The following is a 167,858-nucleotide window of genomic DNA, read 5'->3' on the forward strand; positions in this document are numbered from 1 at the left end:
ATATTCTTTATTCCCCTTGCAATCGTTAATATTTACAGGAACGGAATCCAGGGACTGGGATATGGACTGCTCCCGATGATGGCGGGGGTAGCTGAACTGATCGGAAGAGGCGTTGTCGCGGTGATAGCGGCAGGGCAGAAGAGCTATCCGGGGGTGTGTCTTGCCAGTCCTGCAGCATGGGTGCTTGCATCGGTTCTGTTGATTGCTATGTATTATTACATTGTTAAGGTTGACCTCAAAAAAATATTCCCGGACAGGAAATCCGGGAACGATATATAGGAACGCCTTTTAAAAGCTGTAATTTTTAGGCGAAGTCCAATGGCCATACGAACAGCCGGCCATACAGCCATTGTCTTCTTTGTTTTCATGTTTTAAGAATAACAGGGAAATGTGAATCCATTGTGACAATATATGGAAGAAAACTTAAAGAATCTTAAAAGATAATAAACTTGTGAAAGAGCGGTATCAAAGACCACGGTTCAGGTAATATGCATCATATTCTGGGAGGCTTTTGTCCACCGCTCTTTCTCTGTTTCATAGCGCTCTTTCAACCAGTCAACTGCCTGATCCATACCTTCGTCAGAGAGCGGAAAAGTAGCGCTTTCTTTCTCTTCGTCAGGGGTCTGCTCAAAGCACCACGGTTCCGGATATACCCATACTGTAAATGTAGTACTGCTCTTTCCATCATCCCCGTTCATAAAATATCTCATGCCGTGATGGCTGCCGGAGAATGGTTCCTTTTTTAATCCGCCGTATGGTACAAGCCTTTTATCTATCATAATATATCGATTATCCTTTCTCGTGATATCAGATTCTGTAATACCCGGACCGGAACTGTACAGTGACAGCGCCAGCCCGGGATTATTATCTGTCTCAGTGTATTATATCACTGAGCTGCGATTGCTGCAAACTGTGTCGTCACGAGATCATCATATGGTACGCGTCCTTCCAGTTCCCCGGCGCTCTCAAGGATATCCTGGAGAAGATCAAAGCTGCTCTGCTCAAAGATCAGGTTGCTTTTCCATGTGTCCTGCTCGTAATAGCGCGTTACGATTGTAGTGATCGTCTCAAGATCTGTCTCTGGGAACTGCGGTTCTATAATAGAGGCGATTTCATCAGGGGTGTGGACCTGGACATAATCCATCCCTTTCTGGAGGGCATTGGTAAATCCCTGGATGATGTCAGGATTTTCATCGATGTAGCTTTTCTTTGCACTGAAGGCTGTGTAGGGAACATATCCGCTGTCCTCGCCAAGGGAAGCGACTACATAGCCTTCGCCCTCGGATTCAAGTGTTGTGGCTCCTGGTTCAAACTCAACCGTAAAATCTCCCTGACCCTCCGCAAATGCGGCAGCGGTGGATCCAAAGTCAATGTTCTGGTTGATCTCAAGATCTGTCTCAGGATCGATGCCGTTCTCTTTCAGGATATACTCAAATACCATTTCCGGCATACCGCCTTTTCGTCCGCCAAGCACGACATGGCCTTTCAGATCTTCCCATTTGAAGTCCGGCATTTCTTCCCTTGCTACAAGGAAGTTCCCGGCACGCTGGGTGAGCTGTGCGAAGTTGACGACATAGTCTGTGGCGCCTTCGGCATAGGTGTAGATGGAAGCCTCCGATCCCATAAATCCTATGTCTGCTTCGCCGGAGATGACGGCGGTCATTGTTTTGTCTGCGCCAAACGGAGCTCGCAACTTAGGCATAGACAGCTTAAATAAAGTCAACAAAATCAATGGTATAATCCGACTTCAAATGGATCTGCCGGATTGTGTTCCTCCAGAAAGCACGCCGGTTTTCCGGACTGAGAGAGTTGTATATTGACCGACAATCTTTCTGTAGAAGTTCTTTGATGAATGTGTAATCCTGCTCCGGCTCTGGAATAATGGCCGCGAGCTGTCTTTTCTCCTCTTCCAGTGAATCGTATTCATTACTGTAATAATCCCAGTCTATACGTCCTTTCTGGAACAGAATGTTCAGGCGCTCCATTTCTTTGTCGATCTGCTTTTCCGTCCGGGCTTTCGGACGTTCTTTCATTTTTCGCTTTTTAATATCCTCCACGCGAATCTTGTATGCATTAAATTCATGCTCCAGATTATCAAGCAGATAGCTCTCGATCAGATTCTGGCTGAGACGGTGTCTATTCGTACAGATCCGGTCGATCATCGCCCGATTGCATCTGTAATAACAGTAATCCCTCTTTTCCCCCGTTTTCCGATTTACAACTGATTTGCAGCCTGTACCGCATAAGATTTGACCGCATACCGGACATCTGATCATGCTCGAAAAATAATAGATTCTTCCGGATGGCGTTTGCTTCGCATTCCTCTTACTGATCTGTTGCAGTCGAGCCCAACGCTCTTCTGAAACGTAAGCAGGGCAGTATGGAATCCCTCGGTAAGTACCTTTGTAAAACTCACTGGACAGCATTGTCCGAAGCATACTGTAAGAGAATGCAGGATCGTAGTTTCGCTGCATATACCGGAGTGTTGCCTGTTTGGCCTGATGTTTTTCAAAATAATCATAGAATGCATTTACCATCTCTTCCTGTTCCGGATTTTTGACCATACACTTCTTCCCGTCTACGATTCCCACTTTGTATCCCCGGGGCATATTGCAGTCACCGAATATGACTTTCCCCTGCCGGATGGACGCTTCATTTACAAATTTGATACGCTCAGATGTGGTATCCACCTCATTCTGGCCGATCGACAGCACAACATTAAGCTGCAGTCGGCCGTCTCGGGTTTCCATGTTTATTCCCGGTTCTGAAGCAGATATCCAGTACACGCCATATTCATCCAGTATATCTTGGACTTTATAGAAGTCGGACATGTTACGGAACCATCGATCCAGACGCCAGAAGAGGATCACATCGATCTTTCCGACTTTGACATCTTCCAGAAGAGCATGGATTGCCTTGCGCTTCTTCAGCTCCTTTCGCGCGGTTTTCCCTTCATCTGCATAGACTCCGACCGGGATCATTCCGTGATCTTTTGCATAGCGTGCTAGGTATTCTTTCTGCGCTTCAAGGGATTTACCATGCATCATCTGTTCAGAAGTCGAGACACGGATGTAGATTGCGCAGCGCTTGAGTTTTTCAGACATGATATCATCTCCCTTATTCATTTGTATGAAAAATAGATACAAAAATAACAGCCAGACTGTGAACTCATGTTCTGGATTGTCTCGACTGCCCGAAGATGATACAATATTCTCGGAACGTACTGCATCAACCTTCGGGAATGTAGTCATTTGTCGCTCGGTATTACCAGTACCGAGCGGTTTTTATATAACGTAAAAGACCCCGTATTGCTACGAGGTCTTCACATAATAGACTAATGTCTTCTTTGATGCCCCAAGGGCGATATTTAGAAAAGAATTTCTCTTTTCTGTTAGTCTATTATAGTTCATATTATGCTCGTAGTCAATGAAAATATTCAGGATTTCCAAAATACTTTTCTTAAAAAATATATAATTCTTTCATTTTTTCATTGATTTTTTCCATGTTTTCTTCTGACAAAGAAATTCCGGCTAATACTCCTTTTAAATTCCTTGGATCAAAAATACGCATTTTGCTTATTGTGGTAATCTGATTTATAAGAGCAACGCTGCCTTCCTTCATTCGAGAAATTTCAATCCCTATTTTATCAAGGTATTCTTGCTGCTCTTTATTATGGCGACTTTTTTCTTCCCAGGTTAATCGGAGTTTCTTTACACTTTCCAGATGCCCTTTTGCGACAATAAGCTTCTGATCAAATTCGTCTGTTCCCGCTTCGCATTTTTCCAAATCCTGGATGGATTTGTTTGTAAGGGCCATCATCGAGTCAAAGAGAGAAATCGTTTCTTCAACTTCGCGCTGCTCTTCTTTTAATGATTTATCTATGGTATCGTATTTGAGTTTTAATAATCGATAAATGTCATTTCCCAAGTCTACACTATTCGGATGAAGTTCGCGGTTTTCCCGTGCTGATGTAAGCGGAATAACAGTAACAACTGGAGAATTGCGGGCATTTTTGTTATCCAAAACAATTCCATAGTGTAATCCGCCATATTCGCTTCCGATATTAAAACCGAATTGAATTTTAACAATATTCCCACGCTTATATGCTATATTGCGTGCAGGCTCAAATTTTTCTTCAAAATTAATCATGCGAACATAATCTTTTATCCAGTAAGAAAGAAGATGAGCTTTCTTTAAATGCTTTTCAGCGGGATCATTAATAAAAGATTCAAGCATTTTATTTAATGTTTTTATAGCCTCTTTTTTGTTTTGTATGACATCATCTTTTGTAAATTCTTTAGACATCTCTTCCTCTCTTTCCCCGAGAAACACCACTATATAAACGCCGTAGCGGTTATAGCTTAAAAACTATTAAGCCAATTTTGATAATCTTCTTCACTTTCGCCTGTATGCGCCGAAATAGAGCAACGGCAATGTTCGCACATCGGAGGTGCATTTAATCCGGGACGAAGTTGCGAGAGTGGAAAAATTTTGCCATCTAATGCTTTACATTTTGGACAAGAATTTGAACAAGCTATATATTCATAGTGCGAAAATCCATTCTTTTTAATGGAATCTTTTTGGCGTAAAATCTGTTCACAAATCTCTTCTGAATAAATTTTTATAGGAACAAGATGTTTATAATGGCGTATACAAATATCTGGCATAGCACCTTCATATTGGCTCATAGTATCAAAAAATTTTTTATATCTATTTTCTTTCCCCTTTTCGGTTTTCAACTTATCAGCTTTTTGGCAGGTATCATACCACACCCTATCAATAAAAGCATTTATTGTTTCGGCCTTTTGTTCATCTGTATTCATTCTTTCGTATTTTTGAATAAGATTATCCCCTTTGACCTTTACCCGATGGGATGCCTGAGCTTCTGCTAACACAGCGAGCTTTTCCATATATAAATCATATCGACTAAAAAAGGTTTCAGGATTTACAGTATTTTCTATTAACTGAGCGCAGTCGTTTGCTATCTCTAAATCCCTTTGAAGCGTCGCAAGATCAACTGGCTTTTGTCTTTTAAACAAATCAAAAAATCCCATAATTTCCTCTTTCCCTCCGAGAAACACCACTTTTTTATGAATGCGCAGATGATTCAATTTGCTGCACGTCTGCCTTTTCAAAATCCCGCCCTGTAATGTGACGGATCGCATGGTTGATAGCTTTTAATCGTTTACTATCGCATAGATTACTGTTGATGAAGATGGTGAAGGATCCATCTTCGTTTTCAGTTATCGCTTCATTGACAGTCATTCCATCCATGAAGAATACCTGATAATCAAAAGTCATTTTCTCCACGTTCTTTCCTCTTTAATGCCATGAGCATATCATAAGTTGTTTTTAAATCTTCTGGCGAGGCGTCTTTTGCCGCATCGAACAGCACACGAAGGTCTTTGTTTTCAAAAAGGGCCTGCGCCATTTCAGCGGTTTCTTCGTTTAAATAATATTTCTCACCGCCTTCCTTTTCTTCACCTGTCATAAGATATTCTACTGATACACCCAGATAATCGGATATCTTTTGCATCTTATCCTGTTTAGGCGTATATCTTCCGGCTTTCCAATCTGAAAAAGTAGATTTTGTAATTCCTGCTCCTTTGGCTACATCAGAATCCTTTAATTCGCATTTATCTCTTATTTCGCAGTAACGCTCATATGCACTTTTAGCCATAATACTCCTTTCTTTGAAATAATTCGGATTTCTGTACAAAAAGCGCTTGACAAATACAGATAACTGTACTATGATATAGCCATAAAGTTCAGAAATCAGTACGAATTATCCTAACAATATATCCCTAAGGAGATTATAACTGATTTCCGAACTAAAATCAATATTAAGTTCGGAAAGGAGGAAACATATTTTAATGTACAAAAAATATGAGGAACTACGTGATAAAGCCGGAGTAACTGATTATCGGGTATCTATGGATACAGGTATTCCTAAATCTACATTCTCCGAATGGAAATCAGGGAGAAGTAAACCTAAATTAGAAAAACTTGTAAAAATAGCCGACTACTTCGGAGTATCTATCGAGTACTTCCTTGAGTAGGGTAACAGATTAGGTGTCCAATAAACAGGACTCATTTTAGATGAAACACGGACAATCAGGGGCGCATACATTTTAGAGAGGTGGTGCATGTGAATATCGAAAAGATCATGGAAGTGCTGATCAGCCTCCTGGCAGAGCAGGAGGGAGTAACAATTGAATATACGATAGAGAAACCCGCGTAGGCGGGAGAGAGGAGGTGAGAACATGAGTGATATGAGAGAACTGATCCCGGAGCTGGATCTTATATCTGTTGAGTAGACAAGCCTGATGCCGGCTGCTGAGCTGAAACGTGAGCCGGCGTCGATCAGGAAAAAGCGCAACAGGGCGATCCGTGGCATCGAGATTACGGCTGCAGTGTCGTTACTGCTGAATGTGATCCAGTCAGTGATTATCTACATGCTGCAGGCAGGGCCGATCTGAGAGGAGGTGAGAGAGTTGACGGATGAAAAATTCAAGTGGTGGTACGGATGGCTGAAAGAGGACCTTGAAAGATATCCAGGGAGGGATGACGAGATCCCGCGAACCGCGCTTATAGCGGGATTTTTTGACGGGATGCCGCCAGAGACAGTATTTACGGCAGCTCAGATCAGCGAGATACTCGCCCTCAGGAGACCAGAAAAAGAATGAGCGCCCACATGAGCCGGCAAGCTCGGGCACTCAGGTAACTAACCAACTTAATCATAGCACAAGGAGGTGCGAATGTACATAGGAATCGGGCCGGAAAAGGACACGGTGGTCGAGGAAGAACAGGCTTTTGATTACGCTCTGGAGAGATCTCTTCACGGCACGCCGGAAGATCAACGGGAATTTCGCGAGATGTTGGTCGGGTGGTTCTATTCCGGTAACTGGATAAAGGAGGATGATCCGTGCAGCGGGGAGATATGATACATATCTGGCTGATCCGGTATTCTGACGGAACCTCAGAATGCAGTTCCAGGGAATACGAAAATGTGGTAAAGATAGCCGAGGAACATGTTAGAGGAACAGACCTGTCCTATGTGATCATCGAATAGGAGGAATTATGGAGCCATATAAAATATTTGATTTCCCAGATGAGGCGGCCTGGCTGAAGGGGCGAATGAACGGGATCGGCGGCAGTGATGCCAGTGCTATTGTCGGGATGAACCCGTATAAGAGTAATATCGATCTCTTTGAGGAGAAGATTGGTAGGAGAATCCCGGAAGATATCTCGGACAAGCCCTGCGTGATCTATGGGAAGCTGGCAGAGGCTCCAATCCGGGAACTATTTAAGCTGGATTATCCGGAGTATCAGGTAGAGCATCATGAGTTCCGGATCCTGCAGAGCATCCAGTATCCATTTATGCAGGCTTCACTTGACGGAGAACTGACTGATCCAGATGGCCGCCGCGGCATTCTGGAGATTAAGACAACCAATATCCTGCAGTCGATGCAGCGGGAGAAATGGAATGACAGGATCCCGGATAACTACTATATACAGGTCCTGCATTACCTGCTTGTGACAGGTTATGAGTTTGTAGTACTCCGTGCCCATCTGAATACAGACTGGGGCGGAGAAAAACGGACAACGGAAAAGCACTATTTCATAGAGCGATCTGAAGTGAAAGAGGATCTGAATATGTTGCTTCGGGAAGAACAGAAATTTTGGAAGTACGTGGTAAGCGGCAGAAAGCCGCCGCTGATACTTCCGGAAATATAAAAGGAGGAAATGATGGAATTAAAGATTATAAGCCCACAGGAAGGCGGATTTATAAAGGAGATTCGCTGGAATAATGAAGAGCTGAAAGCAGAGATCTCAGAGAAAATGCAGGAATATAAGTCTCTCGCATTTACTGCAGAAACAATTCAGGACGCAAAAAAGGATCGGGCAAAACTGAACAAACTGAGAACCGCCTTTGAGGATGAGTGCAAAAAGGTGAAAAAGCAGTGTATGGAGCCTTATGAGAAGTTTGAAAGACAGGTTAAGGAATTAACTGCTTTGATCGACGAACCGATCCGGCTGATCGATAGCCAGATTAAAGAGGTGGAAGAGAAGTGCCGGAACGACAAGCGCAAAGAGATTGAGAATCTGTTCCGCACTATCGGGTTTCAGCCGTTTGTGACTCTTGAGAAGATCTGGGATGAAAAGTGGCTGAACGCTTCGGTTTCAATGAGCCGGGTCGAAGATCAGATGAAAACGTGCATGTATCAGATCGGAAATGATGTGACGACAATAAATAATCTTCCTGAGTTTAGCTTTGAGGCTATGGAAGTCTATAAGAAGTCGTTGAATCTGACTACAGCGATACAGGAGGGGCAGAGGTTATCCGAAATCCAGAAGCGCAAAGCAGCATATGAAGAGGAACAGAGGAGAAAGGCTGTGGATTGGATGCACTGGGAAGCAAGGCAAAATCTGCAGTGAATTTGTTTATCAGCTCCTTTACAAACGCGAAGGGAAAGGCAAAGTCTGCAGGGAAAGCAATTGGAGACGCGGTAAACTCTGGCGTGAAGTCGGGAACTGATAAGCTGTCGAACACTATTAACTCGGCCATGAATAAATTTAACTCAGGGCTGAATTCCGGGAAAAGCAAGGCGGTTTCTATTGCAAGGAGTACGGGGAACTCGATCATATCTGCATTCAGGTCCGTGCAAGGCAGTGCATATAGCAGCGGTGCCTATATCGGCCAAGGGCTTGCCAACGGTATGCGCTCTGCTCTCGGAACTGTACAAAGTGTAGCGGCGCAACTGGCAGCGGCGGCAGACGCTGCAATCCGTGCGAAAGCGAAAATTCATAGCCCCTCGAAGGTGTCGGAAGAATCCGGAACTTTCTGGGGACAAGGCTGGGTAAATGGTATCCTGTCGAAAGTGCGGGATGCCAAGAGAGCGGCAATTGAATTGATCAGCATTCCCGATGTTTCCATACCTACGTTCAATCTGGCATACAGTACATCAGGTGGAACAATGGATCTGAACGATGATTACGATTACGGCCGTGCCCGGTATATCCGGATCGAAGTGCCTGTAAACCTTGAAGGGCGCGAAATTGCGAAGGCATCCGCTGAATACATGGAAGACGAGCTGGACAGGCGGCAGGTGAGAGACGACAGGAAACACGGCAGAGTATAGGAGACGGTGACAGCATGTACGATTTTATAGATGTAAATGAGGTTCAGGCGGGCAGGAAACTGCCTGCCGAGGCCCTGCAGATAAACGGCGAGTATATCGAAAATATGATAGACGGTTACCGGACCCTGTATGTATCCGGGCGCGAGGCTATGTCGCAGGAACTGGAATCATATGAAGTCGGAGTCAGTGACGGCGCAAAGCTGAAGAGCCGGCGGTATCCGGCAAGGATGATCACGGTCGCTTATCAGCTGATCGCGGGATCAGCCGAGGAATTCCGCGAAAAATATAATCAGCTCGGCGGGCTGCTGAACACGAAAGATGCGGAACTGATCTTTGCGGATGAACCAGACAAGTACTTTACCGGGACTCCGGAGGAGCTTGGAGAAGTGGATCCCGGAAGGAATTCCGTGATCGGTGAGATCAATTTCTACTGTGCGGATCCGTTCAAATATTCGGTCGTGGAGTATGAGGCGGAGCCGTCACTGGATGAAGGGAGCGTCCTGATCGATTACAACGGGACGTACAAATCATATCCGACCTTGGAAGCGTCTTTTTACAGTGAGGACGAGGCGTCGGATGACGGGGAGACTGTGGAGCAGCTTACGGGGAGCGGAGACTGCGGGTATGTTGCGTTCTTTACGGAAGACGAGAAGATCATACAACTTGGGGATCCGGATGAAGCAGATGCAGAGACGGCATACAAGAAGTCCCAGACGCTGATCAATCAGAAGTTCATGTCTTCGTCTGCGTGGGGGAGTGCGGCGAAAGCTCTGTGGACAGCGAACGGCGGGAATGTACTGCCGGAGGGGATTGTCCAGACCGGGAGCATGGCGATGAAGGTGGCGTCTTACGCGGTGCCTGCGAACCCGAAATCGACATCCGGGACCTTGTTGAACAACAAGCAGACAAGCCAGAGCGCTCCTAAGTTCTATTATACGGTCAAAGCGAAAACATCGGGAAGAACGGCGAGCACGGTCAAAGTGACCGTGACGATCACCGCGTCCCTTAAGACGTCGTCATCGTATTTTGGGAACGGATACGGGCTGAAAGCGAGTATCTACATGGGTGGATCGTGGCACGACGTCACGCTTAAGAAGACATCGGCGCACTGGCGTGGGAAGACGGGGCATACAGTAAACCTGTCGTTTACGGTGAGCGGACTTTCAGCGGGGACGAAGAGCCTGACAGGGATCAAGTTCAAGGTGTCCCGGACAGATTCCTATGGATCGGCCGGAATCCTGGGCGAAACTGCATGCTCGAACCTGGCGATCAGCGATTATGTTGCAGATGTACCGGAGACATATTATCTGGCCCCATCCGGTTACGGATCGGCGAACGGAAAGTACCACGGTCCCAGTATTTCAAGAACAATAGGCGCTGATGCATCCGGGGAAGCAGGAGCTGCGAACTTTTCACTTACCTATAAACAGAAGATGTGCATCGGGAATGGAAGCAGTGATTCAAAACAGTTGGGGGCGTTCCAGGCGCAGGTATCAGACAGCGCAGGGAATGTTATCGCCGGTGTTCGGATCCGGAAAAGCACTTCCGGAAAGTCGGCGAGTGTTGACTATTATGTAAACGGGAAGATGGTCAAGACAGGAAGTGTGGATCTGTCGTATAACAACAAGAGTTTTGGCTCGAAAGAGTCATCTGTTAAGACATCCACGATCCAAAAGGTCGGAAACAAGATCACGTTCAATATTGGCGGCACGGCAAACACATTTACTGACGATGACATCCAGGATGTGAAAGCTGCGAAGATCACATTTATGCTCGAGCAGTATTCCACGTCGGCGGCTCTGTCCTATAACGGACTGTATTGGGCGAAATTCGTTAAGAATAACTGCAATACCTTGCGGGATATCCCGAACAAATTCAGCGCGGACGATGTGGTCGAAGCAGACTGTAAAACGGCTACTGTCCGTCTGAACGGGGTAGAGACACCAACACTCGGCGCCCTGGGGAATGACTGGGAAGATTTTGTCCTGACTCCGGGACTGAACCAGATCGGACTTGCATATTCGGAATGGGTCGATCCGGCACACGCGCCGCAGTTTAAGGTGAGATACCGGGAGGTGTTCCTGTGATACTTTATTTTGCAGACCGGAAATTTAATATACTCGGACAGGCGAGCACGAGGCTCCCGGACGGGATCCTGGTAAAAGACGACCTGAAGACCGAGGAGATAGAGACCGGCGTCGCAGTGTTCGACGGCTACGTGCAGTATACAGCAGAAAACAGGAAGCAGGTCGAATCCTGCGCGGCTGTCGGGAATTATATACTCCGGAAGAACGGCGATGAATGTGAGTTTTATACAATCATCGAGTCAGAAGCAAATACCAAGAATCAGGAAGTATATGTCTACGCGGAAGATGCGGGCCTGGATCTCCTGAACGAAGTGGTCGGAGCATACGAGGCTGATAAGGCATATCCGATCAGCACGTATGTTGATAAATTCGCATATGATTCAGGATTCGAGATCGGTATCAACGAGGCTGCGTCTCTGTCAAGGAAATTGAGCTGGGACGGCGAATCGACAGTAACGGAGCGGCTGCAGAGCGTGGCGACGCAGTTTGATTGTGAGATCTCTTACAGTTTTGACGTCAAGGGGCTTGAGGTAACGCATAAGTATATCAATATCTACAAAAAGCGCGGCAAGGATCTCGGGATCCAGCTGCGCTTGAATTATGATATCGATAATATCGTTACAAAGAAATCGATCGCGAATCTGGCAACCGGCCTTGAGGTGACCGGCGGCACTCCGGAAGATGCGGAAGACCCGATCACCCTGAAAGGCTATAAGTATGACGACGGAGACTTCTTTGTTTCCGGAACACGGCTGTATTCCAGAAAAGCCAACCAGAAATGGAGCCGGTATATCTGGAATAAAGAACCGAATAAGCTGAATGACAACAGCGGGTATATCGTAAAGACGTACAGCTATGATACAACTTCGCAATCCGAGCTGTGCTCGCGCGCGGTCACGGAATTGAAGAAACTTTGTGACATCGAGGTGAACTACGAAGTTGAGATCGCGAAGCTGCCAGACAATGTCCGGATCGGCGACAGGGTGGATATCGTCGACGATGCCGGTGAGCTGTATGCTTCCGCGCGGGTACTGAAACTGGAGTCGTCCGCGTGGAACGATAAGAATGAAGCGACGCTCGGAGAGTTTCTGATCAAGCCGGCAGGTATATCGCAGAAAGTGTTGGAGCTTGCGGAGCAGTTTGCGAAGACGTCGTTATCTGCTGAGAGGGCAGAGAAGATTGCCGAGACCGCAAAGCAGACCGCGGATACCGCGCAGGAAGCAGCAGATGGCGCCGTGGAGGATGCAGAAGAAGCTCAACATGCCGCGGAAGAAGCTCAGCAGGCTGCGGATACTGCACAGATATCGGCGGAGGCCGCACAGCAGGCTGCAGATGCTGCCCAGAGTGCAGTCGTAACCGTAGAAGAGAGTGTGCAGGGGCTTCAGGAGACAGTGGACAATGCGCAGGCGGCGGCAGGCCAGGCGTATCAGGCAGCAGAGACAGCCGGGCAGAAAGCAGATCAGGCTGCCCAGTCGGCTGCGGATGCGGCAGATGATGCAGCCGAAGCGAAAGAGGAAGCCGCGGCTGCACAGGCAACGGCAGAATCGGCAGTAACGAATGCAGATGCAGCGAAAAGTACAGCGGCCGCGGCAGTGGCAGAAGCCGGGGAAGCGAAGACTACCGCAGAGGCGGCGAAGCAGGACGCCCAGACCGCGCAGAATGAAATCGATGCGCTGGGGGAGAACCTGACAACGCTTTCCAATACGATGCAGGCCGAATATGCAAGAAAATCTGATCTGACAGAAGCAGAAGCAGCTCTCCAGACACAGATTGAGCAGAACGCCGCGCAGATCAGCAGTACTGCCTCAAAGGTAGAGACGATAGACGAGACAGCGAACAATGCCGCGGATCAGGCGGCCGCTGCACAAAGTACGGCAAGTTCCGCGCAGGAAAAAGCAGATCAGGCAAGTGCGGACGCGGCTGCTGCACAGACGGCGGCAGATCATGCGGCTCTTGCTGCCCAAAATGCGCAGGGCGAGGCTGACACAGCAAAAGAGGCCGCCCAGACGGCACAGGATGTAGCGGATAAAGCGAAGAACGATCTGGAAGCGGCGAAAGCGGATCTTGCAACAGTGCAGTCCCGCGTGGATGCCACAGAAGAGGAGATCGCAGCAGCGCAGGAGGCTGTGGATACAGCACAGGCCGCAGCAGACAAAGCACAGGCAGACGCTGAAGCTGCTGTGAATTCTGCAGCAACCGCCCAGACAAAAGCTGACAATGCTGCCACTGCAGCACAGGAAGCGCAGACAGCGGCTAATGATGCGGCGTCAAAGGCAAATGCGGCGCAGAAAGTAGCAGACGAGGCAAAAGGGGATGCCCAGGCCGCCCAGGAACTGGCACAGGCGGCGCAGGATGTGGCAAATGCCGCCCAGAACACGGCAAATACAGCGAAAACGAATGCGGCAGCGGCGCAGGCCGCAGCAGATACGGCTGCCCAGACAGCGGCGCAGGCACAACAGGCCGCCGATGATGCTGATGCAAAAGCAGCACAGGCAGCAGAGGATCTCGCAGAAGCACAGCAGAACCTTGCAGATGTCACATCAAGAGTGGGTGCGACAGAAGAGGAGGTGGCGGCCGCACAGGCGGCAGTAACAGCAGCTCAGGAGGCCGCGGATCAGGCCGCGAAAGAAGCCGCAAACGCACAGAGTGCGGCGGATACGGCAAAAAGTAATGCAGAAACGGCGCAGAAGACTGCAGACGCTGCGAATACTGCGGCTCAGGAAGCCCAGACTGCGGCGGATAACGCTCAGGCGGCGGCAGACCAGGCGCAGGAGGCAGTTGACGCGTTGGCGGTAAGGGTTACCAATGCGGAGACGAAAATCACGCAGAACGCAGAAGCGATTGCCCTTGCAGCAACCAAAACGGAAGTCGAGGAGACTCTTGGCGGATATTATACGAAGGAGCAGACGGATGCGGCAATCCAGTTGGAAGCGGAAGGAATAACATCTACTGTCAGCGCTGTGAAGGAGACAGCGGAAAATGCACAGACATCTGCTGACGGGGCGTATGATCTAGCGGCAGAGAATGAATCCCAGATATCCGAGACGAGATCAGAAGTCGAACAGCTTTCCGACGCGTTATCGACGTTGATTGTTGGAGAAAACGGCGAAACAATGATGGAGCAGACAGATGTCGGATGGCAGTTCAATATGAGTTCTGTGTTATCCCGACTCGAAACCGCCCGTGATGAACTGGACAAGCAAAGAGATGATATCGAAGGTATTGATGCGACTATTTCAAATCTGGATTCTCTTGTTGATGATATCACGAAAAAAACTGCATATGTCACAATGTCTACAGATGATAAGGGAAACCCGTGTATCGAACTGGGAAAGCAGGATAGCCCTTTCAAGCTTCGGATCACAAATGAGTCGATTGATTTTGTACAGGACGGAGTTAAAATCGCATACATTACAAACCGGCAGTTTTATAATCAGAGCTCCGTCGTGACAGATGAAATGAAAGTGGGCGCAGGATCAGGTTTTATATGGAAAAAACGTCAAAACGGCAACATGGGGTTGCGATGGACAGAAGGGAATTGATTAAATGGCAAAAATATACGGCAATACAGTTGGCACAGCGAACTCTAAATTTAGGGTTGTCTGTGAATATTCCTATGCTGATCAGAATAATGGTTACTATAAAGTCAGTTATAAATTTTACGTTCAGGTAACAACTGGAAACTTTTATGGTTCAAATCTGACATCATCCTGGGGAAAAACGTTCAGTATCAACGGAACCGGAACCTATGGTACTTCCAGTACATATACCAAGAACGTGGCGTACGGAGCCAAATTTACGCTTGGATCGACCGCTTCTGCTCAGTACACGGCGTCACAGACATATAAATCCCAGATCAGCGGTTCAACTGCAATCTGCACCATACCAACTAAGACATATACGATCACATATAACGCAAATGGCGGATCTGGCGCGCCCGGTAAGCAGACGAAAACATATGGGAAAACATTAAAACTGTCTACGACAAAACCAACCCGGACGGGATATACGTTTCAAGGGTGGGGGACATCAGCGACCGGAAGTGTCGTGTATGCAGCTGGCGCGAATTATACGGCAAATGCTTCAGACACCCTGTACGCAATATGGAAAGCCAATACATATACGGTTAAGTATGATGCAAACGGCGGCACTGGCGCTCCTGCGAATCAGACGAAAACTTATGGTGTGACGCTCAAATTATCCACTGCGAAGCCGACGCGGACAAACTATAACTTCCTTGGTTGGGGAACTTCCGCAGCATCGACTACGGTAGCGTATGCTCCAGGCGCGGACTATACAGGAAATTCAGCAATCACGTTATATGCGATATGGGAGCTTGCGTACTCTGAGCCGATCGTTACAGGGCTTGCAGCAGACAGATGCACTGCATCCGGAACGCTTGCGGAGGACGGCCAGTATGCAAAAGTCGTATTTAACTGGCAGATAGATGCAGTAAACAGCGGTGGGCTCGCGAGCGTAGTAATACAGTGGAAAAGACCAACCGATACGGGGTGGAGTTCAGTGACAGCAGTATCCGGGGGTGCAGCTACGAGCGGCACGGTGAGCAAAGTTGTTGGAAACAATGCATTAGATACGGAATACGATTATGATATTCAGATTGTCGTCACAGACGCAAAGGGAAATGCAACTTACTCGATCGTACTGCCCGCGATGAAATATATCATAGACTTTCTTTCAGGGGGGAATGGAGTTAGGATTGGCGGACCGGCAAGCCGGATCGGGTTCAGGGATCAGTTCAATACGGTATTCTCTAACGGCTGCGCAAATGTGAATTTCACGGCGGAAGATATCCTGGATCCGAACACAACTCTGGAAAGCCTTATCATGACAAATGTGAATACACCCAACACGGGCTATATGTATATTCACACGATGTTTTATGAAGAAAAATCGGTAGGCGCAAACAGAGCACAGTGTGCTATTCCGTATAACAGCAACGGATCGATATACCATCGATATTATTATAATGGTGCATGGAGTACATGGAAAAGACATGTAAACCAGGATGATACACAGGAACTATTGTGGGAAGGCGTGCTTTATATGAACGCGACCCAGTCGATCAAGTTGCCGAAATCATGGCTTGATTTTCCAAACGGAATAGTTCTCATGTGGAGTGCCTATGAGGATGGGCAGGCATATGATTATCAGTGGAACACTAATTTTCTTCCAAAACAGCAATTAGACCAAAATAGAGGTGGATATTCTTTTCTTCTTGTCGGTACAAATAACTGGCTTGGATGGAAATATTTATATTTTGAGAGTGACAACGTTACTATAAGTGGGAATGAAAATAATTCAACAAGTAATATTTCAGGTGCGGGTGCAACTTGGAATAATAACCATTTTGTTTTGAGAAGAGTTTATGGCGTATAGTATTCATTTTTCATATTGGAGGAAATTAAATGTTCAAATTTGAAAACGGAGCAATTTTAGCTCTAAGTGAAGAAGAGGAAGCTGCGGTGATGGCTGCGTACGAAGATTATCAAAAACAGAAAAACAAACAGCCAATGACTCAGAATGAGGTGTTTATGCTCTTGACGCAGCAGCTTACAGCACAGCACAGCACAGCACAGCACAGCACAGCACAGCACAGCACAGCACAGCACAGCACAGCACAGCACAGCACAGCACAGCACAGCACAGCACAGCACAGCACAGCACAGCACAGCACAGCACACAGAATTGTAACCTGACCGGAATAACCTGTCGAGTCCCGGAGGTGATGTTATGTCACTTCTAAGGCGACGGGCAATGATGGAGAGTAGCGGAGGTGAAGAAATGAAAGAATGGAAGTTAATAGGAACAAAAACTTTTTCAGAAGAGGATCTCGGAACATCAAAATTTGATTTTGACTGCAATGGGTGTACAGAGTTCTTTATTTGTGACGATAATCTGCTATCTAATCAAACTATGGGATACAGCATCCAAATAAATGACGCATATATGAGCGTGAATCATAATGTGAAACAAGAAAGCGGGATAAGGCACAGAGAAATTTCACTTGAACATAAGGGAAACCGATGGTGCGAAAACTGTGTATCATTTGATTATGAAACGTTAGCATTTACAAACCCGCAAACAGTTATGGGGGAGAAAAATACTGGTATAGGTGTGGCAAATAAAATATCTATTACACAGAGTAAAATTCAAGATTATCAGATTTACAGCGGAACGATAGAAATATGGGGGAGATAAAACAGGAGGCGTTATGTTAGCAAAGTTAATTGATGGAGCACTCAGTTACGCTCCGAGGAAAATAATCATAGACGGAAAGACGATATTCAACCCAGGTGATGATGTACTCCGGGGACAGGGATACAAGGACGTAGAAACATCCGAAGCTCCTGCGGTATCCACCCAGACCCAGCAGGCAGTCCCCAGCTGGACAGAGCAGGAAAATAAGATTGTCCAGTCGTGGGAACTGAAACCAGCACAGCCAGATCCGACAGTCGCCCTGCAGGAAATTCAGACGCAGGCGGTGCTTGCGCAGATCGCAGAAAGCGATGATAAGACGCTGGGGATTCAGTGTATGGCGCTGTTCCCAGTGTGGAAGCGTGGAAACTATGTTGTTGGTGATGTGCGGACCGATCCTGATACTGGATATCCGTACGAATGTATTGTCGCACATGATAGTATCACAAATACCGGAGACGATTGGACAATTAAAAACCGGGCCCTTTGGTCGGCGTGGCATTCCCGTAAAAAAGAGTATGCACTTCCGTGGGAGAAACCGGAAACGGGGACATCTGGAATATATCACGTTGGTGAGTATATGATCTGGACGGACGGAACAGTTAAAAAGTGTCTGAGGGATACCAATTTCAGCCCGGAGGAATACCCGGCTGACTGGGAGGACGCATAAAGGCAGGTGAGAATATGGGCATCAGAGACAGACCGTAACCGGTCTTATTTTTATGCATAAAATAGTATGGAGGTAGAACCCGTGTACATAAGCATAGGGACAATTATCACGGCAGGCAGCCTGATCGGTGCGCTGGGAGTGATCGGAGGAGTGCTGATCGCGGCGTATAAATTCTTCAAAAAGCCGGAAGAACTTGAGGAGAAGACCGAAAAGATACGCAAAACCCATGAAGAGGATATCCGGAAGATTAATGAAGAACAGTGTCTGATCACCTACGGGCTTCTCGCCTGCCTGAAAGGACTCAAGGAACAGGGCTGTAATGGTCCGGTGACAGAAGCAATTAATAAGATTGAAAAGCACCTGAATAAACAGGCGCATGATATGGAGGAATGACTATGGAACAGATTATGAACTATGTAAAACCGGAACTGATTGTTGTTGCAGTTGTGCTGTATTTTGTCGGAGTCGGCCTGAAAAAGGCTCAGGCTATACCGGATAAGTACATCCCGATTATTCTGGGGGCAGCCGGTATTGTGATCTGCGCTGTCTGGGTGGTTGCCACCTGCCCGCTTGATTCCGGTCAGAATATCGCAATGGCGATATTTACAGCGATTGTACAGGGAATATTAGTGGCCGGGTTAAGCACATATGTGAATCAGATCATTAAGCAGGTTCAGAAAACAGAGTAGATCAAAGGGCGGGCAACCGTCCTGTTTGTGTTGCGACGTCGCAACGGAAAGGAGTAGAATATGGCACACATTTTTATTATTGCAGGACATGGAGACGGAGATCCGGGAGCATCCGGAAACGGGTACAAGGAATATGAAAGAGTCAGGGCCCTTGCAAAGAAGATAAAAGCGTACGGCGGCGACAATGTTACAGTCGGGGATACGAGCCGGGACTGGTATAAGGATAACCTGATCAGCTCCCTGAACATCTCAAAAGACTGGCAGATTGTAGAGCTGCATATGGACGGGGCGTCCGCATCCTCTGCCCGCGGCGGCCACGTTATCATTAATTCCACATATGATCCGGACAAATATGACAAAGCACTGGCGGAATTTATTTCTGATATTCTTCCGGGCAGAGCAAGTACAATTGTAAAACGCAGTGATCTGGCAAACCCGAAACGGGCCGCCGCAAAAGGATATCCCTACCGCCTGCTTGAATGCGGATTCATCACCAATGCACAGGATGTTAAGATATTTAACGGACAGATGGACGACATTGCAAAAGGGATCCTGAGTATATTTGGTATTAAAGCATCCGGATCGGAAAGTGCGTCCAAGCCGGATGAATCCAAATCGGCAGCAAGTACCGGTAAAAAATCTACAGATACGATCGCAAAAGAGGTTATTGCAGGCAAGTGGGGGAATGGCGATGACCGGAAGAAAAAGCTTGAGGCGGCCGGATATAACTATAATACAATCCAGAACAGGGTCAATGAGATGCTCGGCGTGAAATCTTCCGGAACAGCAAAGAAGACCCTGAAAGTCGGGATGAAAGCGAAACCGAAGACGGCTGTTTCGTATGACGGCGTGAAGCTGATCTCGTCTGTTACGAAAAAATATTACAAGGTGATCGAGATCAAGGGATCCCGTGTGGTTCTGGGAGACAGCCTGAACACTGCCTTCAATATCAGTAATCTGACGTATTAATAATTTACCCCGGAGCCATCAACTCCGGGGTGGAAAATTGTATCATCTCGTTGTATAATTTGACGAAAAATCGTTGTGCAAAATGCAAGAAATAAAATGTTTCTATGCAACGCAAATACGCGGTTTTTTGAGGGCGTCTATGCCTAACATGTTATCCCCAAACCCGCATACGAGTTCGAGGTCAATTCCTTCCTCCTCAAAATAACCTTCTTCGATCGCTACATACATAGGTGCGTAGAAGATTGAGTGAGCAACTTCATTTAGTGTGACCGGAGTCAGTTCCGGTTCTTCTGCCTGTTCTGCTGTATTCTTCTCTGTGGCATCCTCTTCCGATACAGGAGATTCTGTCTCTGTTTTCTGTGAGCATCCGGCAAACAGGCAGAGACAGAGGACAACAGCGGTCAGACATGCAATAATGCGCTTTTTCATAATTCCTCCGCGATAAATATTTAATAAATTCCTTACAATATATGTGGAAAAATCAGAAAACGTGCGCGGTCACCGGAAATGCAAAAGGGTATATTCCAAGTTTGTGACCAGTGGGAAAAGCTCGTAGGATCCCTGGATTTGACCTGCCGCCTTTACAAAAAAAGATGCCGCAGTCCTGCGGCATCCTGGTTTGTTATATTCCGTACCGATATTCAGTTATGTGCTTATTCGTCGTAATCATCATCTGCATAGTCATCTTCAAAAGCATCATCATAATCGTCTTCATCATCATAACCGCCTCCACGGGAAGTGATAGCGAGAATGAGAGAAATAACGGCTAATACAGCGGCTGCAATCGCTGCTATGAGCAGCTGCAGATCATCTCCTCTCTGGATAAATGCAAATACCGCAGCACCCAGATAGAATATCATCGGAAGAATGAACGCGAGTACCGTGTTTTTCTTCTGCATGATGAAGTAGAGCAGGGCGGATACGAGCATGCAGAGCGCAAGTATCACAAATGTCATGCCGGAAGATACGGCCCCACCCTCTGTTGTATCAGCGAGACCGGTTACAAATCCTCTGTAAATGAGGTAACCGAATGCTGCAAGGGAAAGTATACCAAGGATAATACGCATTGGACGGAATCTGGGTACATCATCGTAATATTCGTCATCATCATATTCATCGACTTCTGCTTCATATTTCTTATTCTGTGTGTTCCTTCTGATTTCGCTCGTCTCATCCTCTAACTGTTTCTTTTTCTTCTTTACGGCTTTCTTATCTATCGTACCGGTTTCCAGCATATCCCCATAGCTCTTGCGGGCTGCTTTTTCACGTTTAGTCCGTACTTTTTCCGGCGGAATATTGCTGTAACGTTTTTCCTCTGCCGGTTCAGAATCTTCTGTACGTCTTTTCTTAACAGGCTTTTTCGCGGGCTTGTCGGAATCTTCTGCATCAGGTCTCGGACGCCGTTTTGGAGCTGGTTTTCTTACCTGTTCTTCTTCCTTACCTGTCGATTTTTTAACAGCGGCTTCCTGCTTCGAAGCGGGTTTTCTGGACGGAGCACTCTTCTTCGGGGCTGCTTTTTTTACGGTCCCCTCCTTCTCCAAAACTGCCTTTTTATCAGGCGTTTCCGCTTTTGGAGCTGGTTTTTTTACCGGTGTTTCGTGCGTCTGTGCCCGTTCCTTTACAGGAGCATCTTTGTTTTCGGAAGCTGCCTGTGCAGCTTTTTTTGCAGCGGCACGTTTTGCACGCTGCTTATCGAGATTCCATTGCTTTTTACAGTCGCGGCAGATGGCATATTCGTTAAAGATCGGATCACCGTTTTCATTGGTGCCAATCTGTTTGTTCCGCAATTCGAGCTCTTTTCCACATATTGGACACTTCATAAATCTATACTCCTCTCTTTTGTTGAACAGAATTTACAACAAAATCATTATAACATCAAGAGAGGTTAAGAACAATGAAAAAATGCAATATATGACCTGTTTTGTCGAATTATTTCTCCGAATCCGGGTGTGATTTTGATGGCTTCGGGCGCGATTTTGACGACGGGAGAAACTGGCAGATGTCATTGTACGACTTGAGTTCTGCTTCATTTTGCGGAAGTGACGGTATCAGTCCCGTGTAATCCGTGGAAGACGCCGCATTGGAAAGGTAGTCGTAATCATCGATAAGTTTTTCCTGATTTTTCTTATTATTTTTCATTTTTCACCTCAGTCGTGACAGTCCGTTCATCTGATTTTTATTCAAGCACAAATTCGGGGTCAGATATCAGAGGACGGAGCGTTATCTTGAAGATATTCTTTCCTGACTGAAAAATTGTATTCTGGAAAAAATATGCTATAATGTTCAGGAATTGTTTCTGAGAAAAACGTGAGGTGAAAAAAATGAAAATTATAGCAGATACTCATTCACATACATTGGCAAGCGGCCACGCATACAGTACGATCAAAGAGATGGCGGCAGCGGCAAAAGCGAGAGGATTAAAGGCTCTCGCCCTTACGGAACATGCACCGGAAATGCCGGGAACATGCGGACTATTTTACTTTCAGAATCTTGACGTAGTGCCAAGGGAATGCGACGGCATACGTCTCCTGATGGGAGCGGAAGTCAACATCATGGATCCGGACGGGGGAATCGATCTTCCGGAGAGTACATGCCGGGACCTCGATATTGTTGTGGCCAGCATGCACACTCCGTGTTACGGGACAGATCATACTCCGGAGGAAAATATCAGGGCCTATGTAGAAGTCATGAAGAAACCATATGTCAATATCATCGGTCATCCGGATGACGGGCGATTTCCGTTCGACTATGAAATCCTTGTAAAGACAGCAAAAGAAACGGGGACGCTCCTGGAAATAAATAATTCTTCCATGCGGCCGGCAAGCAGCAGGGTAGGGACACGGGAGAATATCCTGACCATGCTCGACCTGTGCAAACAGTATGAAGTGCCTGTGACAACGGGGAGTGACGCGCATGTAGATGCAGATGCCGGGAACTTTTCATATGTAAGTGAGATTCTTGATTACTGTAATTTCCCTGAAGAACTGGTCGTAACGATGGATATGGAGAAGCTGAAACCTTATCTGAACTGCTATAAATCTCTGTAATCCTTATACAGGCGCGCATCTCATCTGAATGCCAGTCGCCGGATTCTTATGCAAGCATAAATCTATCTCTTTTCATCAGATGGCTTGCTGAAGTCAAAGTAACAGTTCAGCCCGCGCCATTCGCAAAGCCGCCCTGACGTGCTAACTGCGGCTGCGCCGCTGCTTTGCTCATGAGCAGGCGCTCAGCTCATCTGACTGTCAGTCGCCGGATTCTTATGCAAGCATAGATCTATCTCTTTTCATCAGATGGCTTGCTGAAGTCAAAGTAACAGTTCAGCCCGCGCCATTCGCAAAGCCGCCCTGACGTGCTAACTGCGGCTGCGCCGCTGCTTTGCTCATGAGCAGGCGCTCAGCTCATCTGACTGTCAGTCGCCGGATTCTTATGCAAGCATAAATCCGTCTCCTGTCATCAGATGGCTGAACTGTTATGGGCAAAAAATTTCACATAATAAAGTGGTGGACTTTAAAAGTTTAGTGTGCTAAAATATAATAACAGTCTGAGACACGGACCTCGGCAGAGGGATGATGTTTCAGACAGATTTTATGCTACCGGTTGAAAAGGAGATAAGGTTAATATGAGTAAGAAAATAAGGACAGAGGCCGTTGACAGTCTTTTTGAAGCCGTGCTCAGCCTGAAAAATAAAGAAGAATGCTATATATTTTTTGAAGATATCTGCACGATCAATGAACTCCTCTCGTTGTCACAGCGTTTTGAGGTGGCAAAGATGCTCCGTGAGCAGAAGACGTATCTGGAGATTGCGGAGAAGACAGGGGCTTCGACCGCTACGATCAGCAGAGTGAACCGTTCCCTCAACTATGGAAACGACGGATATGATATGGTGTTCGAGAGGATCAATAAAGAAGACACAGACAAAGAAGAATAAGACGATACGGAAACAGCCGGCAATCACGAAATTGCAATGATTTACATGTGATTCCGGCTGTTATTTTTATTCTTCTTTTTCCTTTGCGGAGAGTTCATCAATGATTTTTTCGATCATCATTTTTTTCAAATATACATCGAAGCTGAGACTGCAGATAAATGCAAAAAGCTTCAGCTTCTCCTGATCCTCCCCTTCCGGCATATCCGCAAATGCAGAACGGGACTTTTCATAGGCTTCCTGTACAGAGGCTTTCATAGGCTCGATACGGGACTTCTCCATCTCGCAGACTTCTTTGTAGATGTCGGAGAGCTGTATCATGTCGTCTCCGGAAAAATATTTCTCGCGGAGCGGTTTCAGGACGGTCTCGATATCCCTGATCGAAAGGATATTCTTGAAATAATAGATCAGGATCAAAAGAAGCATATGCTCCCGTGAATACTTCTTTTTGACAGACGGCGGAAGAAGATTGTTCTTTGTATAGTTATTAATCATCGTTTTGGTCAGTATCTTGTCGTCGCTGTAACGCTTTGTGGATGAAAAATGGTCATCCATAAATGTAGTGACCTGATCCATGTATAAGTCTATATTCGGAATCTCTTCCGGACGGATATAATCTACATGGTCGAGACTCTCCAGTATGCTGTTCAGTATATCATTTGTATCAATAGTCATATTATCACCCCAGTGACTTCATTATATAGTATCGAAAACCGGATGACAAGTGCTACTTTGAAAATGGCACTCATTGACAGGAATCTTTTAACTATATTATAATTACGGTTACAGCTGTTCCCGGCAGGGAACAGAATATCGGAAATATTTGTGGAAGAAGAAAACTTCATGAAAGTGAATAACTATAGAATAAGGAGCGGCATATGAGCATATATGATACATTAAACGAACCTCAGAGAGAGGCTGTACTGCACACGGACGGCCCTCTTCTGATCCTGGCGGGCGCCGGATCGGGGAAGACGAGGGTGCTGACCCACCGTATCGCTTACCTGATCGAGGAGATGGGAGTGAACCCGTGGAATATCCTTGCAATCACATTTACCAATAAAGCGGCAGGCGAGATGCGGCAGAGAGTGGATGATCTGGTGGGCTTTGGCTCAGAGAGCATCTGGGTGAGTACCTTCCATTCTATGTGCGTGCGTATCCTGCGAAGATTTATCGACCGGCTCGGATATGACAACCGGTTTACAATCTACGATACAGATGATCAGAAGACTCTGATGAAAGCCGTGTGTAAAAAGGTTGACATAGACACGAAGCAGTTTAAAGAAAGAATGCTGCTCTCTGTAATTTCATCTGCGAAAAACGAGATGATCCTGCCGGAAGAATTTGAAATGAATGCAGGGGGAGATTTTGCGCAGCTTAAGATCGCAAAAGTATATCGTGAATATGAGGCTCAGCTCAAGGCGAACAATGCCCTTGATTTTGACGATCTTCTGGTGAAGACAGTGCAGCTTCTCCAGACGCAGCCGGATGTGCGCGAGAATTATCAGGAACGTTTCCGCTATATCATGGTAGATGAGTATCAGGATACGAATACCGTGCAGTTTAAGCTTGTCAGCCTGCTGGCCGGCAAATACAGGAATCTCTGTGTGGTCGGCGATGATGACCAGTCGATCTATAAGTTCCGCGGGGCGAATATCAGGAATATCCTCGATTTCGAGAAAGAATATCCGGACGCCAAAGTGATCAAACTGGAACAGAATTACCGTTCCACGGAAAATATCCTCAATGCCGCCAACGGTGTGATCAGCAACAACAAAGGCCGCAAAGACAAGACGCTCTGGACAGCCAACGGCGAGGGGCAGAAGATCTGCTTAAAACAGTTCGACACGGCATATGATGAGGCGGAATTTATCGCGGAGGACATTAAAAAAGAAGTACGCGACGGGGCGTCCTACAATGACAGCGCCGTGCTGTACCGGACAAACGCGCAGTCTCGTCTTCTGGAGGAAAAATTCATTGCCATGAATATTCCATATAAGATCGTGGGCGGCATTAACTTTTACGCCCGCAGGGAGATCAAGGATATTCTGGCTTACTTAAAGACTGTGGACAACGGGCAGGATGATCTGGCGGTGCGCAGGATCATCAATGTGCCGAAGAGAGGAATCGGACTTACAACGATCAACCGAATTCAGGAAGCGGCGGATGCGCGCGGAATCAGTTTCTACGATGCACTGCTCGCACCGGAGATGATCCCGGGAGCGGGGCGCAGCGCGGCGAAGCTGAATTCATTTGCGGCGCTGATCGAGTATTTCAAAGGGCAGGCGGAGAAAGAGAGCCTGACGGATCTGTTAAATGAGATCCTTGATATGACCGGCTACACACAGAATCTCGAGGCGGACGACGAGATAGACGCAGAGAGCCGTCTCCAGAATATCGAAGAACTCTTAAATAAAGCGGCAGCTTATGAAGAGGACTGTGAAGACCGGGACGAGAAAGCAACGCTGAGCGGCTTTCTTGAGGAAGTGGCTCTGGTAGCGGATATTGACAGCCTTGAAGAAGATCAGGACTATGTGGTGCTCATGACACTGCACAGCGCAAAAGGATTGGAATTCCCTCATGTATACCTTGCGGGAGTGGAGGATGGACTGTTTCCGAGCTATATGACGATCACGGGGGATGATCCGGAGGAACTGGAAGAAGAGCGCAGGCTCTGCTATGTAGGGATCACCCGGGCAGAGCAGAAGCTGACCCTGACCTGCGCGCGAAAACGCATGGTGCGCGGAGAGACGCAGTACAACAGGATTTCCCGCTTTATCAGCGAGATCCCGCCGGAACTGCTGGATACAGGCAGGAGCAGCGCGGAAAGGGCAGGCGGTGCAGGAAATACATATTCCGGCGATTCTGGTTTCGGAAATGCAGACGGCATCGGGGGTGGCGCATTTGCAGGGACAGGCAGAGGCGGAAGCTTCGGAAAAGCATATGGCGCTGCGGGGAAAAAGCCCTTTACAGCATTGACGAAAGGCAGCCAGCTTACGGCACAGAAGAGCGACAAGCTGTCTTACGGCGTGGGCGACCGTGTCCGTCATGTGAAGTTCGGTGAAGGAACTGTCCTCGATATCAAAGAAGGCGGACGTGACTTTGAAGTTACCGTAGAATTTGATACGGCAGGCGTGAGGAAAATGTTTGCCATGTTTGCAAAACTAGTGAAAATTTAATAAATTAGTAGTAATCTGAAAATGTTGGTGTTATAATAATTAGAAAGTAAGCACTGTCTCAGGGACAGGGAAAGGACGTGTATTATGAGCAAAGTAGAAGAGCTTATTGCTGAATCAAAATTAAGTGAGCTTCTCCACAAGAACGAGGCGGAAAAACAGAAAAATACAGTGATCTGGGTACTGGCTATCATCGGGGCAGTTGCAGCAGTAGCAGCGATCGCATATGCAGTATATCGTTTCTTCACACCGGATTATCTGGAAGACTTTGAAGATGACTTCGATGATGATTTTGATGATTATTTCAGCGAAGACGATCAGGTGTAAGACCGGTAAAATGAAATAGAACAGTAAACAGAAAAAGAAGGCGGGATGCAGGAACACTGCACCCTGCCTCTTTTACTGTGGAAGAATGGAGATTTGTATGAAAAAAGGACAAATATTTGAAGGGATCATTGAGAGGGTGGATTTCCCGAATAAAGGAATTGTATATGTCCCGGAAGAGGAAAAGTATGTGACGGTAAAAAACGGAATACCCGGTCAGAAAGTAAGATTTGTGATCAACAAATTCAAACGTGGCAATGCAGAGGGACGTCTGCTCGAAGTGCTGGAGAAGTCGCCGCTTGAGACGAGAGAGCCTGTCTGCAGCATCTTTCCCGCCTGCGGCGGATGCATGTACCAGACGATGCCTTATGAAGAGCAGATGAAGATGAAAGAGGGACAGATCCGCCGCCTCATGGATGAAGCAGTAAACGGAGAGTATGTGTTCGAGGGAGTGAAAGCGAGCCCGAAAGAATTCGGTTACCGCAATAAGATGGAATTCTCTTTTGGGGATGAGTATAAGGACGGACCGCTCTCTCTGGGACTTCATAAAAAGGGGAGTACATACGACGTCCTGACAGCTTCAGACTGCCGTCTTGTCCATGAAGATATGAACAGGATCCTAGTCTCTGTACTTGAGTATTTCCGGGAGAGAAATGTAAGTTATTATAAGAAAATGCAGCATACAGGATATCTGCGCCATCTCCTTGTAAGGCGCGGTGATACAACAGGAGAGATCCTTGTGAATCTGGTGACTACTACTCAGGAAGAGCATGATCTGCACCCTCTGGTGGACGAACTGCTGAAACTGGATCTGGACGGGAAGATCGTGGGCATCCTGCACATCCTCAACGATTCACTGTCTGATGTGGTCAAGAGCGATGAGACGAGGATCCTGTACGGGCAGGACTTCTTCTACGAGAAACTGCTCGGACTGGACTTTAAGATCACTCCTTTCTCCTTCTTCCAGCCTAACACGCGCGGCGCGGAAGTGCTCTATGAGACGGTGCGAGAGTACATTGGCGATATCCATGATATGACCGTGTTCGATCTCTTCAGCGGAACCGGAACGATCAGTCAGGTACTGGCTCCGGTGGCGAAGCAGGTGGTTGGCGTGGAGATTGTCGAAGAAGCGGTTGAGGCTGCAAAGGAAAATGCTGCGAGGAACGGTATTTCCAACTGTAAATTCATAGCAGGCGATGTATTTCAAGTGCTCGATGAACTGGAAGAAAAACCGGACGTCATCGTGCTCGATCCGCCGAGGGACGGGATACATCCGAAGGCGCTGCCAAAGATCTTAAGCTATGGCGTAGATCGGATCGTGTATATCTCATGCAAGATGACGAGTCTGGCGAGAGATCTCGAGATGATGCAGATCGCCGGGTATCGGGTGGAGAAGATGACGGCGGTGGATCAGTTCTGTGAGACGGTGCATGTGGAGACGGTATGTTTGCTGTCAAGGAAAGATAAATAAAGGCTGAAAAGCGGCGTATTTCCGGGCTTTTTGTAAGGTTAGCATCATCAGAGAAGCCTTGCAAAAAGCTCGGTTTTCTTGTATGAAAGCATATCTATTGCAAAAACGGTCGGAGGGTTTGGGTCGTGGATAGAGAAAAGGAATACACAGGCACAGTTTGCAGAGACTTGAAGGCCTGGAATACGACATGGAACTGAAATATGTGAAACGGAAAGGATAGGGTATCAATATGCCATTTGAAATAGTACGAAATGATATTGTAAATATGCAGGTAGATGCAGTGGTAAATACTGCAAATCCGAATCCGGTCATTGGTTCTGGTGTTGACAGTGGAATACATAAAAAAGCCGGACCCGAACTGCTTGTGGCACGGAAGAAAATTGGACGCATTGATTTTGGTGATGCGGTTATCACATCCGGATTTTGTTTGGACGCAAAGTACGTGATCCACACTGTGGGTCCGGTATGGGAAGATGGTACTCATGGTGAGGAACAGATATTGTCCTCATGCTATCGGAAGTCTTTGGAACTGGCAAAGGAGTATGGGTGTGGATCCATTGCCTTTCCGCTGATTGCTACCGGTAACTATGGATTCCCAAAGCCTCTTGCCTTGCAAATAGCTGTCCGGGAGATCAGTTCCTTCCTTTTGGAAAATGAGATGCAGATCTATCTGGTTGTATTTGGAAGAGAAGCCTTTGCACTGTCAGAGAAGTTGTTCAAGTCTGTAAGCAGCTATATTGACGAAAATTATATCTGCAGCAAGAGACTTGATGAGTATGGCTCAGAGAGGGGAAATACTTCCCGTATCGAAGCAAGGAGAAGAAATGAACGGCTGAAAGAGAGCAGCCGTATCCCTGGGGGTATTTATAAGTCCCCGGTATTGGAAGAGAATTTTGATATGTCTGTTGGTGCAGCGGCTCCAATGGAGGCTGAAAATTGGGGAGAGTTGTTAAAAAATCTGGATGCGGGATTTTCCGAAACGCTCCTTAAGCTGATCGATCGTACCGGGAAAAAAGATTCGGAGATCTATAAAAAGGCCAATGTGGACAGAAAGCTGTTCTCAAAAATCCGCAATAATAAGGACTACAAGCCATCCAAGACAACGGCGCTGGCTTTTGCCTTCGCTCTGGAGTTGAATATCGATGAGACAAAGGATTTTATCGGCCGGGCCGGCTTTGCTCTTTCACACAGCAGTAAATTTGACGTGATCGTAGAGTATTTTCTTATAAATGAAAATTACAATGTATTTGAGCTGAATGAAGTCCTGTTTGCGTTTGACCAGCCGCTGATCGGCGCATAAAAAAATGTCGCATACCATGCGACCATTCATCCTCCCGCTTTTCTTATAATGAAATCACAATAAAGAAAACAGGAGGATATCAAAATGACAGAATTAGTATTTATCTTAGACAGAAGTGGTTCCATGTCGGGACTGGAGAAGGACACCATCGGAGGCTTCAACTCCATGTTGGAAAAGCAGCGTAAGGAACTGGGTGATGCAGTAGTGTCCACAGTGCTGTTTGATAACCTGACGGAGATTATTCATGACCGTGTTCCCATTGCAAATGTACGAGACCTTACGGACAGAGAATATTTTGTCCGTGGCTGCACAGCACTTTTGGATGCCGTGGGCGGGGCGATCCATCATATTGGAAATGTCCATAAGTATGCCCGGAGAGAGGATGTGCCGGAGAAGACGCTCTTTATCATCACTACGGATGGCATGGAAAATGCAAGTCGGTTTTACAGCTACGATAAGGTCAGCTGTATGATAAAACGCCAAAAGGAATGCTATGGTTGGGAGTTTCTTTTTCTTGGAGCTAACATTGACGCAGCTGCAGAGGCAAGAAGATTTGGGATCGATGAAGCTATGGCTGCGAATTATCACTGTGACGAGGTTGGAACAGCCCTTAATTACGAGGTTATCAGCGAGGCAATCACCAGTGTGAGAGCCAGTGCTGCACCGTTGTCAGCCGATTGGAAAAAGAAGATTGATGCAGATTATAAGAAGCGGGATCTGCAGAGGAAATCTCATAGGGTTTCGTAGAAGTAAGTATATAAAATGCTGGAAAGTTACATTTCTGCCAGCGGTGTTTCTCTTCAGGGAAGCAGGATATATGATTTTCCGGCGTAAATAGTACTGCCCCAAATTTTAATAAGTCAGACTCTTTTCTTGTGTTTTACACCTGCCTGGAGCTATAATAGGAAAGTCACTATAATTTCAAGGGGCAGGAACACTAATGACAACACTTGTATTTATGATTATTGGATTCGCAGTCGGACGGATTTTCCCCGTCCGATATAAAACGTTAAATGAACGTATACAGCTTCTGTGCACGCTGGTTCTTATTTTTCTGATGGGAGTCGGACTGAGCCAGAGAGACGGCTTTTTCTCCGGACTGTTCAGTCTGGGATTCAAAAGTTTCTTGTTCTTTTTGTTTCCTACAGTTCTGTCTGTTGCGGTTGTCTATCTGTTGACCAGATGGTTTATGGACGGGGCTGAAGCGGGAAACGGACAGAGGAGAACATCCGGAGGACGAGCAGAAGCGGCGGAAAGTGATCCGATGGTATTCATGGCGCTCGGTGCGCTGATACTCGGGATCGGATGCGGAGCAGTCCCGGCAGTGGCTCTTCTTCTGCGGCCACTGTCTACACACACGGAGTGGCTTCTTTACTTTCTGATGTTTTCGGTCGGTATCAGTGTAGGGCTTCATCGGGGGATCGTGGCGGGAGTCCGCCAGTATCATGTGAAAATCCTGCTCATTCCATGTGGTATCATCATCGGTTCACTGGCAGGCGGCGTCCTGTGCGGGCTGTTGATGGATTATCCGGTCAATCAGGCGGTCTCCATCGCAGGCGGTCTGGGATGGTACAGTCTGGCGGGAGTATCTGTAAGCAATCTTGCCGGAGCAGAGGCGGGGAGTATTGCATTTCTGAGCAGCCTGATGCGGGAAATCGGCGCTTTTTTTATGATCCCGTATATTTCCCGGCATTTTAACGCCTGTACATGTATTGCGCCGGCGGCTGCGACCAGTGAGGATACTACGTTGCCCATGTTGATCCGCTATACGAATGAAGAGACGGTGGTCCTTTCTGTATTCAACGGGATCATCTGTTCTGCGGCTGTGCCGGTACTTATTTCACTATGCTATTAAATGGAGGAGCGTATGAAAGAAGAATGTCTGATCTGTAAAGCACCGTTGGAGTATCTGAACGAAGATACTGAAATGGAATGTGAATTATGCCATAAAAAGGAAAGAAGCAAAACGAGATGTATAAACGGGCATTATGTCTGCAATGAATGTCATATGCAGGGAATCGACAGCCTTATCGGGATGTGCTTAGAAGAAACATCACGAAATCCTATCGTGATACTTGATAAGATGATGGCGATGCCATTCTGCCACATGCACGGGCCGGAGCATCATGTTATGGTGGGAATGGCGCTGCTGACTGCTTACAGAAACAGTGGCGGAGAGATCGATCTTGAAAAATCGCTGATCGAAATGAACAGCAGGGGACAGTCTGTGCCGGGCGGCGCATGTGGGTTCTGGGGCGCCTGCGGTGCAGGGATCAGCACCGGAATGTTTGTCTCCATCATTACAGGCTCCACGCCTCTCGGGAAAGATAATTTCGGACTGGCTCATAAGATGACGGCGAAAGCATTAGGAGCGATCGGTGAGGTCGGCGGGCCCCGCTGCTGCAAAAGAGACTCTTATCTTTCTATATCCGAAGCGATTGATTTTGTGAAGGAAAATATGGGGATTGCGATGGGAAAAACTGATATCGTCTGTTCCTACAGCGGTCAGAATAATCAGTGTATCGGGAAAAGATGCCCGTTCTCCATGAAGAAGAAACAGAAAAAGAAGATTGCATTTATCTGTGTGCACAATTCCTGCCGGAGCCAGATCGCGGAAGCTTTCGGAAGAAAATATCTGTCAGACATCTTTGAATGTTACTCCGCGGGAACGGAAGTGAAACCGCAGATCAATCAGGATGCGGTAAGACTGATGAAGCAGAAATATGGCATAGATATGGAGAAAGATCAATATTCCAAATTGCTTGACGACATTCCGGAAGCGGATATTTATGTGTCTATGGGTTGCAATGTCGCCTGTCCGAATATCCCGGGGAAGAAGATTGTCAACTGGGGCCTGGAAGATCCGACCGGGCAGGAGGACTCAGTTTTCCTGGATGTGATCAGACGGATAGAAGAAAATATACTGAAAATGAGAGATGAGAAATAAAACACTCAAGAGTAAAGGCTGTTGCTGCTTACGGGCGGCGACAGCCTTTAAAAATATTTACAGATATCTTCCGGTAATACTTTCGGCCGAAGCCCTGATCTCCTCCGGTGTCCCGACCGCCACGATCCGGCCGCCGTCCTCGCCGCCGCCCGGCCCCATATCGATGATATAGTCGGCGCTGCGGATGAGGTCCAGATCATGCTCGATGACGATGACGGTGGCGCCGTTGGCAATAAGCGTACGGAATACTCCGATCAGTGTCCGGACATCAAGGGGATGCAGGCCAATCGTGGGCTCGTCGAATACAAAGACAGAGTCCGACTGGGCTTTTCCCATTTCGCTTGCCAGTTTCAGGCGCTGAGCTTCTCCGCCGGAGAGACTGGGCGTCTCTTCGCCAAGCGTCAGATAACCGAGTCCGAGATCTTTCAGAACCTGAAGTCTCTGGCTGACAGATTTCATATCTTCACAGGCTTTCAGCGCGGTATTCACATCCATCGCCATCAGTTCCGGCAGGGAATATGTCTGTCCCTTTTTACTGATGTACCGTATCCCTTCGGCTTCTCTGGAATAGCGGGAACCACGGCAGTCCGGGCAGGTGATCTTCACATCAGGCAGGAACTGTACGTCAAGGCTGATGATGCCGGTGCCGTCGCAGACAGGACAGCGGAGTTTTCCTGTATTATATGAGAAATCTCCTGCTTTATATCCGAGCTCCCTAGCGTCTGGTGTCTTTGCAAATCTTTTCCTCAGCTCATCGTGTACATTTGCATAGGTAGCAACAGTCGAGCGGACATTGATCCCGATCGGCGTTGCGTCGATCAGCTTTATCTGTGTGATGCCGTCCGCACTGATAGACCGCACATGTTCCGGCAGCGGCTTCCCCTGTATGGATGCTTCCAGTCCGGGAATGAGGCTCTCCAGTATGAGTGTCGTCTTGCCGGAACCGGACACGCCGGTGACAGCGGTCAGCCTGCCCTTAGGAATGTCGGCTTCCAGAGGCTTTACTGTATGGATGGAAGAGGTGGAGAGGTGGATTCTGCCATCGGAAAATATATCAGCCTGCTCACTCTGTGTTCGTGTTGTAATGTGCGTGTTTCCTGCCTGTACAATGCTTTCGTGTGTATTCCCGGTGAGGAAAGGACCGATCATGGAAGATGGATTTTTGATAAGCTCCGGCACGGATCCCTCAGCGATCACCCGGCCACCGTCAGAACCTGCCCCCGGTCCCATCTCGATGATCCAGTCTGCCTCAGAAAGGATCTGAGCATCATGGTCCACCAGAAGGACAGAATTGCCGTCTGCGATGAGATCGTGCATCACGCCGTTGAGTCCGACAATATTTGCAGGATGAAGTCCGATGGAAGGCTCATCCAGTACATAGAGGACCCCCGTGGTACGGTTGCGCACTGCGCGGGCAAGCTGCATCCTCTGCCGTTCCCCGGTGGAGAGGGTGGACGCGGCGCGGTCCAGTGTGAGATAACCCAGTCCCAGATCCATCAGACGCTTTGCCACTGTCTGGAAAGATTCGCAGATGCTCTTTGCCATGGGACGCATTTCTTCCGGCAGGGAGGCGGGCACTTCTGATACCCATTTCGTAAGATCAGACAGTGTCATCGTACATGCCTCATCCAGAGTAATGCCTTTGAGCTTCGGCGCCCGTGCGGCTTCGGAGAGGCGCGTGCCGCCACAGTCCGGGCAGGGCTCCAGTTTCAGGAATTTCTCGACGCGCTTCATTCCTTTCTCATCTTTGACTTTTGCCAGAGCATTTTCTACTGTGTAAACAGCGTTATAATAAGTGAAATCGAGTTCGCCGGCCTGATTGGATTTCCTGGCCTTATAGAGGATGTGTTTCTTTTCTGCAGGACCATTGTAGACGATATCCTTTTCTCTGTCAGTCAGATCACGGAAAGGAATGTCAGTGCGCACGCCCATTTCCCGGCAGACATCAGTCATCAGCGACCACATCAAAGAATTCCACGGAGCAACGGCGCCTTCATCGATGGTAAGCGAGTCGTCAGGTACAAGGGTGGAGCGGTCTACGGTCCGTATCATCCCGGTTCCGTCGCAGGTGCGGCATGCGCCCTGACTGTTGAACGCCAGCTCTTCAGCAGACGGAGCGTAGAAATGCGCGCCGCATTCCGGGCAGACCAGTTCCTGTCCGGCAGCTACGGCGAGGGTAGGAGACAGATAGTGCCCGTTGGGACATCTGTGCTCTGCCAGTCTGGAGAACATCAGGCGCAGGCTGTTTAAGAGCTCCGTGCCCGTGCCGAATGTGCTGCGGATGCCGGGGACGCCCGGACGCTGATGCAGCGCCAGGGCAGCAGGCACATACAGCACCTCGTCCACATCTGCTTTTGCCGCCTGCGTCATGCGCCGTCTCGTATAGGTGGACAGTGCATCCAGATAGCGTCTCGAACCCTCGGCATAAAGTACGCCCAGAGCGAGAGAGGATTTGCCGGAGCCTGACACACCGGCGATGCCGACGATTTTCCCGAGGGGAACGTCAACATCTATATTTTTCAGGTTGTGGACCCGCGCACCGCGGATCAGTATCTTGTCTTTCACGTAAGGTCTTCCTTTCAAAATGAGGTATGGTAATTATACTCTTTTTCACAAGAAACATCAATTTACACAGGATCTGTGGTATGATATTCAGTAACAGTTCAGCCATCTGATGTCAGGCGACGTATTTATGCCTGCATAGGAATGGCGCGGGCTGAACTATTACGTTATTGAAAACGATAATATTCAGAAAGATTAGTCATATTACACAGGAGGAACATTATGTCTAATGCAGTTGTTACATTAAGAAAAGGTGCAGGCCGTACACTCAAGCAGGGCGGTCCGTGGATTTACGATAATGAGATAGAAAGTATTATGGGAAGCTTTGAGGACGGCGATATCGTGCTCGTCCATGATTTCGACGGCTATCCTCTGGGTCGGGGATTTATCAACCGGAATTCAAAACTGACCGTCCGAATGATGACGAGAAACTGCGATACGGAAGTGGATGAGGCGTTTATCCATATGCGCGTACAAAACGCCTGGGAATACAGGAAAAAGGTAATGGATGACATCTCGAGCTGCCGTGTGATCTTCGGTGAGGCAGATTTCCTGCCGGGTATTGTGGTGGACAAGTTTGCGGACGTACTTGTGGTGGAATCACTTGCTCTGGGCATCGACCGCTTTAAAGTGATGATCGTGGATATTCTGAAAGAGCTGATGGAGAAAGACGGCATCCACATCCGGGGCGTCTACGAGCGGAGCGACGCAAAAGTCCGCGAGCAGGAAGGAATGGAACGGCGCAAGGGATTTATCGGAGAACCTTTTGACACGAAAGTGGAAATCGTGGAGAATGGCGTGCGTTATTACGTGGATGTAAAGGACGGACAGAAGACAGGCTTCTTCCTCGACCAGAAATACAACAGAAGGGCAGTGGCAAAGCTATGCAAAGGGGCGCGGGTACTGGACTGCTTTACTCACACAGGATCATTTGCTCTCAATGCGGGAATTGCGGGCGCTAAGCACGTGACCGGAGTGGACGCCTCTGAACTGGGTGTTGCACAGGCGAGAGAGAATGCCGCTCTGAACGGATTGGAAGACCGGGTGGAGTTTATCTGCGAGGACGTCTTTGACCTGCTTCCGCGTCTGGAGAAACAGGGAGAGAAGTACGATGTGGTCATCCTCGATCCACCGGCGTTTACGAAGTCTAGAAGCTCCATTAAAAAGGCAGTGAAAGGATATAGGGAGATCAACCTGCGCGGAATGAAGCTTGTGAAAGACGGAGGTTATCTTGCAACCTGTTCCTGCTCTCATTTCATGGATCAGGAGCTCTTTACTAAGACGATCGGACAGGCGGCGCAGAATGTGCATAAGAGACTGCGGCAGGTGGAATTCAGGACGCAGGCGCCGGATCATCCGATACTGTGGGGAGCGGGGGATTCCTATTATCTGAAGTTTTATGTATTTCAGGTGTGTGGGGAGAAGTAAAAGAAGAAGAGTGGGTAACGGGAAAAAGAGACAACTCCGAGGATTTATGGTTTAAAGGCCAAATCCTCAGAGTTGTCTCTTTTTTGTGCGGGGGATTTCCCCATTTTATTGTTCCACTATGACACCACTAACATATAGATACAAGACTATCTTTACATTCCAATCTGGAAATATGTCTGTCTTATTATATACGACATATTTCCAAAATACAATATTTAATTATTAGACCTATAGTATTGAAACTATAATAAATTTATTGATTTATTGATAAATATATGATATTCTGGATGAAAAGAAAGGAGCGTGATGACATCTGTGAGACTGAAACTGGATTTTATTTTAAAGTCCCCACGGCTTCCAGTGGACAACAAACGTATTTGGGTTTCCTTTTTTAAGAAAGCGTTGTCTCAATGCGGAGACGGCAGATTCTACGATCGGTATTTCAGTGGGACGCCAAACAAAGATTATACATTTAGTGCGGTGTTCCCCGGGCCGAAGTTTCAGGGAGATGTGGTAGAACTTGCAGAAAGCAGGATGTCAATACTTTTCTCTGCGGATGACAGAAAAAGAACAGGATTAATATTCTTTCAGGCGTTCATTCAGATGAAAGAGAAAGTATTTCCCCTGCCAGACGGGAACTATATGATCCTAAAGAAAATCATACAGCTTCCGGAAAAGCTGATCACAAGTGACCGGGTTGTGTTTCGTACGGCAACGGGCGGCGGACTTGTGATCCGAAAGCATGACAGAGAAACAAACAGAGACCGTTTTTTCTCCTTTGAGGATGAAGGGTTTGCGGAACAGATGAGAGAAGTACTGAGATATCAGGCAAGAGATGCCGGTTTTTCTATGGAGGATGGACGAACGATTGAGTTTACGCCGATTCAGTGCAGGAAGGTATTGGTAAAGCACTGGCGCGTTTTTGTTGATGCCACATGCGGAGTATTCGAGTTGCATGGAAAACCCGAGCTTTTACAGTATTTTTATCAGGCGGGCTTGGGGTCCAAGCATTCATCGGGGTTCGGGATGCTGGAAATTGTAACGGAAGATAACTGAGGGGAGGGAGGTAAATGTGAAACTGGAAAAAGAAAACGAAGTATTTGATATATGGCTGTATGCGTCGGACTGGCGGTACTCAGCGGCAATCGTGGGACTGAACAAATATTTGGAGTTTTATAAACATGAAATAGAATATGAGCTTACGGACGATTATTTAAAATTCCACAGAGCGGATATTACAGAAGAGCGCTATCTGAAATTCGCCGAGTTTTATTATGAAGACCAGTTCCTTCACAGAGAGTTGGAACGATATATGGCTCTTGAACAATGGACAGAGGATCAGACAAAAAGGATTAACGAGCTTCTTAAAGGAAATGCCGCTATGAAAAAGGTGTTTGGCAAGATTAGATTTGAAGGGACAAACAGTCAGGAAATAAAAACACTGATTGAAAATCATCGAAGCAATCTGATTCGGGAAACATTCCGCAATAAGAACAATCTGTATAAGAACTTTGCCAATCCCGGACAGCTTTTTAAAGAACGGGGAACCTGCTGCCGTCTGTGGGGATATTATGTGGACGGAGGAAGAAAGACAAAGTCGATCTCTTATAATTTTGACGTAAATACTTTCGTGTCAGAGGATGATATGTTGTTTGATTTTATACCGTTTGCCTTCTGGGGAGACAGAGAAGTGTTTTTCGTAAATGATAATTTTTCTCTAAAACAGATGGTGACTACAAATCAGACGCTGGAAAAGTTAGTCCGTACGAAAACTTCTGATATAGCCAACAAGGATGCGAGAAAAGCATTGTTTAAGACGATTCAGAAGACAGCAGATTTTCTCAATTACAGTGTAGAGGTAATTACTAAACAGCGAGATACAGAATTTTTCGAGACAATGTATGTGAGAAAAGAGAGCATCAAAGTCCTGAGAAAACTGAAAGCATATGAGCCGTTTTGTTTTTCTGTAAAAATAGCTGACAACTATTATCTTGACGTGCAGAAAAAAGTGACGGAATGTATCCTGAATCTGGTGCGAACGGATGAACTTATCGAATTTTTCCTGAAACAGGGTATGAGGCGTGATACAAAGTACAGTTCAGAATATCTGGTATCTCTGCTGATACAGATAAACAATCTGATCTGCAAAGGAGGAGAAAAATTGAATCAGTCAATGAGAGGTGCATATGCCTGTGCAAAAGCAGTGGTTAAAGTTGTTCCGGAAAATAAAAGAACCGCATACCGTCAGAAATTGACGAGTGCGGTTGTGTTTAAAGATTATGACAGATACTGCCAGATTTTACTGCAGTTATCAAATTATAGCGGCGTAGCATTTGATTTTGTATATGACCTGTTTGAAGATTTTGAAAAAAATAAAGACGCGGCATATACATTTATCAACGCATTGACGCCGAACAAGGATGAAAAGAAGCAGGGAGGAGAAACAGAATGAAAAAGAAAGCACTGACTGTAACCGTAGTTGCCAATATGACATCCAACTATTCCGAAGGGCTTGGAAATATTGCCAGTGTACAGAAAGTTTTTAAGAACAGAAAAGTCTATACGGTAAGAAGCCGCGAAAGTCTGAAAAATGCCATCATGGTACAGTCCGGAATGTACGACGATCTTCAGACAGAGGTGGATGGGGCAACTCAGAAGCTGGTCAATTCTGAACTGAATGCGGCCACCTGCCGTGCTCTTGAGGGTGGATATATGAGCACAAAAGGGACAACCTATGTCCGCAAAAGCTCCATCTATCTGACAGATGCGATTGCCTGCGAGAGTTTTGTAAGCGAGACACGTTTCCACAATAACCTGTATCTGGCGAGTAATTATGCAAAGGCGCAGGGAAAGAACATCCAGAATGATGCAGACGGCGTGGGTCTGATGCCCTACCAGTATGAATATGACAAATCATTAAAAGTATACAGCATGACAATAGATCTGGAAATGGTCGGCAAAGACGAGAATTTTGGCGCGGAAGCATCCGCAGAAGAAAAAGCAGAGCGTGTGAATGCAATTCTCCGGGCTGTTGAGACTTTAAGTCTTGTCGTGAAAGGAAATCTGGACAATGCGGAACCGGTATTTGTAGTCGGAGGCTTGAGTGAGAGAAAGACACACTATTTTGAAAATGTGGTTCATGTGGAAGAAGACAGGCTTCTGATGACGGATGATCTGCAGGCTAAGATAGGGGAAGGGTATCGCACGGGTCTGTTAAAGAGCAGAGTATTTTTGAATGAGGCTGAAGTTGAAGAAACACTGCATCCATTGTCTGTCTCCGCGTTCTTTGATGCCCTTGCAGATGACGTGAAAAAGTACTATGGAGTCGACTGATCAACATAAAGGCAGGTGAAGCAGATGAAAGCACTCCGTTTAGTTTTGCGTCAGTCCGGCGCAAACTATAAGAGGGAAGAGACGGTTGATAACAAGATGACCTATCCGCTCCCTCCGTTTTCAACAGTGATCGGGGCTCTGCATAGTGCGTGCGGATATCGGGAATATGTAGACATGGATATCAGTATTCAGGGAAGATACGGTTCGATGCACCGGGAACCATACACGGATTTCTGTTTTCTTAATTCGACGCAGGATGACAGAGGTATGCTTGTGAAAATGAAAAACGCCAGTATGCTTTCCCCGGCATTTGAAAAAGTGGCAAGCGCCAAAAAGCCGCAGGGCAACAGTTTCAGAGAAGGGATCACAATACAGGTCCATAATCAAGAGCTGTTGGAGGAGTATCGGAGACTGAAAGATCTCAATGATGAACTGACGGAATTTAAGAAGCAGAGATTTCAACCGGCGATGGAGCTTTTAAAAAGGCGTAAAAAAGCGCTGTCAGAAAAAAAGAAAATATATAAGAAAGACAGTGCTTTGTATGCCAGAGCTGAAAAACGGGAAAAGGAGCTGAAGCAGGCTGAAAAACAGATGAAAGAAAGGCTGCAGATATTTCAGAAAGAGAAGTATGAGTATCCTGTTTCAAAGTTCCGTACGCTCACAAAATCCATGAAATTCTATGAGATTCTGGACGATATTGAGCTGATCATCCACGTAAAGGCGGAGGAAAACGTGCTGAACGATATCTTTGAACACAGATATGAGATTAAAAGCATAGGGAGAAGTGAAGATTTTGTCTCCGTGGAAGAAGCAAAAATGGTGGATCTTCTGGAAGAGGTTGATGACGAAGTGGAAAGCGAATATTCCGCTTATCTTGATTTTGCATTGTTCAGGAAAGCACCACCCACGATTTTTATAGATAAAAAATACGGAGCGGGAGGCACAAGATACTGGCTTAATAAGAATTATACGATAATAGGCGGAAAACGAAAGTTTGAAAAGAAAAACGTGCTTTATGTATCAGGATATACGGTGGATCAATTTGGCGATGGATTATATCTTGACAGTGACGGCGAAAAAAAATATATTGTAAACTTCTTGTAAGAGGACTGGCAGCAGGTGTGAAAGATACTGCTGCCTTTTCAAATATTCAATAACAGAGGAATATACATAATGGAACTTCAAAAATATCTGGCAAAACCGGAGGAAACAATTAAAGAACATGTGGATAAAATGCTGGAAGAGTTGGATCGTATGTGGAAATACGGGTATATACAGGATAAAGAATTGTATGAATTGATCAGGATTGCATGCATCCATCATGATGACGGGAAAGTAAACCCGGAAATGCAAAAAAGGCTGGAAGCTGCGAGGAAAGGGAAGAAATACCGGTTTAATCCGGATAGGGAGATCCCCCATAATGTCCTGTCGGGATTTTTCCTTGACCGCAGAGGGTTTGACTACTTTACGGATCCGGATACCGCGTATTACCGTGTCCTGTTTGCAATCATGTATCATCACGATTACGGAGATCCGATGGAATATATCATAGAAGACAGTGACAAAATAGAAGAGCTTTTGGATGGATTTGACACGTTTGTCATAAAAAGAAAGACAAGAAATGCCGTACGAGAAATGTCAGAAGATGAAGTGGCGGTAAAGGTGAAAGGTTTCCTGCATATTTGTGATTACAGCGCCAGCGGCGGATACTGTTCCGAATATCCTAATGATTTTCTGGACGGATGTATGGAGAATATCAAAAAGAAATGGCGGGAGCAAAAGCCTGACGCGGATTGGAATGAGTTGCAGAAGTTCTGCAGGGAAAAAAGCGGAGAAAATATTATAGCTGTGGCACAGACAGGCATGGGAAAAACCGAGGCGGGCTTTCGGTGGATTGGAAATAATAAAGGATACTTTGTCCTTCCGCTGCGGACTGCAATTAATGCAATCTATGACAGAGTGAGAAAAAATATACTGCTGAATGAGAAGATTGATACAAGACTTTCCATTCTTCATTCGGAGTCGCTAGAATATTATACCGGACAGTTCACAGGGGATACAGGCCTTCTTGAATATGAAAGCAGAGGGAAACATCTGTCTATGCCGCTGAGTATTTCTACTTTGGATCAACTGTTCGATTTTGTTATGCGATATCAGACATATGAGTTTAAGCTGGCAACCCTCTCTTTTTCCAGAATCGTGATAGATGAAATACAGATGTATGATCCGGAGCTCCTGCGTTATCTGATCACGGGTCTGAAATATATTACGGAAATGGGCGGCAAAGTCGCAGTGATGACTGCAACTTTGGCCCCGTTTATCAAAGATCTGCTGATACAGAGTGTTCCGTTTAAAACAGAAAATATCGCGGTTTTTACTGATGATTCGCTGAGGCACCATGTAGAAGTGAGAGACAGAAAAATCAATGCAGAAGAGATCGGGGAGTTCTATATCCGCAGCAACAGAGACAGAATCAGCAGCAAAATACTGGTCGTATGCAATACAATTCGAAAGGCTCAGAAAATATACGGGGAATTAAGAGAGCAGCTTGGAGAGACAGAGAGCATCCATATTCTGCACAGCCGCTTTATAAGGAAAGACAGGGCTCAATTGGAGCATGAGATATTAAATTTCGGAAGGACCTATGATGAGAATGGTCAGATTGACTGTCAGTCGGGCATCTGGATATCGACGTCCCTTGTAGAAGCTAGTCTGGATATCGATTTCGATTACCTTTTTACAGAACTGCTTGATCTGAATTCCCTGTTCCAACGGATGGGAAGGTGTAACCGCAAAGGGAAAAAGCCGACGGGACAGCCAAACTGCATTGTATATACCCGGATAGATGCAGAACATCTGACTGGAACAACGCATGGATTTATTGACAGAACGCTGTTTGAGTTGTCCCGAGAAGCTCTGAAAGACGGGGACGGACTCATTACTGAATCAAGAAAAATCGAACTGCTCAACAAGTACTTTACTACAGAGCAGGTGCGCAGCAGCGATTATTATCAAAAATATGAGTCAGCCTCATGGATTGAAGGCATAAAGCCGTACCAGTTTCAAAAGAATGATGTCTGTATGAGAAATATTTTGTCTGAGACGGTAATACCAAGCCCGGTTTATATGCAGAATCAGCAGGAAATTGATGCATTGGCAGAAGCGGTAAGGGACAGCTCTGTCTGCTATATGGACAGGGTGAAAACAAGGGAAAAACTGATGCAGTATACATTAAGTGTTCCTTACTGGTACTGGATTGCATATAAGAAAGCGCTGGTAAAGAAGAAAGCAGTAATGTTTGAACCGGTATGTCTGGGCAGGCATGAAACACTCCCTGTGATCGAAAGCAGTTATGACGAGGCAGGATTTCATCAGATGGATTTTGAAAATGCCACTGCAGCCGGCGAGTTTCTGTAGAGCTGTGGAAAGGAGTAATTATGGAACGAGAAATAACAGGTGTAATGGTCTATTACCATGAAGTGTGTCGGAGAAAGTTGTGGTATTTTTATCATGGGATTCAGATGGAACAGGAAAATGAAAATGTCAGAATAGGAAAAGTGCTTGATGAAGAAAGTTATAAGCGGGATGATAAGCATATTAATATTGATAATGTCATTAATATAGACTTTATCCGGTCAAGCGGTGTGTTGCATGAAGTGAAAAAAAGCAGAAAAATAGAAGAGGCGGGGATCCTTCAAGTAAAATATTATCTGTATTACCTGAAAAAGAAAGGCGTGACGGATATCCGGGCTAGGATTGATTATCCATTGTTGAAACAATCCTTAGAGATTGAGCTGACAGAAGAAGATGAGCAGAAAATAGAGTTTGTTCTGGAAGATATACATAAAATCACAGAGTCCGAAGTACCACAGAAAGTAGAGAAAAAGAGCATATGCAAATCCTGCGCCTATTATGACCTGTGTTTTATCTGAAGAAAAAGACTGTATCCGGGAGAAAGGGGAGACGTATGAAAAAAAGTTATTACATTTATAATAATGGATCATTGCGACGAAAAGACAATACACTGACATTTACAAATGAAAATGAAGAACAGAAGAATCTTCCGATTGAGCAGATTAATGATATTTATGTTATGTCTGAGATGACATTTAATACAAGTTTGATTAATATTCTTTCTCAGTATGGGGTGCCGGTTCACTTTTTTAATTATTACAGCTTTTATACCGGCAGCTTTTATCCTCGCGAAAGATTGGTATCCGGAGGCCTTTTAGTCAGTCAGGTAGAACATTATACAGATAATGAAAAAAGAATGGAACTGGCAAGGGCTTTTATAGACGGAGCCTCATATAATATTTACCGTAATCTACGCTACTATAACGGCAGGGGCAAAAACGTGCAGTCTTATATGGATACTGTGGAAGATCTGAGAAAAAAGATACCGAAGGCTCAAAGCATACAGGAATTGATGGGATATGAAGGAAATATCAGAAAAACATATTACAGTGCATGGCCGGTTATTATTGATCAGGAGATAGAATTTGAAAAAAGAGTAAAAAATCCACCTGATAATATGGTAAACACGCTGATTTCTTTTGTCAATACGATGATCTATACAAAAGTGTTGGGAGAGATCTATCAGACACAGTTGAATCCTACAGTCAGCTATTTGCATGAGCCTGGAGACAGACGATTTTCTCTTAGTCTAGATCTGGCGGAAATCTTTAAACCGATATTGGGAGACAGGCTGATATTTTCTCTTTTGAACCGAAATCAGATCACATCAAAAAGTTTTACCAAAGGGCTGAATTATCTGCATTTAACGAAAAATGCCTCTAAAACGATAGCTGCAGAGTTAGATGCGAAGATGCAGACGACGATAAAGCATCGGGATCTTAATAAATCTGTTTCTTATCAGTATCTGATCCGGCTAGAATGTTATAAACTGGTAAAGCATCTGCTTGGGGAAAAGATATATGAACCGTTTAAAATATGGTGGTAAAAGGGGATTGTTATGTATGTGATATTGGTTTATGATATTAAAAGTGATAAAGGTGGTCAGAAAGTACTGGCGACAACATTTAAAACCTGTAAAAAATATCTAACTCATATTCAAAATTCAGTTTTTGAAGGTGAGATATCAGAAGCTCAGCTTTTGAAATTGAAAATGGAATTGAATAGTGTTATCAGAGATGACAAGGATTCTTTGATTGTCTTTAAGTGCAGAAATGAAAAATGGATACCAAAAGAATTTTGGGGCATCGAAGATGATAAAACAAGTAATTTCTTATGATTGTCGACCTGAAATAATGATTAACATACAGGGAGTCGACAAAGACCGTATTTCTGAAGAAATATTACGGAAAGTAAAACATAGATGAAGAAAGGTGGAGATAATGAGGGAGCAAAACGAGAGGTCGACAATTTGGATAGTGGGAAATAGTATAAATTAAAAGAGGAAAATATACGGGTATAAGTAGAAACATAGTGGAATGTAAATTATCCAGAAGTTAGCTGTCAGGAATGTCAGGAAACGGTATAAGTAGAAACATAGTGGAATGTAAATCTGGAGATGTAAATGTGATTGCGGAAACGAGATAAGTATAAGTAGAAACATAGTGGAATGTAAATTCCGATCGTCTCCATCGAATACCCCGACTTTGCAAGTATAAGTAGAAACATAGTGGAATGTAAATCTGCTTTCACAACTTTGTCATTCTTCTTCAGAAGTGTATAAGTAGAAACATAGTGGAATGTAAATCAAGAAAAAGGTACCGAAAAATTTTTTGGAGAATTTGTATAAGTAGAAACATAGTGGAATGTAAATTATTTACGGTCACGGGTTCATAATATGGTTCTCCATCGTATAAGTAGAAACATAGTGGAATGTAAATTTGTTCCAACCGCCGCAAGCTAACAGGAAGAACAGGTATAAGTAGAAACATAGTGGAATGTAAATTTGTGACAATCGGCGTATCCCAATCAACATAATCTAAGTATAAGTAGAAACATAGTGGAATGTAAATGAACTAAGATTCTTTGTTGTGTTTGAATTCATATCAGTATAAGTAGAAACATAGTGGAATGTAAATCATTAACTGCTGTAACACTCTTCACACCCTCTCTCAGTATAAGTAGAAACATAGTGGAATGTAAATGAGTAAAATTCAGAGGATTTGGAGAAAAGAATAATACGTATAAGTAGAAACATAGTGGAATGTAAATTAATTCGGTGATGTATATCAACGCGGCAGCCGAGTAGTATAAGTAGAAACATAGTGGAATGTAAATTCTGGAATGCATCCCGAAGTTGTGGGATGTCAGTGAGTATAAGTAGAAACATAGTGGAATGTAAATTAATCATGAGGGCAACCAGCGCATCCGTCTTGCTCAGTATAAGTAGAAACATAGTGGAATGTAAATACTTTCTTGACCTGCTGACATGTGATTCTTGTGCCGTATAAGTAGAAACATAGTGGAATGTAAATTTTACCAGATCAGTTTTGGAGCCTTTTTTCCAGATAGTATAAGTAGAAACATAGTGGAATGTAAATATAATTGCTCTGATATGATCTTGATGCGTTATCGGTATAAGTAGAAACATAGTGGAATGTAAATCAAAAATGCAATAATTCCTGTCATTTTATCATCATGTATAAGTAGAAACATAGTGGAATGTAAATGCGGCAGTGCCGCACCGGCAACCGCCAAAGAAGTCGCGTATAAGTAGAAACATAGTGGAATGTAAATATTGCTAAATTATCTTCATAGGAAACTGAAAACGGTATAAGTAGAAACATAGTGGAATGTAAATACAATTGTCATACTTCCATCGTCAGATGAAATATCGAGTATAAGTAGAAACATAGTGGAATGTAAATGAACAATATGAAGAAGAAGGATACTCTGCCATCTTGTATAAGTAGAAACATAGTGGAATGTAAATTTTGGATCTGCTCGGCGATTACATCGTCCGGCTTAAAGTATAAGTAGAAACATAGTGGAATGTAAATTAAAAAGCAGCTAATCTGATTTTAATTTCATCCCGTATAAGTAGAAACATAGTGGAATGTAAATTTAGACCCGCCAGAGCTATTACCATTCCGGCCATCAGTATAAGTAGAAACATAGTGGAATGTAAATATCTGTCATATCGGCGGTATCCATCCCGGACAATAAGTATAAGTAGAAACATAGTGGAATGTAAATTGATACGCATGAGAAGAATCTGCAGATGGTGGACGTATAAGTAGAAACATAGTGGAATGGAAAGATTTATTTGTGGAGAAGAGCCGGTCGTATGATTGATAAAACCAGACTGACAGATGAGACATCCTTTAATTAGCTAGACAACAGTTCCCTTGACAATGTCGGATGTGATACAGTTGTTTTACATTGTACGCAAAATAGATTAAGATACTGCTTTTATAATTAGTATTACTGTTGTGGGATAAAATTATCGTATATTAACTTGTTGTGCTAATTTATTTAGATGTATTTGTAAGTTACGAAAGGGGAGAATTGTTTTATGTGCACCTGTATCACCTACCTCAACAACGACTTTTACTTCGGCCGAAACCTCGACCTCGACTGTTCATTTGGCGAAACTGTAACGATCACACCGCGCAACTTTCCGCTTGTTTTCCGACAGGCCGGGCAGCAGGATCATCACTATGCTATGATCGGCATGGCGTCAGCCTGCGACAGCTTCCCTTTGTATGCCGAGGCTGTCAACGAAAAAGGGCTTGCAATGGCAGGCTTAAATTTCCCCGGAAGTGCATCTTATAAGAAAGCGGTCGGAGAAGGTCTGGAGCTTGCCTCGTTTGAAATAATTGCGTGGATCCTTGGAAAGTGCGCCTCCGTGGCTGAAGCAGAAGAGTATCTGGGAGAAATGAAGATCACTGACACGGCATTCTCTGACCGGATGCCGCCGGCACCGTTGCACTGGATGTTGGCAGACCGTGAGAAATGTCTTGTTATCGAGGCAGTGGAAGAGGGATTAAAGGCCTATGAAAACCCGTTTGGTGTGCTGACCAATAATCCGCCTTTCGAGTACCACCGGATGAATATGAACAACTATATGAACCTGACGGCAGAGAACCCGCAGAACCGTTTATCAGATAAACTGGATCTTAAGCCTTATGCTCAGGGGATGGGCGCGATCGGGCTTCCGGGAGATGCGTCATCGACGTCCCGTTTTGTGCGGGCGGCATTCCTGAAGTGGAACTCCGTGGCTCCCGAAGAGGAGAAAGCGAGTGTTTCACAGTTTTTCCATATATTGGACAGCGTGGCAATGGTACGCGGAGCTGTAGTGACAGAGCAGGGAACTTATGATATTACGACTTATTCCTGCTGCGTCAATACGAGGACAGGCGTGTACTATTACAAGACGTATGATGACAGCCGGGTGCGTGCTGTGGATATGCATGAAACGGATCTGGAAGGAAGTGCACTTATTAAAAAATAACAGTTCCATGGCTGTAATAGTTCAGCCCTCGCCATTCGGAAAACCGCGCTGTTGTGATCAAAAATGTTGACATCTTGAGTTTAAAGTGATAAAGTGTTACCAGACCGATGAGGAAGAGTAAGTAACTTCACTGGACGCTTTACAGAGAGCCGCGGGTGGTGGAATCGCGGTATGCCGGACTTGGAGTGAATGGGCTTCTGAGGGCGAGTTGAAAATCAGAGTAGGCGAGCCGGAGAACTGACTCCGTTATCAAAGAAAGCATATGTCAGTATGCGTGAGTGGATGTAGTGTATTACATCAAGCCGGGTGGCACCGCAGGAGTATTTGTTTTGAATGACAGCTCTTGTCCCTGCAAGTTTATTGTATGGGACGAGGGCTTTTTGTTATATAAGAAACTTTTTTCTTTCGCCTGAATCCCGATATAGAAAGGAGATATTACTTATGAAACTTGAAAATTACGAAGTACACCTTCCCAATTATTCGATCGGAGATAAAATTTACGACAAGATCGGACCGGTGTGTGAATCTTACGGGAAGAAGGTTCTTGTGATCGGCGGGAGAAAGGCGCTTGATGCATCATATGACAAGATAAGGTCTTATGTGGAGCAGACGAACCTCGAGATCATTGGAAGGGAAATCTATGGTGAGAACTGTACTTATGAGACAGTGGAAAAGCTGCGTGCCATGCCTCTTTATCAGGAGGCTGACATGGTGTTCGGCGTAGGCGGCGGCAAGGCTCTTGATACGGTGAAATGTCTGTGTATAACGGACGATAAGCCGGTCTTTGCATTTCCGACGATCGCTTCCAACTGTTCTGCCTGCACTTCAGTATCCATTATGTACAATGAAGATGGCACGTTCTTAAAACCGCACTTTTTTGTAAGGCCGGTCATGCATTCATTTATTGACACGGAGATCATAGCGAAGGCGCCCGGACAGTACATGTGGGCGGGAATCGGAGATACTTATGCAAAATACTATGAGGCGACGATCTCATCCAGAGCCGAGCGGCTGGAGCATTTTACCGCGCTAGGCGTGGCAGTCAGCAGGATGTGTGTCGACCCGTTGGTCGAGTACGGACCAAAAGCTCTGGAAGATCATAAGAAGGGGCTGTGTACATATGACGTGGAACAGGTTGTTCTGGCAATTGTTGTGACTACGGGGATCGCGTCAATCTTCCTGACGAAAGATTATACACCGGATTATAACAGCGGACTTGCGCACGCGATATTTTATGCGATGACGTTTTATCCGGTCATAGAGGAGAGACATCTGCACGGCGAGGTAGTGGGATTCGGCATGCTGCTTGCACTGCTTGTGGATCAGCAATACGATGAATTTGAGAAAATCTACCGGCTGAACCGGGCGGTGGGACTTCCCGTTTCTCTGGAGGATATTGAGATCACGGAAGAACAGTGGCAGGAGTGCATGGGGCGTATTCCGGAAATGTCGGATGTAGCTCATTATCCTTATAAAGTGACAGGGGAAATGCTGGAAGAGGCGATGGACAGATTGAAGGAGAGAGTGAGAAGAGACAATGAAGAAGAATAAGACAGGAGCAGTCATTCTCGGAGTGGCATTTGTATGGTTTACGACACATTTCGGCGGAGGATTTGCGTCAGGAGCGCAGATATACAGCTATTTTGTCAGGTACGGCATCTGGTGCCTGATCATGCCGGTGCTTGCGATGCTCTATAACACTGTGTTTTTTGCATACAGCCTGCGCTTTGCGAGGAAACATGAGGTATACGATTACAGGTCTTACAACAATGCATTTTACGGGAAGTTTGCGCCGGTGTTCTCCAATCTGTTCGAGGTGCTCTACATCTGTGTCATGTGCGTGGCTCCGGCGGTCGCATTTGCCACGGGCGGCGCTACGCTCAGCACATTGACGGGGCTCCCGTATCTGCTGTGTACATTCCTGATCGGTGTGTTCATATTTGTAGTTGCCATATTTGGGACAGATTTGGTACGGAAAGTGGCTTCGGTGCTGTCCGTCTGCATCATTGCGGGACTTCTGATTGTGTATATTCCGAACATTATTTCCGGATTTTCCGGAATATCAGCGGCGGCAGAGAGCATGACAGAGGCAGAACTTCCGCTTGGGGATGCGCTCTACTCAGCGTTTCTGTACGGAACATTTCAACTCTCCAACATAGCGGTATTTGTCCAGCACGCGAAATCTTTTGAGAAGCCGGGGGACGCTGTAAAGAGCATGGGAGTCGGCTTTGTGGTAAATGCGCTGATGATGGTCATGGTCGTACTGGGACTTATGACTGTTTATACGAATCCTGATGCTGCAGGACAGAGTGTGCCCACCCTTTTTATGGTTCAGAACGGTGTGGGTGCATCGTTTATGACTCCTCTTATATCCATACTTATTATTCTCGGAGCTGTGTCTACGGCGGTCAATATGGTGGCGGCGATGGTGAAACGGATCTGCGGAGGAACGGAGAGGAGTGTATCCGAGCGGACGGCAGACAGAGCAGCGGAAAAGTCAACGGACGGATCAGCAGTCCGGAAGAAAGCGGAGGGAAATAGAAAATTCCGGGTCACACGTAAAGAAATCATTGCAGCGCTAGTCTGCTGCATCGTGGATTTCGGGATTGCCCAGTTCGGGCTGCTTACGCTGATCCAGAAAGCATACAGTCTGCTTGCCTATCTTGCAATCCCGGTTATTCTTATCCCGTATCTTGTACATATGATTGCGACAAGATTTGACACTACAAATTGACTTATGCGGCCTCAACATATATAATAACTGTTGAGAAAAATTATCAATAGCGAACATACAAAGGATGAGGCGCATATGAAACTAAAAGAGGGAAAGAACAATCATACTTATGTGGTCGAGAAAATACAGATTGAACTGAACCTTGAGCGGAGGCTTGAGGCACTCGGACTGACGGAAGGTTCTCAGATCACGGTTCTGAATAATGATAAGAAAGGTGCAATGACAGTAAAGTTTCGCGGAACGAGGTTTGCTCTTGGCAGACGCATTGCCGACAATATCTTCGTAAAGGAGGCAGCGGCATGAGCGGAAAGGTCATAAATGTAGGCTTTATCGGGAATCCGAACTGCGGCAAGACTACACTGTTCAACGCCTATACCGGCGCGAATCTGAAGGTGGCGAACTGGCCGGGTGTAACGGTGGAGAAGAAAGAAGGGTATACCACTTATAAAGGGCAAGAATTTAAGCTGATCGACCTGCCGGGTATTTACAGCCTGACTTCTTATACAATGGAAGAAAAAGTGTCCCGCGAATGCATCATGAGCGATGAGGTGGACGTGATCGTAGATGTGGTTGACGCCTCCTGTCTGGAGAGAAATCTGTACCTGACACTTCAGCTCATTGAGCTTGGAAAACCTGTTGTGCTGGCGCTTAATATGATGGACATCGTCGAGGAACGGGGCATGGAGATTGACCTGCACCGGCTGCCTGAGATGCTCGGTATTCCTGCCATTCCGGTATCGGCAAGAAAACGAAGCGGACTTGAGATCCTGATGCACGCGGTGGCGCATCACAAGGAATATGCGAAGCCAGGGCCTTTCATCCATCATCATTCCGACAAGACGGGACACAAGCATGACCACCATAGTGAATATGCCATGGTTTATAATGATGAGATTGAGGACAAGATTGATGCGATCATCGAACAGTTCCGCAAGAAATACCCTGATATGGAAAATATGCGCTGGCATGCGATCAAGACACTGGAGCAGGACGAGACGGTTACCGAACAGTTCCCGGTGGATATGTCAGGCATTGCAGATCGGAGTTATGAAAAAGATATTATTAATCAGAAATATGATTTTATCGAGGAAGTTATTGAGGAAACTCTTGTAAACAAAAATGAAAAAGCAGAAAAGACAGAGCATGTTGACAGGTATATGACAAGTAAATGGCTGGGACTTCCTATTTTTCTTGTTATCATGGCGCTTGTATTTTTCCTGACATTTACGGTAGGAGACTGGCTGAAAGGGTATTTTGAGACAGGTCTTGATCTCCTGACGGGTGCGGTGAGTGCAGGTCTTGAGGCGGCAGGAACATCTCCTATGCTCAATTCGCTTCTGGTGGACGGAATTATTTCGGGCGTGGGCGGTATCCTGACTTTCCTGCCGAATATATTCATCCTGTTCCTCGCTCTTGCATTTCTCGAGGACAGCGGTTACATGGCGAGGGTAGCATTTGTTATGGATGATATCATGAGTCATCTGGGGCTCTCCGGAAGGGCGTTCCTGCCGATGCTCCTTGGATTTGGCTGCTCTGTACCGGCGGTCATGGCGTCCCGTGCACTTGAGCATCGAAAAGACAGGCTCAAGACGATACTTGTGACGCCGTTTATGTCGTGCAGCGCGAGGCTTCCGATCTATGTATTGTTTTCTTCTATGTTTTTCGGGGAACATGCGATGCTCGCCTGCTATTCCATGTATGTGCTTGGGATTGTAGTCGCAATCCTGACGGCTTATATCATCTCGAAGATCGACGGCAGTAAGGCCGAGCATGCCCTGCTTATCGAGCTCCCTGAATATAAGGCGCCGAACGCACGGACAATCGCGGTATATGTGTGGGAGAAAGTGAAAGATTATCTGACGAAGGCGGGAACGGTTATTTTCCTCGCATCGATCATCATGTGGGTGCTCCTGAATTTTGGCCCGACAGGATATGTGACAGATATTGCGGAGAGTTTTGGTTCTATTATCGGAAAAGCTATCGTGCCGTTCTTCCATCCCCTTGGATTGGGATACTGGCAGATCGTGGTCGCGCTCATTTCGGGAATTGCGGCAAAAGAAGTAGTGGTATCAAGCTGCAGCGTGCTTTTTGGCATCCAGAATATTACCACATCCCATGGCATGGACAGTTTTGTGGCGACGCTGGGGGCAATGGGATTCGGTGCGGCAAATGCATATTCGCTCATGGTATTCTGCCTTCTGTATGTGCCGTGCACAGCGACGATCGCTACGATCCACAGAGAGGTGGGAAGTAAAAAGCTCACATGCGGGATCGTACTCTTCCAGCTTGCTGTTGCCTGGGTAGTCAGCTTTATTGCGTATCATATAGTAGGACTGATTCTGTAATGAGCAGAAATGCCGGATAGAGATGCAACATCTCTGTAATTTAATATTGAACAGATTTCAGCAGGAGTCCTTTTGCATCGCAGGGGGCGCCTGCTTTTTCAGTCCCCTTCAGAATGGACAATATACTCTCCTGAGATCTTCTCCCCTGTCCTGTTTCCAGGAGTGTTCCTATGATAAGTGAGGGCATCCGGTAGAGAAAATCATCAGCGGTAATCGATATAATGAGGAGATCCTCTTCCGTATCTGATTTACGGAAAGAGATATCAGTCACTTCTTTTATCGTACCTTTTTTCTTACGTGCGCCAGAAAAAGAACGGAAGTCATGACGTCCCTTCAGATGCAGTGCAGCGGCCTCCATAACAGGGATATCGGGCGCAGGAAAGATGTGCGCAGTATATGCCGACGAGAAAATGTCATATACATGTCTGGTGCAGATCCGGTATTCGTATGTGCGTGACCGGGCGTTCAGGTCGGCGCGGAATCTTTCCGGCGCAGTCTCGCAGCTGAGAATCCGGATATCCATAGGAAGATAACGGTCCAGATCCTGCTGTAATAATTCTATATCTGCAGCGGATCCTATTGTGAAGCTTACGGTCTGTTCCATTGCGTGTACGCCCGCTTCGGTCTTTGCGCCTGCATAGATTGTTACAGATTCACCGGTCAGTTTTTCAAGTACGGACATCAGTTTGTATGAGACGGTTTTATTTCCTCCGTCTTTCTCCGGACGCTGCCATCCCAGATAACGTGTTCCGACGTATTGCATTGTCAGTTTTATGTTTGCCATGTCTGCCTCTCTTTATAAAAATTCTTCTTCTGATATCAAAATATTGTAATGGATGAATCTATACTTGGCAAGAGAACTTTAGTCGAGTATGCAGGGTTGTTTTTGGCAGTGTCAGTTGTTACAATAGCAATAAATACAAAATCCATAAGAATCGGAGATGAAGTAATGAGAGAAGAAAGAAGAGTATCAGAATCGCAGGTGGAGATTGTCCATATGGTACGGCCGAATCACCTGAATGCAGCGGGGAGACTCTTTGGCGGCATGCTCATGGAGTGGCTGGATGAAGCGGCCGGAATGGTGGCAATGCGCCATACACGCTCCAATGTGATCACGGCTTCTGTAGATAACCTGCGTTTTATCCATGGGGCATATAACGGAGAGATAGTCGTTATTATCGGGAAAGTGACCTATGTAGGAACAACATCCCTTGAGGTGAGACTTGATACTTATGTGGAACATATTGATGACGGTATGCGCTATCCGATCAACCGCGCCTACTTCACAATGGTAGCACTGGACGAAAACGATAAGCCGAAACCAGTGCCCAGGCTGATCGTCGAGAGCGAGTCAGAAAAAGCTGAGTGGGAGGCGGCGAAAAAAAGACGTGAGATGAGGCTGAGGAGAAAAGAAGAGGGGTATTAAATTCCGGATTTATCTGACTGAGAAAGAGTCCGCCGGGAGGTATGTATTGTTATCGCACACGTTTTCACTCGGTCGCGGCGTAGCGGTACATAAGAGCGCAGAAGACGCGCTCTAAGTGCCGACGCCGCTCCAACGGTGCGTACACAATACATACCTCCCGGCTGCTTTCTTTCCCATCCCGAAAATCGAATTTCTGACGAAAGGAACAAAGCCGGATCTTTCTTAACTAAGATTTCATAAATCCTGGCTGATATAGTATTAGTTAAGCTGTGGGGGCGAATTCGAGCCGCTTTGATTTCTGCAGATATAAAATAGACAAGCGGAACCAGAAATCTCCATAACCGGAGTCGGGATCAACCTTTTTCTCCGCCTGCGTACACGCAAGTCAGGTCGCTGTATATTGCTGTATTTCGGACGTTTTCTGTACTATCAGCCAGTACGATAAATCCGGAATTTCATTTTTGGTGTTTCTGCAATATGGAACTTGTCATCCTGACCGTCCGGTCTATCTGTTCTTGTTCTTCTTTGGTTTTCCCTTTTTTGAATATTTCAAGTATAAGGCTCACCTCATCAGGTGAAAAGTGTACCCCCTGTTTGTTAGCGCTGGTGATCAGCGCCAGCATTACGGGGGCAAGATCGCGTCCGGATTTGCCGGAGGTGCGTTCAGCTGCCATCCGGATCAACTCCAGTTTTGACGGATCTATATTCTTCATTGCCGGATTGTTCATCCATTCGTTGTCCATCTCGTTCATCTCCTTTCTTTGAGCTGTCAGCCGGCTGCGAAAACATGTCACTGTACATCCGGAACATCTCCTGTTGGTCGGGCGGAAGCATGCCGGATAAAAGTTCTGCCGGATCAAGAGACGCACTGTTACCGTCTGTATTGTCCTGCGCAGACTGCATCATCTCTATGACGGACATCATTTCTTTTATATTTATAATCATGTCGAGCATAGATGCTTCTTTTGGCCTGAGATACGGCCGGAAGCTGTTCAATATTTCCATGGGAGAATGAGGTTCATTCTCTGAAATCATCTGAGCTTTCAGGCCGCTGTTTTGACCATGGAAGAGTCGGACTGCTTCCCGCAGTTCAAGAAATTTGACCATGCCTGCCAGCGTCTGCCGCCCTGATGCAGGGGCATAGGGAATGAGCAGTTTGATTATCTGGAGTTCCGGTGTGGTGACAAGTTCATCAAAAGGAGTCATTAATCCGGGCAGATCTTTATCCATTCCAAAGACACTCCTGCACATAGCGTTGTAAATATATATGTTGCGTTGAATAGAAATATGAATCTCGGAAAAGCTGTATAGGTGAAAAGATCTTTGAAACTGCACGTTCGTTTTGTCAAGAAAATGCAGGATTCATAAAATAATATGGGTGACAGTTCAGCTGTCTGATTTCAGGAGACGGATCTATATCTGCATAAGAATTCGTCGGCGTCGGCCGATCGTCAGGATGAGGAGGAAACTGAACTGTAACTAATATAGAATAATAGGAGAGGAAGGAATTGAATTGACAAGAAAACTGATTATTGAAGGAAATGCGGTTTACGAGATTGATGAAGATTGTATGCTGAAAAAACGAGTGGCAGTTGATGAACATGTGAGGAACAAAAGGGAAGAGGATTCCGGGCATGAGTACAGGAAGAAATGTGACCAGGGAAGTACGCAAGGACATGGCAGACCGAGATAAAAGAATATAAGAAAAACGCCTGCCCTATACAGGGCAGGCGAGATGCGTTTGGGATTTATCAGCTGATCATTCTGTCTGATTAGCCGCAGCATCCGTTGTTTCCAAATCCGCCACAGCAGACGAGAAGCAGGATGATCCACAGGCAGCTGTCGTTACCGCAGCCGTTGCCGCTGAATCCGTTGCCGCCACAGCCGCCGCAGCAGCAGAGCAGGAGAATGAGCCACAGACAAGAAGACATCCCGTTACCGTTGTCGCATCCACATCCACAGTTTGTTGCAGTTAAATCACTCATGTTAAATCCTCCAATTGGGTTATTATTTACAGTTCTATATTATGCAGGTATCCGAAAAGTGTGCTTCAGGTACGAAGGCGATGATCTGTGAATATTCTGATTAAAAAGGAGTATTTAAAGATCGATATGAAGTGGGTAAAACAATCAATCGGGTATTGGTGTGAAGATATATTAATGAAAAAATACATGGGAACAGGTATATGTGCTGCCATACTAGATACCGGAATTTCCAGGCATCCTGATTTGAGGGACCGTATAGCTGATTTCAGGGATTTTACGGGTGGTGCATCCGTGTGCAGGGATGACAGCGGACACGGGACACATGTCGCGGGGATTCTTGCCGGGGATGGGAGGGCGTCCGGTGGTGTGTATGCGGGGATGGCACCGCAAGCACAGCTTTTCATTGGAAAAGTGCTGGATCGTGAAGGAAACGGCAACGTCGAGAATGTTATGCAGGGAATCGAATGGATCCTGGAAAACCGGGTAAAGGCTGGTTTACGTATTGTGAATATTTCTGTAGGAACCCAACCGGAACTGGCGCGGGAGCAGAAGCAGCGTTTTCTGGAGGCTGTCGAGGAACTGTGGGATCAGGGACTTATAGTTGTTGTCTCTGCCGGAAATTACGGACCTGGTGCGGGAACGGTTGCAGTGCCGGGAAATAGCAGGAAGGTAATTACTGTGGGAGTACCGGATACCGAGATACAGCCAATCTCTCGGAGGAAAAGTAATGTAAATTATTCAGGACGCGGGCCGACCGGCGCGTGTGTGGTGAAGCCAGATGTTTTTGCGCCCGGTACGGGGATCATAAGCTGCAATGCAAAATACGGGCATCCGGGCGAGCATCCTTATGTAATGAAGACAGGAACATCGATGGCTACACCGGTTGTTTCGGGAGCAATAGCATGTCTACTGTCAAAATATCCAGATATGACAAATGTAGAAGTTAAATTAAGGCTTCGGGAGTCGTGTGTAAAGAGCCCGGGAACCGCGTCGGGGTGGGGACTTTTGAATGTGGAAAAATTGATGAGATCATAAAAGGGACAGGTCAAAGTCGGGTTGGGGACGTAGTAAATTCCAGTTTTACTACGTCCCCAACCCGACTTTGCCCTGTCCCTGATTAAACTGTCAAGAAAAAAACCTTGACAGTCTGACTTCTTTCATGTATGATAGCCAAGGTGACTGTGATGAATAAGATTTTAGAGCAGGCTTTATTGTATGATTTTTACGGTGAACTTCTCACTACACACCAGAAAGAGGTTTATGAGCAGTTTATCCTTGATGATCTCTCTTTGAGTGAGATCGCGGAGAGTGCGGGCATCAGCAGGCAGGGAGTTCATGACCTGATCCGACGCTGCCAGAGAGCGCTCGAAGGCTACGAGAATAAGCTGCATCTGGTGGAAAGATTTCTCTCGGTGAAGGAAAAGGTCGGTGAGATCGGCGAGATTCTTGATGAGTGGGAGAGGGAGAAGAAGAATCCGGAGGAGATCGTGGGACGGATCCGCAGGATATCGGACACGATCATTGAAGAATTATAGAGGGTTAATGTAAATGGCATTTGACAGCTTAACTGAGAAACTACAGAATGTATTCAGAAACCTGCGCAGCAAGGGAAGGCTCACGGAAGATGACGTGAAAGCTGCTTTGAGAGAAGTTAAGATGGCTCTCCTTGAGGCAGACGTCAATTTCAAAGTTGTGAAAGGCTTTATCAAGGACGTGCAGGAGCGCGCGGTCGGGCAGGATGTTATGAACGGGCTGAATCCCGGGCAGATGGTCATTAAGATCGTAAATGAAGAGCTCGTCAAGCTCATGGGCTCTGAGACGACAGAGATCAAACTTCAGCCGGGAAGCGCCATGACTGTGATCATGATGGCCGGTCTCCAGGGCGCAGGTAAGACGACGACCACTGCAAAGCTGGCCGGAAAGTTTAAATTAAAAGGGAAGAAGCCACTTCTGGTAGCGTGTGATGTCTACCGTCCGGCAGCGATCAAACAGCTGCAGATCAACGGAGAGAAGCAGGGCGTGGAAGTATTTTCCATGGGAGATAAGAACCGCCCGGCGGACATTGCAAAGGCTGCGATACAGCACGCGGCGAAGAATGGAAACAATATTGTGATCCTGGATACGGCAGGACGTCTTCATATAGATGAAGACATGATGGCAGAGCTCCAGGAGATCAAAGAGGCAGTGGAAGTACACCAGACAATTCTTGTCGTGGATGCCATGACAGGACAGGATGCGGTGAATGTGGCCGGGACATTTAACGATAAGATCGGAATCGACGGTGTTATTGTTACCAAGCTGGACGGCGATACAAGAGGCGGTGCCGCACTCTCTATCAAGGCAGTGACAGGCCGGCCGATCCTCTACGTCGGTATGGGAGAGAAACTCTCCGATCTGGAACAGTTCTATCCTGACAGGATGGCATCGCGTATCCTCGGTATGGGTGATGTCCTCACCCTGATCGAGAAAGCAGGCGCTGAACTGGATGAAGATAAAGCCATTAAGATGGCTGACAAGATGAAGAAAGCCCAGTTTGATTTTGACGATTATCTGGACAGTATGGAACAGATGCGCAAGATGGGCGGCTTATCCAGCATCATGAGCATGATGCCGGGGCTTGGCGGACTTGGCGGTAAGGGAAAGATGCCTGATCTCGACTCTGAAGAGAATGAGAAGAAGATGGCGAGGATGGAGGCTATGATCCACTCCATGACTCCGGAGGAACGGCGCAACCCGGATCTTCTGAATCCGTCGAGAAAGCATCGCATAGCCCGGGGAGCGGGAGTAGACATTGCGGAAGTTAACCGGATGGTAAAACAGTTCAATGAATCCAGGAAGATGATGAAGAAACTTCCGGGGATGATGGGCGGAAAAGGTGGCAAAAGGGGCAGGTTCAGACTTCCCTTTTAACACATAGATCATGCCGGAGGCGGCTGGCTGCGCACGCGGCGGGGCTGACGGCAGAAGCAACAAAACAATAAGAAAAATAAACAAGAGGTGAAAGAAATGGCAGTAAAGATCAGATTAAGAAGAATGGGACAGAAGAAGGCTCCTTTTTATAGAATCGTAGTAGCTGATTCCAGGTCCCCGAGAGACGGAAGATTCATCGAGGAGATCGGAACATACGATCCGAACTGTGATCCGAGTGCGATCAAAGTTGATGAGGAAGCCGCTAAGAAATGGCTCAACAACGGTGCTCAGCCGACAGAAGTCGTAGGAAAGATCTTCAAAGCAGCAGGTATTGAAAAATAAGATCTCTTCGCGGAGGTGCGAGTACGATGAAAGAATTAGTAGAAGTTATCGCAAAAGCTCTGGTAGACCATCCGGAGGAAGTCTCAGTAAATGAGAAGAAGGAAGGCCGGACCACAGTGCTTGAGCTTCATGTCGCAGAAGGCGATATGGGAAAAGTGATCGGCAAACAGGGCCGTATCGCAAAGGCGCTCCGTTCTGTAGTAAAAGCGGCAGCGGCAAAGGAAGATAAGAGAGTCGTTGTCGACATCGTGTAATGGATATCGCAACAAAAAAAGAGGGACAGTTTTCCGATCAGGAGAGTCTGCCCCTTTCTTTTTCCTGTATGAAGCAGGAAATGTGCGCAGCGGATTAGAAAACACTGTGGACAATTTCAGATGAATTATACTAGCAAAAAAAGGATAACAGAAAAGGAGCGGAAGAAATGGAACAGTTTCTTCAAGTGGGAGTGATTTCTTCCACTCATGGGATACGGGGAGAAGTTAAGGTGTTTCCGACAACAGATGATCCGGCCCGTTTTAAGAAATTGAAAAAAGTGCTTCTGGATACGGGAAAAGAACGGCTTAAGCTGGAGATCCAGTCAGTTAAGTTTTTTAAGCAGTTCGTGATCGTGAAGTTCAGGGGGATTGACAATATAAATGATATAGAAAAATATAAAGGGAAAAGTCTTATGGTGCCGCGAGAAGATGCGGTTCAGCTCGAAGAGGATGAATATTATATCGCGGATTTGATCGGTATGGAAGTGTATACTGACGGCGGTCGGTTCGGGACCCTGAAAGATGTTATGGAGACCGGAGCAAATGAAGTGTACATCATTGATTCGGACGAGCATGGCGAAGTCCTCGTTCCGGCTATCCATGACTGCATTCTGGATGTGGACGTGGAGAAACAGACGATGAAGATCCGCCTTATGGATGGCCTGATATAGTGGGAGAGCCGCCGGAGACAGAGTGTATATAAGGAGAAACAGACGATGAATTTTCATATACTTACATTATTTCCCGAGATGGTGATGAACGGACTTAATACCAGCATTATCGGCAGAGCGGTGAATGCCGGTCTCCTCTCTATCGAGGCTGTAAATATACGGGATTATGCTTTTAATAAGCATCAGAGCGTGGACGACTATCCTTACGGAGGCGGCGCGGGTATGCTGATGCAGGCCGAGCCTGTATATCTGGCGCACGAAGCTGTGGCGGAGAAGATCCGCTCCCGCAGGCCATCTGGGCAAAGTCGTCCCCGGACAGTTTATCTGTCTCCCCAGGGCGATGTATTTGACCAGAAGATGGCAGAAGAGCTGGCGCAGGAAGAAGACCTTATCCTGCTCTGCGGTCATTATGAGGGGATTGATGAACGTGTGCTCGAGGAGGTTGTGACGGACTATGTTTCCATTGGAGATTATGTCCTCACGGGCGGAGAACTGCCGGCAATGGTCATGGTGGACGCCATATCCAGACTGGTGCCCGGCGTGCTTCACAATGACGTGTCTGCAGAGTTTGAATCGTTTCAGGACAATCTTCTGGAATATCCGCAGTATTCCAGACCGGAAGAATGGCATGGAAAGAAAGTGCCGTCGGTACTTCTGTCGGGACATCACGCTAATATCGAGAAATGGCGCAGGGAGCAGTCGATTATACGCACATACGAGCGGCGTCCGGATCTGTTGGAGAAATGCGAATTGACAGAGAAAGAGAAGCAGTGGCTGAACAGCTACAAAATTTCCGGAAATGGTACTTGAAAATCCTGTAGAAATATGGTAAACTACAACAGTTGTGAAAAGAAGAGCGATGGTCCTCTGGCACGATAAGGTGTTAAGAACGTCAAATATTAAGGAGGTCACACAAAATGAATGAGATTATTAAAAAGATTGAAGCAGAGCAGTTAAAAGAAAATGTACCGCAGTTTCATGTTGGAGATACTGTAAGAGTACACGCTAAGATCAAAGAGGGTAACCGTGAAAGAATCCAGGTATTTGAAGGAACAGTCCTGAAGAAACAGGGCGGCGGTGCAAGAGCTACTTTTACAGTAAGAAAGACATCTAACGGAATCGGCGTTGAAAAGACATGGCCGATCCACTCGCCGCACGTTGAGAAGGTTGAGGTTGTTCGCAGAGGTAAAGTAAGAAGAGCAAAACTGAACTACTTAAGAAAACGTGTAGGAAAAGCTGCAAAGGTAAAAGAATTAGTAAAATAGTAACCATGAGAGGGACAATTACAGAACTGTATATTGTCCCTTTTTAAATATCAGGATCTGATCTGGAGGGAGTATGCAGGGTTTAGATTTCCGCAGAAAGAGAAGGAAGAGTGACAGCAGAGCAACAGGCAGACCGCGCAGGTCGAGAAGGAGAACGGTGCACAGGGGGCTCCATTTTGATAACGGGAAAGTCCCGCTGCATTTTGCCAGAGAAAAGACCGGGGTTAACAGGCTGAATGTCAGAGGCATTGTCGTATGGGCGGTAGAGATCCTGATCGTATGCATGCTTGCGGTATTTCTGGTGGCGGCTTTCGGACAACGTGTCAGTACTGCGGGAGATTCCATGTCGCCCGCATTGAAAAACGGAGATGTCCTTTTGATCAATCGGGCGGCTTATCATATTAAGAGTCCTGCAAGAGGAGATATTGTCGCATTCCGGCAGGAGGATAACGGTCATTATTCTGTTAAGAGAATTGTAGGGCTTCCCGGTGAGACAGTGCAGATCGCAGACGGCAAGGTGCTCATTGACGGGGAAGAAATGACAAAAGATATCTACGTGTCAGATATTGAGTATGCCGGCGAAGCAGTACAGCCGGTTGAACTGGGCGATGACGAGTATTTTGTGATAGGTGATAATCATGCGGCAAGTGATGACAGCAGACTGCCGGGGATTGGAAGCATAAGCAGAACGGAAATCTATGGTCAGGCATGGTTCATTGTGAGTCCGTTTGAGGATTTTGGATTCATATCGAATGAAGGCTGATTTATATCTGACAGGCAAAGCAGAACTTGATAAGGAGGGAAATCATGCATTTTCAGTGGTATCCGGGACATATGACGAAAGCCCGGAGGATGATGCAGGAAAATATAAAACTGATCGATCTGATCATTGAACTGGTGGACGCGAGGATTCCGCTTTCGAGCAGAAATCCTGATATTGACGAACTGGGAAAAGGCAAAGCGCGCCTGATCCTTCTCAATAAAGCAGATCTGGCAGAGGATCGTATAAATGACGAGTGGATCGCTTATTTTAAAGATAAGGGATATTCTGCTGTGAAGGTGAATTCAAAAAAAGGCGGCGGGATCAAATCGATTCAGTCGGTTATTCAGGAAGCCTGCCGGGAAAAGACGGAACGTGACAGGAAAAGAGGTATTTTAAACCGTCCCGTGCGAGCAATGGTGGTAGGGATCCCGAATGTTGGAAAATCCACGTTTATCAATGCTCTTGCTGGAAAAGCCTGTGCAAAGACGGGAAATAAACCGGGAGTGACAAAAGGAAAGCAGTGGATCAGGCTCAATAAAAGTGTGGAGCTCCTCGATACACCGGGAATCCTCTGGCCGAAGTTTGAAGATCAGGAAGTCGGCCTGAAACTTGCTTTTATCGGTTCGATCAAAGATGAAATCCTTCAGACAGAAGAACTGGCAGCGGAGCTGGTGAAGTTTATGGGAAATTCGTATCCCGGTGTCCTGGAAGAGAAATATGCCATTCCGGAACCGGGGGACGCGTATGAATGTCTTGCAGAAATTGCAAAGAGCAGACACTGCCTTGTGCGGGGCAGCGAACTGGATACGGAGAAAGCTGCCGCTATCCTTTTGGACGATTTCAGAGGAGGAAGACTGGGCAGGATCACACTTGAGACACCTGAGAAATAGAAATGGGTGTTTATAGACATGCGTACAGACGCAGCAGGAAAGGCGGGCGTAATATGAAAGGCATTATAAAAGAGCTCTTAGGCTGGATTGTATTTATATTTATTGTTGTGGCGGCATCCTATCTGGTCGTTACATATGTAGGTCAGAGAACGGAGGTGAGCGGTTCTTCAATGGAAACGACGCTCTCGGACGGGGATCAGCTTATTGTGGATAAGATATCTTACAGGTTCAGAGAACCGAACCGTTACGATATCGTTGTATTCCCTTACCATTACGAAGAGAATACATACTATATAAAGAGGATCATCGGGCTTCCGGGAGAGACGGTGCAGATCGTGGACGGAACTGTATGGATAGACGGCCAGCCACTGAATGAACATTATGGAAATGAAGTGATGGAAGATCCCGGACTTGCCGCAGATCCGATCACCCTGGGGGATGACGAATATTTTGTGCTTGGGGACAACCGCAATAACAGCCAGGACAGCCGTGCCGCAAATGTGGGGCTGATACACCGGGACGAACTGCTTGGTCGGGCGTGGGTAAAAATATGGCCGCTCAGTGATTTTGGAGTAATAAAGCATGAGTAAAAGCGTTGCAGAGATAAAACAGGAGTTTGAGAAGGCTGGGGAAAAGGAATGGCCGCTCCTGTGGGAAAGATATAGTACTGATGAGCGGTCAGGAGTCATAAATATAATAAAAAAATATCAAAAGAAATTTATAAATTTACAAGAAGAGAGGGCGCGGCTTGTCTCAATGAGAAAATACGAGGAGCAGTACAGGGACTGCCGGCTCATCTGCGGTATTGACGAAGCCGGGCGGGGCCCATTGGCCGGTCCTGTGGTTGCAGGGGCAGTCATTCTGCCGGCAGACTGCGAGATCCTCTATCTCAATGACTCAAAGAAACTTTCCGCAGCAAAGAGGGAACAGCTCTATGACGAGATCATGGAGAAAGCCGTTGCGGTCGGAGTCGGTATGGCGGGGCCTGCCCGGATCGATGAGATCAATATTCTTCAGGCAACATATGAAGCTATGAGAGCAGCGGTATTTGATCTGGGAGTGAAACCGGACATTCTGCTGAATGACGCTGTAACGATCCCCGGGATAGAGATTCCGCAGGTGCCGATCATAAAGGGAGATGCCAGGAGCGTGTCCATCGCGGCGGCGAGTATCATTGCAAAGGTGACGAGGGACCGGCTGATGGTCCAGTATGATGAAGTGCTGCCCGGATATGGCTTTGCAAGGCATAAAGGCTATGGATCAAAGGAGCATATAGAGGCAATCCGGGAACTGGGACCGACGCCGATCCACAGGAGGTCTTTTATCGGCAACTTTATCGGCGGCTGATATGCATATACAAAGAGAAAATTGTTGATCTATGACAGAAATTGAAGAAAAGAGAAATAAAAGACAGACCGGTGCGTATTATGAGCAGGCGGCAGGATGTTATCTTGAGCGGCTCGGATATGAGGTGCTGGAATATAATTACAGGTGCAGGTCGGGCGAGATTGACATTGTTGCAAAAGATGGTGAATATATCGTGTTCTGCGAGGTGAAGTTCCGTTCTGATGAGCGGAAGGGGAATCCGCTGGAGGCGGTGGACTCTAGAAAGCAGAAGGTTATCTTCCGATGTGCAATGCATTATTTGTCTGAACACCGTCTAAAAGACGCGTCCTGCCGGTTCGATGTAATAGGGATTGAGGGAAACGACGGGATGAGAAGTGCAAAAGTAACACATATTAAAAATGCATTTACCGGGTAAATGGGTGAGGACAGGAGAAGTACAGTCATGAGTCTTGGTCTGATTTATAAAAATGAAACACATATATTTAATGAAATAGAAAAAGAAACACCATATCTTTCCTACCCGCTGTTTGAGAAAACAGGACTGGTGAGACATGCATTTTCTACACGGCTGGGCGGAGTGAGCGGGGGATATTATTCCTCGCTGAACTTAAGCTTTGACCGCGGTGATAAAAAGGAAGCTGTGGCAGAGAACTTCAGGCGCATCGGAGATGCAATAGGGGTAAGTTGTGAGGATATGGTGCTCTCAAAGCAGACTCACACTACAAATGTACGCGTGGTCACGGAAGAGGACAGAGGAAAAGGGATCACAAGAGACAGGGACTATACAGATGTCGACGGTCTTGTGACGAATATCCCTGGGATCTGTCTGGTGACATCATATGCGGACTGTGTGCCGCTCTATTTCGTAGATCCGGTCCGGAAAGTGATCGGACTGAGCCATTCGGGCTGGCGCGGAACCGTCGGAAAGATCGGGAAGAAAACAGTACAGATCATGCAGGAGAAATTTTCTTCTGATCCCGCAGATATACTTGCGGCGGTAGGACCGTCTGTCTGCATGGACTGTTACGAAGTGAGTGAGGATGTAATCATCAAATTTAAACATAATTTTGATAAAAGATTCTGGGGAGAACTCTTCTATGAGAAGGCGGACGGAAAATATCAGCTTGATCTCTGGAAAGCGAACGAATTGATCTTCCTTGAGTCGGGGATCATTCCGGAACATATTGCAGTAACTAATGTCTGTACGCACTGCAACAGTCGGATTCTCTACTCTCATCGTGCGATGGGGGATAAGAGAGGAAATCTGTGTGCGTTTCTGGCATTGAAATAAGGTCGGGAGGTATGTGACATGATTTGGGATATCATGCAGACGGGAAGAAGTATAATGGCAGGAACAGCAGGAGTCACAGATGCGACGGACGAATCGGTCAGTGATATGATCGATACGGCAGCAGAGGCAACAAGCGAAGCTGCGCAGGAAGTCAACCAGCTTGTGAAGTTCGTACAGGATAACATTCCGAATATTATCGGATTCGGGATTAAAGTGCTGCTTGCACTTCTGTTTTTCTTTCTGGGCGGTAAACTGATAAAATGGCTCAGGAAAGTTGTACGCCGTTCCTTTGAACGGACGAATATGGATGCAGGGGTAGCACAGTTTGTTGATTCCATGCTGAAATTCGGACTTTATGCGCTGCTGATTTTTATGATTGCGACAAATTTCGGTATTGAGACATCTTCGATTGCAGCCCTGATCGCATCTGCCGGTGTTGCGGTAGGTCTTGCGCTGCAGGGCAGCCTCTCTAATTTTGCAGGCGGTATTCTGATCCTGTTGCTAAAACCATTTGCAGTAGGCGATTATATTGTGGTGACTCAGGAAGGAATCGAAGGAACTGTAAAAGAAATCCAGATTTTCTATACAAAGATGGCCACAGTGGATAATCAGACCGTTGTTGTTCCGAACAGTATTCTGACAAGCAATAGCCTGACAAATGTGACCGCGAGACCGGAAAGACAGCTTGACCTCAAAGTCGGGATTGGTTACGAGTCAGACCTGAAAAAGGCTAAGAAGCTGATCGAAGATATGCTGTATACCGATCCTTCCGTGATCCAGGACGAAGAAATCAAAGTATTTGTGGACTCTCTCGGAGACAGCGCTGTGGTGATCGGTCTGCGTGCATGGGTAAAAACCGAAGAATACTGGGCGACAAGATGGCGTCTTCTGGAGCAGATTAAGGTGACGTTTGACGCGGAGGGAATCGAGATTCCGTACAATCAGCTCACGGTAAATGTGAAGACGGAACAGCCAGAACTGTTGCGAAAATGAGAATTCTATGAAAAAACAGTTGAAATTTAATCTGAAAAGAGATATAATATCTAAGGTTCGTCGAGGTACGAGCCATAAGCCGGAATAGCTCAGTCGGTAGAGCACTTCACTCGTAATGAAGGGGTCGTCAGTTCAAGTCTGATTTCCGGCTTTATCAAAAAGAGGCGCAATCCCAGTGGTTTTAAGGGGCTGCGCCTTTTTCTAAAATATAGGATATATAATAATATAAGGAGGAGAGAATATGAAACCGTCAAAAGAGACTGTGGAGCTGTTTCAGAACGACCGGTTTGCGACAGAGAACGGAGCGGTGATCGAGGAAGTTGACGACCACTATGCGAAATGCAGTCTGAAGATTGAGAACCGGCACCGCAATGCCATGGGCGCGGTCATGGGCGGCGTTTATTTCACACTTGCAGACTTTGCCCTGGCGGTAGCGAGCAACTGGCAGAAAATGGGATATGTCTCTCTGAATTCGGAGATTACGTATCTGACAGCGGCAAAAGGCGGGAAGCTGATTGCGGAAGCGTCCTGCGTGAAGAACGGCAGGACGACAGGATACTATCGGATCGATGTCAGAGACGAACTGGGAAATCTGGCGGCGGCGGTTACAGCTACAACATTTTGTGTGGCAAAATAGAGTGCTCTGAATTTAGCAGGAGGAAAAACAGATTATGGAAAAATCAAAAGTATACTTTACAGATATGCGAGCTCTTCCGGGTACAAATCTTCCGGACAAGTTAAAGAAACTGATTCTCAAAGCGGGAATCGGTGAGATTGATTTCGAGAAGAAGATGACGGCTATTAAGATCCATTTCGGGGAACCGGGCAATCTTTCTTTTCTGAGGCCGAATTATGCGAAAGCGGTTGCGGATGTAGTGAAAGAGCTGGGAGGCCGCCCCTTCCTGACAGATTGCAATACCCTGTATGTAGGCCGGAGAAAAGATGCGCTTGAGCATCTGAGCGCAGCGTATGAGAATGGTTTCAATCTTCTCTCCACGGGATGTCACATTATCATCGGAGACGGACTGAAAGGAACAGATGATGTCAGTGTCCCGGTGGAGGGCGGAACCCTTGTCAAAGAGGCGAAGATCGGCAAAGCTATTATGGATGCGGACGTGTTCATCAGCCTGAGCCATTTCAAGGGACATGAGATGACAGGATTCGGCGGGTGCTTCAAAAATATCGGCATGGGATGCGGGAGCCGTGCGGGTAAGATGGAGCAGCATAACAGTGGAAAACCTTCTGTGGATCAGTCAGTCTGCGTGGGATGTCGTGTCTGTTCGAGAAACTGCGCCCATGGAGCGATATCATTTCCGGAGAAGAAAGCGGTCATTGACCACGGAAAATGTGTCGGATGCGGACGGTGTCTCGGAGCATGTAACTTCGATGCGATCTACAATGAGAATTCATCTGCAGTAAAAGAGCTGAATATCAAGATGGCAGAGTACACTAAAGCTGTTGTGTCCGGACGACCGGCCTTTCATATCAGCCTTGTTATTGATGTGTCCCCTTACTGTGACTGCCACCCGGAGAATGACGTGCCGATCCTGCCGGATGTAGGGATGTTTGCAAGCTTTGATCCGGTAGCTCTGGATCAGGCTTGTGCGGATGCATGCAATGCACAGCAGCCGATGCAGGGAAGTATCCTGGACGAGCACATCCATGAAGAGGGTTTCTGTGATCATCATGACCACTTTGCCAATACGACTCCGGAGAGCGAGTGGGAGACCTGCCTGGCACATGCGCAGGAGATCGGGCTTGGCAGCAGGGAGTATGAGCTGATCGAGGTGAAATAAAGACGGAGAAAAGGTGTGCGGGCATAAGACATGATTTGAAATAGATAGTCGGCCGGACACTGATAGAAAAAAGGAAAAGAGAGGAAAGCTACAATGAAAAGAGAAAAATTCGGTTCCCGTATCGGGTTTATCCTGATATCAGCAGGATGCGCGATCGGGCTGGGAAATGTATGGCGTTTCCCTTATATTACAGGTCAGTATGGCGGAGCTGCGTTCGTGCTTATCTACCTTTTATGCCTTGTCCTGTTAGGACTGCCGATCATGATCATGGAGTTCTCGATCGGACGAGGGGCAGGCTGCAGTATTGCAAAGGCGCTTGACAGACTGGAGCCTCTTGGAACAAAGTGGCACTGGTACAAGTGGTTCGGTATGGCAGGAAACTATCTCCTGATGATGTTCTATACAACGATCGGAGGCTGGCTCCTGATCTACCTGTTCAAGATGGGTGCAGGCAGTTTTGAGGGGATGGATGCGGCACAGATCGAAGGTGAATTCGGCGAGCTGATGGGTCAGCCGGTCCTTATGACTGTATGTATGGCAATCGTTGTTGTTATGTGTTTCGGTATTGTGAGTCTCGGACTTCAGAAAGGCGTTGAGGGGATTACCAAGATCATGATGGTGATGTTGCTTGTTCTTCTGATCGTCCTTGCGGTCCGTTCTATTATGCTGCCCGGCGCAACTGCAGGTCTTAAGTTCTATCTCCTGCCTGATTTTAACAAAATGAAAGAGGCGGGAATAATGGAAGTCGTTTCTGCGGCCATGAACCAGTCCTTCTTTACTTTGAGTCTCGGTATCGGCGCCATGGCCATTTTTGGAAGTTATATCGATAAGAAGAGAAGACTAGCAGGCGAAGCGGTGGCGATCACAGTGCTCGATACGAGCGTTGCTCTGATATCTGGCCTGATCATCTTCCCGGCAAGCTTTGCATTCGGCGTAAATCCGGACAGCGGACCGAACCTGATCTTTATCACCCTGCCGAATATCTTTAATTCAATGGCAGGCGGAAGACTGTGGGGAGCAATCTTTTTCCTCTGCATGTTCTTTGCATCAGCTTCAACGATCATCGCTGTGTTTGAGAACATCATTGCTTTTGCGATGGATCTGACCGGATGCTCCAGAGGAAAAGCAGTAGCAATTAACCTTGTTGCAATCCTGCTCCTTTCCATGCCGTGCGTGCTTGGTTACAATGTCCTGAGCGGATTCGCACCGTTCGGAGAAGGAACAGCGATTCTCGATCTCGAGGACTTCATTGTGAGCAATAACCTTCTCCCATTAGGAAGCCTCGTATACGTACTCTTCTGTACTACACGTTACGGCTGGGGATGGGACAACTTCCTGGCAGAGGCCAACAGCGGAGAAGGACCTAAATTCCCTAAGTGGGTAAGACCATACGTAACATACATCGTACCCCTGATCGTCATCTTCCTGTTCGTACAGGGCTACTGGAGCAAATTTGCAGGCTAGGCTCAAGCCTTGCGTCATAAAAAAGAGTGTTCACATCATGCTTGCATGAATGTGGATACTCTTTTTTTATGACATAGGGCGCAGCCCGTGAGCGAGATGAAGCGCAAAGCGCGGAATCGAGCTGCAAGGCTAGAGCCGGACGGATAGAGGCGCAGCCCGGTTATTCCTGATGGCTGAACTATTCCTCAAAATATTATGAAAATTCTTGACTGTATACCGGTTATATACTTTAACATGTGTGTATATCGTTAGTGTACATTGACGATAGCGTTAGTGTACACTGACGCTAAACAGACCGGAGCAGCAGTTTCTCCGGAATAAAGATCAGACAGGAGGTGCGGGCTTGAATACGAAACAGGTAGAGGAACTGACCGGGATGTCCCGGCAGAATATACGGTATTATGAGCGGATGGGGCTGCTGGAACCAGCCAGAGACGACAGCAACGCTTACCGGGATTATTCAGAAGAGGATGTCCGGAGACTGAAACTGATCAGGATGCTTCGCATGCTCGATATGCCGCTGAAAGATATTCAGGACATTATAAACGAAAAAGTATCTTTGAGAGAGGCGGTCAGGCATCAGAAAGAAATCCTGCAGACTCAGCAGAAGCAGTTGAATGCGGCGATTGAGGTTTGCACGAGCATAGGACGGGAGAAAGACGACCGGCCGGATGTGGACGGATATCTCAGCCGCATGGAGACGATGGAGAAAAACGGCGGGCTCTTCGCCCGGTTTGTGGACGATTATAAACAGGTGGTCCATGAGGAGCAGGAAAGGAAATTTTCCTTTTATACAGAGTCTCCGGTCAATACGGCGGCTGCATTTGAGAAAGTGCTGAGAAAATATGCGGCAGATCACGGGCAGAAATTCCGTATGCTGAAAAAGGGAAAGTATCCTGAATTTGTAATGGGAACAGAGACTTACACTGCAGTCCAGATACTGGAGAAGAGAAAGGATGACGAAAAACCGTCAGTGAAGATCGTGTGCGAGAAAAAGGAACCGGATCAGAGGAACGGACAGATGCCGGCAAAGCGCAGAAGAGCGCTCAGGGGCATTCATATCGTTGCGACGAATATACGCAGATACGGGCGGAAGAGTATCCTGAATCTGCTACTTAGCATGCTGACCGTGATGATCCTGGCATTTTATCTCGGGAATATAGCGGGCACCCGTCGTCAGCTTGAGGAGATGCCGGAGAAGTTTACCATATCCGGAGAGATATGGAATGGATGCGGCGAGATGAACCACGGGCTGTTTATTTCCCATCGGGTGCTGGATGATCTGTATGAGTCTCCGCTGTTTGGCAGTATTGCCGAGAGTGCGGAACTTGTCGGGAATATCGCTATGGGTGATCCGGATAGTGGAGAGTTGGACAGTGAAGAAAAAAACGGGACAGATCCGGGAGAGAATGATATTTCCCTTACAGGAGTCAACCGGACAGAGTGTCTGGAGGGGATGAAGGACGAAGATATCGTATGGGGAGATGGAGTGGACTGGGAGTCTTTTCAGAAAAGCAGCGATACCTGCCTGGTAAGCGAGATATTTGCCAAAGAATCAGGGCTGGCGATCGGAGATACAGTCAGGTTTGATCTGGCGAGATATTCTCAGGGGCTTGCAGGCGTAACTCTGACAAGAGAAGAACTGTTCTGGTTACTCTGACAGAGGAAAAGATAAAGAAAATATCTGATGAGATTAGTGATATGGCTTTTGAATATTTGATGAGATTCGGAGCAGATATTTCGCCGGTGATAATCAATGTAGATCATTTTAACTACTGGGTAGATAATCTGCCATACTATCGCAGTGTAAGAGATGAGGGGGTAAAGCTCAGTGCATGATATCGATAAAGATATAGAATTATCAAAGTACAGGTACTCTTTTTTATTGCTTCTGCAGATGAAGCGCAAACACAGATTCAGTCGGTTGAATATATGCTTCCACTGATAAAAGAATATTTAAAAGGACATGGTGTAGAAATAATGTAAATTGCGGAATGCAGTGGAACTGGAATTTCAGTAGACGAAACGAAGCAGAGAAGTCTGGAAATTGTGAGATCAAAATTGGAAATATAAAATTCATAGGATACAGAAAAAGAAATTTTAAATACCCTCAGACAAATTTATCTTTAGAACTGTCTGAGGGTATGTTTTATTTTAGATTTCAAAATCGTTTCTGATACAATTTCTCCACCACCCCGATCACCGCATACAGCACCATCGCCATGATGCACAGCAGCACGATCGACATGAGCAGCCAGTTCATCTTGAACACCTGGCTGGAATAGATGATGAGATACCCCAGTCCGTTCCTTGCAGCCAGGAATTCCCCGATCACTACGCCCACAAGACACAGCCCGATATTGACTTTCATATTGCTGATGATGGCCGGCACGGAGCTTGGCAGTACGACTTTGAACAGTGCGTGCCTGCGGTTTCCGTGGAGCGTATATATGAGTTTGATCTTTTCCTTATCAACCGTTGTGAAGCTTGTGTACAGGTTCATGATGCTCCCGAACACGGCGACGGACATGCCGGCTACGATAATCGTTGTCGGGGTAGCGCCAAGCCATACGATAAGAAGCGGCGCCAGTGCGGATTTGGGAAGGCTGTTCAGCACGACCAGATAGGGCTCGAGTATCTCGGAGAGTCCCCGGCTGCACCAGAGCAGGACGGCGATCAGGATACCGGAAAAGGTTACGAGCAGGAAACTTACGATCGTCTCATACAGTGTGATACCGATGTGCAGGAAGATCGACCGGTCCAGCACCATCTCCCAGAAGCACAGCGCGATCCGTGCAGGACTGCTGAAGATAAACGAATCGATAATGCCCCGGTCAGCGCAGATCTCCCACAAAAACAAAAACAGAATAAGAATCAGGATACGTGCTGTGCGCACGGTAAAACGGTGTCGGCGCAGCTTCTTTAAAAAGAGTTCCTGTCCGTCAGACAGCTTTTTTGGTGATTTGTCCATCATGGTTCAGCTCCTTCCATATTTCATTAAAATACGTTTTGAATTCAGGCGCATTCCTGCGGATCAGTGGTGTATCCTGTTCCAGGGCAAATGATATCGGTACGATACGCGCCACAGTCGCCGGACGTTTTGTGAGGATGATCACCCGGTCGGAGAGGCTGACCGCCTCCGAGAGATCGTGGGTGACGAGCAGTGCGGTCTTTCCGGATCGACGGATGATCTGGCCGATGTCATCGCTGACGGTCAGGCGTGTCTGGTAATCGAGGGCGGAGAAGGGCTCGTCGAGAAGCAGAAGCTCCGGCTCCAGAAGCAGCGTGCGGATCAGCGCTGCTCTCTGCCGCATACCGCCGGACAATTCGGAGGGCTTTGACCGGGCGAACTGCTTTAAACCATACTGCTCAAGCATTTCTTCGGCACGCTTTTTTATCTCAGGGGTGAGTGTTCCTCTGATTTCTGCGCCGAGCAGGATATTGCGGTACACGCTGCGCCACTCAAAGAGGTGGTCATGCTGCAGCATATACCCGATCTTTGAGGAGTTCTCTGTAAGCGGTTCGCCGTTCATCAGCAGTTCACCGCTCTCTGCCTTCATCAGACCGTCGATCAGGGAGAGCAGAGTGGATTTGCCGCAGCCCGACGGACCTACGACAGCAGTGAACTCCCCCTTTGTAAGAGAAAATGAAATATTGGACAGGGCCTTTGTCTCCCCGTCCAATGTATGATAGGAATAATCGATATTTTTTAATTCCAGTATTGGAGTCATAAGGTCACTTCCATCCATATTGTATATCTATAATTAGTGTATGAAAAAAGAGATCCTGTGTGAGGGGAAAAGTGTGAAATCCCATTGTCTGTCTGCCTGAAGAGGGGTATAATATGAGTATCAGATGACGTGAAAAACCGGAAAGGAGGAATCTATATGACCGGACATAAGATTATTACGATCGGACGCGAATTCGGAAGCGGCGGGCATGAGATCGGACAGAAACTCGCAGACAGACTGGGGATCCCGCTCTATGACAACAGACTTGTGAGCATGGCGGCGGAAGAACTGGGCGTGAAAACAGAGGACGCCGAGCGCGTAGATGAATCGAGCCTGAATACATTTGTAACCGGATACACTGTGACGCCCGGTATGTATACGGAGTTTATCAATGCGGCTTCATACATTCCGTCTTTTGATACGGAGGTCTACCGAAAACAGGCAGAGATCATCAAGAGCCTTGCGGAAAAAGGTCCGTGTGTGATCGTGGGACGGTGCGCGGACTATGTTCTGAAAGACCGTGACGACTGCATCAATGTGTTTATCTGTGCGGACAAGGCGGATCGGAAGAAACGGATCATGGAACTGTATGGACTGAATGAGAGAAAGGCGGCTGACCGCATCCGCAAGACCGACAAAGAACGCAGATACTATTATGAAGTACACACCGGACAGGATTGGGGCAGTATCCGTTCCCATCAGATGCTCTTTAATGTGAGCATGCTTGGGATTGATCGTATTGTCGAAATCCTGGCGATGATGTATAATGCATAAGCATTCAGCATCTGAATACATTTCATGCCTTATGTAGTGTGATCATACCGGAACTGCATCGGGAAAAGAATTCTGGGATCAGATATCAGAGATTTTTCCGTCACAGTTCCGGTATATTATGCGGGTGAAATGCGGAACGCTGCCTGCCCGGCTATATTAAAGTAAATTTTACAGGAGATTCGCAGATGAACGTACAGAAAATAAATTACCAGAAAGAACTTGAAAAGCTGCTCAAACAGCTCGGGGAGGAACAGCGGGTCCCATCTCTTCTGATCCACAGCTGCTGTGCACCATGCAGCAGCTATGTGCTAGAGTATCTGTCGGAGTACTTTAAGATAACGATATTTTACTACAATCCGAATATCTATCCTGAGAGTGAGTACACGAAGCGCATCCTGGAGCAGCAGAAACTGATCCGGGATATGAAATTCCGGTATCCTGTTTCATTTCTCGCAGGGAAATATGATAAAGAAAAGTTCTACGAGATGGCGGCGGGCATGGAAGACTTAAAAGAAGGGGGCGCCCGCTGTATGAAATGTTACGAACTGCGGCTTACTGAGACAGCGAGGCAGGCTGTGGCAGGAGAATTCGATTATTTCACGACTACGCTCAGTATCAGTCCCATGAAAAACGCGCAGAAGCTTAATGAGATCGGCGTTCGGGTTGGTGAGGAGTACGGCGTGAAATATCTTGTGTCGGATTTTAAAAAGAAAAACGGATACAAGCGTTCCATTGAACTGTCAAAAGAATACGGACTGTACAGGCAGGATTACTGCGGATGCGAATTTTCCATGAGGCAGGCGGGAACAGAATAAAGTAAAAAATGAACTTTTAAGTAGACATTCGCACTTTAGTGTGGTAAACTAAGTCGAAAATGCAGGACAGACAAAAATGCGCTGGACTGTATTTTATTTGCAAAGGCGACGAGCCAAAGCCCGGACGGCAGCAGTACTGCGGCCATACGGCGAAAAGAGAGAAAAGAGGAAAGAGAAATGGCACAGTTATGGGGCGGCCGTTTTACAAAGGAGACGGACAAACTGGTATATGATTTTAACGCATCGATCTCTTTCGACAAGAGATTTTACGAGCAGGATATCCGCGGCAGCATCGCTCATGTGACGATGCTCGCAAAGCAGGGAATTCTCACGGAGGAAGAGAAAGAGCAGATCATAAAAGGGCTTGAGAGTATCCGGACAGATGTGGAGAACGGCACTCTTAAGATCACAGAAGAATATGAGGACATTCACAGTTTTGTGGAGGCGAATCTGATCGACCGGATCGGCGACGCGGGAAAGAAACTTCACACCGGACGCAGCCGGAATGATCAGGTGGCGCTCGATATGAAGCTCTACACGAGAGATGAGATCCTCGAGCTTGACAGCCTTTTAAAAGAGATGCTGGAAGTGCTCTTAAAGCTGATGAAAGAGAATCTCGAGACGTATATGCCGGGATTTACACATCTGCAGAAAGCGCAGCCAATCACCCTGGCTCACCACATGGGAGCATATTTCGAGATGTTTAAGAGGGATCGTTCCCGCATGAAGGATATATATAAGAGAATGAATCTCTGCCCGCTCGGGTCCGGCGCCCTGGCAGGTACGACATATCCGCTGGACAGAGAATACACGGCAGAGCTTCTGGACTTTGACGGTCCTACGCTCAACAGCATGGATTCCGTATCGGATAGAGACTATCTGATCGAGCTCCTCTCGGCAATGTCCACGGTGATGATGCACCTGAGCAGATTTTCCGAGGAGGTCATCATCTGGAACTCCAACGAGTACAAGTTTGTGGAGATCGATGATGCCTACAGCACAGGCAGCAGTATCATGCCGCAGAAGAAGAACCCGGATATCGCCGAACTGGTGCGGGGCAAGACCGGAAGAGTGTACGGGGCGCTCACCGCTCTGCTTACGACTATGAAAGGAATCCCGCTTGCATACAATAAGGATATGCAGGAAGATAAGGAGTTTGTATTTGACGCCATCGATACGACGAAAGGGTGTCTCGCTCTGTTTACTGGTATGTTAAAGACGATGAAGTTCAATGCCGGAAGGATGGAAGAGAGTGCGAAACACGGCTTCACCAATGCCACGGATGCGGCGGATTATCTCGTGAACCACGGGGTACCGTTCCGTGATGCCCACGGGATCGTAGGGCAGCTTGTCCTCTATTGTATAGATAAAGGGATCGCGCTGGACGATATGAGTCTGGAAGAGTTTAAAGCAATCTCCCCGGTATTTGAGGAAGATATCTATGACGCCATCAGCATGAAGACATGCGTGGAGATGAGAAATACCATCGGCGCGCCGGGAAAAGCGGCGATGGAGAAAGTAATCCGGGCGGAAGAAGAATATCTTGCCGGCGAGTAGATCAGGTATGATACAGGAATGACGCGTTAAGATAATACAGATCAAGAGAGAAAGGATGTAGAGAAAATGGATCAGAAATTAAAAGTTGGAATTTTGGGAGCAACAGGTATGGTCGGACAGAGATTTATCTCTCTGCTTGAGAATCATCCGTGGTTTGAGGTGGTAACAGTTGCGGCGAGCCCGCGTTCCGCCGGAAAGACATATGAAGAGGCAGTGGGCGGCCGGTGGAAGATGGATACTCCGATGCCGGAAGCAGTGAAAAAGCTTGTCGTGCTCAATGTAAATGACGTGGAGCATGTGGCTGCAACAGTTGACTTTGTATTCAGTGCAGTAGATATGAGCAAAGATGAGATCCGCGCGATCGAGGAGGCCTATGCAAAGACAGAGACACCTGTTGTGTCAAACAACAGCGCACACCGCTGGACGCCGGATGTGCCGATGGTAGTGCCGGAGATCAATTCCGAACACTTCGATGTGATCCCGGATCAGAAGAAACGTCTCGGTACAACACGCGGCTTCATTGCCGTAAAACCGAACTGCTCTATCCAGAGCTACGCTCCCTGCCTTGCAGCATGGAAAGAGTTTGGCCCGAAGGAGCTTGTTGTTACGACATATCAGGCAATCTCCGGAGCAGGAAAGACATTCAAAGACTGGCCGGAGATGGAAGGAAATATAATCCCGTTCATCGGCGGTGAGGAAGAGAAGAGCGAGCAGGAACCGCTCCGTGTACTTGGTAAAGTTGAGAACGGGCAGATCGTAAAGGCAGAACTGCCGAAGATCACATGCCAGTGTGTGCGTGTTCCGGTTCTGAACGGACATACGGCAGCAGTTTTCATTAACTTTGAGAAGAAAGTTACAAAAGAGCAGCTTATCGAAAAGCTTGTAAACTTCAAAGGATTCCCGCAGGAGGCAGAGCTTCCGAGCGCTCCGAAGCAGTTCATCCAGTATCTGGAAGACGACAATCGTCCGCAGGTGACACTGGATGTAGATTACGAGAACGGTATGGGCGTATCCATCGGACGTCTGAGAGAGGATACGATGTACGACTACAAGTTCATCGGTCTTTCCCACAATACAGTCAGAGGTGCGGCAGGCGGTGCAGTCCTGTGTGCAGAGGCACTGACAGCAAAAGGATATATTGCGAAAAAATAATCCGGAACAGACGGATTTTAAAGAACCGCTGTGAGGCGGACAAAAGAGGATCGCAGATTAGTCTGCGGTCTTCTTTTGTAAGTAGAAGATATTAATTTCTTCCCTTTTTTTTCTCACTTTCCTGTGGTAAAATGACAAAATAGACGTTTAAAGAAAGAGGAGGCTGTCATTATGGGAATGACAATGACGCAGAAGATCCTGGCGGCACACGCAGGGCTCGACTCTGTTGAGGCAGGTCAGCTGATCGAGGCAAAGCTTGACGTGGTCATGGCAAATGACATCACAGGGCCGATGGCTCTGCCGATCATCAAACAGATGTCAGATCACGTATTTGACAAAGATAAAGTAGTATTTGTTCCGGATCATTTCACACCGAACAAAGATATCAAATCAGCGGAGAACTCCAAAGCCATCCGCGAGTATGCAAAGGAGCAGGGGCTGACCTGGTATTTCGAGCAGGGCAAGTCCGGAGTGGAACACGCAATCCTGCCGGAGGCGGGTGTTGTGACAGCCGGCGAGTGTATCATCGGTGCTGACTCCCACACATGTACATACGGCGCGCTCGGCGCATTCTCCACGGGTATGGGAACAACAGACATCGCAACAGGCATGGCGACCGGAGAGATCTGGTTCAAGGTGCCGAGCGCTATCAAGTTCGTGCTCACCGGGAAGCCGGGAAAATATGTGAGCGGCAAGGACGTCATCATCCACATCATCGGAAAGATCGGTGTGGACGGTGCTCTCTACAAATCGATGGAATTCACCGGAGACGGTATCGCGAACCTGTCCATGGACGATCGTTTCACTATGGCTAACATGGCGATCGAGGCAGGAGCGAAGAATGGTATCTTCCCCGTGGATGATCAGGCTCTCGCATATATCAAAGAGCACTCAAAGAAACCGTACACGATCTACGAGGCGGATGAGGACGCGCAGTATGACGATGTTATCACCATCGATCTGTCCGAGGTTCGTCCGACAGTGGCATTCCCACACCTTCCTGGAAATGCAAAGACGATCGATGAGATCGAGGCGATGGAGCCGATTAAGATCGACCAGGTTGTGATCGGATCCTGTACTAACGGACGTATGGAAGATATGAGAAAAGCAGCCGCAATCCTGAAAGGACACACGGTACATCCGGATGTTCGTGTCATGGTTGTTCCGGCAACGCAGAAGATATATAAGCAATGTATTGAAGAAGGGCTTCTGGAGATCTTCGTGGATGCAGGCTGTGCGGTGAATACACCGAGCTGCGGACCGTGCATGGGCGGACATATGGGCGTTATGGCAGCAGGAGAGAAATGTGTCTCAACGACGAACCGCAACTTCGTCGGACGTATGGGACATGTGGATTCCCTGATCTACCTCGCGTCTCCTGAAGTGGCGGCTGCGAGCGCGATCGCAGGCTGCATCGCAAATCCTGAGAAAGTGGGTGACATGTAATGAAGGCAAAAGGACATGTTTTTAAATATGGCGACAATGTAGATACGGACGTGATCATCCCGGCAAGATATCTGAACTCTTTTGACGCACAGGAATTGGCGAGCCACGCCATGGTGGATATCGATCCGGATTTTGTGAAGAGAGTACAGCCGGGAGACCTGATCGTTGCAAACAAGAACTTCGGCTGCGGTTCTTCCAGAGAACATGCGCCTCTCTGTCTGAAGACGGCGGGCGTGAGCTGCATCATTGCAGAGACATTTGCACGTATTTTTTATCGCAATGCTATTAACATAGGACTTCCGATCATCGAATGTCCGGAAGCTGCCAGAGGCATCGAGGCGGGAGATGAAGTGGAAGTGGATTTTGACAGCGGTAAGATTTACAATCTGACAAAAGGTACAGAATTCCAGGGTCAGGCTTTTCCGGAATTTATGCAGAAGCTGATCGCGGCAGGCGGTCTGGTCAATTACACGAACAATAAAAGGAAATAGTCCAGCCATCAGGAATAAGCGGGCTGAACTGTTGTAAATAAGAGAATAAGCATCAGGGAAGAAAAAAGGATGCCGTATGTGGTAGATTCGGAATATTCACACGGCATCCTTTTTGTAAATACGGTGGGAAACTATGAAAGGGGAAATTATGGAAAAGGAAAATCAGGGTACCCGTAACAATCAGACCGAAGGAGTTGCGGAAAATAGTGCGGGAAGAGCCTCTGCGCTCCTTCCAATCGGAATTTTCCTCATCATCTTTCTGGGTGCGGGAGTTGTGTTCCGGGATTTCTATGCGATGCCTGCGATCGTTGCATTCCTCATTGCACTGTTTGCGGCATTCCTGCAGAACAGAAAGGTGAGTTTTGATGAGAAGATCAGGATGATTGCAAAAGGCGTGGGGGAGGAGAATATTATTACGATGAGTCTGATCTTCCTCTGTGCAGGTGCTTTTTCAGGCGCGGTGAGTGCGGCAGGCGGTGTGGAGAGCACTGTTAATCTCGGGCTGTCGCTTATACCGGCACATTTTATCGTGTCCGGACTTTTTATCATCAGTTGTTTTATCTCGGTTTCCATGGGAACTTCTATGGGGACGATCGCTGCTCTTGCGCCGATCGCGGTAGGGATCAGTGAGGAAGCCGGATTTCCGATGACGGTCTGTATCGCGGCGGTAGTGTGCGGCTCCATGTTCGGAGATAATCTGTCAATGATCTCGGACACGACGATCGCAGCAGTCAAGACCCAGGGGTGCGAGATGAAGGACAAATTCAAGGCGAATTTTCTTATTGTACTGCCGGCGGCAGTCATTACTATCGTCTTCTTCTGGTTCATCACGAGAAATATGAGCTATGATATCAGCAGCGGGGAATATAATCTGCTTCGGGTTATTCCGTATCTTGTCGTGCTTATCGGTGCGCTGATCGGGATCAACGTATTTCTGGTGCTGATCGCAGGCACTGTGCTTTCGCTGATTGTGGGCGTGGGAACAGGGACGATTGCTTTACCGGAGATGTTTACCGTAGTGGGTGACGGAATCGTTTCTATGTATGATATTACGGTCATTTCTATTATCGTAGCGTGTATTGTGTCCCTTGTCCGTGCAAACGGCGGTATCCAGTTTATCCTGAATCTGATTAAGAACAGGATACGAGGGAAGAAAGGCGCCCAGGCGGGAATAGCTGCGCTGGCTCTGCTTGTAGATCTATGTACGGCAAATAACACGGTGGCTATTGTAATGTCCGGTCCTATTGCAAAAGAGATCAGCGAGGAGTACGGAGTGGATCCTAAGAGGTCGGCATCACTTCTGGATATGTTTACGTCAGTAGGTCAGGGACTGATTCCGTACGGCGCGCAGCTTCTTTCAGCAGCAACGCTTACCGGACTGACGCCGTTTGATATGATACCGTATCTCGTCTATCCGATCCTGATGGCGGTGTGCGGCATTGTGGCGATTGCAATATCAAAACGGTAAAACCGGTATGCCAAAACGATATGTCGAACATCCGGACGCTATGGACAGGGAAGCAGAACCTGTGCTATAATTCAGTGCAGTAACACGGAGAAAAGAAAAAGAGGGTAAAATCATGAATCTACTATATAAAAGCACGAGAAACTCTGACAAAACAGTGACTGCATCCGAGGCAATCTTAAAAGGACTTGCCGATGACGGCGGCCTGTTTGTGCCGGAGAGTATTCCGAGACTTGATGTAACGATGGACGAACTTAAGAACATGACATATCAGGAGACTGCATATGCTGTCATGAAACAGTTCCTCACTGATTTTACAGAGGAAGAGCTGAAGCACTGTATTGACAGCGCATATGACTCCAAGTTCGATACAGAGGTGATCGCGCCTCTTGTTAAAGTGGAAGATACTTATCACCTGGAATTGTTCCACGGTGCGACCATTGCATTCAAGGATATGGCGCTCTCCATTCTGCCGCATCTTTTGACAACGGCTGCGAAGAAAAATCATGTTACAAATGATATTGTGATTCTGACTGCAACATCGGGGGATACAGGGAAAGCAGCTCTCGCGGGATTTGCAGATGTTCCCGGAACAAGGATTATCGTATTCTATCCGAAGGGAGGCGTGAGCCGCGTACAGGAACTGCAGATGGTGACCCAGAAAGGGGATAATACTTCTGTCGTGGCTATCCATGGGAATTTTGATAATGCGCAGAGCGGCGTGAAGGCCCTCTTTGAAGATAAAGAATTGGAGAAGGAGCTTGCAGGAGCCGGTTATCAGTTCTCGTCAGCAAACTCCATCAATATAGGACGCCTTGTTCCTCAGGTGGTTTATTATGTCTACGCATACGCAAAGCTTCTTGAAAATGAGGAGATTACGTCCGGTGAGGAGATAAATGTAACCGTCCCGACCGGAAACTTCGGAAATATCCTTGCAGCATATTATGCGAAACAGATGGGTGTACCGATTGCAAAACTGATCTGTGCGTCCAATGAAAATAAGGTTCTTTTTGATTTCTTCCGCACAGGAGTGTATGATAAGAACAGGGAATTCATCCTTACATCTTCTCCGTCTATGGATATTCTGATTTCCAGTAATCTGGAACGGCTGATCTATACGATCGCAGGCCGTGACGCGCAGAAAAATGCAGAACTGATGGCACAGCTCCGGGAGAAAGGGACATATGAGATTACTCCGGAAATGAAAGAGCGGCTTGGCGATTTTGTCGGCGGATATGCCACGGAAGAAGAGACGGCAGCGACGATCAGGACGACATATGAGAAGACAGGATATGTGATGGATACACATACAGCAGTGGCTGCATATGTCTGCGCACAGTACAGGAAAGACAGCGGAGATGATAAAAAATGTCTTGTGGCATCTACGGCAAGCCCGTATAAATTCATCCACAGTGTGATGTCTGCAATCGATGTGAAATATGCGGATGTCGATGAGTTTGAATTAATCGATGAGCTGAGCCGGATTTCCGGTACTGAGATACCGAACGCAATCGAGGAAATCAGAAATGCTGATATTCGTCATACAAGAGAGTGCGAAGCCGGCGATATGAAAGCTGCAGTAAAAGAGATTCTGGGAGTTTAAGGAGTAAGATACTATGGAGAATACGGACAGCATATGGGGATTTATCGGAATCATTGTATTTGCCTGCGGTATATATGCAATCTATGCATATATAAAGATGAAAATGACGGGAGAGATCAATGCGACTCTTCTGCTCGGAAAAGATTATACATATAAGAAATGCAAGAATAAAGAGGCTTATATTCAAAAAGCCGGTCCGGCACTTCTTGTGTTCGGTATAGTGGCTCTTGTGTATGGCATACTTGATGTTATTCACTGTTATGTGTACACTATGACAGTTGTTGATACAGTGGGAATGGTTGTCTTTTTCATTGTACTCGTCTGGTTTGCAGTTTATACATCTAAGATCAAAAGAGAGTATTTCTGATACATTTGTGCATATTTTCTTTAATCCTGCGGAAAACGGAGGGAATGACATGGATCGTAAAGAACTGATCAGACAGGCGTTATCTGCCAGAGAGAATTCGTATAGCCCATATTCACACTTCCGGGTAGGCGCGGCTCTGCTGTGTAATGACGGCACGGTGTACACGGGATGCAATATAGAGAACCGGGCTTATGGTCCCACGAATTGTGCGGAGAGGACGGCATTCTTTAAGGCTGTCTCGGAAGGACAAAGGGATTTCTCGGCCATCGCTATTGTCGGCGGCGGGGAAGAAGGACCTGTCTGGTGCTATCCCTGTGGTGTGTGCCGGCAGGTTATGGCAGAATTTTGTGATCAGGATTCGTTCGAGATTATCTGTGGCAGATCAGATAAGGAGTATCAGACGTATACATTGCGTGAACTTCTGCCGAAAATGTTCTGAAAGACAGTAAGGCTGCAGAAGATAAAAGTTTGTTAAAATTATGTTTATCACTTTTAAAATGCAGGATTTGTATTCGAATCCTGCATTTTCTGTGCGTAAAAATCGAAAGTTTACGATGAGAAACAGCAATAAATGAATCGGATTTCAATAAAACTTTCATAAAAAAATGAAATTATGTAAGATTGTTATTGATTTTTCAATCGTAATTTTGTATAATGGGGACGTATTGGGGGTCAGTAAATGAATTCCCACAAAGATTTTAGAAAGAGAGAGGTAGAAGAGGTATGGCAAATATTGATTTAACTCAGTATGGCATTACAGGAACTACGGAAATCGTTCACAATCCTTCCTATGAGATGTTGTTTGAGGAAGAGACAAACCCGAATCTGGAAGGTTTTGACAAAGGTCAGGAGAGTGAACTCGGTGCAGTAAACGTTATGACAGGTATTTACACAGGCCGTTCACCGAAAGACAAATATATCGTTATGGATGAGAACTCTAAAGACACTGTATGGTGGACATCTGATGAGTATCCGAACGACAACCATCCGGCATCTCAGGAAGCTTGGAATGCAGTAAAAGACATCGCAAAGAATGAGCTCTCCAACAAGAGACTTTTCGTTGTAGATGCATTCTGCGGAGCTAACAAAGACACACGTATGGCAATCCGTTTCATCGTTGAGGTTGCTTGGCAGGCTCACTTTGTAACAAATATGTTCATCCGTCCGACAGCAGAAGAGCTGGAGAACTTCGAGCCTGACTTCGTAGTATACAATGCTTCCAAGGCAAAAGTAGAAAACTACAAAGAGCTGGGACTCAGATCTGAGACAGCAGTTATGTTCAATATTACAAGCCGCGAGCAGGTTATCGTTAACACATGGTACGGCGGAGAGATGAAGAAAGGTATGTTCTCCATGATGAACTACTATCTGCCGCTTAAGGGAATCGCTTCCATGCACTGCTCTGCAAACACAGATATGAACGGCGAAAATACAGCTATCTTCTTCGGTCTTTCCGGAACAGGTAAGACAACTCTTTCCACAGATCCGAAGAGACTTCTCATCGGTGATGACGAGCACGGCTGGGATGACAACGGCGTATTCAACTTTGAGGGCGGATGCTACGCAAAAGTTATCGACCTTGACAAAGATTCTGAGCCGGATATCTACAATGCAATCAAGAGAAACGCTCTTCTTGAGAACGTTACACTTGACGCAGAGGGACATATTGACTTTACAGATAAGAGCGTGACAGAGAATACACGTGTATCCTACCCGATCGATCACATCGAGAAGATTGTTCGCCCGGTATCTGCAGCACCGGCAGCAAAGAATGTAATCTTCCTGTCAGCTGACGCTTTCGGAGTACTTCCGCCGGTATCTGTACTTACACCGGAGCAGACAGAGTACTACTTCCTGTCCGGTTTCACAGCTAAACTTGCCGGTACAGAGCGCGGTATCACAGAGCCGACACCGACATTCTCCGCATGTTTCGGACAGGCATTCCTTGAGCTGCATCCGACAAAATATGCAGAAGAGCTCGTTAAGAGAATGAAAGAGAGCGGAGCGAAAGCTTACCTCGTAAATACAGGATGGAACGGAACAGGAAAACGTATCTCCATCAAAGATACACGTGGTATCATCGATGCTATCTTAAGCGGAGCAATCCTTGACGCACCGACAAAGACAATCCCGCACTTCAACTTCGAAGTTCCGACAGAGCTTCCGGGAGTTGATCCGGCAATCCTTGATCCTCGCGACACATATGCTGACGCTTCCGAGTGGGAAGAAAAAGCAAAAGATCTTGCTGCAAGATTCATCAAGAACTTCAAGAAATACGAGAGCAACGAGCTTGGAAAAGCACTTGTTGCAGCAGGTCCGCAGGAGTAAGATACTGACGTATCAAAAAAATCAATTATATAAAATAGCAACAGGCTGTCCGATAATACCGGGCGGCCTGTTTTAGCGTAAAAAGTTTTTGCCTCCTTTTTGGCTGTCGTGTGTTAGAGATGGCAACCGCAAAGTTGCGCTATAGTTGGTAGAAGCAACTGCGCTTTTTTGATATGATACAGATATCAAATAAATAAGGAGGACAAAATAATGCAGATGACGTTTATTATGTTTATAATCATCCTTCCTGTTTTTCTAGGCATCACCGGTGCGGCTGTGTATCTTTTTGTATTGATTGTCAAAGCACTGAAAAGCTACATTAATTCTCAGGATGTGAGAAAAGAAAAGTCAGAGACACGAAAATCGCTGGGAGAAGTGTTAAAGAAGTACCGCACGGATAATAAAATGACTCAGGAGTTCGTGGCGGAATCTCTGGGAGTCAGCAGGCAGGCTGTCTCAAAATGGGAGCAGGGAACATCTGAGCCAAGCACATCCAATATGATCGCATTGGCGAAGCTGTATGGTGTAACACCTGAAGAACTGCTGAGCAAAGTGAAGAGTGAGTGAATTTCGGATTTATCTGACTGAGAAAGAGTCCGCCGGGAGGTATGTATTGTTAGCGCACACGTTTTCACTCGGTCGCGGCGTAACGGTACATAAGAGCGCAAAAGACGCGCTCTAAGTGCCGACGCCGCTCCAACGGTGCGTACACAATACATACCTCCCGGCTGCTTTCTTTCCCATCCCGAAAATCGAATTCCAAACAGAAGGAACAAAGCTCCCACTTCTTTTTGTTTGTATGAGGATTTTCGGATTGGTTTGTTAGTTGGTAAAACGTCAAAATGGACGATTACAGACGTTTGGATGCACCTTACGCAGAGGGAGAAAAAGGTTGAGAACGGCGACTTTGGAAGGAAATTAGGAAAAGTTAAAAGCAGGGAAATGGTGTTAAGTGAAAAAATGAGGTTGTTTGAGCTTGCGAGTTCGTCATTTTTTCACTTGCTTTTAACCATTTTCCTGCTTTGTTACTTTGAGTTATTTCCTGTAACCGGAGCCGGGATCAACCTTTTTCTCCGCCTGCGTACACGTGAGTCGGGTGGCTGTATATTACTGTATTTCGGACGTTTTCCGTACTATCAGCCAGTACGATAAATACGAATTTATTTTGTCAGGACTTCGATACCGTTTTCTGTTACGAGTACCATATACTCAATCTGTGCGGACAGGCCGTCATCGATTGTGTACACGGTCCATCCGTTATCTTCATCTACAAAGTAATCGGGGCTGCCCTCGTTGATCATCGGCTCGATGGTGAACATCATGCCGGGTACGAGGAGCATCTCGCTTCCTTTAGGTGTTACGTAGCTTACGAACGGATCTTCGTGGAACTCAAGTCCGATGCCGTGGCCGCCGATCTCTTCGACTACAGAGTAGCCGTTTGCCTTGGCATGTGTGTTGATCGCATCAGCGATATCACCTAAATGCCCCCAAGGTTTAGCGGCTGCAAGACCGAGTTCTACGCATTCTTCCGTGACACGGATCAGGCGTTCGGCGCGTTCAGAGATTTTTCCCATCTTGAACATACGCGATGCATCAGAAAAGTATCCGTCAACAATCGTTGACACATCCACATTGATGATATCGCCTTCTTTCAGGATGATATTCTTATCCGGTATGCCGTGGCAGATCTCGTTATTGAGCGATGTACACACACTTTTTGGAAAGCCCTGATAATCTAAAGGAGCAGGGATTCCGCCGTGCTCTGTAGTAAACCGGTATACGATGTCATCGATCTCGGCGGTACTCATACCGATGCAAATATGTTTGGCTACTTCGTCAAGCACGGCCGTATTCAGGGCTGCGCTTGTCTTTATCTTTTCTATCTGAGCCGGTGTCTTGAGAAGTTTGCGGGTTGGAACAATCTCACCCTTCTCTGCATGTAACAGCATTTTTTCTTCAATAGGCATGTGGCATTTTTTGTATTTTTTGCCGCTGCCGCACCAGCATAGTTCATTTCTTTCCATGAATTACATCTCCTCTAAAATAAAATTATAAAATGGCAGATTACAGACTGCCGCATGATAACAGTCTCTGGGACCTTTGTGTCAGATCAGAAACGGTGGATGAACAGTCCGCTTCGAAGTTTTGGCTCAAACCATGTAGATTTCGGCGGCATGAGCATTCCGGCATCAGCCACGGACAAGAGTTCGTCCAGTGATGTAGGATACATAGAAAATGCAAATCCGCCGGATTCGTCGGCTGCTTCCTCGAGTGCTTTCAGTCCGCGGATTCCTCCGATAAAGCGGATGCACGGATCGGTCTTTGGATCACTGATCCCGAAGACCGGTGACAGGATATATTCCTGAAGGACCGACACATCCAGTCTCCTGACAGGATCATCAGAATACAGCGCCGGCGAGGCGGTAAGCTGATACCAGTTTCCCTCGCAGTACAGACCGAATTCGCCTTTCCGTTCCGGACGGCAGGCTTCTTTTCCTGTCTTTCTGATCTTGAAACCACCTTTTATCTTATCAAGAAATGAATCAAATGTACACCCATTCCTGTCTGTGACTACGCGGTTATAGTCATAGATCCGGAGTTCGTCCGACGGAAATAGAACCGAGAGAAAGAAGTTATACTCCTCGCTGCCGGAATAGCTGGGATCTGCGGCTCTTCGCATCTGACCGACCCTGACGGCGGAGGCGGCTCTATGATGGCCATCCGCGATATATAAATGAGGGATTTCTGTAAATAAATGAGAAATGTTATCGATATATTCCCGGTTATCTATCTTCCATACCTGATGACGTATTCTGTCATCGCTGGTAAAATCATACAAAGACGGTCCGGCTTTAACTTTATCGATGATTCGGCGGAGCGCCGTGCAGGGGCGGTAAGTGAGAAAAATCGGTCCTGTCTGTGCGCTGCAGGCATCAACGTGGCGTACACGATCTTCTTCTTTGGCTGCCAGTGTATTCTCGTGTTTAAGAATCACACCGTCTGTATAGTCATCGATAGAGGCACATCCGACAAGTCCGGTCTGTGTCCTTCCATTCATGGTAAGCGCATATATATAATAACACGCAGAAGGATCTTGTATAAACGCCCTGTTTTCTATCATAGCATCAAGCGTACGGCGTGCGGTTTTGTATACTTCCGGTGAATAGATATCCGTGCCCTCGGGTAAAAGGGTTTCCGCGCGGTCGATCTTCAGGAATGATAAAGGATTGGCTTTGACGACTTTACGGGCCTCGTCACTGCTGTACACATCATAAGGAAGCGCTGCAATCGAGGCTGCCAGATTTTCGGCCGGGCGTATTCCTTTAAATGGACGGATGGTACTCATGAGATAATCTCCTTTTTGATAATTATGTACTTTTTACCATCGATATTTTATCACATATAAAATGGTTTTACTACCGCGTGTTTCGACAAAAAATGTTATTTTACTTGCCCGTAGGTGAAAAGTATAGTAGTATTAATATCCGAAGGAGAGATAATTTTATGTGGTATTGGATCGTGATGTTTATACTCATTGCCGGCAGCATCGTGATGCTGGGAGTATCATTCAGCAGTATAAAGAAAAACAGGGCGATTGCAGATGCGCAGGAGAGCGGCGGCCGCCGGCGCAGACGGCGTAATGAAGACGAAGACGATGAATATGATATGCCTCAGAGACGGAGAAGACGTCCGGAACCGGAGGAGGAAGAACCGCCTTCACGCCGGAAGAAAAAGCGTCAGTGGAAGATTATTCTGGAAGATATCGACAGCTGGGATAAATACAGCTTTACTTTTTATGATGTGGTAGGCATCGGAAGAGGAAAAGACGGAAGTATGTATGAAAAGTATCTTCCGATCATGGGAGATGGGAGAATATCTAAAATGCACTGTGCTATCGTTCATAGAGGCGATAAGCTCTACCTGAAAGATGAGGGATCGAGGAACGGTACTTATCTTAACGGCGAACGCATTGACCGCCCGGTTGTCATCCAGCGGGATGATGTTATCGGGATCGGGGAGACAAGACTGGAGATTCAGAGAATTTTGAGAGAAAGTGAATAAAGCTACAGGTAATCGTCCGTATTGGAATTCAGTGCGGGCGATTTTGTTACATCAGGGGATACGGTTTTTGTATACTTTGACGGCTGCATGTGACGGGAACGGATTATATCTGCGCTGCATATAATAGCCATATAATGTCTCCGTGGGAGTGAATACGTTATGGACACAAAAATGCCTTATTATATGGCGTATCCAATGCCATTTTCCTATGACGATGAGAGAACAGAGTGTATGGATTATGAATATCTCAAAAGTATGTATCCCGATGCGGCGAAACGCATTATGCCTTATGTGGAGGAAGAATGTGACCGGATGGAGTATGAAAACAGTATGGTATATGATGAATATCCGGATAAACTGCAGCTTAAACTGATGTGTAGAAGAGTGTATGATAATGTCAGAAAGCATGAGAGAATGTTTTATGAAGATGAAGACCAGCGGATAAGCGAAGGAAACACCGAAGGAGAGAAAATCAGCGCGACTGTACGTGAACGCGGCAGGAACAGAGACAACAGTCCTGCATCACTGCGCGATTTTATTGAAGTGATGCTTTATCAGGAACTTTATAAGCGCAGATGTGATCATCGGAGAAGATGCAGGCGATTTTACTAATCAGACAATTCATGGTACAATGATTGCGCAGAGAGTAAGATGATGTGAAAATACGAGATAAAAAGAGAGAATAAGTTATGAAGAAAAATATAGTATTTATTGGTATGCCGGCGGTAGGTAAGAGTACGGTCGGCATAGTTGTGGCAAAACGGTTGGGCATGCGTTTTATTGATACAGATCTTCTGATCCAGGAACAGGAAGGCAAACTGCTGCGGGAAATTATCGCAGAAAAAGGTGAGGAAGGATTTCTGGAGATAGAGAATCAAGTGAATGCTTCGGTAAAAGCTCAAAATTCCGTGATATCACCCGGCGGTAGTGTGATCTACTGTAAAGATGCGATGAAGCATTACAAAAAAATCGGAACGATAGTATATTTAAAAGCTTCTTATCAGACAATAAAAAGGAGAATCAGAAATCCTAAAAAACGCGGTGTAGTGCTTAAGGAAGGACAGTCGCTGCGGGATCTCTATTATGAGCGCGTACCGTATTTTGAAAAATATGCTGATATAACTGTGTGTGAAGACGGATGCCGTATAGAAGATACGATAAAAAATGTATTAAATGCAGTAAAAAAATATAGAAAAACGACGGAATTCAGGAAAAAACTTGACAATGAAGCAAAAAGGAAACTAAAATAAGAATTTGGACCGGGGAAATCCTGTGGAACCGCGGTGAAAAAGCAATTTTAAATTAAAGGATTTTATGATATAATAATTGCGCAAAGCGCAAACGACAGACATTAAGATACAGAGGGGAAATACAAATAAGATAATAAGATTGAGGTCGAGGTGCAAAATGGAGCAATATATAATTAAGGGCGGCAATCCGCTTGTGGGAGAAGTGGAAATCGGCGGCGCTAAAAATGCAGCGCTCGCTATTCTGGCAGCGGCGATCATGACGAATGAGACAGTTCTGATCGAGAATCTGCCGGATGTCAATGACATTAATGTAATGCTGGAGGCAATCAGCGAGATTGGCGCGGTGGTCCAGCGCATTGACAGACATACAGTCAAGATTAACGGAAGCACAATAGGGGATTTCAGCATTGAATACGATTATATCAAGAAGATAAGGGCATCGTATTATTTGCTCGGAGCCCTTCTGGGAAAATATAAGCGTGCGGAAGTAGCTCTTCCAGGCGGATGTAATATCGGCAGCAGACCGATCGATCAGCATTTGAAAGGATTTCGTGCGCTTGGGGCGGATGTTGATATTGAGCACGGAAAGATTGTGGCTGAGGCAGAATATCTGCGCGGCACACATCTGTATTTCGATGTTGTGAGTGTAGGCGCGACGATCAATGTGATGATGGCGGCAGCCATGTCCGAGGGTCTGACCATTATGGAAAATGTGGCGAAAGAGCCTCATGTTGTCGACGTTGCAAACTTCCTGAACAGTATGGGCGCAAATATCAGAGGTGCGGGAACAGATGTGATCAAGATCAGAGGAGTGCATTCTCTGCATAAGACAGAATATTCCATTATTCCGGATCAGATAGAGGCGGGAACGTTTATGTTTGCTGCTGCGGCGACAAAGGGAGACGTAACGGTCATGAACGTTATTCCGAAGCATCTCGATGCAACGATATCCAAGCTCATAGATATCGGCTGCGAAGTTGAGGAATTTGATGATGCGGTGCGTGTGGTGGCAAAAGGACGCCTGAGAAGCACACAGGTGAAGACTCTTCCGTATCCGGGCTATCCGACAGACATGCAGCCCCAGATCGGCGTAGTCCTTGCGCTGGCAAAAGGCACGAGTACTATCACGGAAAGCATTTTCGAGAACCGTTTTAAATATCTTGGTGAGCTGGCACGCATGGGCGCACAGGCAAAAGTGGAAGGTAACTCTGCAACGATTGAAGGAATAGAGAAATTCTCCGGAGCAAGAGTGAGCGCACCTGACCTGAGAGCCGGCGCGGCTTTGTGTATTGCAGGGCTTGCAGCAGATGGAATCACGATCGTAGACGATATCGTCTATATTCAGAGAGGATATGAGCGGTTTGAGGAAAAGCTCAGAAGTCTCGGCGGCATGATTGAAAAAGTAACAAATGAGAAGGAAATTCAGAAATTTAAACTTAAGGTAGGATAAAAAATCTATAAATTCTATTGACATTTCAGCATATACGCTGTAAAGTTCTTTACTGGAACAAAACTAAATTATAGAAACTTTCTCTTATTCAGAGCAGTGGAGATACAAAGGATCTGTGAAGCTGCGGCAACCCCTTACATGGAAGGTGCCAACCTGAGCGAGTGATCGAACAATAAGAGGATTGTAGCGATAGATATCGGCAGTCCGCTTTGCGGACTGCCTTCTTTATTTCCGTCTGGCAAGGATTGCCTGCGCCGGAAGAATTTCGACGGATGCCGTGCTTGCACGGCAGGGCGGAGAAATCTTCCGGGATAGGCAGGCTGCCCGCGACCGAGATGAAACGGAGTGGAATCGAGGTCTGCGCAGGCAATCCGAAAAAAAGGCCTGCGCCGGAAGAATTTCGACGGACGCCGTGCTAATGTATGACGGACAATCCCAAGGAGAAAGTTAAACCGGAATTTCGGTATGCAGAGAGGAGTTTTATCGTATGGAGAAATTATTATTTACGTCTGAGTCAGTTACCGAGGGACATCCGGACAAGATGTGCGACCAGATTTCTGACGCCATCCTGGATGCTCTTATGGAGCAGGATCCCATGAGCCGCGTTGCGTGCGAGACGTGCTGTACCACAGGTATGGTAATGGTCATGGGAGAGATTACTACAAAGGCCTATGTGGATATCCCGAAGATTGTGCGCGACACAGTCCGTGAGATCGGATACACTAGAGGAAAATTCGGATTCGATGCGGACACCTGCGGCGTGATCACAACGATCGATGAGCAGTCTGCAGATATTGCACTGGGAGTTGACAAGGCTCTGGAGGCAAAGGAACATACAATGTCGGAGGATGATATTGAGGCGATTGGAGCCGGGGATCAGGGAATGATGTTCGGCTATGCATCCGATGAGACAGAAGAGTATATGCCTTATCCGATTGCAATGGCGCATAAACTGGCGCGTCAGCTTACAAAAGTGAGAAAAGACGGTACACTGCCGTATCTTCGTCCGGACGGAAAGACACAGGTGACGGTAGAGTATGATGAAAATCATATGCCGAAGCGCCTGGATGCGGTTGTCCTTTCCACACAGCATGATCCGGATGTGACGCAGGAGAAGATCCATGCGGATATTAAGAAATATGTTTTCGATGAGATCATCCCGGCCGATATGGTAGATGACGACACGAAGTTCTTCATCAATCCGACAGGAAGATTCGTCATCGGCGGCCCCCACGGCGACAGCGGACTGACGGGACGTAAGATCATTGTTGATACATACGGCGGCATGGCACGCCACGGCGGCGGCGCATTTTCCGGAAAGGACTGCACAAAGGTGGACCGCTCCGCAGCATATGCGGCGCGTTATGCGGCCAAGAATATTGTCGCTGCGGGACTGGCAAAACGCTGTGAGATCCAGCTTTCCTATGCCATTGGCGTGGCTCAGCCTACATCAATCTCTGTAGATACATTCGGTACAGGTAAAGTTTCCGATTCTCAGCTTGTTGAGATCCTGCGGGAAAACTTTGATTTCCGTCCGGCAGGGATTATAAGAATGCTCGGTCTGCGCAGACCGATTTACAAGCAGACGGCGGCGTACGGACACTTCGGGCGCACGGATCTGGATCTTCCGTGGGAGAAACTGGATAAGGTTGACGAGCTTAAGAAATATTTGTAAAATATTCTGATAATAGTCGTCAAAAGTACCGGGTACTTTTGTAAGGGTGCCCGGTACTTTTTATACAACAGGGAAATCAAAGCGGACCTGTTTAACGAGTCCTGGGAAAGGAGTGTTCGATGAAACTCAGAACAAAACTGGTTATTGTATTCCTGGCGGTCATGATTCTTCCGATGATATTTATGACAGTTGCCGTAAACACCATCGGAACCGGTGAAGCAAACGAGATCCAGCAGCTGTACATGATTCTTGTATGTATAACAACGGGGCTGCTTATATACTGGATCTATCGTTCGGTATCTGTTCCTCTGACCAAGCTGCAGAAAGCGGCGCGCAATATCAAAGAAGGAAATCTGGATTTTGAGATCAGGCAGGAGTCTGACGACGAGATCGGACAGCTTTGTCAGGATTTTGAGGAGATGCGCCTGCGGCTGAAAGCAAATGCAGAAGAAAAGGTTCAGTTCGACAGGGAAAATAAAGAGCTCATCAGTAATATTTCCCATGATCTTAAGACCCCGATCACTGCCATTAAAGGTTATGTAGAGGGAATCATGGACGGAGTGGCAGATACGCCGGAAAAGATGGACAGATATATCAAGACCATATATAATAAGGCTAATGAGATGGATCTGCTTATCAATGAGCTGACGCTGTATTCCAAGATAGATACCAACAGGATCCCGTATAATTTTGCCACGATCTCCGCGAAAGAGTATTTCGAGGACTGCGCGGAGGATCTTCATATGGAGCTGGAGGCGAAAGGGGTATCTTTCAGCTACCGCAATGCTATGGAGGAAGACTCTAAGGTGATCGTAGATCCGGAGCAGCTCAGGAGAGTCATCAACAACATTGTGTCAAATTCCCTGAAATATATGGATAAACCTAAGGGAAAGATCACGATGGAGGTAAAGGATGTGGGAGATTTTGTCCAGATCGAACTGGGCGACAATGGAAAGGGAATTGCGTCAAAAGATCTGCCATATATCTTTGACAGATTTTACCGTACGGACGCATCGAGAAATTCGTCTAAAGGCGGCAGCGGCATAGGACTTTCTATTGTGAAGAAAATCGTCGAGGAGCACGGAGGCAATATCTGGGCCACCAGTGAAGAGGGCGCTGGTACGACAATGTATTTTGTAATCAGAAAATATCAGGAGGTACCGATTGATGAGTAAGCGTATTTTGATTGTGGAAGACGAGGAGAGCATCGCAGATCTTGAGAAAGATTATCTGGAACTTAGCAGCTTTGAAGTGGAAGTGGCAAATGACGGAGAAACCGGACTTAAAAAAGGTCTTGAGGGTGATTTTGACCTGATCATTCTTGATCTGATGCTTCCCGGCGTGGACGGGTTCGAGATCTGCCGTCAGATCAGAGACAGGAAGAACACGCCGATTATTATGGTGTCGGCTAAGAAGGACGATATCGACAAGATAAGAGGACTGGGGCTTGGCGCAGATGATTATATGACAAAACCGTTCAGTCCGAGCGAGCTGGTGGCGCGTGTAAAAGCTCATCTGGCAAGATATGAGAGACTGATCGGAAGCAATGTAGAAGAGAATAAAGTCATAGAGATCCGTGGCCTGAAGATAGACACAACGGCGCGGCGCGTGTGGGTGAACGGCGAGGAGAGGTCGTTTACCACAAAGGAATTTGACCTTCTGACATTTCTTGCAGGGCACCCGAACCATGTATACACGAAGGAAGAGCTTTTCCGCGAGATTTGGGATATGGAGTCCATCGGTGATATTGCAACGGTAACAGTGCATATCAAGAAGATCAGAGAGAAAATAGAGTACGATACATCACATCCGCAGTATATCGAGACAATCTGGGGTGTGGGATACCGGTTTAAAGTATAAACAAAAACAGAACAGACATCTGCCGTTCGGCGATACCAGTCAGGTATAGCCGGGCGGTTTTTTATTTAGCAGGAAACTTCCGATGATTTGTAACAGTTTATGTCAGACAGATGTTATATTAGTAGAAGAAGCAATATACAGGAAGGGAAGATAAGCGTTAACAGACAAAGGGGGTGAGGGCTTGGACAAAGAAATTCTGGAAGAACTGTATCACAGATACGGGCAGGAAATATGCAGATATCTGACCGCCATATGCAGGGACCGGTTTATGGCGGAGGATATCCTGCAGGATGTATTCTGCAAAGCAATTCTCTCACTTCCCTCAGGCCATGTAAATGCCCGGGCGTGGCTCTATATGGTAGGAAGAAATCTTCTCCTCAATGAATTAAAAAAACAGAGGAGACAGATATATTCGGAAGAACCGGAAACAAGAGCGGAAGACAGAATGAACAATTCCGACGGGATATCCGGCGGGAATCCGGAGGAACAGACGATTAAAGAAGAGGAAAGCAAACTCCTCAGGCAGGCCCTGCTCTCGCTGGATATAAGGAAGAGAGAAATACTGATCTTAAACTATTTTGAACATTTTACATTGAAAGAGGCGGCCGCGATTATGGGAATATCCTATGAAAATGCAAGAATACTGAGTATGCGGGCAAAGCGGGAAATCCGCAGAATAATGGAGGTGAACGGTTATGAAGTATCATGAGCTGCTTGAATTATATAAAAAGAAAGAACTCGGAGAAGAACAGCGCGAGATGGTTGAGCGGGATCTGGAGCGGCACGAGGCCATCAGCGAGTATCTGTTTGAAAAGGAAGAGGCGGATATTCTGCAGGGGTCCGCGGAAATGGCGAAAGGATCTGAGAGACAGTCTGCCGGAAAAGGAAAAAATGCGGAAGATGATTTTACAAAGCGTGTGAACCGTGCGATCCGGCGGGCATTTCTGAAGATGGGAGCAGCAGTATGCGCCGTGACACTGATCGTTGTTCTTCTGATCCTGTTTGTGCTCCCGAACACTGTCTCGAACTTTTATTATGACCCGGGGCGTATCGTGAGCGAAAACAATTATGGGGGGACAACTAACCAGATGAGCCTCGATCTGGCAGTGTATACGGAACTCGCCCTGCCGGGCACTTACAGGGATGATGTACAGGTGGAAGACAGGGGGTACGGAAACTATGATATTACTATCTATCAAAGCGTGAGCAGGAGTGGGGAATCTCGTCATGTGGCGGGGCGGATAGAGAAAAACAAACTCAGGCTGTATGATATCAACTTGTTTAATAATCCGTCTGCAAATAACTTCGGATGGTTTCAGATGAATATGGACCGGAAAGATACTCTGACTGAGCAGGTGGAAAAGGGAGTGGGCAGTTTTGCCTATACGCCGGAGAGAAAAGAGCAGTCAGCCGAATATCTGGAGGAGCTGGACGATAATAAACTTTATCTGGCATGTGTGACGTTGGATAAGATACTTTCCTATGATGAATTTATCAGGTTCACGGAAAAATATTCGGAACAAATGTTGGATATCTGGTGTGTACCGAGGACTGCGGAGGATTCTCATATGCCCATAGGAAGACCTGCAAATCTGGGATTTTATATTCAGCTGGGGCAGTCTTCGATGCTGGAATGGGACCGTGAGAAATATCCGGATCTGATACTCTGGTCTTTTGACGATCCGTCAGAATGGGATGAAGCGGAAGAAAAAATAAAAGATGGAACATTTGCAGCAGAGCATTTTGCCGTAATGCTGGACTATATGTCCGAACAGGATGAATTCCTTGGAATGATGAGAGAGCAGACAGGGGAAACGTACGCTGAGGCTGCGGACTATATCAGGGAAAACGGACTGCAGATCTATGGATTTGCCTGTGTGGCCAACAAAGAAACGCTGCTTGAGCTGAATGCGGAGGAAGAAGTATTTGGGATCCGTACGGAAGATGCCGGTTAATTTTACTTGACTAATATATCATCTTACGATATATTATAATTACAATATATCATTTAACGATATATCAGGAGACGAAAACAGAATCGAAATATAAAGGAAAAACCGGAGAGAGGTGAGAGAATGTCAGAAAAAGAAACACCGTTGACAGAAGCGTTTTTCTATATATTACTGGCACTCAGAAGGCCGAACCATGGTTACGGTGTTATTCAGGAAGTGGAGAAACTGACAAAAGGAAGGGTAGTTCTTGGCGCCGGAACACTGTATGGAGCACTGCAGACCATGCAGAAGAGAGACTGGATCAGGATCTACAGCGAGGATACGGAATCAAGGAGAAAGAAAGAGTATATAATCACGGATACGGGACGATATGTGTTTGACGCCGAGAAAAAACGGCTCGCGGAACTTCTTGACAATGCAAAGCTCATGGAGGTGGAGAGCGATGATCAGATTTAGACTGTATTTTGATAAAGATAAAGAAACTGCATGGCTTAATGAGATGTCCGGATGCGGATGGGCGATGAACGGGTTTTTTGCGGGATTCTACAGATTTGAAAAATGTGAGCCGGGAGAGTATACATATCAGATTGATTTTGGAGATGAATTATACAGTGTAAGTGATGAATACCGCGGACTGATGGAAGATATCGGAGCCGAGATCGTTGCGCTCTGGGGCTATTGGATTATCCTGCGTAAACCTGCGGCTGAGGGGCCGTTCGAGCTGTATACGGATCCCGAATCAATGATCGAGCATTATACGAAAATACGCAGGATGTTTAAAGCCGTGACAATTCTGGAACTAGTAGGCCTTTTCATAGAAATCGGGTGTGGAATGGACGGGAATATGTTCGGATGGGCGTTTGCCGTTCTTATTGCGGCGCTGGTTCTTGTATGTATAAATGCGGTGATACGGACAAACGAGGTGATTGCAGAGCTGGAGGAACAAAAGAGCGGGATTGCGGCAGAAAAGAATGGCAGATATATTTCCGTACTGCTTCCGATCGGACTTCTGATCAACAGCGGCTTGATTATGATAGAGGAATCAGTCTCATCGTTTATCAGTTACCCGCTGCATTTTTTTGCGATCATTATGATGGCTGTCGGCCTTGTGCAGACAATGAGGAAGAGAAAGTAGAAAACAAAAGGCGGGCTGTTCCGGCATGATTATGCCGGGCTGCCTGCCTCGATTAATTTTATCTCAAGCAATTCTTTGATTATATTCTGAACAGCTGCTGTTCCTATTTCAGTATTGACGGTGAGATCATAATTCTGTGCCCGTCCCCAGAGGCGTCCGGTATAATAGCGATAGTTGTCAGAGCGTCTGTGATCCATTCTGCGTATCTTCTGAAGGGCGTCTTCTTTTGAAAGATTTTCTGTCTTCATGATTCGTTTTGTGCGATAATGTTCCGATGCGTGCAGGTAAACTTTCAGAGTGGCGGGACGGTCACGAAGTACATAATCCGCGCAGCGCCCTACGATCACACAGTTTCCTTTCTCTGCCAGATTCCGGATGACATTTGCCTCGGATTCAAAAATCTCATCGTGAGGGGACTCCTGAGTTTCTGAATACACATACATCTGGCTCATAAGGTCGTAAAGAAAACTGTTGGTCATGTTCTCTTCTCTGTCTCTGATAAACTGCGGATCGTATCCGGTAGATCCGGCAGTCATCTGAATGATTTCGTTATCGTAGAAAGCATATCCCAGTCTTTCGGCAAGTGCTTTCCCGATATCGTGCCCTCCGCTGCCATACTGCCGTCCGATCACAATGACAGGGCGTGGGGAAGAGCTGGTATTGCCGGCAGCGCTGCCGGATATGATATCCGGTGCGGTATTATTTTCAGTGGGAGCGGGAACGGCAGACTGCCGCAGGCTTTCGTCTGAATGAAAAAGTAATGTATCCAGAAAAGAAAGCTTCCTTCCGAACAGTCTGGCGATGAATCCGACCAGAAGCGCGGCGATAACTGTTCCCTCTCTGACGCCGTCCAGGCGGCGGGCGAAAATTATTGAGAGTACAGCTGCGATGACAGTCAGTGATACATCAAAAGCGACTTTGGTTGTACCGAATTCAGTCTTCCATGTGGATGAAACAGCCCGGACAAATGATTCACCCGGCAGCATAGCCACATTAGCCAGAACTTCCGTATATACGCCAAATCCCAGGATCAGACATCCGATCAGAAGATAGGCCACGCTTGATATGTATGATTGCGGATCGACGAAGAAAAGCATTACCATGGTCAGGTCAATAAAGTATCCGAACAGGATTGAAACCGGAATCTGCAGCAGATGTTCCGCCTTAAAATTCCTGCGGAGTATGATGAGCTGGATGAGAATCAGCAGGAGACTGAAAGCAATGGTGAACTGTCCCAGTGTAAACGGAAAATTAAGGCTGAGTACATAAGGGATCGAAGAAATCGGGGAGGTCCCCAGATTCGCTTTTGTGATCAGACTGACGCCCAGTGAATTTATGAAAAGTCCGATCAGAAATACAATATAACGTTTTAGTTTTTCCATTTTTTGTCATTCCTTTTCTTTATAGATTTGTACGCATGATTTACGTATGTGCAAAACGGGTGTTATTCCCCATTTGGATGCAAACGGGCTGTGTTTTTATAAATTTTCTGGAACAGCTCGGTGAATTTTGCCCTTTCATCAGTGGAGATACCCCGGAAAGCTTCCTCTTCCAGTTCGCTGAAGGCGTCTGTTACCAGTTTTAACTTTGATTTTCCCAGATCTGTCATGAAAACATAAAAACTTCTGCGGTTGCCTCCGAGCATACGGCGTTCTGCAAGTCCGATCTCTTCCATGCGGTTTAAGAGTGTAGTGAGAGTACCCGGTTCGATATGACATCCGTGCGCAATGTCTTTCTGGCTGGCACCGTCGTGATCGCTCAGATAGTCAAGTATCTTTGGCTGTCCGCTGGTCAGACCTGTGCCTTTGAGTTTTGCCAGGAGCTTTTTTTGAAACATGGAGTGTTCAGCCATAACAAGATAGTGAAAAGAACTGCTCATGATAGTGCGTGTCCCCCTTTTATAATAGATTATTTGAAAACAAATAGTTTGAATTCAAATTAAACAACAATATCTATTATAGGAGGATGAAAGAATATGTCAAGAATAAATTATAATGATAAAAAAGTGCATAATAAAAATCCACTGTATCGATTTCTTCTTCGTACAGTGGATTTTCAGATTATTACATCCATTGGATTCTGCCTCCTTTATTTAGTTTTTTATCTATGTAAAACTATTCATTGAATAGTGTTTTTGAATTTTTGTTTACCTTCCCATTGGACTATACCTCTTTTCTTTTATATTATGGAGTTTCGATTAAGTTTTTGGTGGTCCGTCCTCCTTTTATTTATTTTCTTTTTCTCTTTTGATGTAACTATAATAACTCACAACAAAAGAAATGTCAATACAAAATCTGATAAAAAATTTCTAAAATTAAAATATACAGAAAATTCAGAAAAATATAGTGAAAAACGTAGATATACAAAACAGTGATTAAAGAGTATAATCGAAAAGATCAGAGAAGGAATTGTTATGAAAATGAAGGGGAAGGCAGCCGGTGAAGGAAGATGATCATGAGGAGAAGAGTTTTTTTAATACTGATGATATTGTGGATGGCAGGTATTTTTGTGTTTTCCTCGCGCTCCGGAGATGAATCGACAGAGGACAGTTATTTTGTGGGGGCTATGGTCGGAGATTTTTTTGTGCCGGGGTTTGACGAGTGGAGCCCGGAGAAACAGCAGGAGTTTGCAGAGAAGATCGATCATCCGGTACGCAAAACAGCCCATGCGGCAGAGTATGCGGTACTGGGACTTCTGGCGGCGGGAGTATGTATTCCGTCAATCGCGAGCAGGAGCGATGAAAACGAGATACAGGAAGAAGCCGGATATGGCGGTTTTATAAATAGCAGAGTGGGAAAAGCGGGCAAAGAACTGCTGGTTCCATGGGTGATCGCAGTGGCATATGCCGCGACGGATGAGTTTCATCAGCTCTTTGTGCCGGGCAGGAGCGGTCAGATTTCAGATGTGGTATTGGACAGCGCAGGTGCGCTGGCGGGACTTTTGATACTGACGGTGGTGCGGGGAATTATGAAAAACAGGCGGAACAGAGTGAAAAACAGCACAGAGTAATTTGAAATTCAAAATAAAAATAGAGTGCAATCTAATTTTCTATTGACAAACCGGATTTTTGAGATATAATAAAACCGGATTGAAAAAAGCCAATGCGAAGAACAGGACAGGACTTCTATGGCCGGTATGCTTTCAGAGAGTTTCCGTATGGTGCGAGGAAACAGCATGGTCAGGAACGCTATCACCTGCGAGCAGTCAGGGCGAAAGGAATCAGGGCAGATCCACAATAAACAGGAATGCCATGAGCTGATTAACCCGGACCGGAATTCCCCCGTTATAGGGAAATCTGTTGAACCGCAGTATAAAACCGATGATCCGGATACATATGCGGGAGACAGGACAGAGAGACCGGAAAATATCCGGTAACAGAAGTGGTAACGCGGAGGAAAAGCTTCGTCTTCTGACAGAGTAATCTGGCAGAGGGCGATTTTTTTGTGCCGGAAGGCAGTAATGCCTATCGGGAGTTGGCTTTGGTCCGAAAATATCTGAAAAGATATTTTCTAACTTATCACAGTTTTTCTTTAACAAAGGAGAGAGGATTATGAACACTTTAGTAATCGTACTGATCGCCGCTGTATGTCTGATCGCAGCATATGCGCTGTACGGACGATGGCTGGCGAAGAAATGGGGAATCGACCCGAAAGCAAAGACACCTGCAGTTCTTCATAATGACGGGCAGGATTATGTGCCGACAGACGGATGGACAGTATTTGCCCACCAATTTTCGTCAATAGCAGGTGCAGGACCGGTTACCGGAGCAATACAGGCCGCTGCATTCGGATGGCTGCCGGTACTTCTGTGGATCATCCTCGGAGGTATCTTCTTCGGTGCTGTTACAGACTTCGGTGCACTGTACGCAAGTGTGAAGAACGACGGCAAATCCATGGGACTTCTGATAGAGAAATATATCGGAAAAGCAGGACGTAAGCTGTTCCTGGGATTCTGCTGGCTGTTCTGCTTGATCGTTATTGCTGCGTTTGCAGATATGGTGGCTGATACATTTAACGCATATGTAGTGACAGACGGCGTACAGACACTTGCTGAAAATGCTACTGTAAACGGTGCGGCAGGAAGTATTTCCCTGTTCTTTATTCTGTTCGCGGTGGTATTCGGTGTAGTACAGCATAAAGTACACTTTACCGGATGGAAAGAAGTGGTATTCGGACTGGTATGTACGGTACTTGCATTTGTATTTGGTATGAACTTCCCAGTGATCCTGGGAAAAGATATGTGGGTATACATTGCATTTATCTATATCTTCCTTGCAGCGGTGCTGCCGATGTGGTTTGTGATGCAGCCACGAGACTACATGTCCACATTTATGTTTGTCGGAATGATCGCCGGTGCGGTGCTCGGCCTCCTGTTTGCGCATCCGTCAATGAACCTTCCGGCATTTACAGGATTCCAGAATGAGAGCTTGGGAACACTTTTCCCGATCCTGTTTGTAACGGTTGCCTGCGGTGCGGTATCCGGATTCCACAGTCTGGTATCCTCCGGTACTTCATCTAAGACAATTTCAAATGAGAAAGATATGCTGAAAGTCGGATATGGCGCAATGGTACTGGAAAGTCTTCTGGCTGTTATCGCTCTCTGTGTGGCAGGTGCTGCGGCAGGGGCGGACGGAACAGCGGCAGTGGGAACACCGTTCCAGATCTTCTCATCAGGAGTTGCAGGATTCCTTGAGATGTTCGGTATCCCGGTCTATGTGGCACAGAGCTTCATGACGATGTGTGTATCCGCGCTGGCATTTACCACGCTGGATTCTGTTGCGCGTATCGGACGTATGTCCTTCCAGGAGCTGTTCAGCGTGGACGACATGGAACACGCTGAGGGATGGAGAAAAGTCCTCTGCAATAAATATTTTGCGACGATCATCACACTGGTATTCGGCTACATACTGACACAGGTGGGATACTCTAATATCTGGCCGCTGTTCGGAAGTGCCAATCAGCTGCTGAGCGCACTTGTCCTGATCACACTGTGCGTATTCCTGAAAGTGACAGGCAGAACGCTTAAGACGCTCGTCCCGCCGTTCGTGATCATGCTGATCGTGACATTCTCAGCACTGGTGCAGAGATTTATTTCTCTTGTAAAAGCATTCTCAGCCGGAACGGGAGTGTTCATGGTTGAGGGACTGCAGCTTATCGTAGCCGTGCTTCTTATGATCTTGGGAGTGACGATCGTGGTTACTTCCGGGAAAGAACTTATAAAGAAGAAAGCTGCAAACTAATGCTGTTTATATCGCAGCCAGTCAGTCAAAAGCAGCGCGCCTGTAAAGACAGTGCAGAAAATCAGGGCATAACCGAGCTGGGGCATCGTCTGTGCGATCGGTGCATTGTGTCCGAAGACTGTGAATGTCACCGCAAGAAAGATGATCAGGCTGCCGATATAGAAAAGAACCGCGCCGCGCAGGAGCAGGAGTGCTTTTGCGCGGTACATTTTTGCAATATCCACAGGGGCAAAGCGGTATTTGATGAGAACAGGCAGTACGCGGCCCTGCTCGCGGATCTGGAACAGCGCGCTGTTTAGCGGCGGCAGGGTGATCACAAAGCATAGAACAAACCACGCAAGATCAAAAGTGTAAGATTCCACTGCGGCATCGGACGTCCCGATATTCTGAAGGGCGTGGGATGCATTGCCCGCCACAGAGGCATCCAGTGCTGTCCTCAAAAAGAGAGAAAAGAAAGCGAGAATCAGCAATACCCGGAAAGTGGTACATTTCCTGTGTTGGTTTTCATATTTGTAGTAATTCATGGCGCACCTCCTCATCTATCCTTTGATCTTGTGCCATTCGTGTGTTCCAGATCCAACAGATCCCTGATGCGCGGAGCTGCCTTGCCGGTGTATTCTTTGTATTTATCATTAAGAGATTCTCTGGGAGCACATTCGACGAGACGGCCGTTCTCCAGGATCAGCAGATAGTCCGCGAGACGATCTACATCTTCCGTGATATGAGTGGACAGCAGAATCCCCATATCCTGATCGAGCAGTTCTCCAAGCAGAGAGAGAAACTCATGGCGGAACACCGGATCGAAACCTTCAAGCGGCTCATCAAGGATGAGAAAATCCGGATGATGTGCCAATGAGAAGCAGATCTGAAGCTTCATAAATTCCCCTTTGGAGAGTTCATAGATCCGTTTGGACGGACTTACGTTCAGTCTGTCCAGATATGCGGAGTAATCCCGAACCGACCAGTCCGGATAGAATTCTCCATAGGTAAGGCCGTTCGATGCGACCGACTCCTCCATAAAGAACGGACATTTTTCGCTGATATAACCGAGCTTCTGCCGATACAGGACAGGAGAAGCTTTGAATGAGATTCCGTCAATCTGTGTCTCTCCGGAAAATCCCTGAGAGACTCCGCTGATGCAGTCCAGAAGAGTTGTCTTGCCGGAACCGTTGACTCCGGCAAGGACGTAGAAGTAGCCGCTCTCCATGGAAAATGAGATGCTGTCGAGACAGAAATGACGGTATCGTTTTGTAATATTTGTGCAGGTAAACGACGACATGTTTACTCACCTCCCTTATCCCAGAACATACGGACCATATCAGACACTTCCTCCGGAGAGAGCCCCAGACTTTTCCCTTCCTGTATCATATCGCGGAGCCTTTTCTCGTATTCCCGAAGCCGGCTTTCCATGAGAAGACTATGATTCACTTCGCTTACGAAGAAGCCCTTTCCCTGTTCGGAATAGACCAGTCCCTGTTTTTCCAGTTCTTCATATGCCCGTTTGGTCGTGATGACGCTGATACTTAGTTCTCTTGCAAGAGAACGGATCGAGGGCAGCATGTCACCGGGACTGAGTTCGTGGTTCACTATAGAATTTTTGACCGCCAGTACGATCTGTTCATAGATCGGCCGGGGACTGTTTTCGTTAATAAAAATCTTCACGTTATCTCTTCCTTATTCTCTGATCGGAAAATACAGTTTCTCATAATCCAGCATGATCTCCAGTACCGGTGTCACATGCCTTCTGGTCAGCCAGATATTCAATGCCAGGGCGGGAAGCCACCACAGGGTATCGAACCAGCTGAAATTCGGTTTTACATACAGTACGGAATAGAAAATGGTATTTTCCAGTATAAGCAGTCCGCTCCAGTAAACGGATACGAATGTCTTGCTGCTACGTTCGGTTACGATATCCGGGCATTTTTTCAATGCTTCCTTGCGGTTGCCCGGATCCGGATTCAGGCTGAAGGCAAGGAACAGGAATGCCGTCAGGCTGATCTGCACGACGAGCGCGGGAGGCTGAAGATAGAAGAAAAATCCGCCCCAACCGGTGTATGTGATTATCAGGAGAAGGAGCACCAGCAGCGTGATCTTTCCCGCAAGGTAAAGCCTCAGGTAGTGAAGTTTATCTGCCTTCCCCGCAGGACATACATACAGCGCGCCGGGCAACTGTAAAGGCAGACGCAGCGAGAAAAGCCAGATGAGCGCAAGGGTGAACAGAGCGGATATGCAGTGATATACCGTCTGGTTTTCTATAATGATCTGGAAGACAAGATCCTGGAGCAAAGACCGGTCACCGGTCCTGACTATGGATATAAAGTCCGGATAATCAAACGCAAGCCAGTATGTCACATGGTTTATGACGACTATAGAAAGTACAAGATAGCATACCATATAAAAGAGAAACAGAAGTATGTTCCGTCTGAGTGACAGCATAAGTCTGTAAAATGCAAGCTTCTTCATGAGATGCACCTCCCTTTCTGGAGATAGAAGAGCAGTTCGGCAAGGGTCGGGCGGGAAACGTCCAGTCCGGAAATGAGGGATTCATCCGGATATTCCGCCAGTGCCGTGCTGCCGTACGGTTCGTGTACCGTGGCCAGGATATGCGGGCTGTGCAGAGCTGAGATCTCCTGTTCAGTGCCTTTGACCAGTACAAAACGTTCCTGCAGGCTTTCCATATCCATGCAGAAGCAGAACCGTCCTTCGTCGATCAGTGCGATATAGTCTCCTATCTGATCCAGATCTGACGTCAGGTGAGTGGAGAAAAGGATGCTCCGTGTGCCGTTCTCGACCAGTTCCTGCATATACCCGGTCAGCTCGCGGCGAAAGAGCGGATCAAGACCTGCTGCGGGTTCGTCCATAATAAACAGTTTCGCCTGATGGGACAGGGCAAAGGCAAGCTGAAAGCGGGCTTTCTGCCCTTTGGAAAGTTTCCCTGTCTTCTGCTTCGGATTCAGCCCGAAGCGGCTGCAGAATCTGAGAAAAAGCTCATGGTCATAGGCGGTGTAGGTGGCGCCGAAGAGCTTTCCGTTGGCCGCGATACTCAGCTTCTCCTCGAACAGGAATTCATCGAGGACAAAACCGATCTGATCCTTGGCCTCCCGTTCCATGGTATCCATAGGACATCCGTTTACAATGACGTTGCCGGAATCCTTACGGTACAGATTCATGATCGTGCGGATCAGAGAAGTCTTGCCGGCGCCGTTGCGCCCGATCAGTCCGAAGATGTAGCCCGGTTCAAGCGTAAAGGAAATATCCTGCAGATGCAGAGTGCCGATCTGTTTGTCGAGATGGGAGATTTCTAATAATGGTTTCATATAGCGTCCCTCCTTTCAGTCGTAAAAGGAACACAACTGTGCATGCTTATATATACAGTATATATACACTTAGGACGGAATGTCAAGTATTAGTGAGGAGATTTATATGCAGGCATAAATTCACCTCGTGACCTCAGATGGCTGAACTGTATTACCCCAAATGCATCCAAATTAACCATCCGCCTTGCAATCTGCCGCCCTCTGGTCTATACTACGCTTATGGACTCAGGCTGGAGGAGCGCAGAAGATGCATGTTACAGAAAAACTTACAAGACCGCTGACAGAGGCGAAGTATTTAAATGCGGATAATGCTGACCGATATCGGAGCATTATGCGCATTTTTTATGAGAATTATGAGAAGCTGCGGTACTGGATGTACCAGGAGGAAGTGTATGCCCAGATGACGGCGGATCCGTATTTCGCGGATTACCGGATGGAGCAGTGCCAGCAGGATCTCGCTATGCTGACAGAGTGGAAGAACCTGAACACGATCCAGGACACGCGCCGGGTGTCTTCGATCGAAGAATTTAAGAACAAGAAGTTCCGCTACCAGATGTCAGAGTACAGCGTGGAGATCGAGCGTCTGGTGATCCGGCTTGAGAATCTGTTTGTAGAAGGGGCGTCCCTGGAGCCCACGCTGCTGGAGCGGATCCGGCTGAATGTGGAGCGCTTCCCGAAGATGTCCGGGGAGGATCCGAATACGGTCTATGCGTGGTGGAATGACCTGAACAATGATTTCATCCGGTTGAATCAGAACTATCAGGACTATATCCGCGACCTGAACAGCGTGAAAGCAGAGGAAATGATGCGGACAAAGGAGTTCCTTGTATTTAAGGACAAGCTGGTGGAATATCTGCGGAACTTCATCAAGGGGCTTCAGAAAAATGTGGGCGTCATCGAGGAAACGCTGCGTCTCCTCGAGCCGGAGCTTCTTAAGCATGTGCTTGATAAGGTGAATGACTATGAGATGTCGATCCCGAGGATGGATGTGGAAGTTTCCAGGGAAATGATCGAAGAGAAGACGACGGGGAGGTTTGAGAGCATCCGGAACTGGTTCGTGGCAGGGGAAGGGCGCGAGAATGAAGCCGGAAGGCTTTTCGACGCGACGAATGAGATCATACGCAGGATCACCCGTTACGCCGCGCAGCTCAGCGAGAAGAACGCGCTTGGGGCGAACCGGCGGGAGGAGTACAGAAAAGTGGCGGAGATCTTCCTGCGTTGTAAGGACATGGACGAGGCGCACCGGATGTCAGCCATGGTATTCGGGCTGGAACGTCCTTTCCATCTGAGCGCGGAAGCGGATCGGGAGACGGACAGCATGAATCAGAGTGTTTATGATGAGCCGGCCGCGGAGCTGACGCTCAGGCCCAGAGTCAGGACATACCGGGAGAAGACCGGGCGCACATCGATCCGGGATACGGCGCAGGAGAAGGCGCAGGCGAGAAGGCAGGCAGTGGAGCAGATGAAACAGGACTGGAAACGGATCGGCGAACTGGAGCGGGGCGGCAGGATCGACTTCTCTGATCTGCCTGTGATCGAGCCGAGAGTCAGGGGAATCCTTCTGAAATGGCTCTCTGACGCGCTGGAGGACGGGGACTATGCGGCAAGGACAGGGGACGGAAGAAACTTCGCGCTGGATATGACGCAGGCGGATGAGCGGTGCGTGGTCCGGTGTGAGGACGGAAACTTTACGATGCCGAAGATCAGCATTGTATTTCAGGACAGGTACGGCGAATTATAGGGAGCCGGCACATTGACGTATTTTTTGCTGTATCAGACAGATAAAAAACACTCAGAGAGGAACAGGGAGATTGATGAAAGAACTGGAGATGCTTCTGAACCGGCGGTGGATCCTGAAATCTGAGGATCGGGAGCTGTACTATAAGATCCGGGATTCCATCGGGGAGATCCGGAAGTTTGCCACAGAAAAGATGGGATGTCAGGTGATCGAGAACGCGCTGCTTGTAAAGATGGAGAAGATCCCGGCGCTGCCGGAGACATGCATGGGAATTGACGCGTTCGCCTCGAAAGAAGAGTATGCCTTCCTGTGTATCCTGCTGATGTTTCTGGAAGACCGGGACGCGCAGGAGCAGTTTATCCTGTCCCAGCTCACGGAGTATATCGCGGCGAATATGCCGGGAGAGGGCGTGGACTGGACATTGTATACAAGCAGGCGGAGGCTGGTGAAAGTGCTGCGGTATGCGGCTGACCAGGGGATCCTCCGTGTGACGGACGGAAGCGACGACGCATTTATGGATCAGGAGACCGGGGAAGTGCTGTATGAAAATACCGGGGCGTCCAGATATTTTATGCGGAATTTCAGTCGGGATATCATGGAATACACGCGCCCGGAAGATTTTCAGGAGAGCGACTGGTTCGCCATGGATGAGGACCGGGGGATCGCCAGGCGCCACCGTGTGTACAAACGGCTTTTGTTCTCTGTGGGCATGTACCGGGGCGAAGGGGCGGATGAGGATTTTGAGTATCTGAAATATTACGGGCGCAGGCTGGCGGACGATCTGGAGCAGAATTTTCAGTGCCAGCTTCACATTCACAGGGGGAGCGCTTTTTTCATGCAGGGAGAAGACTGCAGGATCGGGGAGACGTTTCCGGGGAATACCGGGATGTCGGATATCCTGCTCCTGTGCTGCAGTGAGATCCGCAGAAAGGTGGAGACCGGAGAGTGGGAACCGCAGAAAGATGATATGATCCGGGTACAGATCGTGGAGTTTGAGCAGATGATCCGGAAGGTAAAAGTAGCATATGGTCACGGATTCATCAAGGGACACCGGGAGATGCCGGAAGGAGAGTTTGTGCGGGAAGTGGTGCGGGAGATGGAGCGGTGGACGCTGATCCGCAAGGATGTCCGGGAACAGACAGTGACCATCTGCCCGTCGGCAGGAAAGCTGACCGGGCGCTATCCGGAGGACTTCATGAGCGGGAAGAAGAGTACAGAGAATAAAGGAGAAACAGGAAAATGAACAGCAGATGGCAGGCGAGCAGGATCGGTTTGATTAATTTCTGGTATTATGACGAGCAGGAATTTCCTTTTGTGAAAGGACGCATGCTCTTAAGGGGCTCCAACGGATCGGGAAAATCTGTCACGATGCAGAGCGTCATCCCGCTTCTGCTGGACGGAAATATGAGCCCGGAGCGCCTGGACCCTTTCGGCTCGAGAGATAGGAAGATGAGCAGTTACCTTCTGGAAGAGGACGACGGACGGGATGAGAGGACCGGGTATCTGTACCTGGAATTTAAACGCCGGGAAAGCGATACCTGGCTGACGGTCGGCATGGGGATCCGCGCCCGTCGGGGAAAGCCGCTGGATAAGTGGTATTTCAGCTTATCGGACGGCAGGAGAGTGGGAAAGGATTTCCTGCTTTACAAGGAGATCGGGGAGAAGGTGACACTCTCGAAGAAGGAACTGGAGAACCGGATCGCCGGAGGCGGACAGGTGTTTGACCGCCAGGCAGATTACATGGAATATGTCAACCGCCAGATCTTCGGGTTTGAGACAGTGGAAGAATATAAGGAGATGATCGATCTTCTGATCCAGCTCCGCACGCCGAAGCTGTCAAAAGACTTCAAACCCTCTGTGGTCAGCGACATCCTGAGTGATTCTCTCCAGCCCCTGTCTGACGAAGATCTCAGACCAATGTCTGAGGCGATTGAAAACATGGACACCATGAATCTGAACTTAAAGGCAAGAGAGGCGGGGCATCAGGCGGCGGAGAAGATCCAGAGAGTGCTCGACCGCTACAACCGCCTCACGCTTTTTGAGAAGGCGGACCGGTGCTGTGAGAACCAGAAGAAACTATCTGAGGCAGAGCGGGAGGCGAGGTTCCAGGCCGAAGAGACAGAACGCAGCCGGAAACGGGTCCTTGCGCTGGAGCAGGAGATATCAGAGCTGGACGCGCGCAGAGACGCCCTGGAGAAGGAGCGGGAGTCCTTAAGCAAAAGCGACGCGGTGAGCTTAAAGAGCCGTGAACTGGATCTGGCTGCCAGGATCAGGACGAGAGAAAGCCTGCTGGAGGAAAAGCAGCGGCAGCTCGATGCAAAACAGGAACAGTATACGGAGATAGAGGGGAAAAAGAAGCAGGAAGAAGACCGGGCGTATGAAAAAGAGCGTGAGCTTGACAGTATTCTGGAGGAAATGCAGTCGGAAGCCGGAGAGATGTCCTTTGAGGAGCACGATTTCTTCCAGGATGAACTGAAAGAAAACTTTGATAAGGCATTTTCCTGGGATACCCATGAGGCGCAATTTCAGAAAGTAAAGGATGAGATCAGCCGGGGCACGGAGCTTCTCCGGGAGGCCGAAACACGCCAGAGGGAGGCGGACGACCTGCTGAAGAAGCGGGAACGGCAGCAGAGGGAGACCGACGCTGCCCAGCGGCGCGAGGGAGAACTGGAGGCGGTGCTGGTCCAGGTGGAGAACGAGTGGAAAGAGGCGCTGTACAGCTGGAACGGGCGGAATGAGGAATTGAAATTTACTCCGGAGCAGATGCGGGAAATAGCACGGTTTGCCGACGAGTACGGGGAGTCATCAGACTTTGCCCGGGTGCGTCAGACTGCGGCGGATCTGTGGATCGGGCGAAAAGGAGAGATCAGCGGAAAAGTCCGCCGCAGACAGGATGAACTCCGGGATCTGGAAAATGTCCGACGGGAGATCGAGGAGGAGCTTGCGCAATGGGAGAGCACCCGCGAGCCGGAGCCGCCCCGGAGCGACACCGTGCGTAAGAACAGGGAAAGACTGCGGGAGAAAGGGATTCCCTATCAGGAGTTCTACAAGGTCGTGGAGTTCGGGCGGGAACTGTCCGGGGATCCTAAGCGGTGCGGCAGGCTGGAGGAAGCCCTCCTGGAGATGGGGATCCTGGACGCGCTTGTGATCGAAGAGCAGTACCGGGAACAGGTGATGAAAGCCGATCCCGGCTGCGCGGACAGATATCTGTTCGTACAGCCGCACCATGCGGAGAAGAGCCTGCTGGATGTGCTGGATCTCAATGACTCGGTAAATGATATTTTCATGAACCAGAGAATCACGGGAATCCTGGGAAATATCGGCATAAGCGGAAGTGAGGAGCCGGAGGGAGCTGCTTCCGGCGAATCTGTTCACGCCGGATCTGCCGGTATTAGCGCATCTATGACTGCAGTGCACCCGGACGGCTCCTATCAGATCGGCGTGGTCAGCGGAACCGTATCCGGGGAACATGAGGCGGGCTTCATCGGCGTGCAGGCAAGGGAGAAGAACCGGCAGGCGAAGATCGCGTCCTGCCGGGAACTGCTGGCGGAGAATGAGCAGAGGCAGGAGGTCCTGCGCGGTGAAGTGGCCGTACTCGAACAGCGCATCAGCCGGCTGCAGGAAGAATACGAAAGTCTTCCGGAAGACACAGACATGCGAGAGGCGTGGAAGATGCTGAGCGAAGCCAGGCGGACGGTGGAGCGTATGCGGGAAGAAGGAGCGAGGCTGGAGCGGGAACTGATGGAAGTCGGCGAGGCGCTGGGAGAGCTTAAGCGTCAGGCGGCGGAGATCGCCCGGAAACTATACCTGACCTGCAGCTATGAGACCTTCCGAAGAGCAGACGAGGCGGCGTCAGATTACAGACAGCATTTCTATCAGCTCAGATCCGGTCACGAGCTCTTTCTGCAGATCCGGTCTCACATGGAAGAACTGGGAGAGCGGCAGGAGATCCTCGATGGTGAGATGGATCAGATCCGATATGAGGCGGGCGGCGTGAAGAAAGAGCTTAAGAAGGAGCAGGAGGAATACGATTCCATCCTGCGTCAGCTCGAGCTGACAGACTATGAGCAGATCCGGCAGAAGCTGGATGAATGCATGGAGTGGCTGAAAGACTATCCGGAACGTCTCCAGTCCTGCGTGGCGGAAAAGACTCTGAACGAAGAGCGCATCCGGGCGCTTTCAGAGCAGGCCGCGCAGAATGAAGAACGGATCAGTGAGCTGCGGCGCAGGGCGGAGTACCTTGAAACATGCTTTGCGGCAGAGCGAAGCCTGCACTATGTGGAACTGCCGGGAGAGGAAGCTGAGGCAGCGGAATCGGCGGAGAAGATCCGCAGTCTCCTTGCCGGCGAGTGCAGGGATATGGATAAGGAGCAGATCATCCGCAGCCTGAACCAGGTTTACTTTGAGAACAGAGGATTCCTGACGGATTATCAGATCATGCAGACAGAGCTTTTTGAAGAGCTGGACCGGGAAGCCCAGAAAGGCGATCCGTCAGCAAAGCGTCTGGATATTGCGGCGCGCTATCAGGGCGTGCGGATTCCTTTCGGGCGTCTTCTTACGCATCTGGCGGAAGAGATCGCGGAACTGAAGGATCTGATCAAAGCCGGAGACAGGGAGCTCTTTGAGGATATTCTTGCGAATACGGTGAGCCGGAAGATCCGTGGAAAGATCAACAGCTCGAATGCCTGGGTGGAGAAGATGAATTCCCTGATGGGAGCCATGAATACGTCCAGCGGGCTGAAGCTGAATTTAAGATGGCGCAGCCGCACGGCGGAGACTGAGGATCAGCTTGATACGAAAGAACTGGTCGAGCTGCTGAAAAAGGACTACCGCCTTATGCGGGAGGACGAGGCGGCGAAGCTCTCTGCCCATTTCCGTTCAAAGGTGGAAGAGGCCAGACGCCATGCACGTGACAGCGGCGGCATGATCTCTTTCTATCAGGTTATGAAGGAGACTCTGGATTATCGGAAATGGTTTGAGTTCCAGCTTTTCTTCCAGAAGGGCGGGGAAAGAGTGAAGGAGCTGACGAACAGTGTATTCGGAACATTCAGCGGAGGAGAGAAAGCGATGGCAATGTATGTGCCCCTTTTCTCGGCGGTGGTGGCAAAATATCAGGGCGGACGTCCGGACGCGCCGCGGCTGATCTCCCTGGACGAAGCTTTTGCGGGCGTTGACAACCGGAACATCCGGGATATGTTCCGTCTGATGGCTGAATTTGAGTTTGATTTTATCATCAATTCGCAGGTGCTCTGGGGCGACTGCGATACGCTGGATGCCCTGGCGATCTATCAGCTCCTGCGCCCGGAGAATGCGAAATTCGTGACCGTCATGCCCTATCTGTGGAACGGCCATGCGCGGGTCATGCTGGAGGATGAGTCTGAGATGGAGAAACGGGCGGCACAGGAGGCTTAGGAATTGCTTATGGGTGAAAGACTTGCAGAGGATGGCGTTGTGAATGGAAGACCTGCGGGGGCAAGTCCTGAAGATGAGAAGCTGCAGGCTGAGTGTCTGCGGTACTTTCGGGAGCGGCCGGTTTTGGGGAAGCTTCTGCGCGGATTCCGGGAGAAATATCTCTCTTACGGCAGGTTCGCGGGGACAGTGACATTGAAGAACCTTAAAGAATCCGAGCGGGAAGATCTGGAAGGCTTCCTTCTGCGGAACTATCACGGAAAGAAGTCGGCGTCCGTTTCCGCGGAGCGCTTCGAGAAGGCGCTGTCCGGGAGCCGTTTCGCGGGAATAAGCGGGAAGGATGTGCTGGAACTGTACTTTCGGGAGCCTGTGGAGGGAAGAAAAGAACAGAGGCAGCGTGGGGACAGACGGTGGACGGCGATTCTTGACGGGGCAAAAAAAGAGGCGGGGGCACTGTCTGCGCGGTGGATCGATGAGATCAGTGAGATGCAGAGCAGCGGATTCATGCCATATCTGAAAAGGCGTGACCGGGAAGCAGGCGGAAATCTGGACGAGGCGGAGCGTCTGCTGATGCTGGGTGTACAGATTTTGGACGCTCTCCCGGTGAGAAAAGTGTCGGAAACGATCGATGACTGTGCGGCCGGTGACCGGGCAGGCGGCATTGAAGAAAGGGGGAAGAAAGCGCCGGATCTGTCCGGAATGCCTGCCCGGTATCTTGCTGTGTTCGCGGCGGAGATCACGGGAAATCCCCATGCCTTCGACGCGGGCACAAAGGACGGAAAATATCTGGAAATGCTGGTGGAATGGTATGTGCGGCGGACAGAGGCGGAAGCGGGCGCAAACGGAGAGCACGGCGGGAAAAACAGTTTGGACAGAGCTTTCCCTGCGTTCAGGAAACAGAAGCTGTTTCTGAAAGCGGGAATTTTGAGTGATGATGTATCAAACTATGCTCTGGCGGCGGGGATCCGTGCCTGCGACAGAAGGGGAAAGCCCCATGCGGGAATGGAAGGATTTCTTGAAGAGGGAGAGCCTGTACAGATCCCGTTATCTGTGATCGCGGGATGGAAGTCTGCCTCCTGTCCGGGAAAACGGATGTATATTGTGGAAAACCCGTCCGTTTATGCGGTCCTTTGTGGAAAATGGGATCGGAAATGTGGTCTGATGTGTATGAACGGACAGCCCAGGTTCAGCTCCCTGCTGCTTCTTGACCTGCTGGCACAGTCCGGGATAGAAGTATGGTACGGCGGCGATATCGATCCGGAGGGGCTTCTGATCGCGCAGAGGCTGAAACAGTACTACCAGGGCGAATTCCACTGCTGGCATATGTCGGCGGATGACTATGAGATGTCCATGTCAGCAGAAGAAATCTCGCAGAGGAGACAGAAGATGCTGGAGAAGGTGGAGGATCCGGAACTGAAGGAGACGGCGGAAGCCCTGCAGAAGAGCGGAAAAGCCGGGTATCAGGAGAATATGCTGCAGGTGTATCTGGAGATATTCCGGAGGGATGAAGACAGAAAGGGAGAAGAGAGTTAATATGGCAAATAAAAGGTTAAAAAAGACAATACTGCAGGTAGTCAATAATCAGTTGAAAGATCCTGCGACAGCTTATGTAAAAGAGGCATATGATAAAATGAGAAATATGGGATATACATCCGCTGAGGCAAAGGAAGCTATAGCGGCAGTCCTTCTTAGTGAAATGTATACCATGCTTGGTGAAATGAAAGAATTCAGTGAAGAAAGCTATCGGAACGGGCTTGAAGAGATGCTGGAGGATTACGGTCTTGGCGGACAGGAAGAACCCTGGCCGGGAATGAGTGAGATGCTGAAACAGGGATATGACGCACTGGAAAGAGATTTCAGAGATCCTTCCTCGATAGAACCATGGGAGAAGGCATGGGAGATCGTAAAAGAAAAGGTGAAAAATGCTGAAATGCCTCTGGAGATTTATGAGGCGGACGAGGCGACAGATTACGAGTATAATCTGGAAGAGTGGATTTCAGAAATGACGGATTCTTATCGTAGGATGGGAGAGGATGACAGATGTATCAGTTTCTGCAAAGAAGTGATTGATACATTTACATGGCAGCAGTTCCCGCCGTCCGAGTTTAAAAATTGTATCGGAAATTGTCTTATGAGGCTTGGGAGAATTGAAGAGAGTGATGCATGGTATGAGGCATGGCTGGATGAAGGCCGGGAGCCGGATGCGGTCACCGCGTGCACGGGCTACTGGATGGCAAGAAGAGAATACAGGAGAGCTGAGGAACTTCTGGACCATATTCTGAAAGTGTGCGAAGGCGGAAATGATTATGACGGATTTTATGATATCGGAGCAGAATATTGCAGACAGATCGGTCAGGAGAATAAGGCCAGAGAATTTGACAGGATTCAGGAAGAATATGAAGAGCGCATGAAAGAGTATGAAACGGAGTATGAGGACTGGGAAATGCCGTTTTTCGGTGAAGGATCAGAACAGGATCCATGGAGTATGAAAGGCGGACTGGGGGATATGGATGCCAAAAGACAGCAAAGACAGGAGCCAGTTGTAAAACCGAAGAAAGTATACCCGAATGATCCGTGCCCCTGTGGGAGCGGGAAGAAATATAAAAAATGCTGCGGCAGAAAAGAGTAAGGCGTATGAAAGTTCAGGAATTAAGACAGATGCTCGGCAGTGCGGAGCGCAGCCGGGTTGAAAAAGCGTTTGTCGAGAGTTATAAACAGCTTAAAAAATATCAAAAAGAAGAGGCAGATATCCTGATCAGGGATATTTTATCCGGACAGAGCGAAAAATCAGGAGTGAAAAAGGAAAAGCAGAGTTTTGCGGAACTGGAAGCGCAGATAGAAACATTTCTTGAAAATGCAAAAGCGGGAAACTATTATGCGCCGAATCGTGTGATCCCCAAAAGCCAGCGCCCAAAGTGGCGGTTCTTGGTGAAAGGATATATTAAAGAGCTGGAAAAAATCGTTCCGGACAGCGAACATTATGAAAGGACATCGGTACTTCTGCGTGAGATTTATGCATTGTTGTGCGAGGCGTGCAATTATTATCTGTTTTCAACGGAGGATGCTTTTCGATCAGTAGGCTGGCGGCAGGATGAACTGTTTCATCTGCTGGTGTCGAAGACATTTGGAAGCGGATTCAGCAAAGATAATGTTACGGAGATGACCGTTATGGCATGTACGGGCGGGCTGAGCAGAGAATCTCTTTATTATGAACAGCAGGCAGTGCTTCTTTCTGAACTGAAGACAAGCGATGTAAAGCATATGGCGATGGAAACAGCAAAGAAAGAGATCCGGGAACGGAAGGAGAAACTGCATGGACTGGGAAAGTATGATCAACAGAGATATTATCTGGAAGAAGAAATCAATAATTTTTGCGACCTGTTTCTTATGCTTTCACTCTCACTGGCAGAGGCAGAGTCAGGAGTAAAATATTATTTTAAGAATAGTATAAAGCGGGATAAAGAGACTATTTTATACTGCGCGCTTCGGGTGGCGGATATTATTGATGATGATGAGATGTGGAAGGAAATTTATAAATACGGTCTTTCTCAGAAGATCAAACCAAGAGATGAGCTGACGAGGGAATATCGTGAAAAGACCAGATAAAAAGAAAGCCGCGGGAGAGAAGAAAAATCTTTCCTGCAGCTTCCTTTTCATGTGCGATATACCAGCTCAAGAAAATCAACGATTTTGTCGATCCCGAGAAGACTGGCGTTCAGCAGCGCCTGGTGGGAATAGATACTTCCCCATTCAAGCCCGGTGTAGGTCTCATAGTAGAATTTCCTTTCCCTGTCTGTTTTGCGGATTCTGTCCCAGGCTTTTTTCTCTGTCAGATCATAGCGCTCTGCGATTCGTTTGATCCGATCGGCCTTTTCGGCGCAGATAAAGACATTGATACAGTCATATTTGTCCCGCAGTATGTAGTCGGCACAGCGTCCAACGATGACACAGGGTCCCTTCTCTGCGAGACTGAGAATGATCTCGGTCTGTTTCTGATACACCTTCATGTCGAGAGACGGCATATAGGACGCAGAGTTGATGAAACTGGCGTAGCTTATGGGAGATTTGCCATAGGAAGTGATGAAAGCATTCAGTGCGGATTCATCCGCCCGGCCAACACTTTCCTCGGTATAGCCCAGCTTTTCTGCCGCCATGGTTACGAGCTGGTTGTCGTAGAGCGGAATCCCAAGACGTTCAGCCAGTTTTTCTCCGATTTCATGTCCGCCGCTTCCGAACTGACGGCTGATGGTAATGATTTTGTATTCCGACATATCAATCCCTCCTTTGAAAAATTAAAATAATATTCCGAACATTTTTTATCTGCCTTTATTATAACTCCGGCGGAAGGGGGAAACAAGGGCATTGAAGGCGTACGACGGAAAGAAGATATGCGAAAGATGGTGCCAAAGACGATAAAATCCGGTATAATAAATTAGTATGTCTGCCAGAGAAATAATGACCGGCAGATCAGAAAAAAGCAGAGGATAAGAAAACATGAGGAAGAAGAGCAAAGAGAGGACAAGCTGCGAGACTTGTGCATTCTACGTCTATGACGATGAATACGGGGCGTATCTGTGCGACATGAACATGGACGAGGACGACTATGTGAGGATCATGTCGGACAGATATTATCAGTGCCCGTATTATCGGAATGGGGACGAGTATGCTGTGGTCAGAAAGCAGATGTAGTATAAGGGCGATCGAGTTGGAGGATACCATTATGGATTTCAAGTTATTTATGAATTCAGTTGAAGAAAATCTCTCTCTAATTAAAACCGAAGAGGAACTCAGGAACTGGATCAGAAACTATGCCCGCAGCATTCCGGAAGAAGAACGCGGAAGTTTTCTGGAACAGATACAGATCAGAAAATCGCGCAGTCACAAAGAAATACTGCAGGAGCTTACAGACTGGTGTGCAAAGATCGAAGAGGGCGAAATTACGCTTTCCTGCAGCGGCTATGAAGAATATGGAGAAAGCTGGTGGGACCGCGACTGGGTAACGGAATATGAAGACCCGATGGGAATCGGGGCACAGTTAAAATGCTATTATGAAGAAGCGGAGCAGGCTGTCTATGACAGAGATTATGAATCTGCGGGCCAGATGTATTGGAGTCTTGGAGTACTGAACATTACAGCCGACGATGTATATGGCGGCGAACCGGCAGAATTGGGGAATCTGTCTGCCGGAAGCTGCTGGGGATGTTTGCATGGGAAGAGGAATCCCCTTCGGATATCCGTTTCCTGCTGGCGTCTGCCCTGGAGGGGCAGGGGAAAACGCAGGAGTCGCTGAATTTATGCAGAGAATGGACAGCGAAAGAACCGGATAATCCGTATGCCGTTGCCGCGCTCGTCTATGCAAAGATGAATGCAAATGATCTGGAAGGCGCGGAAGAAATCGTGAAACAGCATATATCGGATAGTGCTGTGTGTGATGAAGATAATGATGTGATCTTTGCGGCGGCTGTACGGCTGTATCAGAAAAACGGAAATAAAGAGATGGAAAAGAAGATGGATAATGCGCGGGAAGAATATGACAAAAAACTGGGGGCATACCTGATGGGCCTGGGGGACGAATTTGAATTTGGGGATGAAGAGGAGTTTGTGGATGATGAATTACCGTTTAACTGATAAAACTGGTCTTATCACCGGAAAAAAGGCAATATTATTTGATGTGGATGATACACTGTACGACCAGACAATCCCGTTTAAAGAAGCGTATGCACAATATTTCGGAAATGAGCCGGCGATACCGGCGGAGGTGATCTATCCTGTCACGAGAAAATACAGTGACCAGGTGTATTCGCAGGCTATGTCGGGACAGATCACGATGGAAGAATTGTATATATACAGAGTGCAGAAAGCATTTGAAGAATATAACATTACGATTACAGTTGAAGAGGCCCTGGCATTTCAAAAAGTATATGCGGACTGCCAGAAACATATCCATATGTCGGAAACGATGGAGAAGTTACTGGACTACTGCTCAGAAAAAGCGGAACTCGGAATCATCACAAACGGTCCGTCGGCACACCAGTGGAATAAGGTGAGGAGCCTGCAGGCGGAGAGGTGGATCCCTCATGAAAATATATTTGTATCGGGAGATGTGGGCGCGGAGAAGCCGGATAAGAAGATCTTTGATCATGCGAAGCGAATGATGAAGCTGGAAGATGCGGAAATATGGTTTGTCGGGGATTCATATGAGCTGGATATGAAAGGCGCGTTAAATGCCGGATGGAATGCGGTGTGGATGAACAGGAGAGGGCGCGAAAAAACGGATGATAATGTGAAAGGAATGTATGAAGTCGGGACGGAAGATGAATTATTTGAGAAGATTAAAGAAATTAATCTCGGTTATGATGGAGTAGAATGATGTAAAAAATGGATATGGATGCTTCATCCCGTATTTTTGGACTCATTTTTTGTTAAGGTAAGTATAACAAAAAGTGAGTTTTTTAATGTTCGGAACTCCGGGCAGAAAGGATGGGTGTTATGAAAGAAATCAATCTGACGATTACAGGGATGAGACATTATTACGGTAATGGTGTATTTCATGTGGGCGATATTCTCCGCTGCAGGAAAGAGCCCGAGAATGAATATGATGCAGAGGCTATACAGGTGCTGCTTCCGGTATACGGAAAAGTCGGCTATATTGCAAACAGCCCGTATACTGTAGCGAAAGGGACTTTAAGCGCCGGGCGGGCGTATGACCAGGTTAAGAAGAAGTTCTATATACGCGTGCTGTATATCTGTACGAATCAGATTATCTGCAAAGTAGAAGAGGGCAGGAAAGAAGATATGGAGAGCAGGATCAGCAGACAGCTTAAGGAGATCGATGATACTGAGTTTTAACAAAGCGGCGCATATGCTACAATGGCTTTATGAAGTCAAAGGAGATTAAGCCATGGTTAAATCATACAGCCAGAAATTAAGAGTGTTATATGTGATGCAGATCCTGCTTCGGTATTCGGACGAAGAACATCCGATCTCTCAGGCGGAAATATCGGAGCGGCTGAACGCTTACGGCATACAGGCGGACCGTAAAAGCATTTACGATGATATTAAGGTCTTAAATGAGTTTGGTATGGAGATAGAAAACCGCAGAGCTAAGCCGTCGGGATTCTATGTGTCGGAGAGAAGCTTTGAACTGCCGGAGCTGAAGCTGCTGGTCGATGCGGTTCAGTCATCGAAATTTATTACAGCGAAGAAGTCAAATGAGCTGATCCGAAAGCTGGAAGAGCTGGCAAGCGTACATGAGGCAAAGACGCTCCAGAGACAGGTGTTCGTCGGAAACCGCATTAAGACGATGAACGAAAGCATCTATTATAATGTGGACAAGATACACCAGGCGATCTCTCAGAACCGGCTGATTCGTTTTCGCTACTATGAGTGGACGCCGCAGAAAGAAATGCATCTGCGAAGGAACGGGAAGGCCTATGAAATCAGCCCGTGGGGACTGACCTGGGACGATGAAAATTATTATATGGTCGGTTATGACGGCGAGGCGGAAATGATCAAACATTTCCGGGTGGATAAGATGCTGGGTATAGAAATAACGGATCAGTCCCGAAGCGGAAAAGAACACTTCGAAAAATTTGATCTTGCAAATTATGCTATGATTGACCGCTTTGGGAGAGATGTCATGGTGCATTCTGTTGATGAGGAACATTTTTCCGTGAGTGCGGCGGTCAATGTAAGCCCACAGTTCTTCGGCTGGCTTGTGGCGCTTGGGAAGGGCGTTGTGATAGAGGGGCCGGAGGATGTGAGAGAGGAGTTCGGGGGATGGATGAGAGCGGTGATGAGGGAGTATGAAAATGAAGGATGAGAAAGCGGTCTGCTGAGGGCGGTCTGCTGAGAAAGGCGGTCTGCTTGTTATTTGGGTGAGGCAATGGTAGAATAGTATATACATATATCCGACGTGTTTTCAGGGAAAATAATCAGAGCGGGGAGGAATGTGTGATGAGCAGAACATTTAATATCACGGCAGACAGTAAGCCGTCGTTTCACTATATGGTGGATATAACGGATCGTCTTGAGCAGATTAAAAAAATGATAGATGCAGGGCAGTATTTTACAATAAACCGTGCCCGGCAGTATGGAAAAACCACGACCCTGCGCGCGCTGGCAAAATATCTGGTGCAGGATTATGTTGTTGTAAGTCTTGATTTTCAGCTGATGAGCCATAAAGATTTTGCGGAGGAAGGGGCCTTTGTAAAAGCTTTCTCGAAGAAGCTGGGCGCAGATATTTTATGCTGTTTTTAAAACCAATCATTAACGGAACGGGAAACTGCTATGTGGAACCGGAGACGAGAAACCGGGAACGAATGGATTTGGTTGTAGACTACCGGGGAGAGCAGTTTGTTGTCGAGCTTAAGATATGGCATGGGGATGCTTATAATAAGCGAGGAGAAAAGCAGATTGCGGAGTACCTGGAATATTATGAATTGAAGAAAGGGTATATGATCAGCTTTAATTTCAATAAGAAAAAAGAGATTGGCGTAAAGGATATTGTTGTGGGGGATAAACTGCTGGTGGAAGCGGTGGTGTGATTATATAAAACAGGCATGTATAGCTAAAAAAACAATAAGGATTTTTAAGTATTATGAAACTTATATTAACTGATCAAATGAAAGATGGCTTTAATACTGCTTATATAGACAAAACATATTCTTCAAATCTTGCTTATAAACCGCAATTCATTTCAAACAACTACAAAGAAGGCCGCAAGGTTCTCTCATCCATTGAGGATGAGCTTTTGTCATGTAAAGAATTTTTTATCAGCGTAGCATTTATTACCATGGGCGGTGTTACCCCGCTTCTTCAGACACTAAAAGAATTGGAAAGACGTCATATACCTGGAAAGATTCTTACAACAGATTACCAGAATTTCAGTGAACCAAGAGCGCTTCGCAAGCTTGCGGAGTTAAGCAATATTACGTTAAAAATGTATCGGACGGATGAAGCACAGGAGGGTTTTCATACCAAAGGATATATTTTTAAGAACGAAGAGCTCTACAGAATTATTGTTGGAAGCTCGAATTTGACATTAAGTGCGCTGACAAAAAACAGAGAATGGAATACTAGGATTGTCTCGACAGATCAGGGGGAATATGTTGAGGATTTGATGGCAGAGTTTACAGATCTGTGGAACTCTAAATATGCTGTTGCATTTGATGATTTTATCGATGAATATTCGTTAAACTATCGTGTTATTCAAAAACAGAGAAAAATTGCGAAACAAGCACAGACCCCGTCGCTGGAACAGTATAAATTGCAGCCAAATTCAATGCAGTTAGGATTTATTGCAAATCTTGAGAAAATACAAAAGTCCGGAGAATCAAAAGCATTATTGATTTCGGCCTCGGGAACAGGGAAAACATATGCATCAGCATTTGCTTTGCGTGAAGAAGAAACAAAGAAAGTGTTGTTCTTAGTGCATAGAGAACAGATTGCAAAGCAGGCAATTGCCAGCTATAAGAAAGTATTTGGAAATACAAGAACATTTGGATTGCTTTCTGGAAATTCAAAGGATTTTGATGTAGATTATTTGTTTTCCACAATGCAGATGATGGCAAAACAGGAGACGCTTTCAAGGTTTCATAAAGATGAATTTGAAACCATTATTATAGACGAAGCGCATCGGACCGGAGCGGCCAGCTATCAGAATATTATGCATTATTTTACGCCTAAGTTCTGGCTGGGAATGACAGCTTCACCGGAGCGAACAGACTCTTTTGATGTTTATGAGGCGTTTGATCATAACATAGCTTATGAGATTCGACTTCAGCAGGCATTAGAAGAGAATTTGTTATGCCCTTTCCACTATTTTGGAATTACGGATCTGCAGATTAATGGAGAGACCGTGGATGAAGAAACAGGATTGAAGGATTTCAATAAGCTTACCTGTGATGAACGTGTTAACTATGTGATCGCGCAGATGGAATATTATGGATATTGTGGAAGAGCTCCCAAAGGATTAATCTTTTGCAGTTCGAAAAAAGAAGCACGAGCTTTAAGTGAAAAGTTTAATAAAAGAGGATATAGAACACTGGCATTGACAGGGGATGATAGCCAGGAAAAGAGGGAGCAGGCAGTGGAGCGGCTTGTATTGGATGATGGAGAAGACAAATTAGATTATATTTTTACGGTTGATATTTTTAATGAAGGTGTCGATATTCCGGAAATTAACCAAGTTATTATGCTTCGGCCGACAGAGTCCCCTATTGTCTTTGTGCAGCAGTTAGGACGAGGTCTTCGTAAAGCAGAAGATAAAGAATATGTTGTGATTCTTGATTTTATCGGAAATTATAAGAACAATTTTATGATACCTATTGCACTGTCCGGCGACAGGAGTTATAACAAGGACAATATCCGCCGCTATGTGCTGGAGGGAGAGCGGATTATACCTGGCTCATCTACAATTCATTTTGATGAAATATCACGAAAACGAATTTTCGCAGCTATTGACAGTGCTAATTTCAGTGATATTAAACTGATTAAAGAGAACTATAAGAATCTGAAAAATAAACTGGGGCATATTCCGGCGTTGAAAGACTTTGATACATATGGCGAGATGGACGTTCTGAGGATTTTTGATAACAGCAGTTTGGGATCATACTATAAGTTCCTAGTCAAGTATGAAAAAGAATATACAGTCAGACTTTCAGCTGCAGAAGAGAAAGTAATCGAGTTTATCTCCAGGAAGCTTGCAAGCGGGAAGAGGATTCATGAGCTTGCCTTGCTAAATAGGATGTTGAGTTATCGTCATGGCTTCTTTTCAATCTGGAAAGAAGAGATGGCGGAGGACTATGGGATAAATCTGCAGGATAAAACAGTAAAAAATGTTGTTAATGTAATGACAAATGAATTTCCGACTGGTTCGGGGAAAAAGACATATGCAGACTGTATTTTTCTGGAAAAAATGGAGCAAAAAGATTATGATATTTCCGATGAATTTGACAGCATGCTCCAGAATCCGGATTTTTATCGGATTTTGAAAGAACTGGTTGAATTTGGGATTTCCAGATATAAAGAAAATTACAGCCATAGATATCAGGATACCAGTTTTGTGCTTTATCAGAAATATACATATGAGGATGTCTGCCGTTTGCTGGAATGGGAAAATAATGAAGTTCCGCTTAATCTGGGTGGTTACAAGTATGACCGAAAAACGAAGACGTTTCCTGTGTTTATTAATTATGACAAGGAAGAAGATATTCAGGATACGATCAAGTATGAGGATCATTTTGTGAGTCCAAATAGACTGATTGCTATTTCGAAGCAGAGCAGGACCAAGGATTCGGAAGATGTTCAGAATTTCCTGCATGCACAGGAGCGGGGAATAGATGTAGAGCTGTTTGTACGAAAGAATAAAGACGACAAGATTTCAAAAGAATTTTATTATCTTGGAAGAATGAAGGCAACGGGACAAGCTACAGAATTTATTATGGCGAATACAGACAAAACAGCAGTAGAAATAGAATGGGAGCTGGAGACTCCCGTTCGTGAAGATATTTACGAATATATTGTGAACAACTAATGGAGGAACTCAATGAAAACAGTAAAAGTAGTCGCAGCAATCATCATACACAACAACCGCATTTTTGCCACCCAGCGTGGTTATGGCGATTTTAAAGACGGCTGGGAGTTCCCTGGCGGCAAGATTGAACCAGGAGAAACACCGCAGCAGGCACTTGTCCGTGAGATCAAAGAAGAACTGGATACGGAGATTGAAGTCGGAGATTATCTTGAGACGGTAGAGTATGACTATCCGAGTTTTCATCTGTCTATGGATTGCTTTTTCTGTACGATCAAGATGGGAGATCTTGTCCTGAGAGAGCATGAGGCTGCAAAGTGGCTGACGGTTGAGACTTTAGATGATGTGGATTGGCTGCCGGCAGATAAAGTACTTATTGAGCAGATTAAACGATATCTTATGAAGCACTGAGATGAGCAAAAGGGTTACGCGTTAAAAAGGATTCATATAAAGCAAAGATTTATCTTTAACAAAGGAGGTCTTATAATGTTTCCTGGGTTTTCAAAGAAGAAAAAAGCGGCATTAACAGCATACGACCCCTCCCTCAAACGCCCTGCCCTCCGCTGCAGCATCTGCACCGGTGAGCAGGTGGCAGGTTTTAAAAACCTTTCCGATGGGAAATTCGAGGAAGTCATGCTGATCCGGAATGAGTCGGACCTTCAGGCTTTCCGTGAGCAGTATGGGATTACGGAAAATATCGAAAAAATATACTGACTGCAGACAGGACAGATAATGCAGATAAGACATATGCAACAAAGGAGTTTACCATGAGGAATTATCAGGAACACAACGCAAAGGATATCCGGGATCTGACCATATATACGAAAACTATACCGGCGCACCCGGCGTCTTTTACAGACTTCCCGTCTGCACTCCATCCGGACATCCGTACATATCTGACCTCTCATAATATTCCCCGTCTGTACACGCATCAGGCGGAGATGTTTGAGAAAGCGCAGTCTGGTGAGAATGTAGTGATCACTACGTCAACAGCCAGCGGGAAGACGCTGAGTTTCCTGCTTCCGGTGCTGCAGGCAGTTCTGAAGGATCCTCTTATAAGAGCGATATTTGTATACCCGACGAAAGCGCTTGCGGCGGATCAGTACAGGGCGCTCCAGCCAATCCTTGAGTATTTTGGAGAGGGAAGGATTTCAGCGGGAGTTTATGACGGGGATACGATGCAGGCGGAGCGCAGCCGGATTCGAAAAAGTGCAAATATTATTCTGACCAACCCGGAGATGCTGAATGCGGCGTTCCTGCCGAACCACAGCAAGTACGGGTTTGATTTTATTTTTACGAATCTGAAATATGTGGTGATCGATGAGCTTCACAGCTACAGAGGGGCATTCGGTTCGCATCTGGCCAATATCTTCCGCAGGATGAAGCGGGTGTGCGGTTACTATCGGTCAAAGCCGCAGTTTCTGTGCAGTTCGGCTACCATTGCAAACCCGGTGGAGCTTGCCGGGCGGATCTGCGGGGAGCAGTTTCTGCTGATCAACAGGGACGGATCTGCAGCACCGGAGAAAGAGTACCGGATCATACAGCCGCCGGAGATTAAGGGGAGCAATGATAAAATTTACGGCAGGCGTTCCGCGTCAACAGTTGCGGCGGACCTGATTCCGGAACTGGTAGAAGAGGACCGGCATTTCATTGCATTTGGCAGAAGCCGGAGAAATGTTGAGGTTATTCTAAAGGAATCCCGGGACAAGCTGGATGCGGCGGGGTTTTTAAGCCATGGCGACAGCGGGAAGATTGCAGGATACCGCGGCGGATATACACCGCTGGAGAGGCGGGAAATCGAGCGGAAGATGACGGAAAGCGAGCTCTCGGGGCTTGTCTCTACGAATGCGCTGGAGCTGGGAATCGATATCGGAAGTCTGGATTCTACAGTGATCGTCGGTTATCCGGGGACGAGAGCATCTTTCTGGCAGCAGAGCGGACGTGCCGGAAGAGGCAGCGGAAGTAAAGAGGCGAAAAAATGCATCAACTATCTGATCCTGGAGAATCAGCCGTTTGACCAGTACATTGCCATTGATCCGGAGTGGCTGTTCTCACAGGAAAGCGAGAATGCGATCGTTGATCCGGACAATCTGCTGATCGAGCTGGCTCATATACGGGCGGCGGCAGCGGAGATGCCGCTGTCCCTGGATGATGCCGCACTGTTCCCGGATCTGGGCGAGGTGATACCTGTACTTATGTCCGCAGATGAGGTAAAAAGTCTTGCCGGACGGTTTGCATGGGCGGGACCTGCATTTCCGGCAGGGGACTACAGCCTGAGAAATATGGACAAGACCCGGTTTAAGCTGATCGTGAAAGATGACGTGGAGTTTGTGGACGGACGAAGGCAGGCAAAGGGTCCCGGCAGGGAAGTGACGGAGATGGATGAATCCCAGGCATATCATGAGCTGCATCCGGGTGCGGTGTACATGCATGAGGGCGTGCTGTATGAGGTGCTGAAGCTGGATCTGGTCAGCAGGACGGCTGAGGCGGTGCCGTTTGACGGAAACTATTATACCGTTCCGTCCGGGACGGAAGAGACACGCATCCTGCAGACATTTCAGGAAGAGGACATGGGAAGGACAAGGATCCATTTCGGCGATATCAATGTAAACGAAGTGATTTCCATGTACAAGAAGCTGCAGTTCCACAATCACCAGAATCTGGGGTATGTGGATCTGACGCAGCCTCTTCAGAAATCGTATGATACGGAGAGCACATGGATTGATATTCCGAAAAATGTAGTAGAAATCTATCGCAGTCTGCTTGTACCGAACCGTATGGGAGAACTGGTGCTGAATGACCATTTCGAGGGGCTGTGCTATGCGGTCAAAAATGCGGCGATGATGACGACTATGACAGAGCGGGACGATATCGATGCAGTGGTTTCAAACAATGCGGTCATACCGGATGGAAGGGAAGAACAGGTGGTTTCTCTTTATATCTATGACAAATATGAGGGCGGATTAGGATACTCTGAAAAGATCTATGAACTGGTGCCCCAGATTATTGACAATGCCATCCGTATGGTGGAGGGCTGTTCCTGCGAGAGCGGCTGTCCGGCTTGTGTGGGAGATTATAATCTGGACAAGAAGATGGTGCTGTGGGGACTTAAGAATCTGCTCAAAGAGAGTGAACCGCCGGAGTTTGAAGGAAAGCAGATCGAGGAGACTCATCCGTTTATTCAGAAAGGTTTTTCTTTCTATAGACTCCCGCTGGAGTGGGATGCATTTTGTGATAGCGTCGTGCAGAACGGGGAAATCGGAGGTGCCTTCCTGCGGACAGTGGAGCAGGTCGAAGTGAACGGACACCGGCTGATCCTGACAGTGGGAAGTTCATTTTATGAGGAGTGGCTTATGGATCCTGACAATATGCGGGTGCTGGAGAATACAGTCCGGTACCATGCAGTCTGCCCGTCGGATATGCGGATTGAGGTGCAGGTTCTGGAAAACCGGGAGAGAGCGGATAAGATAAAAGGTAAATTAAGGCGGAGATATGAGGACAGACTTTCATGAGTGAACAGACAAACGGACTTCAGCAGGCGGCTGGATCATTCCAGAAGGAAGGATTTCAGCATACAGAAGAATTTTGCAGGTTAAATGAGTATCAGAAGGCGGCGGTTTTAGACGAGAGTCCGGCATGTGTGGTGAACGCCAATGTGGGCAGCGGGAAGACGACAGTGCTCATCGGAAAGATCCTGTACCTGCATCTGGACAGGAACGTACCTCTTGAAAAGATGACTGTGCTGACTTTCACAAACAAGGCAGCGGATGAGATCGTGGAACGTCTGCGGAAGATAAAACCGGACATCGCGCCGGATCAGGTACAGGGCTTCGGGACATTCCACAGTGTCGCACTGAGGATGCTGAAAAACAGTCTCCCGGTAGAAGAAGCCGGATGGACGAAAGAATTTACAGTCATGGATCCGGATGAGGAGACGGATCTGGCAATGAAGATCATCCAGGAGCACGGGCTTAAGGTCAAGTATAAGAATCGTCTGAAAAAGCGGCTGGAGCAGGAGTATCAGAACTGGCTGGAAGGAAAGGCGGAGAGCCGCTACCGGGATGACATGTACCGGCTTTATCAGCTTCTGGAAGAGGAGAAGAAGCGGCAGAACAAGATGTCATTTGCCGATCTTCTGAGAGTGGGCGAGGAACTTCTGCGGATAAAGGCAGAGGACTCCGGTGTGGAGAGGCGAGATGAGAAAAGCGGCCCGGCATGGATCCTTGTGGATGAGGTCCAGGACAGCGATTTGATGCAGATTGAATTTCTGGATGCCCTGCGGGGCGGAAAGGCGAAGATTTTTGCCGTGGGAGATCCGAATCAGGTCATCTACAGCTGGCGAGGGACGGGAGATAATATGTTTTACCTGATCAAGCACCGCTTCGGGGCGAAGGAGCTGACTCTTCCGGTAAATTACCGGTCCAATGCATCGATCCTTGCAGCGGCAAACCGTTTCCTGCAGTTTGGAAACAGGATTCAGGGAACCAGGGAAGAGGGACAGAGGATCACGGTACGAAACCATTATGACCCGTTTCAGGAGGCAGAGTACCTTGCAGAGAAGATACAGACGCTTCACAGAAACGGAAAGAGCTACAGGGAGATCGCTGTATTTTACAGACTGCAGAGTCAGTCCGGAATCTTGGAAAAGGTATTTGACAGATATGGCATTCCTTATGAGCTGTCAGTGAAAAAGACATTGAAAGACATTCCGGTCCTGAACTGGCTGGTGAAAGTGCTGCGTGTGTCAGTCAACCCGGCTGACACGCAGATGGCAGCAGAAGTTCTCGCAGATCCGGGGTACGGTGAGGAGAGTATGTATCTCCGGATGACGGAATTCTCAGAGGAGACAGGAAAGCGGGAAAGTGTGTCAGCCGGGGAGCTTTTTGCTTACTTCGGACTGAGAGAAGCGCTTCATCCCTCATCAGCCGGATATCAGGAGGATGAGCGCCTTGTAATGGATTTTCTGGAGAAAATGTGCGCATCCTGTAATAAGGAGATGGAAAGTAGCCAGGGAAACCTCACTGCGGCAGTCCGCAAGTTTATCAACAGCTCCGCTCTTTACGGAATGAAAACAGATGCTGGCGAAAAAGCACCCGGAGATATCTCTGAATGTGAAGGTGCGGGATCAGAACCGGATGAGAAAGACCGGACGGCAGAGCCGGACAGGGTGAGTCTGATGACGCTCCATGCCTCCAAGGGTCTGGAATTTGATACAGTATTTATTATCGGAGTCAACCAGGGGATGATCCCGCTCAGGTGTAAGAACTTTGAGCAGGAGGAAGAGGAACGGCGTCTGTTCTTTGTGGGCATCACGCGGGCGGAGAATAATCTGGAACTTTCCTGGTATACAAATCCCGGTGAGCCGGGCGCTATAGGAGAACCGAGCCGGTATCTGCGCATGATCCCGGAACAGCTTCTGAACCGCGAGGACGCGGGAAAGCCGGAAAATGTAAGGAGCGGTGAAAACGCAGGTGGAGACGGAAGAAAGAGCGATCTTCATCAGCTGAGAAAACAGGTGCAGGAGCAGATCCGTCTGAAGAGCGAACATGCCCGGAGGCCGGGCAGCGCCGGTATGGCAGAAAGAGGAGCACATCTACAGGGGGAAACAGTAAAGAAAGAAAAAGAACAGAAAGAACCGGAAGTCATACGGGTAAGACACCGGAAATACGGCGAGGGCATCCTGATATCAGAGGACGATATGATGATAGAGGCTGAGTTCAGGGAATATGGCAGAAAGAAGTTCTTGAAGGCGTTCGGGGAAGTGGAAGTACTGGATGCAGTATGAGGGGAGTTACGCTGATGCTTTACAGTTAAGAAGTCGCAAAGAAATGTTCAGAACCGCATCCTGAAATTGAATCTTACATATGCCTGTGTTAATATAGCAGTGCACAGCGGACAGGAGAAATCCGCGTGAATGTTTGTAACAGTCCCTCCCTGCCGGACGGACTGCTGCATATATTAGGAGGATGTTATGGATAGACGGGAAAAAAGCCCCAGAAGAGTCAGACTGAATACAATGCAGATTGTAGCACTGGGCTTTTTTGGAGTGATTTTTTTGGGCGGCGTAATCCTGTGGCTGCCGATCTGTAATCAGAAGCCCATCGAATTTATCGATGCGCTGTTTACATCCGTGACATCGGTCTGTGTGACCGGACTTGTCACAGTTGTACCTGCAGAACAGTATACCTTGTTCGGGCAGGTGGTAGTGATGATCCTCATCCAGATCGGAGGTCTGGGAGTTATCGCCTGTATGGCACTGTTTTTCCTTCTTTTAGGAAAAAAGATATCAATGAAGGGCAGGATCCTGATCCAGGAGGCTTACGGACTGGACACGTTGTCGGGACTTGTGAAGTTTATTATACGCATTGTGAGAGGAACATTCATAGTAGAAGGGATCGGCGCAGTGCTTTTTTCATTTAAGTTTGTACCGGAGTTCGGCCTGGCGAAAGGAATCTGGTACGGCGTTTTCCACTCTATCTCAGGATTCTGTAATGCGGGAATCGATATTATCGGTGACAGCAGTTTTATGAGATATGTAGATTCACCGCTGGTGAGCCTGACAACGATGTTCCTGATCGTGATGGGAGGTCTCGGATTTCCGGTATGGCACGATATCTTTGTGACAGCGAAGAAAGGGGCAGGGGAGAAAGGCGCGAGGAGAAGAATCTTTACAAGGCTGGGACTCCAGAGTAAAATTGTACTTACGATGACCGTTTTCCTGATCATTTTCGGTACAGTGGGATATTTTCTGCTGGAGTTTAACAATCCGGAGACGATGAAAGACCTGAGTGTTCCGGAGAAGCTCCTGGCATCTGCGTTTCAGTCTGTGACGACCCGTACCGCGGGCTTTGCATCGGTCTCACAGTCGGGACTTACAGAGAGTTCCAGGCTGCTAGGATGTATTCTGATGTTTGTGGGAGGTTCACCGGCAGGTACGGCGGGCGGTATCAAGACGACAACCTTTGCCATGCTTATTTTGACAATTATTTCTGTACTGAGAGGACATAAGGACACAGAGTGCTTTGGAAGAAGAGTTGAGATGGACAGTGTCCGTTCGGCACTTACGATCACAGTGATCACATTTACCTGCTGGCTTGCGGCTGTGGCTGCAATGTCGATTTTTGATCCGCAGACGGAATTCCTGAATCTGATGTATGAGGCATCATCTGCGATCGGTACGGTGGGATTGTCGGCTGACCTGACGCCGCATCTGACACGTGCAAGCCATGTGGTGCTTATGCTTCTGATGTATATCGGAAGAATCGGACCGCTTACGATGGCGCTTGTATTCGCCGGAAAATCAAATAAGAGTGATAAATTCAGGGAACTGCCTGAGAAGAAGATCATGCTTGGTTAAGCATAAAATAATAAAAACAGGAGAGTAAGAAGATGAGTAAACAATTTGCTGTACTGGGACTGGGAAGCTTTGGATGGAGTGTGGCGCTGACCCTTGAGAAGATGGGTGCAGATGTTCTTGTTGTCGACGAATCTTTTGAGAAGATCCAGGAGATTTCCGAGCAGGTATCATATGCGCTGAAGGCAGATGTAGCAGACCCGGAGGCGTTGGAAGCGCTGGGAGGAAGGAATCTGGACGGAGCAGTGATCGCTGTCTCCGAGAACTTTGAAGCGAGCATCATGGCGACGATGCTCTGCAAAGAAATGGGAATTCCGATGGTTCTTGCAAAAGCAAAAGATAAGCTTCAGGGAACGATCCTTAAGAAAGTGGGGGCGGACTCAGTTGTATATCCGGAAATAGAGATGGGAAGCCGCGTGGCTAAGAATCTGGTCGCAAAAGAGTTTTCTGACTGGATCGAGCTGTCGGAAGACTACAGCATGGTTGAGGCTGTGGTCCCGGAACCATGGCAGGGAAAATGCCTTGCAGACCTGAAGGTGCGTGAACGTTTCGGGATCAACGTGGTTGGAATTATTATTAACAAGCAGGTGGATGTTACATTTGATCCGAATGAGCCGCTGCCGGCGAACGGCATCCTCATTATGATCGGTGCAAATGATATCCTGCAGAAATTCGACGCCGGGAAAGGAAAAAGATAATGATTACAAGTACCGCAAATGCCCAGGTAAAAGAGCTGGTAAAACTGATGAAGAAAAGCCGTGCGAGAGATGAGGCACGGCTGTTTCTGATCGAGGGTCCCCGTATGGCGGGGGAACTGGTATCTGACCCGGACTGGTGCACAAAAATTCAGAAGATCTATCTTTCGGAGAGCTATGCTGTAAAAAATGAGGGTGAGCGTGAATCACTCGAGAATACTGCAGCAGTGGAAATACTTTCGGATCCGGTATTCGCTCATGTATCCGGGACAAAGACTCCGCAGGGCATACTTGCTGTCGTGAAGAGAAGAACATATAATATGTCAGATATTCTCGGGGATGATCCGGGGCGCACTCATGTGCTTGTCCTTGATAATCTTCAGGATCCCGGCAATCTGGGAACGATCTTCCGTACTGCAGAGGCAGCGGGGGTGACAGGGATTATCCTGAGCCGTGATTGTGTGGATATTTATAATCCGAAAGTGGTACGCTCGACGATGGGAGCGGTGCTTCGTATGCCGTTCCTCTGCGTGGATGACCTGCCTGGGACGATCGGTGAACTGAAAGCGGCAGGAATCAAGGTTTATGCGGCTCATCTGAAAGGAAAGAGAGCATATGACCAGGAAGATTATAAAACAGGCTGCGCTTTCCTGATAGGAAATGAGGGAAACGGGCTGAGAGACGAAGTGGCGGAATGCGCGGATCATTTTGTTCTCATACCTATGCAGGGAAAGGCTGAATCGCTGAATGCAGCGGTGGCAGCATCCGTGCTGATGTTCGAGGTCAGCAGACAGCGGAGAAATTAAGTGGACATGCCTGCATGTCCGTTTGACGGCTGTTATGAGAGCTGTCGTACTAGGAATTAGTGCGGCAGCATTTTTTTATAAACTTTATTATATAATTCATGCAAAAAGGGCGGCTGTAAACTACATGAATGTAAAATTATGCATAAGTATTGCATTTTTATGCATATACATGTATAATAAATCATGTTTCATACAGATTACTGCATAGAGGCACAGCCGGGGCACATAGGAGAGTGTGGGGTGACTGTGGGTGCTATTGTTGCAAATTTACAGAACAGCGAGGGACGTATTATGAATTTAAAAGGACGTAATTTTCTTACATTAAAGGATTTCACACCGGAGGAGATCACTTATCTGATCGACCTTTCCGCAGAAGTAAAAGAGAAAAAGAAGAATGGTGTGCCTGTGGATAATTATAAAGGAAAGAATGTGGCGCTGATCTTCGAGAAAGACAGTACGAGGACGCGCTGTGCATTTGAGGTCGCAGCACATGATATGGGCATGGGCACTACATATCTCGGGCCGACAGGTTCCCAGATGGGAAAGAAAGAGAGCATTGAGGACACAGCGAGGGTGCTGGGCAGGATGTTCGATGGAATCGAATACAGGGGTTTCGGCCAGGAAATCGTGGAAGAACTGGCGAAATACGCAGGCGTGCCGGTGTGGAATGGTCTGACGAATGAGTATCATCCGACACAGATGCTCGCCGATATGCTGACCATCCGGGAGAATTTCGGCACATTAAAGGGTCTGAAACTTGTTTATATGGGTGACGCCCGCTACAACATGGGTAATTCCCTGATGGTAGCCTGCTCTAAGCTGGGGCTTGACTTTGTCGCATGCACGACAGAAGAGTATTTCCCGAATGCAGATCTGGTCGCACAGTGTCAGGAGTATGCAAAGGAATCCGGAGCCACGATCACGCTGACTTCCGATGTAAAAGAGGGGACGAAAGATGCCGACGTTATTTACACGGATGTGTGGGTATCTATGGGAGAGCCTGATGAAGTGTGGGAGAAGAGGATCAAGGAGCTCTCACCGTACAAAGTCACAAAGGAAGTTATGGCAAATGCGAAAGACAGTGCGATCTTCCTGCACTGCCTTCCGGCGTTCCATGATCTGAAGACAAAGATCGGCAAGGAGATGGGAGAGCGCTTTAATATAGAAGATATGGAAGTGACGGACGAAGTGTTTGAGTCAGAGCAGTCGAAAGTATTTGACGAGGCGGAGAACAGGATGCATACGATCAAGGCGGTCATGATGGCAACGCTGGGAGTACAGGAATAAGCAAATGGCCGGAAACTGCAGCGGGCAGTCTGTTTAATACAAAGAATTCGGATAAAATCCGGACAGGACGAGAGAAATCCTGTCCGGATTTTTACGCTTTTTTTACATGTATGTGATACAAACGGGAAAGGATATCTGTTAAACTATAATAGTTCAGCCGTCGCCAGGCATATCGATCTGTCAGTATGCAGGGAGCGGATAAATGATAATCAGAACAGACATAAAAGATGAGGGAAAGATTATGAACATATTTGATATCCTCGGACCAGTTATGGTAGGTCCGTCAAGCTCTCATACAGCGGGAGCAGTCAGAATAGGTTATACTGCAAGGACACTGCTGGGAGAGCGCCCGGTCAATGCTGAGATCGGACTGAGCGGTTCATTTGCAGCGACAGGAAGCGGGCACGGAACGGACCGTGCGCTTATAGCAGGACTTCTTGGCATGAAACCGGATGATATGCGCATACCGGACAGTTTTGAACTGGCGGATCAGGAAGGTCTTGCTTTCAGCTTTGAAAATATACGTCTCTCCGGTGCACATCCGAATACGGCGGTTCTCAGAGTGGAAGGAGAGACCGGAAGGACTACGAAAATCCAGGCATCATCGCTCGGAGGAGGCCGGATTATGATAGACAAGCTCGATGATACCGACGTACATTGTACGGGGGCATGTCCGACACTGATCATACGAAATCAGGACAGCCCGGGCATGGTATCGGAAGTGACCGGTATCCTGTCAGAGGAAAATGTAAATATCGCGACACTCCAGCTCTATCGGGACAAAAGGGGCGGACTTGCAGTGATGGTCATAGAGACAGACCAGCCGGTTTCGCAGGAAACTGTCTCTGTGCTGGAGCAGATGCAGGGAATTGAACGTATCACGTATATCAGCGGGGAGGAAGTGTAATGGCGTATTTATCTTTAGAGGAGATCGTACAGAGATGCGGCAATGAAGGAATTCCGTTCTGGAAAGCGGTACAGTACTCGGATATGGAAGACAGAGAAGCGACGGAACAGGAGTCTTTCCGTATGATGGAAAAGATGTGGCGTGCGATGAAGGAAGCGGGCGAGTCTTATGATAAAAATCAGAGATCCCGCAGCGGACTTGTGGGCGGCATGGGCGGCCAGATGCGGGAATATCTGGAGAAGGGAAATTCTCTGAGCGGAAGCTTTATATCTGAGGTGATAGCCCAGGCGCTGGAGATGGGAGAGGCCAATGCCTGTATGCACAGGATCGTTGCGGCGCCGACAGCGGGGGCGTGCGGCGTCCTCCCGGCGGTGCTTCTTCCTATATATAAGCGGCAGATGGCATCAGATACTGAAATAACGGAAGCAATGTATACAGCCGCAGGTATCGGGCAGGTCATAGCATCCCGTGCATTTATCGCAGGTGCGGCGGGAGGATGTCAGGCAGAGATTGGCTCGGCTTCAGCTATGGCGGCGGGTGCTCTTGTATGTCTCAGAGGAGGCGGCCCGGAACAGATCACTCATGCGGCAGCCATGGCGCTTAAGAATCTGCTCGGTCTGGTATGCGATCCGGTAGCGGGCCTGGTTGAAGTGCCCTGTGTCAAGCGGAATGTTATCGGAGCAGTGAATGCTGTCTCGAGCGCGGATATGGCGCTTGCCGGTATTACGAGCAGAATCCCGCCGGATCAGGTGATTGACGCGATGAAAGAAGTCGGAGAGAGTATGCATATTTCTCTGAAAGAGACAGGAGAAGGCGGCGTGGCAAATACGCCGGAGGCGAGAAAGATAAAACTTAACATGAACTTACAATAAATTAACAGTCTTCTGGTGAGCATTTTACATCTCTTTCATATAATGTATCCCGGTAATTCGAAAGACAAAGAAGTGAAAGTAAAGGGAGAACAGGAATGAAACGAAAGATAATAAGTGCGATACTGCTTGTCTGTATGACAGCAACAATTGCTGCAGGGTGCGGTTCAGACGAGCCGGTTGAAACAGTGGATCTCAACAGCATGACTCTGGAAGAAATCGAAGCTCAGGCAAAGGAAGAGGGCGAGCTTGCATCTGCGGCAATGCCTGACACTTGGGCAAACTGGGGTGAGACATGGCAGGAGTACACAGATACGTATGGTATTGAGCATGTTGATACGGACATGTCATCTGCTGAAGAAATTTCTCTGTTTGAGACAGAGGGGACAGATGCCACAAAAGACATCGGAGATGTGGGACAGGCATTCGGACCGGTAGCGGAAGAGCAGGATGTAACGCTCCCGTATAAGACAAGCTACTGGGATTCTATTCCGGACTGGGCAAAAGATGACGACGGAGACTGGATCATCGGTTATTACGGGACAATGTCAGTTATCGTCAACAACAAGATTGTAAAAGATACACCAACTTCTTTTGAAGACATTTTAAACGGCGACTATATGGTGGCAGTTGGAGACGTGCAGGCTGCAACACAGGCACAGTATGCAGTGCTTGCGGCAGCAATCGCTTATGGCGGAGATGAGAGCAACATCCAGCCGGGTCTTGATTATTTCAGACAGATTGCAGAGCAGGGAAGACTTGACCTTGGAGAATTTACTCAGGCACGTATTGAGAAAGGTGAAGTCGGAGTGGCATTCCTCTGGGATTTCAACGCCCTCGGTTACAGAGAGCAGTTCGTAGAGAACAATCCGGATGCTGACTTCAGTGTCTTTATCCCGTCCGAGGCTTCTATCCAGACAGGATATGCTACGATCATCAATAAGTATTCAAAACATCCGTGTGCTGCTGCTCTTGCAAGAGAGTACATCTTAAGCGATGAAGGACAGATTAACCTTGCAAAAGGCTACGCAACACCGATCCGCGAAGATGTGGAACTTCCGGAAGACGTGGCTTCTAAGCTCCTGGATGACAGCCAGTACGCAAATGCAAGAATGGTAGAAGATCAGGAAGCATGGGATGAAACTGCACAGACAATCGGAACACTGTGGCAGGAAGAGGTTGTAGCTTACGCTCAATAAGAAAGAGTTGACGGATGACCGGACTGCTGCACAGGATGCGGCAGTCCGTTTCAATGTAAAGGTGAGGTTGACATGAAAACACAAAAGAAAACATACTTATTTGCGCTGGCGCCGTTTTTACTGCTCTGTCTTCTCTTTGAGATCATACCGGTGATTTATACGGTTGTCAGAAGCTTCTTCCCGGAAGGGGGAGAGATCGGTTTTACTCTCGATAACTATATCAACATATTTACCGGAAAGCTGTATCAGCAGGCCATCATCAACAGTCTGCTCATCTCGGTCCTTTCCTCGGTCATCGGTCTGATCGTGGCATTTATCGGCGCGAAAGCCGTACACGAGGAAAAAGGAAAACTGAAACAGGTGTTTATGAGCATCCTGAACATGGTATCGAATTTCTCAGGCGTACCGCTGGCATTTGCGTATATCATTATGTTCGGAAATATCGGTGTCATGACAATGATCGGTGCAAACTACGGAATCGAATTTCTGGCGGAGTTCCCGCTGTACTCGGTATGGGGACTGCTCCTGATCTATGTATATTTCCAGATACCGCTGTCAACGCTGCTCCTGATTCCTGCATTTGATTCGATCAGGAAAGAGTGGAAAGAGGCGGTTGCGCTTCTGGGAGGCAGCCGGATGACATTCTGGAGAAAGGTCGGTATTCCTGTGCTGATGCCGAGTATCCTTGGTACATTTTCCGTTCTGTTTGCAAATGCACTGGCGGCATATGCATCTGCATATGCGCTGCTCATGAACAATGTATCTCTGCTCCCGATCCGTCTGTCGGAGCAGTTTGTCGGAGATATCATCCAGAGACCGGAGTTCGGAAGCGCGATTGCGGTTGTTATGATGGTATTCATGGTACTTGCCATCTTTGTGCAGAATAAGATGACTCCGAAGAAAGGAGGAAGACGCTGATGAACGCTGAAAAGAAAAAACGCAATGTAGGATCAAAGATTGCGATTGTCGTAATCATAGCATATCTGCTTCTTCCGCTTATCATGACGCTGATCTATTCCCTTTTCCAGGAGTGGATCGACGTAATGCCGACAGGTTTCACGCTGGGAGCCTATGCGGAGCTGTTTACGGATCCGCTGTTCTGGCAGTCAGTCGGACGTACGGTCATTATATCTATTGTTCCGATCGTGCTTTGTACGGTGTTTGTACTTCTGGCAATGTATGTAGTTGTTGTCTATCATCCGGAGTGGGATAAGATGATCCAGATCCTGTGTACGATTCCGTATGCGATCCAGGGCGTTATCCTGCCGATCTGTGTGCTGTCGCTTTACAGCAGCGCGCCGGAACCATTCGGAGACAGAAAGTTCATGCTCGTAGCAACTTACATGGTCGTTATTCTTCCTTATGTATATCAGGGAATCAGGAATAACTTAAACGGTGTGGGAGCGCCGAGGCTCATCGAGGCGGCGCAGATGCTCGGAGCAAGCAAGTTCTACGCGTTCTTCCGCGTAGTTATTCCGAATATTATGGGTGGTGTCACGATCTCAGTTATGCTTGCCATGGCTATTGTGTTCGGTGATTTCGTTATCATCAATACACTGGCAGGCGGACATTTTATGACAGCGCAGATGTACCTGTATGATGTAATGAAGAAATCCGGACAGAGGACCTGTGCAGTGATCGTTATACTTTTCCTCGTAACTCTGATCATTTCGGCTTGTGCATTTTTCCTGCAGTCGAGAGGCAAAGACAGAAAGGACAGATAAGAAAATGGCTTATATAGAATTTAAAAATATAGATAAATATTATGGAGATAACCATGTATTAAAAGGAATCAATCTGGAGATAAAAAAGGGCGATTTTGTTACGCTGCTCGGTCCCTCCGGATGCGGAAAGAGTACACTGCTCAGATGCCTTGCCGGACTTGAGCAGATTTCTGGCGGGCAGATTTTCCTGGACGGCGAAGACATTACATATAAGGATCCGAAGGATCGCAATATCGGGATGGTATTCCAGCAGTACAGCCTTTTCCCGAATATGACAGTAGAAGAGAACCTTTCTTTCGGACTGAAACTGCAGAAGCTTGCTTCAGACGAGATTAACAGACGTGTGAGAGACGCCATTGATATGGTAGAACTCAAAGGCAAAGAAAAAGAATACCCGGGCAATCTTTCAGGAGGACAGCAGCAGAGAGTGGCTCTTGCCAGAGGAATAGTGATGCAGCCGAAAGTGCTCCTTCTCGACGAACCCCTGAGCGCGATCGACGCAAAGCTGAGAAAATCCCTGCAGGCAAGCATCCGCAGGATCCATAAGGATCTCGGACTGACATCTGTGTTCGTAACACATGACCAGGACGAGGCGATGGTAATGTCTGATGTGATCCATCTGTTCCATGACGGTGTTATTGAGCAGTCAGGAAGTCCGGTGGAAGTCTATACGAAACCGGAGACAAGCTTTGCGGCAGGATTTATCGGAAACTATAATATCCTGGATTCAAATGCCATGGAAGCTATCACAGGAAAGAAGTGGAACAGCGGTCAGTTCGCGATCCGTCCGGAGACTTTCCTGTTGTCCAAGGATGCAATCACAACAGAAGATTACCGCATGAATGGAACGATCATTGACTATGTGCCTAGAGGAAATGTTCTCAGATACCATATCGACATCAACGGTGTGGAAGTATACGCTGATGTGTTGTTCAGGAGCATGTCGATGTATAATGTAGGAGAAAAAATTAATGTAGGAGTAGCCGATCACAACTGCGTACGTCTGTAAAATAGATTGGGGACAGGGCAAAACCTGATTGGGGACACACTGAAACTTGATTGGGGACGTAGTAAAACCGGGTTTTACTACGTCCCCAATCAGTAAGGAGGAGAAAATTTGGAAAAGATTACAATCCGGGGATTCTCGGAAAAAGGAAACTGGTACAAGGGAAATCTTCACAGTCATACGGTTAATTCTGACGGGATGCTCACTCCGGAGCAGTCCGTAAAGCTTTTTAAAGAGCACGGATTTCATTTTCTGTGTTTTTCAGAGCATGATAAATATACGGATTACAGAGCGCAATTTGATTGTGAGGACTTTATTATCCTCCCGGGGCTCGAGGCTTCGGCCGTTCTCTATTATGACGACGGTTCCGGCAGGAGAAAGAAAGTGCATCATATCCACGGCATCCTCGGTACAGAGGAGATGCAGAAGAATGCAGCGCTTCCGCTGTATCAGCACAACGATATTCATCCCGTGCATAAATATTACGGGGAGTGGGATGGTGCGGCTGCCGCACAGAAACTTGCTGATGAGATGATACAGCATGGAATGATCGCAACATACAATCATCCGATCTGGTCCCGGGTACGGGAGTCGGAGTTTATCAATACTGAAGGAATCTGGGCCCTTGAGATTTTTAATTACAACACAGTGAATGAGAGCTATACCGGATATGATGAGACTTATTTTGACGTGATGCTCAGGGAAGGAAAGAAAATCTTTGCCTTTGCCTCGGATGACAATCATAACGAGGGGCTTTTCGACGATGCGTGTGGAGGGTATATCGTTGTTAAAGCAGATAAACTGACCCATGAAGACATCGTACAGAACATGCTGGCTGGAAATTATTATTCATCGTCGGGACCGGAGATATATGACTGGGGAATCAGGGACGGTGTGGCGTATGTGGACTGCAGCCCGGTTTACAGAATAGATTTTATCGCAGGAAATGACGTGAATGACGGTATTACCAGAATGTGCCGTTCGTATGACGAGACTATTGCATATGGCGAATATGAACTGAAAGGTCATGAGACTTATGTCCGCGTAAGATGCACGGATAAATATGGAAGGACTGCGTGGAGTAATCCGGTCTGGACGGGGAAGATATAATTTTTCACTTGTTTCTTGGGAAAAGGTGTAATAAAATAGCATCACAGGAGAGGTGTTGACTATGAGAGAAGACATGAAAGCAGTGATTGCAGATACCTTTACTGAGATGTTGGACAAGGAAGATATAGACAAGATCACAGTGACAAAACTGATCGGGGAATGTCACATTTCCCGTCAGACATTTTACTATCATTTTAAAGACATTATGGACGTTCTCGACTGGGCATTCAGACGCGCAACGGAAGAGCTTGTAAAGAGGAGCCTGGAAGCAGAAGATAATATTGTGGCGCTGAAAGAGTTCGCTTCTTTCATCAGGCAGAACAGGACAAAGCTGGAGAGGCTGCTCTATTCGCGGCGGTGGGTAGAGATCGAGAACATGCTGACAGAATCTGCCGCTGCATATCTGGCAGAGATAGCGCGAAATAAAGCGCCTGATATAAGTCTCACCTATGATGATATGGAAATAATGCTGAAATTCTACGCCTGTGGTATGGTCGGAGTCCTTATGCATTATATGGGGAAACCACATCTGGACGAAGAAAAGCTGATCATACAGATGGAGAAGATCATTACGGGAAAGATGTTCCCGGGAAAAAATAATTGAATATCGAATCAGACAGGAGCGGGTATTTCAATCCGCTCCTGTCTGATTTATACGTACCCTTTATTTATCTTTCCGGTCAGATGTTCATAATGCTTGTATAATATCCCGAATCTGTGGATATATCCTTTCTGCCACGGCTTTGCCTTCCCGCAGAAGTGCAGGATCGCAGTGTTGGACATGACCCAGTCCATATCACACTCTCCCATGCTCCTCAACAGATAATTGTTGTAATTTCGGGCATCATAATTCCATAATGAATCATCAATCTCCAGAGTGCGTTTCCCATACATGGCGTTTAATATATCCTGATCAGGAAGGAGAAGTTCTTTTGCATGTTCCCTGGTATAATCAAATATTTCATCTGCAATGATCTCCTGCCGGCCCAGGGCGAGATCCATCAACAGAACTCCTGAATTAAAATATGGATGATCTGTTCTGAGGCGGATCTGGTTGATATTATTCGCCAGTTCTGTCTTGCCAGTGTGGGCGGCTGCAGCGAAGAGATTCCCTTTCATGTCTGTCTCCCAGAGCGGACGCAGAGGATTGATGACGAGGATATCCGGGTCGAGATACAGGATGCGGTGCAGATCCCCGGGCAGGAAAAACGGCGCCAGAAGCCGGTAATACATCTCCCTTGGATACTGGCGGCTCACCGGGGCTCCGGCAAAAGCAGAGCCGTCGATCAGTACAGGATGGAAGCCGTACCCGAAGTGTCTGCACTGGCGAGCGACAGGATCTAAAGTCCCCATTGGGATACCGCTGTGCATCAGCCAGATATCCATCTCTTCATCGGGCTGATTGATGCGGATGGATGTGAGCAGTACCTGCAGACGGGGCAGATAATTCTCATTCATGGTCGTGAGGATCTGGATACGGTCCGGTGTGCTGTTATGACGGTTTATATCCTCCGCCGCGGGGGCGGAGCTGTTTGTCTGGTTCATAAAAGGGGTTCTCCTTTGGTTATATTTTATTTTTTACATACTGATCTTATGCATACCTGCAGCTTCGATCAGGAGGGCCGCACCCATGATGATCAGGTATGCAGCGAGGATATAGTTCAGAGCAAACGCCGAGACAAATGGAAGCAGCAGGAATACCACTGCGAGGACAATATTGAGGACACCGCTGAAAGTCAGGCTGCCCGTATGGGGGATGCGGAAGTATCTGAGCCGTGAGGCGAGAGAAAGCTTTTCCACCCCGCCGAAGATCAACATAAAGGACAGCATGAAAGTAATCACCTGTACCGTCAGCGTGACCGGCATGAAGAACAGCATAATGCCGATCAGTACATTTAGTATTCCGGACAGGAGCAGTATATAATCCCGGAAATAATAAGTCATGGAAGCAAACGCGATAAAGTGCCCTATGCCGATCGCGATCACTGCGGCTGCCGCTAAATACTGTATTACTGAAAATATTCTGATCGGAAATACTGCGGTCAGGATTCCGGCGATGAGAAGGATGGCTGCTATGATAAAATAAGCGGTGCGTATTTTCTTCCTTCTGTCGTTCCATCTGTCTATGAGTTCCTGTACATAGTCAAAATCTGAATCAAACCATCTCATAAGTCATATCTCCTTTCTGTGTCATCGTCTGTAACTTCAATATAGCCGGCGGACTGCCTGAGCGCTACTTATAATTTTTGTTTCCTGTCTTTACAAAATTGGAGAACTGTCAATTTTTCTTACAAAATTACAGATTTGTAAATACAGATTTCAAAAATTGAGAGTCGCATTCAATCTCCGGATTTGCTATATAAAAGATATGGCGGCAGTGTGAAATGAGCAATACTGGCGCCAGGGGTTGCGAAATACCGGAAAGGAGGATGCCTTTGTATGGATATTGATAAAAGCGTATTTGCCTATAAATTATATGAAATGGAAGAGCAGTACGGCAAGCTCCAGTGCAGGATACGGATCTGCGAGCAGGGAGACAGACAGAAGATCCATTCAGAGCTCGAGAAAGCGGAAGATGAATATAAGGAAAATACTCTGTTTCTGGAAAAGAAGGCGAGGGCATGCCGCTCCCCGGCTGTGACAAGACTGACGCAGGCGCAGATCGATTACAGACGGAAGATCGGGGATACGATGAAAAAGCAGGTGATAAAGGATCTTCATTCAGAGGAAAGTACCCCGGAACAGGATGAAAGAGAAGCGGATATGCTGTATGCGGAATTTGCCATGGATTTTGCCACGCTTGCCATGCAGCAGGCACTGATCTCCGCATTGACCGCCCTTGACAGGCAGGAGTCAGCGGAGGATACAGAAGATTCAGAAGAAAAAGATAAGGAGGACACAGGATGCAAGAAGTAAAGAAGCCGAGAAAACCATTGATCTATTATTATGTGATCGTGCTGCTGATCCTGCTTCTGTTTAATTTCCTGTTCATGCCATGGGCGGCGGAACGTCGGATCAAGGAAGTCGGTTATGAGACATTTATGGACATGACAGCAGAAGAGAATATCGGACAGGTGCAGATCAATCAGTCAGATAATGAAATTATATTTACAGATAAAGATGAAACAACAATATACAAGACCGGGATGGTAGATGATCCGGACCTGACACAGAGACTGTATGATTCGGGAGCACAGTTTTCCGGGCAGATCATCGAGCAGACGTCGCCGATCCTCACATTTCTCCTGACTTGGATACTCCCGATCGCGATCTTTATTGGAATCGGGCAGTACATGTCGAGAAAACTGATGAACCGTGCGAGCGGCGGTCCGGACTCCATGATATTCGGAATGGGAAAGAGCAATGCAAAAGTATATGTAAAATCTTCGGAAGGCATTCGCTTCTCCGATGTTGCCGGCGAGGATGAGGCGAAAGAAAACTTATCAGAGATCGTGGATTATCTCCACAATCCGGCAAAATACCGTGAGATCGGAGCATCTATGCCGAAGGGCATCCTGCTTGTAGGACCTCCCGGAACCGGTAAGACGATGCTGGCAAAAGCTGTTGCGGGTGAGTCAAATGTACCGTTCTTCTCCATGTCGGGTTCCGAGTTCGTCGAGATGTTCGTCGGAATGGGCGCATCGAAGGTAAGAGACCTGTTCAGGCAGGCGAAAGAAAAAGCGCCGTGTATCGTATTTATCGATGAGATTGATGCCATCGGACAGAAACGTGACGGCCGCGTGGGCGGCAATGACGAGAGAGAGCAGACACTGAACCAGCTCCTGACGGAGATGGACGGATTCGAGTCGAACAACGGCGTCATCATCCTGGCGGCGACAAACCGTCCGGAGTCTCTTGATCCTGCCCTGACAAGACCGGGAAGATTCGACCGGAGAGTGCCGGTAGAACTGCCGGATCTCAAAGGCCGTGAGGAGATCCTGAAAGTCCATGCCAGGAAAGTCAAACTCGATGAGAGCGTGGACTTTGCATCTATCGCGCGAATGGCATCCGGAGCTTCAGGTGCAGAGCTTGCCAATATTGTCAATGAGGCAGCGCTCCGTGCGGTAAGGGAAAACCGCAGTTATGTCACACAGGCGGATCTTGAGGAGAGTATAGAAGTCGTTATCGCGGGATATCAGAAGAAGAATGCCATCCTTACCGATCAGGAGAAAAAAGTTGTTGCCTACCATGAGATCGGCCATGCGCTTGTGGCGGCAAAGCAGACCAGTTCCGCCCCGGTGCAGAAGATCACGATCGTGCCGCGTACTTCCGGAGCACTCGGTTACACGATGCAGGTGGAGGACGGCAACCATTATCTGATGAGCCAGGAGGAGCTGGAGAACAAGATCGCCACACTCACCGGCGGAAGAGCAGCGGAGGAACTTATCTTCCACTCCTCATCCACAGGAGCTTCTAATGATATTGAGCAGGCGACAAAACTGGCCCGTGCCATGATCACCAGATACGGCATGAGCAAAGACTTCGATATGGTGGCAATGGAGACCGTGACGAACCAGTATCTGGGCGGAGATACATCGCTGAGCTGCTCGGCGGAAACACAGGCGGAGATCGACCGTCAGGTGGTAGAACTGGTGAAAAAGCAGCATGAGAAAGCTGCGAAGATCCTTGCGGACAACAGGGAAAAACTGGATCAGCTGGCGGATTATCTCTATGACAGAGAGACGATTACCGGTGAGGAATTTATGAACATACTTAACGCCGCATAACGGTGATAAATCATAAAAACAGCAAATACATTTTACAGAAGACGAACAGAAAGGAAGAAATACAAATGGGAAAGTCAATCAGAGAAACAATGCAGGAATTTACAGTAAATCAGGCTCTCAATTACCTTGAAGGCAATCCGGAGGAGAACATCCCTAAGCTGATGGCTTTTGTGGACCGCCTGATGCCGAAAGACTGGTACACGAGCCAGAGAAACGCGATCAGAAGATCTATTGAAGAGAAGAATAACTGGTACCAGCTTATCTTAAGGCTCTATGAGCTGGATCCGGGCGTGCGCAGGGCATTTTTCCAGAACTTTATCACGAATGCCAGCCTGAAAGGCAGCGCCGTGCAGGATGAAATGTCGAAGAAATATAACTGCAATATCCCGTGGGCGATCCTGCTGGATCCCACGACGGCGTGCAATCTGAACTGTACCGGCTGCTGGGCGGCGGAGTATGGACACCAGTATAACTTAAGCCTCGAAGACATCGATTCCATCGTCCGGCAGGGCAAGGAACTGGGCACTTATATGTATATCTATACCGGCGGGGAGCCGACGGTGCGCAGGAAAGATGTTTTTAAAATCTGCGAGATGCACCCGGACTGCGAGTTCCTGGCATTCACAAACGGAACGATGATCGATGAAGAATTCTGTCAGGAAATGCTCAGAGTGAAGAACTTCGTACCGGCGATCAGCCTAGAAGGATTTGAGAAAGCCAACGACGGACGCAGGGGCGACGGCGTGTACCACAAAGTACGCCATGCGATGGAGCTGATGAAAGAGCACAAGCTTCCGTTCGGTATCTCGGTATGTTACACGAGCCAGAACTTTGAGGACGTCAGCAGCGAAGAGTTTTATGATATGATGATCGAAAGCGGCGCGCTGTTCGTATGGTACTTCCATTACATGCCGGTAGGTCACGGCGCTGTGACAGATCTCCTCCCGACGCCGGAGCAGAGAGAAGAGATGTACCGCCGCATCCGTCATTTCCGTGAGACGAAACCGATCTTCGGAATGGACTTCCAGAACGACGGAGAGTACGTCGGCGGATGTATTGCAGGAGGAAGAAGATACCTGCACATCAATGCAAAGGGCGATGTGGAGCCGTGCGTATTTATCCACTACTCCAATGTGAATATTCATGATGTCTCACTGTTGGATGCGCTGAGAAGTCCGATCTTCCAGGCTTACCACGACAACCAGCCGTTCAATAACAACCACCTGCGCCCGTGCCCGATGCTTGAGAATCCGGGCCGGTTAAAACAGCTCGTAAAAGAGACCGGGGCCGTGAATACGGATTATCAGGATCCGGAGAGCGTGGATGAACTGTGCGACAGATGCGTGCCGTATGCGAAGAACTGGAAGCCGACCGCGGATAAACTGTGGGAGGAGAGCCATCCGGAGAAATAAAAAGCGACAGGGCAAATCGCGATTGGGGACGTAGTCAAAGCGGATTTGACTACGTCCCCAATTCTCTGCACAGCATCAGGAATCGTCTTAATACCGGATGATCGTCATCATACCGGTAGTATACGCCAAAAGACATCTTCGGGATATCTGTAACGGGTATATATGTCAGATCCGGCTCCCGGGCCGCAATGATATCGGGATATAAAGTATAACCAATCTGCGCCTTGACAAGTGTCAGGGCACTTTCCATGTTTTCGGAAAAGTACCGCTGTTCCGGACGCAGTTTTGCGACAATACTGTTCTGGATCGAGAAGATCGGATCGGCGATCTGACGCGGTGAGCAGGCAATGATGCTGCCTGAGAGCTGATCCTTTGTCAGGGAATCGTATTGCGCCAGCGGATGTCCCGGGGAACAGATGCATGCCATGGGAGCAGAACAGAGTTCTCGAAAGTAGAGGGAGGACTTTTTCTGTTCTTCTTTTATGCCGAAAGCAGCGTGTACCTGTTTGTTTTCGACCTGACTCAGAAGGGAAGGAAAAGGAACGATCTGGATAACCGGGCGAAGCAGCGGAAAGAATTCTGTCAGTTTTTTCAGTATCGGCGGCAGCAGGTTTAACTCCATCCGGTTATGACATCCCAGTTCAAAAGGTATAAACTGCTCATGCTGACCGAGCCGTTCCTTTGCAGAAAGAGCTGTCTTCAGGATGAGCTGTGCATCAGGAAGAAACTGGATACCTTCCTGTGTCAGGGAAACACTTTTACTTGTGCGTTTGAATAATTTCACATCCAGCTCTTCTTCCAGTGACTGGATCTGGTGGCTTACGGCGGGCTGAGTGATCCGGAGAACTTCCGAGGCTCTGGAGAAATTCAGATGTTCTGCTACCGCCAAAAAGCACTCCAATTGTATCGTATTCATAGAAAACCTCCTGATCAAGCAGTAAATAACGATAAATATTATTTATAGATTTTATCATTGTTGGATTTTACATTCAAGGAAATACATGAAAGACAGATAGTATTTGATCTGTTATTATGTTAGAATACATCCGGAAGATGATTTCTACAGCAGATGTTTTAGCACTAAACATGGAGTGATTGAAAATGAAGACAGAAATCCTAAAACTGCTCCGGTCAACAGACGGATATGTCTCCGGGCAGCAGATCAGTGAACAGCTCGGTGTGTCCAGGGCCGCTGTGTGGAAAACTATCCGCAGGCTGCAGGATGAGGGGTATCAGGTAGAAGCTGTGCGAAATAAAGGTTATCACATCGTAGAGACTCCGGATGTGATGACAAAAGAAGAACTGGACAGCCTGATGAAGACGCGCTGGGCGGGAAGAAATATACTGTACTATGAAACAACAGACTCTACTAATCTGAGAATCCGCCAGGCTGGAGATGAAGGCGCACCTCACGGTACGCTGGCGGTGGCCGACAGACAGACGGCGGGACGCGGACGGCGGGGCAGGACCTGGGAGTCACCGGCAGGGAACAGTATTTATATGTCTGTTTTGCTCCGGCCTGATATCGCGCCGAATAAGGCGTCTATGCTTACAATCGTTATGGCGCTCAGTGTGGCGGAAGGGATTGGGCAATGGATTCCCATGATCCAGATCAAATGGCCGAATGACATTATCGTAAACGGGAAAAAACTGGTCGGAATCCTTACCGAGATGAGCGCGCAGGTTGACTATATCAATCATGTGACGGTTGGCGTCGGGATCAATGTTAATATGACAGAGTTCCCGGAAGAGATTGCAGATACTGCGACATCTCTTCGGCTGGAGTGCGGACATACAGTAAAGCGCGCGCCTCTCATCGCAGCGGTCATGGAGCGTCTGGAGGAGAATTATGAGATATTTCTGAAGACAGAAGATCTGTCCGGGCTTATGGACCGGTACAGCGCCCTGCTGGTCAACCGTGACCGAGATGTACGTATCATCGGGGAAAAAGAGACTTATCAGGCCCGCGCTGTCGGTATTGACCATACGGGAGAATTGCTCGTACGAAGAGAAGACGGAAGTATGGAAAAGATATATGCAGGCGAAGTGTCTGTGCGCGGCGTGTATGGATATGTGTAATCAGTCCGAGCATGCAGCATGGACAACCGGGGCGGCATGCAGATAGATCTGCAATGCCGAGCCGGTTGTCCATGGTATATGGTGGACGCCAAACAGCGAGATGAAGGCGCAAAGCGCGGAATCGAGCTGATGCATGCGAGGCTGGAAAGCAGCATAACCGGGGCGGCATGCAGATAGATCTGCAATGCCGAGCCGATTGTCCATGGTATATGGCGGATGCCAAACAGCGAGATGAAGGCGCAAAGCGCGGAATCGAGCTGATGCATGCGAGGCTGGAAAGCAGCATAACCGAAGCGGCATGCATCTGTCAGGAAAATATGATAAGAGAGGAGAATATTATGAACGAAGAAATCGTATTATGTGCAGCAAATTCCTATGAACAGAAATTTTATCTGAATCCGGAGTTTGACTCTCTGCCGGAGAATATCAGGCAGGAACTGCAGATCATGTGCGTATTGTATACAGAAGATGTGGGCGGAATCCTGATGCTCGTATTTGACGAGGCCGGGAATCTGGAACTGAAGGTGGATCATGAAGAAGGAGACTTTTTCTTTGATGAGATCGGGAGCGTGCTGAAGATCAAACAGCTTCAGCAGACGAAAAGAGAACTGTTTGAGTCGTTGGAGCTTTTCTTCAGGGTGTTTTATCTGGGTGAAGAACAAGAGTAACGTCTGAGAGGAGTAAAACGTGGATTTTTTACATGAAGTGATACAGCTTTATATCGAGAGGAAAGACTGGTTTCTGGAACTTACCGGCGCGCATATCACCCTTTCCCTTACAGCGGTTCTTCTGGCGGGAGTGCTCGGACTGCTGCTCGGGATCTGGATAGCCGAGTGCCCGAAAGTATCCGGTCCGGTACTTACCGTGGCAAACATCTGTTATACAATTCCGTCAATTTCTCTGCTCGGCATGCTCATTCCCCTGCTTGGGATCGGCAATCCAACAGCGGTTGTCGCGCTTACCCTGTACGGGATCATGCCGATGGTAAGAAATACATATGCGGGGATCACCGGAGTCAGCAGTGATATCGTCTCTGCCGCCGAGGCGATGGGGAGTACGAGGCTCCAGATCATGCTGAAGATCAAGCTTCCCCTTGCCATGGGCGTGATCATAGCGGGAGTCCGCAACATGGTGGTTATGACGATCTCGGTTGCTGCGATCGCATCGTTCATCGGAGCAGGCGGCCTGGGCGTGGCAATCTACAGGGGGATCACGATTTATGATACAGCGATGACATTTTCCGGCAGCCTGCTGATCGCATTGCTTGCAATTCTGTGCGACGGTCTGCTGGGACTTGTTGAGAAAAAGATAAAGAAAGGAATGCATTTGATATGAAATTAAAACGGATCACGGCAATGCTGCTTGCGGCTGCTCTTGTGACAGGACTTGCAGGGTGCGCCGGAAACAGTGGAACAGAAAGTTCAGGAAGTAAAGAGGGCGAGCCGGTGAAGATCGCCACCAAGCCTATGACGGAACAGTTTATCCTCGGGGAAATGCTGAAGCTCATGATCGAGGAGAAAGCAGGATATGAGGTGGAGCTGACCAAGGGGATCGGCGGCGGGACAAGCAATATACAGCCCGCAATGGAGAAAGGCGAGTTTGACCTGTATCCGGAATACACATCGAGCGGATGGATCCTTGTGCTCGGGCATGAACCCGGAGATGTGTCCTCCGATGAAGAAATGTTTGAGAAATTGAAAGAAGAATATGAAGAGAAGTATGATATGACATGGGTGGGGCTGTACGGACAGAATAATACCTATGCCGTTGTCGTGCGTTCTGATACGGCGGAAGAGTATGGATTGGAGACCTGCTCCGATCTGGTAAAAGTATCCGACAAGCTCGTATTCGGCGGTAATCCCGATTATATCGAGCGTGCGGACGGACTCCCGGGCGTGTCCGAGGCTTACGGATTTGAGTTTAAGGATATTATGGATATCGATATCGGTCTGAAGTATGAGGCACTCAGGAACGGAGATATTGACGTCACGAACGGCTACACAACAGATGCGCAGATCAGTCAGGACGATGTGATAGCCCTGAAAGACGATAAGAACTATCAGGTAAACTATTTCTGCTCAACAGTAGTCCGCGAGGATGCATTGGAAAGATTTCCAAAGCTTGAAGAGACGCTGGAACTTATGGACGGGATCCTGACAGACCAGAAGATGGCGGAGCTGAATTATCAGGTGGAAGAGGAAGGCAAAGACGAGGCTGACGTCGCAAGAGATTATCTTGTGTCAGAAGGCGTCATTGAAGGATAGGAGACAGGTTATGGAAATGATTCGTCTGGAACATGTGTCAAAGAGTTTCGGCACACAGAAAGTGCTCGATGATCTGAGTCTTTCCGTAAATGAGGGAGAGTTCCTCACTGTGATCGGCAGGTCGGGCTGCGGCAAGACAACGATGCTGCGCCTGATCAACGGACTGCAGAAACCGGACAGCGGCGATGTGTATGTGGAAGGTCTGAATATTAAGGACGCGGATCTGATCGCACTGCGCCGCAGAACCGGATATGTGATCCAGAATAAAGGGCTGTTTCCCCATATGACGGTAGAGAAAAACATTTCTTACGTCCCGGTGATCAGCGGACACAAAAATAAAGAAGAGAACCGCAGAAAGGCGATCAGACTGTTGAAGCTGGTGGGACTTGACGAGTCTATGGCGGACAGATATCCGTCTGAGCTGTCCGGAGGGCAGCAGCAGAGGGTAGGGATTGCACGGGCGCTTGCGGCAGAGGCGAAGCTGCTTCTCATGGATGAGCCTTTCGGAGCATTGGATGAGATCACAAAACGGGCCCTGCAGGATGAAATGCTGGCGCTGCAGGAAAAGCTGCATATGACAGTCGTGTTTATCACACACGATATCCGGGAGGCTATGAAACTGGGAGACCGTGTGCTTGTGATGGAACAGGGAAGAATTGCCCAGCTTGATACGCCGGAGATGATACGCAGGCATCCCGCCGATGCATTCGTGAGAGAACTGACCGCATCCGATTGATGCGGGGCTGTTGACACGGGCGGGACCATAGGGAAAGACAGCCCTTACTGGCGGGCTGTCTTTTTCTCTTTCATACGTTTGATGACTTTCAGCCTCGTAAATTCCTCGCGCTCTTTTTCTTCCAACGCGTTGGTGATCGTATACACGAGGGAAGAGTACATCGGAATCGTGATATTCTGAAGCGCATTTGCGCGTTTCTGCGTTTTCTTAATATTGCTTGCAAGGCGGTAGGCTGCGTTTTCCACCATGGACAGCTTGATCGTCAGATCTTTCACTTTCCGGAATGCTTCTCTTGCTTTGTCGATGGATTCATGCGTTGTGCTGAATGAATAGGTCGGCTTGCCGGCATCCGGTACATATTTCACATGGGGGATCTCTGTCCCCATGATACTGCGCGTCTGGATCGTAATGGAATTCTCGATCGGCACGGTGTAGGCGAGCAGCTCTACGTTGCTGATACCGTTCTCGATATTTGCACTCTGGAGACACTGGTAGGCATAGGTGAAAGTAGTGTCGATCTCTTCCTGGATCGTGCGCGCTTCATCGATCAGATCCATCAGCTCGCGGATCAGGATATTCCGTTTTTTATCCATCAGGTCATAGCCCTGTTTTGCAAGTGCCAGCGAATTCTTCGCAAGCATTAAGTTACCCTTTGTGGGAAATGTACGCGGATCCATGAAATCCCTCCTGTTATCAATAATTCAGTCAGTGCCTGTCTGCAATTGTATACTTTAGCCTTTCAGTCCTCTTGCCTGTCTGTCCATATCTTCGATCACGATATCGTAAATCTCGCCGAGGGTGGAACAGTATTCCAGAACTTTCCATGGCTCGTTTGTGTGGAAGTGGATTTTAACGAGCTCTTCATCGCCGACAGCCAGCAGACAATCGCCTTTGAAATGCTCTGTAAAGTAATCGCTGATCACATCTTCGTCCAGGTCTTCACCCTCGATCAGCAGTTGTGTATCATATTTGAATTCCAGCATAAAAGTTCCTCCCTTGTAAATATTACGTCGTCATTAAAGCCAGTTTTTATCTATTTCGTTTTTTAATGCACAAAACATATCATAAAAATCTGATTTTGCCTGTCTTACAATTTCAAGAGCAATTTCTTTGTTATAAGAATGAGTTACATTGTTGCGTTCATGGAGAGCCTTAAGCCAGAGGGTCTCATCTTTTATCATTCCGGCCTCATATGCGGTTTTCAGTATTGTTTTTGGAGAACCTGTAGCACTTTGCTCATATCCGTGCATTTCCAGTACTGCTTTTATGAGCTTCCATGCCTGTTCAAAACAGACTTCATACAGACCGACAAGACCTGTCAGTATGACAGTGTCATAAGGTTCATCATAATTGTAGATTTCCTGCATATTTGTGAGGGCGGAGCAGAAGTTTTCATACTTTTTCATAGAGTACTCTCCCTTCTTTTTGGATAGCATCAAGTAATTCCGGATGTACAATGCGGTTCAGGTCAACAATATCAAATTTAAGAAGAGTAGAAGTATCTTCATCAATATCTAACGCAAATCGGTCAAAATCACCGCCGCTTACTGCGAGATCAATATCGCTTGTCCGGTGATAGTCGCCCCGCGCTCTTGAACCGAATAAATATATCTTCTCAATCTGATATTTTTCTGCCAGTATTCGGATTTCTTCGATAACCTGTTCGCGGATACCTGTGTTATTCATAGTTTTTACTCCTGTTTGGGATATTTGTCCGGACAGTGTCCTTAATTCAGTATAGTGATTTTTCCATGTAGATGCAGGTGAAAGTCCCGCCGTGTATTATTCTGTCAGGATATGCGGCATATCCCAGCTTCTCGTAGAAACCGACGGCTGTATCCCGGCTTTCCAGCACGGCTTTTGTACAGCCGAGAGCAAGCGCCCACTTCTCCGCCTCCATTACTGCCTGACGTCCGAGCCCTTTGCCTCGGTACTCGGGGAGTACGACGACGCGTCCGAGCATCATGGTTTTATCGCCGTATTCATACAGCCGGCAGGTCGCGACTGGAAAATCATCATCCAGCAGGACAATATATTTGGCGTCCGGGGTATCGTGCCCGTCAAATTCTTCGCGCAGAGTGATATGATACTGCTTTGCCATTGCCTGGATCCGCACATAATATGCACCTGCGTGCTGCCAGGTCTCGACAGCACGCATAACCTGTATGCTCATCTGCTCCTACTCCTCAGACATCGGCTTATAGTACTTATCAAGTATCCTTGTATCCACTCTGTCCAGTTCTTCTCTCGGCAGTCTTCCGAGCAGTTTCCAGCCAAGATCCAGAGTCTCTTCCATGCTCCGGTTCTCATCCACGCCCTGTCCGATATATTTCTCCTCGAATTCTTTTCCGAATTCCAGATATTTCTTGTCAATCGGGGAGAGCTCGTCTTCACCGATGACGGAGGAGAGGTTTCTCGCATCACCCACTTTGGCGTAGGCGGAGAAGAGCTGGTTCGCCAGATCCTGGTGATCTTCCCTTGTGTAGCCCTCGCCGATACCGTCCTTCATCAGACGGGAGAGGGATGGCAGGATGTTGATCGGCGGATAGATGGACTGCCCGTTCAGCGGGCGGTCAAGTACGATCTGCCCCTCAGTAATATATCCGGTCAGGTCAGGGATCGGATGGGTGATGTCATCGTTCGGCATGGTGAGGATCGGGAGCTGTGTCACCGAACCGTTCACGCCCTGCACGATGCCCGCGCGCTCATAAAGAGTTGCGAGTTCACTGTACAGGTATCCCGGATAACCTTTACGGCTGGGAATCTCGCCCTTGGAGGAGGATACCTCACGCATCGCCTCTGCAAAGGATGTCATATCCGTCAGGATGACGAGGATATGCATGTTCTGTTCGAATGCAAGATACTCGGCCACGGTAAGCGCTACCTTCGGCGTGATCAGACGCTCGACGACAGGATCGTTTGCCAGATTCAGGAACATGGCAACGTGGTCCGCAACACCGCTCTCTTCGAATGTGTTTCGGAAGAAGTCTGCCACGTCATGCTTTACGCCCATGGCAGCAAATACGATCGCAAACTGTTCGTCGGAGTTTTCGCCGAGCGAAGCCTGTTTTACAATCTGCGCGGCGAGCTGGTCGTGGGGAAGTCCGTTTCCGGAGAAAATCGGGAGCTTCTGACCGCGGATCAGCGTGGTAAGACCGTCGATTGCCGAGATGCCGGTGTGGATATAGTTTCGCGGATATTCCCTGCGCACCGGATTGAGCGGAAGGCCGTTCACATCCCGCTTCAGGGTGGAGACGATCGGTCCCAGATCATCGATGGGCTGCCCGATGCCGTTGAACGTACGGCCCAGCATATCCGGGGAGAGTGCAATCTCCATAGGATGTCCGGTGAGTTTTGTGTGAGTATTTTTAAGAGACATATTCTCAGAGCCTTCAAATACCTGGATGACGGCTTTGTCCTCATATATCTCTACGATACGTCCGATTTTGTGCTCCGTGCCGTCCACGACGAATTCTACGATCTCATCGTAAAATGCATCCTGTACGCCTTCAAGAGCGATCAGAGGTCCGTTGATGCTGCTTAAGCCCAGATATTCAATTGACATGATATTCGGTCCTCCTTATGCGTTTTTCTCCAGTACCCGCTGATAGAACTCATCGATATCACGGTGGTACTGGGCGAACATTTCCAGACGGTCATTGGGCACATCATATTTGATAGAGATGACCCGGTCGAAGATGTTCTCGGATTTCAATACGGACATCGGGTGTCCCATAGTAACGAGAGTGCGCGCCTGCTTGTAGAGATACAGGATGGTGTCCATCATGAGGAACTGCTTTTCCATCGATACACAGGTGTCATCCTTGTGAAATGCATTCTGCTGCAGGAAACCGAGGCGGATGACACGGGCGATCTCCAGGACCAGTTTCTGGTCGTCCGGGAGCACGTCGCTTCCAATCAGCTTGACGATCTCAAGCAGACTGCTCTCCTGGTTCAACAATGCCATGAGCCGGTTCCGGTAGGAGACAAACTGGGGTGAAACATTATCCTGATACCAGTGACTTAAGTCAGTCAGGTATTCACTGTAGCTGGTGAGCCAGTGGATTGCCGGGAAATGTCTCGAGTATGCAAGGCTCTTATCCAGTCCCCAGAAACAGCGGACGAAACGCTTTGTGTTCTGTGTGACAGGCTCGGAGAAATCCCCTCCCTGCGGGGAGACCGCTCCGATGATAGTGACAGAGCCGTCAGTTCCGTTTAAGTTGTGCATCATGCCTGCACGCTCATAAAATGCGGACAGTCTTGACGCAAGGTATGCCGGGAATCCTTCCTCGGCAGGCATCTCTTCCAGTCGGCCGGAGAGCTCTCGGAGGGCTTCTGCCCACCTTGATGTGGAGTCAGCCATGATCGCCACGTCGTACCCCATATCGCGGTAATATTCCGCCAGTGTCAGACCGGTGTAGATACTCGCCTCACGGGCAGCCACCGGCATGTTTGAAGTATTGGCGATAAGTGTGGTACGGTCCATCAGAGGATTTCCCGTCCTGGGGTCGGTCAGTTCACCGAACTCTTCCAGTACCTGTGTCATTTCGTTTCCACGCTCGCCGCAGCCGATGTAGATGATGATATCTGCATCCGCCCATTTTGCGATCTGATGCTGCGTCATGGTCTTGCCGGTACCGAAACCTCCGGGGATAGCTGCAGTTCCGCCTTTTGCGATGGGGAACATAGTATCGATGATACGCTGCCCGGTGATCAGCGGTACAGACGCCTGAAAACGGTGGTGCGTCGGTCTTGGTACGCGGATAGGCCACCGCTGTGTCATTGTAAGTTCTTTTTTAGTGCCGTTTGAGAGTTCCAGTGTGACAAGAACTTCATCAATCGTATATTCGCCGTCAGGAACGACGTCTGTTACAGTACCCTCCACGTCAGGGGGGACCATACATTTGTGTACGATGGCGTGTGTCTCGGGCACTTCGGCGATGATGTCGCCGCCGTGGAGATACTGCCCCTTTTCTACAGTGATATGTGTCTGCCATTTCTTTTCTTTATCAAGAAAATCAACGCTGACACCTCTGGAGATAAATGCTCCGGCGGAGTCTGCTATACGCTCGAGCGGGCGCTCGATACCGTCGAATATATTGTTCAGGATACCGGGAGCAAGAGTGACGGAGACGGGGCTGCCGCTTGCCACGACTTCCTCGCCGGGGCGAAGACCTGACGTCTCCTCATAAACCTGTATCGTCGTTCTGTCTTTATCAAGGGCTATGACCTCGCCTACAAGCTGCTGTTTTCCTACATAGACCATCTCGGACATGCGGAAACCGGTATTTCCCTTCAGGTAAATGACGGGGCCGTTTATGCCATAGATCTTTCCGGTATTAAGCAATTCCGTCACCTCCTAAAAACATAAATTTGTCATATTCATTGCGCAGCTGTGTTTTAAATGAATTGTCTATGAGGATATTGCGGGAGCGGATGACTGCGCGCACTCCGCCGATAAAGTCCTCTGCACTGATCGTGAGCCGGACTCTTGTAGCATCCTCAAGGTCAGAACGTTTCTTCTCGTCCGACGGATTGATATAGATCACGACAGGGTCTTCGCCGGCGTATTTGACCGCCTGGCGGATGCATTTGACAAGAAAATCGTTATAGTCTTCTGTCTGCATATAATCCTGTACAAGGCTGTTGGCCTCTTCAAATATCTTATCTTTCAGTTCCTGCTGCACCTTTCCCTGGCGTCGTTTGATCTCGAGCTGGGACTTTGCAGTCGCCTGATTTAAAGAAAGTTTGGCATTTGTCGTCTCAGCCTTGATCCGTGTCTCGGACTGCCGCAGTGCTTCTGCCTTATGATCTTCAAACACTTTTTCCAGCGCTTCCCGGTGGGAATCGATAATGGCATTTCCTTCTGCGCGTGCCTGTTCCATTGACGTGGACTGCAGGTGAGCGATCTTTTCTTCCAGGGTCAAAAGGAATCCCTCCTTTTTGTTAATAGTTATAATTTCAGACCGATAGCATCGGTAATATATGATGTGATAAAGTCCTTTTTTCGTCCCGTTCCGTGTCGGTCGGGAATTTCGACTAAAAGCGGCATCTTTCGCTCCAGCCGGAATGTGTCGATAATATCGGGAAACTCCCTGCCGAATTTTTCCGTCAGCAGTACGATCCCCACTGTTTTGTCAGTGAGCACATCTTCCAGGGCGTCTCTAAGCTCATCGCGTTCGTGCACGACGACTCCGTCCACTCCGGCAAGGCGCATGCCCGTGTAGGTATCGACATTATCACTTATAAGAAACATTTTCATGATTTGCCTCCTACCCATAGAAAGATCCGGCCAGCCGTGCCTTGCGGGCAAGCCCGCAGATCTCGTCAGCCCGTATCTTTCTGCACGGCTGACTGGTGTTACAGGTTTCCTAAAATCATGAAGGAGATGATCAGTCCGTACAGGCAGACACCTTCCGCCAGACCTACGAAGATCAGTGATTTACCGAGTACGCTGGAATCTTCGCTGATCGCTCCGAGCGCTGCGCTTGCTGCGCTTGCAACTGCGATACCGCCGCCGATACAGGAAAGACCTGTAACGAGCGCTGCTGCGAGATAACCGAGTCCTGTTGCGAATCCGCTGTCAGCTGTTACTGATCCGGCAGCCTGTACGTCCGGTCCGCCAAGCAGCATGATCGTGGCGATGGCAAATGCACCGAAGAAGAAAAATGCGTTAGTTCCGATCGCGCGTTTGTAGCGCTTCTTTGATTTCTCGCCGAGCAGATAGTAGCCGAACGGAACGATGATGCTTACGATCAGAGCAATGATAAAGATGATTTTTGTTGCTAAAGTCATGGTAGAATCCTCCTGATTTCTTTATATATTATTTTTTCGATGTTTTTGTATTCTTCTTTGTATACGGATCAAACGCGTGACCGCTGCCTTTGTAGAAGCGGCTGAACATCTCGTAGTATTCCAGACGGAGTACCTGAATGCCGACGATGAGTCCCTCGAATCCGCACACGAACAGGTTGCCGAAGATAACGCCGATCCAGTTGGGATTGCCGCTCTCCGCGCCTGCAAGCTGCAGGACTACTTCCATGATCGCCGCATGGCTGACAGCAAATGCGCCGATACGGATAAAAGAGATTGTATTTGAGAAATAACTCAGGAGAGTCTCAAACATCTCGAAAAATCCCTGTACGATGAACATTGCCTTTCCGGTTTCCATCTTGTCGGTCCGTTTCTGTATTGTTTTTGTGAGAGGCTCCCTGAAGAGCATTACGATCAGCGGTACGCCGAACATGATCGCCATCACAATGCCGCCCGGAAGAGGGTTGCCTGTCATGAAGAGTATGATGGTTACTACGACTGCGACATAGAAGACGAGTCCGGCGACGCCGTTCGGTTCAAACCAGCCGGCCTCGATATCTTTGCTCTTCGCGGCATTGATAATATGCAGTATCATCGCTACTATAATAAGGAACATACCGAACGCCACTGACACGATGAATACTGTGTTCAGTTTCCCGAGGAACGGGAGTGTGGTCATGTGGTCGATCGGCCGTATCCACAAGGCGGGCAGTACGTCTTCAAATCCGAAAATACTGCCGAACAGGAAGCCGAATATCGTGGAGAATATACCGGCCGAAGCGATGATTCCCGCCAGAGGTGCCTTCTTAAAGTGATAGATGAGAGCACCACCGATAAGGAGCAGAAGTCCCTGGCCTACATCTCCAAACATTACACCGAAGATAAAGGAATATGTGATGCCGATGAATACAGTCGGGTCCATCTCATTATGCGCCGGAAGCCCGTACATCTGGACAAACATTTCGAAAGGTTTGAACAGTTTCGGGTTTTCCAGTTTGGTCGGCGGTTCGCCGAAGTAAGCGTCGTGGTCGTCCTCGACTACGACAAATACTTTATCGTCTTCCTCGACTTCTTTTAAAAATTTCTCTACATCATCTTCAGCCATCCAGCCGCAGAGAATGTAGTAATCTTCTTTATTGTCTTCCATCCGCGCTGCAAGTTTGCGGACATCAAAGTTATTGGACAATTCTTCCAGACGATTTCTTGCAGCTATGAGCTGAGGAGCCCTGTCCGCGAGCATCTCGCCGGCCTGTTTGTCCAGATCGTCTATCTCCAGATTGACCCGGGCGATTTCACGTTCGAGTGACTGGTAGGCATATGCCGGAGTGCCCTCGAATTCATCTTTGAGTTCGACCCGCTCAAAGTGAAGCGAGCGGAATACAGCATCCACTTTCTGTGCCTCCGAGGGAGAAACAAAATAAGCCCCGTACACGAAACTCTCATCTCTCTCGCCTTCAACGAAGATGGCATTTAAGTCATCCATGAGATATTTCTGCATCTTGTGATAGAATTCCACAGCGATACGGCCGAACCGATAGGTGATATACCGGTAATTGAGTACTTTGTGGAGATCACAGTCCACGGGACGGAAAGGAGCGATGACCTGCTGTTTCGTGCGAAGCTCCTCTATTTTTTTCTTTAATTTTTCTTTCTTTTCCTGAAGAGTCTGATAATCTTCATTTGCCTTGCGCACGAGCTCAAACATGTCGTCAAGGCCCAGATTGGTTGCAGGAGTTACATCGTCTGCATTGGGAAGATACCCCACAAACTGGTCTGCCTTGGCAAGTACATCGCGGTACGGATTGATCTCCACGAAAGGTCTTAAATTGTCCACGGTCTTCAGCTCTGACAGCGCGGACTCAAGCTGGATCTCATAACGTGAGAGATACAGGTCGGTCACACGGTCGATATCATTCCTCGGACCGGATATGTTGATGAATTTCATTTTAACGATCATTGGGTTTTACCTCCAACGTATGCCAGCGTCTCGCCCGGTGTCAGACTGTAACGTACACATTCCATGGCGGTCGTCAGCTTTTTGATTTCCTCTTCCTTTAAGAAGAGATAAGTGTTGATCACGGCAATCGAATAAGGATTGCGCCTGCGGTCAAGTGTATACAGATAATTCAGGCAGTCCAGATACATCTGCTCGATGGTCAGCTGCTGCTTGAAATTATAGTGGCGCGCGTAAGTTGTCCTCGCCACTGCCGTCTCGAACTCCTCAAGTCCGGGAGCCTCCACCAGCTCTTTGACAAGATCGGTAGAAAGCTTGTAGTGGATCGGAATGAGAAGCAGGTAAATGTCGGCGGGCTTCATATTATAATACTTCTTTGCCCGGTAGATCCACTGCAGGTTCAGCAGGTCGATCTGGGAGCCGCGGTCCCGCATGAAGAGTTCCAGATCCGATTTCTTTAAGACTTTTTTCTGTTCTTTCCATGTGGAAGTGAACAGATAGAGGTCAAGAGTGAGCGTGTAATCGTACAGAGTTACATTCTGTGAATCTTTGAGCTTTTTTAAAGGAGCGTAATACTCTGTATCTTTTAAGTTCTCCACCAGCTCATCCGTAGTCCTTGAGGTGATGAGTTTCTCAATTGAGATCTGCGAATAGCGGTCGAAAAATGCCCGTTTATAGTTCAGGTCAAACGGTTTCTTATAGCGGTTGATCACAATGGTCAGGCAGTAATCGATCAGATCCACTTCGTAGCTCTTCATGATCAGTTTCATGAAGCGCCGCTGTTTCTGCCCGCAGAAGCGGTAGATCTTCGTGTAATCGTGGTAGAGCGACTGAGTCAGGACCTTCTCGATATTTCCGCGGTGGATCTGATCCTCGTTCAGCGTCTCAAGAGCGCCGGCATAAGCCGTGTTCTTCCTGAGATATTCTGCAATCTCCGGGACGCTTCCGAGGTTCGCGATCTCGACAAACTGCTCAGGCCTTAAGAGTTTGGCTTCCATTGCCCGGATCTTCGTCGCGATCCCGCTGTATGCAAGTAAGTTTCCCATAGGCTACACCTCGGTGATCCGTTTTAATATTTCGCGGGCATATTCTGTGTGCTTCTCTTCATATTCTTTCCGGAGTGAACGTATCAGCTCCGTACTGGAATCACTCTGGCTGTCGAGAATACTGGAAGTCCTGCTTTCCAGTTCTGCCCGGATAGCGTTTAGGCGGGCTTCTGTCTTCTGCTCAAGTTCTGCGTCAAATGCTCTCCGCTTTTCATCATATTCACGATTGAGAGCATCTTTCTGATCTTCAGCATGCTGCACGATAGCTGACGCTGCATCCTCGATTTCCGTCAATTTGTTTACAATAGAGTCCATATAAAGCCTCCTGTTTGTGACAAAATCATAATATACTTTATCATACACCATTTCGCGGAAAATGCAAGTTAAGAAAAATTTATGTTATGTAAAAAAGTGAATAGTAAAGGAGCCCTTTGACAGGCTCCTTGAAATCGCTTATTTTTTGACAAGAGTTTTTACGATGTAGGCGCTTAGGAGAACGCCCAATACCGCAAATACGGCCATCATGATGAATACGATCCTGTATCCCGAAGGAGATGGTGTGCTGCGGCGACAGCTACAATGATATCGCGATGCTGCAGTATGCGGGACTGGGTGCAGCCATGGCGAATGCTCCGGACAAAGTTAAGTTTATCGCGGATTATGTTACAGAGAGAGATAACGATCATGCCGGGGTGACAGAAGTGATAGAGAGGTTTTTCCGTTAATGCTTTGACCGGTCTTCTTTGTCATGATATGATGATAGCAGAAAATCAGGGCAGGGAGGACGATATATGAGATTAAGAAATATACCGCGGGCCGAAGGAACACTTCAGGCCCATAATATAGTAATAAAAAGACCCGAGGATCAGAAAGGCTGCTGGAAGCAGGTGTTCGGAAATAAACATCCTATACGGGTTGAGATCGGAACGGGAAAAGGCCGTTTTATTCTGAATATGGCAAAAGAGAATCCGCAAATAAACTTTGTGGGAATTGAGAGATATTCCAGCGTACTGCTGCGGGCAGTTGAGAAATTTGATACAGATGAATTCAAAGAGCTGGAGAATGTGAGGTTTATCTGTATAGATGCAAGAAGGATAGAAGAAGTATTTGCGAAAGATGAGGTGGACAGGATCTATTTGAATTTTTCTGATCCATGGCCGAAAGCAAGACATGCCAAGAGACGGCTTACTTCTACAGAATTTCTTGAGAGATACCAGAAAGTACTCGTGCCGTTTGGCAGGCTGGAGTTTAAGACAGACAATACGGAGCTGTTTAATTTCTCGCTTGAACAGATGAAAGAGGCCGGCTGGACGCTTCAGGGATTCACGTATGATCTTCATCATAACGAAGAGATGAACAGTGGGAATATCATGACGGAATATGAGGAGAAATTCTCGGGGAAAGGAAATCCGATCAATAAGCTTATTGCAGTGAGAAAATAGTGAAATATCCGGCAAACGGACACGTTTCTGTCCTGAGGGCATATAATAATTTATAACTCCTCAAGAGGCAGGTGTATTATTTTGAGAAAAAAATGCTGGAAAACATGTGCCGGAGAAATATTCTACTGTAAGCCATGGCTCAACCGTCAGATTCTCTGTATCCGCAAATCTATACTGGAAGTGTCTAAGATACTGAATTCAGGCATCTGCCACGGGCACGATAAAAATAACCGGGAAGGCAGGTGCTAGACATGGCTGTCAAACAAATCGATCCGAAAAGTTTTGAGGCAGAGGTGAGCAGGTCAGAGCTGCCTGTGCTGCTGGAATTTTATGCCTCCTGGTGTCCGCGGTGCGCAATGATGGAAGACGTGCTGGAACAGTTCACAGCGGAACAGAGCGGCAGAATCAAAGTGTACAGCATGGAGGAAGAACAGGCAGCACAGCTTATGGAGTATTATGGAGTGGATAGAGTTCCGGCCTTTTTGGCCTTTTACAATGGAAAAGTGACGGGAGTCATTGTGGGTGGCACATCAAAAGAAGCGCTGGAAAGCATGTTTCGGCGTAAATAAACGACTTTTTGCACTGTTCAACGCAGAATCTGCAATTAAAATAAAGATTGAGTAAAAAAATGTAAAAAAAAGCTTGCATTTTTATAAACTGTCGTATATAATAACTTTTGCGTTGTTTGATACGTAAGATAAGCGCGATTAGCTCAGCTGGCAGAGCACCTGACTCTTAATCAGGGTGTCCAGGGTTCGAACCCCTGATCGCGCACTTAGAAATCGCTGTTTTTGCAGACATAGAAGCTGCGGGGACGGCGGTTTTTTACGTTAAGCATTGAGCAACGCGCACAGAAAAGAGGAGCGGACTGAGGAATGCTTGCATTCCAGAAGTCCGCTCCTCTTTTCTGTGCATGTGGCGAAAGCCACGACCGA

171 protein-coding genes, 2 tRNA genes, 5 pseudogenes, 1 CRISPR repeat array and 1 riboswitch are annotated in these 167,858 nt (G+C 47.4%); of the genes and pseudogenes, 134 read left to right on the plus strand and 44 right to left on the minus strand.

The features are described from left to right. Positions 1 to 279, plus strand: a pseudogene (locus tag FNY66_RS04415) (MATE family efflux transporter); the annotation flags it as partial. Positions 280 to 479: 200 nt separating this feature from the next. On the opposite strand, the gene FNY66_RS04420 reads toward FNY66_RS04415, so the two are convergent. The 7 genes and pseudogenes from FNY66_RS04420 to FNY66_RS04450 form a co-directional block, all read right to left on the minus strand. Beyond that, on the minus strand, positions 480 to 779 hold the full coding sequence (locus FNY66_RS04420) for a hypothetical protein (RefSeq protein WP_150310392.1): 300 nt from the start codon (positions 777 to 779) through the stop codon (positions 480 to 482). A 107-nt stretch (positions 780 to 886) separates the two neighbouring features. Beyond that, a pseudogene (locus tag FNY66_RS04425) lies at positions 887 to 1,681 on the minus strand (ABC transporter substrate-binding protein); the annotation flags it as partial. Between the two features lie 28 nt (positions 1,682 to 1,709). Further along, positions 1,710 to 3,104, minus strand: coding sequence for a recombinase family protein (locus FNY66_RS04430; RefSeq protein WP_150310394.1), 1,395 nt, complete (start codon positions 3,102 to 3,104; stop codon positions 1,710 to 1,712). 355 nt (positions 3,105 to 3,459) lie between these two features. After that, a complete protein-coding gene (locus FNY66_RS04435; RefSeq protein ID WP_150310395.1) occupies positions 3,460 to 4,305 on the minus strand; it encodes a type II toxin-antitoxin system PemK/MazF family toxin in 846 nt (281 codons plus the stop codon). Positions 4,306 to 4,361: 56 nt separating this feature from the next. Then, entirely contained in the window at positions 4,362 to 5,054 is a 693-nt protein-coding gene (locus FNY66_RS04440) for a minor capsid protein (RefSeq protein ID WP_190324778.1), read from the minus strand. A 34-nt stretch (positions 5,055 to 5,088) separates the two neighbouring features. After that, positions 5,089 to 5,301, minus strand: a complete 213-nt coding sequence (locus FNY66_RS04445; RefSeq protein WP_150310493.1) for a hypothetical protein — start codon at positions 5,299 to 5,301, stop codon at positions 5,089 to 5,091. Then, positions 5,291 to 5,680 (minus strand): helix-turn-helix transcriptional regulator, encoded by a 390-nt coding sequence (locus FNY66_RS04450; RefSeq protein WP_150310397.1) that lies wholly within the window; start codon positions 5,678 to 5,680, stop codon positions 5,291 to 5,293. Before FNY66_RS04450 ends, FNY66_RS04445 begins: the two co-directional genes overlap by 11 nt. A gap of 193 nt (positions 5,681 to 5,873) precedes the next feature. Here FNY66_RS04450 and FNY66_RS04455 point away from each other — a divergent pair, with 193 nt between their 5' ends. From FNY66_RS04455 to FNY66_RS04525, 17 genes are all read left to right on the plus strand, one after another. Beyond that, a complete protein-coding gene (locus tag FNY66_RS04455) occupies positions 5,874 to 6,059 on the plus strand; it encodes a helix-turn-helix domain-containing protein (RefSeq protein ID WP_150310398.1) in 186 nt (61 codons plus the stop codon). 267 nt (positions 6,060 to 6,326) lie between these two features. Beyond that, positions 6,327 to 6,479 carry a hypothetical protein gene (locus tag FNY66_RS15440; protein ID WP_190324779.1) on the plus strand — a complete coding sequence of 51 codons (153 nt, stop codon included), beginning with the start codon at positions 6,327 to 6,329 and terminating at the stop codon, positions 6,477 to 6,479. Positions 6,480 to 6,494: 15 nt separating this feature from the next. Next, entirely contained in the window at positions 6,495 to 6,686 is a 192-nt protein-coding gene (locus tag FNY66_RS04460) for a hypothetical protein (protein WP_150310399.1), read from the plus strand. Positions 6,687 to 6,758: 72 nt separating this feature from the next. Continuing rightward, the gene (locus FNY66_RS04465; RefSeq protein ID WP_150310400.1) at positions 6,759 to 6,944 is read left to right on the plus strand and encodes a hypothetical protein; all 186 of its coding nucleotides are present in this window, start codon (positions 6,759 to 6,761) and stop codon (positions 6,942 to 6,944) included. Beyond that, a complete protein-coding gene (locus tag FNY66_RS15445) occupies positions 6,926 to 7,072 on the plus strand; it encodes a hypothetical protein (RefSeq protein WP_190324780.1) in 147 nt (48 codons plus the stop codon). The genes FNY66_RS04465 and FNY66_RS15445 overlap by 19 nt, the downstream gene beginning before the upstream one ends. 8 nt (positions 7,073 to 7,080) lie before the next feature. Next, positions 7,081 to 7,737, plus strand: a complete 657-nt coding sequence (locus FNY66_RS04470) for a YqaJ viral recombinase family protein (protein ID WP_150310401.1) — start codon at positions 7,081 to 7,083, stop codon at positions 7,735 to 7,737. Positions 7,738 to 7,749: 12 nt separating this feature from the next. After that, the gene (locus tag FNY66_RS04475) at positions 7,750 to 8,439 is read left to right on the plus strand and encodes a DUF1351 domain-containing protein (RefSeq protein ID WP_190324781.1); all 690 of its coding nucleotides are present in this window, start codon (positions 7,750 to 7,752) and stop codon (positions 8,437 to 8,439) included. After that, positions 8,403 to 9,143, plus strand: coding sequence for a hypothetical protein (locus FNY66_RS04480; protein ID WP_150310403.1), 741 nt, complete (start codon positions 8,403 to 8,405; stop codon positions 9,141 to 9,143). Before FNY66_RS04475 ends, FNY66_RS04480 begins: the two co-directional genes overlap by 37 nt. A gap of 14 nt (positions 9,144 to 9,157) precedes the next feature. After that, complete coding sequence (locus tag FNY66_RS04485; protein WP_150310404.1) at positions 9,158 to 11,230, plus strand: distal tail protein Dit; 2,073 nt, start codon at positions 9,158 to 9,160, stop codon at positions 11,228 to 11,230. Further along, positions 11,227 to 14,772, plus strand: a complete 3,546-nt coding sequence (locus FNY66_RS04490) for a phage tail spike protein (protein ID WP_190324782.1) — start codon at positions 11,227 to 11,229, stop codon at positions 14,770 to 14,772. Before FNY66_RS04485 ends, FNY66_RS04490 begins: the two co-directional genes overlap by 4 nt. A 4-nt stretch (positions 14,773 to 14,776) precedes the next feature. Further along, on the plus strand, positions 14,777 to 16,627 hold the full coding sequence (locus tag FNY66_RS04495) for an InlB B-repeat-containing protein (protein WP_150310406.1): 1,851 nt from the start codon (positions 14,777 to 14,779) through the stop codon (positions 16,625 to 16,627). A gap of 29 nt (positions 16,628 to 16,656) precedes the next feature. Beyond that, positions 16,657 to 16,947, plus strand: coding sequence for a hypothetical protein (locus FNY66_RS15610; protein WP_202879154.1), 291 nt, complete (start codon positions 16,657 to 16,659; stop codon positions 16,945 to 16,947). 85 nt (positions 16,948 to 17,032) lie between these two features. Then, on the plus strand, positions 17,033 to 17,449 hold the full coding sequence (locus tag FNY66_RS04505) for a hypothetical protein (protein WP_150310407.1): 417 nt from the start codon (positions 17,033 to 17,035) through the stop codon (positions 17,447 to 17,449). Positions 17,450 to 17,462: 13 nt separating this feature from the next. Then, positions 17,463 to 18,116 (plus strand): hypothetical protein, encoded by a 654-nt coding sequence (locus tag FNY66_RS04510; RefSeq protein ID WP_150310408.1) that lies wholly within the window; start codon positions 17,463 to 17,465, stop codon positions 18,114 to 18,116. Positions 18,117 to 18,197: 81 nt separating this feature from the next. Continuing rightward, the gene (locus FNY66_RS04515) at positions 18,198 to 18,509 is read left to right on the plus strand and encodes a branched-chain amino acid ABC transporter permease (protein WP_150310409.1); all 312 of its coding nucleotides are present in this window, start codon (positions 18,198 to 18,200) and stop codon (positions 18,507 to 18,509) included. 2 nt (positions 18,510 to 18,511) lie between these two features. Next, the gene (locus FNY66_RS04520) at positions 18,512 to 18,805 is read left to right on the plus strand and encodes a phage holin family protein (protein ID WP_150310410.1); all 294 of its coding nucleotides are present in this window, start codon (positions 18,512 to 18,514) and stop codon (positions 18,803 to 18,805) included. A gap of 60 nt (positions 18,806 to 18,865) precedes the next feature. Continuing rightward, positions 18,866 to 19,774: an N-acetylmuramoyl-L-alanine amidase gene (locus tag FNY66_RS04525; protein WP_150310411.1), complete on the plus strand. Its 909-nt coding sequence runs from the start codon at positions 18,866 to 18,868 to the stop codon at positions 19,772 to 19,774. A 102-nt stretch (positions 19,775 to 19,876) separates the two neighbouring features. Here the strand turns inward: FNY66_RS04525 and FNY66_RS15715 are convergent, their stop codons facing one another. The 3 genes from FNY66_RS15715 to FNY66_RS04540 all read right to left on the minus strand — a co-directional run bounded on the left by FNY66_RS15715 (position 19,877) and on the right by FNY66_RS04540 (position 21,913). Then, positions 19,877 to 20,203 carry an ABC transporter substrate-binding protein gene (locus tag FNY66_RS15715; protein WP_229409445.1) on the minus strand — a complete coding sequence of 109 codons (327 nt, stop codon included), beginning with the start codon at positions 20,201 to 20,203 and terminating at the stop codon, positions 19,877 to 19,879. 224 nt (positions 20,204 to 20,427) lie between these two features. Further along, entirely contained in the window at positions 20,428 to 21,594 is a 1,167-nt protein-coding gene (locus tag FNY66_RS04535; protein WP_150310412.1) for a hypothetical protein, read from the minus strand. Positions 21,595 to 21,703: 109 nt separating this feature from the next. Continuing rightward, on the minus strand, positions 21,704 to 21,913 hold the full coding sequence (locus FNY66_RS04540; RefSeq protein ID WP_087151998.1) for a hypothetical protein: 210 nt from the start codon (positions 21,911 to 21,913) through the stop codon (positions 21,704 to 21,706). Between the two features lie 182 nt (positions 21,914 to 22,095). Here FNY66_RS04540 and FNY66_RS04545 point away from each other — a divergent pair, with 182 nt between their 5' ends. Next, positions 22,096 to 22,821, plus strand: a complete 726-nt coding sequence (locus FNY66_RS04545; protein WP_087151997.1) for a phosphatase — start codon at positions 22,096 to 22,098, stop codon at positions 22,819 to 22,821. A 575-nt stretch (positions 22,822 to 23,396) separates the two neighbouring features. Further along, positions 23,397 to 23,705, plus strand: coding sequence for a YerC/YecD family TrpR-related protein (locus FNY66_RS04550; protein WP_087151996.1), 309 nt, complete (start codon positions 23,397 to 23,399; stop codon positions 23,703 to 23,705). A 66-nt stretch (positions 23,706 to 23,771) separates the two neighbouring features. Here FNY66_RS04550 and FNY66_RS04555 read toward each other — a convergent pair whose 3' ends face one another. Beyond that, entirely contained in the window at positions 23,772 to 24,377 is a 606-nt protein-coding gene (locus tag FNY66_RS04555) for a DUF1836 domain-containing protein (protein WP_087151995.1), read from the minus strand. 203 nt (positions 24,378 to 24,580) lie between these two features. On the opposite strand from FNY66_RS04555, the gene pcrA reads away from it, so the two are divergent. The 8 genes and pseudogenes from pcrA (at position 24,581) to FNY66_RS16100 (ending at position 32,920) form a co-directional block, all read left to right on the plus strand. Further along, positions 24,581 to 26,881, plus strand: a complete 2,301-nt coding sequence (gene pcrA, locus FNY66_RS04560; RefSeq protein WP_150310413.1) for a DNA helicase PcrA — start codon at positions 24,581 to 24,583, stop codon at positions 26,879 to 26,881. A gap of 84 nt (positions 26,882 to 26,965) precedes the next feature. Then, the gene (locus FNY66_RS04565) at positions 26,966 to 27,205 is read left to right on the plus strand and encodes a hypothetical protein (protein WP_087151993.1); all 240 of its coding nucleotides are present in this window, start codon (positions 26,966 to 26,968) and stop codon (positions 27,203 to 27,205) included. A 97-nt stretch (positions 27,206 to 27,302) separates the two neighbouring features. Continuing rightward, positions 27,303 to 28,673: a 23S rRNA (uracil(1939)-C(5))-methyltransferase RlmD gene (gene rlmD / locus FNY66_RS04570; RefSeq protein WP_150310414.1), complete on the plus strand. Its 1,371-nt coding sequence runs from the start codon at positions 27,303 to 27,305 to the stop codon at positions 28,671 to 28,673. Positions 28,674 to 28,902: 229 nt separating this feature from the next. Further along, on the plus strand, positions 28,903 to 29,973 hold the full coding sequence (locus FNY66_RS04575; protein WP_150310415.1) for a macro domain-containing protein: 1,071 nt from the start codon (positions 28,903 to 28,905) through the stop codon (positions 29,971 to 29,973). An 84-nt stretch (positions 29,974 to 30,057) separates the two neighbouring features. After that, entirely contained in the window at positions 30,058 to 30,720 is a 663-nt protein-coding gene (locus FNY66_RS04580; protein WP_150310416.1) for a vWA domain-containing protein, read from the plus strand. A gap of 193 nt (positions 30,721 to 30,913) precedes the next feature. Next, positions 30,914 to 31,828, plus strand: a complete 915-nt coding sequence (locus FNY66_RS15720; RefSeq protein ID WP_229409446.1) for a lysine exporter LysO family protein — start codon at positions 30,914 to 30,916, stop codon at positions 31,826 to 31,828. 180 nt (positions 31,829 to 32,008) lie between these two features. Further along, positions 32,009 to 32,503, plus strand: a pseudogene (locus FNY66_RS16095) (DUF5714 domain-containing protein); the annotation flags it as partial. A gap of 15 nt (positions 32,504 to 32,518) precedes the next feature. After that, a complete protein-coding gene (locus FNY66_RS16100; RefSeq protein ID WP_150310495.1) occupies positions 32,519 to 32,920 on the plus strand; it encodes an arsenate reductase ArsC in 402 nt (133 codons plus the stop codon). A 57-nt stretch (positions 32,921 to 32,977) separates the two neighbouring features. On the opposite strand, the gene FNY66_RS04600 is transcribed toward FNY66_RS16100, so the two are convergent. Beyond that, the gene (locus tag FNY66_RS04600) at positions 32,978 to 35,485 is read right to left on the minus strand and encodes an excinuclease ABC subunit UvrA (protein ID WP_150310417.1); all 2,508 of its coding nucleotides are present in this window, start codon (positions 35,483 to 35,485) and stop codon (positions 32,978 to 32,980) included. 219 nt (positions 35,486 to 35,704) lie between these two features. Between FNY66_RS04600 and FNY66_RS04605 the strand changes: the two genes are divergently transcribed. The 14 genes from FNY66_RS04605 to feoB all read left to right on the plus strand — a co-directional run bounded on the left by FNY66_RS04605 (position 35,705) and on the right by feoB (position 53,747). Further along, a complete protein-coding gene (locus tag FNY66_RS04605; protein ID WP_150310418.1) occupies positions 35,705 to 36,910 on the plus strand; it encodes a class I SAM-dependent rRNA methyltransferase in 1,206 nt (401 codons plus the stop codon). A gap of 315 nt (positions 36,911 to 37,225) precedes the next feature. Next, positions 37,226 to 37,966, plus strand: a complete 741-nt coding sequence (gene cas6, locus FNY66_RS04610) for a CRISPR-associated endoribonuclease Cas6 (RefSeq protein WP_190324783.1) — start codon at positions 37,226 to 37,228, stop codon at positions 37,964 to 37,966. Between the two features lie 16 nt (positions 37,967 to 37,982). Continuing rightward, the gene (gene cas8a1, locus FNY66_RS04615) at positions 37,983 to 39,362 is read left to right on the plus strand and encodes a type I CRISPR-associated protein Cas8a1/Csx8 (RefSeq protein ID WP_150310420.1); all 1,380 of its coding nucleotides are present in this window, start codon (positions 37,983 to 37,985) and stop codon (positions 39,360 to 39,362) included. After that, complete coding sequence (gene cas7i / locus FNY66_RS04620; protein WP_150310421.1) at positions 39,359 to 40,243, plus strand: type I-B CRISPR-associated protein Cas7/Cst2/DevR; 885 nt, start codon at positions 39,359 to 39,361, stop codon at positions 40,241 to 40,243. Before cas8a1 ends, cas7i begins: the two co-directional genes overlap by 4 nt. A 24-nt stretch (positions 40,244 to 40,267) precedes the next feature. After that, a complete protein-coding gene (gene cas5, locus FNY66_RS04625; RefSeq protein ID WP_150310422.1) occupies positions 40,268 to 41,347 on the plus strand; it encodes a CRISPR-associated protein Cas5 in 1,080 nt (359 codons plus the stop codon). A gap of 69 nt (positions 41,348 to 41,416) precedes the next feature. Next, the gene (cas3, locus tag FNY66_RS04630) at positions 41,417 to 43,660 is read left to right on the plus strand and encodes a CRISPR-associated helicase Cas3' (RefSeq protein WP_150310423.1); all 2,244 of its coding nucleotides are present in this window, start codon (positions 41,417 to 41,419) and stop codon (positions 43,658 to 43,660) included. Positions 43,661 to 43,680: 20 nt separating this feature from the next. After that, the gene (gene cas4, locus FNY66_RS04635; RefSeq protein ID WP_150310424.1) at positions 43,681 to 44,175 is read left to right on the plus strand and encodes a CRISPR-associated protein Cas4; all 495 of its coding nucleotides are present in this window, start codon (positions 43,681 to 43,683) and stop codon (positions 44,173 to 44,175) included. Between the two features lie 35 nt (positions 44,176 to 44,210). Continuing rightward, positions 44,211 to 45,203: a type I-B CRISPR-associated endonuclease Cas1b gene (cas1b, locus tag FNY66_RS04640; RefSeq protein ID WP_150310425.1), complete on the plus strand. Its 993-nt coding sequence runs from the start codon at positions 44,211 to 44,213 to the stop codon at positions 45,201 to 45,203. A gap of 12 nt (positions 45,204 to 45,215) precedes the next feature. Next, on the plus strand, positions 45,216 to 45,494 hold the full coding sequence (gene cas2, locus FNY66_RS04645; RefSeq protein ID WP_150310426.1) for a CRISPR-associated endonuclease Cas2: 279 nt from the start codon (positions 45,216 to 45,218) through the stop codon (positions 45,492 to 45,494). Positions 45,495 to 45,671: 177 nt separating this feature from the next. Further along, positions 45,672 to 47,474: direct repeats of the CRISPR family, unit length 30 nt; unit sequence GTATAAGTAGAAACATAGTGGAATGTAAAT. A 255-nt stretch (positions 47,475 to 47,729) separates the two neighbouring features. Beyond that, positions 47,730 to 48,668, plus strand: coding sequence for a choloylglycine hydrolase (gene bsh / locus FNY66_RS04650; RefSeq protein ID WP_150310427.1), 939 nt, complete (start codon positions 47,730 to 47,732; stop codon positions 48,666 to 48,668). A 441-nt stretch (positions 48,669 to 49,109) separates the two neighbouring features. Continuing rightward, on the plus strand, positions 49,110 to 50,219 hold the full coding sequence (locus tag FNY66_RS04655; protein WP_150310428.1) for an iron-containing alcohol dehydrogenase family protein: 1,110 nt from the start codon (positions 49,110 to 49,112) through the stop codon (positions 50,217 to 50,219). Next, entirely contained in the window at positions 50,206 to 51,402 is a 1,197-nt protein-coding gene (locus FNY66_RS04660) for a YkvI family membrane protein (RefSeq protein ID WP_150310429.1), read from the plus strand. The genes FNY66_RS04655 and FNY66_RS04660 overlap by 14 nt, the downstream gene beginning before the upstream one ends. Positions 51,403 to 51,477: 75 nt before the next feature. After that, a complete protein-coding gene (locus FNY66_RS04665; RefSeq protein WP_087152005.1) occupies positions 51,478 to 51,705 on the plus strand; it encodes a FeoA family protein in 228 nt (75 codons plus the stop codon). After that, the gene (feoB, locus tag FNY66_RS04670; protein WP_150310430.1) at positions 51,702 to 53,747 is read left to right on the plus strand and encodes a ferrous iron transport protein B; all 2,046 of its coding nucleotides are present in this window, start codon (positions 51,702 to 51,704) and stop codon (positions 53,745 to 53,747) included. Before FNY66_RS04665 ends, feoB begins: the two co-directional genes overlap by 4 nt. Positions 53,748 to 53,787: 40 nt before the next feature. Here the strand turns inward: feoB and FNY66_RS04675 are convergent, their stop codons facing one another. After that, the gene (locus FNY66_RS04675; protein ID WP_087152003.1) at positions 53,788 to 54,531 is read right to left on the minus strand and encodes a tRNA pseudouridine synthase A; all 744 of its coding nucleotides are present in this window, start codon (positions 54,529 to 54,531) and stop codon (positions 53,788 to 53,790) included. 165 nt (positions 54,532 to 54,696) lie between these two features. Between FNY66_RS04675 and FNY66_RS04680 the strand changes: the two genes are divergently transcribed. Continuing rightward, positions 54,697 to 55,173 carry an acyl-CoA thioesterase gene (locus FNY66_RS04680; protein ID WP_150310431.1) on the plus strand — a complete coding sequence of 159 codons (477 nt, stop codon included), beginning with the start codon at positions 54,697 to 54,699 and terminating at the stop codon, positions 55,171 to 55,173. 455 nt (positions 55,174 to 55,628) lie between these two features. On the opposite strand, the gene FNY66_RS04685 is transcribed toward FNY66_RS04680, so the two are convergent. Together FNY66_RS04685 and FNY66_RS04690 are read right to left on the minus strand one after the other, a co-directional pair. After that, positions 55,629 to 55,916: a hypothetical protein gene (locus FNY66_RS04685; RefSeq protein WP_087151784.1), complete on the minus strand. Its 288-nt coding sequence runs from the start codon at positions 55,914 to 55,916 to the stop codon at positions 55,629 to 55,631. Next, positions 55,837 to 56,403: a hypothetical protein gene (locus FNY66_RS04690; RefSeq protein WP_190324784.1), complete on the minus strand. Its 567-nt coding sequence runs from the start codon at positions 56,401 to 56,403 to the stop codon at positions 55,837 to 55,839. The genes FNY66_RS04685 and FNY66_RS04690 overlap by 80 nt, the downstream gene beginning before the upstream one ends. 283 nt (positions 56,404 to 56,686) lie before the next feature. On the opposite strand from FNY66_RS04690, the gene FNY66_RS04695 reads away from it, so the two are divergent. Then, positions 56,687 to 56,866 carry a hypothetical protein gene (locus FNY66_RS04695; protein WP_087151785.1) on the plus strand — a complete coding sequence of 60 codons (180 nt, stop codon included), beginning with the start codon at positions 56,687 to 56,689 and terminating at the stop codon, positions 56,864 to 56,866. Between the two features lie 79 nt (positions 56,867 to 56,945). Here FNY66_RS04695 and FNY66_RS04700 read toward each other — a convergent pair whose 3' ends face one another. Then, positions 56,946 to 57,158: a chorion class high-cysteine HCB protein 13 gene (locus tag FNY66_RS04700; RefSeq protein WP_087151786.1), complete on the minus strand. Its 213-nt coding sequence runs from the start codon at positions 57,156 to 57,158 to the stop codon at positions 56,946 to 56,948. A 126-nt stretch (positions 57,159 to 57,284) separates the two neighbouring features. Here FNY66_RS04700 and FNY66_RS04705 point away from each other — a divergent pair, with 126 nt between their 5' ends. The 21 genes from FNY66_RS04705 (at position 57,285) to FNY66_RS15450 (ending at position 72,983) form a co-directional block, all read left to right on the plus strand. Further along, positions 57,285 to 58,193, plus strand: coding sequence for a S8 family peptidase (locus FNY66_RS04705; RefSeq protein WP_087151821.1), 909 nt, complete (start codon positions 57,285 to 57,287; stop codon positions 58,191 to 58,193). 149 nt (positions 58,194 to 58,342) lie between these two features. Further along, positions 58,343 to 58,693, plus strand: a complete 351-nt coding sequence (ylxM, locus tag FNY66_RS04710) for a YlxM family DNA-binding protein (RefSeq protein ID WP_150310432.1) — start codon at positions 58,343 to 58,345, stop codon at positions 58,691 to 58,693. A 13-nt stretch (positions 58,694 to 58,706) separates the two neighbouring features. Then, positions 58,707 to 60,068 carry a signal recognition particle protein gene (gene ffh, locus FNY66_RS04715; protein WP_087151788.1) on the plus strand — a complete coding sequence of 454 codons (1,362 nt, stop codon included), beginning with the start codon at positions 58,707 to 58,709 and terminating at the stop codon, positions 60,066 to 60,068. Positions 60,069 to 60,164: 96 nt separating this feature from the next. Next, complete coding sequence (rpsP, locus tag FNY66_RS04720) at positions 60,165 to 60,410, plus strand: 30S ribosomal protein S16 (protein WP_087151789.1); 246 nt, start codon at positions 60,165 to 60,167, stop codon at positions 60,408 to 60,410. Positions 60,411 to 60,436: 26 nt separating this feature from the next. Further along, a complete protein-coding gene (locus tag FNY66_RS04725) occupies positions 60,437 to 60,664 on the plus strand; it encodes a KH domain-containing protein (RefSeq protein WP_087151790.1) in 228 nt (75 codons plus the stop codon). Between the two features lie 167 nt (positions 60,665 to 60,831). Further along, positions 60,832 to 61,335 carry a ribosome maturation factor RimM gene (gene rimM / locus FNY66_RS04730; RefSeq protein WP_150310433.1) on the plus strand — a complete coding sequence of 168 codons (504 nt, stop codon included), beginning with the start codon at positions 60,832 to 60,834 and terminating at the stop codon, positions 61,333 to 61,335. 45 nt (positions 61,336 to 61,380) lie between these two features. Beyond that, positions 61,381 to 62,145, plus strand: coding sequence for a tRNA (guanosine(37)-N1)-methyltransferase TrmD (gene trmD, locus FNY66_RS04735; RefSeq protein WP_087151792.1), 765 nt, complete (start codon positions 61,381 to 61,383; stop codon positions 62,143 to 62,145). A gap of 107 nt (positions 62,146 to 62,252) precedes the next feature. Further along, positions 62,253 to 62,600 (plus strand): 50S ribosomal protein L19, encoded by a 348-nt coding sequence (rplS, locus tag FNY66_RS04740; RefSeq protein ID WP_087151793.1) that lies wholly within the window; start codon positions 62,253 to 62,255, stop codon positions 62,598 to 62,600. Positions 62,601 to 62,673: 73 nt separating this feature from the next. Then, complete coding sequence (lepB, locus tag FNY66_RS04745) at positions 62,674 to 63,363, plus strand: signal peptidase I (RefSeq protein ID WP_087151794.1); 690 nt, start codon at positions 62,674 to 62,676, stop codon at positions 63,361 to 63,363. A gap of 44 nt (positions 63,364 to 63,407) precedes the next feature. Beyond that, on the plus strand, positions 63,408 to 64,253 hold the full coding sequence (gene ylqF / locus FNY66_RS04750) for a ribosome biogenesis GTPase YlqF (RefSeq protein ID WP_087151795.1): 846 nt from the start codon (positions 63,408 to 63,410) through the stop codon (positions 64,251 to 64,253). Between the two features lie 53 nt (positions 64,254 to 64,306). Next, positions 64,307 to 64,843 carry a signal peptidase I gene (gene lepB / locus FNY66_RS04755; protein WP_087151796.1) on the plus strand — a complete coding sequence of 179 codons (537 nt, stop codon included), beginning with the start codon at positions 64,307 to 64,309 and terminating at the stop codon, positions 64,841 to 64,843. Beyond that, entirely contained in the window at positions 64,836 to 65,600 is a 765-nt protein-coding gene (locus FNY66_RS04760; protein WP_087151797.1) for a ribonuclease HII, read from the plus strand. The genes lepB (FNY66_RS04755) and FNY66_RS04760 overlap by 8 nt, the downstream gene beginning before the upstream one ends. A gap of 31 nt (positions 65,601 to 65,631) precedes the next feature. After that, positions 65,632 to 66,015, plus strand: a complete 384-nt coding sequence (locus tag FNY66_RS04765) for a YraN family protein (protein ID WP_150310434.1) — start codon at positions 65,632 to 65,634, stop codon at positions 66,013 to 66,015. A gap of 27 nt (positions 66,016 to 66,042) precedes the next feature. Beyond that, positions 66,043 to 66,891 (plus strand): peptidoglycan editing factor PgeF, encoded by an 849-nt coding sequence (gene pgeF, locus FNY66_RS04770; RefSeq protein WP_150310435.1) that lies wholly within the window; start codon positions 66,043 to 66,045, stop codon positions 66,889 to 66,891. A gap of 54 nt (positions 66,892 to 66,945) precedes the next feature. Continuing rightward, on the plus strand, positions 66,946 to 67,884 hold the full coding sequence (locus FNY66_RS04775; RefSeq protein WP_190324792.1) for a mechanosensitive ion channel family protein: 939 nt from the start codon (positions 66,946 to 66,948) through the stop codon (positions 67,882 to 67,884). 78 nt (positions 67,885 to 67,962) lie between these two features. Further along, positions 67,963 to 68,035: transfer RNA gene (locus tag FNY66_RS04780), tRNA-Thr, on the plus strand. A 90-nt stretch (positions 68,036 to 68,125) separates the two neighbouring features. After that, entirely contained in the window at positions 68,126 to 68,521 is a 396-nt protein-coding gene (locus FNY66_RS04785) for a PaaI family thioesterase (protein ID WP_087151801.1), read from the plus strand. Between the two features lie 34 nt (positions 68,522 to 68,555). Continuing rightward, positions 68,556 to 69,680, plus strand: coding sequence for a DUF362 domain-containing protein (locus FNY66_RS04790; RefSeq protein ID WP_087151802.1), 1,125 nt, complete (start codon positions 68,556 to 68,558; stop codon positions 69,678 to 69,680). Positions 69,681 to 69,773: 93 nt separating this feature from the next. After that, on the plus strand, positions 69,774 to 71,144 hold the full coding sequence (locus FNY66_RS04795; protein WP_087151803.1) for a sodium-dependent transporter: 1,371 nt from the start codon (positions 69,774 to 69,776) through the stop codon (positions 71,142 to 71,144). Positions 71,145 to 71,487: 343 nt separating this feature from the next. Further along, a complete protein-coding gene (locus FNY66_RS04800) occupies positions 71,488 to 72,804 on the plus strand; it encodes a MerR family transcriptional regulator (RefSeq protein WP_150310437.1) in 1,317 nt (438 codons plus the stop codon). A 41-nt stretch (positions 72,805 to 72,845) separates the two neighbouring features. Continuing rightward, on the plus strand, positions 72,846 to 72,983 hold the full coding sequence (locus FNY66_RS15450; protein ID WP_190324785.1) for a hypothetical protein: 138 nt from the start codon (positions 72,846 to 72,848) through the stop codon (positions 72,981 to 72,983). 322 nt (positions 72,984 to 73,305) lie between these two features. Here FNY66_RS15450 and FNY66_RS04805 read toward each other — a convergent pair whose 3' ends face one another. Both FNY66_RS04805 and FNY66_RS04810 read right to left on the minus strand, forming a co-directional pair. Continuing rightward, positions 73,306 to 74,115, minus strand: a complete 810-nt coding sequence (locus tag FNY66_RS04805) for an ABC transporter permease (protein ID WP_150310496.1) — start codon at positions 74,113 to 74,115, stop codon at positions 73,306 to 73,308. Continuing rightward, positions 74,087 to 74,875 carry an ABC transporter ATP-binding protein gene (locus tag FNY66_RS04810; RefSeq protein WP_150310438.1) on the minus strand — a complete coding sequence of 263 codons (789 nt, stop codon included), beginning with the start codon at positions 74,873 to 74,875 and terminating at the stop codon, positions 74,087 to 74,089. The genes FNY66_RS04805 and FNY66_RS04810 overlap by 29 nt, the downstream gene beginning before the upstream one ends. Positions 74,876 to 75,031: 156 nt before the next feature. Here FNY66_RS04810 and FNY66_RS04815 point away from each other — a divergent pair, with 156 nt between their 5' ends. The 12 genes from FNY66_RS04815 (at position 75,032) to FNY66_RS04870 (ending at position 87,440) form a co-directional block, all read left to right on the plus strand. Beyond that, the gene (locus FNY66_RS04815; RefSeq protein ID WP_150310439.1) at positions 75,032 to 75,649 is read left to right on the plus strand and encodes a cytidylate kinase-like family protein; all 618 of its coding nucleotides are present in this window, start codon (positions 75,032 to 75,034) and stop codon (positions 75,647 to 75,649) included. A 185-nt stretch (positions 75,650 to 75,834) separates the two neighbouring features. Next, a complete protein-coding gene (locus FNY66_RS04820) occupies positions 75,835 to 76,464 on the plus strand; it encodes an epoxyqueuosine reductase QueH (RefSeq protein WP_150310440.1) in 630 nt (209 codons plus the stop codon). 177 nt (positions 76,465 to 76,641) lie between these two features. Further along, on the plus strand, positions 76,642 to 78,021 hold the full coding sequence (gene argH / locus FNY66_RS04825; RefSeq protein ID WP_087151811.1) for an argininosuccinate lyase: 1,380 nt from the start codon (positions 76,642 to 76,644) through the stop codon (positions 78,019 to 78,021). Between the two features lie 66 nt (positions 78,022 to 78,087). Continuing rightward, a complete protein-coding gene (gene asd, locus FNY66_RS04830; protein WP_087151812.1) occupies positions 78,088 to 79,173 on the plus strand; it encodes an aspartate-semialdehyde dehydrogenase in 1,086 nt (361 codons plus the stop codon). 171 nt (positions 79,174 to 79,344) lie between these two features. Further along, a complete protein-coding gene (gene leuC, locus FNY66_RS04835; RefSeq protein ID WP_087151813.1) occupies positions 79,345 to 80,619 on the plus strand; it encodes a 3-isopropylmalate dehydratase large subunit in 1,275 nt (424 codons plus the stop codon). Continuing rightward, positions 80,619 to 81,110 carry a 3-isopropylmalate dehydratase small subunit gene (locus FNY66_RS04840; protein ID WP_087151814.1) on the plus strand — a complete coding sequence of 164 codons (492 nt, stop codon included), beginning with the start codon at positions 80,619 to 80,621 and terminating at the stop codon, positions 81,108 to 81,110. The genes leuC and FNY66_RS04840 overlap by 1 nt, the downstream gene beginning before the upstream one ends. 148 nt (positions 81,111 to 81,258) lie before the next feature. Next, complete coding sequence (locus FNY66_RS04845; protein WP_150310441.1) at positions 81,259 to 82,578, plus strand: Na+/H+ antiporter NhaC family protein; 1,320 nt, start codon at positions 81,259 to 81,261, stop codon at positions 82,576 to 82,578. A gap of 112 nt (positions 82,579 to 82,690) precedes the next feature. Beyond that, entirely contained in the window at positions 82,691 to 84,178 is a 1,488-nt protein-coding gene (gene thrC, locus FNY66_RS04850) for a threonine synthase (RefSeq protein ID WP_150310442.1), read from the plus strand. Positions 84,179 to 84,191: 13 nt separating this feature from the next. Further along, positions 84,192 to 84,545, plus strand: coding sequence for a hypothetical protein (locus FNY66_RS04855; RefSeq protein ID WP_087151817.1), 354 nt, complete (start codon positions 84,192 to 84,194; stop codon positions 84,543 to 84,545). Between the two features lie 49 nt (positions 84,546 to 84,594). After that, a complete protein-coding gene (locus FNY66_RS04860; RefSeq protein ID WP_150310443.1) occupies positions 84,595 to 84,984 on the plus strand; it encodes a cytidine deaminase in 390 nt (129 codons plus the stop codon). Positions 84,985 to 85,268: 284 nt separating this feature from the next. After that, a complete protein-coding gene (pckA, locus tag FNY66_RS04865) occupies positions 85,269 to 86,873 on the plus strand; it encodes a phosphoenolpyruvate carboxykinase (ATP) (protein ID WP_087151819.1) in 1,605 nt (534 codons plus the stop codon). Positions 86,874 to 87,083: 210 nt separating this feature from the next. Continuing rightward, on the plus strand, positions 87,084 to 87,440 hold the full coding sequence (locus FNY66_RS04870; RefSeq protein WP_087151820.1) for a helix-turn-helix domain-containing protein: 357 nt from the start codon (positions 87,084 to 87,086) through the stop codon (positions 87,438 to 87,440). A 593-nt stretch (positions 87,441 to 88,033) separates the two neighbouring features. Here the strand turns inward: FNY66_RS04870 and FNY66_RS04875 are convergent. Continuing rightward, positions 88,034 to 88,897 (minus strand): methionyl aminopeptidase, encoded by an 864-nt coding sequence (locus FNY66_RS04875; protein WP_087152585.1) that lies wholly within the window; start codon positions 88,895 to 88,897, stop codon positions 88,034 to 88,036. Positions 88,898 to 88,983: 86 nt separating this feature from the next. Next, positions 88,984 to 90,219, minus strand: coding sequence for a DUF1015 domain-containing protein (locus FNY66_RS04880; RefSeq protein ID WP_150310444.1), 1,236 nt, complete (start codon positions 90,217 to 90,219; stop codon positions 88,984 to 88,986). 158 nt (positions 90,220 to 90,377) lie between these two features. Here FNY66_RS04880 and FNY66_RS04885 point away from each other — a divergent pair, with 158 nt between their 5' ends. The 11 genes from FNY66_RS04885 (at position 90,378) to FNY66_RS04935 (ending at position 100,257) form a co-directional block, all read left to right on the plus strand. Further along, positions 90,378 to 90,935 (plus strand): FHA domain-containing protein, encoded by a 558-nt coding sequence (locus FNY66_RS04885; RefSeq protein ID WP_087152587.1) that lies wholly within the window; start codon positions 90,378 to 90,380, stop codon positions 90,933 to 90,935. 159 nt (positions 90,936 to 91,094) lie between these two features. Continuing rightward, entirely contained in the window at positions 91,095 to 91,547 is a 453-nt protein-coding gene (locus FNY66_RS04890) for a hypothetical protein (RefSeq protein WP_150310445.1), read from the plus strand. A 77-nt stretch (positions 91,548 to 91,624) separates the two neighbouring features. Further along, complete coding sequence (locus FNY66_RS04895) at positions 91,625 to 92,185, plus strand: shikimate kinase (RefSeq protein ID WP_150310446.1); 561 nt, start codon at positions 91,625 to 91,627, stop codon at positions 92,183 to 92,185. Between the two features lie 157 nt (positions 92,186 to 92,342). Further along, complete coding sequence (locus FNY66_RS04900; RefSeq protein ID WP_087152590.1) at positions 92,343 to 93,635, plus strand: UDP-N-acetylglucosamine 1-carboxyvinyltransferase; 1,293 nt, start codon at positions 92,343 to 92,345, stop codon at positions 93,633 to 93,635. An 81-nt stretch (positions 93,636 to 93,716) separates the two neighbouring features. Beyond that, positions 93,717 to 93,814: riboswitch (SAM riboswitch) on the plus strand. Positions 93,815 to 94,122: 308 nt separating this feature from the next. After that, complete coding sequence (gene metK, locus FNY66_RS04905; protein WP_087152614.1) at positions 94,123 to 95,310, plus strand: methionine adenosyltransferase; 1,188 nt, start codon at positions 94,123 to 94,125, stop codon at positions 95,308 to 95,310. A 119-nt stretch (positions 95,311 to 95,429) separates the two neighbouring features. Continuing rightward, positions 95,430 to 96,485, plus strand: coding sequence for a sensor histidine kinase (locus FNY66_RS04910; RefSeq protein WP_087152615.1), 1,056 nt, complete (start codon positions 95,430 to 95,432; stop codon positions 96,483 to 96,485). Continuing rightward, a complete protein-coding gene (locus tag FNY66_RS04915; RefSeq protein WP_087152616.1) occupies positions 96,478 to 97,170 on the plus strand; it encodes a response regulator transcription factor in 693 nt (230 codons plus the stop codon). The genes FNY66_RS04910 and FNY66_RS04915 overlap by 8 nt, the downstream gene beginning before the upstream one ends. Positions 97,171 to 97,351: 181 nt before the next feature. Next, a complete protein-coding gene (locus tag FNY66_RS04920; RefSeq protein ID WP_150310447.1) occupies positions 97,352 to 97,879 on the plus strand; it encodes an RNA polymerase sigma factor in 528 nt (175 codons plus the stop codon). After that, positions 97,866 to 99,125, plus strand: coding sequence for an anti sigma factor C-terminal domain-containing protein (locus tag FNY66_RS04925; RefSeq protein WP_150310448.1), 1,260 nt, complete (start codon positions 97,866 to 97,868; stop codon positions 99,123 to 99,125). Before FNY66_RS04920 ends, FNY66_RS04925 begins: the two co-directional genes overlap by 14 nt. 120 nt (positions 99,126 to 99,245) lie before the next feature. After that, positions 99,246 to 99,578: a PadR family transcriptional regulator gene (locus tag FNY66_RS04930; protein ID WP_150310449.1), complete on the plus strand. Its 333-nt coding sequence runs from the start codon at positions 99,246 to 99,248 to the stop codon at positions 99,576 to 99,578. After that, positions 99,565 to 100,257: a DUF2812 domain-containing protein gene (locus FNY66_RS04935; RefSeq protein WP_190324786.1), complete on the plus strand. Its 693-nt coding sequence runs from the start codon at positions 99,565 to 99,567 to the stop codon at positions 100,255 to 100,257. Before FNY66_RS04930 ends, FNY66_RS04935 begins: the two co-directional genes overlap by 14 nt. Before the next feature lie 29 nt (positions 100,258 to 100,286). On the opposite strand, the gene FNY66_RS04940 is transcribed toward FNY66_RS04935, so the two are convergent. Both FNY66_RS04940 and FNY66_RS04945 read right to left on the minus strand, forming a co-directional pair. After that, positions 100,287 to 101,639 (minus strand): cytidylate kinase family protein, encoded by a 1,353-nt coding sequence (locus tag FNY66_RS04940; protein WP_087152095.1) that lies wholly within the window; start codon positions 101,637 to 101,639, stop codon positions 100,287 to 100,289. 62 nt (positions 101,640 to 101,701) lie between these two features. Beyond that, the gene (locus tag FNY66_RS04945; RefSeq protein WP_150310451.1) at positions 101,702 to 102,136 is read right to left on the minus strand and encodes a MarR family winged helix-turn-helix transcriptional regulator; all 435 of its coding nucleotides are present in this window, start codon (positions 102,134 to 102,136) and stop codon (positions 101,702 to 101,704) included. 575 nt (positions 102,137 to 102,711) lie between these two features. On the opposite strand from FNY66_RS04945, the gene FNY66_RS04950 reads away from it, so the two are divergent. The 3 genes from FNY66_RS04950 to FNY66_RS04960 all read left to right on the plus strand — a co-directional run bounded on the left by FNY66_RS04950 (position 102,712) and on the right by FNY66_RS04960 (position 105,496). Continuing rightward, a complete protein-coding gene (locus FNY66_RS04950; protein WP_190324787.1) occupies positions 102,712 to 103,266 on the plus strand; it encodes a VanZ family protein in 555 nt (184 codons plus the stop codon). Between the two features lie 147 nt (positions 103,267 to 103,413). Continuing rightward, the gene (locus FNY66_RS04955) at positions 103,414 to 103,632 is read left to right on the plus strand and encodes a hypothetical protein (protein ID WP_150310453.1); all 219 of its coding nucleotides are present in this window, start codon (positions 103,414 to 103,416) and stop codon (positions 103,630 to 103,632) included. Positions 103,633 to 103,807: 175 nt separating this feature from the next. Then, positions 103,808 to 105,496 carry a carbon starvation CstA family protein gene (locus FNY66_RS04960; protein WP_087152099.1) on the plus strand — a complete coding sequence of 563 codons (1,689 nt, stop codon included), beginning with the start codon at positions 103,808 to 103,810 and terminating at the stop codon, positions 105,494 to 105,496. On the opposite strand, the gene FNY66_RS04965 is transcribed toward FNY66_RS04960, so the two are convergent. Genes FNY66_RS04965 through FNY66_RS04985 form a run of 5 tightly spaced genes read right to left on the minus strand, consistent with a single transcriptional unit; the run spans position 105,493 to position 108,813 of the window. Beyond that, positions 105,493 to 106,020: a hypothetical protein gene (locus FNY66_RS04965; RefSeq protein WP_150310454.1), complete on the minus strand. Its 528-nt coding sequence runs from the start codon at positions 106,018 to 106,020 to the stop codon at positions 105,493 to 105,495. The genes FNY66_RS04960 and FNY66_RS04965 overlap by 4 nt on opposite strands. Before the next feature lie 11 nt (positions 106,021 to 106,031). Next, positions 106,032 to 106,775, minus strand: a complete 744-nt coding sequence (locus tag FNY66_RS04970; RefSeq protein WP_087152101.1) for an ABC transporter ATP-binding protein — start codon at positions 106,773 to 106,775, stop codon at positions 106,032 to 106,034. 2 nt (positions 106,776 to 106,777) lie between these two features. After that, the gene (locus FNY66_RS04975; protein ID WP_087152102.1) at positions 106,778 to 107,158 is read right to left on the minus strand and encodes a GntR family transcriptional regulator; all 381 of its coding nucleotides are present in this window, start codon (positions 107,156 to 107,158) and stop codon (positions 106,778 to 106,780) included. 12 nt (positions 107,159 to 107,170) lie between these two features. Then, positions 107,171 to 107,959: a hypothetical protein gene (locus FNY66_RS04980; RefSeq protein ID WP_150310455.1), complete on the minus strand. Its 789-nt coding sequence runs from the start codon at positions 107,957 to 107,959 to the stop codon at positions 107,171 to 107,173. Continuing rightward, positions 107,956 to 108,813 (minus strand): ABC transporter ATP-binding protein, encoded by an 858-nt coding sequence (locus FNY66_RS04985; protein WP_087152104.1) that lies wholly within the window; start codon positions 108,811 to 108,813, stop codon positions 107,956 to 107,958. Before FNY66_RS04985 ends, FNY66_RS04980 begins: the two co-directional genes overlap by 4 nt. A 247-nt stretch (positions 108,814 to 109,060) precedes the next feature. Here FNY66_RS04985 and FNY66_RS04990 point away from each other — a divergent pair, with 247 nt between their 5' ends. The 6 genes and pseudogenes from FNY66_RS04990 to FNY66_RS05015 all read left to right on the plus strand — a co-directional run bounded on the left by FNY66_RS04990 (position 109,061) and on the right by FNY66_RS05015 (position 119,566). Continuing rightward, positions 109,061 to 110,554 (plus strand): TIGR02677 family protein, encoded by a 1,494-nt coding sequence (locus FNY66_RS04990; protein ID WP_150310456.1) that lies wholly within the window; start codon positions 109,061 to 109,063, stop codon positions 110,552 to 110,554. A gap of 73 nt (positions 110,555 to 110,627) precedes the next feature. Further along, on the plus strand, positions 110,628 to 111,794 hold the full coding sequence (locus tag FNY66_RS04995) for a TIGR02678 family protein (protein WP_150310497.1): 1,167 nt from the start codon (positions 110,628 to 110,630) through the stop codon (positions 111,792 to 111,794). After that, complete coding sequence (locus FNY66_RS05000) at positions 111,791 to 115,963, plus strand: TIGR02680 family protein (RefSeq protein WP_150310457.1); 4,173 nt, start codon at positions 111,791 to 111,793, stop codon at positions 115,961 to 115,963. The genes FNY66_RS04995 and FNY66_RS05000 overlap by 4 nt, the downstream gene beginning before the upstream one ends. A gap of 9 nt (positions 115,964 to 115,972) precedes the next feature. After that, positions 115,973 to 117,493, plus strand: coding sequence for a TIGR02679 domain-containing protein (locus FNY66_RS05005; protein WP_150310458.1), 1,521 nt, complete (start codon positions 115,973 to 115,975; stop codon positions 117,491 to 117,493). Positions 117,494 to 118,499: 1,006 nt separating this feature from the next. Then, positions 118,500 to 118,589 (plus strand): annotated as a pseudogene (locus FNY66_RS16105) (SEC-C metal-binding domain-containing protein); the annotation flags it as partial. A 5-nt stretch (positions 118,590 to 118,594) separates the two neighbouring features. Then, a complete protein-coding gene (locus FNY66_RS05015) occupies positions 118,595 to 119,566 on the plus strand; it encodes a hypothetical protein (RefSeq protein WP_150310459.1) in 972 nt (323 codons plus the stop codon). Between the two features lie 47 nt (positions 119,567 to 119,613). On the opposite strand, the gene FNY66_RS05020 is transcribed toward FNY66_RS05015, so the two are convergent. Beyond that, complete coding sequence (locus FNY66_RS05020; protein ID WP_150310460.1) at positions 119,614 to 120,231, minus strand: cytidylate kinase-like family protein; 618 nt, start codon at positions 120,229 to 120,231, stop codon at positions 119,614 to 119,616. Between the two features lie 223 nt (positions 120,232 to 120,454). On the opposite strand from FNY66_RS05020, the gene FNY66_RS05025 reads away from it, so the two are divergent. The 25 genes and pseudogenes from FNY66_RS05025 (at position 120,455) to FNY66_RS05145 (ending at position 145,054) form a co-directional block, all read left to right on the plus strand. Beyond that, entirely contained in the window at positions 120,455 to 120,649 is a 195-nt protein-coding gene (locus FNY66_RS05025) for a DUF6472 family protein (protein WP_087152109.1), read from the plus strand. Between the two features lie 31 nt (positions 120,650 to 120,680). Continuing rightward, a complete protein-coding gene (locus FNY66_RS05030) occupies positions 120,681 to 121,250 on the plus strand; it encodes a hypothetical protein (protein ID WP_150310461.1) in 570 nt (189 codons plus the stop codon). After that, positions 121,160 to 121,588 carry a tetratricopeptide repeat protein gene (locus FNY66_RS05035; RefSeq protein ID WP_150310462.1) on the plus strand — a complete coding sequence of 143 codons (429 nt, stop codon included), beginning with the start codon at positions 121,160 to 121,162 and terminating at the stop codon, positions 121,586 to 121,588. Before FNY66_RS05030 ends, FNY66_RS05035 begins: the two co-directional genes overlap by 91 nt. Next, on the plus strand, positions 121,566 to 122,330 hold the full coding sequence (locus tag FNY66_RS05040; protein WP_190324788.1) for an HAD family hydrolase: 765 nt from the start codon (positions 121,566 to 121,568) through the stop codon (positions 122,328 to 122,330). Before FNY66_RS05035 ends, FNY66_RS05040 begins: the two co-directional genes overlap by 23 nt. Before the next feature lie 119 nt (positions 122,331 to 122,449). Continuing rightward, on the plus strand, positions 122,450 to 122,809 hold the full coding sequence (locus FNY66_RS05045; RefSeq protein ID WP_190324789.1) for an HIRAN domain-containing protein: 360 nt from the start codon (positions 122,450 to 122,452) through the stop codon (positions 122,807 to 122,809). A gap of 52 nt (positions 122,810 to 122,861) precedes the next feature. After that, entirely contained in the window at positions 122,862 to 123,782 is a 921-nt protein-coding gene (locus tag FNY66_RS05050) for a helix-turn-helix transcriptional regulator (protein WP_150310465.1), read from the plus strand. A 134-nt stretch (positions 123,783 to 123,916) separates the two neighbouring features. Beyond that, entirely contained in the window at positions 123,917 to 124,219 is a 303-nt protein-coding gene (locus FNY66_RS05055) for a hypothetical protein (RefSeq protein WP_190324790.1), read from the plus strand. Beyond that, a pseudogene (locus FNY66_RS05060) lies at positions 124,177 to 124,506 on the plus strand (GxxExxY protein); the annotation flags it as partial. The gene FNY66_RS05055 and the pseudogene FNY66_RS05060, both read left to right, overlap by 43 nt. Before the next feature lie 53 nt (positions 124,507 to 124,559). Beyond that, positions 124,560 to 127,496, plus strand: a complete 2,937-nt coding sequence (locus tag FNY66_RS05065; protein WP_150310467.1) for a DUF3427 domain-containing protein — start codon at positions 124,560 to 124,562, stop codon at positions 127,494 to 127,496. A 12-nt stretch (positions 127,497 to 127,508) separates the two neighbouring features. Further along, positions 127,509 to 127,904 (plus strand): 8-oxo-dGTP diphosphatase MutT, encoded by a 396-nt coding sequence (mutT, locus tag FNY66_RS05070; protein ID WP_087150649.1) that lies wholly within the window; start codon positions 127,509 to 127,511, stop codon positions 127,902 to 127,904. 75 nt (positions 127,905 to 127,979) lie between these two features. Then, positions 127,980 to 128,207, plus strand: coding sequence for an aspartate dehydrogenase (locus FNY66_RS05075; protein WP_150310468.1), 228 nt, complete (start codon positions 127,980 to 127,982; stop codon positions 128,205 to 128,207). A gap of 53 nt (positions 128,208 to 128,260) precedes the next feature. After that, positions 128,261 to 131,005 carry a DEAD/DEAH box helicase gene (locus tag FNY66_RS05080; protein ID WP_150310469.1) on the plus strand — a complete coding sequence of 915 codons (2,745 nt, stop codon included), beginning with the start codon at positions 128,261 to 128,263 and terminating at the stop codon, positions 131,003 to 131,005. Further along, positions 131,002 to 133,278, plus strand: coding sequence for an ATP-dependent helicase (locus tag FNY66_RS05085; protein WP_150310470.1), 2,277 nt, complete (start codon positions 131,002 to 131,004; stop codon positions 133,276 to 133,278). The genes FNY66_RS05080 and FNY66_RS05085 overlap by 4 nt, the downstream gene beginning before the upstream one ends. Before the next feature lie 186 nt (positions 133,279 to 133,464). Next, on the plus strand, positions 133,465 to 134,850 hold the full coding sequence (locus tag FNY66_RS05090) for a TrkH family potassium uptake protein (RefSeq protein ID WP_164488312.1): 1,386 nt from the start codon (positions 133,465 to 133,467) through the stop codon (positions 134,848 to 134,850). 32 nt (positions 134,851 to 134,882) lie between these two features. Further along, positions 134,883 to 135,545, plus strand: a complete 663-nt coding sequence (locus FNY66_RS05095) for a potassium channel family protein (RefSeq protein WP_087150645.1) — start codon at positions 134,883 to 134,885, stop codon at positions 135,543 to 135,545. Continuing rightward, on the plus strand, positions 135,545 to 136,348 hold the full coding sequence (locus tag FNY66_RS05100; RefSeq protein WP_150310471.1) for a TrmH family RNA methyltransferase: 804 nt from the start codon (positions 135,545 to 135,547) through the stop codon (positions 136,346 to 136,348). The genes FNY66_RS05095 and FNY66_RS05100 overlap by 1 nt, the downstream gene beginning before the upstream one ends. A gap of 291 nt (positions 136,349 to 136,639) precedes the next feature. After that, complete coding sequence (gene argF, locus FNY66_RS05105; RefSeq protein ID WP_150310498.1) at positions 136,640 to 137,635, plus strand: ornithine carbamoyltransferase; 996 nt, start codon at positions 136,640 to 136,642, stop codon at positions 137,633 to 137,635. A 241-nt stretch (positions 137,636 to 137,876) separates the two neighbouring features. Continuing rightward, the gene (sdaAB, locus tag FNY66_RS05110) at positions 137,877 to 138,542 is read left to right on the plus strand and encodes an L-serine ammonia-lyase, iron-sulfur-dependent subunit beta (protein WP_150310499.1); all 666 of its coding nucleotides are present in this window, start codon (positions 137,877 to 137,879) and stop codon (positions 138,540 to 138,542) included. Beyond that, positions 138,542 to 139,414: an L-serine ammonia-lyase, iron-sulfur-dependent, subunit alpha gene (sdaAA, locus tag FNY66_RS05115; RefSeq protein ID WP_150310472.1), complete on the plus strand. Its 873-nt coding sequence runs from the start codon at positions 138,542 to 138,544 to the stop codon at positions 139,412 to 139,414. The genes sdaAB and sdaAA overlap by 1 nt, the downstream gene beginning before the upstream one ends. A 95-nt stretch (positions 139,415 to 139,509) precedes the next feature. Beyond that, on the plus strand, positions 139,510 to 140,610 hold the full coding sequence (locus FNY66_RS05120) for an ABC transporter substrate-binding protein (RefSeq protein WP_150310473.1): 1,101 nt from the start codon (positions 139,510 to 139,512) through the stop codon (positions 140,608 to 140,610). Positions 140,611 to 140,682: 72 nt separating this feature from the next. Further along, positions 140,683 to 141,528, plus strand: coding sequence for an ABC transporter permease (locus FNY66_RS05125; RefSeq protein ID WP_150310474.1), 846 nt, complete (start codon positions 140,683 to 140,685; stop codon positions 141,526 to 141,528). Next, on the plus strand, positions 141,528 to 142,334 hold the full coding sequence (locus tag FNY66_RS05130; protein WP_150310475.1) for an ABC transporter permease: 807 nt from the start codon (positions 141,528 to 141,530) through the stop codon (positions 142,332 to 142,334). The genes FNY66_RS05125 and FNY66_RS05130 overlap by 1 nt, the downstream gene beginning before the upstream one ends. A gap of 4 nt (positions 142,335 to 142,338) precedes the next feature. Continuing rightward, positions 142,339 to 143,343, plus strand: coding sequence for an ABC transporter ATP-binding protein (locus FNY66_RS05135; RefSeq protein ID WP_150310476.1), 1,005 nt, complete (start codon positions 142,339 to 142,341; stop codon positions 143,341 to 143,343). Positions 143,344 to 143,451: 108 nt separating this feature from the next. Beyond that, positions 143,452 to 144,450, plus strand: coding sequence for a PHP domain-containing protein (locus FNY66_RS05140; protein WP_150310477.1), 999 nt, complete (start codon positions 143,452 to 143,454; stop codon positions 144,448 to 144,450). Positions 144,451 to 144,511: 61 nt separating this feature from the next. Beyond that, positions 144,512 to 145,054, plus strand: a complete 543-nt coding sequence (locus tag FNY66_RS05145) for a TetR/AcrR family transcriptional regulator C-terminal domain-containing protein (RefSeq protein ID WP_150310478.1) — start codon at positions 144,512 to 144,514, stop codon at positions 145,052 to 145,054. 47 nt (positions 145,055 to 145,101) lie between these two features. On the opposite strand, the gene FNY66_RS05150 is transcribed toward FNY66_RS05145, so the two are convergent. Continuing rightward, positions 145,102 to 145,995 carry a glycosyltransferase family 8 protein gene (locus FNY66_RS05150; protein WP_150310479.1) on the minus strand — a complete coding sequence of 298 codons (894 nt, stop codon included), beginning with the start codon at positions 145,993 to 145,995 and terminating at the stop codon, positions 145,102 to 145,104. Between the two features lie 33 nt (positions 145,996 to 146,028). Next, positions 146,029 to 146,619, minus strand: a complete 591-nt coding sequence (locus FNY66_RS05155) for an HdeD family acid-resistance protein (protein ID WP_150310480.1) — start codon at positions 146,617 to 146,619, stop codon at positions 146,029 to 146,031. Between the two features lie 270 nt (positions 146,620 to 146,889). Between FNY66_RS05155 and FNY66_RS05160 the strand changes: the two genes are divergently transcribed. From FNY66_RS05160 to FNY66_RS05170, 3 genes are all read left to right on the plus strand, one after another. Then, positions 146,890 to 147,366 carry a hypothetical protein gene (locus FNY66_RS05160; RefSeq protein ID WP_150310481.1) on the plus strand — a complete coding sequence of 159 codons (477 nt, stop codon included), beginning with the start codon at positions 146,890 to 146,892 and terminating at the stop codon, positions 147,364 to 147,366. Next, positions 147,354 to 149,177: an ATP-dependent zinc metalloprotease FtsH gene (ftsH, locus tag FNY66_RS05165; protein WP_150310482.1), complete on the plus strand. Its 1,824-nt coding sequence runs from the start codon at positions 147,354 to 147,356 to the stop codon at positions 149,175 to 149,177. The genes FNY66_RS05160 and ftsH overlap by 13 nt, the downstream gene beginning before the upstream one ends. 65 nt (positions 149,178 to 149,242) lie before the next feature. After that, positions 149,243 to 150,589: a radical SAM protein gene (locus FNY66_RS05170; RefSeq protein WP_150310483.1), complete on the plus strand. Its 1,347-nt coding sequence runs from the start codon at positions 149,243 to 149,245 to the stop codon at positions 150,587 to 150,589. Positions 150,590 to 150,638: 49 nt separating this feature from the next. Here FNY66_RS05170 and FNY66_RS05175 read toward each other — a convergent pair whose 3' ends face one another. Further along, positions 150,639 to 151,505 carry a LysR family transcriptional regulator gene (locus FNY66_RS05175; RefSeq protein WP_150310484.1) on the minus strand — a complete coding sequence of 289 codons (867 nt, stop codon included), beginning with the start codon at positions 151,503 to 151,505 and terminating at the stop codon, positions 150,639 to 150,641. 185 nt (positions 151,506 to 151,690) lie between these two features. On the opposite strand from FNY66_RS05175, the gene FNY66_RS05180 reads away from it, so the two are divergent. From FNY66_RS05180 to FNY66_RS05200, 5 genes are all read left to right on the plus strand, one after another. Next, positions 151,691 to 152,668 (plus strand): biotin--[acetyl-CoA-carboxylase] ligase, encoded by a 978-nt coding sequence (locus FNY66_RS05180; RefSeq protein ID WP_150310485.1) that lies wholly within the window; start codon positions 151,691 to 151,693, stop codon positions 152,666 to 152,668. Positions 152,669 to 153,006: 338 nt separating this feature from the next. Continuing rightward, positions 153,007 to 153,336 (plus strand): DUF6145 family protein, encoded by a 330-nt coding sequence (locus tag FNY66_RS05185; protein WP_150310486.1) that lies wholly within the window; start codon positions 153,007 to 153,009, stop codon positions 153,334 to 153,336. A 19-nt stretch (positions 153,337 to 153,355) separates the two neighbouring features. Continuing rightward, entirely contained in the window at positions 153,356 to 154,003 is a 648-nt protein-coding gene (locus FNY66_RS05190) for an ABC transporter permease (protein ID WP_150310487.1), read from the plus strand. Next, a complete protein-coding gene (locus FNY66_RS05195; protein ID WP_150310488.1) occupies positions 154,000 to 154,932 on the plus strand; it encodes a glycine betaine ABC transporter substrate-binding protein in 933 nt (310 codons plus the stop codon). Before FNY66_RS05190 ends, FNY66_RS05195 begins: the two co-directional genes overlap by 4 nt. A gap of 10 nt (positions 154,933 to 154,942) precedes the next feature. Next, positions 154,943 to 155,668, plus strand: a complete 726-nt coding sequence (locus FNY66_RS05200; RefSeq protein ID WP_229409447.1) for an ATP-binding cassette domain-containing protein — start codon at positions 154,943 to 154,945, stop codon at positions 155,666 to 155,668. Positions 155,669 to 155,712: 44 nt separating this feature from the next. Here the strand turns inward: FNY66_RS05200 and FNY66_RS05205 are convergent, their stop codons facing one another. From FNY66_RS05205 to FNY66_RS05265, 13 genes are all read right to left on the minus strand, one after another. After that, a complete protein-coding gene (locus FNY66_RS05205) occupies positions 155,713 to 156,345 on the minus strand; it encodes a V-type ATP synthase subunit D (protein ID WP_087150621.1) in 633 nt (210 codons plus the stop codon). 54 nt (positions 156,346 to 156,399) lie between these two features. Continuing rightward, a complete protein-coding gene (locus FNY66_RS05210) occupies positions 156,400 to 156,651 on the minus strand; it encodes a kinase to dihydroxyacetone kinase (protein WP_087150620.1) in 252 nt (83 codons plus the stop codon). 33 nt (positions 156,652 to 156,684) lie between these two features. Next, positions 156,685 to 157,074 carry an HI0074 family nucleotidyltransferase substrate-binding subunit gene (locus FNY66_RS05215; RefSeq protein ID WP_087150619.1) on the minus strand — a complete coding sequence of 130 codons (390 nt, stop codon included), beginning with the start codon at positions 157,072 to 157,074 and terminating at the stop codon, positions 156,685 to 156,687. After that, a complete protein-coding gene (locus FNY66_RS05220; protein ID WP_087150618.1) occupies positions 157,061 to 157,354 on the minus strand; it encodes a nucleotidyltransferase family protein in 294 nt (97 codons plus the stop codon). The genes FNY66_RS05215 and FNY66_RS05220 overlap by 14 nt, the downstream gene beginning before the upstream one ends. Before the next feature lie 46 nt (positions 157,355 to 157,400). Continuing rightward, on the minus strand, positions 157,401 to 157,841 hold the full coding sequence (locus FNY66_RS05225; RefSeq protein WP_087150617.1) for a GNAT family N-acetyltransferase: 441 nt from the start codon (positions 157,839 to 157,841) through the stop codon (positions 157,401 to 157,403). A gap of 6 nt (positions 157,842 to 157,847) precedes the next feature. Beyond that, positions 157,848 to 159,233 carry a V-type ATP synthase subunit B gene (locus FNY66_RS05230; RefSeq protein WP_087150616.1) on the minus strand — a complete coding sequence of 462 codons (1,386 nt, stop codon included), beginning with the start codon at positions 159,231 to 159,233 and terminating at the stop codon, positions 157,848 to 157,850. A gap of 15 nt (positions 159,234 to 159,248) precedes the next feature. Next, on the minus strand, positions 159,249 to 161,015 hold the full coding sequence (locus FNY66_RS05235) for a V-type ATP synthase subunit A (protein ID WP_150310489.1): 1,767 nt from the start codon (positions 161,013 to 161,015) through the stop codon (positions 159,249 to 159,251). Continuing rightward, a complete protein-coding gene (locus FNY66_RS05240; RefSeq protein WP_229409448.1) occupies positions 161,008 to 161,595 on the minus strand; it encodes a V-type ATP synthase subunit E in 588 nt (195 codons plus the stop codon). The genes FNY66_RS05235 and FNY66_RS05240 overlap by 8 nt, the downstream gene beginning before the upstream one ends. Positions 161,596 to 161,621: 26 nt before the next feature. After that, entirely contained in the window at positions 161,622 to 161,930 is a 309-nt protein-coding gene (locus FNY66_RS05245) for a V-type ATP synthase subunit F (protein WP_087150614.1), read from the minus strand. Between the two features lie 98 nt (positions 161,931 to 162,028). Further along, positions 162,029 to 162,463 carry an ATP synthase subunit C gene (locus tag FNY66_RS05250; RefSeq protein WP_087150613.1) on the minus strand — a complete coding sequence of 145 codons (435 nt, stop codon included), beginning with the start codon at positions 162,461 to 162,463 and terminating at the stop codon, positions 162,029 to 162,031. Between the two features lie 28 nt (positions 162,464 to 162,491). Beyond that, complete coding sequence (locus FNY66_RS05255) at positions 162,492 to 164,438, minus strand: V-type ATP synthase subunit I (RefSeq protein WP_087150612.1); 1,947 nt, start codon at positions 164,436 to 164,438, stop codon at positions 162,492 to 162,494. Then, the gene (locus tag FNY66_RS05260; protein WP_150310490.1) at positions 164,435 to 165,481 is read right to left on the minus strand and encodes a V0D/AC39 family V-type ATPase subunit; all 1,047 of its coding nucleotides are present in this window, start codon (positions 165,479 to 165,481) and stop codon (positions 164,435 to 164,437) included. The genes FNY66_RS05255 and FNY66_RS05260 overlap by 4 nt, the downstream gene beginning before the upstream one ends. Before the next feature lie 3 nt (positions 165,482 to 165,484). Next, on the minus strand, positions 165,485 to 165,796 hold the full coding sequence (locus FNY66_RS05265; RefSeq protein ID WP_087150610.1) for a hypothetical protein: 312 nt from the start codon (positions 165,794 to 165,796) through the stop codon (positions 165,485 to 165,487). A 239-nt stretch (positions 165,797 to 166,035) separates the two neighbouring features. Here FNY66_RS05265 and FNY66_RS05270 point away from each other — a divergent pair, with 239 nt between their 5' ends. The 4 genes from FNY66_RS05270 (at position 166,036) to FNY66_RS05285 (ending at position 167,697) form a co-directional block, all read left to right on the plus strand. Further along, positions 166,036 to 166,206: an HAD family hydrolase gene (locus tag FNY66_RS05270; protein WP_150310491.1), complete on the plus strand. Its 171-nt coding sequence runs from the start codon at positions 166,036 to 166,038 to the stop codon at positions 166,204 to 166,206. A 66-nt stretch (positions 166,207 to 166,272) separates the two neighbouring features. After that, positions 166,273 to 166,923 (plus strand): tRNA (guanosine(46)-N7)-methyltransferase TrmB, encoded by a 651-nt coding sequence (gene trmB, locus FNY66_RS05275; protein WP_087150605.1) that lies wholly within the window; start codon positions 166,273 to 166,275, stop codon positions 166,921 to 166,923. A 251-nt stretch (positions 166,924 to 167,174) separates the two neighbouring features. Continuing rightward, entirely contained in the window at positions 167,175 to 167,492 is a 318-nt protein-coding gene (locus tag FNY66_RS05280; RefSeq protein WP_150310492.1) for a thioredoxin family protein, read from the plus strand. A gap of 132 nt (positions 167,493 to 167,624) precedes the next feature. Beyond that, positions 167,625 to 167,697 (plus strand) — tRNA-Lys (locus FNY66_RS05285). Positions 167,698 to 167,858: the final 161 nt, after the last annotated feature.

Origin of the sequence: Mediterraneibacter catenae, from assembly GCF_008691045.1 — a bacterium.
Taxonomy (GTDB): Bacteria; Bacillota; Clostridia; order Lachnospirales; family Lachnospiraceae; genus Mediterraneibacter; species Mediterraneibacter ornithocaccae.

What these genes read in the sequence shown, in the direction of transcription:
- FNY66_RS04420 (WP_150310392.1), bottom strand. Translation starts at nt 779, where the DNA reads ATGATAGATAAAAGGCTTGTACCATACGGCGGATTAAAAAAGGAACCA.
- FNY66_RS04430 (WP_150310394.1), bottom strand. Translation starts at nt 3,104, where the DNA reads ATGTCTGAAAAACTCAAGCGCTGCGCAATCTACATCCGTGTCTCGACT.
- FNY66_RS04435 (WP_150310395.1), bottom strand. Translation starts at nt 4,305, where the DNA reads ATGTCTAAAGAATTTACAAAAGATGATGTCATACAAAACAAAAAAGAG.
- FNY66_RS04440 (WP_190324778.1), bottom strand. Translation starts at nt 5,054, where the DNA reads ATGGGATTTTTTGATTTGTTTAAAAGACAAAAGCCAGTTGATCTTGCG.
- FNY66_RS04445 (WP_150310493.1), bottom strand. Translation starts at nt 5,301, where the DNA reads ATGACTTTTGATTATCAGGTATTCTTCATGGATGGAATGACTGTCAAT.
- FNY66_RS04450 (WP_150310397.1), bottom strand. Translation starts at nt 5,680, where the DNA reads ATGGCTAAAAGTGCATATGAGCGTTACTGCGAAATAAGAGATAAATGC.
- FNY66_RS04455 (WP_150310398.1), top strand. Translation starts at nt 5,874, where the DNA reads ATGTACAAAAAATATGAGGAACTACGTGATAAAGCCGGAGTAACTGAT.
- FNY66_RS15440 (WP_190324779.1), top strand. Translation starts at nt 6,327, where the DNA reads ATGCCGGCTGCTGAGCTGAAACGTGAGCCGGCGTCGATCAGGAAAAAG.
- FNY66_RS04465 (WP_150310400.1), top strand. Translation starts at nt 6,759, where the DNA reads ATGTACATAGGAATCGGGCCGGAAAAGGACACGGTGGTCGAGGAAGAA.
- FNY66_RS04470 (WP_150310401.1), top strand. Translation starts at nt 7,081, where the DNA reads ATGGAGCCATATAAAATATTTGATTTCCCAGATGAGGCGGCCTGGCTG.
- FNY66_RS04475 (WP_190324781.1), top strand. Translation starts at nt 7,750, where the DNA reads ATGGAATTAAAGATTATAAGCCCACAGGAAGGCGGATTTATAAAGGAG.
- FNY66_RS04485 (WP_150310404.1), top strand. Translation starts at nt 9,158, where the DNA reads ATGTACGATTTTATAGATGTAAATGAGGTTCAGGCGGGCAGGAAACTG.
- FNY66_RS04495 (WP_150310406.1), top strand. Translation starts at nt 14,777, where the DNA reads ATGGCAAAAATATACGGCAATACAGTTGGCACAGCGAACTCTAAATTT.
- FNY66_RS15610 (WP_202879154.1), top strand. Translation starts at nt 16,657, where the DNA reads ATGTTCAAATTTGAAAACGGAGCAATTTTAGCTCTAAGTGAAGAAGAG.
- FNY66_RS04505 (WP_150310407.1), top strand. Translation starts at nt 17,033, where the DNA reads ATGAAAGAATGGAAGTTAATAGGAACAAAAACTTTTTCAGAAGAGGAT.
- FNY66_RS04510 (WP_150310408.1), top strand. Translation starts at nt 17,463, where the DNA reads ATGTTAGCAAAGTTAATTGATGGAGCACTCAGTTACGCTCCGAGGAAA.
- FNY66_RS04520 (WP_150310410.1), top strand. Translation starts at nt 18,512, where the DNA reads ATGGAACAGATTATGAACTATGTAAAACCGGAACTGATTGTTGTTGCA.
- FNY66_RS04525 (WP_150310411.1), top strand. Translation starts at nt 18,866, where the DNA reads ATGGCACACATTTTTATTATTGCAGGACATGGAGACGGAGATCCGGGA.
- FNY66_RS15715 (WP_229409445.1), bottom strand. Translation starts at nt 20,203, where the DNA reads ATGAAAAAGCGCATTATTGCATGTCTGACCGCTGTTGTCCTCTGTCTC.
- FNY66_RS04535 (WP_150310412.1), bottom strand. Translation starts at nt 21,594, where the DNA reads ATGAAGTGTCCAATATGTGGAAAAGAGCTCGAATTGCGGAACAAACAG.
- FNY66_RS04540 (WP_087151998.1), bottom strand. Translation starts at nt 21,913, where the DNA reads ATGAAAAATAATAAGAAAAATCAGGAAAAACTTATCGATGATTACGAC.
- FNY66_RS04545 (WP_087151997.1), top strand. Translation starts at nt 22,096, where the DNA reads ATGAAAATTATAGCAGATACTCATTCACATACATTGGCAAGCGGCCAC.
- FNY66_RS04550 (WP_087151996.1), top strand. Translation starts at nt 23,397, where the DNA reads ATGAGTAAGAAAATAAGGACAGAGGCCGTTGACAGTCTTTTTGAAGCC.
- FNY66_RS04555 (WP_087151995.1), bottom strand. Translation starts at nt 24,377, where the DNA reads ATGACTATTGATACAAATGATATACTGAACAGCATACTGGAGAGTCTC.
- pcrA (WP_150310413.1), top strand. Translation starts at nt 24,581, where the DNA reads ATGAGCATATATGATACATTAAACGAACCTCAGAGAGAGGCTGTACTG.
- FNY66_RS04565 (WP_087151993.1), top strand. Translation starts at nt 26,966, where the DNA reads ATGAGCAAAGTAGAAGAGCTTATTGCTGAATCAAAATTAAGTGAGCTT.
- rlmD (WP_150310414.1), top strand. Translation starts at nt 27,303, where the DNA reads ATGAAAAAAGGACAAATATTTGAAGGGATCATTGAGAGGGTGGATTTC.
- FNY66_RS04575 (WP_150310415.1), top strand. Translation starts at nt 28,903, where the DNA reads ATGCCATTTGAAATAGTACGAAATGATATTGTAAATATGCAGGTAGAT.
- FNY66_RS04580 (WP_150310416.1), top strand. Translation starts at nt 30,058, where the DNA reads ATGACAGAATTAGTATTTATCTTAGACAGAAGTGGTTCCATGTCGGGA.
- FNY66_RS15720 (WP_229409446.1), top strand. Translation starts at nt 30,914, where the DNA reads ATGACAACACTTGTATTTATGATTATTGGATTCGCAGTCGGACGGATT.
- FNY66_RS16100 (WP_150310495.1), top strand. Translation starts at nt 32,519, where the DNA reads ATGAAGAAGAAACAGAAAAAGAAGATTGCATTTATCTGTGTGCACAAT.
- FNY66_RS04605 (WP_150310418.1), top strand. Translation starts at nt 35,705, where the DNA reads ATGTCTAATGCAGTTGTTACATTAAGAAAAGGTGCAGGCCGTACACTC.
- cas7i (WP_150310421.1), top strand. Translation starts at nt 39,359, where the DNA reads ATGAAAAAGAAAGCACTGACTGTAACCGTAGTTGCCAATATGACATCC.
- cas5 (WP_150310422.1), top strand. Translation starts at nt 40,268, where the DNA reads ATGAAAGCACTCCGTTTAGTTTTGCGTCAGTCCGGCGCAAACTATAAG.
- cas3 (WP_150310423.1), top strand. Translation starts at nt 41,417, where the DNA reads ATGGAACTTCAAAAATATCTGGCAAAACCGGAGGAAACAATTAAAGAA.
- cas4 (WP_150310424.1), top strand. Translation starts at nt 43,681, where the DNA reads ATGGAACGAGAAATAACAGGTGTAATGGTCTATTACCATGAAGTGTGT.
- cas1b (WP_150310425.1), top strand. Translation starts at nt 44,211, where the DNA reads ATGAAAAAAAGTTATTACATTTATAATAATGGATCATTGCGACGAAAA.
- cas2 (WP_150310426.1), top strand. Translation starts at nt 45,216, where the DNA reads ATGTATGTGATATTGGTTTATGATATTAAAAGTGATAAAGGTGGTCAG.
- bsh (WP_150310427.1), top strand. Translation starts at nt 47,730, where the DNA reads ATGTGCACCTGTATCACCTACCTCAACAACGACTTTTACTTCGGCCGA.
- FNY66_RS04655 (WP_150310428.1), top strand. Translation starts at nt 49,110, where the DNA reads ATGAAACTTGAAAATTACGAAGTACACCTTCCCAATTATTCGATCGGA.
- FNY66_RS04660 (WP_150310429.1), top strand. Translation starts at nt 50,206, where the DNA reads ATGAAGAAGAATAAGACAGGAGCAGTCATTCTCGGAGTGGCATTTGTA.
- FNY66_RS04665 (WP_087152005.1), top strand. Translation starts at nt 51,478, where the DNA reads ATGAAACTAAAAGAGGGAAAGAACAATCATACTTATGTGGTCGAGAAA.
- feoB (WP_150310430.1), top strand. Translation starts at nt 51,702, where the DNA reads ATGAGCGGAAAGGTCATAAATGTAGGCTTTATCGGGAATCCGAACTGC.
- FNY66_RS04675 (WP_087152003.1), bottom strand. Translation starts at nt 54,531, where the DNA reads ATGGCAAACATAAAACTGACAATGCAATACGTCGGAACACGTTATCTG.
- FNY66_RS04680 (WP_150310431.1), top strand. Translation starts at nt 54,697, where the DNA reads ATGAGAGAAGAAAGAAGAGTATCAGAATCGCAGGTGGAGATTGTCCAT.
- FNY66_RS04685 (WP_087151784.1), bottom strand. Translation starts at nt 55,916, where the DNA reads ATGGACAACGAATGGATGAACAATCCGGCAATGAAGAATATAGATCCG.
- FNY66_RS04690 (WP_190324784.1), bottom strand. Translation starts at nt 56,403, where the DNA reads ATGGATAAAGATCTGCCCGGATTAATGACTCCTTTTGATGAACTTGTC.
- FNY66_RS04700 (WP_087151786.1), bottom strand. Translation starts at nt 57,158, where the DNA reads ATGAGTGATTTAACTGCAACAAACTGTGGATGTGGATGCGACAACGGT.
- FNY66_RS04705 (WP_087151821.1), top strand. Translation starts at nt 57,285, where the DNA reads ATGAAGTGGGTAAAACAATCAATCGGGTATTGGTGTGAAGATATATTA.
- ylxM (WP_150310432.1), top strand. Translation starts at nt 58,343, where the DNA reads ATGAATAAGATTTTAGAGCAGGCTTTATTGTATGATTTTTACGGTGAA.
- ffh (WP_087151788.1), top strand. Translation starts at nt 58,707, where the DNA reads ATGGCATTTGACAGCTTAACTGAGAAACTACAGAATGTATTCAGAAAC.
- rpsP (WP_087151789.1), top strand. Translation starts at nt 60,165, where the DNA reads ATGGCAGTAAAGATCAGATTAAGAAGAATGGGACAGAAGAAGGCTCCT.
- FNY66_RS04725 (WP_087151790.1), top strand. Translation starts at nt 60,437, where the DNA reads ATGAAAGAATTAGTAGAAGTTATCGCAAAAGCTCTGGTAGACCATCCG.
- rimM (WP_150310433.1), top strand. Translation starts at nt 60,832, where the DNA reads ATGGAACAGTTTCTTCAAGTGGGAGTGATTTCTTCCACTCATGGGATA.
- trmD (WP_087151792.1), top strand. Translation starts at nt 61,381, where the DNA reads ATGAATTTTCATATACTTACATTATTTCCCGAGATGGTGATGAACGGA.
- rplS (WP_087151793.1), top strand. Translation starts at nt 62,253, where the DNA reads ATGAATGAGATTATTAAAAAGATTGAAGCAGAGCAGTTAAAAGAAAAT.
- lepB (WP_087151794.1), top strand. Translation starts at nt 62,674, where the DNA reads ATGCAGGGTTTAGATTTCCGCAGAAAGAGAAGGAAGAGTGACAGCAGA.
- ylqF (WP_087151795.1), top strand. Translation starts at nt 63,408, where the DNA reads ATGCATTTTCAGTGGTATCCGGGACATATGACGAAAGCCCGGAGGATG.
- lepB (WP_087151796.1), top strand. Translation starts at nt 64,307, where the DNA reads ATGAAAGGCATTATAAAAGAGCTCTTAGGCTGGATTGTATTTATATTT.
- FNY66_RS04760 (WP_087151797.1), top strand. Translation starts at nt 64,836, where the DNA reads ATGAGTAAAAGCGTTGCAGAGATAAAACAGGAGTTTGAGAAGGCTGGG.
- FNY66_RS04765 (WP_150310434.1), top strand. Translation starts at nt 65,632, where the DNA reads ATGACAGAAATTGAAGAAAAGAGAAATAAAAGACAGACCGGTGCGTAT.
- pgeF (WP_150310435.1), top strand. Translation starts at nt 66,043, where the DNA reads ATGAGTCTTGGTCTGATTTATAAAAATGAAACACATATATTTAATGAA.
- FNY66_RS04775 (WP_190324792.1), top strand. Translation starts at nt 66,946, where the DNA reads ATGGCAGGAACAGCAGGAGTCACAGATGCGACGGACGAATCGGTCAGT.
- FNY66_RS04785 (WP_087151801.1), top strand. Translation starts at nt 68,126, where the DNA reads ATGAAACCGTCAAAAGAGACTGTGGAGCTGTTTCAGAACGACCGGTTT.
- FNY66_RS04790 (WP_087151802.1), top strand. Translation starts at nt 68,556, where the DNA reads ATGGAAAAATCAAAAGTATACTTTACAGATATGCGAGCTCTTCCGGGT.
- FNY66_RS04795 (WP_087151803.1), top strand. Translation starts at nt 69,774, where the DNA reads ATGAAAAGAGAAAAATTCGGTTCCCGTATCGGGTTTATCCTGATATCA.
- FNY66_RS15450 (WP_190324785.1), top strand. Translation starts at nt 72,846, where the DNA reads ATGGCTTTTGAATATTTGATGAGATTCGGAGCAGATATTTCGCCGGTG.
- FNY66_RS04805 (WP_150310496.1), bottom strand. Translation starts at nt 74,115, where the DNA reads ATGGACAAATCACCAAAAAAGCTGTCTGACGGACAGGAACTCTTTTTA.
- FNY66_RS04810 (WP_150310438.1), bottom strand. Translation starts at nt 74,875, where the DNA reads ATGACTCCAATACTGGAATTAAAAAATATCGATTATTCCTATCATACA.
- FNY66_RS04815 (WP_150310439.1), top strand. Translation starts at nt 75,032, where the DNA reads ATGACCGGACATAAGATTATTACGATCGGACGCGAATTCGGAAGCGGC.
- FNY66_RS04820 (WP_150310440.1), top strand. Translation starts at nt 75,835, where the DNA reads ATGAACGTACAGAAAATAAATTACCAGAAAGAACTTGAAAAGCTGCTC.
- argH (WP_087151811.1), top strand. Translation starts at nt 76,642, where the DNA reads ATGGCACAGTTATGGGGCGGCCGTTTTACAAAGGAGACGGACAAACTG.
- asd (WP_087151812.1), top strand. Translation starts at nt 78,088, where the DNA reads ATGGATCAGAAATTAAAAGTTGGAATTTTGGGAGCAACAGGTATGGTC.
- leuC (WP_087151813.1), top strand. Translation starts at nt 79,345, where the DNA reads ATGGGAATGACAATGACGCAGAAGATCCTGGCGGCACACGCAGGGCTC.
- FNY66_RS04840 (WP_087151814.1), top strand. Translation starts at nt 80,619, where the DNA reads ATGAAGGCAAAAGGACATGTTTTTAAATATGGCGACAATGTAGATACG.
- FNY66_RS04845 (WP_150310441.1), top strand. Translation starts at nt 81,259, where the DNA reads ATGGAAAAGGAAAATCAGGGTACCCGTAACAATCAGACCGAAGGAGTT.
- thrC (WP_150310442.1), top strand. Translation starts at nt 82,691, where the DNA reads ATGAATCTACTATATAAAAGCACGAGAAACTCTGACAAAACAGTGACT.
- FNY66_RS04855 (WP_087151817.1), top strand. Translation starts at nt 84,192, where the DNA reads ATGGAGAATACGGACAGCATATGGGGATTTATCGGAATCATTGTATTT.
- FNY66_RS04860 (WP_150310443.1), top strand. Translation starts at nt 84,595, where the DNA reads ATGGATCGTAAAGAACTGATCAGACAGGCGTTATCTGCCAGAGAGAAT.
- pckA (WP_087151819.1), top strand. Translation starts at nt 85,269, where the DNA reads ATGGCAAATATTGATTTAACTCAGTATGGCATTACAGGAACTACGGAA.
- FNY66_RS04870 (WP_087151820.1), top strand. Translation starts at nt 87,084, where the DNA reads ATGCAGATGACGTTTATTATGTTTATAATCATCCTTCCTGTTTTTCTA.
- FNY66_RS04875 (WP_087152585.1), bottom strand. Translation starts at nt 88,897, where the DNA reads ATGGAAAGAAATGAACTATGCTGGTGCGGCAGCGGCAAAAAATACAAA.
- FNY66_RS04880 (WP_150310444.1), bottom strand. Translation starts at nt 90,219, where the DNA reads ATGAGTACCATCCGTCCATTTAAAGGAATACGCCCGGCCGAAAATCTG.
- FNY66_RS04885 (WP_087152587.1), top strand. Translation starts at nt 90,378, where the DNA reads ATGTGGTATTGGATCGTGATGTTTATACTCATTGCCGGCAGCATCGTG.
- FNY66_RS04890 (WP_150310445.1), top strand. Translation starts at nt 91,095, where the DNA reads ATGGACACAAAAATGCCTTATTATATGGCGTATCCAATGCCATTTTCC.
- FNY66_RS04895 (WP_150310446.1), top strand. Translation starts at nt 91,625, where the DNA reads ATGAAGAAAAATATAGTATTTATTGGTATGCCGGCGGTAGGTAAGAGT.
- FNY66_RS04900 (WP_087152590.1), top strand. Translation starts at nt 92,343, where the DNA reads ATGGAGCAATATATAATTAAGGGCGGCAATCCGCTTGTGGGAGAAGTG.
- metK (WP_087152614.1), top strand. Translation starts at nt 94,123, where the DNA reads ATGGAGAAATTATTATTTACGTCTGAGTCAGTTACCGAGGGACATCCG.
- FNY66_RS04910 (WP_087152615.1), top strand. Translation starts at nt 95,430, where the DNA reads ATGAAACTCAGAACAAAACTGGTTATTGTATTCCTGGCGGTCATGATT.
- FNY66_RS04915 (WP_087152616.1), top strand. Translation starts at nt 96,478, where the DNA reads ATGAGTAAGCGTATTTTGATTGTGGAAGACGAGGAGAGCATCGCAGAT.
- FNY66_RS04925 (WP_150310448.1), top strand. Translation starts at nt 97,866, where the DNA reads ATGAAGTATCATGAGCTGCTTGAATTATATAAAAAGAAAGAACTCGGA.
- FNY66_RS04930 (WP_150310449.1), top strand. Translation starts at nt 99,246, where the DNA reads ATGTCAGAAAAAGAAACACCGTTGACAGAAGCGTTTTTCTATATATTA.
- FNY66_RS04935 (WP_190324786.1), top strand. Translation starts at nt 99,565, where the DNA reads ATGATCAGATTTAGACTGTATTTTGATAAAGATAAAGAAACTGCATGG.
- FNY66_RS04940 (WP_087152095.1), bottom strand. Translation starts at nt 101,639, where the DNA reads ATGGAAAAACTAAAACGTTATATTGTATTTCTGATCGGACTTTTCATA.
- FNY66_RS04945 (WP_150310451.1), bottom strand. Translation starts at nt 102,136, where the DNA reads ATGAGCAGTTCTTTTCACTATCTTGTTATGGCTGAACACTCCATGTTT.
- FNY66_RS04950 (WP_190324787.1), top strand. Translation starts at nt 102,712, where the DNA reads ATGAGGAGAAGAGTTTTTTTAATACTGATGATATTGTGGATGGCAGGT.
- FNY66_RS04955 (WP_150310453.1), top strand. Translation starts at nt 103,414, where the DNA reads ATGGTGCGAGGAAACAGCATGGTCAGGAACGCTATCACCTGCGAGCAG.
- FNY66_RS04960 (WP_087152099.1), top strand. Translation starts at nt 103,808, where the DNA reads ATGAACACTTTAGTAATCGTACTGATCGCCGCTGTATGTCTGATCGCA.
- FNY66_RS04965 (WP_150310454.1), bottom strand. Translation starts at nt 106,020, where the DNA reads ATGAATTACTACAAATATGAAAACCAACACAGGAAATGTACCACTTTC.
- FNY66_RS04970 (WP_087152101.1), bottom strand. Translation starts at nt 106,775, where the DNA reads ATGTCGTCGTTTACCTGCACAAATATTACAAAACGATACCGTCATTTC.
- FNY66_RS04980 (WP_150310455.1), bottom strand. Translation starts at nt 107,959, where the DNA reads ATGAAGAAGCTTGCATTTTACAGACTTATGCTGTCACTCAGACGGAAC.
- FNY66_RS04985 (WP_087152104.1), bottom strand. Translation starts at nt 108,813, where the DNA reads ATGAAACCATTATTAGAAATCTCCCATCTCGACAAACAGATCGGCACT.
- FNY66_RS04990 (WP_150310456.1), top strand. Translation starts at nt 109,061, where the DNA reads ATGCATGTTACAGAAAAACTTACAAGACCGCTGACAGAGGCGAAGTAT.
- FNY66_RS04995 (WP_150310497.1), top strand. Translation starts at nt 110,628, where the DNA reads ATGAAAGAACTGGAGATGCTTCTGAACCGGCGGTGGATCCTGAAATCT.
- FNY66_RS05000 (WP_150310457.1), top strand. Translation starts at nt 111,791, where the DNA reads ATGAACAGCAGATGGCAGGCGAGCAGGATCGGTTTGATTAATTTCTGG.
- FNY66_RS05005 (WP_150310458.1), top strand. Translation starts at nt 115,973, where the DNA reads ATGGGTGAAAGACTTGCAGAGGATGGCGTTGTGAATGGAAGACCTGCG.
- FNY66_RS05015 (WP_150310459.1), top strand. Translation starts at nt 118,595, where the DNA reads ATGAAAGTTCAGGAATTAAGACAGATGCTCGGCAGTGCGGAGCGCAGC.
- FNY66_RS05020 (WP_150310460.1), bottom strand. Translation starts at nt 120,231, where the DNA reads ATGTCGGAATACAAAATCATTACCATCAGCCGTCAGTTCGGAAGCGGC.
- FNY66_RS05025 (WP_087152109.1), top strand. Translation starts at nt 120,455, where the DNA reads ATGAGGAAGAAGAGCAAAGAGAGGACAAGCTGCGAGACTTGTGCATTC.
- FNY66_RS05030 (WP_150310461.1), top strand. Translation starts at nt 120,681, where the DNA reads ATGGATTTCAAGTTATTTATGAATTCAGTTGAAGAAAATCTCTCTCTA.
- FNY66_RS05035 (WP_150310462.1), top strand. Translation starts at nt 121,160, where the DNA reads ATGTTTGCATGGGAAGAGGAATCCCCTTCGGATATCCGTTTCCTGCTG.
- FNY66_RS05040 (WP_190324788.1), top strand. Translation starts at nt 121,566, where the DNA reads ATGATGAATTACCGTTTAACTGATAAAACTGGTCTTATCACCGGAAAA.
- FNY66_RS05045 (WP_190324789.1), top strand. Translation starts at nt 122,450, where the DNA reads ATGAAAGAAATCAATCTGACGATTACAGGGATGAGACATTATTACGGT.
- FNY66_RS05050 (WP_150310465.1), top strand. Translation starts at nt 122,862, where the DNA reads ATGGTTAAATCATACAGCCAGAAATTAAGAGTGTTATATGTGATGCAG.
- FNY66_RS05055 (WP_190324790.1), top strand. Translation starts at nt 123,917, where the DNA reads ATGAGCAGAACATTTAATATCACGGCAGACAGTAAGCCGTCGTTTCAC.
- FNY66_RS05065 (WP_150310467.1), top strand. Translation starts at nt 124,560, where the DNA reads ATGAAACTTATATTAACTGATCAAATGAAAGATGGCTTTAATACTGCT.
- mutT (WP_087150649.1), top strand. Translation starts at nt 127,509, where the DNA reads ATGAAAACAGTAAAAGTAGTCGCAGCAATCATCATACACAACAACCGC.
- FNY66_RS05075 (WP_150310468.1), top strand. Translation starts at nt 127,980, where the DNA reads ATGTTTCCTGGGTTTTCAAAGAAGAAAAAAGCGGCATTAACAGCATAC.
- FNY66_RS05080 (WP_150310469.1), top strand. Translation starts at nt 128,261, where the DNA reads ATGAGGAATTATCAGGAACACAACGCAAAGGATATCCGGGATCTGACC.
- FNY66_RS05085 (WP_150310470.1), top strand. Translation starts at nt 131,002, where the DNA reads ATGAGTGAACAGACAAACGGACTTCAGCAGGCGGCTGGATCATTCCAG.
- FNY66_RS05090 (WP_164488312.1), top strand. Translation starts at nt 133,465, where the DNA reads ATGGATAGACGGGAAAAAAGCCCCAGAAGAGTCAGACTGAATACAATG.
- FNY66_RS05095 (WP_087150645.1), top strand. Translation starts at nt 134,883, where the DNA reads ATGAGTAAACAATTTGCTGTACTGGGACTGGGAAGCTTTGGATGGAGT.
- FNY66_RS05100 (WP_150310471.1), top strand. Translation starts at nt 135,545, where the DNA reads ATGATTACAAGTACCGCAAATGCCCAGGTAAAAGAGCTGGTAAAACTG.
- argF (WP_150310498.1), top strand. Translation starts at nt 136,640, where the DNA reads ATGAATTTAAAAGGACGTAATTTTCTTACATTAAAGGATTTCACACCG.
- sdaAB (WP_150310499.1), top strand. Translation starts at nt 137,877, where the DNA reads ATGAACATATTTGATATCCTCGGACCAGTTATGGTAGGTCCGTCAAGC.
- sdaAA (WP_150310472.1), top strand. Translation starts at nt 138,542, where the DNA reads ATGGCGTATTTATCTTTAGAGGAGATCGTACAGAGATGCGGCAATGAA.
- FNY66_RS05120 (WP_150310473.1), top strand. Translation starts at nt 139,510, where the DNA reads ATGAAACGAAAGATAATAAGTGCGATACTGCTTGTCTGTATGACAGCA.
- FNY66_RS05125 (WP_150310474.1), top strand. Translation starts at nt 140,683, where the DNA reads ATGAAAACACAAAAGAAAACATACTTATTTGCGCTGGCGCCGTTTTTA.
- FNY66_RS05130 (WP_150310475.1), top strand. Translation starts at nt 141,528, where the DNA reads ATGAACGCTGAAAAGAAAAAACGCAATGTAGGATCAAAGATTGCGATT.
- FNY66_RS05135 (WP_150310476.1), top strand. Translation starts at nt 142,339, where the DNA reads ATGGCTTATATAGAATTTAAAAATATAGATAAATATTATGGAGATAAC.
- FNY66_RS05145 (WP_150310478.1), top strand. Translation starts at nt 144,512, where the DNA reads ATGAGAGAAGACATGAAAGCAGTGATTGCAGATACCTTTACTGAGATG.
- FNY66_RS05150 (WP_150310479.1), bottom strand. Translation starts at nt 145,995, where the DNA reads ATGAACCAGACAAACAGCTCCGCCCCCGCGGCGGAGGATATAAACCGT.
- FNY66_RS05155 (WP_150310480.1), bottom strand. Translation starts at nt 146,619, where the DNA reads ATGAGATGGTTTGATTCAGATTTTGACTATGTACAGGAACTCATAGAC.
- FNY66_RS05160 (WP_150310481.1), top strand. Translation starts at nt 146,890, where the DNA reads ATGGATATTGATAAAAGCGTATTTGCCTATAAATTATATGAAATGGAA.
- ftsH (WP_150310482.1), top strand. Translation starts at nt 147,354, where the DNA reads ATGCAAGAAGTAAAGAAGCCGAGAAAACCATTGATCTATTATTATGTG.
- FNY66_RS05170 (WP_150310483.1), top strand. Translation starts at nt 149,243, where the DNA reads ATGGGAAAGTCAATCAGAGAAACAATGCAGGAATTTACAGTAAATCAG.
- FNY66_RS05175 (WP_150310484.1), bottom strand. Translation starts at nt 151,505, where the DNA reads ATGAATACGATACAATTGGAGTGCTTTTTGGCGGTAGCAGAACATCTG.
- FNY66_RS05180 (WP_150310485.1), top strand. Translation starts at nt 151,691, where the DNA reads ATGAAGACAGAAATCCTAAAACTGCTCCGGTCAACAGACGGATATGTC.
- FNY66_RS05185 (WP_150310486.1), top strand. Translation starts at nt 153,007, where the DNA reads ATGAACGAAGAAATCGTATTATGTGCAGCAAATTCCTATGAACAGAAA.
- FNY66_RS05195 (WP_150310488.1), top strand. Translation starts at nt 154,000, where the DNA reads ATGAAATTAAAACGGATCACGGCAATGCTGCTTGCGGCTGCTCTTGTG.
- FNY66_RS05200 (WP_229409447.1), top strand. Translation starts at nt 154,943, where the DNA reads ATGGAAATGATTCGTCTGGAACATGTGTCAAAGAGTTTCGGCACACAG.
- FNY66_RS05205 (WP_087150621.1), bottom strand. Translation starts at nt 156,345, where the DNA reads ATGGATCCGCGTACATTTCCCACAAAGGGTAACTTAATGCTTGCGAAG.
- FNY66_RS05210 (WP_087150620.1), bottom strand. Translation starts at nt 156,651, where the DNA reads ATGCTGGAATTCAAATATGATACACAACTGCTGATCGAGGGTGAAGAC.
- FNY66_RS05215 (WP_087150619.1), bottom strand. Translation starts at nt 157,074, where the DNA reads ATGAAAAAGTATGAAAACTTCTGCTCCGCCCTCACAAATATGCAGGAA.
- FNY66_RS05220 (WP_087150618.1), bottom strand. Translation starts at nt 157,354, where the DNA reads ATGAATAACACAGGTATCCGCGAACAGGTTATCGAAGAAATCCGAATA.
- FNY66_RS05225 (WP_087150617.1), bottom strand. Translation starts at nt 157,841, where the DNA reads ATGAGCATACAGGTTATGCGTGCTGTCGAGACCTGGCAGCACGCAGGT.
- FNY66_RS05230 (WP_087150616.1), bottom strand. Translation starts at nt 159,233, where the DNA reads ATGTCAATTGAATATCTGGGCTTAAGCAGCATCAACGGACCTCTGATC.
- FNY66_RS05245 (WP_087150614.1), bottom strand. Translation starts at nt 161,930, where the DNA reads ATGAAAATGTTTCTTATAAGTGATAATGTCGATACCTACACGGGCATG.
- FNY66_RS05250 (WP_087150613.1), bottom strand. Translation starts at nt 162,463, where the DNA reads ATGACTTTAGCAACAAAAATCATCTTTATCATTGCTCTGATCGTAAGC.
- FNY66_RS05255 (WP_087150612.1), bottom strand. Translation starts at nt 164,438, where the DNA reads ATGATCGTTAAAATGAAATTCATCAACATATCCGGTCCGAGGAATGAT.
- FNY66_RS05260 (WP_150310490.1), bottom strand. Translation starts at nt 165,481, where the DNA reads ATGGGAAACTTACTTGCATACAGCGGGATCGCGACGAAGATCCGGGCA.
- FNY66_RS05265 (WP_087150610.1), bottom strand. Translation starts at nt 165,796, where the DNA reads ATGGACTCTATTGTAAACAAATTGACGGAAATCGAGGATGCAGCGTCA.
- FNY66_RS05270 (WP_150310491.1), top strand. Translation starts at nt 166,036, where the DNA reads ATGGTGTGCTGCGGCGACAGCTACAATGATATCGCGATGCTGCAGTAT.
- trmB (WP_087150605.1), top strand. Translation starts at nt 166,273, where the DNA reads ATGAGATTAAGAAATATACCGCGGGCCGAAGGAACACTTCAGGCCCAT.
- FNY66_RS05280 (WP_150310492.1), top strand. Translation starts at nt 167,175, where the DNA reads ATGGCTGTCAAACAAATCGATCCGAAAAGTTTTGAGGCAGAGGTGAGC.